The sequence below is a fragment of the Pseudomonas sp. MF6776 genome, from assembly GCF_016613125.1.
In the GTDB taxonomy this organism is placed as follows: Bacteria; Pseudomonadota; Gammaproteobacteria; order Pseudomonadales; family Pseudomonadaceae; genus Aquipseudomonas; species Aquipseudomonas iridis.
In genome coordinates this window covers 1-230,686 of the sequence record NZ_JAENSQ010000001.1, presented here as the reverse complement: position 1 = coordinate 230,686, position 230,686 = coordinate 1, and the positions used below count along the sequence as shown (strand labels likewise).

The 230,686-nt window shown below is 59.2% G+C and carries 195 protein-coding genes, 5 tRNA genes, 1 other RNA gene and 3 pseudogenes (1 of these 204 cut by a window edge); 103 read left to right on the top strand and 101 right to left on the bottom strand.

Annotated features, from left to right (window positions below; all coding sequences use genetic code 11):
• The 10 genes from cobD to JJD74_RS00965 all read left to right on the top strand — a co-directional run.
• A protein-coding gene (gene cobD / locus JJD74_RS01005) for a threonine-phosphate decarboxylase CobD (RefSeq protein ID WP_200610711.1) crosses the window boundary here: on the top strand, nucleotides 1-875 show its 3' portion. It extends 118 nt beyond the left edge of the window; the window shows 875 of its 993 coding nt (coding positions 119-993); its start codon lies beyond the left edge, outside the window; its stop codon occupies nucleotides 873-875.
• Nucleotides 872-2,374: a cobyric acid synthase gene (locus JJD74_RS01000; protein ID WP_200610708.1), complete on the top strand. Its 1,503-nt coding sequence runs from the start codon at nucleotides 872-874 to the stop codon at nucleotides 2,372-2,374. Before cobD ends, JJD74_RS01000 begins: the two co-directional genes overlap by 4 nt.
• An 87-nt stretch (nucleotides 2,375-2,461) precedes the next feature.
• Nucleotides 2,462-2,983, top strand: coding sequence for a bifunctional adenosylcobinamide kinase/adenosylcobinamide-phosphate guanylyltransferase (cobU, locus tag JJD74_RS00995; RefSeq protein ID WP_042558320.1), 522 nt, complete (start codon nucleotides 2,462-2,464; stop codon nucleotides 2,981-2,983).
• Nucleotides 2,980-4,035, top strand: coding sequence for a nicotinate-nucleotide--dimethylbenzimidazole phosphoribosyltransferase (gene cobT, locus JJD74_RS00990; RefSeq protein WP_200610704.1), 1,056 nt, complete (start codon nucleotides 2,980-2,982; stop codon nucleotides 4,033-4,035). The genes cobU and cobT overlap by 4 nt, the downstream gene beginning before the upstream one ends.
• On the top strand, nucleotides 4,032-4,607 hold the full coding sequence (gene cobC, locus JJD74_RS00985) for an alpha-ribazole phosphatase family protein (RefSeq protein WP_115148248.1): 576 nt from the start codon (nucleotides 4,032-4,034) through the stop codon (nucleotides 4,605-4,607). Before cobT ends, cobC begins: the two co-directional genes overlap by 4 nt.
• Before the next feature lies 1 nt (nucleotide 4,608).
• Nucleotides 4,609-5,340: an adenosylcobinamide-GDP ribazoletransferase gene (locus tag JJD74_RS00980; protein WP_200610701.1), complete on the top strand. Its 732-nt coding sequence runs from the start codon at nucleotides 4,609-4,611 to the stop codon at nucleotides 5,338-5,340.
• A 124-nt stretch (nucleotides 5,341-5,464) separates the two neighbouring features.
• Nucleotides 5,465-5,869, top strand: a complete 405-nt coding sequence (locus JJD74_RS00975; RefSeq protein ID WP_042558324.1) for a MarR family winged helix-turn-helix transcriptional regulator — start codon at nucleotides 5,465-5,467, stop codon at nucleotides 5,867-5,869.
• Between the two features lie 52 nt (nucleotides 5,870-5,921).
• Nucleotides 5,922-7,130 carry an MFS transporter gene (locus tag JJD74_RS00970; protein WP_047300322.1) on the top strand — a complete coding sequence of 403 codons (1,209 nt, stop codon included), beginning with the start codon at nucleotides 5,922-5,924 and terminating at the stop codon, nucleotides 7,128-7,130.
• Nucleotides 7,127-7,249: a hypothetical protein gene (locus JJD74_RS31105; protein ID WP_267910631.1), complete on the top strand. Its 123-nt coding sequence runs from the start codon at nucleotides 7,127-7,129 to the stop codon at nucleotides 7,247-7,249. Before JJD74_RS00970 ends, JJD74_RS31105 begins: the two co-directional genes overlap by 4 nt.
• Before the next feature lie 54 nt (nucleotides 7,250-7,303).
• Nucleotides 7,304-7,864 (top strand): glutathione peroxidase, encoded by a 561-nt coding sequence (locus tag JJD74_RS00965; RefSeq protein ID WP_042558326.1) that lies wholly within the window; start codon nucleotides 7,304-7,306, stop codon nucleotides 7,862-7,864.
• 96 nt (nucleotides 7,865-7,960) lie between these two features.
• Here the strand turns inward: JJD74_RS00965 and JJD74_RS00960 are convergent, their stop codons facing one another.
• From JJD74_RS00960 to JJD74_RS00950, 3 genes are all read right to left on the bottom strand, one after another.
• The gene (locus JJD74_RS00960) at nucleotides 7,961-9,232 is read right to left on the bottom strand and encodes an OmpP1/FadL family transporter (protein ID WP_042558327.1); all 1,272 of its coding nucleotides are present in this window, start codon (nucleotides 9,230-9,232) and stop codon (nucleotides 7,961-7,963) included.
• A 146-nt stretch (nucleotides 9,233-9,378) separates the two neighbouring features.
• A complete protein-coding gene (locus tag JJD74_RS00955; RefSeq protein WP_042558328.1) occupies nucleotides 9,379-9,861 on the bottom strand; it encodes a hypothetical protein in 483 nt (160 codons plus the stop codon).
• Between the two features lie 274 nt (nucleotides 9,862-10,135).
• Nucleotides 10,136-10,360: a hypothetical protein gene (locus JJD74_RS00950; RefSeq protein WP_042558329.1), complete on the bottom strand. Its 225-nt coding sequence runs from the start codon at nucleotides 10,358-10,360 to the stop codon at nucleotides 10,136-10,138.
• A gap of 983 nt (nucleotides 10,361-11,343) precedes the next feature.
• Here JJD74_RS00950 and JJD74_RS00945 point away from each other — a divergent pair.
• Together JJD74_RS00945 and rmuC are read left to right on the top strand one after the other, a co-directional pair.
• Nucleotides 11,344-11,667, top strand: coding sequence for a sel1 repeat family protein (locus JJD74_RS00945; RefSeq protein ID WP_047300324.1), 324 nt, complete (start codon nucleotides 11,344-11,346; stop codon nucleotides 11,665-11,667).
• 175 nt (nucleotides 11,668-11,842) lie between these two features.
• Nucleotides 11,843-13,207 carry a DNA recombination protein RmuC gene (gene rmuC, locus JJD74_RS00940; protein ID WP_162184597.1) on the top strand — a complete coding sequence of 455 codons (1,365 nt, stop codon included), beginning with the start codon at nucleotides 11,843-11,845 and terminating at the stop codon, nucleotides 13,205-13,207.
• Between the two features lie 112 nt (nucleotides 13,208-13,319).
• Here the strand turns inward: rmuC and JJD74_RS00935 are convergent, their stop codons facing one another.
• Nucleotides 13,320-16,790 carry a hybrid sensor histidine kinase/response regulator gene (locus JJD74_RS00935; protein ID WP_200610698.1) on the bottom strand — a complete coding sequence of 1,157 codons (3,471 nt, stop codon included), beginning with the start codon at nucleotides 16,788-16,790 and terminating at the stop codon, nucleotides 13,320-13,322.
• Nucleotides 16,791-17,036: 246 nt separating this feature from the next.
• The gene (locus tag JJD74_RS00930; RefSeq protein WP_200610685.1) at nucleotides 17,037-17,579 is read right to left on the bottom strand and encodes a TetR/AcrR family transcriptional regulator; all 543 of its coding nucleotides are present in this window, start codon (nucleotides 17,577-17,579) and stop codon (nucleotides 17,037-17,039) included.
• A gap of 91 nt (nucleotides 17,580-17,670) precedes the next feature.
• On the opposite strand from JJD74_RS00930, the gene JJD74_RS00925 reads away from it, so the two are divergent.
• The 4 genes from JJD74_RS00925 (at nucleotide 17,671) to JJD74_RS00910 (ending at nucleotide 22,466) form a co-directional block, all read left to right on the top strand.
• Complete coding sequence (locus tag JJD74_RS00925; protein ID WP_200610682.1) at nucleotides 17,671-18,870, top strand: MFS transporter; 1,200 nt, start codon at nucleotides 17,671-17,673, stop codon at nucleotides 18,868-18,870.
• A gap of 52 nt (nucleotides 18,871-18,922) precedes the next feature.
• Complete coding sequence (locus JJD74_RS00920) at nucleotides 18,923-19,234, top strand: cupin domain-containing protein (protein ID WP_042558335.1); 312 nt, start codon at nucleotides 18,923-18,925, stop codon at nucleotides 19,232-19,234.
• Nucleotides 19,235-19,340: 106 nt separating this feature from the next.
• Nucleotides 19,341-20,492: a TDT family transporter gene (locus tag JJD74_RS00915; protein ID WP_200610946.1), complete on the top strand. Its 1,152-nt coding sequence runs from the start codon at nucleotides 19,341-19,343 to the stop codon at nucleotides 20,490-20,492.
• Between the two features lie 99 nt (nucleotides 20,493-20,591).
• On the top strand, nucleotides 20,592-22,466 hold the full coding sequence (locus tag JJD74_RS00910; protein WP_042558336.1) for an MFS transporter: 1,875 nt from the start codon (nucleotides 20,592-20,594) through the stop codon (nucleotides 22,464-22,466).
• A gap of 122 nt (nucleotides 22,467-22,588) precedes the next feature.
• Here the strand turns inward: JJD74_RS00910 and sugE are convergent, their stop codons facing one another.
• From sugE to rdgC, 3 genes are all read right to left on the bottom strand, one after another.
• Nucleotides 22,589-22,903 carry a quaternary ammonium compound efflux SMR transporter SugE gene (gene sugE / locus JJD74_RS00905; protein ID WP_115148256.1) on the bottom strand — a complete coding sequence of 105 codons (315 nt, stop codon included), beginning with the start codon at nucleotides 22,901-22,903 and terminating at the stop codon, nucleotides 22,589-22,591.
• A gap of 118 nt (nucleotides 22,904-23,021) precedes the next feature.
• Nucleotides 23,022-23,987, bottom strand: a complete 966-nt coding sequence (locus JJD74_RS00900) for a bile acid:sodium symporter family protein (protein WP_042558338.1) — start codon at nucleotides 23,985-23,987, stop codon at nucleotides 23,022-23,024.
• 153 nt (nucleotides 23,988-24,140) lie between these two features.
• Entirely contained in the window at nucleotides 24,141-25,061 is a 921-nt protein-coding gene (rdgC, locus tag JJD74_RS00895) for a recombination-associated protein RdgC (protein WP_042558339.1), read from the bottom strand.
• 159 nt (nucleotides 25,062-25,220) lie between these two features.
• On the opposite strand from rdgC, the gene JJD74_RS00890 reads away from it, so the two are divergent.
• The 4 genes from JJD74_RS00890 to JJD74_RS00875 all read left to right on the top strand — a co-directional run bounded on the left by JJD74_RS00890 (nucleotide 25,221) and on the right by JJD74_RS00875 (nucleotide 25,756).
• Nucleotides 25,221-25,296, top strand: a tRNA-Val gene (locus tag JJD74_RS00890).
• Nucleotides 25,297-25,315: 19 nt separating this feature from the next.
• Nucleotides 25,316-25,392: transfer RNA gene (locus tag JJD74_RS00885), tRNA-Asp, on the top strand.
• Nucleotides 25,393-25,584: 192 nt separating this feature from the next.
• Nucleotides 25,585-25,660, top strand: a tRNA-Val gene (locus tag JJD74_RS00880).
• 19 nt (nucleotides 25,661-25,679) lie between these two features.
• Nucleotides 25,680-25,756 (top strand) — tRNA-Asp (locus JJD74_RS00875).
• A 228-nt stretch (nucleotides 25,757-25,984) separates the two neighbouring features.
• Here the strand turns inward: JJD74_RS00875 and JJD74_RS00870 are convergent.
• Nucleotides 25,985-27,151: a catalase family protein gene (locus JJD74_RS00870; protein WP_234451606.1), complete on the bottom strand. Its 1,167-nt coding sequence runs from the start codon at nucleotides 27,149-27,151 to the stop codon at nucleotides 25,985-25,987.
• Nucleotides 27,148-28,956, bottom strand: coding sequence for a di-heme-cytochrome C peroxidase (locus JJD74_RS00865; RefSeq protein WP_200610680.1), 1,809 nt, complete (start codon nucleotides 28,954-28,956; stop codon nucleotides 27,148-27,150). The genes JJD74_RS00870 and JJD74_RS00865 overlap by 4 nt, the downstream gene beginning before the upstream one ends.
• 270 nt (nucleotides 28,957-29,226) lie before the next feature.
• On the opposite strand from JJD74_RS00865, the gene JJD74_RS00860 reads away from it, so the two are divergent.
• The 8 genes from JJD74_RS00860 to JJD74_RS00825 all read left to right on the top strand — a co-directional run bounded on the left by JJD74_RS00860 (nucleotide 29,227) and on the right by JJD74_RS00825 (nucleotide 37,817).
• Nucleotides 29,227-29,943 (top strand): FKBP-type peptidyl-prolyl cis-trans isomerase, encoded by a 717-nt coding sequence (locus tag JJD74_RS00860; protein WP_042558398.1) that lies wholly within the window; start codon nucleotides 29,227-29,229, stop codon nucleotides 29,941-29,943.
• 294 nt (nucleotides 29,944-30,237) lie between these two features.
• Nucleotides 30,238-30,693 (top strand): YkvA family protein, encoded by a 456-nt coding sequence (locus JJD74_RS00855; RefSeq protein ID WP_042558399.1) that lies wholly within the window; start codon nucleotides 30,238-30,240, stop codon nucleotides 30,691-30,693.
• Between the two features lie 112 nt (nucleotides 30,694-30,805).
• Nucleotides 30,806-31,147 carry a helix-turn-helix domain-containing protein gene (locus JJD74_RS00850; protein ID WP_042558400.1) on the top strand — a complete coding sequence of 114 codons (342 nt, stop codon included), beginning with the start codon at nucleotides 30,806-30,808 and terminating at the stop codon, nucleotides 31,145-31,147.
• Nucleotides 31,144-31,515 (top strand): hypothetical protein, encoded by a 372-nt coding sequence (locus JJD74_RS00845; RefSeq protein ID WP_003223109.1) that lies wholly within the window; start codon nucleotides 31,144-31,146, stop codon nucleotides 31,513-31,515. The genes JJD74_RS00850 and JJD74_RS00845 overlap by 4 nt, the downstream gene beginning before the upstream one ends.
• Nucleotides 31,516-31,923, top strand: a complete 408-nt coding sequence (locus JJD74_RS00840) for a sel1 repeat family protein (protein ID WP_200610678.1) — start codon at nucleotides 31,516-31,518, stop codon at nucleotides 31,921-31,923.
• Nucleotides 31,924-32,159: 236 nt separating this feature from the next.
• Nucleotides 32,160-36,929 carry an RHS repeat-associated core domain-containing protein gene (locus tag JJD74_RS00835; protein WP_200610676.1) on the top strand — a complete coding sequence of 1,590 codons (4,770 nt, stop codon included), beginning with the start codon at nucleotides 32,160-32,162 and terminating at the stop codon, nucleotides 36,927-36,929.
• A complete protein-coding gene (locus JJD74_RS00830; protein ID WP_150595591.1) occupies nucleotides 36,926-37,297 on the top strand; it encodes a hypothetical protein in 372 nt (123 codons plus the stop codon). Before JJD74_RS00835 ends, JJD74_RS00830 begins: the two co-directional genes overlap by 4 nt.
• On the top strand, nucleotides 37,290-37,817 hold the full coding sequence (locus JJD74_RS00825) for a hypothetical protein (protein ID WP_150595592.1): 528 nt from the start codon (nucleotides 37,290-37,292) through the stop codon (nucleotides 37,815-37,817). The genes JJD74_RS00830 and JJD74_RS00825 overlap by 8 nt, the downstream gene beginning before the upstream one ends.
• A 73-nt stretch (nucleotides 37,818-37,890) precedes the next feature.
• On the opposite strand, the gene JJD74_RS00820 is transcribed toward JJD74_RS00825, so the two are convergent.
• Complete coding sequence (locus JJD74_RS00820) at nucleotides 37,891-39,681, bottom strand: bifunctional diguanylate cyclase/phosphodiesterase (protein WP_200610674.1); 1,791 nt, start codon at nucleotides 39,679-39,681, stop codon at nucleotides 37,891-37,893.
• 134 nt (nucleotides 39,682-39,815) lie between these two features.
• Nucleotides 39,816-41,900 (bottom strand): carboxy terminal-processing peptidase, encoded by a 2,085-nt coding sequence (locus JJD74_RS00815; protein WP_200610672.1) that lies wholly within the window; start codon nucleotides 41,898-41,900, stop codon nucleotides 39,816-39,818.
• Nucleotides 41,901-42,038: 138 nt separating this feature from the next.
• On the opposite strand from JJD74_RS00815, the gene JJD74_RS00810 reads away from it, so the two are divergent.
• The gene (locus tag JJD74_RS00810; RefSeq protein ID WP_115148225.1) at nucleotides 42,039-43,001 is read left to right on the top strand and encodes a zinc-binding dehydrogenase; all 963 of its coding nucleotides are present in this window, start codon (nucleotides 42,039-42,041) and stop codon (nucleotides 42,999-43,001) included.
• Nucleotides 43,002-43,097: 96 nt separating this feature from the next.
• Here the strand turns inward: JJD74_RS00810 and JJD74_RS00805 are convergent, their stop codons facing one another.
• The 6 genes from JJD74_RS00805 to JJD74_RS00780 form a co-directional block, all read right to left on the bottom strand.
• Nucleotides 43,098-43,751 carry an HAD family hydrolase gene (locus tag JJD74_RS00805; protein ID WP_047300339.1) on the bottom strand — a complete coding sequence of 218 codons (654 nt, stop codon included), beginning with the start codon at nucleotides 43,749-43,751 and terminating at the stop codon, nucleotides 43,098-43,100.
• A 111-nt stretch (nucleotides 43,752-43,862) separates the two neighbouring features.
• On the bottom strand, nucleotides 43,863-44,852 hold the full coding sequence (locus tag JJD74_RS00800) for an ABC transporter ATP-binding protein (protein ID WP_042558408.1): 990 nt from the start codon (nucleotides 44,850-44,852) through the stop codon (nucleotides 43,863-43,865).
• Nucleotides 44,849-45,649: an ABC transporter permease gene (locus JJD74_RS00795; protein WP_042558409.1), complete on the bottom strand. Its 801-nt coding sequence runs from the start codon at nucleotides 45,647-45,649 to the stop codon at nucleotides 44,849-44,851. Before JJD74_RS00795 ends, JJD74_RS00800 begins: the two co-directional genes overlap by 4 nt.
• Complete coding sequence (locus tag JJD74_RS00790; protein ID WP_162184598.1) at nucleotides 45,636-46,472, bottom strand: ABC transporter permease; 837 nt, start codon at nucleotides 46,470-46,472, stop codon at nucleotides 45,636-45,638. Before JJD74_RS00790 ends, JJD74_RS00795 begins: the two co-directional genes overlap by 14 nt.
• A 5-nt stretch (nucleotides 46,473-46,477) precedes the next feature.
• Nucleotides 46,478-47,284: an alkaline phosphatase family protein gene (locus JJD74_RS00785; protein WP_200610670.1), complete on the bottom strand. Its 807-nt coding sequence runs from the start codon at nucleotides 47,282-47,284 to the stop codon at nucleotides 46,478-46,480.
• A 180-nt stretch (nucleotides 47,285-47,464) separates the two neighbouring features.
• Entirely contained in the window at nucleotides 47,465-48,532 is a 1,068-nt protein-coding gene (locus tag JJD74_RS00780; protein WP_047300342.1) for an ABC transporter substrate-binding protein, read from the bottom strand.
• 350 nt (nucleotides 48,533-48,882) lie between these two features.
• On the opposite strand from JJD74_RS00780, the gene JJD74_RS00775 reads away from it, so the two are divergent.
• Complete coding sequence (locus JJD74_RS00775; RefSeq protein ID WP_042558413.1) at nucleotides 48,883-49,596, top strand: UTRA domain-containing protein; 714 nt, start codon at nucleotides 48,883-48,885, stop codon at nucleotides 49,594-49,596.
• Nucleotides 49,597-50,077: 481 nt separating this feature from the next.
• Here the strand turns inward: JJD74_RS00775 and JJD74_RS00770 are convergent, their stop codons facing one another.
• A complete protein-coding gene (locus JJD74_RS00770) occupies nucleotides 50,078-51,412 on the bottom strand; it encodes an amidohydrolase (protein WP_115148223.1) in 1,335 nt (444 codons plus the stop codon).
• Between the two features lie 305 nt (nucleotides 51,413-51,717).
• Here JJD74_RS00770 and JJD74_RS00765 point away from each other — a divergent pair, with 305 nt between their 5' ends.
• Both JJD74_RS00765 and JJD74_RS00760 read left to right on the top strand, forming a co-directional pair.
• Nucleotides 51,718-53,664, top strand: a complete 1,947-nt coding sequence (locus JJD74_RS00765) for an S-type pyocin domain-containing protein (RefSeq protein ID WP_200610668.1) — start codon at nucleotides 51,718-51,720, stop codon at nucleotides 53,662-53,664.
• Between the two features lies 1 nt (nucleotide 53,665).
• Nucleotides 53,666-53,914: a bacteriocin immunity protein gene (locus JJD74_RS00760; RefSeq protein ID WP_080963904.1), complete on the top strand. Its 249-nt coding sequence runs from the start codon at nucleotides 53,666-53,668 to the stop codon at nucleotides 53,912-53,914.
• A gap of 49 nt (nucleotides 53,915-53,963) precedes the next feature.
• Here the strand turns inward: JJD74_RS00760 and JJD74_RS00755 are convergent, their stop codons facing one another.
• The 7 genes from JJD74_RS00755 to minC all read right to left on the bottom strand — a co-directional run bounded on the left by JJD74_RS00755 (nucleotide 53,964) and on the right by minC (nucleotide 60,645).
• A complete protein-coding gene (locus tag JJD74_RS00755; protein WP_042558416.1) occupies nucleotides 53,964-56,120 on the bottom strand; it encodes a mechanosensitive ion channel family protein in 2,157 nt (718 codons plus the stop codon).
• Nucleotides 56,121-56,197: 77 nt separating this feature from the next.
• Nucleotides 56,198-56,374 (bottom strand): hypothetical protein, encoded by a 177-nt coding sequence (locus JJD74_RS00750; RefSeq protein ID WP_162835980.1) that lies wholly within the window; start codon nucleotides 56,372-56,374, stop codon nucleotides 56,198-56,200.
• Between the two features lie 100 nt (nucleotides 56,375-56,474).
• Nucleotides 56,475-57,764: a M18 family aminopeptidase gene (locus JJD74_RS00745; RefSeq protein WP_047300347.1), complete on the bottom strand. Its 1,290-nt coding sequence runs from the start codon at nucleotides 57,762-57,764 to the stop codon at nucleotides 56,475-56,477.
• A gap of 181 nt (nucleotides 57,765-57,945) precedes the next feature.
• Entirely contained in the window at nucleotides 57,946-58,581 is a 636-nt protein-coding gene (locus JJD74_RS00740; RefSeq protein WP_200610665.1) for an RluA family pseudouridine synthase, read from the bottom strand.
• Nucleotides 58,582-58,672: 91 nt separating this feature from the next.
• Nucleotides 58,673-58,927, bottom strand: a complete 255-nt coding sequence (gene minE, locus JJD74_RS00735; RefSeq protein ID WP_003223146.1) for a cell division topological specificity factor MinE — start codon at nucleotides 58,925-58,927, stop codon at nucleotides 58,673-58,675.
• Entirely contained in the window at nucleotides 58,927-59,739 is an 813-nt protein-coding gene (gene minD / locus JJD74_RS00730; protein ID WP_042558418.1) for a septum site-determining protein MinD, read from the bottom strand. Before minD ends, minE begins: the two co-directional genes overlap by 1 nt.
• A gap of 168 nt (nucleotides 59,740-59,907) precedes the next feature.
• Nucleotides 59,908-60,645 carry a septum site-determining protein MinC gene (gene minC / locus JJD74_RS00725; protein ID WP_042558419.1) on the bottom strand — a complete coding sequence of 246 codons (738 nt, stop codon included), beginning with the start codon at nucleotides 60,643-60,645 and terminating at the stop codon, nucleotides 59,908-59,910.
• A gap of 117 nt (nucleotides 60,646-60,762) precedes the next feature.
• Here minC and JJD74_RS00720 point away from each other — a divergent pair, with 117 nt between their 5' ends.
• Together JJD74_RS00720 and JJD74_RS00715 are read left to right on the top strand one after the other, a co-directional pair.
• Entirely contained in the window at nucleotides 60,763-61,695 is a 933-nt protein-coding gene (locus JJD74_RS00720; RefSeq protein ID WP_042558420.1) for a lipid A biosynthesis lauroyl acyltransferase, read from the top strand.
• A 35-nt stretch (nucleotides 61,696-61,730) separates the two neighbouring features.
• Nucleotides 61,731-62,903, top strand: a complete 1,173-nt coding sequence (locus tag JJD74_RS00715; RefSeq protein ID WP_042558421.1) for a patatin-like phospholipase family protein — start codon at nucleotides 61,731-61,733, stop codon at nucleotides 62,901-62,903.
• Nucleotides 62,904-63,104: 201 nt separating this feature from the next.
• Here the strand turns inward: JJD74_RS00715 and JJD74_RS00710 are convergent, their stop codons facing one another.
• The 8 genes from JJD74_RS00710 to puuE form a co-directional block, all read right to left on the bottom strand.
• Nucleotides 63,105-63,890, bottom strand: a complete 786-nt coding sequence (locus tag JJD74_RS00710; RefSeq protein WP_042558422.1) for an outer membrane protein OmpK — start codon at nucleotides 63,888-63,890, stop codon at nucleotides 63,105-63,107.
• 372 nt (nucleotides 63,891-64,262) lie between these two features.
• The gene (locus JJD74_RS00705; protein WP_042558423.1) at nucleotides 64,263-65,048 is read right to left on the bottom strand and encodes an outer membrane protein OmpK; all 786 of its coding nucleotides are present in this window, start codon (nucleotides 65,046-65,048) and stop codon (nucleotides 64,263-64,265) included.
• Nucleotides 65,049-65,206: 158 nt separating this feature from the next.
• Complete coding sequence (locus JJD74_RS00700) at nucleotides 65,207-66,565, bottom strand: nucleobase:cation symporter-2 family protein (RefSeq protein ID WP_200610661.1); 1,359 nt, start codon at nucleotides 66,563-66,565, stop codon at nucleotides 65,207-65,209.
• 166 nt (nucleotides 66,566-66,731) lie between these two features.
• The gene (locus JJD74_RS00695; RefSeq protein ID WP_047300351.1) at nucleotides 66,732-68,045 is read right to left on the bottom strand and encodes a urate hydroxylase PuuD; all 1,314 of its coding nucleotides are present in this window, start codon (nucleotides 68,043-68,045) and stop codon (nucleotides 66,732-66,734) included.
• A 50-nt stretch (nucleotides 68,046-68,095) separates the two neighbouring features.
• A complete protein-coding gene (locus JJD74_RS00690) occupies nucleotides 68,096-68,599 on the bottom strand; it encodes an ureidoglycolate lyase (RefSeq protein WP_042558425.1) in 504 nt (167 codons plus the stop codon).
• A gap of 134 nt (nucleotides 68,600-68,733) precedes the next feature.
• Nucleotides 68,734-69,729 carry an allantoicase gene (gene alc / locus JJD74_RS00685; RefSeq protein WP_042558426.1) on the bottom strand — a complete coding sequence of 332 codons (996 nt, stop codon included), beginning with the start codon at nucleotides 69,727-69,729 and terminating at the stop codon, nucleotides 68,734-68,736.
• Nucleotides 69,730-69,818: 89 nt separating this feature from the next.
• Nucleotides 69,819-70,334, bottom strand: coding sequence for a 2-oxo-4-hydroxy-4-carboxy-5-ureidoimidazoline decarboxylase (gene uraD / locus JJD74_RS00680; protein WP_200610657.1), 516 nt, complete (start codon nucleotides 70,332-70,334; stop codon nucleotides 69,819-69,821).
• Entirely contained in the window at nucleotides 70,331-71,257 is a 927-nt protein-coding gene (puuE, locus tag JJD74_RS00675) for an allantoinase PuuE (RefSeq protein WP_042558428.1), read from the bottom strand. The genes uraD and puuE overlap by 4 nt, the downstream gene beginning before the upstream one ends.
• 442 nt (nucleotides 71,258-71,699) lie before the next feature.
• On the opposite strand from puuE, the gene uraH reads away from it, so the two are divergent.
• The gene (gene uraH / locus JJD74_RS00670; protein WP_042558430.1) at nucleotides 71,700-72,053 is read left to right on the top strand and encodes a hydroxyisourate hydrolase; all 354 of its coding nucleotides are present in this window, start codon (nucleotides 71,700-71,702) and stop codon (nucleotides 72,051-72,053) included.
• Between the two features lie 147 nt (nucleotides 72,054-72,200).
• Here the strand turns inward: uraH and JJD74_RS00665 are convergent, their stop codons facing one another.
• The 8 genes from JJD74_RS00665 to JJD74_RS00630 all read right to left on the bottom strand — a co-directional run bounded on the left by JJD74_RS00665 (nucleotide 72,201) and on the right by JJD74_RS00630 (nucleotide 88,920).
• Nucleotides 72,201-75,704: a calcium-binding protein gene (locus JJD74_RS00665; protein WP_200610653.1), complete on the bottom strand. Its 3,504-nt coding sequence runs from the start codon at nucleotides 75,702-75,704 to the stop codon at nucleotides 72,201-72,203.
• Between the two features lie 201 nt (nucleotides 75,705-75,905).
• The gene (locus JJD74_RS00660; protein ID WP_200610650.1) at nucleotides 75,906-77,858 is read right to left on the bottom strand and encodes a hypothetical protein; all 1,953 of its coding nucleotides are present in this window, start codon (nucleotides 77,856-77,858) and stop codon (nucleotides 75,906-75,908) included.
• 119 nt (nucleotides 77,859-77,977) lie between these two features.
• Nucleotides 77,978-79,642: a hypothetical protein gene (locus JJD74_RS00655; RefSeq protein ID WP_200610647.1), complete on the bottom strand. Its 1,665-nt coding sequence runs from the start codon at nucleotides 79,640-79,642 to the stop codon at nucleotides 77,978-77,980.
• A gap of 307 nt (nucleotides 79,643-79,949) precedes the next feature.
• Nucleotides 79,950-83,558 (bottom strand): calcium-binding protein, encoded by a 3,609-nt coding sequence (locus JJD74_RS00650; RefSeq protein ID WP_234451605.1) that lies wholly within the window; start codon nucleotides 83,556-83,558, stop codon nucleotides 79,950-79,952.
• A gap of 117 nt (nucleotides 83,559-83,675) precedes the next feature.
• Nucleotides 83,676-85,325, bottom strand: coding sequence for a hypothetical protein (locus tag JJD74_RS00645; protein ID WP_200610642.1), 1,650 nt, complete (start codon nucleotides 85,323-85,325; stop codon nucleotides 83,676-83,678).
• A gap of 761 nt (nucleotides 85,326-86,086) precedes the next feature.
• Nucleotides 86,087-86,719 (bottom strand): LysE family translocator, encoded by a 633-nt coding sequence (locus JJD74_RS00640; protein ID WP_042558435.1) that lies wholly within the window; start codon nucleotides 86,717-86,719, stop codon nucleotides 86,087-86,089.
• Nucleotides 86,720-86,806: 87 nt separating this feature from the next.
• Nucleotides 86,807-88,156, bottom strand: a complete 1,350-nt coding sequence (locus tag JJD74_RS00635) for an NCS2 family permease (RefSeq protein ID WP_042558436.1) — start codon at nucleotides 88,154-88,156, stop codon at nucleotides 86,807-86,809.
• A 317-nt stretch (nucleotides 88,157-88,473) separates the two neighbouring features.
• Entirely contained in the window at nucleotides 88,474-88,920 is a 447-nt protein-coding gene (locus JJD74_RS00630) for a MarR family winged helix-turn-helix transcriptional regulator (protein WP_042558437.1), read from the bottom strand.
• An 82-nt stretch (nucleotides 88,921-89,002) separates the two neighbouring features.
• On the opposite strand from JJD74_RS00630, the gene JJD74_RS00625 reads away from it, so the two are divergent.
• Nucleotides 89,003-90,169, top strand: a complete 1,167-nt coding sequence (locus JJD74_RS00625; RefSeq protein WP_200610639.1) for an aminotransferase-like domain-containing protein — start codon at nucleotides 89,003-89,005, stop codon at nucleotides 90,167-90,169.
• 166 nt (nucleotides 90,170-90,335) lie between these two features.
• Here JJD74_RS00625 and JJD74_RS00620 read toward each other — a convergent pair whose 3' ends face one another.
• The 3 genes and pseudogenes from JJD74_RS00620 to JJD74_RS30715 form a co-directional block, all read right to left on the bottom strand.
• Nucleotides 90,336-90,707, bottom strand: coding sequence for a glutathione S-transferase N-terminal domain-containing protein (locus JJD74_RS00620; protein ID WP_115148227.1), 372 nt, complete (start codon nucleotides 90,705-90,707; stop codon nucleotides 90,336-90,338).
• 103 nt (nucleotides 90,708-90,810) lie between these two features.
• Complete coding sequence (gene folE / locus JJD74_RS00615; RefSeq protein WP_010456659.1) at nucleotides 90,811-91,356, bottom strand: GTP cyclohydrolase I FolE; 546 nt, start codon at nucleotides 91,354-91,356, stop codon at nucleotides 90,811-90,813.
• Between the two features lie 22 nt (nucleotides 91,357-91,378).
• Nucleotides 91,379-91,621 (bottom strand): annotated as a pseudogene (locus JJD74_RS30715) (site-specific integrase); the annotation flags it as partial.
• 115 nt (nucleotides 91,622-91,736) lie between these two features.
• On the opposite strand from JJD74_RS30715, the pseudogene JJD74_RS30710 reads away from it, so the two are divergent.
• The 3 genes and pseudogenes from JJD74_RS30710 to JJD74_RS00605 form a co-directional block, all read left to right on the top strand.
• Nucleotides 91,737-91,863, top strand: a pseudogene (locus JJD74_RS30710) (glycoside hydrolase family 19 protein); the annotation flags it as partial.
• A gap of 535 nt (nucleotides 91,864-92,398) precedes the next feature.
• A complete protein-coding gene (locus JJD74_RS00610; protein ID WP_115148209.1) occupies nucleotides 92,399-93,082 on the top strand; it encodes a class I SAM-dependent methyltransferase in 684 nt (227 codons plus the stop codon).
• Nucleotides 93,083-93,089: 7 nt separating this feature from the next.
• Nucleotides 93,090-94,139: a hypothetical protein gene (locus tag JJD74_RS00605; RefSeq protein ID WP_200610635.1), complete on the top strand. Its 1,050-nt coding sequence runs from the start codon at nucleotides 93,090-93,092 to the stop codon at nucleotides 94,137-94,139.
• Nucleotides 94,140-94,663: 524 nt separating this feature from the next.
• Here JJD74_RS00605 and JJD74_RS00600 read toward each other — a convergent pair.
• From JJD74_RS00600 to JJD74_RS00590, 3 genes are all read right to left on the bottom strand, one after another.
• Nucleotides 94,664-95,221: a Smr/MutS family protein gene (locus JJD74_RS00600; protein WP_042558443.1), complete on the bottom strand. Its 558-nt coding sequence runs from the start codon at nucleotides 95,219-95,221 to the stop codon at nucleotides 94,664-94,666.
• A gap of 74 nt (nucleotides 95,222-95,295) precedes the next feature.
• The gene (locus JJD74_RS00595; RefSeq protein WP_200610632.1) at nucleotides 95,296-95,616 is read right to left on the bottom strand and encodes a hypothetical protein; all 321 of its coding nucleotides are present in this window, start codon (nucleotides 95,614-95,616) and stop codon (nucleotides 95,296-95,298) included.
• Nucleotides 95,617-95,747: 131 nt separating this feature from the next.
• A complete protein-coding gene (locus tag JJD74_RS00590) occupies nucleotides 95,748-96,338 on the bottom strand; it encodes a cysteine hydrolase family protein (protein ID WP_008080919.1) in 591 nt (196 codons plus the stop codon).
• Between the two features lie 239 nt (nucleotides 96,339-96,577).
• Between JJD74_RS00590 and prmB the strand changes: the two genes are divergently transcribed.
• Nucleotides 96,578-97,486, top strand: coding sequence for a 50S ribosomal protein L3 N(5)-glutamine methyltransferase (prmB, locus tag JJD74_RS00585; protein WP_042558446.1), 909 nt, complete (start codon nucleotides 96,578-96,580; stop codon nucleotides 97,484-97,486).
• A gap of 115 nt (nucleotides 97,487-97,601) precedes the next feature.
• Here prmB and JJD74_RS00580 read toward each other — a convergent pair whose 3' ends face one another.
• Nucleotides 97,602-98,393, bottom strand: coding sequence for a hypothetical protein (locus tag JJD74_RS00580; RefSeq protein WP_042558447.1), 792 nt, complete (start codon nucleotides 98,391-98,393; stop codon nucleotides 97,602-97,604).
• Between the two features lie 131 nt (nucleotides 98,394-98,524).
• Nucleotides 98,525-99,478: an alpha/beta hydrolase gene (locus JJD74_RS00575; RefSeq protein ID WP_042562007.1), complete on the bottom strand. Its 954-nt coding sequence runs from the start codon at nucleotides 99,476-99,478 to the stop codon at nucleotides 98,525-98,527.
• 130 nt (nucleotides 99,479-99,608) lie between these two features.
• Between JJD74_RS00575 and aroC the strand changes: the two genes are divergently transcribed.
• The 5 genes from aroC (at nucleotide 99,609) to mtnC (ending at nucleotide 103,831) form a co-directional block, all read left to right on the top strand.
• A complete protein-coding gene (gene aroC, locus JJD74_RS00570; RefSeq protein ID WP_200610629.1) occupies nucleotides 99,609-100,700 on the top strand; it encodes a chorismate synthase in 1,092 nt (363 codons plus the stop codon).
• 34 nt (nucleotides 100,701-100,734) lie between these two features.
• Entirely contained in the window at nucleotides 100,735-101,880 is a 1,146-nt protein-coding gene (locus JJD74_RS00565) for an MFS transporter (protein ID WP_200610617.1), read from the top strand.
• A complete protein-coding gene (locus tag JJD74_RS00560; RefSeq protein WP_042558450.1) occupies nucleotides 101,877-102,503 on the top strand; it encodes a methylthioribulose 1-phosphate dehydratase in 627 nt (208 codons plus the stop codon). The genes JJD74_RS00565 and JJD74_RS00560 overlap by 4 nt, the downstream gene beginning before the upstream one ends.
• Before the next feature lie 94 nt (nucleotides 102,504-102,597).
• Nucleotides 102,598-103,143, top strand: a complete 546-nt coding sequence (locus tag JJD74_RS00555; protein WP_200610614.1) for a 1,2-dihydroxy-3-keto-5-methylthiopentene dioxygenase — start codon at nucleotides 102,598-102,600, stop codon at nucleotides 103,141-103,143.
• Nucleotides 103,144-103,147: 4 nt separating this feature from the next.
• The gene (gene mtnC / locus JJD74_RS00550) at nucleotides 103,148-103,831 is read left to right on the top strand and encodes an acireductone synthase (protein WP_200610613.1); all 684 of its coding nucleotides are present in this window, start codon (nucleotides 103,148-103,150) and stop codon (nucleotides 103,829-103,831) included.
• Between the two features lie 95 nt (nucleotides 103,832-103,926).
• Here mtnC and JJD74_RS00545 read toward each other — a convergent pair whose 3' ends face one another.
• Complete coding sequence (locus tag JJD74_RS00545) at nucleotides 103,927-104,205, bottom strand: DUF3509 domain-containing protein (RefSeq protein ID WP_042558453.1); 279 nt, start codon at nucleotides 104,203-104,205, stop codon at nucleotides 103,927-103,929.
• A 384-nt stretch (nucleotides 104,206-104,589) separates the two neighbouring features.
• On the opposite strand from JJD74_RS00545, the gene JJD74_RS00540 reads away from it, so the two are divergent.
• The 10 genes from JJD74_RS00540 to JJD74_RS00495 all read left to right on the top strand — a co-directional run bounded on the left by JJD74_RS00540 (nucleotide 104,590) and on the right by JJD74_RS00495 (nucleotide 113,691).
• Nucleotides 104,590-106,428, top strand: a complete 1,839-nt coding sequence (locus JJD74_RS00540; RefSeq protein ID WP_200610610.1) for a long-chain-acyl-CoA synthetase — start codon at nucleotides 104,590-104,592, stop codon at nucleotides 106,426-106,428.
• Between the two features lie 96 nt (nucleotides 106,429-106,524).
• Nucleotides 106,525-107,043, top strand: coding sequence for an ankyrin repeat domain-containing protein (locus JJD74_RS00535; RefSeq protein WP_042558455.1), 519 nt, complete (start codon nucleotides 106,525-106,527; stop codon nucleotides 107,041-107,043).
• A gap of 67 nt (nucleotides 107,044-107,110) precedes the next feature.
• Nucleotides 107,111-107,641, top strand: a complete 531-nt coding sequence (locus tag JJD74_RS00530) for a hypothetical protein (protein ID WP_115148203.1) — start codon at nucleotides 107,111-107,113, stop codon at nucleotides 107,639-107,641.
• Nucleotides 107,642-107,712: 71 nt separating this feature from the next.
• The gene (locus JJD74_RS00525) at nucleotides 107,713-107,904 is read left to right on the top strand and encodes a PLDc N-terminal domain-containing protein (protein ID WP_042558457.1); all 192 of its coding nucleotides are present in this window, start codon (nucleotides 107,713-107,715) and stop codon (nucleotides 107,902-107,904) included.
• 179 nt (nucleotides 107,905-108,083) lie between these two features.
• On the top strand, nucleotides 108,084-108,959 hold the full coding sequence (gene speE / locus JJD74_RS00520; RefSeq protein WP_200610608.1) for a polyamine aminopropyltransferase: 876 nt from the start codon (nucleotides 108,084-108,086) through the stop codon (nucleotides 108,957-108,959).
• A 235-nt stretch (nucleotides 108,960-109,194) separates the two neighbouring features.
• Complete coding sequence (locus JJD74_RS00515) at nucleotides 109,195-109,428, top strand: hypothetical protein (protein WP_200610606.1); 234 nt, start codon at nucleotides 109,195-109,197, stop codon at nucleotides 109,426-109,428.
• A gap of 210 nt (nucleotides 109,429-109,638) precedes the next feature.
• Nucleotides 109,639-109,986, top strand: coding sequence for a ribonuclease E inhibitor RraB (locus JJD74_RS00510; protein WP_042558460.1), 348 nt, complete (start codon nucleotides 109,639-109,641; stop codon nucleotides 109,984-109,986).
• A gap of 532 nt (nucleotides 109,987-110,518) precedes the next feature.
• Complete coding sequence (locus tag JJD74_RS00505) at nucleotides 110,519-111,928, top strand: circularly permuted type 2 ATP-grasp protein (protein WP_007914061.1); 1,410 nt, start codon at nucleotides 110,519-110,521, stop codon at nucleotides 111,926-111,928.
• Between the two features lie 12 nt (nucleotides 111,929-111,940).
• A complete protein-coding gene (locus JJD74_RS00500; protein WP_007914063.1) occupies nucleotides 111,941-112,891 on the top strand; it encodes an alpha-E domain-containing protein in 951 nt (316 codons plus the stop codon).
• The gene (locus JJD74_RS00495) at nucleotides 112,888-113,691 is read left to right on the top strand and encodes a transglutaminase family protein (RefSeq protein ID WP_042558462.1); all 804 of its coding nucleotides are present in this window, start codon (nucleotides 112,888-112,890) and stop codon (nucleotides 113,689-113,691) included. The genes JJD74_RS00500 and JJD74_RS00495 overlap by 4 nt, the downstream gene beginning before the upstream one ends.
• Nucleotides 113,692-113,808: 117 nt before the next feature.
• Here JJD74_RS00495 and JJD74_RS00490 read toward each other — a convergent pair whose 3' ends face one another.
• Nucleotides 113,809-114,630: a c-type cytochrome gene (locus JJD74_RS00490; protein ID WP_200610937.1), complete on the bottom strand. Its 822-nt coding sequence runs from the start codon at nucleotides 114,628-114,630 to the stop codon at nucleotides 113,809-113,811.
• Nucleotides 114,631-115,215: 585 nt separating this feature from the next.
• Between JJD74_RS00490 and JJD74_RS00485 the strand changes: the two genes are divergently transcribed.
• The 3 genes from JJD74_RS00485 to JJD74_RS00475 all read left to right on the top strand — a co-directional run bounded on the left by JJD74_RS00485 (nucleotide 115,216) and on the right by JJD74_RS00475 (nucleotide 119,405).
• The gene (locus tag JJD74_RS00485) at nucleotides 115,216-116,421 is read left to right on the top strand and encodes an acetyl-CoA C-acetyltransferase (RefSeq protein ID WP_200610604.1); all 1,206 of its coding nucleotides are present in this window, start codon (nucleotides 115,216-115,218) and stop codon (nucleotides 116,419-116,421) included.
• A gap of 24 nt (nucleotides 116,422-116,445) precedes the next feature.
• Nucleotides 116,446-118,590 carry a 3-hydroxyacyl-CoA dehydrogenase NAD-binding domain-containing protein gene (locus JJD74_RS00480; RefSeq protein WP_200610602.1) on the top strand — a complete coding sequence of 715 codons (2,145 nt, stop codon included), beginning with the start codon at nucleotides 116,446-116,448 and terminating at the stop codon, nucleotides 118,588-118,590.
• Between the two features lie 92 nt (nucleotides 118,591-118,682).
• Nucleotides 118,683-119,405 (top strand): amidotransferase, encoded by a 723-nt coding sequence (locus tag JJD74_RS00475; RefSeq protein WP_200610600.1) that lies wholly within the window; start codon nucleotides 118,683-118,685, stop codon nucleotides 119,403-119,405.
• Between the two features lie 90 nt (nucleotides 119,406-119,495).
• Here the strand turns inward: JJD74_RS00475 and JJD74_RS00470 are convergent, their stop codons facing one another.
• From JJD74_RS00470 to JJD74_RS00460, 3 genes are all read right to left on the bottom strand, one after another.
• On the bottom strand, nucleotides 119,496-120,467 hold the full coding sequence (locus JJD74_RS00470) for a magnesium and cobalt transport protein CorA (RefSeq protein WP_042558467.1): 972 nt from the start codon (nucleotides 120,465-120,467) through the stop codon (nucleotides 119,496-119,498).
• A gap of 133 nt (nucleotides 120,468-120,600) precedes the next feature.
• The gene (locus JJD74_RS00465) at nucleotides 120,601-121,323 is read right to left on the bottom strand and encodes a 1-acylglycerol-3-phosphate O-acyltransferase (RefSeq protein ID WP_042558468.1); all 723 of its coding nucleotides are present in this window, start codon (nucleotides 121,321-121,323) and stop codon (nucleotides 120,601-120,603) included.
• A gap of 215 nt (nucleotides 121,324-121,538) precedes the next feature.
• Complete coding sequence (locus tag JJD74_RS00460) at nucleotides 121,539-122,228, bottom strand: crotonase/enoyl-CoA hydratase family protein (RefSeq protein ID WP_042558469.1); 690 nt, start codon at nucleotides 122,226-122,228, stop codon at nucleotides 121,539-121,541.
• Nucleotides 122,229-122,523: 295 nt separating this feature from the next.
• Between JJD74_RS00460 and JJD74_RS00455 the strand changes: the two genes are divergently transcribed.
• The 6 genes from JJD74_RS00455 to JJD74_RS00430 all read left to right on the top strand — a co-directional run bounded on the left by JJD74_RS00455 (nucleotide 122,524) and on the right by JJD74_RS00430 (nucleotide 124,981).
• Nucleotides 122,524-122,613, top strand: a tRNA-Ser gene (locus JJD74_RS00455).
• Between the two features lie 152 nt (nucleotides 122,614-122,765).
• Entirely contained in the window at nucleotides 122,766-123,086 is a 321-nt protein-coding gene (locus JJD74_RS00450; RefSeq protein ID WP_047300625.1) for a YbjQ family protein, read from the top strand.
• A gap of 162 nt (nucleotides 123,087-123,248) precedes the next feature.
• Nucleotides 123,249-123,437, top strand: coding sequence for a hypothetical protein (locus JJD74_RS00445; protein ID WP_200610597.1), 189 nt, complete (start codon nucleotides 123,249-123,251; stop codon nucleotides 123,435-123,437).
• Nucleotides 123,438-123,762: 325 nt separating this feature from the next.
• A complete protein-coding gene (locus tag JJD74_RS00440; protein ID WP_042558471.1) occupies nucleotides 123,763-124,134 on the top strand; it encodes a glycine zipper domain-containing protein in 372 nt (123 codons plus the stop codon).
• 136 nt (nucleotides 124,135-124,270) lie between these two features.
• The gene (locus JJD74_RS00435; RefSeq protein WP_115148196.1) at nucleotides 124,271-124,693 is read left to right on the top strand and encodes a YMGG-like glycine zipper-containing protein; all 423 of its coding nucleotides are present in this window, start codon (nucleotides 124,271-124,273) and stop codon (nucleotides 124,691-124,693) included.
• 123 nt (nucleotides 124,694-124,816) lie between these two features.
• The gene (locus JJD74_RS00430) at nucleotides 124,817-124,981 is read left to right on the top strand and encodes a hypothetical protein (protein ID WP_200610595.1); all 165 of its coding nucleotides are present in this window, start codon (nucleotides 124,817-124,819) and stop codon (nucleotides 124,979-124,981) included.
• Nucleotides 124,982-125,125: 144 nt separating this feature from the next.
• On the opposite strand, the gene JJD74_RS00425 is transcribed toward JJD74_RS00430, so the two are convergent.
• Nucleotides 125,126-125,557 (bottom strand): DUF6896 domain-containing protein, encoded by a 432-nt coding sequence (locus JJD74_RS00425; protein WP_150618575.1) that lies wholly within the window; start codon nucleotides 125,555-125,557, stop codon nucleotides 125,126-125,128.
• A pseudogene (locus JJD74_RS00420) lies at nucleotides 125,554-130,333 on the bottom strand (RHS repeat-associated core domain-containing protein). The gene JJD74_RS00425 and the pseudogene JJD74_RS00420 overlap by 4 nt, the downstream one beginning before the upstream one ends.
• Nucleotides 130,334-130,578: 245 nt before the next feature.
• On the opposite strand from JJD74_RS00420, the gene JJD74_RS00415 reads away from it, so the two are divergent.
• Nucleotides 130,579-131,274, top strand: coding sequence for an HAD-IA family hydrolase (locus JJD74_RS00415; RefSeq protein WP_200610592.1), 696 nt, complete (start codon nucleotides 130,579-130,581; stop codon nucleotides 131,272-131,274).
• 84 nt (nucleotides 131,275-131,358) lie between these two features.
• Here JJD74_RS00415 and JJD74_RS00410 read toward each other — a convergent pair whose 3' ends face one another.
• Entirely contained in the window at nucleotides 131,359-132,105 is a 747-nt protein-coding gene (locus JJD74_RS00410) for a 3-oxoacyl-ACP reductase family protein (protein ID WP_042558478.1), read from the bottom strand.
• A gap of 127 nt (nucleotides 132,106-132,232) precedes the next feature.
• Between JJD74_RS00410 and JJD74_RS00405 the strand changes: the two genes are divergently transcribed.
• On the top strand, nucleotides 132,233-133,159 hold the full coding sequence (locus JJD74_RS00405) for a LysR family transcriptional regulator (protein WP_047300626.1): 927 nt from the start codon (nucleotides 132,233-132,235) through the stop codon (nucleotides 133,157-133,159).
• Nucleotides 133,160-133,290: 131 nt separating this feature from the next.
• On the opposite strand, the gene JJD74_RS00400 is transcribed toward JJD74_RS00405, so the two are convergent.
• The 3 genes from JJD74_RS00400 to JJD74_RS00390 form a co-directional block, all read right to left on the bottom strand.
• Complete coding sequence (locus JJD74_RS00400) at nucleotides 133,291-134,019, bottom strand: aspartate/glutamate racemase family protein (RefSeq protein WP_200610590.1); 729 nt, start codon at nucleotides 134,017-134,019, stop codon at nucleotides 133,291-133,293.
• Nucleotides 134,020-134,072: 53 nt separating this feature from the next.
• Nucleotides 134,073-135,611 (bottom strand): NCS1 family nucleobase:cation symporter-1, encoded by a 1,539-nt coding sequence (locus tag JJD74_RS00395; RefSeq protein WP_115148456.1) that lies wholly within the window; start codon nucleotides 135,609-135,611, stop codon nucleotides 134,073-134,075.
• 485 nt (nucleotides 135,612-136,096) lie between these two features.
• Complete coding sequence (locus JJD74_RS00390) at nucleotides 136,097-136,831, bottom strand: phosphoadenylyl-sulfate reductase (protein WP_042558481.1); 735 nt, start codon at nucleotides 136,829-136,831, stop codon at nucleotides 136,097-136,099.
• Nucleotides 136,832-136,994: 163 nt separating this feature from the next.
• Between JJD74_RS00390 and thrH the strand changes: the two genes are divergently transcribed.
• Nucleotides 136,995-137,612 carry a bifunctional phosphoserine phosphatase/homoserine phosphotransferase ThrH gene (gene thrH / locus JJD74_RS00385; protein ID WP_115148455.1) on the top strand — a complete coding sequence of 206 codons (618 nt, stop codon included), beginning with the start codon at nucleotides 136,995-136,997 and terminating at the stop codon, nucleotides 137,610-137,612.
• 86 nt (nucleotides 137,613-137,698) lie between these two features.
• Here the strand turns inward: thrH and pabB are convergent, their stop codons facing one another.
• From pabB to rloA, 4 genes are all read right to left on the bottom strand, one after another.
• Entirely contained in the window at nucleotides 137,699-139,042 is a 1,344-nt protein-coding gene (gene pabB, locus JJD74_RS00380; protein WP_200610588.1) for an aminodeoxychorismate synthase component I, read from the bottom strand.
• A gap of 228 nt (nucleotides 139,043-139,270) precedes the next feature.
• Nucleotides 139,271-140,257 (bottom strand): alpha-L-glutamate ligase-like protein, encoded by a 987-nt coding sequence (locus tag JJD74_RS00375; RefSeq protein WP_042558485.1) that lies wholly within the window; start codon nucleotides 140,255-140,257, stop codon nucleotides 139,271-139,273.
• Nucleotides 140,257-141,792, bottom strand: a complete 1,536-nt coding sequence (rloB, locus tag JJD74_RS00370; RefSeq protein ID WP_042558486.1) for an osmotic stress tolerance membrane protein RloB — start codon at nucleotides 141,790-141,792, stop codon at nucleotides 140,257-140,259. The genes JJD74_RS00375 and rloB overlap by 1 nt, the downstream gene beginning before the upstream one ends.
• 5 nt (nucleotides 141,793-141,797) lie before the next feature.
• The gene (gene rloA / locus JJD74_RS00365) at nucleotides 141,798-142,334 is read right to left on the bottom strand and encodes a retropepsin-like aspartic peptidase RloA (RefSeq protein ID WP_016983749.1); all 537 of its coding nucleotides are present in this window, start codon (nucleotides 142,332-142,334) and stop codon (nucleotides 141,798-141,800) included.
• Nucleotides 142,335-142,625: 291 nt separating this feature from the next.
• On the opposite strand from rloA, the gene JJD74_RS00360 reads away from it, so the two are divergent.
• The 6 genes from JJD74_RS00360 (at nucleotide 142,626) to prpD (ending at nucleotide 151,162) form a co-directional block, all read left to right on the top strand.
• Nucleotides 142,626-143,348: a GntR family transcriptional regulator gene (locus JJD74_RS00360; protein ID WP_181818557.1), complete on the top strand. Its 723-nt coding sequence runs from the start codon at nucleotides 142,626-142,628 to the stop codon at nucleotides 143,346-143,348.
• Entirely contained in the window at nucleotides 143,345-144,238 is an 894-nt protein-coding gene (gene prpB / locus JJD74_RS00355; RefSeq protein WP_115148452.1) for a methylisocitrate lyase, read from the top strand. The genes JJD74_RS00360 and prpB overlap by 4 nt, the downstream gene beginning before the upstream one ends.
• Before the next feature lie 145 nt (nucleotides 144,239-144,383).
• On the top strand, nucleotides 144,384-145,511 hold the full coding sequence (gene prpC, locus JJD74_RS00350) for a bifunctional 2-methylcitrate synthase/citrate synthase (protein WP_047300390.1): 1,128 nt from the start codon (nucleotides 144,384-144,386) through the stop codon (nucleotides 145,509-145,511).
• A gap of 195 nt (nucleotides 145,512-145,706) precedes the next feature.
• Complete coding sequence (gene acnD, locus JJD74_RS00345; RefSeq protein WP_042558490.1) at nucleotides 145,707-148,301, top strand: Fe/S-dependent 2-methylisocitrate dehydratase AcnD; 2,595 nt, start codon at nucleotides 145,707-145,709, stop codon at nucleotides 148,299-148,301.
• A gap of 54 nt (nucleotides 148,302-148,355) precedes the next feature.
• Nucleotides 148,356-149,558 (top strand): 2-methylaconitate cis-trans isomerase PrpF, encoded by a 1,203-nt coding sequence (prpF, locus tag JJD74_RS00340; protein WP_200610586.1) that lies wholly within the window; start codon nucleotides 148,356-148,358, stop codon nucleotides 149,556-149,558.
• A 119-nt stretch (nucleotides 149,559-149,677) separates the two neighbouring features.
• Nucleotides 149,678-151,162, top strand: a complete 1,485-nt coding sequence (gene prpD / locus JJD74_RS00335) for a 2-methylcitrate dehydratase (protein ID WP_200610583.1) — start codon at nucleotides 149,678-149,680, stop codon at nucleotides 151,160-151,162.
• 33 nt (nucleotides 151,163-151,195) lie between these two features.
• On the opposite strand, the gene JJD74_RS00330 is transcribed toward prpD, so the two are convergent.
• Nucleotides 151,196-152,134 carry a DMT family transporter gene (locus JJD74_RS00330; RefSeq protein ID WP_200610574.1) on the bottom strand — a complete coding sequence of 313 codons (939 nt, stop codon included), beginning with the start codon at nucleotides 152,132-152,134 and terminating at the stop codon, nucleotides 151,196-151,198.
• A 90-nt stretch (nucleotides 152,135-152,224) separates the two neighbouring features.
• On the opposite strand from JJD74_RS00330, the gene JJD74_RS00325 reads away from it, so the two are divergent.
• Nucleotides 152,225-153,634 (top strand): aminotransferase-like domain-containing protein, encoded by a 1,410-nt coding sequence (locus JJD74_RS00325; protein WP_200610572.1) that lies wholly within the window; start codon nucleotides 152,225-152,227, stop codon nucleotides 153,632-153,634.
• A 121-nt stretch (nucleotides 153,635-153,755) separates the two neighbouring features.
• Here the strand turns inward: JJD74_RS00325 and ppsR are convergent, their stop codons facing one another.
• A complete protein-coding gene (gene ppsR, locus JJD74_RS00320; RefSeq protein WP_042558495.1) occupies nucleotides 153,756-154,574 on the bottom strand; it encodes a posphoenolpyruvate synthetase regulatory kinase/phosphorylase PpsR in 819 nt (272 codons plus the stop codon).
• A gap of 174 nt (nucleotides 154,575-154,748) precedes the next feature.
• On the opposite strand from ppsR, the gene ppsA reads away from it, so the two are divergent.
• From ppsA to JJD74_RS00280, 8 genes are all read left to right on the top strand, one after another.
• Entirely contained in the window at nucleotides 154,749-157,124 is a 2,376-nt protein-coding gene (ppsA, locus tag JJD74_RS00315) for a phosphoenolpyruvate synthase (RefSeq protein WP_042558496.1), read from the top strand.
• A gap of 188 nt (nucleotides 157,125-157,312) precedes the next feature.
• Entirely contained in the window at nucleotides 157,313-158,302 is a 990-nt protein-coding gene (locus JJD74_RS00310; protein ID WP_200610569.1) for an alpha/beta fold hydrolase, read from the top strand.
• Between the two features lie 228 nt (nucleotides 158,303-158,530).
• Nucleotides 158,531-159,022 carry a ribonuclease E activity regulator RraA gene (gene rraA / locus JJD74_RS00305; protein ID WP_015096067.1) on the top strand — a complete coding sequence of 164 codons (492 nt, stop codon included), beginning with the start codon at nucleotides 158,531-158,533 and terminating at the stop codon, nucleotides 159,020-159,022.
• A gap of 21 nt (nucleotides 159,023-159,043) precedes the next feature.
• Nucleotides 159,044-160,039 (top strand): zinc transporter ZntB, encoded by a 996-nt coding sequence (locus JJD74_RS00300; RefSeq protein ID WP_115147632.1) that lies wholly within the window; start codon nucleotides 159,044-159,046, stop codon nucleotides 160,037-160,039.
• A 63-nt stretch (nucleotides 160,040-160,102) separates the two neighbouring features.
• A complete protein-coding gene (locus JJD74_RS00295; protein ID WP_008076827.1) occupies nucleotides 160,103-160,351 on the top strand; it encodes a hypothetical protein in 249 nt (82 codons plus the stop codon).
• A 2-nt stretch (nucleotides 160,352-160,353) separates the two neighbouring features.
• Nucleotides 160,354-161,178, top strand: coding sequence for a mechanosensitive ion channel family protein (locus tag JJD74_RS00290; RefSeq protein WP_008048604.1), 825 nt, complete (start codon nucleotides 160,354-160,356; stop codon nucleotides 161,176-161,178).
• A gap of 90 nt (nucleotides 161,179-161,268) precedes the next feature.
• Entirely contained in the window at nucleotides 161,269-161,859 is a 591-nt protein-coding gene (sigX, locus tag JJD74_RS00285; RefSeq protein WP_200610566.1) for an RNA polymerase sigma factor SigX, read from the top strand.
• Between the two features lie 107 nt (nucleotides 161,860-161,966).
• Nucleotides 161,967-163,001, top strand: a complete 1,035-nt coding sequence (locus JJD74_RS00280; protein ID WP_042558500.1) for an OmpA family protein — start codon at nucleotides 161,967-161,969, stop codon at nucleotides 162,999-163,001.
• A gap of 74 nt (nucleotides 163,002-163,075) precedes the next feature.
• On the opposite strand, the gene cobA is transcribed toward JJD74_RS00280, so the two are convergent.
• Genes cobA through nirB form a run of 4 tightly spaced genes read right to left on the bottom strand, consistent with a single transcriptional unit; the run spans nucleotide 163,076 to nucleotide 169,339 of the window.
• Complete coding sequence (gene cobA, locus JJD74_RS00275; protein WP_200610563.1) at nucleotides 163,076-163,843, bottom strand: uroporphyrinogen-III C-methyltransferase; 768 nt, start codon at nucleotides 163,841-163,843, stop codon at nucleotides 163,076-163,078.
• A gap of 14 nt (nucleotides 163,844-163,857) precedes the next feature.
• Entirely contained in the window at nucleotides 163,858-166,572 is a 2,715-nt protein-coding gene (locus JJD74_RS00270) for a nitrate reductase (RefSeq protein WP_200610560.1), read from the bottom strand.
• Entirely contained in the window at nucleotides 166,572-166,889 is a 318-nt protein-coding gene (gene nirD / locus JJD74_RS00265) for a nitrite reductase small subunit NirD (RefSeq protein WP_042558503.1), read from the bottom strand. The genes JJD74_RS00270 and nirD overlap by 1 nt, the downstream gene beginning before the upstream one ends.
• A complete protein-coding gene (nirB, locus tag JJD74_RS00260) occupies nucleotides 166,886-169,339 on the bottom strand; it encodes a nitrite reductase large subunit NirB (RefSeq protein ID WP_200610556.1) in 2,454 nt (817 codons plus the stop codon). The genes nirD and nirB overlap by 4 nt, the downstream gene beginning before the upstream one ends.
• A gap of 191 nt (nucleotides 169,340-169,530) precedes the next feature.
• On the opposite strand from nirB, the gene JJD74_RS00255 reads away from it, so the two are divergent.
• A complete protein-coding gene (locus JJD74_RS00255; RefSeq protein ID WP_200610551.1) occupies nucleotides 169,531-169,692 on the top strand; it encodes a hypothetical protein in 162 nt (53 codons plus the stop codon).
• Between the two features lie 24 nt (nucleotides 169,693-169,716).
• Here the strand turns inward: JJD74_RS00255 and JJD74_RS00250 are convergent, their stop codons facing one another.
• The 4 genes from JJD74_RS00250 to JJD74_RS00235 form a co-directional block, all read right to left on the bottom strand.
• Nucleotides 169,717-171,390: a bifunctional protein-serine/threonine kinase/phosphatase gene (locus JJD74_RS00250; RefSeq protein ID WP_200610549.1), complete on the bottom strand. Its 1,674-nt coding sequence runs from the start codon at nucleotides 171,388-171,390 to the stop codon at nucleotides 169,717-169,719.
• Nucleotides 171,391-171,397: 7 nt separating this feature from the next.
• A complete protein-coding gene (locus tag JJD74_RS00245; protein ID WP_042558506.1) occupies nucleotides 171,398-172,609 on the bottom strand; it encodes a nitrate/nitrite transporter in 1,212 nt (403 codons plus the stop codon).
• Nucleotides 172,610-172,934: 325 nt separating this feature from the next.
• Nucleotides 172,935-173,510 carry an ANTAR domain-containing response regulator gene (locus JJD74_RS00240; protein WP_042558507.1) on the bottom strand — a complete coding sequence of 192 codons (576 nt, stop codon included), beginning with the start codon at nucleotides 173,508-173,510 and terminating at the stop codon, nucleotides 172,935-172,937.
• Between the two features lie 15 nt (nucleotides 173,511-173,525).
• Nucleotides 173,526-174,737: a CmpA/NrtA family ABC transporter substrate-binding protein gene (locus JJD74_RS00235; RefSeq protein ID WP_200610546.1), complete on the bottom strand. Its 1,212-nt coding sequence runs from the start codon at nucleotides 174,735-174,737 to the stop codon at nucleotides 173,526-173,528.
• A 235-nt stretch (nucleotides 174,738-174,972) separates the two neighbouring features.
• Here JJD74_RS00235 and JJD74_RS00230 point away from each other — a divergent pair, with 235 nt between their 5' ends.
• The gene (locus JJD74_RS00230; protein ID WP_150597034.1) at nucleotides 174,973-175,992 is read left to right on the top strand and encodes a quinone-dependent dihydroorotate dehydrogenase; all 1,020 of its coding nucleotides are present in this window, start codon (nucleotides 174,973-174,975) and stop codon (nucleotides 175,990-175,992) included.
• 256 nt (nucleotides 175,993-176,248) lie between these two features.
• Here JJD74_RS00230 and rmf read toward each other — a convergent pair whose 3' ends face one another.
• The gene (gene rmf / locus JJD74_RS00225) at nucleotides 176,249-176,464 is read right to left on the bottom strand and encodes a ribosome modulation factor (protein ID WP_003223300.1); all 216 of its coding nucleotides are present in this window, start codon (nucleotides 176,462-176,464) and stop codon (nucleotides 176,249-176,251) included.
• 531 nt (nucleotides 176,465-176,995) lie between these two features.
• Here rmf and rlmKL point away from each other — a divergent pair.
• Together rlmKL and JJD74_RS00215 are read left to right on the top strand one after the other, a co-directional pair.
• The gene (gene rlmKL / locus JJD74_RS00220) at nucleotides 176,996-179,266 is read left to right on the top strand and encodes a bifunctional 23S rRNA (guanine(2069)-N(7))-methyltransferase RlmK/23S rRNA (guanine(2445)-N(2))-methyltransferase RlmL (RefSeq protein WP_042558510.1); all 2,271 of its coding nucleotides are present in this window, start codon (nucleotides 176,996-176,998) and stop codon (nucleotides 179,264-179,266) included.
• A gap of 145 nt (nucleotides 179,267-179,411) precedes the next feature.
• On the top strand, nucleotides 179,412-181,793 hold the full coding sequence (locus tag JJD74_RS00215; protein WP_200610542.1) for a sensor domain-containing diguanylate cyclase: 2,382 nt from the start codon (nucleotides 179,412-179,414) through the stop codon (nucleotides 181,791-181,793).
• A gap of 136 nt (nucleotides 181,794-181,929) precedes the next feature.
• Here JJD74_RS00215 and dacB read toward each other — a convergent pair whose 3' ends face one another.
• Nucleotides 181,930-183,390: a D-alanyl-D-alanine carboxypeptidase/D-alanyl-D-alanine endopeptidase gene (dacB, locus tag JJD74_RS00210; RefSeq protein ID WP_115147625.1), complete on the bottom strand. Its 1,461-nt coding sequence runs from the start codon at nucleotides 183,388-183,390 to the stop codon at nucleotides 181,930-181,932.
• 234 nt (nucleotides 183,391-183,624) lie between these two features.
• On the opposite strand from dacB, the gene JJD74_RS00205 reads away from it, so the two are divergent.
• Nucleotides 183,625-183,969 carry a YggL family protein gene (locus JJD74_RS00205; RefSeq protein ID WP_042558513.1) on the top strand — a complete coding sequence of 115 codons (345 nt, stop codon included), beginning with the start codon at nucleotides 183,625-183,627 and terminating at the stop codon, nucleotides 183,967-183,969.
• 128 nt (nucleotides 183,970-184,097) lie between these two features.
• On the opposite strand, the gene JJD74_RS00200 is transcribed toward JJD74_RS00205, so the two are convergent.
• On the bottom strand, nucleotides 184,098-185,288 hold the full coding sequence (locus JJD74_RS00200; protein ID WP_200610526.1) for a benzoate/H(+) symporter BenE family transporter: 1,191 nt from the start codon (nucleotides 185,286-185,288) through the stop codon (nucleotides 184,098-184,100).
• A gap of 357 nt (nucleotides 185,289-185,645) precedes the next feature.
• On the opposite strand from JJD74_RS00200, the gene JJD74_RS00195 reads away from it, so the two are divergent.
• Nucleotides 185,646-186,410 (top strand): GntR family transcriptional regulator, encoded by a 765-nt coding sequence (locus tag JJD74_RS00195; RefSeq protein WP_042558515.1) that lies wholly within the window; start codon nucleotides 185,646-185,648, stop codon nucleotides 186,408-186,410.
• Nucleotides 186,411-186,585: 175 nt separating this feature from the next.
• Here JJD74_RS00195 and guaD read toward each other — a convergent pair whose 3' ends face one another.
• From guaD to xdhA, 4 genes are all read right to left on the bottom strand, one after another.
• Nucleotides 186,586-187,890 (bottom strand): guanine deaminase, encoded by a 1,305-nt coding sequence (gene guaD / locus JJD74_RS00190; RefSeq protein ID WP_042558516.1) that lies wholly within the window; start codon nucleotides 187,888-187,890, stop codon nucleotides 186,586-186,588.
• A 13-nt stretch (nucleotides 187,891-187,903) separates the two neighbouring features.
• A complete protein-coding gene (xdhC, locus tag JJD74_RS00185) occupies nucleotides 187,904-188,761 on the bottom strand; it encodes a xanthine dehydrogenase accessory protein XdhC (protein ID WP_042558517.1) in 858 nt (285 codons plus the stop codon).
• 135 nt (nucleotides 188,762-188,896) lie between these two features.
• Complete coding sequence (gene xdhB, locus JJD74_RS00180; protein WP_200610524.1) at nucleotides 188,897-191,296, bottom strand: xanthine dehydrogenase molybdopterin binding subunit; 2,400 nt, start codon at nucleotides 191,294-191,296, stop codon at nucleotides 188,897-188,899.
• Nucleotides 191,289-192,743 carry a xanthine dehydrogenase small subunit gene (gene xdhA / locus JJD74_RS00175; RefSeq protein ID WP_047300405.1) on the bottom strand — a complete coding sequence of 485 codons (1,455 nt, stop codon included), beginning with the start codon at nucleotides 192,741-192,743 and terminating at the stop codon, nucleotides 191,289-191,291. Before xdhA ends, xdhB begins: the two co-directional genes overlap by 8 nt.
• Nucleotides 192,744-193,010: 267 nt before the next feature.
• Here xdhA and JJD74_RS00170 point away from each other — a divergent pair, with 267 nt between their 5' ends.
• The 6 genes from JJD74_RS00170 (at nucleotide 193,011) to ffs (ending at nucleotide 202,359) form a co-directional block, all read left to right on the top strand.
• A complete protein-coding gene (locus tag JJD74_RS00170; RefSeq protein WP_042558520.1) occupies nucleotides 193,011-193,670 on the top strand; it encodes a GntR family transcriptional regulator in 660 nt (219 codons plus the stop codon).
• Between the two features lie 2 nt (nucleotides 193,671-193,672).
• Complete coding sequence (gene smc, locus JJD74_RS00165) at nucleotides 193,673-197,161, top strand: chromosome segregation protein SMC (protein ID WP_042558521.1); 3,489 nt, start codon at nucleotides 193,673-193,675, stop codon at nucleotides 197,159-197,161.
• 267 nt (nucleotides 197,162-197,428) lie between these two features.
• Nucleotides 197,429-198,289, top strand: coding sequence for a cell division protein ZipA (gene zipA / locus JJD74_RS00160; protein WP_200610523.1), 861 nt, complete (start codon nucleotides 197,429-197,431; stop codon nucleotides 198,287-198,289).
• An 86-nt stretch (nucleotides 198,290-198,375) separates the two neighbouring features.
• The gene (gene ligA, locus JJD74_RS00155; protein ID WP_200610522.1) at nucleotides 198,376-200,733 is read left to right on the top strand and encodes an NAD-dependent DNA ligase LigA; all 2,358 of its coding nucleotides are present in this window, start codon (nucleotides 198,376-198,378) and stop codon (nucleotides 200,731-200,733) included.
• A gap of 174 nt (nucleotides 200,734-200,907) precedes the next feature.
• Entirely contained in the window at nucleotides 200,908-202,074 is a 1,167-nt protein-coding gene (locus JJD74_RS00150) for a zinc-binding metallopeptidase family protein (RefSeq protein WP_200610521.1), read from the top strand.
• A 188-nt stretch (nucleotides 202,075-202,262) separates the two neighbouring features.
• Nucleotides 202,263-202,359, top strand: an RNA gene (gene ffs / locus JJD74_RS00145) — signal recognition particle sRNA small type.
• Between the two features lie 209 nt (nucleotides 202,360-202,568).
• On the opposite strand, the gene JJD74_RS00140 is transcribed toward ffs, so the two are convergent.
• On the bottom strand, nucleotides 202,569-203,318 hold the full coding sequence (locus JJD74_RS00140) for a substrate-binding periplasmic protein (RefSeq protein ID WP_200610519.1): 750 nt from the start codon (nucleotides 203,316-203,318) through the stop codon (nucleotides 202,569-202,571).
• Nucleotides 203,319-203,463: 145 nt separating this feature from the next.
• On the opposite strand from JJD74_RS00140, the gene dnaX reads away from it, so the two are divergent.
• The 5 genes from dnaX (at nucleotide 203,464) to JJD74_RS00115 (ending at nucleotide 209,370) form a co-directional block, all read left to right on the top strand.
• Nucleotides 203,464-205,539 carry a DNA polymerase III subunit gamma/tau gene (gene dnaX, locus JJD74_RS00135; protein ID WP_200610518.1) on the top strand — a complete coding sequence of 692 codons (2,076 nt, stop codon included), beginning with the start codon at nucleotides 203,464-203,466 and terminating at the stop codon, nucleotides 205,537-205,539.
• Between the two features lie 68 nt (nucleotides 205,540-205,607).
• Nucleotides 205,608-205,946 carry a YbaB/EbfC family nucleoid-associated protein gene (locus JJD74_RS00130; RefSeq protein ID WP_042558527.1) on the top strand — a complete coding sequence of 113 codons (339 nt, stop codon included), beginning with the start codon at nucleotides 205,608-205,610 and terminating at the stop codon, nucleotides 205,944-205,946.
• Nucleotides 205,947-206,237: 291 nt separating this feature from the next.
• Nucleotides 206,238-207,272, top strand: a complete 1,035-nt coding sequence (locus JJD74_RS00125) for an NADP-dependent oxidoreductase (RefSeq protein ID WP_047300411.1) — start codon at nucleotides 206,238-206,240, stop codon at nucleotides 207,270-207,272.
• 66 nt (nucleotides 207,273-207,338) lie between these two features.
• Nucleotides 207,339-207,941 (top strand): recombination mediator RecR, encoded by a 603-nt coding sequence (gene recR / locus JJD74_RS00120; RefSeq protein WP_042558529.1) that lies wholly within the window; start codon nucleotides 207,339-207,341, stop codon nucleotides 207,939-207,941.
• A gap of 280 nt (nucleotides 207,942-208,221) precedes the next feature.
• Nucleotides 208,222-209,370: an acyl-CoA dehydrogenase family protein gene (locus JJD74_RS00115; RefSeq protein ID WP_200610517.1), complete on the top strand. Its 1,149-nt coding sequence runs from the start codon at nucleotides 208,222-208,224 to the stop codon at nucleotides 209,368-209,370.
• A gap of 135 nt (nucleotides 209,371-209,505) precedes the next feature.
• On the opposite strand, the gene JJD74_RS00110 is transcribed toward JJD74_RS00115, so the two are convergent.
• Both JJD74_RS00110 and fnr read right to left on the bottom strand, forming a co-directional pair.
• Nucleotides 209,506-210,054 carry an adenine phosphoribosyltransferase gene (locus tag JJD74_RS00110; protein ID WP_028621413.1) on the bottom strand — a complete coding sequence of 183 codons (549 nt, stop codon included), beginning with the start codon at nucleotides 210,052-210,054 and terminating at the stop codon, nucleotides 209,506-209,508.
• 78 nt (nucleotides 210,055-210,132) lie between these two features.
• On the bottom strand, nucleotides 210,133-210,867 hold the full coding sequence (gene fnr, locus JJD74_RS00105) for a fumarate/nitrate reduction transcriptional regulator Fnr (RefSeq protein WP_042558531.1): 735 nt from the start codon (nucleotides 210,865-210,867) through the stop codon (nucleotides 210,133-210,135).
• A 154-nt stretch (nucleotides 210,868-211,021) separates the two neighbouring features.
• Between fnr and JJD74_RS00100 the strand changes: the two genes are divergently transcribed.
• Nucleotides 211,022-211,504 carry a hypothetical protein gene (locus JJD74_RS00100; RefSeq protein WP_115147615.1) on the top strand — a complete coding sequence of 161 codons (483 nt, stop codon included), beginning with the start codon at nucleotides 211,022-211,024 and terminating at the stop codon, nucleotides 211,502-211,504.
• Here the strand turns inward: JJD74_RS00100 and hemN are convergent.
• The 6 genes from hemN to ccoG form a co-directional block, all read right to left on the bottom strand.
• A complete protein-coding gene (gene hemN / locus JJD74_RS00095; RefSeq protein ID WP_200610516.1) occupies nucleotides 211,501-212,883 on the bottom strand; it encodes an oxygen-independent coproporphyrinogen III oxidase in 1,383 nt (460 codons plus the stop codon). The two genes, JJD74_RS00100 and hemN, sit on opposite strands and share 4 nt — an antisense overlap.
• A gap of 197 nt (nucleotides 212,884-213,080) precedes the next feature.
• Nucleotides 213,081-213,764, bottom strand: a complete 684-nt coding sequence (locus JJD74_RS00090) for a sulfite exporter TauE/SafE family protein (protein ID WP_039770036.1) — start codon at nucleotides 213,762-213,764, stop codon at nucleotides 213,081-213,083.
• Nucleotides 213,757-213,969, bottom strand: a complete 213-nt coding sequence (gene ccoS, locus JJD74_RS00085) for a cbb3-type cytochrome oxidase assembly protein CcoS (protein ID WP_042558535.1) — start codon at nucleotides 213,967-213,969, stop codon at nucleotides 213,757-213,759. The genes JJD74_RS00090 and ccoS overlap by 8 nt, the downstream gene beginning before the upstream one ends.
• 22 nt (nucleotides 213,970-213,991) lie before the next feature.
• Nucleotides 213,992-216,451 (bottom strand): heavy metal translocating P-type ATPase, encoded by a 2,460-nt coding sequence (locus JJD74_RS00080; RefSeq protein WP_200610514.1) that lies wholly within the window; start codon nucleotides 216,449-216,451, stop codon nucleotides 213,992-213,994.
• A 129-nt stretch (nucleotides 216,452-216,580) separates the two neighbouring features.
• Nucleotides 216,581-217,120: a FixH family protein gene (locus tag JJD74_RS00075; protein ID WP_200610511.1), complete on the bottom strand. Its 540-nt coding sequence runs from the start codon at nucleotides 217,118-217,120 to the stop codon at nucleotides 216,581-216,583.
• Nucleotides 217,121-217,131: 11 nt separating this feature from the next.
• The gene (gene ccoG / locus JJD74_RS00070; RefSeq protein WP_200610508.1) at nucleotides 217,132-218,547 is read right to left on the bottom strand and encodes a cytochrome c oxidase accessory protein CcoG; all 1,416 of its coding nucleotides are present in this window, start codon (nucleotides 218,545-218,547) and stop codon (nucleotides 217,132-217,134) included.
• Nucleotides 218,548-218,613: 66 nt separating this feature from the next.
• Here ccoG and JJD74_RS00065 point away from each other — a divergent pair, with 66 nt between their 5' ends.
• Nucleotides 218,614-218,901, top strand: coding sequence for a hypothetical protein (locus JJD74_RS00065; protein WP_200610496.1), 288 nt, complete (start codon nucleotides 218,614-218,616; stop codon nucleotides 218,899-218,901).
• Nucleotides 218,902-218,973: 72 nt separating this feature from the next.
• Here the strand turns inward: JJD74_RS00065 and ccoP (JJD74_RS00060) are convergent, their stop codons facing one another.
• The 8 genes from ccoP (JJD74_RS00060) to ccoN (JJD74_RS00025) all read right to left on the bottom strand — a co-directional run bounded on the left by ccoP (JJD74_RS00060) (nucleotide 218,974) and on the right by ccoN (JJD74_RS00025) (nucleotide 225,870).
• Nucleotides 218,974-219,957 carry a cytochrome-c oxidase, cbb3-type subunit III gene (gene ccoP / locus JJD74_RS00060; protein ID WP_150594628.1) on the bottom strand — a complete coding sequence of 328 codons (984 nt, stop codon included), beginning with the start codon at nucleotides 219,955-219,957 and terminating at the stop codon, nucleotides 218,974-218,976.
• A complete protein-coding gene (locus JJD74_RS00055; protein WP_003175465.1) occupies nucleotides 219,954-220,139 on the bottom strand; it encodes a CcoQ/FixQ family Cbb3-type cytochrome c oxidase assembly chaperone in 186 nt (61 codons plus the stop codon). Before JJD74_RS00055 ends, ccoP (JJD74_RS00060) begins: the two co-directional genes overlap by 4 nt.
• 5 nt (nucleotides 220,140-220,144) lie before the next feature.
• Nucleotides 220,145-220,753, bottom strand: a complete 609-nt coding sequence (gene ccoO / locus JJD74_RS00050) for a cytochrome-c oxidase, cbb3-type subunit II (protein ID WP_042558541.1) — start codon at nucleotides 220,751-220,753, stop codon at nucleotides 220,145-220,147.
• The gene (gene ccoN, locus JJD74_RS00045) at nucleotides 220,753-222,195 is read right to left on the bottom strand and encodes a cytochrome-c oxidase, cbb3-type subunit I (RefSeq protein WP_042558542.1); all 1,443 of its coding nucleotides are present in this window, start codon (nucleotides 222,193-222,195) and stop codon (nucleotides 220,753-220,755) included. The genes ccoO (JJD74_RS00050) and ccoN (JJD74_RS00045) overlap by 1 nt, the downstream gene beginning before the upstream one ends.
• Before the next feature lie 483 nt (nucleotides 222,196-222,678).
• Complete coding sequence (gene ccoP, locus JJD74_RS00040; RefSeq protein ID WP_042558543.1) at nucleotides 222,679-223,629, bottom strand: cytochrome-c oxidase, cbb3-type subunit III; 951 nt, start codon at nucleotides 223,627-223,629, stop codon at nucleotides 222,679-222,681.
• Complete coding sequence (locus JJD74_RS00035; protein WP_042558544.1) at nucleotides 223,626-223,823, bottom strand: cbb3-type cytochrome oxidase subunit 3; 198 nt, start codon at nucleotides 223,821-223,823, stop codon at nucleotides 223,626-223,628. The genes ccoP (JJD74_RS00040) and JJD74_RS00035 overlap by 4 nt, the downstream gene beginning before the upstream one ends.
• Before the next feature lie 3 nt (nucleotides 223,824-223,826).
• Nucleotides 223,827-224,435, bottom strand: a complete 609-nt coding sequence (ccoO, locus tag JJD74_RS00030) for a cytochrome-c oxidase, cbb3-type subunit II (RefSeq protein WP_042558545.1) — start codon at nucleotides 224,433-224,435, stop codon at nucleotides 223,827-223,829.
• 10 nt (nucleotides 224,436-224,445) lie between these two features.
• A complete protein-coding gene (gene ccoN, locus JJD74_RS00025) occupies nucleotides 224,446-225,870 on the bottom strand; it encodes a cytochrome-c oxidase, cbb3-type subunit I (RefSeq protein WP_042558546.1) in 1,425 nt (474 codons plus the stop codon).
• Between the two features lie 94 nt (nucleotides 225,871-225,964).
• Here ccoN (JJD74_RS00025) and JJD74_RS00020 point away from each other — a divergent pair, with 94 nt between their 5' ends.
• Nucleotides 225,965-226,642: an alpha/beta family hydrolase gene (locus JJD74_RS00020; RefSeq protein WP_200610493.1), complete on the top strand. Its 678-nt coding sequence runs from the start codon at nucleotides 225,965-225,967 to the stop codon at nucleotides 226,640-226,642.
• A gap of 891 nt (nucleotides 226,643-227,533) precedes the next feature.
• Nucleotides 227,534-227,899 carry a DUF6124 family protein gene (locus JJD74_RS00015; protein WP_200610490.1) on the top strand — a complete coding sequence of 122 codons (366 nt, stop codon included), beginning with the start codon at nucleotides 227,534-227,536 and terminating at the stop codon, nucleotides 227,897-227,899.
• Nucleotides 227,900-228,172: 273 nt separating this feature from the next.
• On the opposite strand, the gene JJD74_RS00010 is transcribed toward JJD74_RS00015, so the two are convergent.
• Both JJD74_RS00010 and JJD74_RS00005 read right to left on the bottom strand, forming a co-directional pair.
• Nucleotides 228,173-229,738 (bottom strand): methyl-accepting chemotaxis protein, encoded by a 1,566-nt coding sequence (locus JJD74_RS00010; RefSeq protein ID WP_200610488.1) that lies wholly within the window; start codon nucleotides 229,736-229,738, stop codon nucleotides 228,173-228,175.
• A gap of 101 nt (nucleotides 229,739-229,839) precedes the next feature.
• On the bottom strand, nucleotides 229,840-230,631 hold the full coding sequence (locus JJD74_RS00005) for a CPBP family intramembrane glutamic endopeptidase (protein ID WP_047300414.1): 792 nt from the start codon (nucleotides 230,629-230,631) through the stop codon (nucleotides 229,840-229,842).
• Nucleotides 230,632-230,686 lie beyond the last annotated feature (55 nt).

The window sequence follows — 230,686 nt, the reverse complement described above, 5'->3', positions numbered from 1 at the left end:
CGCTGCGCGCCTGGGCACGCTTGCCGGAAACCGACGATGGTCTGGAGCAGGCGGCGTGTGATTACTACGGTGCGGCGCAGGTGTTGCCGGTGGCCGGTTCGCAAATGGCCATTCAGTTGCTGCCGCGTTTGCGCCGGGCCGGCAAGGTCGGCGTGTTGTCGCCGTGTTATGCCGAGCACGCCGAGGCGTGGCGCCGCAGCGGTTACATCGTGCGCGAAGTGCTGGAGCAGGAAGTCGAGTTCTTTATCGACAACCTCGACGTACTGGTGGTGGTCAACCCGAACAATCCCACGGGCCTGAGCCTGACCCCGGCGCGTTTGCTCGACTGGCATGCGCGGCTGGCGCGGCGCGGTGGCTGGCTGGTGGTCGATGAAGCGTTCATGGACAACACGCCACAATTGAGTCTGGCCGCGCACACGCATTTGGTGGGCCTGGTCGTATTGCGTTCGTTTGGCAAGTTCTTCGGTCTGGCCGGAGTGCGACTGGGCTTTGTGCTGGCCGAGCGCAAATTTCTCAAACTGCTCGCCGAACAGGTCGGGCCGTGGGCGGTCAGCGGGCCGACCCGGGTACTTGCCCAGGCTTGTCTGCAAGACACCGAAGGTCATGCACGCCAGCGGATACGCAGCGATGAGGCGAGTGAGCGACTGGCCGCGTTGCTGGCGCGATACGGCTTCAACCCCCAGGGCGGTTGCGCACTGTTCCAATGGTTGATCACCGATCAGGCGCAAGCGCTGCACGAATTCATGGCCCGACGCGGCATCCTCCTGCGCCTCTTCACGCACAACAGCAGTTTGCGTTTCGGCCTGCCTGCCGATGCCGCTGAAGAGGCGCGCCTCGAACAAGCGCTGCAAGCGTTCGCCAAGGAAACCCAATGACAACCCTGATGGTGCAGGGCACTACTTCCGACGCCGGTAAAAGCACACTGGTGACGGCACTCTGCCGCTGGGCCACCCGCCAGGGTGTAGCGGTGGTGCCGTTCAAACCGCAGAACATGGCGCTCAACAGCGCGGTGACGGCTGATGGCGGCGAGATCGGTCGTGCTCAAGCGGTGCAGGCGCAAGCGGCGAATCTTGAACCGCACACCGACATGAACCCGGTGCTGCTCAAGCCGAACAGCGACACCGGCGCGCAAGTGATCATCCATGGCCGCGCCGTCACCAGCATGAACGCCGTCGCCTATCACGACTACAAAGCCATCGCGATGCAAGCCGTGCTGGCCTCCCACGATCGCCTCAGCGCCGCGTATCCGTTGGTGATGGTCGAAGGCGCAGGCTCGCCGGCGGAGATCAACCTGCGCGCCGGCGACATCGCCAACATGGGTTTTGCCGAAGCCGTGGATTGCCCGGTGCTGCTGATTGCCGACATCAATCGCGGCGGAGTTTTTGCCCATTTGGTCGGTACGCTGGAGCTGCTGTCGCCGAGCGAACAGGCGCGGGTCAAAGGCTTCATCATCAACCGTTTTCGCGGCGACATTGCGTTGCTGCAACCGGGCCTCGACTGGCTGGAACAGCGCACTGGCAAACCGGTGGTGGGCGTGTTGCCGTACGTGATGGATCTGCATCTTGAGGCCGAGGACGGCATCGATCAGCGCCAGACCGACAAGGCCGAACACGTGCTGAAAGTCGTGGTGCCGGTGCTGCCGCGCATCAGCAACCACACCGATTTCGATCCGCTGCGTTTGCATCCACAGGTCGATCTGCATTTTGTCGGCCCGGGACAGGCGATTCCGCCGGCCGATCTGATCATTCTGCCGGGCTCGAAAAGCGTACGCAGTGATCTGGCGTATCTGCGAGCCAATGGCTGGGACACAGCGATCAGTCGCCATTTGCGTTACGGCGGCAAAGTGCTGGGTATTTGCGGCGGTCTGCAAATGCTCGGCGAGCAAGTGCACGATCCGCTGGGTCTTGAGGGCGCGCCCGGTTCCAGTGCCGGTTTGGGTTTGCTGGCCTTCGAAACGCAGCTCGAAGCCGAGAAGCAATTGCGCAATGTGCGCGGTCGTCTGGCGCTGGAAGATGCCGAAGTCAGCGGCTACGAAATTCATGCCGGAGTCACCACCGGGCCGGCGCTGGAGAACGCGGCGGTGCGCCTGGATGATGGTCGTTGTGACGGTGCGCAGAGTGCTGATGGTCAGGTGTTCGGCACCTATCTGCATGGCTTGTTCGAATCGCCGGCAGCCAGTTCGGCGTTGCTGCGCTGGGCCGGGTTGAGCAATGTGCAAACGGTGGATTACCACGGGTTGCGTGAGCGCGATATCGAGCGTTTGGCGGATCTGGTGGAGAAGCATCTGGATACCGGGTTGTTGCGTCAGCTCTGTGGGATCCAGGTTGAATGTCATGGCCCTATCGCTGGCAAGTCAGCTCCCACAGGGGGCTGAGGTGATCCGGCTAACGCGATCACTGTGGGTGCTGGCTTGCCAGTGACGGGGCCGGTTGCCTCAACAGATAATTTTCAGGATGTCTCCATGCTTCAGCTGATCCTCGGCGGCGCCCGCTCCGGCAAAAGTCGCCTCGCCGAAAAACTCGCGACTGACAGCGCGTTGGCCGTCACCTACATCGCCACCAGCCAGCCGCTGGACGGTGAAATGAGCGAGCGTGTCGCCCATCACCGCGCGCGCCGTCCTGTCGAATGGGCACTCATCGAAGAGCCGCTGCAGCTCGCCCGCATCTTGCGTGAAAACGCCAGCGCCGAGCGCTGCCTGCTGGTCGATTGCCTGACGCTGTGGCTGACCAATCTGCTGATGCTCGAAGACGCCACGCGCCTCGCCGCCGAACGCGAAGCCCTGCTGGACTGCCTGGCGTCACTGCCGGGCGAAATCATTTTTGTCAGCAACGAGACCGGAATGGGTGTCGTGCCGCTGGGCGAATTGACTCGCCGCTATGTCGATGAAGCCGGTTGGCTGCATCAAGCCCTGGCTGAGCGCTGTCAGCGTGTCGTGTTGACCGTCGCCGGCCTGCCCCTGACTCTGAAAGGACCTGCGTTATGACTCAAGCCTGGTGGCTCAATCCGTGTAAAGCGGTGCATGCCGATATCGTTGAACAAGCGGCGGCACGGCAACAGCAACTGACCAAACCGGCCGGTTCGCTGGGGCGTCTTGAGTCGGTGGCGGTGCAACTGGCCGGCCTGCAAGGGCAGGTCAAACCGACGCTTGCGCAGGTCTGGATTGCGATTTTTGCCGGTGACCATGGTGTGGTCGCTGAAGGCGTGTCGGCATTTCCGCAGGAAGTCACCGGGCAGATGTTGCTCAACTTCGTCAGTGGTGGCGCGGCGATCAGCGTGCTCGCGCGTCAACTCAATGCGCAGCTGGAAGTGGTGGATCTGGGCACGGTGACGCCGTCGCTGAACTTGCCGGGCGTGCGCCACTTGAACATCGGCCCGGGCACGGCAAATTTCGCCAAGGGCGCGGCGATGACTCAGGCCCAGGGCGAATTGGCTTTACAGGCTGGTCGCGACAGCGCGCTGCGGGCAAAAGCTGCCGGCACTCAGCTGTTTATCGGCGGGGAAATGGGCATCGGCAACACCACTGCGGCAAGTGCCCTGGCCTGTGCCTTGCTCGATTGCCCGGTGATGCATCTGACCGGCCCGGGTACTGGCCTGAACGCCGAAGGCGTCAGCCATAAAGCGCAAGTGATCGAGCGCGCCCTGGCCCTGCACGCGGCCCAGCGCGGTGATGCGTTGCAGACGCTGTTCAACGTGGGCGGTTTCGAAATCGCCGCACTGGTCGGCGCGTATCTGGCCTGTGCGCAGGAAGGTGTTGCGGTATTGGTTGACGGCTTTATCTGCACAGTCGCTGCGCTGGTGGCGGTGCGTTTGAGTCCTGCCTGTCGCGAGTGGCTGCTGTTCGGCCATCGCGGGGCCGAGCCGGGTCATCGTCATGTGCTGGAAACCCTGAGCGCCGAACCGTTGCTCGAACTGGGCCTGCGCCTGGGCGAGGGCAGCGGTGCGGCGTTGGCGGTGCCGTTGTTGCGTCTGGCGTGTGATCTGCACGGGCAGATGGCAACGTTCGCGGAAGCGGCGGTAGCGGATCGTCCGGCATGACCTTGCGACTTGATCTGCTGCGCCATGGTGAAACCGAACTCGGCGGTGGGTTGCGCGGCAGCCTCGACGATGCGCTCACCGAAAAGGGTTGGGCGCAGATGCGCGAAGCGGTGCTCGAAGGGGGGCCGTGGGATCGCTTGGTCAGCTCGCCGTTGCAGCGCTGTGCGCGGTTTGCCGCAGAGTTGGGTGAGCAGCTGAATCTGCCGGTGCATCTGGAAAAGGACCTGCAAGAACTGCATTTCGGCGCGTGGGAGGGGCAGAGCGCGGCGGCGCTGATGGAGACGGATGCCGAAGCGTTAGGGCTGTTCTGGGCCGATCCGTATGCGTTTACGCCACCGCAGGGTGAGCCGGTCAGCGATTTTTCTTCGCGAGTACTGACGGCCGTCGCACGGCTGCAAGCAGCGTACGCTGGCGAGCGCGTGTTGCTGGTCAGTCATGGCGGTGTCATGCGTTTGTTGCTGGCGCAGGCGCGGGGATTGCCGCGTGAACAATTGCTCAATGTAGAAGTTATGCACGGTGCGCTGTTTTCGCTGAGTGTTGAAGCCGATGGTTCACTCAAGGAAGGTCGCTGACATGTTGCCGTTGTGGATCGCTCTGCAATTTCTTAGCAGTCTGCCGATTCGTCTGCCGGGGATGCCGGAGCCCGAACAACTCGGGCGTTCGCTGCTGTTCTATCCGCTGGTGGGATTGCTGTTCGGGGTGATTCTTTGGGGGCTGAACCTGGCATTGGCGGGCGCACCACTGCTGTTGCATGCGGCATTGCTGTTGACGATTTGGGTATTGCTCAGCGGCGCATTGCACCTTGATGGCCTGGCGGACAGCGCCGATGCCTGGCTCGGCGGCTTCGGTGATCGCGAACGTACCCTGACGATCATGAAAGATCCGCGCAGCGGGCCGATTGCGGTGGTGACGCTGGTGCTGGTGTTGCTGCTCAAGTTTGCCGCGTTGCTGGCGCTGATCGAGCAGCAGCAAGGTCTGGTGCTGATCATAGCGCCGCTGCTTGGGCGCGCGGCGTTGCTGGGGTTGTTTCTGACCACGCCGTACATGCGCAAGGGTGGGTTGGGGCAGGCACTGGCCGATCATCTGCCGCGCAAGGCGGGTTGGTGGGTGCTGGGCGGCAGCGCGCTAGCCTGCGTGGCGATTGCCGGGTCCCAGGCGATTATTGCGCTGCTGGTGGCGGTCGGTGTGTTTATCTGGCTGCGGCATGTGATGATGCGGCGGTTAGGCGGCACGACCGGCGATACCGCCGGGGCGCTGCTGGAATTGCTGGAGATGGCGGTGCTGGTTGGAATCGTGCTGCTTTAACGTCAAAAGATCGCAGCCTTCGGCAGCTCCTACAGGGTAAGCATCCCAATGCAGGAGCTGCCGAAGGCTGCGATCTTTTGATCTATAACTTGATTTAACACAGTCGCGGGTATATACACGCATCATGCTTCCTTCTCAGTGTTTGTGCACTAACCTGCGTCGCGCCGCTCGTGGCGTCAGCAGGCATTACGACGGCGCTCTCGACGGCTTCGGGATCAACGTTGCCCAGTATTCTTTGCTGTGCAATCTGCAGCGTCTGGATCAGCCGAGCATTTCCGAACTCGCCGAAGCCATGGGCCTGGATCGCAGCACCCTCGGGCGCAATCTGCGGGTGCTGGAAGGCGAAGGGCTAGTGGCGCTGGCTGAGGGCGAAGACATGCGCAATCGCATCGTCTGTCTCACCGAAACCGGTGCGCAACGTCTGGCAGCAGCCTTGCCGGCCTGGGAAGCGGCGCAACAGCGATTGATTGATCGTCTGGGCGCCGAGAAGCGTGAAACCTTGCTGAAATTGCTCGACGAACTGGCTTGATGCCAGTTTGTTCGAGTTCAAGCGGGTATATACCCGCGACTGGAGAATAATAATGACATCGATGTGGCGTACGTGCGGTTGGGTGTTGCTCGGAAGTGCGCTGATCCTGGCGTTGTCATTGGGCGTGCGACACGGCTTTGGCCTGTTCCTTTCACCGATGAGTGCGCAGTTCGGCTGGGGGCGTGAGGTATTCGCCTTCGCCATTGCTTTGCAGAATTTGATCTGGGGTCTGGCGCAGCCGTTCACCGGCGCGCTGGCCGACCGTTTTGGCGCGGCAAAAGTTGTGCTGGTTGGCGGGGTGCTCTATGCCGTGGGTCTGGTGTGCATGGGCTTGTCCGACTCGGCGATGACGTTGTCATTGAGCGCTGGGTTGCTGATCGGTATCGGCCTGTCCGGCACTTCGTTTTCGGTGATCCTCGGCGTGGTCGGGCGGGCCGTGCCGCCGGAGAAACGCAGCATGGGCATGGGCATCGCCAGTGCCGCCGGGTCGTTCGGGCAGTTTGCCATGTTGCCGGGCACACTCGGACTGATTGGTTGGCTCGGCTGGTCGGCCGCATTGCTCGTGTTGGGTCTGTTGGTGGCGATGATTGTGCCGCTGGTGAGCATGCTCAAGGACAAGCCGCTGCCGGTACTGGGCCATGAGCAGACGCTGTCCGAAGCCCTTCGCGAAGCCTGTTCGCATTCCGGATTCTGGCTGTTGGCGCTCGGTTTCTTCGTCTGCGGATTTCAGGTGGTGTTTATCGGCGTGCATTTGCCGGCGTATCTGGTCGATCAACATCTGCCGGCCACCGTCGGCACTACGGTGCTGGCGCTGATCGGGCTGTTCAATATCTTCGGCACGTACACGGCCGGATGGTTGGGTGGGCGTATGTCCAAACCGCGTTTGCTGACGGCGCTGTATTTGATGAGGGCGGTGGTGATCGTGCTGTTCCTGTGGCTGCCGGTGACGACCACGACGGCCTATCTGTTCGGCATGGCCATGGGCTTCCTGTGGCTGTCGACGGTGCCATTGACCAACGGCACGGTGGCGACCTTGTTCGGCGTACGAAATCTGTCCATGCTCGGAGGTATTGTGTTCCTGTTCCATCAGCTCGGTTCGTTCCTCGGCGGCTGGCTGGGCGGGGTGGTGTATGACCGTACCGGGAGTTATGACTTGATCTGGCAAGTGGCGGTGCTTCTGAGTGTGCTGGCGGCGGCGTTGAACTGGCCGGTGCGCGAGCGCCCGGTCGAACGTCTGCAACCTCGTGTGAGCGTCGCATGAGCCGTCTCTGGCCGCGAATCGTCATTACCGCACTGGCTGCTGCATTGTTGGCGCTGGTGTGGTGGGGCTGGCAGCAGGGCGGCCTTGCCTTGATGCAGTTGGGCATGAGCATTTGCTAGAGACGTGCTTGGCGAGTAACTTCGAAGGCTGATGACTGCTCAAGGATGCTCGACATGCTGATGCGCTGGTGTGCTGTTCCCGTGTTGCTGATGGGGTTGACTGGCCTGGCCCAGGCCGCTGACTGTCCGGAATTGTTGCAAGGCTCGCTGCCCAAGTTGCGCGCCAAGGAATCCATCGATCTGTGCAAACAGTACGCGGACAAACCGCTGGTGGTGATCAACACCGCCAGCTTCTGCGGTTTTGCGCCGCAATTCGAAGGCCTTGAGGCGCTCAATCAACGCTACAAGGCGCAGGGGCTGGAAATGCTCGGCGTGCCTTCCAATGACTTCAAGCAGGAGTCCAAGGACAGCGTCGAGACCGCCAAGGTCTGCTACGCCAACTACGGCGTGACGTTTGCCATGACCGAGCCGCAGAAAGTCCGCGGCGATGATGCCACGCATATGTTCCAGGTGTTGGCCGCTCAGAGCAGCGCGCCGAAGTGGAATTTCTACAAATATGTAGTTGATCGCCAAGGCAAGGTGATCGCCAACTTCTCCAGCCTGACCAAACCGGATGATCCGGAGTTTATTGCGGCGATCGAAAAAGCTATCGCCTCGAAACCGCTGAAACCCTAAGGCTCAGAGTTAACGAGCCAGGCATAAAAAAGCCCCGCCTTCTGCAAAGAGAGCGGGGCTTTTCAGTGGGCGAGGGGTTAGCCCCGCCCGATAGCATCAGAAGCGGTAGGTAGCGCCGACGCCGAAGCCGTTTGCCGAGTTTTCATACTTGGCGTTGTAAGTCTGGCCACGATTGTTTTCGTTACGAACGTTGACCGACTCTTCCTTCAGGTACGAATAGGCGACGTCGATGGTCAGGTCTTCGGTCGGGCTCCAGCCGGCACCGACGCTGAAGATGGTCCGGTCGCCAGTCGGGATGCGTGGCGAACGGTCGACGTTGTTGGTCGGCGACTGGTCGAAGGTCAGACCGGTGCGCAGCACCCATTCCTTGTTCAACTGGTACGAAGTACCGATCGCGTACGCCCAGGAGTCGTGCCAGTTCTGGTCTTCGTTGATTTCGCCGAACTGACCGGCCAGTGCAGGCTGAACGCCGGAGTTCTCGACGGTGATTTTATCCAGCTGGCTCCAGCGGGTAAAAGTCGAACCGGCGTAAACAGTCCACTGATCGTTGATTGCTTGAGTGACGGACAGATCCACCGACTCAGGTGTGGTGATCTTCAGCGACGCGTCGTACTTCTGGCTGGAGCTCAGACCGGCCAGGCCCAGTACGCCGTAGTTGACCTTGGTGTCGCCTTCGAGCTTGTAGTCGACTTTCGAGTGGTAAGTCAGACCCACGCGGGTGGAGTCGGTCGCTTGTACCAATACACCGATGTTGTAGCCCAGCGCGGTGTCGTCACCCTTGATCTTGACCTTGCCATCGGGGAAGGCCGGGGTGATTGACAGGTTGGATTCCAGCTTGCCGTCGATGCGGTTGATGGTCGGACCGAAACCGATCGACACCTTGTCGTTGAAGGCGTAGCTGATGGTCGGCTGGAAGGTGATGACTTGCACTTCCGACTTGCTGCCAAAGTAGCGGCCGGCGAAGTTGTTTTCATAGTCGGTGATCAGGCCGAACGGCACGTAAACGCCGAAACCGAATGCCCAGTGATCGTCGATTGGCTTGACGTAGTAGCCCATAGGTACGGCGGTGAAGGGCACCATGTCGCCTTTGTTGCTCCCGCCATTCGGGCTGGAGCTGGCGTTGCTGATATCGGTCGATGCGTCGAGGAATGCAGCGCCGCCGGTGATTTGTTCGCGCTTGATGCGCGACATGCCGGCAGGGTTGCCATAAACAGTGCTTGCGTCATCGGCAGAAGAAGATCGCCCGGCGTACCCAGTCCCCATCCCGCTAATGCTGTGTTCGTTGATGGCAAAGCCAGCGGCGAAAATCTGCGTGGATGCCAAGGTAACGGCAAGGCTAAGGGTGGTTTTGAGCATTACTTTTTTCATTATTAGAACTCCTGGTGATCACCGGGGCGAAAATTACCAACATTTTCGTCTCAGCGCTATAGCCTGAATGCCTTGATTTAGAGCGATTTTGTAGGACAATCCGACCAAATTCGCGACCTGTTACAGGATCTTGCGGAACTGGACGGTCAGCAAGCGACCTGATTCAGCGGTGAAACACAAGTCTGCCAGGCGCAGGTGAAATCGCGCAGACGACCTTGAGGCTGGAAGGTCTGACGCCAGATACGCGCCATACCGAGCAAGTCGTTCGGGTCGGGGAGGGTGGGGTTTTGTTCTTCGACCAGCAGCCAGGCGATAGCTGTGGCGTAACGCAGATTGACGGTCAATTCCAGGTGCGGTCCGCTGAGAAATGCGTGTTGGCTGGCCAGTCCGCGAACGAGGCTGGCACGTTCCGGATCAAGCGCCAGATAGTCATCCCAGAGTGCTTGATGGCGATGCTCGGCAATGCGGTAGAGGCCGTGTCCACGGCGGTCATGCAGGGCGGAGCCGAGGGCGGACTGGCTGGCGGCGATGCCCAGCAACAGTGATTCGGCGGTGGCGCAGTGACGGCCCAGATAAATCAGCGTGGGGCGAATCACGTAGCGGCACAGTTCGCTGGCAGCGATACCCATAAAGCCCTCGATCTTGTTATTGGGCGGCGACACCTGAAAGGGGCCTTGGCAACGGTGGATCGGTTCAGGCTCGCCGGAAGCGGACAGCGCCGCTTGAGTTGAAGTGTAGTGTCATATTCGCGACGTAAAGGACTGTTTTTAAAATATTTCCGGCTGCACGTTATAACCGTTATATCCGATGGTGCTTAGGCGCCAAGGCTTAAAAGTGAAACATCAGGCAATAAAAAGCCCCGCGTTTTAAGCGGGGCTTCGTTTGTTGCAGCCTTTTCGGCTCTCAGGCAACCAGTGCCTGACGCGTTCGATCAATAACAGCCTGCAGCGGTTCGGCGCTGGAGTACTGATCGGGATACAGACGCTCGCTATGGCGGGCGATCCCGTGTTCGTTGACCAGTGTGAAGCTGAAGCAGCCTTTGCGAGCGGCCATGATCAGGCAGTTCATTGGAGCAAAAGCGTTGGTTAGGGCGCGAATGGCGTCCTGAGTATGGATTTGAGTCGACATAGTTATTAGGTGTTCCTACAAATGACACGGATAAGAACCGTGCAACGTTAAAACGTTCCAGTAACGTCGACCACCATTGGTCGAACGAAGAACCCGACTGGAACAAAGCAGCCAGTTTGAAGCGCTGATAATTTGGCGCGCTTGGGCTGGCAGGTAGGTACTTAGGAGGACAGGCAACACATCAAGGGCAAAGGTTCTGGGCCCGGGGTGAAGATCCTGATCAATTTGCAGGTTGGTTCGGTCAGAGTAATAGGTCTTCGCAACACCCTTTGCATCATTCAAAGGCTGTGTCGTCGCAAGATTTACCTGGAAACCATCGAGGGGTCGTATCCGCTTTTTTCGGTGAGGGCTTCTTGTTGGAAGGCGCACCGTGGGGATTGTTCGACCGGAATTGACTTTCAGCTTGGTACTAACGCCGCGGATAGTAACGGATCGAAATTGGTAAAGCAAACCCTGCGCCAAAAAAGTTGTGTTCTACAAGAAAACGCAGCCCATTGTGGGTGCGAGCTTGCTCGCGGGGGTGGTAATCGGATAACAAATGAAACGTCAGGTTGACCACTCGTCGCCACAAAACCGTGCGCGGTTCCCACCGAGACGCCGCTTATCCCCAGCCCGAAGCGCAAAACGACCCGAAAAAGCGCACCGATATAACCGGGTAACAGGTACTTGTGCACATTAGTTGCACAGGCTGTAACAGCACTGTCATATCAAACCTGACCCTGATGGCTGCCTGTATCGAAAGTTTAAGTCAATGAAAAACATCGCTTTTTTTTGTTGGTGAAAAAATCGTCAGTTTGACTGCGGGCCCCATTCCATAAGGCTTTGCGAGGGTTGGAGGACGGTTGTCCACTGACTTATCCACAGCTTCTGTGGATTGTCCCGAGCGCTTGCTCTAGGACGGGCGTGCCGGGTTTTATTTCGACTTTACCTGTAAGAAAAAGAGAGTAGAGTGGCGCGCCTTCCGATCTGTCCCACAGTGCTTTATGAAGTTTCGCTCAGTATCAGACCCTGTTACCTCACAACCCCCTCCTGTTATCCCGCCCAAGCGATTTTCCGTGCGCGTGGCCGAATGGCTGCTCGACAGCCCGCGCCTGAGCGAAAGCCACAACGCCAAGCACCTTGCCGGCCGCCTGCTCAAGCAACCGGCGCGCGAAGGTGTGGTTGCCGCGCAAAGCCGCCTCGGCCAGTTGATGTGCCGCGAGTGTGGTAATGCACGCGATCGCCGCATCGGTCAGGATCTGCTGCGTCAGGCTGCTCGCGCTGGCGATCATCGTGCCCAAGTGGAACTCGGCCTGCTCGAAGACTGAGCTGTCCAAGTTCTGACACCTTGGTTACCCTTCAGGCTTTAACCGATCGGCAGGAGTCGCTATGGCTATGGACTTGACCAGCGTATTGCTCGGTCTCGCAGGCGCTGGGCTGCCGTTGTTGGCTTTGGCCTGGCAACTGCAACGTCGGGCAAGCAACGGGCAAGCGCAGGTGGCGTTGCTGGAAGAACGGTTGGCCATGGCGCAACTGGCGCAGGACGGGCTCAACGCGCAACTGGATGCCGGTCGCGATGAAATCGCCGACCTCGGCCAGGCCAACGCCGCCAAGCAAGCAGAACTGGCAGCCCTGCGCCGCGAAGTCGAGCTGTTGCAGATAGAACGTGACGACGCCCGTGACGCCTCCCACGCCTGGAACCTTGAGCGCGCCAACAAGGAGGCCGAACTGCGTCGTCTCGACGCGCAGGCGGCTTCGCTGAACGCCGAACTGCGCGAGCAGCAGGAGAGCCATCAACAGCGCCTCGATGATCTGCAAGGTTCGCGTGATGAATTGCGGGCGCAGTTCGCCGAGCTGGCGGGCAAGATCTTCGACGAGCGTGAACAGCGCTTTGCCGAAACCAGCCAACAACGCCTCGGTCAGTTGCTCGATCCGTTGAAAGAACGCATTCAATCCTTCGAAAAACGTGTGGAAGAAAGTTACCAGGCCGAGGCCCGCGAACGCTTTTCGCTGGCCAAGGAGCTGGAGCGTCTGCAAGCGCTCAATCTGCGTTTGAGTGACGAAGCCACGAACCTGACCCGTGCCCTTAAAGGCCAGAAAACCCAAGGCAATTGGGGTGAGTTGATTCTCGAACGCGTGCTGGAACACGCAGGCCTGGAGAAGGGTCGCGAGTATCAGACGCAGGTCAATCTCAAAGGTCCGGATGGTGAGCGTTTCCAGCCAGACGTGGTCATTTATCTGCCAGGCGACAAACAGGTGGTGGTCGACTCCAAGGTCAGTCTCACGGCGTATCAGCAATACGTCGCGGCCGAGGACGACACGCTCGGGCAGATCGCGATCAAGCAGCACGTACTGTCCCTTCGCAACCATGTCAAAGGCCTGGCCGGCAAGGATTACAAACGCCTGGAAGGCCTGCACAGCCTTGATTTCGTTTTGCTCTTCGTGCCGATCGAAGCCGCGTTTTCGGCGGCATTGCAGGCCGAGCCATCGCTGTTTCAGGAAGCGTTCGACCGCAACATCGTGATCGTCAGCCCAACCACATTGCTGGCGACATTGCGCGTCATTGACAGCCTGTGGAAGCAAGAGCGTCAGAGCCAGAACGCGCGGGAAATCGCCGAGCGCGCCGGCTGGCTTTACGACAAGTTCGTGCTGTTCATTCAGGATCTGGACGAAGTCGGCAATCGTCTGCAACAACTGGACAAAGCCTACAGCTCGGCGCGCAACAAACTGACAGAAGGGCGCGGCAACCTGGTCAGCCGCAGTGAGCAACTCAAACTGTTGGGCGCACGGGCGAGCAAAAGCTTGCCGGCGGATCTGCTGGAGCGGGCGATGACGGATGTTGATGGGTTGGTTGAGTTGCCGGAATAGTCTGGAAAGCTTCGCGAGCAGGCTCGCTCCCACATGAATCACCTGAACATTGTGGGAGCGAGCTTGCTTGCGAGGACGGCAGCGGTATCGCTACAACACCCAAGTCGTACGTTTACAGCGGTAGATACCGACTCAACAACGCCCGCAACGCCGCCGGTTTCACCGGTTTGGCCAGATAATCCAGCCCCGCTGCATGCACCTGCGCAATCATCTCCGGGCGTCCGTCGGCGCTGATCACCACGCCCGGCACCGGCTCGCCGAGACGCGTGCGCAGCCACGCCATCAACTCGGTGCCGGTATCGCCGTGATCCAGGTGATAGTCGACCAGCGCCAGTTGCGGCCGCACTCCGTCACCGAGCAACGCCTCGCATTCCTCGCGATTGCGCGCCGTCCAGACCTGGCAGCCCCAGCGGCTTAACAGGCTGTTCATGCCGATCAGAATGCTGTCTTCATTGTCGATGCACAGCACTTGTGCGCCGTTCTGCAATTTGCCGTTCAATTCCACAGCGGCAGTGGCCGGTATGGTTTGTGTGCGCGCATACGGCACCGTAACGCTGAACACACTGCCGCGCCCCGGCCACGAGCGCACGCGCAGGGTATGCCCGAGTACGCGACACAGGCCATCAGCGATTGCCAGCCCAAGCCCCAGGCCTTTTTCGGCGCGCGTCTGATGGCTGTCGAGACGTTTGAATTCCTCGAATATCACCTGTTGCTTGTCTTCCGGAATGCCCGGTCCGCGATCCCATACTTCCAGGCACAACTTCCCGCCGCGCCGCCGTACACCGAGCAATACCGGGCCTTTGGCATAGCGGAACGCGTTGGTCAGGAAGTTTTGCAGAATCCGCCGCAGCAACTTGATGTCGCTGTCGATGCGCATGTGGCTGCCACGCACACGGAAGGTCAAACCTTGCTCCTGGGCCAGCGCCTTGAACTCGGCGCCGAGAATGTCGAACAGTTCGTTCACCGCAAAGGACTTGCGATCGGGATTGATCTTGCCGTTTTCCAGGCGGGAAATGTCCAGCAGATCGCTGATCAGATCCTCGGCCGAACGCAACGAACTGTCGAGATGCTGCACCAGTTTCTGCGCCTCGCTGCTCAAGCCGTCGTCTTGGTGGGAGAGGGCGGCGGAGAACAGTCGCGCCGCGTTCAACGGCTGCATCAAGTCATGGCTGACTGCCGCGAGAAATCGGGTTTTCGATTGGTTGGCGGTTTCGGCGGTGGCCTTGGCTTCGGTCAGCGCGACGTTGAGTTGCGACAGTTCCTGGGTTCGCTCGCTGACCCGTTGTTCCAGGCCTTCGTTGGCCTCGGTCAGCGCCTGTTCGGCTTCACGGAACGCGGTGATGTCGGTGAAACTCATGACGAAGCCGCCACCGGGCATCGGATTGCCGATCAGCTCAATCACCCGGCCGTTGGGGAACAGCCGTTCGGAGGTGTGCGCGCGGCCCTGACGCATCCAGTGCAAACGACGCGCGACATGCACTTCAGCCTCGCCGGGACCACACAACCCGCGCTCGGCGTTGTAGCGAATGATGTCGGCGATTGGCCTGCCGACGCTGATCAAACCGTCCGGGTAGTTGAACAACTCCAGGTAACGTCGGTTCCAGGCGACAAGCTTCAGCGACTGGTCGACCACGCTGATGCCTTGGGTGATGTTTTCAATCGCGCCTTGCAGCAGAGCGCGGTTGAATTGCAGGACTTCCGAGGCTTCGTCAGCGATTCGGACTACGTCCTCCAACTGCATTTCCCGACCTTCGATCGCGGCTTTTACCACCGCTCGCGTCGAAGAAGCGCCCAGGACACCGGCCAGCAAGCGCTCGGTATGGGCGATCCATTCGCCGTCGGCGTTCTGGTTCGGGTTGAAAGCCTTGCCTTGGCGGTAGGCGAAGCGAATAAAGCTCTGGCGAGCACGCTCCTCACCGACAAACCGCGCCGCCAGTTGCAGCAGATCGTCGACCTGCACCGACAGCATCGACCGCGCACTGGGTCGGGCGCTGATCTCCTGACCGATGAATCGCCCAGCCTGCCAGTGCTCCGACACCCGCGTGCGCGACAGCACCGAAACCCAGGCAAACAGCGTGAAATTGCCGGCCAGTGACAACACCACGCCTTGGGTCAGCGGGCTGATTGGCAGGTTCAGCGGGTTACTGTGCAGCCACGCCAACCCCGGGAAACTGTTCAGCGACCAGCCGAGGCTGTGGGCGGCAATCGGCAAAACCAGCGTGTAAAACCACAGGAAAGTGCCGGCGGCGAGACCGGCGAACACGCCGCGTCGGTTGGCCTGTTTCCAGTACAGCGCGCCGAGCATGGCCGGCGCCAGTTGGGTCACGGCGGCGAAGGCGATCTGGCCGATGGTCGCCAGGCTCGCCGTCGAACCGAGCAGGCGATAGCTGACGTACGCCAGCAACAGAATCACCACAATGCTCACGCGGCGCACCGACAGCATCCACTGGCGGAACACTTCAAACGGGCGCTCGGCGTTATTGCGTCGCAGCAGCCACGGCAGCAGCATATCGTTGGAGACCATGGTCGACAGCGCCACACTCGCGACAATGACCATGCCGGTGGCCGCCGACGCGCCGCCGATAAACGCCAGCATCGCCAACGCCGGATGGGCCTGAGCCAGCGGCAGACTGATCACGAACGAGTCGGGCAATACGTCGCTCGGCAGCAGCATCTGACCGGCCAAAGCGATCGGGACTACAAACAGTGCCGCCAGCGCGAGGTACGCGGGGAACACCCATTTGGCCAGGCGCAGATCCTGCGGATCAATGTTCTCGACCACCGTGACGTGAAACTGCCGTGGCAGGCAGATGATCGCCATCATCGCGACGCCTGTCTGTACCACCATCGACGGCCAATTAATGGTTTCTTTCCAGTATTCCTCGAGGCGCGGGGCGAGCATGGCTTGATTGAACAGGTCGTCGAAACCGTCGTAGAGGCCGTAGGTGACGAACGCGCCGACGGCGAGAAAGGCGAACAGCTTGACCAGCGATTCAAAGGCAATCGCCAGCACCATGCCGCGGTGGTGCTCGGTGGCGTCGAGGTTGCGCGTGCCGAAGACGATGGTGAACAGCGCCAGCACCAGTGACACGATCAACGCGGTGTCCTGGGCGCGCGTGCCCATCGCGTCCGCACCGGCACCGATCAACAGGTTCACACCGAGGACGATGCCCTTGAGTTGCAGGGCGATGTAGGGGAGGACGCCGACCAGGCAGATCAGCGCGACGACGACCGCCAGCGATTGCGATTTGCCGTAGCGCGCAGCGATGAAGTCAGCGATGGAGGTGATGTTCTCCTGTTTGCTGATCATCACCATTTTTTGCAAGACCCACGGCGCCCCGACCAACAGCAATATCGGCCCGAGGTAAATCGGCAGGAAGGACCACAACTGTTCAGCCGCCTGGCCGACCGCGCCGAAAAATGTCCAACTGGTGCAATAAACCGCCAGCGACAGGCTGTAGACCCACGCGCGCACTCGCGGCGGCAACGGCGTGCTGCGACGGTCGCCGTAGAAGGCGATGGCGAACATGATGGCCATATAGGCTAGGGCGACGGCGGCGATCAGCCCGGTGGACAACGACATGCAACACTCCCGACTAAAGACTCCCCGGCACTCCTGCCCGGGCGGACAGTCTCGCATGCGCGCGGCGGTTAGTCAGTGTCGACCAAGGTCGTGGCGTGGCGGGGTGTCGCAGGAATGGAACCGGGTGGTTCTGCGGTGACCTTTAAGGTCTCATCGCTGGCAAGCCCGCTCCCACAGGGATCTTCAGTGAACACAAAATTTGTGAACTCCACAGATCTTGTGGGAGCTGGCTTGCCGGCGATGGCGTTAGTCCTGCTGCAACGCGATATCAATCAGTCGATGCAATTCATCCACCTCCAGCGCCGCCGCTGAAAACAGAATCCGGAACACGACCGGCGCCACGACCTGATTGATCAACTGATCAACACTGGGCGCCGCCTCATCGGGATGGCGCTCGATAATGGTCTGCAACTGCGCCCCGATGATCGCCACGCAATACCCCGGTGTGGCGCTCGCCTGCACGTCGCGCATCATGTTGCGCCCAGGCTCGGAGCTCATCTCGTCGAGATATTGCTCGGCCCATGCGCGGATGTCGCTGCGCAGGCTGCCGGTTTCCGCGGGCTCGCTGTCGGGGCGCATGCGGGCCAGGGCGACGTCGGCCAGCAACGCCGCCAGATCGCCCCAGCGCCGATAGATCGTCGACGGCGTAACGCCCGCACGCGCCGCAATCTGCGGGACGGTCACGGTCGAGCGCTCCTGCTCTTGCAGCAATGCGCGGACTGCCGAATGTATCGACTCTTGCACCCGGGCACTGCGACCGCCGGGGCGTAAACCTTCTTTAATAGCCATGCGTCAGACCTTAACACAAAGAATTTGCTTTAAGCATTGAGCGGTAGCACACTCCGCAAAAGCAAAAAATTAGCTTTTGCGGAGTGTGCAAATGATTAACCCCCAGTCCCGATTAGCGTCCAACCGTCCCAGCCTGTGGTTTCTGGCGATCACCTTACTCAGTTTTCTCGCCGCTTCCACCGCGCCGACACCGCTGTACCACCTTTATCAGGATCAACTGCACTTCTCGGCAGCGGTGCTGACCCTGATTTTCGGCGTCTACGCTCTGAGTCTGTTGGCGGCGCTATTAACCGTCGGTTCGCTCTCCGATCATCTGGGACGCAAACCGGTGATCTTCACCGCCGTGTTGCTCAACGCACTGGCGATGTTGCTGTTCATCAGCGCCGACAGCGTGACGTGGTTGATCAGCGCGCGCGTGCTGCAAGGCTTCGCCACCGGTATGGCGACTGCGGTCCTCAGCGCGACATTGCTCGACATTGACCGTCAGCAAGGGCCGTTGATCAACAGCGTCGCGCCATTGCTGGGCATGGCGCTGGGCGGCATGGGCTGTGGCTTGTTGGCGGAGTTCGCGCCGGCGCCGTTGCAACTGACCTATTGGTTACTGCTCGCGCTGTTTGTGGGGCAGGCACTGTATGTCTGGCGGCTGCCCGAAAGCGTGTCCCCCCAAGCGGGCGCATGGGCATCGTTGCGGCCGACACTGCATGTGCCGGTTCAGGCCCGCGCAACGCTGTGGCGGGTCCTGCCACTGAATACCGCGACCTGGGCGCTCGGTGGTTTTTACGCATCGCTCGCACCGTCGCTGGTGCGCACCGCCACAGGCTCCACGTCCAACCTGATTGGCGGCGCCACCGTAGCGGCATTGACCGTGACCGGGGCACTGATGATCTTCATCCTGCGCAATCGTCCTGCCACGCGCGCTTTGCAGTTGGGCGCAAGTCTGCTGCCGATTGGGCTGGTGTTGATCCTGCTCGGTGTGCACAGCGCCAGCCTGTCGCTGTTCTTCCTCGGCACGCTGGTGGCCGGTTGTGGATTCGGTGCCGGATTTCTCGGCGCGGTGCGCAGCCTCGTACCGCTGGCCTTGCCCCATGAGCGGGCCGGGTTGATGTCGGCGTTTTATGTGCTGAGTTATCTGGCGTTTTGCTTGCCGGCGCTATTGGCAGGGCATTTCACCCATCGCCTGGGGCTGCTCGCGACGACCGATGTGTATGGTGCGGTGCTGATCGTGCTGGCAGTGGCGGCGCTTTTGCTCAGTCTGCGGGCTCGACCGGTCAAGGTGTGCGGCGCTCCATAACCACTGCGCTTTCGGTTAGCCTTGCGCAGCCATTCTGCCAACGGATCGACTCATGAAGATTATTCGCAGCAAAACCTTCACCGCCGAGCGTGCCTGGGGTGCCCTGGACATCGCCAATATGAACGGCATCACCACGCGCCTGCACTGGACTGATCAGCCGTATAAATGGCACGTCAACGATGGCGAGGAAGTGTTCGTGGTGCTTGATGGGCAGGTGCAGATGCGCTATCGCGAAAATGGTGAAGAAGAGCGAGTGATGCTCGAAGTTGGTGACATCTTTTACGCCTCGGTCGGCACCGAACACGTTGCCCATCCGCAGGGTGTGGCGCGGATTCTGGTGATCGAGTGCGAAGGCAGCGTTTGACTGCTTATCTGTAGAATAGATAACAGTTAGAGATATTACCCGTTATATAGATATTCGATTCGGATCTACCATGGACTCAACCTCACCAGAGGAAGAGGATTTCATGATGATTTGCCCCAACAACGCCAAACCCGGTTTAAAGCCGCTCAGCCAGCTTCAGCACCCGCGCGAAGTGATCCGCCAATTCACGCCGAACTGGTTCGCTGCGACCATGGGTACCGGTGTGCTGGCACTGGCCTTGGCGAATTTGCCGGTCGCGATCCCCGGTTTACACGCCGTGGCTGAAGGGCTGTGGCTGTTCAACATCCTGTTGTTCACCTTGTTTACCGTAGCCTACGCCGCCCGCTGGATTCTGTTCTTCGACGAGGCACGGCGGATTTTCGGGCATTCCACCGTGTCGATGTTCTTCGGCACCATCCCCATGGGCCTTGCAACGATCATCAACGGCTTTCTGCTGTTCGGGCTACCGCGTTGGGGCGAGGGCGTCATTCAGTTTGCCGAAGTGCTGTGGTGGATCGATGTGGCGATGTCGCTGGCCTGTGGCGTATTGATCCCCTACATGATGTTCACCCGTCAGGAACACAGCATCGACCAGATGACTGCCGTTTGGCTGTTGCCGGTGGTGGCAGCAGAAGTCGCGGCGGCCAGTGGTGGTCTGCTCGCGCCGCACCTGACCGATGCTCACTCGCAACTGGTGGTGCTGACCACAAGCTACGTGCTCTGGGCATTTTCCCTACCGGTGGCGTTCAGCATTCTGACCATCCTGTTGCTGCGCATGGCCCTGCACAAACTGCCCCACGAAAACATGGCCGCCTCGAGCTGGCTGGCACTCGGGCCAATCGGCACCGGTGCGCTGGGCATGTTGTTGATGGGCGCTGAAGCACCGGCGATTTTCGCTGCCAACGGCTTGCCGGGCATTGGCGAAATCGCTTCGGGCATCGGTCTGGTGGCCGGGATCACCCTGTGGGGGTTCGGGCTGTGGTGGATGCTGATGGCATTGCTGATCACCGTTCGCTATCTGCGTGACGGCATTCCGTTCAACCTCGGCTGGTGGGGTTTCACCTTCCCGTTGGGCGTGTATTCGCTGGCGACCCTGAAACTCGCCAGTACGCTGAACCTTGGCTTTTTCAGCGTAGTCGGCTGCGTGTTGGTGACATTGTTGGCGGTGATGTGGCTGATCGTTGGCAAGCGCACCGTGCAAGGAGCGTGGCGCGGCGAACTGTTTGTCTCGCCGTGCATTGCAGGTTTGAAGAAATAACCTGAAAAGTTTAGGTAAGGTGTGGCCTGGATCGCGGATCGGCATTCCAATAAGCAGTATCCAGGCCTCTCTACCTTAAACATCAGGGAAACACGGAAGATGAGTCACCCCTCACAGTTCAACCTGCTGCGCACCCGGCGCTTCCTGCCGTTCTTCATTACGCAGTCGCTCGGCGCGTTTAACGACAACGTGTTCAAGCAGTCGTTGATCCTCGCCATTCTCTATCGGCTGACCATCGAAGGTGACCGCTCGATCTGGGTCAACCTGTGTGCGTTGCTGTTTATCCTGCCGTTCTTCCTGTTCTCGGCGCTGGCCGGGCAGTTCGGCGAGAAATTCGCCAAGGATGCGTTGATCCGTCTGATCAAACTGGCGGAAATCGCCATCATGGCTGTGGGATCCGTCGGCTTTCTCTTCGATCACTTGTGGCTGATGCTGGTGGCGTTGTTCGCCATGGGCACCCACTCGGCGCTGTTCGGGCCGGTGAAGTATTCGATCCTGCCGCAAGCCTTGCGCGAAGAAGAGCTGGTCGGCGGCAACGGTCTGGTGGAGATGGGCACGTTCCTCGCGATTCTGGCCGGCACCATCGGCGCCGGTGTGATCATGTCGTCGACCCACTACGCGCCGCTGGTGTCGATCGCCATCGTCGGCATTGCGGTGCTGGGTTATCTGGCCAGCCGCAGCATTCCCCGCGCGGCGGCTTCATCCCCGGATATGCGCCTGAACTGGAACATCTTCAGCCAGTCCTGGGCCACCCTGAAACTGGGCTTGGGCCAGACGCCGGCGGTGTCGCGCTCGATAGTCGGTAACTCGTGGTTCTGGTTTGTCGGGGCGATTTATCTGACGCAGATCCCGGCCTACGCCAAGGAGTGGATGCACGGCGACGAAACCGTGGTCACCTTGATCCTCACTGTATTCTCGGTCGGGATCGCGCTGGGTTCGATGCTCTGCGAGAAGCTTTCCGGGCGCAAAGTCGAGATCGGTCTGGTGCCGTTTGGTTCGTTCGGTCTGACCGTGTTCGGCCTGCTGCTGTGGTGGCATTCCGGGGGAATTCCCGATAGCGTCACCGGCCATAGCTGGATTGAAGTGCTGAGTTTTGGCCACACCTGGGCGGTGCTGTTCGACATTCTCGGCCTCGGTGTCTTTGGTGGTTTCTACATCGTGCCGCTGTATGCGTTGATCCAGTCGCGCACTGCCGAGAACGAGCGGGCACGGGTGATCGCGGCCAACAACATTCTCAACGCGCTGTTTATGGTTATTTCGGCCATCGTGTCGATCGTGCTGCTGAGTGTGGTCGAGCTGTCGATCCCGCAGCTGTTCCTCGTGGTGTCGCTGCTCAATATCGGCGTCAATGCCTACATCTTCAAGATCGTCCCCGAGTTCAGCATGCGTTTCATGATCTGGCTGCTCAGCCATTCCATGTACCGCGTCGAACATCGCAACCTGGACGCGATTCCGGATGAAGGTGCGGCGTTACTGGTGTGCAATCACGTTTCGTTCGTCGATGCGTTGCTGATTGGCGGCGCAGTGCGTAGGCCAATTCGCTTCGTCATGTACTACAAAATCTACAATCTGCCGGTGCTGAACTTTATCTTTCGCACGGCCGGGACGATTCCGATTGCCGGCCGCAACGAAGACATCCAGATCTACGAAAAAGCCTTCAGCCGGATCGCCCAATATCTGAAGGACGGTGAGCTGGTGTGCATCTTCCCTGAGGGCAAGTTGACGACCGATGGCGAGATCAACGAGTTCAAGGGCGGGCTGACGCGGATTCTCGAAGAGACACCGGTGCCGGTGATTCCGCTGGCATTGCAGGGGTTGTGGGGAAGTTTCTTCAGTCGCGACCCGAACAAAGGCGTGTTTCGGCGGTTGTGGTCGCGGGTGACGCTGGTGGCGGGTTCTGCTGTTGCTGTGGAAGCGGCTGAGCCGGCGAAGTTGCAGGGGTTGGTGGGGGAGTTGCGTGGGGCAGTTAGATAAACAATGATTGTGCTGGCCTCATCGCTGGCAAGCCAGCTCCCACAGGGAGCTTCGGTGAACACCGGTTTTGTGTACACCAACGAAACTGTGGGAGCTGGCTTGCCAGCGATGGGGCCAGTGGTCTAAGCGCTGACCTTAAGGCCAATCAACCCGGTAATGATCAACGCCACACTGACCAGCCGAATCAGCGCCATCGACTCACCAAACAGAATGATCCCGGCAATCACCGTGCCCACGGCACCGACGCCCGTCCAGATCGCATAGGCCGTGCCCAGCGGCAATTCCTTCATCGCAAGGCCCAGCAAGCCAAGGCTGACGGCCATGGCTGCAATGGTCAGTGCGGTGGGGAGTGGACGGCTGAAGCCATCGGTGTATTTGAGGCCGACGGCCCAGCCGACTTCGAACAGGCCGGCGAAAAACAGAATGATCCAGGACATGAAAGACCTCCATCGGTTGACGGGGTCGTCCCCAGATTAAAACTCGATCGAGCCGCAGGGTCGTCCCCGCGTTACGCAACATATTGACGAGCATTAATCCGGGGATCAAGTTCGCAGGTCAGTCAGTCGCCTGCTGTGCCAACGTTTCGCGATCTTCCTTTTCGCTCATCCGCCGGAAATACGTCGACAGCAGCGCCCCGGAAATATTGTGCCAAACGCTGAACAAGGCGCTCGGTACCGCCGCCAGTGGCGAAAAGTGTGCACTGGCCAGCGCGGCGCCCAACCCCGAGTTCTGCATGCCCACTTCCAGTGCCAGCGATTTACGCTGCGCCAGCGGCAGGTTGAACAAACGCCCGGTGAAGTAGCCCAGCAAGTAGCCGAAGCTGTTGTGCAGCATCACCACCGCCATGATCAACACGCCGGATTCGGCGATTTTGGCCTGACTGGCCGCCACTACAGCGGTCACGATGATCACGATGCTCACCACCGACACCAGCGGCAACACCTCCACTGCATGACGAACCTTGTCGCCCAGCAAACGTTGCGCAACCACGCCCAGAACGATCGGCAACAGCACCACTTGCAGGATCGACCAGAACAGCTCCATGAACGACACCGGCAACCACGCCGAGGCCAGCAGCCAGATCAGCGCCGGGGTCAACAGCGGGGCGAGGAGGGTGGTGACGGCGGCGATGGCCACCGACAACGCCAGATCACCTCGGGCCAGCCAGGTCATCACGTTGGATGAAGTGCCGCTCGGGCAGCAACCGACCAGAATCACGCCGACGGCGATCTCTGGTGGCAGATGAAAAATCTGGCAAAGCAACCACGCCATGCCGGGCATGATCACGAAATGTGCGACCACGCCCAGCGCCACACGCCAGGGTTGGCGGGCGACGGCGGCGAAGTCATCGAGTTTGAGGGTCAGGCCCATGCCGAACATCACCAGCCCGAGCAACGGCACGATCGCGCTCTTCAGGCCGAGGAACCACGAAGGTTGCAGGAAGGCCACAACGGCGAAAATCAGAACCCAGTAAGCGAAAGTGTTGCCGACAAAGCGGCTGAGTGCTGCCAATGCGCGCATGGCTTGTTCCTTGTTATGCGAAAGCGTTAGGAAGCTAAGCATACGTCGCCAGCAAAAAGATCGCAGCCTCCGGCAGCTCCCACAGGAAAATGCATTCCAGATGTAGAAGCTGCAGAAGGCTGCGATCTTTTAAGCTTTCACACAAAAGGCAGGTCAGATCCCCTGCGGAGTCTCTTCGCCACCCAATGCTTCAACCAGCGCCGGCAGGAAGTCGCCGAACGTCAGCATCATCAGTGTGAAGCTGGCATCCAGTTGGCCGAGGGCTTCTTCGCCGCCGTCCTGTTCCGCCTGATCCTGCAACAGATCTTCGAACTTCAGGCGTTTGACGGTCATCTTGTCGTCGAGCATGAACGACAACTTGTCCTGCCAGGCCAGCGACAGCTGAGTAACGACTTTGCCGGTGCTCAGATGCAGCTGGATTTCTTCGCTGGTCAGGTCCTGACGCTTGCAACGCACGATACCGCCGTCTTCGTGGGTGTCGCGCAGTTCGCACTCGTCCAGCACATAGAAGTCGTCGGCGGCTTTCTGCGTGGTGACCCATTCGGTCATGGTCGCGGTTGGCGACATTTTCACGGTCAACGGGCGAACGGGCAGGGTGCCGATCACTTCACGCAGGGTCGACAGCAGGTCTTCGGCGCGTTTCGGGCTGGCCGAGTTGACTAGGATCAGACCCTGTTTCGGCGCGATGGCAGCGAAGGTCGACGAACGACGGATGAAGGCGCGCGGCAGGAAGGCCTGGATGATTTCATCCTTGATCTGGTCGCGTTCCTTCTTATAGACCTTGCGCATCTGCTCGGCTTCGATCTCTTCGACCTTTTCCTTGACCGCATCACGTACGACGCTGCCCGGCAGAATGCGTTCTTCTTTACGCGCAGAGATCAGCAGGAAATCACCGCTGACGTGCACCAGTGGAGCATCTTCGCCTTTGCCGAACGGCGCGACGAAACCGTAGGTGGTCAACTCCTGGCTTGCACATGGACGCGCCAGTTTGGTGGCCAGTGCAGTTTCCAGCGCCTCGGCATCGACAGGCAGGTCTTGGGTCAGGCGATAGATAAGCAGGTTTTTGAACCACATGGGGTGAGTCTCTCCTCTATACAAAGGGGGGCATTATTGTCTTCGCCGTGGCATAGGCCAACCCTTCTCTAAGCCTTTGGAAGGCCTCGGAAAATTATTTAAAAAAGTGCTTGCCAGAGGTGGGGTCGCTCCGTAGAATGCGCGCCACACCGAAGCGAAGGGTGATTAGCTCAGCTGGGAGAGCGTCTGCCTTACAAGCAGAATGTCGGCGGTTCGATCCCGTCATCACCCACCATTCGTTTCATGTGTTACGCGCAGCGGTAGTTCAGTCGGTTAGAATACCGGCCTGTCACGCCGGGGGTCGCGGGTTCGAGTCCCGTCCGCTGCGCCATATTCGGTAACCTGGAACGCTGAACGCCAGGTCACCACGGAAAAACCCGCCAAGGCGGGTTTTTTTCTGCTCCAAGGTTGTACCCGCGGGATGTGTCGTTTTACCTGTTTTCGGATTTATTTGAAAAAAATATTCAATTAAATCAACACGTTACGAAAACTTGTGGCATAATGCGTCCCGTAACGAAGCGAAGGGTGATTAGCTCAGCTGGGAGAGCGTCTGCCTTACAAGCAGAATGTCGGCGGTTCGATCCCGTCATCACCCACCATTCGTTTCAAGCGTTTCGCGCAGCGGTAGTTCAGTCGGTTAGAATACCGGCCTGTCACGCCGGGGGTCGCGGGTTCGAGTCCCGTCCGCTGCGCCATATTCGGTAATCTGGAGCACTGAACGCCAGATCGCCACAGAAAGCCCGCCTAGTGCGGGCTTTTTGCTGTCTGGCGTTTGGCTTTTTGTGTGCCAGACACAAGTCCTGTGGTGATGGGACTTAATTTCCCGATGGCTTGCACCGCAGGCTCAGGATTTCAGATGCTGGGGCCGCTGAGCAGCCCATCGTGGATTAAATCCGATCGCCAGAGCTAGTCTGCCCGTCCCGCTATTGTGTGGCGTTTTGGCTATGTCGATAGTCACTCACGGCCTCATACACTGCTTTACGCAAGCGGTTGATTCCGCCAATCGGCCGATGCGCCTCAATGCCAAACCACGGATTGAACGACAGGTTGTCGCACGCGAGATTCAGCGCCGGAGTGTCGAAGTCCTGCGGGGGCAGGGTGATGTGGGCCACGGTTTCGAAGGGCGCATCGCGCTCGCGCCACTCGATGCTGGTGTCCTCGATGGGCATGTATCGGTTGGCGTCCTGACGCTGAATCTGCAAGACAAAACACGCGGGGACGCGATCCGTCGACAACTGCTGGGTCAAGGCACTGCGCAGGAAATTCGGCAGATCCTGATTTTGCCGGGGCAGGGTGTACGCCGGGCAATTGTCGGGGGCCGGTGCCACCCTGAACTTGGCGTTGGCTTCACTGAATTTATACGGCGAGACCGAGAAATACGTAGTCTCTGTCGGGCTCTTGGGGGCCGGCGACAGGGTTGCCAAGGCGATAAACAAATGCCGGATCTGCCAGGTGCGTGGGTCCGATCCGGGGAAAAATGCCATGACCTTTTTGCCGTCAGCCTGCGCGGCCACATTCTGACGGTACTCGGCGACATCGCTGACAAAAAAGTTCGGGTGACTGAACATCACGAAATCTTGTTCATGTTGATGCTGGCGGTTTTCGAGTAATTGTTTGCCGGGAACGTCGAACAGTTTGATCGCCATACCCCTGGCATCGCGCATGCTGTCGAACTGCGGGTAGGCATTGCCGTTGGACAGGCGAATCATCGCCTGCCAGGTTTTGCCCGGCTCACTGAACACGCCCTGTCGCAACGACTGAGCCAGTTCCGGCAATACTTTCACTTCAGCTTTTACGCAACCATGCGCCTTGGCGTGAGCATCGCGAAGATAGCGCGTGCCTTCACGGTGTTGATCGACGATGCGCACAGCCGTCTGGATCACGTCCTGAGTCATGTCTGCCTCATCGGCCGGGATCTGCTCCAATGTCGACACCGGGCCACGATGCTGCCAGGCAAACCATGCAGTGCTGATGGCCCAGCCGAGCAGGCCGATGGCGAGCAGGATCAACAGGGTTTTGCCTAGCAGACGTCCCAGCCAAAGCCAGAATCGAGCCAGCAGTGGCAGTTCTTTCTTGAAGGTCGAGATCATGGCAATTGCGCCTCCAATGGGCCGCCGAGAACTTTCAGGTATTCCAGCAATGCCCAGCGCTCTTCAGGTTGCAGCAGGCGGCCGATGACGCCATTGCCACGTTCGCCGGCGCGGAATTCATGACCGCTGTTGCGATTGCCGCTGATCCGCGTATCGAACAGGAAGCCGTTGGTAAAGGCTTCGGTGCGATAGCCCAGATGCCGAGGGTCGTATTCGAAGGTGCCTTTATAGAAGGTGGTGGCGCGCTCATTCTGTGGCGACAGCAACTGATAAAGGCTCGGCACCGAGCCGTTGTGCAGAAACGGTGCGGTGGCCCACACGCCAGCCAGTGGGCGCGCCTTGTAGGCGACCTTTTCGCGCACGCCGATGGGCAGACCGAAACCGTCGAGACGAGGTTTTTCTTCAGGGCTGACGTTTGCCTCGCGATAAGCACGGTTTTCGACGAATGCGGTGACGTACGCCAGGCCTTTGGCCACGGACAACTGGCTAAGGTCCAGTGGTTCCTTGGGCGACGGATGCAGTTTTACGTCCATTTTTTCCAGCTCCTGCAGATTCCATTGCAGGGCTGTCAGGTCGAAACGGTGGTTGGCAACGTTGTTGGCCGCGTTCGGATCGGTGCCGATCACCGCGACGGGCAACATGTGCAAATGCTGCACCCAGCGGTCGCCCTCCTGAGTCTTGCGCGGGACGTGGCAACTGGCGCAGTTTTCGGCAAACAGCGTACGGCCCTTGGCGGCCAGCGCCTTGTCGACCGCCCCGAACAGCTCCTCGGGCCAGGCGGGCGGTTGCAGGCGTTGCAGGGTTTCTTCGATTTTATTCAGGTCGCGCACGCGCACGCTGGAGGGGTAGCGGTCATCGCCTTGCAGCGGTTGGCCGTTGGCATCGAAGAAGTTCAGAGTCGCGCCGACGCCCAGAGCCTCGCCAATATTGCGCGCCATCGGCTGTTGCGCCGAACCGTTCCACTGCACCCAGTCAAACGTCCACATGTCCCACAGTTGCGGGTAGTCCACTGGCGCGTTGGCCACGCGATAGTTGGCGGGGGAAATCGCGTCGCCGAATGTCGCGTTGGCAATTCGCCCGAACGCATCGGTACGGCCCGGGCCTTCCTCGGTTGGGTAAAGGCCACGGTGAGTGTCGTTCCAGGCGACTTTCAGAAAAGTGTCCAGCGAGGCTTTGAAATCCTTGCGCAACTGTTCGTGGCGAGCGTCGTAGTCATCGTCCAGAACGCTTCGCGCGAAGCGTTCGAATTTCCACGGGTTGTAGTAAGTCGAGGTCAGACTGGCGACCAATGCCTGTCCGAAACTGCCACCGCGTAACGTAGGAACGCTGGAAGGCAGGACATGCTGTGCCGTGCCGCCGTCGATGCGCACAGCCTGACCGTTGAAACGCAGTTCACCGGTGTGGCAAGCCGCGCAAGTTATGTCCAGATATTGCTCGGAGCTGCCAGAATTCTGGTGTCGTGCGAAACCGACCGGAAGGTTGCCAGGGTTGTCTGGCGTGGCTTTCTGCTGCGGATCAATCAAAAAGCCAAAGCGTGCGAGGTATTCAGGGGAGGCGAAGCGCTGCCGCGAGAATGGCAACTCCAATGCCTGGAACCATTCATAGCGCAGCCCTTTGACCTGTGTGCCCTGGGGCGTGAAGTAATAGGTCTGCCGCTCCTGTTCAGTCCACTGATTCAGGTAATGCACCTGCTGGGCCGGGGTGTAGAAGGGCAATTTCGGGTTGGCGACGTAATACAAAACCACCGCAAGGACGAGTCCCAGCAGGAGCGCGATCAGGGTCAGAACGCGGAGTAAGAGGCGCAAGTTAAACATCCTTGTCGAATTGTTGCGCTGTTATGCCTGAGCCTGACCTTGTGTGGCAAGTGGCCATTAGGCCAGATGTTGGAGCAAGGAGAGTCGGTCGTTGTCGTCGGCAGATGACAGAAGCTTCATCGTGTCTGCGCCCCAATGCGTTTTAATCCCTGAACTTATCGGAAGTTTCCTGCTCTCATGCCGGTAGCCATTGGTCGTGGCGGCCTGATAAGCTCGCGGCTTTACTCGATTGCCCTTTCGGCGCATGAACAAGGAAATAGCATGAAACAGCATCGGTTGGCGGCGGCGGTAGCCCTGGTTAGCCTGGTACTTGCGGGTTGTGATTCGCAGACCAGCGTAGAGCTGAAAACCCCGGCGCAAAAAGCTTCCTACGGTATCGGCCTGAACATGGGCAAGAGCCTGGCTCAGGAAGGCATGGATGATCTGGACTCCAAAGCGGTAGCCCAGGGCATCGAAGATGCCGTCGGCAAGAAAGAACAGAAGCTGAAAGATGAAGAGCTGGTCGAAGCTTTCGCCGCGCTGCAAAAGCGTGCCGAAGAGCGTATGGCCAAGATGAGCGAAGAGTCGGCATCCGCCGGCAAGAAATTCCTCGAAGAAAACGGCAAGAAGGCTGGTGTGACTACTACCGCTTCCGGCCTGCAATACGAAGTGGTCAAGAAAGCCGACGGCGCACAGCCTAAGCCTACCGACGTAGTGACCGTTCACTACACTGGCAAGCTGACCAATGGCACCGTCTTCGACAGCTCCGTCGAGCGCGGCAGCCCGATCGATCTGCCGGTGAGCGGCGTGATTCCGGGTTGGGTTGAAGGTCTGCAACTGATGCACGTTGGTGAGAAGTACAAACTGTACATCCCTAGCGATCTGGCTTACGGTGCGCAATCGCCAAGCCCGGCAATCCCGGCCAACTCGGTTCTGGTCTTCGACCTGGAACTGCTGGCTATCAAGGATCCAGCCAAAGAAGACGCCGCTGCCAAGTAATCGGTAACGGCTTCGACAACAACGCCTCGCTTATGCGGGGCGTTGTTGCATCTGGACCTTGAGAAGGGTAAACAAAGCGAACCGACGCCGGTCAGAGGAGTCATAGGCTTTGAGGCTGCCCGCGCTAGACGCCCTGAGCCGCCAAGTCAATGAAATATTGGGGTTTTTTATGTGAGTAAAAAACGCCCGATCTGAGCGCAGCCCTTATAAAACGGGGCTCTCAGCGCGCAAATGCAGCTCTGTTCACAAGGTTATCCACAATTTGTGTGGATAACATTTCAACGGGAGGAATAGATGAAAGCTCCGTGGAATTTCGCTCGATTCCTGCCTTTGGCTGGCCGCCTGCTGGCTCGCGGCCGTCTGCCCACCTTGCTGTTCGCGGTGGCCAGCAAAGGCGCGGCGCAAGGCAATCGGCTCGGCAAGCTCAAGGATGACCTGCGTTTGCTTCAGGCTTTGTGTCTGGCCTACTGGCGCGGAGAGTACCGGGCGATCAGTGGCAAGGCCCTGGTTTCAGTGGTCGCGGGCCTGATGTACTTTCTCAGCCCGGTGGACGCGATTCCGGATTTCATCCCGGTATTCGGCATGCTCGATGACATCGCCGTCCTCGCCTGGCTGATGAAAGTCCTCGATGATGAACTCGGTGCCTTCCGGCTCTGGCGCAACCGCCAGAATCCGGAAAAACTGGCAGTCGCGGAACGCTTGCCCGATACCCCCGAACAACTTCAGCTCCAGGGTCCGAAAAAGCCCTGATTCATTCGGCTCGCAGACAGATAGATACCCCTCGCGACCTTGGCCGCTGTTAGGATTACACTTCTAGGGAAAAGTGCCGACTCGCTAAGTGTTGTTGTCCTACGGGGTAGTCATGGATATTCAGATAATTGCACGCGATGGCGAACCCGAATACGCGGTTCTGCCTTGGGCTCAGTATCAGGCTCTACTAAAAGCAGCAGGTATCAAAGAAGCACCGTCGCAGCAGGCTCCAGAGCCGCTCGCGGCAACGCCGGACCCGATTCTTCCAGGTCTGGATCAACTACGCAGTTTGCGCGAAGGGAAGGGCATCGCCATCGAGGCGTTGGCCCGCACGGTAGGCATTAGCCCGTCATATCTGGCCATGATCGAAAGTGGTGAGCGTCTGCCTGACGCCGCGATTCGTCGTAGCCTCGCTTGGGAGCTGACGGTGCCAGGGTGGAGGGATGAATCGTGAGCGTACGCATCAGTCGTCAACATTGGGACGGATTACTCGGGGAACTGGACCAGGCGCGCCGACAGCGTCATCTGCTGACCTACCGGGCCTTGCTTGAACGGCTGCAATTGCCGACACCGGCGATGCAAACCCTGACTGCCGCGCTTGAGCACCTGGCCGCGCTGGATGCCAAGGCCGAACAGCCGTTGCGCAGCTCGCTGGTGATCAGCCAAGGCGCGAGTCGTTTGCCGCGCACCGGTTTTTTTGAATGTGTCGAACGTCTGGGGCGGTTTTCCGGGCCGTCCGATGGCGTTGCCGCAGCGTCCTGGCATGCATCGGAAGTGGTCAGGGTTTTCGAATATGAATACCCGGAATCAGCGGAGGCCTGAGTGTTTCTACGACTCAAGGCGCGGACCAGCTATTGGCTGGCTCGCAGGCTGTTTCACTGGTCATGGTTTGTGCGCCAGCCTCGCGGGTGGCGCTGGCTTGAAGGTCAGTTTGCACGCATGGCCAACCTCGGCGATGTCGGCGCGCAAAGCTTCTATGGCCACATTCTGACCTTTCGCGGTGTGGGGCTGGGAGCGCGTGAAGAAGGCGTGCGCCTGTTGCGGTTGGCGGCTCTGGCGGGTGATGGCAAAGCGGCCTATCAGGTTGGTGTGATCAGCCTGGCTGGTACCGCGAGCAAAGCGCCAGACCCTGCCGAAGCCGCGCGCTGGTGGGGAATGGCCGCCAAGGCCGGGCACCCGTTGGCCGAGCTTAAATTGAAAGAGCTGGGTGCTGGAGATTCAACGCAGTAAATCCATTTGTGTCGTCCGATAAACGGGGCGTGAGGGAAACCTCACGCCCCGTTTGCGTTTTGTCTGTCCATTTAGCTCTTTTGCTGTTTTTGCAGACAAATCCTACAGCCATCGCTTACTCGCCTGACTTCTTTTCTGATTGATCCGCCGCACAGTTCCCGCGCCTATTTTTTGCGCGAGGGAACGCTCATGTTCGACCCGGTAACTCAGTCCGCCCAGCACCCCGACGTGCGTTGATGGAAGCCATCACTCGCATCGAGCAAGCACTCGACAGCTTCCCCGAAACCCTCAGTCTTTACCGCGAACAGCTCGAACACTGGGCCAGCCGCACGGCCGACACTGTCAGCCACGCCGCTGATCTGCCGTCGCTGGTGGGCATGGAGCGGATCATCCGCTTCGGCGATCGCACTACGGCCGTCAGCAGCAGCGACGACGCATTTTTCTCCAATATCGTCCAGTGCCCGAAGGGCGGATTGATGTTGATCGAGAGCAAGTTCGAATCGGTCTACGACATTCCGCTGGGCAACATCGTGGTCGATGTGGTGGCTGTGGATGGAGGCGAAACAACACCCATCACCCTCAATGCCGAAGGCAAGGGCGAATTCAGGGGAACAGAGGGTAAGTTCTATCGCGTGCATGTGCACGGTGAGGTCACCGCGGAACAGGTCAGGGCGTTGTTCAAGTCCTATGACTGTTTAACCGGTGAGCTGGATGACTGGTTGCGCGGCGAATGGCAAGGGTTCAAGCCGCAGTGGTCGCATTCGGTGGCGACGGCGGCGGGCAACGGCATGCTCGCCGGCAGTTGGGCGGCGATCGAGGGGGTGTGGGACAGCATCGGGATGCTGTCGGACATTCTCAAGGATCCGGGCAAGTTTGCCGAGCGGTTGGACAGTGGCGCGACTGACTTGATTGATCTGGCCGCCACGGCTCCTGAGGTCATGGAGAAGCTTCAGTTACTGGTCAGTGACGAAGCGACGCTGTGTTTGCTGTTGCGTACCGCCAGCCTGTGGCTGGAGATGCTGCCGCCGAGCCAGATCGCCGGTAAAACCGCGCAAGCGCTATCGATGATGATGGTGCAAGTGCTGATCGACGTGCTGATTGCCGTCATTCTGACTTTCGCCAGTGGTGGCGGAGGGATCGCTTATCTGACGCTACGTCTGGCAGGTCACGCGGTTCAACTGCTCTCGGCGCTGGTGCGGTTGGTGAAGGCGATGTTCGGCATCGTCAGCGGTTTCATCAAGTACGTTGATCAATACAAGACTGTTGCCGCGCGCGGGATCGCCGCGGGTATCAAAAAAGGCCGAATGCAATTGCGCTGGAATGCCAAGCGCAACACCTTGCTGAAAAAAGACGAACACCACGACGATTCGCCGGACCAGGCAAAAAACCCCAACGGCAACAGCGCCGATTGCGTGCCGCAGACCTGTACCAACGGCTGCCCGGTGTCGATGGTTACCGGCGAAGAACTACTGACCCTGAGCGATGGCATGCTCGATGGGCTGCTGCCATTCGAGTTCACAAGGCTGTATCGCACCAGTGCCGCCGAAATCGATGTCGGGCTGGGGTTTGGCTGGAGTCATTCGCTGGCGCATCGACTGGAGTTCGATGGCGACTGTGTTGTTTGGGTTGACCATGAAAACCGGCGTACGCGGTTCCCGTTGCCAAGTGTTGAGCGCCCGGCGATTCATAACAGTCTGTCGCGGGCGGCGATTTTTCTCGGGGATGAACCGGAAGAACTGATCCTCGCGCTGGCGGGGGATGCGGCACGGTTTTATCACTTTCGGGCCGGGCGTCTGACGGCGGTTAGTGATGCGTATGGCAATCGTCTGCGCATTGTTCGGGATCGGCAGGATCGGGTTCAGCGTCTGGACAATGGGGCGGGTCGGGCGCTGTTGTTGCGTTATGACCGCCAGCACTTGGTGGCCGTCGACTATCAGTCGTTTCAGCAGGATGAATGGACGACTGAGCAAACCCTCGTCAGCTACCGCTACGACGCCTATCAGCGTCTGGTCGAGGCGCGTAACGCGGTTGGCGACAGCGAGTGTTACGACTACGACGATCAGCACGTCATCCTGCAGCGGCAACTCACGGGCGGCGCGAGTTTCTTCTGGGAGTGGGAACGCGCTGGCAAAGCTGCCCGTTGCGTCAGGCACTGGGCGTCGTTCTCGCAGATGGACACGCGTTATGTCTGGCATGACGACGGCAGTGTCGTCGTGCATTACGTCGATGGCACCGAAGAAACCTACGTCCACGATGACCGCGCACGGCTGGTGCGCAAGGTTGAGGCCGACGGCGGCGAACACCTCAAAACCTACGACGGTTCGGGCCGCTTGGTCGCCGAGCAGGATCCCTTAGGCGCCGTCACCGAATACCGCTACGACGATGTCGGACGGCTGATCGCGCTGCTTCCGCCAGACGATGTGCCAACGTCCTACGAGTACCGCAACGGTTTCCTGCACAGCCGTTCCCGTGGCGACGCGGTATGGACCTACCGGCGCAATGCTCAGGGCGATGTCACTGAGGCGGTCGATCCCGATGGTCAGGTCAGCCATTACCACTACGACGCCCGCGGGCAGCTGCTGTCGATCCGTTACCCGGACACCAGTCGGCACGTGTTTGCCTGGAACACCCTTGGTCAGCTGGTTGAAGAAACCCTGCCCGATGGCGGTGTGCGGCGCTTTTCCTACGATGCACTGGGGCGCAGGACTACCACTGCTGATGAACACGGTGCCGTTACCCGCCAGCATTGGGACGCCATTGGCCGACTGATCCAGACGACTTCTCCTACGGGCGCCACCCGCGCCTACAGTTATGGCGCTTACAACCAGGTCACCGCCGAGCGCGACGAGCTCGGGCGCATCACCCGTTTCGAGTATGACGACGACCTGCACCTGGTCTCGCGCCGGATCAACCCCGACGGCACGCGCGTGCAGTACCGCTACGACCATGCGCAACTGCTGCTCACCGAAATCGAGAACGAGTCTGGCGAAAAGTATCGGCTGGACTACACGCCGACCGGACTGATCCGACAGGAAACCGGCTTCGACGGGCGGCGTACGGCCTACGCCTACGATCTTAACGGTCATCTGCTGGAAAAGACCGAGTTCGGCGATGACGGCTCGGTGTTGGTCACGGGCTACGAGCGCGATGCGGCCGGGCGCCTGCTGGTCAAGACCTTGCCTGACGGGGTCAAGGTTATCTACCAGTACGACCGCCTCGGTCGGCTGACTGGTGTCGACGACGGCCAGAAACATCCGTTGGCCTTCGAATACGACCTGCAGGATCGGTTGATCACCGAGCATCAGGGCTGGGGCACGCTGCGTTATGCCTATGACGCCTGCGGCCAGCTCAAACGCATGCGCCTGCCGGACAACAGCAAGCTCGACTATCAGTACGCGAAGGGCGGCGCACTGACCGCCATCCACCTCAACGGCGCGCCGCTGACGCAACACGTTTACCAGTCGGGCCGCGAACAACAACGTCAGCAAGGTTTGCTGCTCAGCGAATATGCCTACGACGATCAGGGCCGACTACTCGCCCACTCCGTAGGCCATCAGCACGATTCGCTGTACCGCCGCGATTATGCCTACAGCTCCAACGGCAATCTGGAGCACATCGCCGACACCCGTCACGGCCAACGCACCTATGGCTACGACGCCCTCGACCGTCTGATCCGGGTGCGCCACTCACGCGACGAACTGCCGGAATCCTTCGCCCACGACCCGGCCGGCAACCTGCTCATGCAGGAGCGCCCCGGCCCGACACACATCAAGGGCAACCGCCTGCTGATGCAGGGCGATCGCCACTACGACTACGACGCCTTCGGCAACCTGATCCGCGAACGCCGCGGCACTGCACAGAAACTGGTCACCGAATACCGCTACGACTGCCAGCATCGGCTCATCGGCCTGACCCGTCCCGACGGCAAAACCGCGACCTACCAGTACGACGCCTTCGGCCGGCGGATCAGCAAAACCGTCGACGGCGAAAAAACCGAGTTCTTCTGGCAAGGCGACCAGCTCGTCGCCGAAAGCAGCAAAACCCAGCACCGCAGCTACGTCTACGAACCCGGCACCTTCCGCCCGCTGGCACTGCTCGACGGCAAAGGCCCAAAAAAGGCCTGCCCGTTCTACTACCAACTCGACCACCTCGGCACCCCCCAAGAACTCACCGACTACAGCGGTGAAATCGTCTGGTCGGCGCAATACGACGCCTACGGCAAAGTCGCCGCGATCACCCTGGCCGGCAAGGAATACCTGGATCAACCGCTGCGCTTTCAGGGGCAGTACTTCGACGCGGAAAGCGGGCTGCATTACAACCGGCATCGGTACTACGACCCAAGGCTTGGACGGTATCTGACGCCGGACCCGATCAAGTTGGCGGGTGGGTTGAATCAGTACCAGTACGTGCCGAATCCGACGGGGTGGGTGGATCCGTTGGGGTTGAGTTCCAATTGTCCGCCGCCGGGTAAGCCTGGGTGTGAGGTGCCTGGTGGGATTGGTGGGGCTAAGGTTGATGAGGGTGAACCAGCGCTGCCGAAGATGTCGGCGCAGGAGCGGAGGGCGAGGATTGATGAGTTGGCAGAGGCGAATGCTTATCGGCGTTTGGATGAAATGGAGAAAGCTACGCAAGGCGCACACTTCATGGAGAAACATGGCAAGCAGACCACGCTGGCTTCTCAGCGGGAGCGTTCAATCACAGGAAGAAACCCAACAACTGGAGATATTGAGGTTTACACCAACGGGAGACGAGCGGGGCAGCCAAAAATACCCAGTGCGGCCACTCATTTTTTTAGCAATCGAGACCAATTGAACGCCATACATCGGGCTCAGCTTATTTTCAGGCGAAATGGGCAACTGGCGTCGAAGGAACCGATGAATATGGGCAAGATTGTTGGTGAAGGTTACAAAAGGGGCGGATTGGTTTACGGGCGGCAAACACACGCGGTAGTGATCCTTGATAGAGCAGGTATGCCGATAACCTCTTATACGGAGTTTCTGGAATGAAACGTAAGCCTGAATATTTTGTTTTGCGCGGTCTGCTTTTTCTATTTGATATAGAGAATACTCACGACGATGCTCGGGAAAAGATCATTGTTTCGAAGAATGTTAATGATGAAGATGAGCTCACTGAGCTATTTGATATTCTCATGAGGCCTGAGTTTCTCTCTTATACAGTTGGAGAGCGCAAGTGGTGTGTCGACACGTTAAAGCACTATATGGAAATCGGTGATAGTTTCGATGCGGTATTTACGAAAATTACAACCTACTTCGATGATGATGTAGAGGATCAGCGCAAATTTATGACAGTTTTGCTTGAATGCTTAGAGAAATATCAGCTGGAAAGCTTAAAGGATGGTAGTGCCAATGATTGAGGTCATTCAAGGTAGATGGTCATTCGACGACTTTAAGCGGTGGACTCGCGGAGAATCAAATGCTGAGCTGTTTGGTGATCTGTATAGTGAAGATCCCGATGCAGTGGATCTAAATATTTTGGGCGAGTGCGGAGATGCAGGCTTGCTTGAATTGATCTCAAATCCAAATTGCAGAGAGCGGCTATATTTTGCAAGCCTGTTGGTTCTTAGTCTTTGTAATATTTTTAGGTCGGGTGGAGGTTTGCCGTTTCAATTTTCAAGATTTCTCGGTATTGAAAGTCGTGAGGCGTATTTTGATGGTGTGATGGAACAAGCAGGGCGAGTGCACGAAAAGTGTAGGGTGATTAATTCTATGAGTAGTTCTGGCGATCCTGCCATAAAGTCATTTTACAAGCAGATAATGGATTTTCGACATGACAAGGTGAGTCTTGTGAATGGCTTTTATCTTGATTGTACAGCGCGATTTGATTTGAGACTGTTTCATGATCCTCGAGGAAGTTTTGAAAAAGTGCGTCAGTAGCGATATTGAGGCTATATGCACAAACTTTTCGCGAGCAAGCTCGCTCCCACAGTGATTCGAGTTGGTGGAGAAATCAGCGTTGGCCGATTAGTTGCGGTGCGTGGAGGCCGACGGCGGTGATAGTGTCGAGCAAATGCACGCTATACCCCGGAATATTCTTCGCATGGTGCTTCGCCTGCGAAGCCATCTCCGCAAGCTGACTAGCGTCGAGTTGTGCGCAAGCTTCGGGATGCAGGTGCACCACGCCAATGGACAGTGACAGCAACGGAAACTCTTGACGAATGCCTTGGCGATTCGGGGCAATGAAGCAGCCAGCCTCAAGATGCTCAGGCCGATAGAAACGTCGGCATTGGCTCTGGAAATCATCAAGCAATTGATTGAGCCGTTTGCGCCAGTCTTCGGGGCCGAGGACGAGGAGGAAGTCGTCGCCGCCGATGTGGCCGACGAAGTCGCGGGAGGGGTCGACGCGTTCGTTGAGGCATTGCGCCAGGCACAGCAAGACTTCGTCGCCGCGGCCGTAGCCGTAGATGTCGTTGAAGGGTTTGAAGCTGTCGATGTCGACGTAGCAGATGACCGACTCGCGGCCTTGCTGCAGAAGGCGGGTCAGGCATTGCTGAATCGGCACGTTGCCGGGCAGCAGGGTCAGCGGGTTGGCGTAGCGGGCCTGCTGGATTTTCAGTTCGGTGATCAGTTTGAGCACGTCGATCACCCGGCCGAGGCCGAGGTAGCCGCCGTTGAGGGTGATGATGAAATCTTCTTCGATGCGTTGGCGGGCGCGGCTGGTGATCAGGCGGCTGACCTGTTGCAGCGACTGGCTCATTTCCACGGCGAGGAAGTCGTCGTTCATCAGGCGGCTGATGGGTTTGCGGGCGAACAGGTCGGTGGCGAACGGTTTGAGCAAGGCATCCGACAGGGAGTGGCGGTGGACGATGCCGCACGGCTGGCCTTGTTCGTCCAGCACTGCCAGCGAGTTGAGATTGGCCTGGCGGCGGAAGGCTTCCAGCACGGTGGCGGTCGGCGTATCGCGCCCCACGGCCGGTTGCTCGTTGAGCAAGGCGCTGAGATCGCTGCCTTCGTCGTTCAGCGCCACGGCGCTGCTGTCGTGTTTGGGCATCAAAGCGCGGGCATCGTGGGGTGGATGCTCTTGCGGGCGGCCGAGCAGATAACCCTGCACCAGATCGACACCCATTTCCGTCAGCACCGCCAGTTCTTCCGGCAATTCGATACCTTCAGCAATCACTTGAGCCCGTGACGCCTTGGCGATTTGCAGGATCGACCCGACGAACTCGCGCTTCAAGGCGTCCTGATGGATACCGTCGATAAAGTGCCGGTCGATTTTCACGTAATCCGGGCGCAGTTCCGACCACAGGCGCAGGCTCGAATACCCGGCGCCGAGATCATCCAGCGCAATGGAAAAACCCATGGCCCGATAGTGATGCAACGCGGTCTGCAACAACTGGAAGTCGTCGATCGGCGTCTGTTCGGTGAGTTCGATGACCACCTGGCTAGGTGGAATGCCGAAGTCCTGCAGCAGTTGCAACGTGCGCCCCGGCTGGTGCGCGGCTTCGAGCAAGGATTCCGGCGAGACGTTAAGAAACAGCTTGCCCGGCAGTTGCTGCTCGTTGAAACGGCGGCAAGCACTTTGTCGGCAGGCGATCTCCAGTTCGCTCAGGCGCCCGGCCTGACGCGCCACGGCGAACAGCGCGATCGGTGAGTGCAGAGGACTGTTGGACGGGCCACGGGTGAGGGCTTCGTAGCCGAGAATGCGGCGCTCTGAGAGACAGATGATCGGCTGAAACAGGCTGTGTAATCCGCTTTGAGTCAGGATCGAACTCAAGGCACTCAGCTGTTCGGTCGTGGTCATGGCAATCTCTGGCGATAAAAAAAGGACTGGGAGCGCTCTCTATGAAGAGAGTGGCTCCCAGTCCTTTATTGCACGACAGAATGATGACTGTTTGATGACGATCCGGGGATCGTCAGCATTAAATCGCCATCACCTTACTTCTTGGCGACCTGGTTGCTCAGCTTCAAGTAATCCAGCAGAACGCGCCCGGTTTCGCTCAGATAAGCATCGTCTTCTGGTTTGAGCTTGTCCGGCTCGGCTGCTGCGAGGGCGTCCTCGTCTTCCTTCTTCAGCTCTTTGAGCGGCTCTTCGCCCTTGGCCTTGCGACGGATGTTCTCCATCACCAGTTGCTTGGCGTCGATGTCTGCATGCTGGGCACGGCGGTCGGCTTCGTTGAGGCTGACGGTTTTTTCCAGCATCAGTTTCTGCGCCAGGGCCAGCTTGTCACGGATGAACACGAACTCGGCATCCTTGGCGGTGCGCGTGTCATGTTCGGACTTGAGCTGTGCCAGGAACGGCTTGAACGGATCGGCCGCCGGTTTGATCGCCGCGCGGATGGTGTCCCACGGCATGGCTTCCGGCAGGGCGCTCTCGCCGATTTCCTTGGTGTCGATCAGCGACGGGTAGTCGATGTCCGGCAGGACGCCCTGGTGCTGGGTGCTCTGACCGGAAACCCGGTAGAACTTGGCCAGGGTCAGTTTCAGTTCGCCATGGTTCAGCGGCTGAATGGTCTGCACGGTGCCTTTACCGAAGGTCTGGCCGCCGATGATCAGTGCGCGGTGGTAGTCCTGCATGGCGCCGGCGAAGATCTCCGAAGCCGAGGCGGACAGGCGGTTGACCAGCAGTGCCATCGGACCTTTGTAGAACGCGCCCGGGTTTTCATCTTCCAGCACGTCGACGCGGCCATCAGCATTACGCACCAGGACGGTCGGGCCCTTGTCGATGAACAGGCTGGTCAGCTCGGTAGCTTCCTGCAGGGAACCGCCGCCGTTGTTGCGGAGGTCGATAACCACGCCGTCGACTTTTTCTTTCTGCAGTTCGGTCAGCAGTTTCTTGACGTCACGGGTGGTGCTCTTGTAATCCGGATCACCGGCACGGAACGCCTTGAAGTCGAGGTAGAAGGCTGGAATCTCGATCACGCCGAGTTTGTAATCCTTGCCGTCCTGTTTCAGGTTCAGCACGGATTTTTTCACGGCCTGGTCTTCGAGCTTCACCGCTTCACGGGTGATCGGCACGATCTTGGTGGTCTGGTCGTTCGGTGCATTGCTGGCCGGAATCACTTCCAGGCGCACCACGGTGCCTTTCGGGCCGCGGATCAGCTTGACCACTTCGTCCAGACGCCAGCCAACCACGTCGACCATCTCTTTGTTGCCTTGGGCAACGCCGATGATTTTGTCGGCCGGGGCTACCATTTTGGTCTTGTCGGCCGGGCCTGCTGGCACCAGACGCACGACTTTCACCTGATCGTTGTCGCTCTGCAACACGGCGCCGATGCCTTCGAGGGACAGGCTCATGTTGATGTCGAAGTTTTCCGCGTTATCCGGCGACAGATAGTTGGTGTGCGGATCGTAGGACATGGCGAAGGTGTTGATGTACGCCTGGAAGATGTCTTCCGGACGGGTCTGATCCAGACGCGACAATTGATTCTTGTAGCGCTTGGTCAGGGTTTCCTGGATCTGCTTGAGCTCTTTGCCGGCGATCTTCATCCGCAGGACTTCGTCCTTGACGCGTTTGCGCCACAGGTCGTCGAGTTCGGCGGTGGATTTGAGCCAAGGTGCGTCCTTGCGATCAATCAGCAAGGTCTCCTTGGTGTTGAAGTCCATCTTGTCTACGCCTTTGTTCAGCTCGGCAAGGGCGAAGTCCAGACGCGATTTGACGCGATCCAGATAGCGCTTGTAGATGGTGAACCCGGCGTTGAGGTCGCCGCTTTTGAGGAAGTCGTCGAACTGGGTCTTCCACTTGTCGAATTCGGCGATGTCGCTGGCCATGAAGTAGCTGCGCGACGGATCCAGCAGCTTGAGGTAGCTGTCATAGATGATCACCGAGCGCGCATCGTCGAGCGGCGGCTTGCTGTAGTGGTGACGCTTGAGCAACTCGACGACGTTCAGGCTGGCGATCACTTCGTCGCGATCAGGCTGTAACTTGTCCCAGCTGTTGGCTGCGAATGTATTGCCCGACACCGGCAACAGGCCGATACCGATGAAAAGTGCTAGGGCGGTGCTGGGGAGCAAATGCTTCATGCTGATTCGACGCGGGGACAATTGATAACGCATATTAGGCCGTCTTTGAAGTCGCCGGTTCTACAAGAGCCGGTCGCATAATGCAAAAAGCCCGGCGCTACAGCTTCGGGCTCAGTCCAGACTCACTATGGAGGCACTGTGAAGGCATTGCAAGGCGTGGAAGGTCAAGTGGCATGGGTTGAAGAGCCGAGTCCTACATGTGATGTAGGACAAGTTCGCATTCGCGTGGCGGCAGCGGGCCTCAATCGAGCCGATTTATTACAAAAGGCAGGGCTTTATCCACCTCCGCCGGGTGCCAGCCAGGTACTCGGTCTTGAGTGCTCGGGGGTGATCAGCGAGGTCGGCGCAGGTTCGTCCTGGCAGGTAGGCGACAGGGTTTGCGCCTTGCTGGCCGGGGGCGGGATGGCCGAAGAGGTGGTGGTCGACGGACGGCATGTGCTGCCGGTTCCGGAAGGTGTTTCGCTGATCGAAGCGGCGGCATTGCCTGAGGTTTACGCAACAGTCTGGCTGAATGTGTTTCAACTTGCGGCGCTCAAACCGGGTGAGAAAGTTCTCTTGCACGCCGGAGCTAGTGGGATCGGTTCAGCCGCCATTCAGCTGTGCAAGGCGTTCGGCAATCCGTGCTGGGTCAGCGTCGGTTCAGCCGAACGTTTGGCCTACTGTGAAAGTCTGGGCGCGCAGGGCGGGGTGGTGCGCACGGATGATCTGGAAAGCCTGCGCGACCTCGGCCCGTTCGATGTCATCCTCGATCCGGTCGGTGGGAATTATTCGGCGCTGAATCTCAAGCTGATAGCGCTGGATGGACGCTGGGTGTTGATCGGTCTGATGGGTGGCCGCGAGGCTAAACTGGATCTGGCACAGGTATTGGCCAAGCGTGTGCAATTGCTGGGTTCGACCTTGCGCAGCCGTGACGATCAGTTCAAGGCAGACCTGTTCAGTGACCTGAGCCAGCACGTGTGGCCGTTGTTTGCCGAAGGGCGGTTGAAACCGCAATTGGCAAAGGCTTTCCCGGTGAAAGATGCCGAGGCGGCTTTTGCGGAGCTGGCGAGCAATACGGTGGCGGGGAAACTGGTCTTGGTGATTGACGACAGCCTTAGCTGAAAAACGGCAAGATCAAAAGATCGCAGCTTTCGGCAGCTCCTGCATTGGCAAAGTGAACGCCCTGTAGGAGCTGCCGAAGGCTGCGATCTTTTGTTTTTACTTCCAGATGTGGATCGGCCAGCCGGACTTTTCGGCGTGCTCAAGCAACACCGGATCCGGGTTGACCACGTGCGGGAAATCCACCTTCAGCAACAACGGAAGGTCATTGCGTGAGTCGGAATAGAAACTCGCGCCCTCCAGATTTTCTTCTTCAGCATCCAGCCATTCCAGCAAGCGGGTGATCTTGCCTTCGCGGTAGGTCAGGGTTCCGACGGTGTGGCCGCTGTATACGCCGTGCGCGACTTCCAGTTCGATGCCGAGAATTTCGTCGATGCCCAATCGATCGGCAATCGGTTTGACCAGGTGCGTGCCCGAGGCCGAGATCACCAGAATCCGGTCGCCGGCCTTGCGGTGGGCGGCGATGGTTTTGGTCGCGTCGCTGAAGATGATCGGCTCGATGAAGTCTTCCACCCACGGGCCGACCAGGTGCTCGACCTCTTCCGGCGTGCGGCCGATCAACGGCTCGAGGCTGAACTCCATGTAGTCTTCCATGCGCAATTTGCCATGGCTGTAGGCATCCATCAGTTCGTTGTTCTTGCGCATGAACGACTCGGGGTCGACCCACCCCAAGCGTCCCATCTGCTCGCTCCAGAGGGTGGCGCAGTCACCGTGAATCAGGGTTTCGTCCAGATCAAAAATTGCCAAAGCCATCGGTTCTCTCCGAGAACAGCTGCGAGCTACAAGCTTCGAGCTGCAAGAGTGGAAATGAGGTGCGTCGCAGTCTACAGCTTGAAGCTTGTATCTCGAAGCTTGCAGCTGCTTTTAAGCGACCTCACACAGGGCCGTCGGATCGATGGAAAGCGCCAGACGCCGACCGTCGGGATGCAGGTCGGCGGCCGAGCGATTGAGCACGTCCACTACCAGTTCCACGCCGCGTGCTTCAACGCGATAACGGATGACGTTGCCAAGCAGGCTGTGGCTGCGGATCTGCGCGTCGAGCTCGCCGTTGAGGCTCAATTCGATGGCCTCCGGGCGAATGGCGATGCGGTGATTGATCGGGCGCTGCAACAGCTTCGATGCTTGCTCTGCGTCGAGCAGGTTGTAGTTACCGATGAAGCCCGCAGCGAACACATCGACCGGTGCCGTATACAGGGTTTCAGCATCGCCACTTTGTACGATTTTTCCCTGATTCATGAGGAAAATCCGGTCAGACATGGTCAGCGCTTCTTCCTGATCGTGTGTGACGAAAATCGTGGTCAGGCCAAGTTCGCGCTGGATCTGGCGAATCTGCTCGCGCAGGTGTTTGCGAATTCGCGCATCAAGTGCCGATAGTGGTTCATCCAGCAACAACAATCGCGGGCGAGTCACCAGCGAGCGGGCCAAGGCAACGCGCTGACATTGGCCGCCGGACAGTTGATGCGGATAACGGCTGGCGAAGTCGTTCAGTTCAACGAGTTTCAACACCTCGGTAACCCGTTTGTGGCTGTCGTCGGCATTGACCTTTTGCATGCGCAGGCCGAACGCGACGTTCTGTTCCACGGTCATGTTGGGGAACAGCGCGTAGCTCTGGAACACCATGCCGATGCCGCGCTTCTGCGGACTGAGTGGCACGATATCGACGCCATCGAGCAGTATCTTGCCGCCATCGACCGATGTCAGGCCGGCGATGCAACGCAGCAGGGTGGATTTACCGCAACCGGAGGGGCCGAGCAGGGTGACGAATTCGCCCTTGTTGATTTCGCAGTCGATATCGCTGAATACGGTAGTGCCCGCATAACTTTTCTGAAGATGTTGGACGCTGACATAGCTCATTCGCTTTTGTCCTTGTTCAAGATGTTGGCGATCCAGGTCAGGACCAGCACGAATAAGAAGTAGGAGATAACCAGCGCACTGGTGAAGTGCCCGCTGCTGTTGCGCATGTTGTTCAGATAGACCTGCAGGGTTTCGTAGCGGGTGCCGACGAGGATGTTGGCAAACACGAACTCACCGAACAGGAACGAGAACGACAGCAGCAACGCCACCATCAGGCCTTTGCGCAGGTTCGGCAGTACCACCAGAATCGCCGCCTGAAAGGTGCTGGCACCGAGCAGTTGTGCAGCGTCCATCAGGTCGCGCAGGTTGATCGCTTGCAGGTTGTTGGTAATCGCCCGGTACATGAACGGCAGCGCCACGGTGAAGTAGCAACCGATCAGAATCCACGGCGTGCCAACCATTGCCATCGGCCCGGAACCGTACAGTTGCAACAGGCCCACGGACGACACCACTGGCGGCACCGCGAAGGGCAGCAGGATGAGGATATTCATCAGCGCATCGAGTTTCGGGAAGTGGTAATGCACCACGAACAACAGCGGCAGGATCAACACCACCGACAGCACCAGCGCGCCGACACACACCAGCAGTGACTGGCCGAAAGCGTGGAGGAAACGCGGGTCGCTCCACAACTGGATGTACCACTTGAAGGTAAAGCCGCTGGGCAGAATGGTCGCCGACCAACTGCTGGCAATCGAGTAGATCAGCGTGCCCACCAGCGGCAGCAAGAGGATGGCGAACAGCAGGTAGACCACGACGCGGTGGTAGATGCCGACCGGGCCGGATTCAACGCGAGACATGGTAGCTCCTCTTCAACAGCAGTTGATGCACGACGGTGACGATGGTCATCAGCGCGACCAGCACCACGGCCAGCGCACTGGCCAGATTCGGATCGAGCGAAATATCGCCGGAAACCATCGCGGCAATGCGGATCGGCAGCACGTTGAAGTTGCCCGTCGTCAGCGCATACACCGTGGCATAAGCGCCGAGCGCGTTGGCCAGCAGGATCACGAAAGTACCGAGCAGTGCCGGGGTCAGTACCGGCAAGCCAATGTGGCGCCAGAACTGCCAGCCGTTGGCGCCGAGCAGCGCGGCGGACTCGCGCCAGTCTTCACGCAAGGCGTCGAAAGCCGGGTAGAGCAGCAGCACGCCGAGGGGAATCTGGAAATAGGTGTAGAGGATGATCAGCCCGGTTTTCGAGTACAGGTTGAAGTCTTCAATGATCCCGGCCTGCTTGAGCATGATCGTGATGCTGCCGTTGAAACCGAGCAGGATGATGAACGCGAAAGCCAGGGGCACACCCGCAAAGTTGCTGGTCATGTTGGCGAAGGCATTCACAAAATTGCGTAGTTTCGAATCCACCCGGCGCAGGGAATACGCACCCAGTACGGCGATGATGATGCCGAATACGCTCGACCAGAAACTGATCTCGAGGCTGTACTGGATCGCCTGCAAATAGAATTTTGAACTGAAGATTTTCGTGAAGTTTTCAACGCCCCAACCAAATTCTTCCGATTGCAGGCTGTTGATCATCACCCAGATCAGCGGGGCGATTTCGAATACGATAAAGAATAAAGCGAAGGGCACCAGGCACAGGGCTGCCAGCCATTTGCCGCGAGTCATAGCGTTCACTTGAGCAGCTCCCGGCACACAGGTTTGTCGTGGGGCACGCCGAGCAGTTCGCAGACCGTGCCGCAGATTTCGGTCTGCTTGGGGACGGCGTCTGCGTTGAGGCTGAAGGCGTCACCGAGGACGAACAGCGGCACCTGGCGTTCTTCCGGCAGCAGGCCGTTGTGCGAGCGGTCGTTGTTCATGCCATGGTCGGCGGTCACCAGCACCTGATAACCCGCGTCGAGCCAGCCCTGCAAATAGTCGGCGAGGATGATGTCGGCCGAGCGTGCGCTGTTGCGGTACTGCGAGCTGTCGAGGCCGTGCTTGTGCCCGGCGTCGTCGATGTTCATCGGATGGATCAGCAGGAAGTTCGGCGCGTGGCGCAGGCGCAGGTTTTCCGCATCGGCGAACAGGTGCGAATCAGGGTAGTGATCGTTCCAGTAGAAATGACCGTGCTGGATCGGCAGCGATGGATCGTCAGTGTGACGGTCGCGTGCGGCCACAAATGGCGAGCGGTTGTACAGCTCGCTGACCCAGTGATAAGCCGCCGCTGCAGTTTTCAGGCCGGCGTCGCGGGCGTAGTGATAAATGCTGCGCTGACTGGACAGGCGCGAGACGTTGTTGTGGACGATGCCGCTGTCGATGGGCGGCACGCCGGTAAGAATGCATTCATAAAGCGGTCGGGACAGGGCCGGCAACTCGCACTCCAACTGATAGAGCGCGGCGCGTCCTGCGCCAACGTAAGCCTGCAGATGCCCCATGGCGTGGCGCGCGACTTCATGGCTGAGGCCGTCGAGCACGACAAGGATGACGTTGTGCTTCATAGGGGCAAAAACTCCGCGAAACAGGAAACTTCAAATTCAACCCGGATCCCCTGTGGGAGCGAGCTTGCTCGCGAATGCGCCAGATCATTCAACATTGATGTCGACTGACACAACGCCTTCGCGAGCAGGCTCGCTCCCACATTTGGATCTCAACAGATTACGCAGTAGGGATCAGCCGCCTTATTTCATCTCTACGATGACTTCTTCGTTCCACTTCTGCGGCAGAGCTTTCGAGGTCTTTTCCCAGGCATCGGCGTCCTTGATCGGGGTGACCTTTTTGTACTGCTCGTTCGGCAGCAGTTTGGCCTTCACGTCTTCCGGCAATTGCAGGTGTTCGGCACGGATCGGACGCGCATTACCGCGAGCGAGGTTGGTCTGGCCGGCGTCGCTGAAGATGTATTCGCGGGTCAGCTTGGCGGCGTTGGGGTTTTTCGCATACTTGTTGATGATGGTGGTGTAGCCGGAAATCACCGAACCGTCGGACGGGATCAGCACCACGTAGTCATCCGGGTTGGCCATCTTGGCTTTGTAGCTCAGGCCGTTGAAGTCCCAGACCACGCCAACTTCGATCTCGCCTTTTTCCATGGTGGCGATGGTCGGGTTGGCCATCGACAGACGACCTTGCTTGGCGATGTCTGCGAAGAGCAACAGGGCAGGCTGAATGTTTTTCTCGTCGCCACCGTTGGCCAGTGCTGCGGCGAGAACGCCGTTGGCAGCTTGTGCGGCGGTGCTCACGTCACCGATGGATACCTTGTATTTGCCGCCCTTGAGGTCAGCCCATTTGGTTGGCACTTCGGAACCGTGCAGCAGCTTCTTGTTGACGATGAAGGCGATGGTGCCGGTGTAGGCCAGTGCCCAGTTGCCGTCCTTGTCCTTGGCCCAGTCCGGGACTTGATCCCAGGTGCTTGGCTTGTAGGGTTGCACCACGCCTTGCTTGACTGCGATCGGGCCGAAGGCAGCACCGACGTCGCCGATGTCAGCGCTGGCGTTGTCTTTTTCTGCGGCGAATTTGGCGATTTCCTGAGCCGAACTCATGTCGGTGTCGATGTGTTTCAGGCCGTATTTTTTGGCCAGGTCTTCCCAGGTGCCTTTCCAGTTGGCCCAGTCATCGGGCATGCCGACGCTGTTGACGGCGCCTTCCGCTTTCGCAGCGGCTTCGAGGGTTTTCAGATCGGTGTCGGCCGCCATGGCGGCGGTGCACATGGCAATGGTCGAGCCTAACAGTGTTGCCAGGAAAAGCTGTTTCATTCCGAAGCTCCTTGGTCGTGTTCAACGCTGCGATTGCGGTTTGTGTTGGTCTAGGTCAGCAATACCTGAGCCAATTTAAGGGGGCTGGATGACACTTTGATGTCGGTGACCTAGCGTCAGGCCTTTTTTTTGCCCGGTTTTTGCGGCTGCTCGATAAGCGTAGACCATGCCCAAAGCCCCGGAGGACAGGGATTTGGCCGATGTATTGCAAGTCGTGAGTGCGACCGTTGAGCCGTTTTGTCATCTCTCGGTCATCTGCACTGCCTAGGCTTGCAGCACATGGAAACGGCGTGATCGTCGTGCAGTCTTGCCCCGAAACAGTGCTGGTCTAGTCCAGATAGGTAACGTTGATGCGCGATGAGGCAACAAAAGCGGTGACAGCGATCGGCCAGGTGTTGCAGGAGCAACTCGACCACGGACTTTTGGCGCCCGGCAGCAAATTGCCGGCCGAGCGCAAGCTCAGTGAGTTGTTTGGCACGACGCGGATAACTGTGCGTGAGGCGTTGTTGCAGTTGGAGGCGCAGGGCCAGATTTATCGTGAGGAGCGGCGGGGCTGGTTCGTTTCGCCGCCGCGTCTGGCGTACAACCTGATACAGCGCAGTCACTTTCACGCGATGGTCAGTGCGCAGGGACGGGTACCTTCGACCGAGGTTATTTCGGCCCGACTACAACCGGCTTCGGCGGCGGTGTGTGCGTGGTTGCAACTGCCGGCGTTGTCGAGTGTGATTCAGATTTGTCGGTCGCGGCGGATTGATGGGCGGCTGGTGCTTTATGTTGAGCATTATCTGAATCCGCAGTTTTTTCCGGGGATTCTGGAGTTTGATCTGAATCAGTCGATTACCGAGTTGTATGCGCGGCATTACGATTTGCACTATGGGCGAGTGCGGTTCGAGATTGTGCCGACGTCTTTGTCGGTGGATGCGGCGGCGGCTTTACGGGTGTCGGTGGGGAGCCCGGGGTTGCGGATTGCCCGGGTTAATTATGATCAGCATGAGCGGTTGATTGATTGTGATCTGGAGTTTTGGCGACATGATGCGATTCACGTAGGGGTTGATGTTGTTTGATGTTGTTTGACTGTTTTGGGTGAATATTCGTTGCTGCGGTAACGGCCTCTTATGGTTTCGCCCTGACGGTCGACTCCCTTTGGCAAACGCCCCAAAGGAAGCAAAGGGCTTTACCCTGACGTTCGGCCCTCGCTGTGGCTCGGGTTCCTTCGCTCCGGGATTGATCCGGGCGCATCGTCTCCGGTTTGCTTCGCTGCACCTCCTCTCGATGTGTTCGACTTCGTCGAACGGTCGCTTCGCTCCCACCCCCGGATCAATCCCTCCACTCAGCCTGCCGACGGGCCTTTGAGATCAAGAGCTGCAGCCGAGCTAACGCTCATCCTGTTGAGTGGTGAAAAGCGAAGGGCGGGGTTTGCTTTTGTGTGGGAGCTGGTTTGCCAGCGCTGGCGGCGTGACAGCCGACCAGTCTCTGGCAAGCTGCACACGGTCCAAATGTGGGAGCGAGCCTGCTCGCGAAAGCGCCCCCACATTCACCTCAAGCTTATTTGCCCGCCCCCGCATTGGCATACAAATAATCCGTCGCCAGCGAGGCCAGTGTCCTCACCCCCACCACCAACGCCGACTCATCCACAAAGAACCCCGGATTGTGGTTCGGTGCAGCCTTGCTCATGTCCTGATCTTTTGGCGTCACGCCCAGAAACACAAACAATCCCGGCACTTCTTTGGCGAAGAACGAGAAGTCTTCCGCGCCACCCACCAGCGGCGCATTCACCACGTCATCCCTGGCTGCCCACTTCAATGTCGGCAGCATTTTGTCCGTCAGCGCCGGGTTGTTTATCGTCGGGTCGTATTTTTCGATGATGGTGACATCGGCTTTCGCACCGCCACTTTCAGCGATTTTCTCGATGGTCTGGCGTACGTCGGCGTGCAGCTTCTGACGGATGCCGTAGTCGTACGAGCGGATGGTGCCGGTCATGTCGACTGATTCGGGGATGATGTTGTAGCGCGTGCCGCCATTGATGGTGCCGATGCTGACCACCGACGGATAAGACGAAATATCGGTGCGGCGGCTGACCACGGTTTGCAGGCCAACGATGGTTTGCGCACCGACGGTGATCGGGTCGATGCCGTCCCACGGGCGGCCGGCGTGGGTTTGTTTGCCGAGGATTTTGATGCGCAGGTCATCGGAGCTGGCGAGGGTGGCGCCGGGGCGGTAGGCGATCTGGCCGGCGGGGATGCCTGCCCAGACGTGCAGGCCGAAGACGGCGTCGGGTTTCGGCGATTTCATCACGCCTTCCTCGACCATCATTTTCGCGCCCCAGGTGTTTTTGCCGTCGGGAATGAAGTCGCTTGGGCCTTCTTCGGCCGGTTGGAAATAGAACACCACGCTGCCAGGCAGGGTGTCGCGCATGCCTGTGAGAATTTTCGCTGTGCTGAGCAGGATCGCGGTGTGGGCGTCGTGGCCGCACGCGTGCATGACGTCGACTTCTTTGCCGAGGTAGGTGCCTTTAGCTTTGGAGGCGAATGGCAGGTCGGCGACTTCCTTGACTGGCAGTGCATCCATGTCGGCGCGCAAGGCCACGGTCGGGCCGGGCAGGCCGCCCTTGAGGATGGCGACCACGCCGGTGCGGGCAACGCCGGTTTTCACTTCCAGGCCCATGGCTTTGAGTTGTTTGGCGACCAGCTCGGCGGTGCGTTTTTCTGTGTTGCCGAGCTCGGGGTGGGCGTGGATGTCGCGGCGGGTTTCCAGCAGTTGCGGTTCAAGCTGTTTGGCTTGTGCGGCGATTTGTTCGCGGGTGCTGTCCAGCGTGGCAGCACCGGCGTGACCAGCGAGCAGGGAAATGAAAACGGCTTGGGCAATGCGTGTCAGCTGCATCGGGCTTCTCCTTGTTTATTGTTCTTGGCTTCCCTGTCTGTGACAAACGCCCAGCGGGTAAGTGCTCTTGGGTGATTGAAGCGCTGCGCTACCTTCCAAAGTTGCTGAAGAAAAAGAGTATTAGAGAAACGTCCTACCGCTTTATCAGTTCCGTCCGGCGTGACAGAAAAAACGCGGGCGATAACTATGTACCGCACTGCACAACATTTATTTCCATAAATTTCTCCAGATGCCGGTCACGTTAGTGGCTGTTTGAGGGTGACCGGCCAGCGCGACGAAAACTATTGTCCATGGAGGATTTATAAATGCAGCGTAATGGAATAACGCTTCCGCCGATTGTTGTGCGTCCGGATAAACAAGATGAATATTTACATTATTTAGGGCAGGGGGATGGTTCGGGGCGAAATGTTGATTTCGCCCCGCTGGGTGAAATTCTGGATTTGGAAAATGCTTACAAGTCGGTTTCCGGAAACCTGGCACAAGTACTTGAAGTTGAACTTGCGCATGTCAGAAACGGAGGCGATTCAATTCCACTCCCTCCTCTGGAGGCCTTGGCGAGAGAGTTGCGCTTTAGAGATTCGCTGATCGCCCGCAAGTACACGGCTTTGTTGTCGACACAGGATGTTGCCATCCAGCGATTCGGTCAGGCGCAAGTTGAACGGTTTTATAATAGCGGCCGCTTGCCACAGGTGAATCGGCGAAACTCTGGCGTCACTGTGTTGCAAGCCTACAGTGCGCTGTTTAACGCCAAGTTGCTGGTTGAAGGCATCGGGTTGCTGAACACCCAGTCCGCAAGACTCAGGGAAGTTGTTGCCGTCGTACAAGCGCAAGAGACTGAGCGGATTGCCCAAGAGCAGGCGCGATTGGCGGCGGAACATGCTCGGCAGGTTGCTGAGGAACAGGCCCGTGCTGCGCAGGATCAAGCGCGCCGTATGGCGCAAGAGTTAGCGCGTATTGCCGCCGCCAATGAAATCAAGCGACTGGCGGAAGAGCAAGCCCGTTTGGCGGCGCAAGCCCGGGAGCGAAAGCTCGCCGAGGAGCGGGCAACGCTTGAGGCAGAAGCTGAAGCACGCCGGCTCGCAGAGGAAAAGCGCCGACTGGAGGATGCCGAACAGGCCAATCGCTCGATTGAAGACCAGCGCCCAGGTCTGGGTCATGGCGTTCCCTTGCGCCTTCAGGGCAATGTCGCCAACGCCCAGTTGGTTTTTGCGACATCCAGTGGCGCAGTGGCGATTGCCGACAATCTGATGGCTGGTTTAGCTGTCGTCATTCGCTCGGCGGTTGCCGGCCTGTCGGGTCTCGCCGCAGGCACGGCGTCGGGTCTGATGGTGGGTGTGAGTGCGTTCATCTACTCACCGACGCTGGGCAATGGTGAGTTGCCCGAGCGCTTCGTGCTCAGCCATCCGTTGTCGGACCTGCTACCCGGGCCTTTACCGGATCTGCACAGGCTGGCAAGCGAAAGGGCGTTGCTGGATTTACCCGTACGTTTAAGTCCCCGGCCATTGACAAGCAATCTGGTGGAACTGCTCGTTGTTCCGGTCGGCGGTAAAAGACTCCCTTCCGGCGTACGGGTGATTGCAGCCGGTTATAACCCCGGGGAAAACACCTACGGCACCACGCTTACTGACCTTCCGCCAACAACCGTGGTCTGGACGCCCTCAGTAACGCCGACTGACAGTTCAACGCAGTTGCCCGTCGAAGAATCAGCTCCACCGCGATACTTCGGCGGCAATCTCGTCCCGATTGAGGGACGGATCGATACCTATCCTGTCCCGGGCAACATTCACTTCGACGACTTCATTCTGGTTTTTCCGCCGGAATCGGGACTGCCACCGCAGTACGTCATGTTCCGGGACCGTCGGAATGATCCGGGGGTTGCCAGCGGTTATGGAGAACCGGTTCCGAGTAGATGGCTGGAGGCGGCTGCGCAAGGCGAGGGCGCGGCGATTCCTTCGCAGATTGCCGATAAGTTGAGGGGGAAAGAGTTCAAGAGTTTCAGGGTTTTTAGAGAGACGTTCTGGAAGACTGTTTTCAATGATGGAAAGTTGGCTGACTTGTTTAATGCTACAAGTTTGAACGAAATGAAAAAGGGCAAAGCCCCGATAGTTAGATTTAGCGATACAGCAGGGGCAAGAGTGAAATACGAACTACATCACAAAGTCGGCTTGGCAGAGGGAGGGGATTTATATAATGCTGACAACATAAATATTGTTACCCCGAAGGCGCATGTTGAAATTCATAAAGGGCTTTGAAATGAAATCGATACAGGATATGAGAGAGGAAGACTTTCTTGAGTTTGTCAAGAAAATATATAATTCCGGGTTTTCTACAGAGAAACAGCAAATTACTGCCATTCTTGAGTTCTCCAGGCTAGTTGAACATCCTTCTGGTCACGATTTGATTTACTACCCAGAGGAAGGCAAGGATGGGCCTGAAAATGTTGTCTTGGAGGTAAAAAACTGGCGCTCCGCTAACGGTAAACCCGGTTTCAAAGATCAATAAAAATACCCCCCTATTGGCACTGCCTGCCAATAGGGGGGCACATTCGGGTTCAGTTCTCCTTTTTATACTCCGCGCCCGGTGTGATCACTTGCACGCTCATGCGCGGCGTTGCCAAGTCGAGTCCGGCTTCGTCGAGATGGCGTTTGAGCGACAGGTTGAAGGCCCGCGAAACTTCCCACTGTTTGATCGGCGCAGTCTTGAATCGCGCGCGGAGGATCGCACTGCCGGACTCGAAACTTTCCACGCCTTGAATCTCCAGTGGCGACCAGATGTTGCGACGTTGCAGCGGGTCGGTGCGCATTTTCTGGCCGACGTCGCGCATGAGTTTGATCGCGTCATCGATTTCCATGTTGTACGGCACGGCGACGCGGAAGATCGCGTAGCCGAATTCCCGCGAGTAGTTTTTGATGCTTTTGATTTCGCTGAACGGGATGGTGTGGACGATGCCGTCGATGTCGCGCAGGCGTACGGTGCGGATGGTCAGGCCTTCGACGGTGCCGAGGTGGCCGCCGACATCGACGTAGTCGTCGATGGCCAGCGAGTCTTCGATGATGATGAACAGGCCGGTGATCAAATCCGCAACCAGAGACTGCGCGCCGAAACCGATGGCCAGACCGATGACACCGGCACCGGCCAGCAGTGGCGTGACGTTCATGCCCATGTTCGCCAGAGCGACGATCAGCGCGATGATGAAAATCGTCACGAACAGCACGTTGCGGATCAGCGGCATCATGGTTTGGGCGCGTGCGTTGGCCAGGCCTTTGCGCGAGCGGGTGAGGGCGTGGTGCACGGCGGTGTCGGCGAGGATCCAGATCAGCCAGGAGAAAATCAGTGTGCCGATCAGGCTGAACAGTTTGACGCTGATGTCATGGCCGTCACCTTCGGCGAAACCGATCAGCGACTGGCCCCAGACACGCAGGCCGAGTTCGATGAATACCAGCCACACAAACAGATGCGCGAGGGTATAGAAGAAGTTTTTCAGGCGCTCGGAATAGAGCGCGTGGCGTTTCGGCCCGCGTTGCGGTTTGAGTGAATGCCGGCGGACGAGGCCGTTTATGACCATGCACAACACCAGCAGCACGGTGCAAATCAGCGACTGGCGCAGCGCGGTGCTGGTGTCGCCGGCGGAAACGAAAGTGGCGAACAGCGATATGCCGACCAGCACCAGCGCTGGCACGTACCAGAAGGTGCCGAGGATGTCGATGGTGTCGCTGAGGGCGCGGCGGGTCAGGCGGCGGGACAGCGGCTGGTTGCGAATCAGGTGCGCTACCGGCCGGCGGAAACGCAGGATGAACAATCCGGTCGACAGTGCCGCGAGCACATTGGCGATGGTCGCGGCAGTGTGCGCCAGATGCACGCCGAGTCCTTCGACCAGTCGCGGGTCGCTCAGGGCTTCACCGAATGCGGCGAAGCTGCCGATCAGCCACAGCGGCCGAAACGCCTGATGGCGCAGGATGTACAACGCGCGATGGCGGTGCGGGCCGTCGAGCAGGGAAAAGGCGATGACGCAGATTGCCGAGAAGCAGGTGCCGACCACCAGCGCATAGGCCAATAGCATCGCCAGGCTTTTGCCCAGTGACGATGGCAGCGCGTAGCTCATGTAAACGGTGATCACCAGGGCGATCAGCCACGGCCCGAGTTTGCGTAAAGCGAAGCGCAACATGTCGAGGGCCTTGGGGTGTTGCGGCAGTTCTTCGGTGAGACCGAAGCGCATGCGTACGCGATGGCCGAGCCAGATCAGCGCGGCGGCGAGCAGGCTCCAGACCATCAGAATGATGGCGAAGGCAAAGATGATGGGCAGCCATTCGCTGGCCGGCAGTATCAGCGCCTTGAACTCATCCTTGGCCAGATCGAACTCGCTGGACCAGCGCGTCACCGGGCTGTCGGCGCCGGAGAACTGTTTCTCGAAATTGCTCAGTGTGCCGCCAATCAGGCCGAGCACGCCTTGTTCAGGTGAGGCCTGGGCTTTTTTCGTGGCGTCGCGGAGTTTCTTCAGATCGGTCAGCAACTGCGCGCGTTGCTTGTCGTTTTCCAGCGACTTGATGACTTCGTCGAGGGACTGCCCGAGCGGTTCCTGGGCTTCGGGCTGCGCCTTGCTGGTGTTGAGCAGGCCCGGCAGACCGACCGCGTGGGCAGGCGCCACTGGCAGCAACGTCATCAGGCAGATGAGGAAAATACAGGGCAGAGCAAACAGACGAGCAAACACTAGGCGGTCAACCTCGCAACGGGCGGATTCGCTGAAGTGTACGAGCCCGCCGAAAGCAATGCGAGCCGGGCGCGGGTTTATTCGTTGAGTTTGGCGAGGATCTTGTAGACCACGGTGGCGAGGATTGTCAGCATGCCGATCCACATCGCGAACACACCCGCGTTCTTGTCGCGGAAGTTGAAGCCGATGGCCAGCAGGATCATTCCGCACAGGATGGGAATGAGCATGGCGTGGAAAGAGGACATCGAGATCATGGTGACTGCCTTGTCGAAATGAATGATGTAAGTCTAGGCCGCTTTGGGCTGATCGGTATTGATCTGTGTCGGAGCTGCCTTCGGCAGCTCCTACAGTGGGTCAGGGCAAATCGCGGCAGGCGTAGAACGCGCTCAGCACCTTGACCAGATGCGCCAAGTCATGGCTGCCGCACAGTTCGCGGATCGAGTGCATGGCGAACGTCGGCAGGCCGATGTCGACGGTGCGCACGCCCAGGTGGCTGGCGGTGATCGGGCCGATGGTCGAGCCGCAGCCCATGTCGCTGCGCACCACGAAGCTTTGCACCGGTACTTCTTCAGCCATGCACAGATGACGGAAGAACCCGGCGGTTTCGCTGTTGGTGGCGTAGCGCTGGTTGCTGTTGACCTTGATCACCGGGCCGGCGTTGAGTTTCGGGCCGTGGTTGGCGTCGTGTTTGTCGGCGTAATTGGGGTGCACGCCGTGGGCGTTGTCGGCCGAAACCAGCAGGGATTTCTGAATGGTACGGACGAACTCATCACCTTCGGGCAGCAGACGACGCAGGGTCTGCTCGAGCATCGGGCCATCGGCACCGCAGGCCGAGCAGGAGCCGACTTCTTCGTGGTCGTTGGCGACCAGCACGCAGGTCTCGTCGGTTTCGGCAGTGAGCAAGGCTTGCAGGCCGGCGTAGCACGACAGGAGGTTGTCGAGTCGCGCGCCGGCAATAAAGTCACCGTTCAGGCCAATGACTGCAGCACTCTGCGTGTCGTAGAAACTCAGCTCGTAATCGAGCACGACGTCGGCGTTCAGACCATGTTCGCGCGCCAGTTGATCGGTGAGCACGGCACGGAAGTCGACGCGCTCGTCACCGGCGAACTGCGCAAGAATCGGCGGCAATTCGGTCTGGGCATTGATCGCCCAGCCCATATTGGCTTCACGGTTAAGGTGAATGGCCAGGTTGGGGATGATCGCGATGGGCGCCTTGAAGTCGATCAACTGGCTTTCGACTTTGCCGTCGCGGCGGAAGGTTACGCGGCCGGCCAGCGAGAGGTCACGGTCGAACCACGGCGCCAGCAGCGCACCACCGTAGACTTCAACACCCAGTTGCCAGAAGCCCTGGCGTTGCAGTTCCGGTTGCGGCTTGACCCGCAGGCACGGGCTGTCGGTGTGTGCGCCAACCAGGCGGATGCCACCGTGCAGCGGCGAGTTGCGGCCCATTTTGATCGCGACAATCGAGGAGTCATTGCGGGTGACGTAGTAGCGGCCGTTGGCCTCGGTGGTCCATGGCTCGCGCTCGTCGAGGCGCACAAAACCGGCAGCCTCCAGACGTTGCACCAGGCTGGCGGTAGCGTGGAACGGGGTAGGGGAGGCCTTGAGGAAGTCGATCAGGCCTTGGTTCAACTCTTCGCGCATAAGAAGCTCCAGACAGCAATGGGCGGGAGTTTAACGCATTGACCAGGGAATTGAATCTGAAGTGGATCCGTGTAGGAGCTGCCGCAGGCTGCGATCTTTTGATCTTTTTTTTGATTTACGAAACACAAGATCAAAAGATCGCAGCCTGCGGCAGCTCCTACATGGGGCTTTGCGGTGCTTGTCAGAACGGCGCCGGGCACTCGAAGCGCAGGCGTTCGCCGGTTTGCGGATGGGTGAAGCTGAGCATGCTCGCGTGCAGGCACAGGCGTGGCCAGGCGGCGAGCGCTTGCTCGTGTGCGTAGAGACCGTCGCCGAGCAGCGGATGCCCGATCGACAGCATGTGCACCCGCAACTGGTGCGAACGGCCGGTGATCGGCGTCAGCTCCACGCGACACCAGTCGCCGCAACGCTCCAGCACACGCCAGAAGGTCAGCGCATGTTTGCCGAATTCGTGATCGACCACGTGACGTGGCTTGGTTGGCGGATCGTAGCGCAGCGGCAGGTCGATGCTGCCACTGTCCAGTTCCGGCTGCCCCCAGGCCAACGCGGTGTAGGCCTTTTCGGTTTCGCGGTCGTGAAACTGGCGCGACAGTTCGCGGTGAGTGTCGGCGTCACGGGCGAGCAGAATGATCCCCGAGGTTTCCCAGTCCAGACGGTGGACGACGCGCGCTTCCGGGTAGCCGTTTTCCTGCAGGCGGGTAATCAGGCAGTCCTTGTTGTCGTCGGCGCGGCCGGGCACCGAGAGCAGCAGGGTCGGTTTGTTGACCACCAGTACGGCGGCGTCCTGATGGAGGATGTGGATGTTGGACAACGGCATTAAAACAGCCTCGTAACAAATGCCAACGGCGGCTCAGAACCATTCCGGGGTCGGAATGGCCCTGAGCCGCCGTAGCGACTACCGGATCGACTTAACGATCAGGCAGGGTGATGTTGAGTTCCAGAATCGAGCAACTGCCCTGGCTTTCCAGTGCAACATGTACGTCGTCGTTACCGATGTTGACGTACTTGCGGATCACGTCGACCAGTTCCTTCTGCAAGGCTGGCAAGTAATCCGGCGTGCTGCGCTGGCCGCGCTCATGCGCCACGATGATCTGTAGACGCTCTTTCGCTACCGAGGCGGTACTTGGCTTTTTGTTGGCACGAAAGAAGTCAAAAAGGTTCATTACCTACCTCCAAACAGGCGCTCGAAGAATCCCTTCTTCGTAACATCGAGGAAACGATGTTCTTTTTCTTTGCCCAGCAGACGATCAACGGCATCGCTGTAGGCCTGACCGGCATCGCTCTGGTCGTCGAGAATAACCGGGACACCCGAGTTGGAAGCCTTCAGGACAGCCTGGGATTCCGGGATGACACCCAGCAGGGTCACTGCCAGGATTTCCTTCACGTCTTCGACGCCCAGCATTTCGCCATCACTGACGCGCTGCGGGTTGTATCGGGTCAGCAGCAGGTGTTCCTTGATCGGCTCTTCGCCTTGTTCGGCGCGACGCGACTTGCTGGCCAAGAGGCCGAGCATGCGGTCGGAGTCACGTACCGAGGACACTTCCGGGTTGGTCACGATGATCGCTTCGTCGGCGAAATACATGGCCAGGTGTGCACCTTTCTCGATGCCCGCCGGGGAGTCGCACACCACGAAGTCGAAATCTGCCTTGAGTTGCATCAGGACTTTTTCCACGCCTTCGACGGTCAGCGCGTCTTTGTCGCGGGTCTGACTGGCGGCCAGTACGTAGAGGTTTTCCAGGCGCTTGTCTTTGATCAGGGCCTGTTGCAGGTTGGCTTCGCCGTTGACCACGTTGACGAAGTCATACACCACGCGGCGCTCGCAACCCATGATCAGGTCAAGGTTACGCAAGCCCACGTCGAAGTCGACGATCACTGTTTTGTGGCCGCGCAGAGCGAGGCCGGTACCGATAGCGGCGCTGGTGGTGGTCTTACCCACACCACCCTTGCCGGATGTAACCACGAGAATCTTGGCCAAGGTGTTTCACCCCTAAGGAAGAAGGACTGTTTAGCCCCTGAAAAACATCTCTTGAAAACTACTGCAGTCGGACAGCCTTGGCTGGAATTGGCTTTTGGCCTTTTTCCTACTTCGTTTGAGCCGTTTTCGCTACGTTTTAGAGATGCTTGGAAAATGCGGCAGTATCCGTTAAAGCCGAATGATGTTCAACACGTCGCCCGACAGGCTGACCTGTACGCCCGAGCCCCACATGGGGTCGCGACGCAAATCTTCGGAAACCTTGTAATGACCGGCGATGGAGATCAGTTCAGCGCTCAATTGCTGACAGAAAATCCGTGCCTTGGTATCGCCCTTCACGCCGGCCAGCGCACGGCCACGCATTGGGCCGTATACATGGATGTTGCCATCGGCGAGAAGTTCCGCGCCCGGACTAACCGACGAAACCACAACCAGATCGCCACCCTGGGCATATATCTGTTGGCCACCACGCACTGGCGTCGTGATGACACGGGTCGGTTTGATGGTCGGCTCTGGCGGTTTTTCCGGCTTCTTTTTGACTTCGACTTCCGGGGTTTCCAGCGGTCGTTCACGGGCGCCGGACGGCGGCAGTACCGGGATATCGATGGCGATAGCAGCGGCGATGTCTTCGATGCGGCTGGCGCGAATCGCCAGGGTGCGCAGGCCATGTTGACGGCATATGCGCATCAGCCCTGGCAGATCGACGGCGCCTTCGCCGGGCGGCAGTTTGTCCAGCGCCAGGACCAGCGGTGCATTGCTGAAAAAATTTGGCGCCTGTGCGACTTTGGCGGCCAGTTGCCGATCAAGGCTTTCGAGATCGTTGCGGGACAGCTCCAGCACGGTAATGGCCAGCATGCTGCCCTTCAACTGGAACACGGGATCTTGGTCTGGCGATTGGATTTGGCTCATATCGGCATACAACGGCTTGTCACTAAAAGTGCCGAGACTTATAACGATAACGCCCGCGAGCCGCAAGCCGGGTCGAACGATGTAGAATGCGCGGCCACTGTATTTACGGAAGCTTTAATGGATCGCCCGCGTTTTCGAAAAGCATTTCTTGCTCCACGCTTCTGGCCGCTCTGGTGCGGTCTGGGGCTTTTGTGGCTGATTGTGCAGTTGCCGTATCCGGCACTGCTGACCATCGGTCGAGTTTTGGGCGCGTTGATGTATCGCGTGGCCGGCGACCGGCGGCGCATCGCCAAACGCAATCTGGAACTGTGCTTCCCGGAAAAGTCCGCCGCCGAGCGCAAGCGTCTGCTCAAGGAAAACTTTGCCTCAACCGGTATCGCCTTTTTTGAAATGGCGATGAGCTGGTGGTGGTCCCGCGAGCGCCTGGCAAAACTGGCGCACATCGAAGGTCTTGAGCATTTGCAGCAAGCTCAGCGCGAAGGTAAAGGCGTGATCCTGATGGCGGCGCACTTCACCACCCTGGAAATCGGCGCGGCGCTGCTCGGCCAGCAACATACCATCGACGGCATGTACCGCGAACACAAGAATCCGTTGTTCGATTTTGTTCAGCGTCGTGGGCGCGAGCGGCACAATCTCGATTCGCTGGCGGTGGAGCGCGACGACGTGCGCGGCATGCTCAAGTTGCTGCGCTCAGGTCGGGCGATCTGGTATGCACCGGATCAGGACTACGGCGCCAAGCAGAGCATCTTCGTGCCGCTGTTCGGCATTCAGGCCGCCACCGTGACCGCGACCAGCAAGTTTGCACGGTTGGGCAAGGCGTTGGTGGTGCCGTTCACTCAGGAGCGCCTGGCCGACGGCAGCGGTTACCGCATGGTCATCCATCCGCCACTTGAAGGTTTCCCCGGTGAGACCGAAGAGGCCGACTGCATTCGCATCAATCAGTGGGTCGAGAGCGCGCTGCGGGCCTGCCCCGAGCAATACCTGTGGGCGCATCGCCGCTTCAAGAGCCGTCCGCCGGGCGAGCCGAAGTTGTACGCCAAACGCGGTTGATTGACCCATCCCCCTAAGCACCATGGAGTGTTGCGATGAGCCCTGCTGAACCGGTCACAGGTTTGATTCTTTCCGGCGGCGGGGCTCGGGCGGCCTATCAGGTAGGGGTGTTGGCGGCGATTGCAGAGTTGCTGCCATTGGGCGCGGACAACCCTTTTCCAGTGATCGTCGGCACTTCGGCCGGGGCGATCAACGCGGTCAGCCTGGCCAGCGGCGCCACCGATTTTCGCGCCGCCATCGAACGCCTCACACTGTTCTGGCAGGGCTTTCGCAGCCATCGCGTGCTGCGCAGTGACTGGCCTGGCGTGATCCATCAGGCCAGTCGGTTTGTCAGCCATAGCTTGCTCGGCATCGGTCGACAGATGCCGGTGGCGCTGCTCAACAGTTCGCCACTGCGCGATTTGCTCAATGAAAAGCTGCACCTGCCCGGCATTGCCGAATCCATCGCTCAAAAGCAATTGCGCGCCGTGGCGGTAACCGCGTTCGGCTACGAATCGGGGCAAGCGGTGACGTTCTATCAGGGCGGCGGCGTGATCGATGCGTGGCTGCGTCATCGGCGCATTGGCGTGCCGACGCAGTTGTCGGTGGAGCATCTGTTGGCCAGTTCGGCGATTCCGTTGCTGTTCGCGCCGGTGAAGATCGGCGAGGAGTATTTCGGTGACGGCGCGGTGCGCCAATCGGCGCCGATCAGCCCGGCGCTGCACCTGGGCGCGACTCGCGTGCTGGTGGTGGGCGTCAGCGGCAACCCGCGCGGGGTTGATCCGCAGCAGCCGCTGGAACGCACCTACACCGGTCAGCAGCCGACGCTGGCGCAGATCGGCGGGCACATGCTCAACAGCACGTTCATTGACAGTCTGGAGAGCGACATCGAGTTGCTTCAGCGCTTGAACCAGTTCAGCCATTTGATGCCCGATGGCACGCCGACCCGCGCATTGGGCGTGGCGCCAGTGGAGGTGCTGGTGATTTCGCCAAGTCAGCCGATCGATGAGATCGCGGCGCGGCATCGCCAGGAATTGCCGGCGGCGTTGCGGTTGTTCTTGCGTGGGCCGGGTGCGACCAGGACGAGTGGGGCAGGGGTGTTGAGTTACCTGCTGTTCGAGGCGGGGTATTGCAGCGAGCTGATTGATTTGGGGCGGCGGGATGCGTTGGCCAAGCGTGAGGAGCTGTGCCGGTTTCTGGGGCTGTCCGAAGCGGTGGTTCCAGCCTGAACCCGGTGGTGCGGCAATCGCTGGCAAGCCAGCTCCCACAGGTTTTGGGGGCGGATTCAAATTGTATAAACGACACAAATCCCTGTGGGAGCTGGCTTGCCAGCGATGCTTTAAAGCAAAAGATCGCAGCCTTGGCCAGCTCCTACAGGGGAATGCGGTCCCCTGTAGGAGCTGGCGCAGCCTGCGATCTTTTGATCTTTATCAGAAGTGGAACTTCACCAGGAAGTTGGTCACGCTCTGATTGGTCTTGAACGCACCGGTGTCGTCGATCCCGTACTTGTCTTTCCAGTAATCGTATTCAACACCCACATACAACTGCTTCTCGCCATAACTCAGCGCCTTGCCCAAGTCGTATTTGACCTGTGGGTTGAAGTGCAGGTTGGCGTGGTAGTCGCCTTTGGAGTTGGAATCGTTGTCGGTCACCCAGTCCATGTAGCCGTCGATCAGGATATTCGAATTGCCCACCGGCACGGTGTAGGACCACACCGGGGTGATCTGCCAGACGTTGTCACCGGCGCGCGAGCCTTCGGTGTGACGCTGGTAGAAGTTCAGCTGAAAGTAGTCGAAGCCCGGGATGGCCAGGTCGAAGCCCGGACCGATCAGGTAGGACTCGGTGTCACCTTCGCCGAACTCGTAAGTCATCGCCAGCAGGACATCTTTGATCGGGCCGAACTCGATCTTCTGGTCGAGAACCTTGCCCAGCGAGATGCGTGGCTGGAACTCGCCGTAGTAGGTGTTCGGACCGTTATTGAAGTCCTTTTCACCGTTGTAGAAGATCTTGTCGAGGAAGAAGAAGTTGTCCCCGTACTTCCATCCGTCAGCGTGTTCAAAGGTGACGGTCTGCTGGATGCGCGGGTTGACCTGGAAGTCCTTGCCATAGAGGTAAGTCAGGCTGTTGTCCTGCCATTGCAGGAGGCCTTCGGCCATGGCCTGCCCCCCGGCCAGCAAGGATCCCGCAAGCATCAGGCTGGTGCACATACGTTTCATTCGGTTGCTCCCAAAGTAGGTGTTCCACGTTTATTTTTTTGATCGGCGCTCTGGTGTGGCGCCTTTTTTCGTTGCTGCAAAAAGTCATCCGATCGGTCAGCTTGTTTGCTGTTAGCAAGAGCTGAGCCAAGTCTTTTCGAAAAGCAAAAAAACGCCCGTCGGCTGCTGAAAAACAGTCGATTGAGCGTGTTTTCGGGGTGCCTCGGTACTGACCGGGGCCGGGATAAGTTGGCCCGCTGGTCAGGAATTAAATTCGGGCTTTTTTTTAGACCGAATTCAAGAGGCCGCGGAGAATACTGACTCGCAGGCCTCGCCTCAAGTGCCCCGCAACAGAGCACCGACGACAGGCGTGGGGCACGGTTGCGGACCATCTTAGAAGTGCACCTTCACCAGCAGGCTGGCGGTGTTCTGATTGGTGTCGAAGTTATGGCTGTTTTCGACGCCGTATTTGTTCTTCCAGTAGCTGTATTCGGTGCCGACATACAGCTGCTTCTGACTCCAGCCCAGGGCTTTGCCCAGGTCATATTTGATCTGCGGATTGATATGCAGATTGGCGTGGTAGGTGCCGCGCGAGTTCTCGTCGTTGTCGACCACCCAATCCAGATAACCATCGATCAGCAGGTCGGAATTGCCTACCGGAATGCTGTAGGACCAGCCGGGCGTGATCTGCCAGACGCCATCGCCGGGGCGTGGGCCTTCGGTCTGGCGGCGGAAGATGTTCAGGGTGACGTAATTGAAGCCAGGCACTTTGAGATCGAAGCCGGGGCCGATCAGGTAGGCCTCGCTTTCACCTTCGCCGTATTCGTAGGTCATCGCCAGCAGCACGTCCTTGATCGGGCCGAACTCGATTTTCTGGTCGAAGATCTTGCCGAACGAGAAGCGCGGGGTGAATTCACCGTAGAAGGTGTGCGGGCCTTTGTTGCGGTCTTCCTGGCCGTTGTAGAAGATCTTGTCGACAAACAGAAAGTTGTCGCCGTACTTCCACTTGTCGGCGTGCTCGAAGGTCACCGTCTGCTGGATCGACGGGTTGATCGCGAAGTTCTTGCCGTACAGGTAGCTGAGGCTGTTGGTCTGCCAGAGCAGTAAATCGCCGGCCATGGCCTGGGATGCGGCGAGCAGGCCGCCGCTCAACAGCAGGTTGGTTTGCGTGCGAATCATCTGTTGCTCCCTCTTGTTCTTATTTTTCAGGCGCAGAGCTGCTTTCCCTGTGGGAGCGAGCCTGCTCGCGAAAGCGGTGTATCAGTCAACGAGAGTGTTGAAGCTGATGACGTCTTCGCGAGCAGGCTCGCTCCCACAAGGGGCTATCGGTGTTGCTGTTAATGCGGGTGCGCGTGGCAGTCGTTGATCGCGGCGCGCTCGGCGCCGCCAAGGATGTTGAACAGCAGATTCAGCGTCAGCGCGCTGAGCGTTGCCATGGCGATGCCGCTGTGGGTGATCGGGCTCATCCACATCGGCAGATGTGCGAAGAACTCCGGCCGCACCACCGGGATCAGGCCCATGCCGATGCTCACCGCCACCAGCAACTGATTGCGCCGGTCACCGATATCGGCTTCCTGAAGGATCTTGATCCCGGTGGCGGCGACCATGCCGAACATCGCAATCGCTGCGCCGCCGAGTACCGCTGAAGGAATCGATGCCACCAGGAACGCGGCTTTGGGCAGCAGGCTCAGGACGATCAGCAAGCCGCCGGCAACGATGGTCACCGAACGGCAGCGCACGCCGGTCATCTGCACCAGGCCGATGTTCTGCGCGAAGGAGGAGTGGGTGAAGGTGTTGAAGAAACCGGCGAAGAACGAGGCGCCGGCATCGCACAGCAAACCGCGACGCAGCATGCGCGGGCAGACTTCCTGGCCGGTGATTTTGCCCAGTGCGAGGAACATCCCGGTGGACTCCACGAAGATGATCACCACCACCAGACACATCGACAGGATCGGTGCGAGTTCGAACTTCGGCATGCCGAAATGCAGCGGAGTGACGAACTGAACCCACGGCGCAGCGGCCATGCCGCGGAGGTCGACCATGCCGATCGCGCCGCAAAGCACGTAGCCCAGGCACATGCCGATCAACACGGAAATGTTCACCCAGAAACCGCGCATGAAACGGTGGACCAGCAGGATGGTGGCCAGCACCAGTGCGGCAATGGCCAGATAAATCGGTGAACCGAATTGTTCGGCATCAACGCCGCCACCGGCCCAGTTCACGGCCACGGGGAACAGCGACAAACCGATCGAGGTGATGACGGTGCCTGTCACCAGCGGCGGGAAGAAGCGCACGACCTTGGACATGAACGGCGCGATGATCATGCCGAAGAATCCGGCGGCGATCGTCGCACCGAAGATGCCTTGCAGACCGATACCGGGCATGCCGGCCATGGCGACCATGCTGCCGACAGCGGCAAAACTGGCGCCCATCATCACCGGCATGCGAATGCCCATCGGGCCGATACCGAGCGACTGCACGATGGTGGCGATACCAGCGACCAGCAGGTCGGCGTTGATCAGGAAGGCGATTTCTTCACGACTCAGGCCAGCGGCCTGTCCAATGATCAGCGGCACCGCAATGGCACCACCGTACATCAGCAGAACATGTTGCAAACCGACCAGAATCAGTTGCAAAAGGGGCAAACGCTGAATGGCGGGTGCGTCGGGGATGCGCGCTTTGGACAGCTCGGACATGCAACACCTCGGATCTTTTTATTCTTGTGATTAACAGCTGCCGGGTGGCTCACAGCTGTTTCTTTGCATCAGGTAAAACTGCGCTAAGGCGATTCGCGAGCAGGCTCGCTCCCACAGGAAATGCGCGATCTCTGTGGGAGCGAGCCTGCTCGCGAAGCTTTGTTACTTAGTTGGTCTGGGCTCCCTGCGCGATCCATGCACCGATCAGGTCACGTTCCTGCTGGGTCATCTGTGTGATGTTGCCCAGTGGCATGATCTGCGTGGTGATGGCCTGCGCCTGGATCCGCGCCGCGTTCTGGCGGATCTGCTCAGGGGTGTCGAGCATCACACCGGCCGGAGCTGCGCTGAACAACGGGCTGGTTGGTTTGGCCGAGTGACAAACTGTGCAACGCTCTTGAATCACGTTGTGCACTTTGTCGAAGCCTGGGCCGGCGTTGGAGGCTTGCGCTGGTGCTGCTGCAGGTTCGGCAGGTGCAGCAGGTTGCGCCGCTTCAGCCGGTTTCAAGCCACCGCCCACTGCAGTTTCCGGCAATGGCTGGTACTCGATTTTCGCTGGAGCCTTGGCCACTTCCGGTGCGGTCGACATCGGCGCAGGGCCGGTGACGTACGCCAGAGTGATCATGCCCACCGCTGCAACAGGCAGCGTCCAGGCAAACTTGTGGCTGTCGTGACGGGTGTTGAAGTAGTGACGCACCAACACTGCAAACACCGCGATTCCGGCCAGGATCAACCAGTTGTACTGGCTGCCATACGTGCTCGGGAAGTGGTTGCTGATCATGATGAACAGCACCGGCAAGGTGAAGTAGTTGTTGTGACGCGAGCGCAGCAGGCCTTTGGCCGGCAGCGCCGGATCCGGCGTGCGGTTCTCGGCAATCGCCGCTACCAGTGCACGTTGCGCCGGCATGATGATGCGGAACACGTTACCGACCATGATGGTGCCGATGATCGCGCCAACGTGCAGGTACGCACCACGACCGCTGAACACCTTGCTGAAGCCATATGCCGCGCCGATGATCAGCACGAACAGGATGAAGCCGAGCAGGGCAGGGCGTTTGCCCAGCGCCGAGTCGCAAAGGAAGGAGTAGACGAACCAGCCGACGAACAGAGAGCCAATGCCCAGTGCAACGCCTTCAGGGCCGGTCAGGCTGCTGCCCGGTGCCAGCAGGTACAGCGTCGGGTTGTAGTAGAAGACTACGCACAGCAGCGCGATCCCCGACAACCAGGTGAAGTAGGCTTCCCATTTGAACCAGTGCAGGTTGTCCGGCATGGTCGGGGGAGCCAGTTTGTATTTTTCCAGGTGATAGATGCCGCCACCGTGGATCGCCCACAGATCACCGGCCAGACCGGTTTTCGGGTTGACGCGGTTGAGGTTGTTCTCCAGCCAGACGAAATAGAACGACGCACCGATCCAGGCCACGCCAGTAATCATGTGAACCCAGCGCACGCTCAGGTTCAGCCATTCCAACAGATGTGCTTCCACAGTCTTTACCTCTCGCCTGTCACTCTGTTGTCGAGTGATCAGACCTTCTCTTATTGGTGGGGGGCGAGGATCAAACGCTCATCCTCTTTGAAAAAATGCTCATCGCAGTTATTGCCTGTGCCACTGCGATCAACCACCAGGAAGTCATCCCGCTTTTCGATCGTCAGCACCGGATGGTGCCAAACGCCGCGATGGTAATTAATGCCCTGCCTGCCGTTGGTGACGAAGGCGCGGACCAAGCCTGATACAGGTTCATCGCCAAGTGGCGCGACCACGATCAGAAAGGGGTTGCCGAGCAGCGGAATGAAAGCCTGGCTGCCCAGCGGATGGCGTTCCAGCATGCAAACGGTCAGCGGCATGTCCTGCGCGTCGGCGCGGAAGATACTGATGATCGCGTTGTCCTCCGGCTGAGCGGTTTCGACCGTCGCCAGTTTATGGAAGCGCATGGTCGAACCGTTGTTGATCATGAAGTGATCGCTGCCGTCGGTTTCGATCACGTCACCGAAAGGGGCGAAGGCTTCTTTGCTCAGCGGTTCAATCGTCAGTGTGCGCATGCTGTTCTTCTTATCCGAATTCTGTGTTGACTGTTTTGATGCCTTCGCGAGCAGGCTCGCTCCCACATTTGGAATGCAATCCCCTGTGGGAGCGACGGTGCGACGATTCGACCTGCTCGCGAATGGGTTCAACCTTATTTAGCGACCTTGCCCAGTACGCGCAGGCGACTCACACCACCATCCGGGAACACGTTCAGGCGGATGTGGGTGATCGGGCCCAGTGCCTTGATCTGCTCGACGAAGGTGTGTTCGGCGTGCATTTCCAGTTTCTGGCTTGGCAGCAGGTCGCGCCAGAACAGCGACTGGGTTTCGATCTGGCTGTCAGTACCGCCCTTGACGAACGCGCCCTGAATCGAGCAGGTGTCCGGGTAGTTGCCCTTGAAGTGCAGGGTGTCGACGATGATTTTTTCGATCTCGCCCGGGTGGCCCAGTGCGACGATCACCCAGTCATTGCCCGGCGTGCGACGACGTGCAGTTTCCCAGCCGTCGCCCATGTTGATGCCACGGCCCGGGTTGAGGATGTTGCTCATGCGGCCGAAGTGTTCGTCGGAGCAGGCGAGGGCGCGACCACCGTTAAGGGCGGCTGCCAGGTCGATTTGCTCATTGTCGCCCACGGCCGACCAGTCGCGATGCGGCACACCGTACACGCGCAGACGGGCAACACCGCCGTCCGGGTAGATGTTGAAGCGCAGGTGGCTGAACGCTTTGTCGTTGCTGATTTCGTGGTAGTGGTGGCTGTTGCCCTGCAGCTCGACGGCCGACAGCACTTCAGTCCACTGGGTGTTTTCGTCAGGCTCGCCCGACGCCAGGAAGCACGCTTCCAGAGAGGCCGATGGCGGGTAGTTGCCGGTGAAGAATGAAGTGTCGATGTCCACGCCTTTGATCGAACCCGGAACGCCCAGGCGGATCACGGCGCTGTCGAAGCCTTCGAAGCGCTTGCGGCGCGACTCCCAGCCGTCCATCCACTTGCCGTTGTCATCGAACACGCCCTCCTTCCATACGGCCGGGGTCGGTTGGAACAGACGATTGGCGTCTGCGAACCAGTCATCGGTGACCGAGATGATTTTGGTGCCCAGACGGGCATCGGCCAGGTTGACGAACTTCTCGAAAGGTACGGCGTAAGCTTTCATTCTTCTTGTCTGCCTTTAAATAAGTTGGCTGGGGATGCTTGCAAGACCCTGGGCATTCTCCGCGTCTGACATGCTCGGGTCAGGCTTCGCTAGAGGGTCAGTAAACGGAACAGGGCGATCTTGTTGATCTCCGCCAGCGCGCATTTGAATTCGGTATCCGCCGAATTGTGAATGCGCGTTTTGAACGCCGCGAGGATCTGATGCCGGTTGCTGCCTTTTACCGCCATGATGAAGGGAAACTTGAACTTGGCTTTGTAGGCGTCGTTCAGCTCGGTGAAGCGCTGGAACTCTTCGGCCGTGCATTGGTGAATACCGGCGCCAGCCTGTTCATTGGTGCTGGCTTCGGTCAGTTCGCCCTGGACGGCGGCTTTGCCGGCCAGGTCCGGGTGAGCGTTGATCAGTGCCAGTTGACTGGCGTGATCGGCGCTCAACAGGATGTCGCTCATGCGCTGGTGCAGGGTTTCGATCTCGTCGATCGAAGCGTCTGCGCCCAGGTCGTAGGCCTTCTCGGCCACCCATGGCGAATGCTCGTAAATGTCGGCGAAGGCTTTGACGAAGGCGTCGCGGCTCAGGGTCGACGGTTGCAGGGTTTGAAAGCGGCTCATTTGGCTGCCTCTTGGTGCGGGTGGGTTTCGTGCCAGTGACGCGCGATGTCGACGCGACGGCTGAACCACACCTGTTCATGACTTTTGGCGTATTCGATAAAGCGCTTGAGCGAAGCGATGCGACCCGGGCGGCCGATGAGGCGGCAGTGCAGACCGATCGAGAGCATCTTCGGCGCTTCGGCACCTTCGGCGTAGAGCACGTCGAACGCGTCTTTGAGGTATTCGAAGAAGTCGTCGCCCTTGTTGAAACCCTGCACCTGAGTGAAGCGCATGTCATTGGTGTCGAGGGTGTACGGGATCACCAGGTGCGGCTTGCCGGTCGGGTTGTTCGGTTCCCAGTAGGGCAGGTCGTCGTCGTAGGTGTCGCAGTCGTAGAGGAAACCACCTTCTTCCATGACCAGGCGACGAGTATTCGGGCCGGTGCGACCGGTGTACCAGCCCAACGGGCGCTCGCCGGTGAGTTCGGTGAGGATGCGGATGGCTTCGAGCATGTGCTCGCGTTCCTGCGCCTCGTCCATGTACTGGTAGTCGATCCAGCGGTAGCCGTGGCTGCAGATCTCGTGACCGGCCTCGACCATCGCGCGGATCACGTCCGGGTGGCGCTGGGCAGCCATCGCGACGGCGAAGATGGTCAGCGGAATATCGAATTCCTTGAACAGCTTGAGGATCCGCCAGACGCCCGCACGGCTGCCATACTCGTAAAGCGATTCCATGCTCATGTTGCGCTCGCCTTGCAGCGGCTGGGCGGCAACCATTTCAGAGAGGAACGCTTCGGATTCTTTGTCACCGTGCAGAATATTGCGCTCGCCGCCTTCTTCGTAATTGAGCACGAAAGACAGGGCTACACGGGCATTGCCCGGCCAGTGTGGGTGAGGAGGGTTACTGCCGTAACCGATCAGGTCGCGTGGGTAGTCAGCGCTCACTGCAGTCTTCCTTCTTGTTCATGACTTATTCAAAGTCGGGATTACGTGGCTGCCTGGCGATGAGATTGCAGGCTGGCGTCACAGCGATGGGCTGATTGTATACAACTTTAATCGCACTTTGTAAGCCTGAATTTTCGCATTTTTCACCGACTGTCATCTTTTGCTGCTATTGGTATGAGCCTGCAAGAAACCTGCCTGACTAGTCAGTTAATGGATGTAAGGTGCAATGTTCATGCGCTTGCGGGGTAGACCGGGAGAAAAGCCCCGGATGGCGGGGACGAAGCAAAAAATGTCGTTTTTATTGTGTACAATTTTTTTGAAAAGTGTCTTAATCAGTCGCTCGCCGCAGCTTTTCGTGCTCCGAATCGGTGCGGTCTCCTTTTCAACTGACTTCGGGAGGCGCGAAGTCTGACTGCTCCATGCAGGCAGGCGCGCAGAATCAATGGGACGTTTGACTACACACGTTTTGGACGCTGCACACGGTTGCCCGGGCAGCTCGATCAAGGTCGAGTTATACCGCGTTGAAGGTTCGCAGCTGGAATTGGTCGCCAGCGCGACAACCAACAGCGATGGCCGGGTCGATGCGCCGCTGTTGCAGGGCGATGACTACCGTACCGGGGTTTATCAGGTTCAGTTCCACGCTGGCGATTACTACCGCGCCCGTGGTGTGCAACTGCCGGAGCCGGCGTTTCTGGATGTGGTAGTGCTGCGGTTCGGCATCTCTGCCGAACAGGATCACTACCACGTTCCATTGCTGATCTCACCTTACAGCTACTCCACGTATCGGGGCAGCTGACCCCCAAGCGGCTGCCCCTGCCGGGAAGCGACTGCGCATATAGCTTCTTTGGTCTTTCGCCCGCTCACACTGCGGGCTTTTTTTCGTCTGCGAATCGGCCTGCCATGTTCGGTCGCGCGCGCTCAAGGCTCAGACCGGGCAAAGCGCTCATGCCTTCGCCAGTTGGTGCTCGCAGCGGTTGAGCACAAGCAAATCTGAATAGCTGATGTCGCGAGACGGGTCGCTGCTCAAGGTCCATTTGCGTTGCGCCAGGTTGTACTTCAAGTGGCCTGCGCTGCCATCGGCCATGATCATGTGGCTGACGCGCATTTCCTTGTCGGCAATTCCGGCGAATGCCTCCGGCCAGGGTGATTGGTCATCTTTGGGCGGCTCGAAATATCTCCCGTCCAGACCACCGGGATACACCATGTCAAAGATCAGGTCGACGGTATAAATAATCCCGTGGGCGTCGATGACGAAGATCTGGTCCACGAGGTCTTCGCCGCTGTATTCGGGCACATGAATGGTGGTTGAGCCCAGATACAAGCGCGTTCCAAGCAACTCGATGGTGAACTTGCCGAGCTCCCGGGCATCGAGCTCCCACGTGGATGAATAGTCCAGCCTGTGGACGGCATTCGCGAGGCCACCGGGAGTGGACAGGCGGAATATCATTTTTTCGCACAGATGCACCAGGTAGGTTCCCCCGTTGCCCTCGATGCTGGTGATACGCGATTGACCAGGAATGTAGGTCAACAGGCTGCAAGAGTTTCTGTCACCGAGTTCATAAGGTGCCTGTTCAGGCAGCCGGAAGAAGTAGGTGTCGGGTTTCATCTTCAATGGCAGGGCAACGGGCGCCAAGGAGCGCGAGTTGCGTGCGAGACGATACAAGTCTGTTCTCGGCGCCGCAGCCATCTCCTTGGTCAGGGTGACGGTATGAACCTTGCCGTCCCTGAAGACGAGAGAGTAGCCATGGTTGATCTGGTTATTCACGATCTTCTGCAGCGCGTCTTCCAGCGTCATGGCCTTGTGAGTGGCAAACTTGCTGATCTCCAGAACTTTATCTTCGAAATGGAAATAGTAACTGCAGGTGATGTTGATCTTGTCACTCGGCGATGAATGTTCCCAGTCGATCTCTGTGTCGAAAAAGATGTTCACCGAGGTCAATTCACTACTGTCGAAATCGAGAAATATACGCGAACCGTAAAGGGCCGCGCTTTGGCCGGAAATGATTGAACTGTGCCGGGTATGACGCTGGACGTAATAATCGGTGAATGTATTGGCCGGGACATTGTGGGCTAACCGTGCATCGAGAATGGTGACAGGTTCCTGCCCACCTTCACGGGTGACGATTGCCTTGATCTCAACGGATGTGGCTTCAGTAATTTGTTCAGGCAGATCGGGTTTGAGGTGGAACCTGTCCCGAGTGACAACGGTAATTCTGTTATTGATCAACACTCGCACGCCATCCGTCTGTCGGTACACATCGTGGATGTACAGCTTGCTGCGACGAGCGTCATCAAAGTCGAACTTCAATGTGATCTCGAGCGTGGTTTTGACGATTCGCCATGTTTCGATGAGATCCATTCTCCAGTCGAGCACGATCGCGCTTTCTTCAACACCGTCTTCTGTAATTGACAGGTTGTTGGCGGTTTGCGGGAGGTTGTAGATATCCTGTCCCGACCCGCCGAAGGCTGCGGCGCCTTCCTTGTGCAGATGGATCGTGTCGTCACCGTCGCCTGCGTGGATCGTATCCTTGCCTCGCGACACAATTATATCGGCGTCCTTAGAGCCGGTAACGATCGTCGTGCCGTTGCTCAGTGTATGAATCTCGTTGATACGCTCCAGCAGCGCATTGAAGGAGTACCTGTTGCCCTCTTCGGACGCGGCATCCGGGGTGAAGACATGCAAGGTCCCGGCGGACAGGTCCAGGTCATAGCCGCGACCGCCAGCCTGCGATGTCTGCGTACCGTCGAACTCCAGCGAATTGCGACCGCCACCCCCTCTGAGGATGGAATGCCGGGTATCGTCGGGGTCAGAGTTGTCGAGCACCTGGGCCGCGTTCTGCATAATGAACCGGTCATTCTCGGCGCCCCCGGTGAGGACTTTCTTTCCGTTCGTGAAGTAGAAGACATTGGGTTTGTTTTCCACGCCTGTGACCGTGTCATTCCCGCCGCCCAGCAGCCATAAAATGTTTTTGCCGTTGTCGGCGCTGCCCAGTTCGGCGCCGGGTGTTTGCGTGGTGACGCCATCCCGCGCGTCTATCAGATCGTCTGCATCGCTGAGGTGCGGGATGTAGACGATTTTCGAGGTTTTCAGACCCCACTGTGTGACGTACTCGCGCCGGGGAAGCAGCGTGACCTCGAATGCACCGTTAACCACCGCCTCCGTGGTGTCTTTCATGGTCTCGTCGAGGTATTTCCTGGCCGTTGTTTTCAATTGGCGAGCATGTTCGGCCCGAGCCTTGGCGCTTTCATAGCGATTGAGAATGTCCTGGTCGGGCTCCATGAATACGAACTTGAACCAGCCGGTACGCCAGCGCTCCTCCAGTGTGAGTTCAATGTAGTCATCGATGTCATCGACCAGGCGCACCGCGCCGTAGATCTGCGCGCCGATGGCCATCATCGCGCCGGCAGCCAGGCCAACCGGGCCGGCGAACGAAAATCCGGCCATGGCCGCGGACCCCAGGACTACCGTCATCGCGGCACTGGCAATGTTCAAACCGGCGCCTACATAGTGGTCTGCCGCTTCTTTTCCGGATCGAGCCTCGGCAGCCTTCAACTCCCTCACCGCACTCATGATGTCGAAAGGCAAGGTCAGTGCCCCCCCGACGATCCCGCCGGTGCGCGACCATCTGAGTCCGGCCCGGGTTTTGGCGAAGTCCTTGAAAGCATTGTTGCCGGCTTCGATCATGCCCTTGCCGATGCGCGTCGTGGCCACGTCGAAAGCGATCGAAGCACCTTCCGTCACCACCCCCAGGCCATTGAAAATGGCCTCGCCGCCATTGTTGACCTGGAGGGCGTCGTGGACTCCGCGCAGGCCCATCAATATGCCGAACAGTTGCAGGCCGACGCTCGCGCCGAGGGTGCCGTATTGTCTGATCAGCGCCCAGCGGGGGTAGTTGGCCTTGCCGTCACTGATCAGGCGCAGATCGATCTTCTGGGCTGCATTCAAAAGCTGGATGGTTTTTTTGCGATAGCCACTTTCGTCCAGCGGTGGATTGGCTTCTTCCTTGATGATCGCAAGCGCATCGGCGGGGCGTGCGATCGCCATTTCGTAGAGAAAGGTTGGAAGCAGGTAGTTGTCGCCGAAGGAGGTGAGCTTGATGCGTTTTTCGATTTCGCTGTAATTGAATTGCAGCGAATTGATGAAAGAGCGGCGGGGGTTACGAAACAGCGTGTTATCGCCCGTCAGCGGTTCGCCGTTAACCGTGGCGCCGAGGGCATCGAGTGATCTTCGTGTGATCGAGTAGGCGCCAATTTTCATCGGACCGAATAAAGCGTCGAGGTCTTTTAATTGATTGGGCTTGCGTTGGGTATGGGATGTCTCGTTGTCAGTGGCGTTGTCACGGTCAAAATCAATCGTTGATTCCGTATAGGGGTTGGCATGATCGCCAAGCTCTGTAACAACCACAGCATCCTGCATTGGAAACGGATGTTTCACGGGGCCAGTCATTTGAACTTCCTTGTTCAGTTGCGTTGAATGTGCGCCGCCATGCTAATTGCAAGTTTTTCAGGTGTATATCGGCGGGAAGTTACCGTCCATTGCGGCAAACTGCTGTCGGGTATTTATTAAAAGGCATGCCAATTGGAGCAGCATAAGGCTGCTCCAGTTATCTCTGATTCAGTGTTTACCAAGCTTGTTTAAGTGAGGGAGTCAACTTTCACGCACGATATAGAGCGCGGGCGACATACCCGTCAGTTCAATGCCACCCACCAGGTAGATGATTTTCATCTCGCTGACTAGCGTAAGCAGCCTCAGGTACGCCGTCTCGCCCACTACGGCGCGAAATTGCGGGTTGGCAATCTCGAACCCCGGCAGCGTGGCACGGTGCAACAGGTTGTGCGGATCATCCGGAATTTTCAGCACAAACACGGCATCGAGTCCTTCACGGTGAAACACCACGGCGTTCTCGTTGAGTGCCCGACTGCTGGCATACAAGCTGTAGCCATTGTGCTGCAGGACGGTTTTGAACAGGGTCTGCAAGCTGGCGCTGTCAGGGGCCGCCAGATAGGCGCTCCACTCAGGCAGGCGCGAGGGGTCAAAGTTCAGGCGCTGGAACTCGTCGGCAGTGCGGGTCGGGAGTTGGATCCTCCAGTGAGGTGCGGTTGCGCCAAATGTGGTGGGCAGCGTTGGCAGCATCATCAGTGGATCGCTCAGATCGCGACGGGGTGAAAAGGTTTTGGCCCTGTCGCTCCAATGCCGGAAAGTCTGATTGAGTCGCGCCAGTCCGTTGCCGTCAATTGCCCTTTGATAGGCTGCCCGGCCAAATACTTCCCTGGCAATGGCGCTCGCCGAGTCGGGCGCCATGTAATTGAACGAGTTGGCGACTTGCTGCGTCAGCGGTGTCGCGAACGGCATGCGATTTTCCATCACGGCCCAGCCACTCTCGCGCTTGACGGCCCATATCGGTTGTAGCGCAGGTTCTTCCACCAGCATTCGCTCAAATGCGTCAAAACGACTTGGCGCAAATCGTGGGTTTTGCAGATAGACCAGACGTGGATTGGCCTGCAGCGGCTGCGGCACGATCGGATAATGAAGCCCGGCTATTTCTATTGAGGCATCCGCCGGTTTTTGCGGTTTGCCCCAGTTGCGCCAGTAGCCGGTGGACAGGTTCAATGCGCCGCTGGCATCGAGCAACAGACGGTCAGCGAACAGGTCCGTATCCGGGGTGAGTCGCTCTTCAGCCTCCAGCCGGGGACGCTTGCTCGGGCCCGGTTCCGGCGAGTCAGGCCTGACAGCGCGCTGATCGACGTCTGGCCGCGAGTGCGCCTGTTCGGCTGTCGTCGCCCGGGGAATTTCTCGCCAGAGTCGGGTGCCTGGAATCTGTTCGACCAGCGGCCCCGAGGGCGTGCGCTCTCCCGCATGGCATTGTTGATAGATTCCATCGGAATTTCTGCGCACCTGCACCGTGTTGCTCAGGTTTGAATCTGCCGGTTGCGGGTCTTGCATGTCGACGTACGTACGTTTTTTTCGGTCAAAGCGAAGTCCCAGATTCGAGTCGTCCGGGTGGGTCAACGTCTCAGCCATTTGCCGCGAAAGGAACAGCGGCGTGGCAGGCCTGGCAGGCGCGCCAGCCGAGGGCGATGAGTCAGAGGGTGGGGCGCGCATCCAGTCTGGAGCCTCAATGCGCCACAGCGCCTGCCCGTCGATTCTTCTGAGCGTCGGGCCGGGCAAATGCGGGGTGGCGAGTAAAGGCACCTGGTACTCGCCGGCCGCGTTGCGTTCTGCCAGAAAGTAGGTGCCTTCGCCAAGGTGGGCATACGTTCTTGCGTCCTCGCTCGTGAACAGCCCCGGTTCGTTGTCAATGGTGCGCAACGTTGCCACCTGCTCCGGGCGCAGCGTAATCATGGCCATGGCTGCCGCCACTCGCTCGGGCGTTGCCCCAGGGAGCGGATTGACGACAACGGCGCTTTCCCGAGGGGTTTCACTGGCGGTGGCTTCGACCGCGTGCTCATCGGTGCCGGGTGCGCGGGTTTGCCTGCTTGATCCCGGCCCGCTCACGGCTGCAATGGCATCGGGGCCTTGCGCGGCAGTCGAGCGGGTGGGCAACGTGGAGCCGTCCGGGGAGGTCGAAGAAGAGGGGATTTTGCGTGGAGGTTTGGCCATGGTTATGTACCGCTGATGATTGAAATCCCATCATCTTCGAAGCGGTTTTTTCACTGGCGGTATCTATATATCGTCCTCAAAAATCGTCACGTCTGCGCCTCCCCGTGTCAGGGCTGACGTCACGCCTCTCTGATGATGAACACACAGTAGCGGCCCAGTCCGTCACTGAGGACACCGCCCTGCAACCAGACGATTCTGTCCTCCGTCCTGGCTTGCATAAGGGCGGTATAGGCGGGGTCGCCAATCCTTGCCCGCAGATGCGGGTCAGCGAATTCCGCTTCCGGGGAATGGCCCAGCGCAAAAGCGTTGCCGGTGACTTGTCCCACCTTCATGAAATAGACCTTGTCCCGGTTGCTGCCCTGGAAAACCAGCGACGACCAATCCTGAAAGCGGGTGAAGGGCGCCACTTCGTAGCCGCAGCGTCTGAGCACCCCGCTGACCAGCAACCTGAGGCCGGCAAACGTCGAATTGCTGCGGTATTTGGTCCACTCCTCGTGGAAACGCAGCGGGTCGAATGTCAGGCGTTGCAGCGGGCCGTCCACCTCGGGCGGCAGCAGGACGGTGGTTCGGCCACCAATTTGCGCCCGTGGCGCCACTGGCAGCATGTCCACCGGATCAGCGAACGACGAAGCCGCACCCAGTGGCTTGCGCCGCCATTGATCGGTTATCCACTGCAGCTTCAACAGACCGGCGGAGGTGATCGTGCGCGAGTTGTCGGCACGCTCGAACAACATTCTGGCGACGGCTCGGGCAGTGATATCGGAAAACTCGCTGAACATGTCCCTGACCGATTGCGTCAGGGGCTGGGTGAACGATGTCTCGCCGACGCGTACCTTCAATGGCGTATCGGTGCTACGCCAGATCGGCACGGGTTGAAGGGCCGGCGCCTCGCGCAGCATGCGCTCGAACGTCTCGAAATGGCTCGGCGAAAAATCAGGATGGCTGAGAAAGTACACGCGTGTGGCGTCGTTCGTCTGGTTGCCTACCGGCACGATAGGGTAGTGGCGGCCGTTGATGGCAATGGATTCACCGGTTTCCGGCTTGTTTTCCTTGCCCCAGTTTATCCATTGTTCATTCGCCAGCGGCTGTGGCTGTTCTGATCCGTGGGGGCGCATGCCCGGTTGAGCAATGGCGTCAACGCTGGCGCCATCAGTACTGGCCGAATGTTGATTCGATGCCTGACCCTCTTCAGCGCTCAGAACGAACCGCCAGATTTTCTGCCCCGCCATTTGCTCCACCATCGGGCCCGTCGGGATGAAGCGGTCAGCGGATTTCTGTTGATAGCTTCCATCCGGATGACGATGAATCATGATGGTGCCTTCGAGTGTATCGACATAGGGCCGGTTGGCAGCGTCGTAACGCAAGCCCTGCGCCGAGTGTTCGCGGGAGGTCAGGGTGGCCGCCAGAAATGGCGGTATGAACCCGAGAGGCTTGGGCCGGGCGTCGTTGCGCGCCACATCTGGGTCGGGTACCGGCTGCGAAGGCAGCCAATCGGCATGCCAGCGGGCTTCACCTTCGAGTTTTCTGAAACTCAATTCTGCGCCCGGCCGCGTCACCAAAGGACTTCGATATTCGCCATTTGCGCGGCGCTCGACCCACATGTAATCGCGGTCGCCGACGAACGCGTAAATCTGCCCGTCGAAACCTTCGAACAGGCCACTGTCGCTCGACACGGGTCGCAGCTCATGGATTTTGTCCTTCGGCCAGTTAGTGGCGCTGATGGCGCCCAGCGTTCGGGCGCGCGACGGGTCCGCAATGGCCGTAACGACGACGGCCGATTGCACGTTCGCTCCGCCAGAAGAGGTAGAAGTCGGCGGTGCGGAGGATGTCGAACTGTGGGCATGAGCGGCGCCCACGACGTGAGAGATTGTGATCGGAGCGGGGATTACTTCCGCACCCGCAACCGGCCTTGAGGCTGGAGATGTGGGCGGTGTCGTGGTTACGCTGGTTTTCCTGGGCGGCTTGGCCATAGGTATCTTCCTGAATAAAGGGGGGAGCCATCAGATGGCGAGGCGGTCGGTTTTACGGTGTCATGCGCGCCGCTGGACAAACCGCGCGCCGGGCACCGGTTTTCAACGCACTGCCTGAAGGTCAGAGCAGCGCCAGGCAATGTTGCTTCAGCGCCATCAGTTGCTCGGCGGTCACCGGCGGGTCGGCCTGAAGGGCGAACTGCAGTAAATCCTGGCAAACCTCAAGCTGGTGGTCGCAACGGTTCAAGACCTGCATCTGGGGGAACGCGAGCTTGTGCAGCGGCTCGTCTGACGTTGCCCAACTGCGGTCGCGCGGATCAAAAATCGGCTGGGCCAGAGCGTTTTCCCGGACCACGGCATTTTGTACCGCCAGGTGTCGCGCTCGCGCAGGGGTCGCCGCTAACGCGTTGGCGTAGTCGAATTCGGGATCGAAGTAGCGCGCATCAATGTGCTTGACGGAGATCGTTTCGAACTCGATGTAGACGCTGTGCACGATCCCCCCGCGGGTGATGACGTGCACCTGGTCAATCAGGTCGTCTGGCTGGCTGTATTGCGGCAGATGAACAATGACGTCGCCGATGCGCAGCAGATGATCGGCGAGGCTGATCTCGACTGCGCCCAGTTGCGTCGCGTCGAGCTCCCATACCGATGAATAAGGCAACTGCGCCGGGGCGTCGGCCAGTGCGCCGGGGGTCGAGATACGCAACGTTATATTGCGCGTCAGGTGCACGAGGTAGGTGGATCCCTCGCCGACCAGGTGCTCGATTGCGCGTTGCCGCGGCAGGCTTTTCAACCCGATGCAGACGTTGCTGGCGCGCAGCTGATGCCCGGGATTGTCTGCAGGCCGATAAAAAGGGTAGGTGCCGGCGCATGGCTTGAGGGGAAGCGCGACGCTGGTTTTCCAGGCGTTGGAGGTGCTGTTGCGAAACGTTTCGTTGGCGAAAAAATCGTCGGCCATGGGCGGTTGTTCGAGCCGCCATGACACGCCGTCGTTCATGACCAGAATGATCGGCTGATTCACCGCCAGGGCCGGTCGAGTCAAGCGCTCCCCGATGGCGATAGTGCCGACACTGTGAGAACTGGCGAGGTTCTTGATGAGCAATTCATGTTGGCCGAAGCGCAGGGACAGGCCGCATTCGGTATACATGATGCGGTCGAACGCCAGCTCGCGTTTGATCGTGGCGTTGTAGTACGCCTCGATGCTGGAGATTTCCTGGCTGGCGTAATCCAGGTAGACCATGCTCAGGGCTTTCGGTGAGTGCTCGGTAATGCGCAGCGTGGTGAGGCGTTCGCCTCGGGGAATGTAGTAACGCTCAAGCTTTTTCCGCGGATCCGTCTGTTCATCTTCGTAGACAATCACCGGGCCGGCTGCGCTGCCCGGTCGGATGATCGTCACCTGCAGAGTGATCGGCCCTGGGGTGTCGAGCGTGGCGGGCAGGTCCGGTACCAGGTGGAAACCATCGCGGGTGATGAACAGCAATTTCGCATTTTGCAGCACGCGTTGCTCGCCGCGCTGTTGGTAGACATCCTTGATCCTGACGATTCGACTAAGGTCGTCATCCAGATCAAACCGCGAGGTGATGACCAGGTGTGCGCCTTCCAGCGTCCAGCTGACAATCAGTTCCTTGCGCCAGTCCAGACCGATGATGCTGTCTTGCGCGCCATCCTCGATGATCGACACATGACCGGCCACGTGAGCAATGCTGTAGGTATCGCTGCCGGCTCCTCCGTGCACTGTGGCATGAGCGCCGAACACATCGATGCGGTCATCGCCCTCGGCGGCGTGGATATCGTCGTCTCCCCACGCCTGGATAATGTTGGCTGCTTGCGTGGCGATGACTTCATTGCTGGCGCCGGCAAGGGTTGTCACATTCTCGATGCTGGTCAGGGACGTGTGCGGCTCGAGTTTTCGCTGATGGGTGGAATCGTCGAGGCTGATCACCGACATCAGCCCTGCCTTGAGGTCTACGTGGTAGCCCAGCCTGCCTGCGCCTGGTTCGGCAATGGCATCGGCCAATGACAATGTGTCGTTGCCCTCACCACCGTCGAGTGCCGATAGCCGACCCTGCGCCGAGGCGTTCTTGAGTTGATTGGCCGCGTCTTTGAACACGAACTGATCGCCGCTGTTGCCCCCGGTCAGCTTCTTGGTGCCGCTCCTGTAATGAAACACGTTGGGTTTGTGTTCGACGCCGCGGATGTCGTCGTCACCGCCCCCGATAAACCACAACACGCCCTTGTGCTCGCCGGCAGTGCCGAGTGACGCCCCCGGGGTTTGCTCATTCACCCCGCCACGGGCGTCCAGCGTGTCATCGGTGTCCTGAATTTGCACACGGCTGACCGTGGCGTCTTCCATGGTTTCCCGCGACCAGTTGTAGAAGCGGATTTGCACCGGGTTTGATTCCGCGACAAAGCCGCCATCGACCACGGCTTCAATCTGCTCTTTGAGCGTTCCGTCGAGCAGTCGTCGCGCGGTGGTTTGCAGCAACCTCGCGTGCTCAGCCGTTGCCTTGGCCAGGTCATAACGATTCTGCACTGCGGTGTCGGGGTCGACGCCCCAGAAGGCAAACCAGCCGGTGCGCAGTCGCTCATGGGTGGTCAGTTCGATGTAGTCATCAATGTCATCCACGGCGCGCACTCCGGCCCACACGCGGGCACCGGCCACCAGAAACAGCCCGGCCAGGAGACCCACCGGGCCTGCCGCGGAGAAACCTGCCAACGCCGCGAAGCCCAGCAGCACGGTCATGGCGGCGCTGGTGACGCTCAGGCCGGCCTCGACGTAGTGGTCAACCGCTTGCTTGCCGGTGGCCTTGGACGCTGCATCAAAAGCGTCGACGGCGGCGATGATGTCGAAGGGCAGGGTCAGGACGCTGGCGAGCAATCCGGCCGAGCGTCCGAGCCGTACGCCGATCCGCGTGTGGGCGAAGCCTTTGCAGGCGCTACGACTGGCCTGAATCATCAGCGTTGCTTTTTTGGCCACGGACACTTCAACCACCATTGAAGCCAGCTCACCGGCGACGCTGGCACCGTTGAATATCGTCTCGTATTCATTCTTGTTGCGGATGGCGTCATGCAAGCCACGCAGACCGCTGTAGACGCCAAATGACTGCAGCCCCATGCCCATGCTGGCCATGCCCGCACTCTTCGCGTGATTGACCCAGCCGGACAGGCGTCCGGGCGCTTGTCCGGCCAGTTGTGTGTCGCCGATATCGAGCCGTTGCGCAGCGTTCAACAGCTTGCCTAGCGCATGGCGGTATTTGCGCGGATCGGCGAGTGACGGATCGGTTTCCCTGAGCATCGCCGGGGCAGTCAGGGGGCGCATGCTCGCCAGTTCGAACAGCAGCGAGGGCAGCAAATAATCGTCTGCGCCTGTGGTCAATTTCATCTGCGCTTCGATGGCTATCGGGTCTAACTGCAGCTGGTTCAAGAAGGATTGCTTCGGCTCTCGGAAAAAAGTGTTTTTTCCGTTCAGCTGTTCTCCGAGCAAGGTGGCGCCCAGAGCGTCGAGGGATGTCCGGGTGACGGAATAAGGGCCGATTTGTAGCGGGCCGAAGAGCTCGTCGACGATGCGCAACTGCGAGGCTTTGCTGTTGCGCCTGACGTGCGCAGGCGTGCTCTCGGTGGCGCTGATGTCGAGTGTCGACGGCGTTTTCTGATTGGCGCGCAGGCCAATGTCGGTGACGACGACGGCGTCATCCAGATGGATATTCGTGGAAGACTGAGTGCTAGGCAATTTGAGCATCCTTGTTCATTTTTGCTGGCTGTTGATCGGTCGGTAAAAAAGCGGCAGAGCGGGCGCGCAGCCTTGCAGCGCAGGGGCACGCTGCCAGGCTGGCGTCGCTTACGGATTTCAGCGCTCTCGGATAATGAACACGGACTCAGGCTTCGACCTGACGTTGAGCACGCCGCCCAGCAGCCAGATCAGCTGATTCTTCGCGTGGGCCGCCTGTACTGCGGCATACGCTGGCTGGCCAATGCTGGCGGGCAGGGCCGGGTCCAGCAGTTCGGTGCCGGCCTGGGTATGAAGGGCAATGGCATTCCCCTCGACCACCCCCAGTTTCAAGATGAACACGTCATCGCTGGCTGGACCGCGAAACACCAGCGTGGGCCGTTGATGGTGAGGCGTCAGCGGGAAGACGTCATAACCGGCGCGCACCAGCAGGCCACCGGTCAACTGCTTCAAGGCCTGGTTGGAAAGGGTCCTGAGGTAGTAACTCCAGTCTTCGGGAAAACGCTGCGGATCAAAGGTCAGGCTATGCAGTGGCGCGTCCGGCGCGGCGGTCAGCGGTAGCAAGGTTCGCCCGTTATGTTCGACACGCGGGGCCTCTCGCAACATGAGCATGGGATCGCCGAGTGGCGGCACGCCGGAGGTAGCTCGCCAGTTCCACTGCGTCAGTACCTGATAAATATGGTGCAGGCCGGTGGAAGTGATTTGCGCGGAATTGTCAGCGCGTTCGAACAGAGTTTTGGCGACCGTCTGTGCCGTCCCCTCGGAAAAATCTGTGAAGCGCTCGGCGACTGATTGCGACAAGGGTTTGTGGAAAAGCTTCTGCGCCGGTCGCACTTCCAGCGGGTCGTTGCTGTAGCGGTAGATGGCTGCCGGCTGGAGGGCCGGCGTCTCTCGCATCACGCGTTCGAATTCGTCGAATCGGCTGATTGGAGATTCGGGGTTTTGCAAAAAAATCATTCGGGGCAAGCGATCGGCAGCCGAGCCTGGTGGCACGATCGCGTAGTCAAATCCGCCCAGCTTTGTGGACGGGCCTGGAGGCGGGCCGTCGTAATGTCCCCACTGCATCCAGTAATAAGGACTTTCAACGGTCTCTCGGGACACTCGCGGTGCGGTGTCCAAGCCTTCAGCCGGTCCGGATGGCTCGGCACTCTCCTCCAGCCGGGGACGTTTGGCCGGGCGGGTGCCGGTGTCTGTATCGGTGTCGGGCGACTCGTGGATATACAGTCGCGGGCTCTGCGGGGACGATTGCCGTTCGGGGATTCGCCGCCAAAGATCCGTGCCGGGGATGCGCTCCACCGACGGGCCCGAGGCTAACCGCTCGTTGAAGTCGCTGGCCTGATATTCACCGTCGCTGTTCTTGCGGATCAGCACCGTACCTTCGTCCGCAATATCTGCGTAGGTCCTGCCGGTTTTGTCGTAACGAAGGCCATCCTGCGGCCGTGCGGGCTCCAGCAGTTTCGCCAGTTCGGGGGATAGAAATTCGAACGCTGGCGCAATTTCGCGAGGCGGTGTCTGCGCGGCTTTTCTTACCCAGCCAGGACGCTCGATGCGCCAATACGGTTCACCGTCGATCCTGGCCAGAATCGGCCCTGGCACGCCGGGCACGAAGGGGAAGGGCACCTGATATTCGCCTTGGCTGTTGCGCTCGACCATTGTCTTGCCCAGGCCTTTCAAGTCGGCAAACAGGGTGCCGTCGTTGCTGGTGAACAACCCTGAATTGCCTCTGAATGGAACCAGTTCGTCGAGGCGCTCTTTCGGCCAGGTGATCATGTTGATCGCCGATTCGACGGTGAGGGTCGCAGCTCGCGCAGGCGATCCCGGAATGTCCGTGATGATGACCGCTGAAGAGTGTGGTGTTTCAATCAGAGTGTCAGGGCTGGCGCGTCGGGCAGCATCAGCATCGGGAGTATTGATAGATAAGTCCGCAACCTGATTGTGAGCGCGGGTAGCGGCGTTTGAACTGTTCGCCGCTTTACTTGCGCTGGAAGTATTGTCGATGTTTGAGGTATTGATTTTTTTCGTAGGCTTTAACATTTATACACTTCGGGTTTAATAATTAATGTTGGTTGATAAACAGGTTTGTAGTGTTTGGCGCGCAGGGCGACCACGACACATCGCAACGGGCGTGCGTCGGGCGCTATGCGGTTTGGTAGCGGCGATCGGTCGGGCTGCGCTGGAATACAGGCCGGCCGAGAGCGCTAGGGACAGAGGAATAGGGGCGAGCAAATGTCGGCGGCCAAACAAGCGTTGGTTGCCGGGATTTCGGAGTCGGTTTTAATCGTGCGGATGTGTAGACGCTGGGCCATATAGAACTTCCTTGTTCTGGCGTTGATGGTCAGTTGCGCGGCTATATTAGAGAGGGAGTTTGATGGGTGTATATCGAAGTGTTGTTGCCTGGTGTTGCGAATTGCGCGGGATGAAATGATGTAACTTTTTAAACTGATTTAGTTTGATTCATTCACGGTTGTCACTGCTGCAATCCGTGCACACGGATCAACAGCAGTGCCAAACCCGTCACCCGATTGCCGTTCTCAGGAATGGCTGCCAAGCAGGGACGCCGCGCCCGCTCCGCCAAACAATCCTGCGCTGATCCGGTTGAACCAGCTCTGTCCCTTGCCGCTGCGCAGGTATCGAGCTGCACCGTGGGCACTCAATCCGTAGGCCAATTTGCACAGCAGATCCAGCACCGTCCAGGTCGCGATCATGACCAGCAGTTGCGGGAGAAACGCTTGCTCGGCGCTGAGGAACTGCGGGAGGAAGGCGGCAAAGAACAGAATGTCTTTCGGGTTGCTGGCGCCCAGTACGAAGGCGCGACCGAACAAGGCGCGGAATCTGGGAACCGGCGCGGCTTGCGGCACTTCGGTGGCCACCGAGGGCTGACGCGATTGCTGCCAGCTCTGCCAGGCGAGGTAGAACAGATAGATCGCGCCGACGATTTTCAGCGCGCTGAAAAGTTTTTCCGATGCCAGCAGCAGGGCGCCCAGACCCAGCGCAGAAGCACTGAGCAAACAGATCGAGGCAAACACGCCGCCGAGAAACGCCGGGTAGGAACGACGCAAACCGTAATTCAGGCTGTTGCTGATCATCAGCAACGACAGTGGCCCCGGAATAAGGATCACCACCAGCGCCGCGCCGCTGAACAGCAGCCAGGTTTCCAGACTCATCATTTGCTCCTTTTTGTTGTATTCACGAATGTGCAAAAGCCCCACCCGCGAGGGTGAGGCCGTTTTGAAGCCTGAACCGCGTGCCGCTTACAGGAAGATGAACTTGGCGAAGAAGATCGCGCAGAGCACCCACAGGCTGACGGAGATTTCCTTGAACTTGCCGGTGCCGGCCTTCAGCGCCACATAGGTGATGAAGCCCAGCGCGATACCGTCGGCGACCGAAAACGTCAGCGGCATCATGATCGCGGTGACGATGGCCGGAATGGCATCGGTGGCTTCGTCCCACTCGATGTGGGCCATGCTGCCCATCATCAGCATTGCAACGTAGATCAGTGCACCAGCGGTGGCGTAGGCGGGAATCATGCCGGCCAGCGGTGCAAAAAACATCGCCGCTATAAATAGCACACCTACGGTGACGGCGGTAAGACCAGTCCGACCACCAGCGGCCACGCCAGCGGCACTTTCCACATAACTGGTGACGGGCGGAACACCCACCACTGCGCCGAATACACTGGAAGCACTGTCGGCTTTCATGGCACGGGAGAGGTTTTCGATGCGGCCGTCAGCGTTCACCAGATTGGCACGCTGGGCAACACCCATCAGGGTGCCGGCGGTGTCAAACATGTGCACGAAGAGGAAAGCGAGGACCACGCTGATCATACTGACGTTGAATACACCGGCCACATTCATCGCCATCCAGGTCGGTGCCAGGCTTGGCGGGGCGGACATGATGCCTTGATAGTGCACAAGGCCCAGACCCCAGCCGGCCAAGGTGACGGTGATGATGCTGATGAGGATCGCGCCAAATACGCGGTGGTAGCTGAGAATTGCGATCATCAGGAAGCAGACCGCGGCGAGCAGTGGGCCAGCTTCATGCAGGGAGCCCAGTTTGAGCAGAGTCGCCGGGCTATCGACAACGATGCCAGCGGTTTTTAAACCGATCAGCCCGAGAAACAAACCGACACCGGCGCCCATCGCGTGGCGCAGGCTGACCGGAATGCTGTTGAGCAGCCATTCGCGAATCCGCGAGAAGGTCAGAATCATGAACAACACACCCGAGACAAACACCGCACCGAGGGCGGTTTCCCAGTTGTAGCCCATGGTGCCGACCACGGTGTAAGTGAAAAACGCGTTGAGGCCCATGCCCGGTGCCAGGCCCACTGGCCAGTTGGCATACAGGCCCATCAGCAGGCAGCCCAGTGCAGCGGCGATACAGGTGGCGACGAAGGCTGCACCGTGGTCAATCCCGGCATCGGCCATGATGTTGGGGTTGACGAAGATGATGTAAGCCATGGTGATGAAGGTTGTCAGACCGGCAATCAGCTCGGTCTTCACCGTGGTGCCATGCAAGCTGAGTTTAAACAGGCGCTCAAGCAAGCCATTGCGTAACGGCGGCGAGAGATCCAGCGTCGATGCTTCGGATTTGCGGCTTTCCACAGCGAGTACTCCTCAAGAGTTTTATTGTTATTTCCAGGGCCGGACCCATGAGGGGTGGCAGCGGCCCTTTGAGGCATACGCGAATTTGTTGACCATGCGGTCAGGAACTCGCACGCTGTGGATTATGCTTTTGTGTACAAATAAAGCAAATATTGTTTTTGATTTTGTTTACGAGAAGTCCGTCGATAGGGATATATCGACTTTTTCGACCTCATCGCAGGCAAGTCAGCTCTCTCAGTGTTTATTTGTGGATCTGATTTTTGTGGTCAGCTCATAACCCTGTGGGAGCTGGCTTGCCAGCGATGAGGCCAGGACAGTCAATCAAAAGCCGCCCGACTGTCCCCCAACGCCAGATTCACCGCCAACCAGCCATTCACCGCAGCCTCCCCAGCCTCGGCAAACACCCGCTCCAGCAACTTCACCTGCTCACGCCGTAACGCCTGTTCAAACTTCGCGCCTTCGGCGGTCAACGCCAGCAGGCGCTTACGCTTATCCGTCTCTGACGCGACGCTGTCCACCAGATGCATTTCCTGCAACTGGCGCAACGGCATGTTCAGCGCCTGCTTGCTCACGCCCAGCAAGGCCAGCAGTTCCTTGACGCTCAGATTCGGGTAGCGGGCGATGAAAAACACAATGCGCTGATGCACCCGTGACAAGCCTCGGCGCTCGAGCATTTCGTCAGCCTTGGCGGTGAACGCCTGATAACCGAAGAAAAACGCTTCCATGGCCTGCTGCTGACTGCTGGGGTTTTTAAGGTCAAGCATGTTGACGTACTCGCTCAAGCTGTCGTAGTTTCAGTCAACAAGTTTGACTCATTTTTCACACGCCTTGCTACCGGTGACCTCCATGGCTTTTTCCGAACGTGTCTCGCGCCTTAAAAGTTCTCTGATCCGTGAAATCCTCGCCGCAGCCCAGCGCCCGGAAGTGATGTCGTTCGCCGGCGGCCTGCCGGCAGAAGCGATGTTGCCGAAAGTCGAATGGGCCGACATGCCCCTGTCGCTCGGTCAGTACGGTATGAGCGAGGGCGAGCCAGCATTGCGTGAAGCCTTGGCGGCAGAGGCGAGGGCGTTGGGATTGGCTTGCGACGCAAGTCAGGTGCTGGTGGTCAGCGGCTCTCAGCAAACGCTGGATCTGGCGGCAAAGCTGTACATCGACAAAGGCACCGAGATTCTGCTGGAGGCGCCGACTTACCTGGCGGCATTGCAGATCTTCCAGCTGTTCGGCGCTGATTGCCTGACTGTGCAGCAGGAGGCCGACGGTCCGAACCTTGCGCAACTGCGCACTCGCCTGGAACAGCATCGTCCGGCGTTCATCTACCTGATCCCGACGTTCCAGAACCCGTCTGCCGTGCGCTACAGCGAAGCCAAACGCGCAGCGGTCGCCGCTTTGCTCGACGAATTCGGCGTGACCCTGATCGAAGACGAGCCTTACCGCGAACTGACGTTCGACGGCGGCAGCGCCAAGCCGATCGCCGCACGCCTGAAGACCTCCAGCTGGATCTACACCGGCACCGTGTCGAAAACGCTCCTGCCGGGTTTACGCGTGGGCTACCTGATCGCCAGCCCCGACCTGTTCCCGCATCTGCTCAAGCTCAAGCAATCAGCGGACCTGCACACCAATCGCATCGGCCAGTGGCAGGCGTTGCAGTGGATCGGCAGCGAGAAATATCAGCAGCATTTAAGTGAGTTGCGCGGCTTCTACCGTGAGCGTCGCGATGGCTTTCAAGCGGCGCTGCAAATGCACTTTGCCGATCTGGCCGACTGGGATGTGCCCCAGGGTGGGCTGTTTTTCTGGCTGACGTTGAAACAACCGCTGGACACGCGCACGTTGCTCAACCAAGCGTTAGCCAATGACGTGGCGTTTATGCCGGGCGAGCCGTTCTTCCCGGAGCCGGACAACCATCATGGGCATTTGCGTTTGAATTTCAGTCACATCGATCCGGCACGACTGGATGAAGGGCTGAAGCGATTGGCGGCGGTGGTGCGCCAGGCGCAGATAGAAAAAGCGGCCTGAAAAACAAATAAACCGGCTCGAGGGCCGGTTTATTTTTGTCTGAAGTTTGCGGTGTCTTAACTTGCCCCATCGCTGGCAAGCCAGCTCCCACAGTGATACGTGGCGTTCACAGAACCTGTGGGAGCTGGCTTGCCAGCGATGAGGCCATCAGCGACACCAAAATCCATCAGACCGCTGCAAACCGCTTATCCAGATAATCAATAATCACCTTGGACTCATACATCCAGGTCGTCTGCCCATTCTCTTCAATGCGCAGGCACGGCACTTTGATCCGGCCGCCCTGTTCCAGCAGCGTCTGGCGATCCTGCTCGTTGTTCTTCGCATCCTTCAACGCCACCGGCACGTTCAAACGACGCAGGGTGCGACGGGTTTTTACACAGAACGGGCAGGCGTGGAATTGGTACAGGGTCAGGTCTTTGGCAGCCGCATCGACCTGCGCCTGAGCAGCGGCAGGGCGCTGTTTCTTGCCCGGACGGGTGATGAAGTCGACGAAAATAACCAGTTGGCCGAGGCCGACACGAAGCGCTTTGACGAACACGTTGAAAGCCTCACGGTGCACTTAGAGAAAGGCGCGCAGCTTACCCGATTTTTCACGGCCGAAAAAAAACCGGCGATCAACGCCGGTTTTTTTGTGTGACGAGTTACTTGATCAGGCTGAGGAATTCGCTGCGAGTCGCTGCGTTTTCACGGAACTCACCGAGCATCACCGAAGTGATCATCGACGAATTCTGTTTCTCGACACCGCGCATCATCATGCACATGTGCTTGGCCTCGATCACCACTGCAACGCCCAGCGCGCCTGTGACTTGCTGCACCGCGTCGGCGATCTGGCGGCTGAGGTTTTCCTGAATCTGCAGGCGACGGGCGTACATGTCGACAATGCGCGCAACCTTCGACAGGCCCAGCACTTTGCCGCTCGGGATATACGCGACGTGAGCCTTGCCGATAAACGGCAGCAAGTGATGTTCGCACAGCGAGTACAACTCGATGTCCTTGACCAGCACCATTTCGCTGTTGTCGGAGCTGAAGAGGGCACCGTTGGTGACCTCTTCAAGCGTCTGTTCGTAACCGCGGCAGAGGTACTGCATGGCTTTGGCGGCACGCTTTGGCGTGTCGAGCAGGCCCTCGCGGGAGACGTCCTCGCCCAATTGGCCGAGAATCGCGGTGTAGTTCTGTTCCAGTGTCACAGGGGCTGATTCCATAAGGGTTTCAGAGGGGTACTGTTTCTGCCTGTACCAATTTTGTACCAATCAAGCTGTTTTCGAGCTTCCCGAGCTCACCCCAGTCGGTGCTGGAGTTTATCCATCGGGCGTAGGTCGATAGCAACATCTGAACGCTATGACCGAGCTGAATGGCAATGAACGCAGGGATCATACCCGCCATAAGGCACATGGTAGCGTAAGTGTGTCGGCAGTTGTATTGCCCGCTGACGCGAATGTCTAATTCGGTCAGTCCGGCCTGGAGGCTGTAGGGCGCGCTGATTTGCTCGCCGAGCGCTCGATCAATGCCTAGTGCTTCAAGGTCGGCCTTGACTCACCCGATTGGGATCGCCTTCTTCAATCCAAAAATCAACAAATACGACACCGGGAATGTTGCCGCGAAGCTGGGCAACACCTCGAAGGCGGATAGTGATAGCCAGCTATCGCGGGCGTGGTCTGATCCAGGTCACTGGGCATGACACCAGACATCAATGCGAAATTGTGAATGCTGATAACAACGCCGCCTGCGTATCCCCAAGGCAAAGATTTGATCCGATGAAAAAAAACGGCTTTCGAGCGCACGGTCAGAACCCTCGAGCAGGCTCTGGATGACGTGATGGTTAACTAATCCTTCATCTTGCCTACGGCTCATACCGAACCAAGGGGCAAAGGGAACGGGGCTAAAGGGGCTGAGGGGAGGGCAGACGGCGGGATGGCTCGCGCTTCGCGGCGAACTGAACGCGCCTCAAGAAATCACTCAATTGGCCGATACGATTACGGAGTCTTGGTGGACGAGCCGCAAGATGTATTACTCGCGAGAAGCCGAACAAGATGATCTGTAGGCCCGATGGCCATCGAATCGAGCCTGGTATCGGCGGACCTCTTTCTTTTTGACCTTGCGCCCTGGCTACTGCACCTGCGCGGCAGGCACCTGACAACAGTTTTATGACGAGCTGATACCCCAGGGTGTTCAAGTACTAATCATTTATTCACGGTGTCTGGAGTCTGGGCACTGGGTGCCGAGGTGTTTATGGGATTGCTTGATAGAGATTTTAATTTGAACAGTGGTGAGCGACTCACCGCGCTGCATGTAGATGCACTCCCACCCGATGCTATCGCTCGCTATGAGTTCGCATGCGAGGTCCTCGCCGATTTGCCGGGACCGCTCATTGGTGCCGATATTTTTTGCGGCAATGGTTATGGCACCCACCTGCTGGCGCAATCGTTGCCGTGCTTCATACACGGTATCGACGGCTCGGCAGAGTCAATTGACTTGGCCAATCGCAATTACGTTGACGTGAATACGCTGTTCAGCCAGAAGTTTTTCCCGTTTTCGCTTCCGGCCAACCATTTTGATTTCATCGTGTCGATCGAGTCCATTGAACACGTTGAGCAAGGTGAAGCGTTCTTTGGGCTGTTGGTCCACGCATTAAAACCGGGTGGCCGATTGATTATCTCTGCGCCCAACTCGCAGGTTGTCGACCTGACCAAAAACCCTTACGCATGGCACTACAAGCATTACACGGTGGAAGAGTTTCTGAGCCTGGGCGAGCGGCATGGATTGAAGTTGATGACATGGTTGGGCGCCGACTGCACGTTGGTCAACCCGAGTGGGAAGGTGGTCGCGGGCAATTATTTCAGCCCGCATAGCGGCGCTTTGGTCGCAGGCCGTATTGGCGATACACAAACCTTTTACTTTCAAAAACCACAGTGAGCCCGGCATGACTGTTCGTAAAAAACTCTACTTTATCGGTTGGGATTACGCTACGCCGCGTTCGGTGCCTTTCAAACGCGCTCTGCAAGATCGGAACTTCCCTTGGGAACCGGTGGCACTGGTACATGACAAGGTACTAATGGATGCCGTTGATGACATCAAGTTGATGACCACTGAAGACTTTCTGGCGCAATGCATCCCGGGACAGACGACGGCCATGTTGTTTTCCCATGATGAGCAGCAACGCAGTCTTTGGCAGCGCCGCGGGCGAGACTATGGCATTCAATGGGTCGACCAGGGCGAGTTGCTGATGGACTACGCCGCTACATTGAGCCAAAGCGGACAATCCCGGGATCTGGGACCGATGATCCTGCCGCAGGCGTTCGACCCGAAAGCCTGTGACGCGCTCAGGGCTTATCGCGGACTTTGGCCGGACGCGCTGTCCAACCAGACCTTTGAGGCGTATTTAAGTTTTCTCGATACCGGGTTGACCACACGTCTGTCCGAAGCCATGCAGCCACTTTGCGAGCATCCGTTTTATCAGACTGCCGCTCAAAGGCACTCCATGCAGCCCTGCGAGAACGAAGCAACGCAGGCGTGGGAAATCGCACCCAAGCGCACGGCCTTCCTTGAGCAAGTGGTATTGCAGACTTCGGGTAATCACGTCAAATACGCGTTCTCTGCCATGAATGCCGTTAGCGCCAGCGGTGGGGCGGCCCAACTGAAATTGCTGCTACAGGGCCTGGGTATTACGCCTGCTGCTTCAACCGTGCAAATCGAAAATGGGGAACTGGTCCAGGCAGGCATCGATGGGTTCGACTTGCCGGACACGGCGGCACCACGTAAATGGCTGCATCTTCAGGTCGATGATCCCGCGTTGATACTGCAAGCGCTGGGTCGCCAGACTCGCGAGTTGCTGGCGCATGTGCGAGTGGGTCTGCGCCCGACTCAACTGCTTCAATTGTTGGAGCATCACCCCATCGAGACGATGACATTGGTCTGCGACAGGCCCGGTCCGCTGGGATTGCAGGTGACGATCCATACAAGAAAAGTCTGAGTTAGCCACTCTACGACGTCTGGCCGGCATCTTCATATCGAATTGCAAGTTGATCTGGTTTGAAGCTCTGCTGGCCAGTACCAGTGGGCAAATCTATCGCCCTTTGGAGATTTTCGTTGCGACTGGAAACGGAACTCCTCCGTCTGGATGGCAGCGCACACAGCAGTAGGGCACCTGGTCAGTCGGCTTTCGGCCACTGCGCCCCTGCCAGGAAGCCGCTTACTGTCAAACCATCATCCAACAATGAAAAAAGCCCCGCATCGTTTTAAGCGATGCGGGGCTTTTTCGATATATTTGGGACAGTGATCCCTTACCAATTTCTGTAGCAATAACCGTGTATTAGCATGGAATCCAGAGTTTTCTTCGGTGCTAAGCCTCTGATTTCATTGACCCTGAGACCCTGTTTAAAACCCTAAACATCGCGGTGTAAATCTGTTCCAGGGACATGAAACTACCTGTGGGGATTTTCGCAATGAGCAAGGGTGCGGTAGCGGACACGCCCCTGCAAGTTCGGTGTAACGCGATTATTCGTCGCGGCCTTCCATCATGGTGCGTTTGAGCATCACGTAAACCGCGCCGGCGCCGCCATGTTTGGCCTGGCACGAGCAGAAACCCAGCACTTGCGCGTGCTGGCGCAACCAGGTGTTGACGTGGCTTTTGATCATCGGCCGCTTGCCGTCCAGCCGCACAGCCTTGCCGTGGGTGACGCGCACGCAGCGAATTTCGAATTTGGTCGCTTCGGCGAGAAACGCCCATAGCGTTTCCCGGGCCTTTTCCACGTTCATGCCGTGCAGGTCGAGGCTGCCTTCGAACGGGATCTGCCCGACCTTGAGCTTGCGCATCTGACTTTCCTGAACCCCGTCCCGGGACCACATCAACTCGTCTTCCGGACCTACATCGATCACGAACTGATCCGACAGACCGTCAACGGTCGCCTGGTCGGTGCGCACGGTGGCCGATTGGCGCAGCTTGGCGATCTGTGCGCGGTCAGTCTTGGGTTTGCCGGTGTCGGCGCGATCGTGCTTGATCGGCTTGACGCCACGCAGCTCGTTTTTGAACAGGGAAAAATCGTCGTCTTGCATATCAGCCTCCGCGAAGGGCGGCCAGTTTACCCAAGTCGAAACAAAACGGCCCGGCTAAAAGCCAGGCCGTCGATTCAGTCGTGTTTTTTCATCAGGTGCGGGGACATGTTCAGTTCCCTCGATTGCCGTGCGCGACGGCGGCAGCGACGCCACAGGGCGACACCGAAATACATAAACAGCAAACCGACCGCCAGAATGATCGCCGAGCCCATGGGCGTGGCGTTCAAGTCACCGAGCGCCGGCGGGCGTCCCAGCAGGCTGGCTGCACCGGCCATCGCCAGCAGCACGCCAAACGTCGCCAGAATGGCGGCGAACGCTGCACCAAAACGAAAACGCCAGTTGCTTTGGCCTTTGGGCCGCAAGCGGCGTGCGTCAAATCCATCGGATAACTTCATTCCGACCTTCCTCAATGGGTATCGGCCCTTCGACCGGGAGTTGACCGGGTTGTTCCGGAGGCTATGGCATTTGCGGCAAATGAGAGGCTTTTGCGGATGAGCGGCGGCATGAGCCGCTCATCAAGCGGCGATCAGATCAGGTCTTGAGTCAAGGCGAGGGTGGCGAAGTTGTCGGCCATGATCGCCATTTCCGCCTCCTGCACGCGTTCGGCGCTCAGTACACGGCCCTTGAAGGGCAAGTCACGGGTGGCGCAGGCATCTTCAACCAGGGTGCAGCGGAAACCCAGGTTCTTCGCTGCACGCACGGTGGTACTGACGCTGGAATGGCTCATGAAGCCGCAAACGATCAGGTCCAGCGAGCCAAGGTTTTGCAGGCGATCGAGCAATTCGGTGCCGTGAAATGCGCTCGGCAGCAGTTTGCCGATGATGGTTTCGTCACCCTGCGGCTCGAGGCCGGGGATGAATTCGCCGCGTTCGCCTTGCGGGTCGAACAGGCCACCGACGGTGCCGAGGTGACGCACATGCACGATAGGCCGACCGGCGGCACGGGCGGCGGCGACCACTTGTTTGATGTTTGCGACGGCCGCGTCCATGCCGCTCAGGGCCAACGGGCCACTGAGATATTCTTTCTGGGCATCGATGATGACCACGGTCGCATGGCTCAGTGTGGCCGCTGCGTAACCGCGACCGCTGAGTTGAAACATCGTTTTTGGAACGGACATTCTGGGGCTCCTTGGGGTGGGGCTTTTGCGGCATTGTCCTCTGGCTGAGCGGTTCTGTGAATCGCTACCATCGTAGGCACCGTCGTTATTGGCCTGCAGCCTTGTCAAGTTACACGTTCTGTTCAATAGCTGATAAGAAAAACAGAACAGTCCTACGGTCGGCCCGGTGTTTTTCCTGCGTCGTCGCGAGGCGTTTTGGCTGGTAGAATCCCCAGTCGTTTTTTCTGGAGTTCTGCCCCGTGATCACTTCCCGACTTCGTACCCTGCGCGACCATATCCGTTGGGCCGTCAGCCGCTTCCATGGGGAGGATCTGTTTTTCGGCCATGGCACCGACAACGCGTGGGATGAAGCCCGCCAGTTGGTGTTGGGCGCTCTGCACCTGCCGTGGGAGATCGCCGACAGCTATCTGGACTGCGCGCTGGAAGACGATGAACTGGTTAATCTGCAACGCATGCTCAAACGCCGCATCGAAGAGCGCATTCCAACCGCATACCTGTTGGGTGAAGCGTGGTTCTGCGGCATGTCCTTCATTGTCGATGAGCGTGTGTTGATTCCGCGTTCGCCGATTGGCGAGCTGATCGAAAACCGTTTTGCGCCGTGGTTCGGCGACGAGCCGGCGCGAATTCTTGACCTGTGCACCGGCTCCGGTTGCATCGGTATCGCTTGCGCTTACGAGTTCCAGAACGCTGAAGTCGTGCTGGCGGATCTGTCGTTTGAAGCGCTAGAGGTGGCCAATCAGAATATCGAGCGTCACGGCGTCGATGAGCGTGTGTACACGGTGCAGGGCGATGGCTTTGATGGATTGCCGGGTCAGCGTTTCGACCTGATCGTGTCGAACCCGCCTTACGTGGATGCCGAAGATTTCGCCGACATGCCGGACGAATATCAACACGAACCGGAGTTGGGCCTGGCCTGCGGTGATGACGGTCTGAACCTGGTACGACGGATGCTCGCCGAAGCGGCGGATCATTTGACCGAGAAGGGTTTGCTGATTGTTGAAGTCGGCAATAGCCAGGTGCACGTTGAGGCGCTGTACCCGGAAGTCGATTTTGCCTGGCTGGAATTCGCGCGCGGCGGGCATGGCGTGTTCATGCTGACCGCGGAGCAGTGCCGCGATCATCAGGCGCTGTTCGCTTCCCGCGTTTAACCCGCTAAAAGCTTCGTCGGAACGCCGCCCGGAACAGGCTCGCTCCCACCTTTGGAATGCATTTTCCTGTGGGAGCGAGCCTGCTCGCGAATGGCCGCACCGCGGTATCAAGCCATCAGCGGTGTGTCGCAATCCAGATCAACAACCCCGCCTGAAACACCGCAAACGCCACCAGGCAAGTAATGGTGAACCGCAGCCCGGCGTCTTCGCGCTTGAACTTGCTGACCTTGTCTTCCTGCTTTTTGAGCTTCACTTCCTGCTCGGCCAGATTCTGCTCAGCCTGCTGAAGCATCTGCGCCGCTTCAAGAATTTCGACGACTTGGAGCTTTTCGCTGTTCCAGTCACCGAGCAAGTCTGCGACCTGCACCTCCTTGACGCTGCCCTTCAAATGCTGCGCATCGGCGTACGCCACGTCAAAACCATGCACGCGCAGGAAATGATCGCGACGCAGGCGAGTGTCCTCGTTCAACGCGTCCTTGTTGTTCAAGTCCATGCCGTCGACGGTGTAGGTGGGCCAGCGTTTTTTCGCCCAGTTGATGCCTTGCGCAGCGACGAAACGGCCGATGCCACGGTTCAACGGTTCGATCTGCAAGCCGCTGTCCGGGCCAAAGTGCACACGCTTGGTGGTGTGATTGACCCATACGTCGAGGTGATTCTGTTCTTTGCGCACGCGCTGGCCAGGCAGTTTGATCGCCATGCGCATCAGGCTTTGCTCTTTGCTGTTGCGCTCGGCGTAACCGAATTCGACAAAGCGCAGCGGCCGGCCACCGGTGTGGCGATCAGTCTGTAGCGGGGCCAGGCGGAGCATCTTGTGGTGCTCGGCGTGGACATCCGCCCACGGCAGCTCGACCGCTGGCGGTACGTCTTTTTCAGCGGTGGTGTCGGGTGAAGTCTGCGTATCTGTCATAACGGCGAGATCCTGTCCAAGCCCTGCTTGTCACCAGCGATTGCGCTGGCGACAAAGGCTTATCGGCCGTTTTCTTCAGGACTGGAGGGGTATCAGGCTGGAAAACTGCCTGAAACGCCCCCAGTTGAGGCTTAACGGGCGCGAAGTCCGTCAATAAAGTCGATGATTTGCGAGCCGAGTTCTGCCGCCAGTGGCAAATTCGGGTCCTTGTAGGAGGCCAGTTGGCGCTTCATGTCGTTGTGCACGATGCGCAAGACATGGTTCATGCCTTCGATCACCACCAGTTTGGCGTCCGGTTTGGCAGCCTTGAGCAATTTCGCGTCTTCGGTACCGACCTGCATGTCATTGCTGCCTTGGACAATCAGCGCCGGCATTGGCAATTGCGCGAACGCTTTCGCGGGATCCTGACGGAACAGCGAAATCAGATACGGCTGCACGCTCGGACGGAATATCACTTGCAGTTGCGCCGGTACGTTGTCATCGACGTGACCGGCCTTGAGGCTGTCGAGCAGTTCATTGCTGCGCATCATCAGGGGCGGCGGCAGGCTGCGGGCCAGCTGTTCACGAATCACCTGATCGACCGGGCGGGCACTGCCGGACAAGGAAATCACCGCTGCCGCGTCTACCTTTGGCGCAGCGAGGGTGGCGATCAGCGCGCCTTCACTGTGACCGAGCAGAATCAGTTGACCGAAACGCGGATCCGCCTTGAGCTTTTGTCCCCACGCCACCGCGTCGGCCGCGTAGGCCTCGACTGACAGATTGCGCTCATCCGGGGTCGCGGCGAGGCTCGCGGCCACGCCGCGCTTGTCGTAACGCACGCTGGCGATGTTGTGTTTGGCCAGCACCCATGCCAGCCGTTTGAGACTGTCGTTGCGCCCGCCGTCGGGGTTGTTTCCGTCACGATCCGTAGGACCTGAGCCAGAAATGATCAGGACAACCGGTACAGGCTTGTCGGATTTTGGCAGCAACAGCGAGCCGAAAAGTTCGCCGCTGCCGGTGTCCAGAGACATCGGGCGCTGTAGGACAGTCGCCTGGGCAAAGCCAGTAAATAGGGTAAGACTCAAGATCAGAACTCGCAGCATCATCACGCCATCATTCGCCAAGATGCCGGTTGGACTCGCCAGCACCACTAAGGTTCGAGGATGAACTACTCGGTTAGCCTGCGTATACTGGCGCGCATCACGAATTTGGGTTTGATTTCACGGAGCGTCCTGCATGTCCGGCAATACCTACGGCAAGTTGTTCTCTGTCACCACCGCTGGCGAAAGCCATGGTCCGGCGTTGGTCGCCATTGTCGACGGCTGCCCGCCGGGCCTGGAGATTTCTGTCGAAGACTTGCAGCGCGACCTTGATCGCCGCAAGCCCGGCACCAGCCGCCACACCACCCAGCGCCAAGAGCCCGACGAAGTCGAAATCCTTTCCGGCGTGTTCGAGGGGCGCACCACCGGTTGCTCGATTGGCCTGCTGATCCGCAACACCGACCAGAAGTCCAAGGACTACTCGGCGATCAAGGATCTGTTCCGCCCGGCCCACGCCGACTACACCTACCACCACAAATACGGCGAGCGCGACTACCGTGGCGGTGGCCGCAGCTCGGCGCGCGAGACCGCGATGCGTGTGGCGGCGGGGGCGATTGCGAAGAAATTCCTCGCCACTCAGGGCATCGTCATTCGTGGCTACATGAGCCAGCTCGGCCCGATCGAAATCCCGTTCAAGACCTGGGATTCGGTTGAGCAGAACGCTTTCTTCAGCCCCGACCCGGACAAAGTCCCCGAGCTGGAAGCCTACATGGACCAGCTGCGCCGTGATCAGGACTCGGTCGGAGCGAAAATCACCGTGGTCGCTGAAGGTGTGATGCCGGGTCTGGGCGAGCCGATTTTCGATCGTCTCGACGCTGAACTGGCCCACGCGCTGATGAGCATCAATGCGGTCAAAGGCGTGGAAATCGGCGCCGGTTTTGCCTGCGTTGCCCAGCGCGGCACCGAGCATCGTGATGAAATGACACCGCTAGGTTTCCTCAGCAACAACGCTGGCGGCATCCTTGGCGGTATCTCGTCCGGTCAGCCGATCGTTGCGCATCTGGCGTTGAAGCCAACGTCGAGCATCACCACCCCGGGCCGTTCGATTGATGTCGATGGCAACCCGGTCGATGTCATCACCAAGGGCCGTCACGACCCGTGCGTGGGAATCCGCGCCACACCGATTGCCGAGGCGATGATGGCCATCGTGCTGATGGATCACCTGTTGCGTCACCGTGGGCAGAACGCCGATGTGCGCGTGAGCACGCCGGTGCTGCGTCAGCTTTGATGGCAGATATCAAAGCCGCTGCGGCTTGACGGGCGTGGCGGCGCTTCCTTACTGGCGGCTGTCCAGTTTTTATCTGTTCTATTTCGCCTTGCTCGGTTCGACGGCGCCGTTTCTGGCGCTGTACTTCGATCACCTCGGATTCAGCGCCGCGCGCATCGGCGAACTGGTGGCAATCCCGATGTTGATGCGCTGTGTGGCGCCGAACATCTGGGGCTGGTTGGGCGACTACACCGGCAAACGCCTGGCCATCGTACGTTTCGGCGCGGTGTGCACGTTGCTCACGTTCTCGTTGATTTTCGTCAGCAAGAGCTACGCGTGGCTGGCGATGGTCATGGCGCTGCATGCGTTCTTCTGGCACGCGGTGTTGCCGCAGTTCGAAGTCATTACGCTGGCGCATCTGCAGGGCCAGACTTCGCGTTACAGCCAGATCCGCCTGTGGGGCTCGATTGGTTTCATCATCACTGTGGTCGCTTTGGGGCGCCTGTTCGAATGGCTCAGCCTCGACATCTACCCAGCGGCGCTGGTGTTGATCATGGCCGGCATTGTCCTCAGCAGCTTGTGGGTGCCGAACGCGCAACCGGCGCAGGGCAGCCGACCGGGCGGGGAGGGCTTTCTCAAACAATTGCGCAGCCCCGGTGTGTTGGCGTTTTACGGCTGCGTGGCGCTGATGCAAATGAGCCACGGCCCGTATTACACGTTTTTGACTTTGCACCTGGAAAAACTCGGTTACACACGAGGCGTGATCGGCATGCTCTGGGCGGTCGGTGTGGTCGCCGAAGTGCTGATGTTCATGGCCATGAGCCGGATTCTGGCGCGGTTCTCGGTGCGCCGGGTGCTGCTGGCCAGTTTTCTGCTGGCGGCCCTGCGCTGGTTACTGCTAGGTTCGTTCGCCGAGTTTCTCTGGGTGCTGCTGTTCGCACAGATTCTCCATGCGGCGACTTTCGGCAGTTTTCACGCCGCTGCCATCCAGTTCGTGCAACGTAGCTTCGGTGCGCGCCAACAGGGGCAGGGCCAGGCGCTGTATGCGGCACTGGCCGGCACCGGCGGTGCGCTGGGCGCGTTGTATTCCGGCTACAGCTGGAATGCCCTCGGGGCGACATTGACCTTTAGTATTGCCAGTCTCGCGGCGCTTGCTGCTGCCGTTATCATTGCCACACGTATGCAAGAGGACAGGCCATGAGCCTTACGCGTGAACAACTCGCCCAGCAAATCGTCGACGCCGGGCGTTTCCTTTATGGTCGCGGCTGGTCGCCGGCCACCAGCAGCAATTATTCGACGCGCCTGTCGGCCAGCGAAGCGTTGTTGACCGTGTCCGGCAAGCACAAGGGCCAGTTGGGTGTGGACGATGTGCTCGCCACCGACCTTGCCGGTAACAGCCTGGAACCGGGCAAAAAGCCGTCCGCCGAAACTCTGCTGCACACCCAGCTCTACAGTTGGCGCCCGGAGATCGGTGCGGTGCTGCACACTCACTCGGTCAATGCCACGGTGCTGTCGCGGCTGACGCCGCAAGACTTTATCGAGTTCGAAGACTACGAACTGCAAAAAGCCTTCAGCGGCATCTCGACCCATGAATCCCGGGTGCGCGTGCCGATTTTCGACAACGACCAGGATATTGCGCGGCTCGCCGCCAAGGTGCAGCCTTGGCTCGACGCCCATCCCGATTGCGTCGGTTATCTGATTCGCGGTCACGGCCTCTACACCTGGGGCGCGCAGATGAACGACGCGTTGCGCCAGATCGAAGCCTTTGAATTCCTGTTTGAATGCGAGTTGAAAACCCGCAGCGTCATGAACCGCCAGGGCTGACTTCACCCGAAGTCGCCCATTTGCCTGATGAAATGCTGTGCCCGACCGGTCTGCAAGAACCGGACGGCAAGGCCGATACCGAGGAATTGCCCCAATGAGCAGCCTGTCCGTCTATCACGTTTCCAGCCCTGACATTCCGAACAAGGTGCTGACCCATTTCGAAGACATCGCCTCGACTCTGGCCGAGCAAGGTGTGCGCTTCGACCGCTGGCAAGCCACCGCGAAGATCCAGCCCGGCGCCACGCAGGAAGAGGTGATCAGCGCTTACCAGGAGCAGATCGACAAACTGATGACTGAACGCGGTTACGTCACCGTCGACGTCATCAGCCTTAACAGCGACCACCCGCAAAAAGCCGAACTGCGCGCCAAGTTCCTCGAAGAACACCGCCATGGTGAAGACGAAGTCAGATTTTTCGTCGCCGGTCGTGGGCTGTTTACCCTGCACATCGACGATTACGTGTACGCCGTACTCTGCGAGAAGAACGATCTGATCTCCGTTCCAGCTGGCACCAAGCACTGGTTCGACATGGGCGAACATCCGCACTTTGTCGCGATCCGTCTGTTTAACAGCCCGGACGGCTGGGTTGCCAATTTCACCGGCGAAGACATCGCCGGCCGATTCCCGCGTCTGGAGGACTGAGCCCATGTCGATCAAAGTCATCCTCACCGACATCGAAGGTACCACCAGCGCCGTCAGTTTCGTCTTCGACGTACTGTTTCCTTACGCGGCCAGACACCTGCCGGATTTCGTACGCCAGAACGCTGAGCGTGCCGATGTCGCAGAGCAGCTCGACGCCGTACGCCGTGACAGCAACGAGCCGCAGGCCGACGTTGAACGGGTTGTTGAAATCCTTTTGAGCTGGATTGCCGAAGACCGTAAAGCCACGCCGCTTAAAGCGTTGCAAGGCATGGTCTGGGAGCAGGGTTATCAGGCCGGGCAGTTGAAGGGGCATGTTTATCCGGATGCTGTTGAAGCACTTCAACGCTGGCACGCGGCCGGTTATCGACTGTTTGTGTACTCGTCGGGCTCGATCCAGGCACAGAAGCTGATCTTCGGCTGTTCGGAAGCAGGTGATCTGACGCCGCTGTTCAGCGGATATTTCGACACTACGTCGGGACCGAAACGAGAGGCGCAGTCTTACACGAACATTCAACAGGCGATCGCGGTTGAACCTGCGCAGATCCTGTTTCTGTCGGACATCGTCGAAGAGCTCGATGCCGCTCAGTCAGCGGGCCTGAAAACCTGCGGTCTGGCCCGCGATGGCGGAGAACTGGCGGGCCACGTTACCGTCGACAGCTTCACCGGCATCGAACCGGAAGCGTTCTAACTTTTACGCAAAACCCTGCATAGATCCGGGCACAAAAAAACAGGCCGTGAAGCGAAAGCTCCACGGCCTGTTTTGTTTAACGAGTTCTTAAGCGTTTACAGCGAGTGATACGTCGGCAGGGCAAAGCGCTGCTGGCTCTGCAGCATCGCAATTTGCGGCAACTCGCTGGCCTGTTCGGCCAGGTCACGGCGAATCGCACTGATTGCCCAGGACAGTTGGTCGCCGGCATGCAGTTGCTGATACGACAGTGCACGTTTGAACACTTTGCCGTCGGCACTACGCAGGGTCAGCAAAATCCCGCCATCGGGACGCGGCGAGGTGGTGACGTCGAAGTTGGAGAACAGGGAGGTAAATTTTTCTTGAATCAGGCTCATGTTTTTCAGCTCCGTATGCACTTGAATGGCAAGCATGCATAGGAGGTTGCAGTGATTGTGCCAGCACCGGATAAAAATAAAATCGTTATAAATCAATAGCTTAAAAATAAGATGATTTTGAGATGTCGTGCAAACTGCATGAATGGCCATCGTGCATCCTGCATTTTGCGGGATCATTGAGCAATTAACGGAACCAATCGGGCTTTTCTGAATCATCGACATCGCCGCCGCCCGGGCGGATACAAAACATTGCAAAAACCGCGTGTACAGCCTGAGAAGCGCTGACGTACTTTCAGTCTCGACCCTCGCTCGAATGCGACGGTTGCACTAGCCCGACAATAAAAAAACATCGGCCACCACGCCAAGGTCGAACGGGGAGCTTCCATGAGTCACGCGCCAAGCGACACGATTACCTGGGGCATGATGCTCCGCAAGCTGCCGATGATTGCCAAGGCCATTCCCCGAGTGGTCAAGGGCATGAAGGTCGCCAACGTCACGGATCCGACCCAAAGCTGTGGCCTTGGCTGGACGTTCGAACAAGCGACTCTGCGCAACCCCGATGGCCCGGCGCTATTGCAGGGCGAGGTTTCGTTAAGCTACTCGCAAGTCAACCAGTGGGCCAATCGCATCGCCCATTATCTGAGTGAGCAGGGCATCGGCAAGGGCGATGTGGTCGCGGTTTTTATCGAGAATCGCCCGGAGTTGCTGGTGACGATTCTGGCACTGGCCAAGCTCGGTGCCGTCAGCGCGCTGCTCAATACTTCGCTGACCCGTGACACGTTGATTCACAGCGTGAATCTGGTCGCGCCGGTGGCGATTGTGGTCGGCGAAGAACTGCTGCCGGCGTTCGCTGCGGTGCGCGATCAGGTCGCGATTGCGCCGCAACGCAGCTGGTTTGTTGCCGATCAGGACACCTGCAACCATCCGGGCATTGCGCCCGAAGGCTACGTCAACCTGATCAGCGCCAGTGTCGATGCCTCCAGTGAAAATCCGCCAAGCAGTCAACAGGTATTTTTCGACGACCCGTGTTTCTACATCTACACCTCCGGCACCACCGGCCTGCCCAAGGCCGGGGTGTTCAAGCATGGTCGCTGGATGCGCAGTTCGACCAGCTTCGGCATGATCGCGCTGAACATGCGCCCCGACGATGTCGTCTACTGCACCTTGCCGCTGTACCACGCCACGGGTCTGTGTGTGTGCTGGGGCTCGGCGATCAACGGCGCATCGGGTTTTGCGATACGCCGTAAATTCAGCGCCAGTCATTTTTGGAGCGACGTGCGCCGCTATCGCGCGACCACCATTGGTTATGTCGGTGAGTTGTGCCGCTATCTGGTCGATCAACCGGCCAGCGCCGACGACAACCGTCACGGCGTGCGCAAGATGATCGGCAACGGCTTGCGCCCCGGCGCATGGGCCGAGTTCAAGACACGCTTTGCCGTCGAGCACATCTGCGAGCTGTATGCGGCGAGCGACGGCAATATCGGTTTCACCAATATTCTCAACTTCGACAACACCATCGGTTTTTCGCTGATGGCCTGGGAACTGGTGGCTTACGACCATGACAGCGGCCAGCCGGTGCGCAGTGCTGACGGTTTCATGCGCAAGGTCGGCAAGGGCGAGCAGGGCTTGTTGTTGGCGCGGATCGACGAAAAGGCGCCACTGGACGGTTATACCGATCCGCAGAAGACCGCCAAGGTTGTGCTGCACGATGTATTTAGCAAAGGCGATCGCTTTTTCAACACCGGCGACCTGCTGCGCAACATCGGTTTCGGTCATGCCCAGTTTGTTGATCGCCTGGGCGACACCTACCGCTGGAAGGGCGAAAACGTCTCGACCACAGAAGTCGAAAACCTGCTGCTGCAACATCCGCAGATTTGCGAAGCTGTGGCGTATGGCGTGGAAATCCACAACACCAACGGCCGCGCCGGAATGGCGGCGATTACCCCGGCTGAATCCTTGGCGACGCTGGATTTCGCCGAATTGCTGGCATTCGCACGGCAACGCCTGCCGGCCTATGCGGTGCCGTTGTTTCTGCGGGTGAAGGTGAAAATGGAAACCACCGGCACGTTCAAATATCAGAAAACGCGCCTGAAAAACGAAGGCTTCGACCCAGGCCAGACAGGCGACGATCCGATTTTCGCCTGGCTACCCGGCACGCAAACCTACGTGCAGGTTACCGATGAAGTGTTGGCTGAAATCCATCAGGGCAAATACCGTTATTGATTCTGGCTATGGGTAATTTTCAGAAAAAGGGGGTGACAGCTATCGTCGGGCTCGGGAAACTGTCGACTTTCCGATAGACCGAAGTGGAGTTGCCCCATGTCCGACCAAAGCCGCCAGATGACCCCTGAGGAAGCTGCCGAATTCACCGAGCAGGTTTTCAACAAGGCGCGCGACGGTGATGCACTGATGCTCGATCGACTGGTCAGCGCCGGTTTGCCGGTGAACCTGAAAAACAGCAAGGGCGATACCTTGCTGATGCTTGCCAGCTATTACGGCCATGTCGATGCCGTGCAGGTGCTGCTTAAACACAAGGCTGATCCCGAGTTGCGCAATGCCAACGGCCAGAGCCCGATTGCCGGTGCGGCGTTCAAGGGCGATCTTGCGGTGGTCAAGGCACTGGTTGAAGCGGGCGCTGAAATCGAAGGCTCGTCCTTTGATGGCCGGACTGCACTGATGATGGCGGCGATGTTCAACCGTGTTGAAATCGTTGACTACCTGATCAGCAAGGGCGCCGACCCGAAAGCCAAGGATGCCAATGGCGTTACTGCGCTCGACGCTGCCCGGACCATGGGTGCAGTGGATACCACGGCGCAGCTGGAAAAATTGCTGGGCTGACGATCTTTTACTTTGTGCGCTATCCTCCGCGCCCTCAAAAACCATCTTCGCCACAGGATCCGCCCTCATGAAAGCCGCGCTCGTCGAACTCATCAGCAAAATCAGCTCCGGCTGCATGGGCGAGGACGAGATCCTGAAGGTGGCCGACGAAGCCGCGCAGGCCTACGCCGATGCCGACGCTTTTCTGGCTGCCAACCCGGACATCAACTACGACGACACTTTCCCGATCGCACTGGGCGAGTGGGTTGTGGTCGGCAGCCTGCCGGAGACCGTGTTGTTCCAGGCTGACACCTACGTCGACCTGTTCGCTCAGATCGTCGCCTCGTTCGGCCCGACCGTGGACTTCAACCTCAAGCCCAAGCAACTGGCCAAAACCGAAGCGCTGACCGCCCTTAATCGCATTCAGGTGCAGATGAGCAGCCTGAACAAGGAAAACGGCGGTTACACGCTGATGAACTTCAGCCAGTTGCTCGACGATGAGCTGCAAATGGTGCTGGTCTACGGCAACGACGTGCCGCGAGTCCTCGAGTTGTGTGCACAAATTGGCATCACCGCTGCGCCTTCGCTGGAAGCCTTGAAGGTCGCCGTTCACGTTTGAGCACAATAAAAGGGAACCCTGCACGCGACCGTCTATCCTAAAAGTGCATGCCACTATTCTGGAGCGACACCATGGGTTCCACGTTCAACGGTCTGATTGGCCTGATCATTCTTGCCCTCGATATCTGGGCCATCATCAATGTGCTGAAAAGCGGCGTCTCCACCGGGATGAAAATCGTCTGGGTGCTGCTGATCATCCTCCTGCCAGTGCTGGGTCTGATCATCTGGGCAATCGCCGGGCCACGGGGCAACGTCCGGATCTGACCGCTACATTCGAAACCATCCCGAACCCTGTGGGAGCTGGCAAGCCAGCTCCCACAGGGTTCTTTGGTTTGCAGATAAAGTGAGGTTCGACCTGTCATCTTCGGCAACGTAGAATGCGCGCCTTTCCCGGGCAATCGTCTCCACGATCCAGGCCCGCGCATTCATCGGAGCACTTGACCATGACCGTCACCAAAACCAGCGAATACCTGGAAACCCTGTACGAAGGCTACGGCCAGCGTTTTCGCATGGAAAAACTGCTGCACGAAGTGCGCACCGAACACCAGCACCTGGTGATCTTCCAGAACCCGCGCATGGGCCGTGTCATGGCGCTTGACGGTGTGATCCAGACCACCGAAGCCGACGAATTCATCTACCACGAAATGCTCACCCACGTACCGATCCTCGCCCACGGCGCCGCCAAGCGCGTGCTGATCATCGGTGGTGGTGACGGTGGCATGCTGCGCGAAGTGACCAAGCACGCTGGCGTCGAGCACATCACCATGGTCGAGATCGACGGCACCGTGGTCGAGATGTGCAAAGAGTTTCTGCCGGAGCACTCCAAGGGTGCTTACGACGATCCTCGGCTGAACCTAGTGATCGATGACGGCATGCGCTTCGTCGCCACTACCACCGAAAAATTCGACGTGATCATTTCCGACTCCACCGATCCGATCGGCCCGGGCGAAGTGCTGTTCTCGGAAAACTTCTACCAGGCCTGCCACCGTTGCCTGAACGAAGGCGGCATTCTCGTGACCCAGAACGGCACGCCGTTCATGCAGATCGAAGAAGTCAAAACCACTGCCGGTCGCCTGCGCAGCCTGTTCCCGGACTGGCATTTCTATCAAGCGGCGGTGCCGACCTACATCGGCGGTTCGATGACCTTCGCCTGGGGCTCGACCAACACGTCGTACCGCAAGCTGAGCCGCGAAACCCTGCAACAGCGCTTCATCGGCAGCGGCATCGTCACCCGCTACTACAACTCGGAAATCCACATCGGCGCGTTTGCAATGCCTCAATACGTATTGCAGGCGATCAACAAGCCAAGCAACGACTAATAGAACACGGCAAAACCCCTGTGGGAGCGAGCCTGCTCGCGAAAGCGCACTGTCAGCCAATACTTTTGCTGGATGGACAAGCGCCTTCGCGAGCAGGCTCGCTCCCACAACAGCTTGTCTGCACCGTCAATGATGTTTTTTTCATGGTCGCACGCTGCATCCTTTTGAACGATCAATCACGCCGAAAGTCGAGATAGAGGTAAGCCCATTCGCGGGTTTGATTGAGGAGGCTCCGATGCAAAAGTGGAAAGTCACTTTCGTGGATGATCATGGTGAATCAGTCGACGAAGTCTTCGAGTGCGAGGAATGCCCGAATCACGAGCACGCCGCCAAGCTCATCAAGGAACGGTTCCTGCCCGTCGCCGCCAAACTGGATCTCAACGATCTGGAGGGGCGTACGCCCGATGCGGCCGTCAAAAGCCTCAAAACCCAGAACGGTATAGAAATCATCAGCATCACTCCCGTCTGAAAATTTCCTGTCACTTCAATCACCAGGCCTTGGCAGCGGCTCTATCTTGGGGCTACTCTGCAAGCGAGATCAGCGAACGGATCGCTAAGGTCTGGTCTTGTCAGCTACATGCTTGTTTCCCGCAGCAACCACGTTGCAGTAGTGCTTTGGCCTGTCAGGCCCGGGGCGGGAATACGGAAAGTCTATCCATCTATCCGAGGGGGACGATTCATGAGCACAGCCTATCAAGAAGACATCAGCAGCAATGTTCTGCGCCGCATGAAAGAAGGCGGTTTCGATTTTTCCCGATTCCATCCCATCGAGTTCTACGCGATTTTCCCGGACGAGGAGCGGGCGCGCAGGGCAGCAGGAAAATTTCGCGGTGAATCCATCAATGCCCAGGTCAGCGCGCGCGACGACGGTGCGTGGTCTCTGGAGTTAAGCAAAGTGATGTACGCAACCTATGACGATATTGGCGATTTCGAGCAGGGCTTTTCTGCCGTGGTCGAGCCATTGGGCGGCATCATCGAGGGCTGGGGCGTGAAGCAGGAGGTGCGCAGTCGCTACCGTCTGAACTGATCTCTTGCCTGAACGTAAGCAACGGCTGGCCTTTGGGTCGGCCGTTGTTGTTTTTGAAAATCAAAAGATCGCAGCCTTCGGCAGCTCCTGCAACCATCACCTGTAGGAGCTGCCGAAGGCTGCGATCTTTTGCTTTTGCTTTCAAAACGTTTCAAACAGGCAAAAAAAAGCCACCGGAGAGGGTGGCTAAAGGGAAGACCGATAAGGAGAGGAAACCGGTCAGGGTTAAGGCTTTGCGGGCTGCGTTGGCAGTGCGGATCAGTGGGGCTGAAGACTTCTGCGTAGAAGTTTGTTCAGCGAATGCGCGGATTATCCGTAGCTGACGCCGAGCAGTGAAATCAACTCTGACTATGCTGGTGATAGGCGATGCAGTGCGTCGCAATGAAGCGGGGGCGTTCAGGTGGGGGCATTTGCCGCACAGGAATGGTGCGGCGCCTGCGACGTGAATATCCAACCGATTGATATCAAAGCGTTTATGCCGATGGCACGGGCCTTGCGAAGGCCTGTAGGTCCGGGTGACAAGGAGTACGGCATGATCCGCACCTATTTTGATGAGATGTACGATGCCGGCGGCCAGGTTCGCCCGCATTACCGGGAATTTGCCCGTTGGCTGGCCGACACGCCTGATGAGCTGCTGGCACAACGGCGACGCGAGGCCGATCTGCTGTTCCATCGCGCCGGGATTACTTTCACGCTCTATGGGGACGAGCAGGGCACTGAGCGCCTGATTCCTTTCGACACCATTCCGCGCAGCATTCCCGCCAGCGAATGGCGGATCGTCGAGCGCGGCTGCATTCAGCGGGTCAAGGCGTTGAACATGTTCCTCGCCGATCTCTATCACGAGCAGCGCATCATCAAGGCCGGAATCATTCCCGCCGAGCAGGTGCTGGCCAACGAGCAGTATCAGTTGGCGATGCAGGGGCTGGATCTGCACCGTGACATCTACTCGCATATTTCCGGCGTCGATCTGGTGCGCGATGGCGACGGCACCTATTACGTGCTCGAAGACAATTTGCGCACCCCGAGCGGCGTGAGCTACATGCTCGAAGATCGCAAAATGATGATGCGCCTGTTCCCGGAACTGTTCGCCGCCCAGCGCATTGCGCCGATCGACCATTATCCGAACCTGTTGCTCGACACCCTGAAAAGCTCCAGCCCCATCGACGACCCCAGCGTGGTGGTGCTGACGCCCGGGCGCTTCAACAGTGCGTTTTTCGAGCATGCGTTTCTGGCCAGGGAAATGGGTGTTGAACTGGTGGAGGGCGCGGATCTGTTCGTGCGTGACGACAAGGTCTTCATGCGCACTACCGACGGCCCGAAAGCCGTGGACGTGATTTACCGCCGCCTCGACGATGCGTTTCTGGATCCGCTGGCGTTCAACCCGGACTCGATGCTCGGTGTGCCGGGACTGCTGTCGTCCTATCGCTCCGGCAATGTGGTGCTGGCCAACGCCATCGGCACCGGCGTGGCGGATGACAAATCGGTCTACCCGTTTGTTACCGACATGATCCGTTTTTATCTCGATGAAGAACCGATCCTGAAAAACGTGCCGACCTGGCAATGCCGCAACCCGTCTGAACTTTCCCACGTGCTGGCCAATCTTCCAGATCTGGTGGTCAAGGAAACCCAGGGCTCCGGTGGTTACGGGATGTTGGTGGGGCCGGCGTCGACGAAGGCGGAAATTGACGCCTTTCGTGAGCGGATCAAGGCCAAACCTCACGCGTATATCGCACAACCGACGCTGTCACTGTCGACTTGCCCGACTTTTGTCGAAAACGGCATTGCGCCACGTCATATCGACTTGCGCCCGTTTGTCTTGTCAGGGCGCGAAACCCGGGTCGTACCCGGTGGTTTGACCCGTGTCGCGCTGCGTGAAGGCTCTCTGGTGGTGAATTCCTCCCAGGGCGGCGGAACCAAGGACACCTGGGTGGTCGAGGATTGAAGGAAGCTTGCCATGTTAAGTAGAACTGCCTCGGATCTGTATTGGATGTCGCGTTACCTGGAGCGGGCGGAAAACCTCGCACGGATGCTCGACATCAGTTATTCGCTGTCGCTGATGCCGCAGGACGGTCGCGGCGATGGTCTGCACGAACTGGCGATGCCACTGTTGATCACCGGCACGCTTGACGATTATCTGGAGCGTCACGGCGCGCTGCATGCCGAACGCCTGCTGCACTTCTTCGCCCTTGATGCGGCCAATCCGGCGAGCATCTACAGCTGCCTCGGCGCGGCGCGGGCCAGTGCTCATGCGGTGCGTGGGCGCATCACTGCGGACATGTGGGAAAACATCAACGCCACGTGGCTGGAAATTCGCGGGATCGCCGAGCAGGGTCTCAGCCGTTATGGCATGAGTCGTTTTTGCGAGTGGATCAAAGAGCGTTCGCACCTGTTCCGCGGTGCGTCCTACGGCACGATCATGCGTAACGATGCGTTTCGTTTTATTCGTCTGGGCACCTTTATCGAGCGCGCGGACAACACGTTGCGGCTGCTCGATGCGCGCTACGAAATGGCCGGCGATCAGGCCGAAGCCGTCAGTGACGGCACTGCCCACGCGTATTACCAGTGGAGTGCGTTGCTGCGAGCGTTGTCATCATTCGAGGCTTACACCGAAATCTATCGTGACGCCCCGGGTGCCCGGCATGTCGCCGAGCTGTTGCTTTTGCGTGCCGACGTACCGCGTTCGCTGCGTGCCTGCACCGAGGAGATAGACCAGATTCTCGCGCAGTTGCCCGGTGCCAACGGGCGGCCGGCCCAGCGCCTTGCCGCAGAAATGGACGCGCGCCTGCGCTACACCGGCATCAACGAAATTCTCGAGGAAGGCCTGCACGCCTGGCTGACCGAATTCATCCCGCTGGTGCGCCAGTTGGGTAACGCCATTCACAGTTCCTACCTGGAGGCTGCATGAGACTTTCGATTAGCCACGAGACCACCTATCACTACGAGGATCAGGTGCGGGCGAGCATCCAGTACCTACGGCTGACCCCACACGACAGCGAGCGTCAACACGTGCTGAGCTGGCAGCTCGACCTGCCGCGCCCGGTGCGCGCGCAACTCGATCCGTTCGGCAACATCCTGCATGTGCTGACCATGGACGAGCCACATGAAGCGATCATCATCGGTGCGCGTGGTCAGGTTGATATCGACGAATTGCGCGAGGCCGAACACGAGAGCCAGTCGGCGCTACCGTTTCTGCGCTTTACCCGGTTGACCGAGGCTGACGAGGCACTGCGCGGGTTTGCGGAAAAATCCTGCAAGCAACGCCGCGACCGCACGGCACTCATCGATTTGATGCACGGTCTGAATCAGCACATGACCTATACGCCCGGTTCTACCGCGGTCGACACCAGTGCCATGCAAGCCTTCGCCGGACGGGCGGGCGTCTGCCAGGATCACACCCATGCGTTTCTGGCGTGCGCACGCAGTCTCGGGATTCCCTCGCGGTATGTGTCGGGGTATCTGTACAGCGAGGATTGCGAACACCTGGCCAGCCATGCCTGGGCCGAAGCCTGGCTGGATGACGCCTGGTACAGTTTCGACGTGACCAATGAGCTGGCGCGACCGGAGCGACACCTGAAGCTGGCGGTGGGTCTGGATTATCTGGATGCCTGTCCGGTGCGCGGGATGCGCCGGGGCGGCGGGTGCGAGCAGATGCATGCGAAGGTGTTCGTATCGCCGACCCCGGTGATCTCTGTCCAACAGCAGTAGGATTCACAAAAATCTCCTGTAGGAGCTGCGGCACGCTGCGATCTTTTGATCTTTAAAACAGGATCAAAAGATCGCAGCGTGCCGCAGCTCCTACAGGGGTTTGTGCGGAACAGCTCATCAGTGTTTAACCTTGCGCCCCACCATGTGTTTCAGATACCCCACTAACATCTGCAAATCCTCCTCTGGCAGCACCTGTGCCGAAAACCCTGGCATCTTCGCCTGAGGCCACTGGCGCAAACTCTGCGGATCACGGATGTATCGCTTTAGGAAGTCCGCACCGAAATACTCGGTCGGGTTGTACGGAATATTCAGATCCGGCCCAAACTGCGCATCCCCCGCACCGTTCAAGCGATGGCAGGCCAGGCAGTTCTTCTGAAACAGCGCGAACCCCTGATTCACAGGGTCATCTGCTTTCAGTGCAGGGTCCGGCAACAGGGCCGGGAAGCGCTCAGCCACGGGCGCCATGCGCTTGATGCTGGCGACCTCGAACGGCCATTGCTCCGGGCTGATGTTGCCGGCCTGTGGATCGGTCCACACCAGATAGAACGGCCCGGCGCTGTGCTTGCCCGCCGACAATGGCGGCCACGGATGCGCGGGGTCTTCAATCGCCAGCCAGGCACGCGAGCCTTGGGTGTTGAGCAGCGGCGCAGCTGCCAACTCGGCGGCAAAGCCATCCAGCGCCACCGCTTGCAGATGATCCTCAGGTTTGATTCCGCCCAGCAACGCCGCCACGGGCACGGCGCGATACGTCATGTCCTTCTTGTAGGACACATCGTCTTTCACCGTGAGGGTTTGTACCTGAGGATGCTTGAGTAGCTCCTCGGTCTGCCAGATGCGGCTGTTTGCGCCCAGCTGTAAATCCAGCTGTGCGGCTGACAAGGGCATGCTTAGCAGCAAGGCCCCAAACACAATGAGCGCTTTCAAATAATCGCCGTCCATGCCGTGCAAATGTGCAGAGATTGGCACAGCCACGCTGGCCCGGGTAGCGGGCCAGGGACATTTTTCAGTGGCGATAACCAGCAACTGTCGCCTGATTCAGCCGATCACCTTGGTCAGATTCGGTAAAATCAGCAACAGTGTCGTGGCGAAAAGAATGAGCCCTGCTTGACGAACTTTCGGTTGTTTGAACATGGCTTGACCGCCTTTTTGTTATTTCCTGATGCCTGCCTGCATATCCATGACGGCAAGCGATGCACTTCCTGTTAAAGAACGCCTGCCTCGGCAAAACCCGACGACCACGACGTACATGTTCTACCTTAGGGCCCGCGTCACGCTTGGCTTAGATCCATTTAATATGGGGCTGCAGCTATCAGCGATTAAAAAGGTATGAGGCGTATTGCCAGCTCCGTCGCCGCCCGCTTGCTAGACAACTCGCCGACCTGAACCGGTTCACCCGATGCCTGATGACCGTCCGTCTGAGCGTGTGCGTCAACACCATTGAGCGCTGTGGTCATTGAATCCTTGAGCGCGCAGGCCAAGAGTGGGAGCACAAGAATTCACTCACCGCACAGGTTCGAGGACGTCATGACCCAAGCTTTGATTTTCGATGCATTACGCACGCCGCGCGGCAAAGGCAAGGCTGATGGTGCCCTGCACAGCGTCAAACCGGTCACTTTGGTGGCCGGCCTGCTGACTGCGTTGCAACAGCGCACGGCGCTGGACACCAGCCAGGTCGATGACGTGGTACTGGGCTGCGTCACGCCGATTGGCGATCAAGGCTCGGACATCGCCAAAACCGCCGTGCAAGTGGCCGAATGGGACGTCAGCGTGGCGGGCGTGCAGATCAACCGTTTCTGCGCCTCGGGTCTGGAAGCGGTGAACCTCGGCGCGATGAAAGTGCGTTCGGGATTTGAAGACCTGGTGGTGGTCGGCGGCGTCGAGTCGATGTCACGCGTGCCGATGGGCAGCGACGGCGGCGCCTGGGCGCTGGATCCGCAAACCAACCTGCAGGGTCACTTCACCCCGCAAGGTATCGGCGCCGACCTGATCGCCACCCTTGAAGGCTTCAGCCGTCAGGATGTCGATGCCTACGCGCTGCACTCGCAACAGAAAGCGGCACGGGCACGGGCCGATGGCTCGTTCAACAAATCACTGGTGCCGGTGCAGGATCAGAACGGCATCATCCTGCTCGATCACGATGAATTCATTCGTGCCGAGTCGACCCTGGAAGGTTTGGCCAAGCTCAAGCCGAGTTTCGAAATGATGGGGCAGATGGGTTTCGACGCGACAGCGCTGCGGGTTTACAGCCATGTCGAACGGATCAATCACGTACATACACCTGGCAACAGTTCCGGGATCGTCGATGGCGCGGCGCTGATGCTGATCGGTTCCGAGGCCAAAGGCCGGGCGTTGGGCTTGCAGCCACGGGCGCGGATTGTCGCCACGGCGGTGACCAGCACCGATCCAACCATCATGCTCACGGGCCCCGCGCCGGCCACCCGCAAGGCACTGGCGAAGGCTGGCCTGCGCGTGGAGGACATCGACCTGTTCGAGGTCAACGAAGCGTTTGCTTCGGTGGTGTTGAAGTTCATCAAGGACATGGCCGTCGATCCGGACAAGGTCAACGTCAACGGCGGCTCCATCGCGATGGGCCATCCGCTCGGCGCCACCGGGTGCGCGATCCTCGGCACCTTGCTCGATGAACTGGAAACCCGGCGCCTGCGCTATGGCCTGGCGACGCTGTGCGTCGGCGGCGGCATGGGCATTGCCACCATCATCGAACGCCTCTGAACCCCGAATTCAAGGAACCTTGTTATGAGCGAAGCCATTCGTTACGAAAAAGGTCAGGACGGCATTATCGTCCTCACCATAGACATGCCGGGCCAGAGCGCCAACACCATGAACGCCGTGTACCGCGAGGCAATGGCCGCCTGCGTCGCCCGGCTTGTGGCTGAAAAAGAAAGCATTACCGGGGTCATCATCACGTCGGCGAAGAAAACCTTCTTCGCCGGCGGCGACCTTAATGAGTTGATCAAGGTTGGCAAGCCTGAAGCCAAAGCCTTCTACGACATGGTGCTGACCCTCAAAGGGCAATTGCGCACGCTGGAAACCCTCGGTAAGCCGGTGGTCGCGGCCATCAACGGCGCGGCGCTCGGCGGCGGATGGGAAATCTGTCTGGCGTGTCATCATCGGGTGGCACTGGACGATGCGTCGGTGCAACTTGGTCTGCCGGAGGTGACCCTCGGCTTGTTGCCGGGTGGCGGCGGGGTGGTGCGCATGGTGCGCATGCTCGGCATCGAGAAGGCGCTGCCGTATTTGCTCGAAGGCAAAAAGGTCCGTCCGCAACAGGCTTTGCAGGCCGGATTGATCGATGAGTTGGCGGCCGATCGCGATGAGCTGCTGGCCAAGGCGCGTGCCTGGATCGTTGCCAATCCGACGGCGGTACAACGTTGGGATGTGAAGGGATATCAGATTCCTGGCGGCACGCCGTCGAATCCGAAAGTCGCGCAGATGTTGGCCATTGCGCCGTCGATCCTGCGCACCAAGACCCAAGGTACGTTGCCGGCGCCGGAGAAAATTCTCTGCGCGGCGGTAGAAGGCGCGCAGGTGGATTTCGATACGGCGCACTTGATTGAAACCCGCTACTTCACAGAATTGACCACCGGCCAGATCTCGAAAAACCTGATCGGCACGTTCTGGTTTCAGCTCAACGAAATCAATGCCGGTGGCTCGCGGCCGCAGGGCTTTGCACCGGTCATTACGCGTAAGGTCGGTGTGCTCGGCGCCGGGATGATGGGCGCGGGGATCGCTTTTGTCAGTGCCTCGGCGGGTATCGAAGTGGTGCTCAAGGACATCAATCTGGCTGCTGCCGAAAAGGGCAAAGCGCATTCGGCGGCGTTGCTGGACAAGAAAGTCGCTCGTGGTCAGATGGATGCCATGCAGCGTGAGGCAGTGCTGGCGCGGATTCATACCAGCGAAAACGATGCTGACCTGTCCGGTTGCGATTTGATCATCGAGGCGGTTTTTGAAGATCGCGAACTCAAGGCGAGGGTCTCTTCGGCGGCGCAGAAAGTGGTCGGCGCCGACGCCGTGATTGCCTCCAACACTTCGACCTTGCCGATCACGGGGCTGGCGACGGCGGTACCGGATCAAAGCAAATTCATCGGCCTGCATTTCTTCAGCCCGGTGGAAAAAATGCCGTTGGTGGAAATCATCAAAGGCGCGCAGACCAGCGACGAAACCCTCGCTCGCGGGTTTGATTTCGTCCTGCAAATCAAGAAAACGCCGATCGTGGTCAACGACAGTCGCGGCTTCTTCACCTCGCGGGTGTTCGGCACGTTCACCAATGAAGGCATCGCCATGCTCGGTGAAGGCGTGAGCGCGCCGATGATCGAGACCGAAGCGCGCAAGGCCGGGATGCCAGTCGGGCCTCTGGCAATCTCCGACGAAGTTTCTCTCAGCCTGATGAGTCATATCCGCAAGCAAACCGCCAAGGACTTACAGGCAGAAGGGAAACCGCTGATTGAACATCCGGCGTTTGCAGTGATTGACTTGCTGCTCAACGAATACAAGCGCCCGGGCAAAGCCGCAGGTGGCGGTTTCTACGAATACCCGGCCGGTGGGCAGAAACATTTGTGGCCTGAATTGAAGACGCGCTTCGAGAAGGCTGACGGGCAGATTTCGCCGAAGGACGTGCGTGACAGGTTGCTGTTTGTGCAGGCCATCGAAACCGTGCGCTGTGTGGAGGAGGGCGTGCTGACCTCGACGGCGGATGCCAACGTAGGATCGATCTTCGGCATCGGTTTTGCGGCGTGGACTGGCGGCGCGTTGCAGTACATCAATCAGTACGGAGTAAAGGATTTCGTCGCCCGGGCGCAGTATCTGGCCGAACAATATGGCGAGCGTTTCGCACCGCCTGCGCTGCTGCTGGATAAAGCGGCGAAAGGTGAGATGTTCTAAGGGCGACGAGCATTCCGGGGCTTGCCTTGCCAGGGTGTTTCAAGGCAGGCTCTGGGGTGTTCATTATTCCCATCACGTGTCAGGTATTTTTTATGTCGCTACGCATCTGCATTCTGGAAACCGACATCCTGCGTCCAGAACTGGTCGATCAATATCAGGGTTACGGGCAGATGTTCCAGCGCCTGTTCTCGCAGCAACCGATTGCCGCCGAGTTCACGGTGTACAACGTGATGCAGGGCGAATACCCGAGCGACGACCTGACGTTCGATGCGTATCTGGTCACTGGCAGCAAGGCCGATTCCTTCGGCACTGACCCGTGGATTGAAACCCTCAGGGAATACTTGCTGAACCGCTACGAGCGTGGCGACAAGCTGCTTGGCGTGTGCTTCGGCCATCAACTGCTGGCGCTGTTGCTGGGCGGCAAGAGCGAACGCGCCACGCAAGGTTGGGGCGTCGGCACCCACAACTACAAGCTCGCGGCAAAGGCTCCGTGGATGAGCCCGGTGCGTGAAGAGCTGACGCTGTTGATCAGTCATCAGGATCAGGTCACCGCACTACCGGAAAACGCCACGGTGATCGCATCCAGTGATTTCTGCCCGTTTGCGGCGTATCACATCAATGACCAGGTGCTGTGCTTCCAGGGGCATCCGGAATTTATCCACGACTACTCGCGCGCGTTGCTGGATTTACGTCAGGAAGCCTTGGGTACGCAGATTTACAGCACGGGCGTGGCGAGCCTGGCGCATGAACACCATGGTGCTACGGTCGCGGAATGGATGATGCGGTTTGTGGCGCACAAGCCTGAAACTGTCTAACAGCAGATCAAAAGATCGCAGCCTGCGGCAGCTCCTACATTGGGATCAAGTACACCTGTAGGAGCTGCCGAAGGCTGGGATCTTCTGCTGTTACAACCACCCCGATTTCTTGAAACTCGCCCACAAACTCACACAACCCACCGTGATAAACCCCAGCACGCCAAAATAGCCGTAATGCCAGCTCAGCTCGGGCATGTTCTGGAAATTCATCCCGTAAATCCCCGCCACCGCCGTCGGAAACGCCAGAATCGCTGCCCATGCGGCAAACTTGCGCTGCACCACGCTCTGCCGTGACGCTTCCAGCAACACGCCAATCTCGATGGTCTGGCTGGCAATGTCCGCCAGTGTCGTCAGGTCTTCCATTTGCCGCGTCACATGGATCTGCACGTCGCGGAAATACGGGCGCATGTTCTTGTCGATGAACGGGAAGCTCAGTTTTTGCAGCTCCTCGCTGATCTCCACCATCGGCGCGGCATAGCGGCGCAGACGCACGACATCGCGGCGCAATCCGTGAAGCTTCTGAATGTCGTGCTCGTTCAACGCACTGCACAGCACGTTGCGCTCCAGCTCATCAATCTCGGCGTGGATCGCTTCGCCCACGGGCTGATAGTTTTCGATGACAAAGTCGAGCAGCGCGTAAAGTACGAAATCTTCCCCATGCTCCAGCAACAGCGGACGCGCCTCACAACGTTGGCGGACATGGGCGTAGGACGCCGAGTGACCGTTGCGGGCGGTAATGATGTAGCCCTTGCCGGCGAAGATATGGGTTTCGATGAACTGCAGGATCCCGTGTTCACGAATGGGCGAGTAGGTGACGATAAACAAAGCGTCGCCAAAGGTTTCCAGCTTCGGTCGGCTATGTTTTTCCAAGGCATCTTCGATGGCCAATTCGTGCAGGTTGAATTGGCGTTGCAAATTGGACAGTTCCTGAGCGTCCGGCTCTTCCAGACCGATCCACACAAAGTGACCGGTCTTCGCGGCCCAGGCCGCGCCTTCATCAAGGGTAATATTGGTGACTTTTTTGCCCTCGCTGTACACCGCAGCAGCAACAACTCGACCCATGGTGGTGATTCACTTCTTCTTGGCAGATGACTGGGAAACCAGGCTTCAGCTTAGCCTTGTCGTTGCTTGAGAGTCAGTGAAATCTGCACAGTTCACCCGGCAAAAGAAAACCCGCACAGGGCGGGTTTGTTTTTCAGGCAGCTTGCAGTTGGCGATCCATCGCGTCGATGCATTCGCGCATCTGCTCGCGGCACTGCTCGATGAGCATGGGCATGTCGTCCATGGTCAGCCCGGCAGTAGGAATTGCCGGCAGCGAGCGTATGAGAATTTTCCCGCTGCGCCAGCGGTTCAGACGCATGTGCTTGACGTAGCTGCTGACACACACCGGAACGATCGGCACACCGGCAGCAATCGCCATCTGGAACGCGCCTTTCTTGAACGGCAGCAGATCTTCGCCGAGGTTGCGCGTGCCTTCGGGGAACACCCAGATCGAGGTCTTTTCGTTCTGCAACGTATTCGTGGTAGTCACCATCGACTGGCGAGCTTTTTGCGCATTGCCTCGGTCGATCAACACGTTACCCGCCAGCCAGAACAACTGCCCGAACAACGGCACCCATTTCAGGCTCTTCTTGCCGATGCACACGGTACGGCGCGGCACGACATTGCCGAACACGAACAGATCATAGTTGGACTGGTGGTTCGCAATGATCACGCAACTGTCGGGCTTGTTCATCAACCCGCTGACGTCGGTCTTCACTCGCAGACGCAAAATGCACATCGCCGGCAGAGCGTAGAGGCGAGCGCATAGACGGCTGTTGTCCGGATTGAATGGACGGCACAGGCCGAGGATAACCCCAAGCACACCCGCGAGAATAAAGTGCAGGCCCATCAACAACATACGAAACACAAACAGCATTTTCAGGCCCCACCGGCGCAAAAGGTGGCGCAGTGTACGGATGTGCACTGTTTTCGGCAATTGCCACTATAGAGTCCGGAGATAGCCGATGTTTAAGCGCATGTTTCCAAGCCGGTCGTCAGACGCGTCCTAGAGCAGCCACGGCATGTTCAACTCAGCGTGTAAGAAAAAGCCCGACACGACGGTCGGGCTTTTCTTCATCGCGTGAGCCGGGTTTAACCCAGATGCTCCTGATCCTGGATGATCGCGTTATCCAGGGTTTCCAGCAGCGCCTTACGCACCTTCAGTTTGGTGTTCTTGTGCGCGGTCATGTTGATCTTCTTCAATTGACGTGCGGCGGCGAGGGCGGCGCCTTGCAGTTCCTCGGCGGAAACCACCTTGTCGAGGAAACCGGCATCCACAGCACTTTGCGGATCGAACATCTCACCGTTGATCACCGAACGGTGGAACGCCGAGCGACGCAGGCGATCACGGGCCAGTTCGATACCGGCGTGGTGCATGGTCATGCCGATCTGCACTTCGTTCAGGCCAATGCTGAATGGGCCATCGACACCGATGCGGTAATCGGCAGACAGCAGAATAAACGCGCCTTTGGCCACGGCATGACCCGGGCAAGCAACGATCACCGGGAACGGGTGAGAAAGCAGACGACGGGCCAAAGTCGACCCCGCAGTGACCAGCGCCACGGCTTCTTTCGGGCCGGCGGTCATCACTTTCAGATCATAGCCGCCGGACAAAATGCCTGGCTGACCGGTGATGATCACGATGGCACGATCAGTCACTGCCTGATCCAGCGCCGCGTTGAACGCCGCAATCACGTCCGGGGAAATGGCATTGACCTTGCCATTGCTCAAGGTCAGGGTCGCGATACCGTCTTCGAGGTGGTAGGAAATCAACTCACTCATGACGCTATTCCTTGTAAGAAAGATGGGCAAACGTTACCCACCACCGAAGGCCAGGTAAAGCGCCGTGACTGACCCGCTGGTCACCGTTTCCCGGTGCAGCCAGCGTGGTGAGCCATTCTGCTTCTATATAGAAGGCGCGCACTCACCGGAGATTGGCCGCTTTGCCATGGTCCGCCGACGGGAAAAACCACTTTTTCTCTTAACCGCATGAAAATTCTGAAAAAAAGTTTGCCATCAGAAAAGCTTTCGACTACATTAGCGCGCCTCGACAGACAGAACATGTTTGAAGAGATACGGTGAAGTGTCCGAGTGGCTTAAGGAGCACGCCTGGAAAGTGTGTATACAGGAAACTGTATCGAGAGTTCGAATCTCTCCTTCACCGCCAAATTTAGTAAACACAAACCCCTGATTTCGAAAGAAGTCAGGGGTTTTGTGGTTTCTGGTGTCTGGAATTTGCCGACGTGCGTGATGTGGTCGGCTGAATTCTGGTTTGAGCATTACAATCGCGGTTTTATTGCCAGTAAAAGGACGACGTTCATGATCATCTCCACCACTCACGCCATCGAAGGCCGGCAGATCACCGCGTATCTGGACATCGTCAGTGCCGAGTCGGTGCAAGGCGTCAATGTGATCCGTGACATGTTCGCCGGTATGCGCGACTTTTTTGGTGGTCGGTCGCAAACGCTGGAAAGAGCATTGAAAGAAGCGCGCATTCAGGCCACCGACGAGATCAAGGAACGAGCGCGTGCCTTGCAGGCAGATGCGGTGGTCGGGCTGGATTTCGAGATCAGCATGCCGGCGGGCAAGGGCGGCATGGTTGTGGTGTTTGTGACGGGCACAGCAGTGAAGTTGCGCTGAGCGGGTCGGCGCGGCGTTGAATTTTTGTAGGCCATTCGTCGGGCGTCGGCCGATCTGAACAACAAGTCCAGTAATGACCGGCTAGTCTCAAAATTCTGAGTGGTCGATACTTTTCAGGCGAGATGGTTTGCCGGTGTCGACCTTTTACGAAGGGGAGAGGGCATGACTGCACCGTATATTGAAGACGATGGCGCTGAATTTTCCTTCAACAACTGCGTACGCTGCGGACAGAGCGAGTACCAGTCGGGCTTTGGCGAAGACACGATTCAGAACGCCAAGATCAAATCCGCGGCACCGAAAGGGCTTAAGGCGAAATTCCTTCCCAAGGTGATGGCAAGGGCCAGAAAATAAGCTTTCTCGACATAACCCCGTCATTGAGCGGGGTTTTTTATGTCTGATCGCTGATCGCCGATACGTTCTACAAATGGTTTAAAGAATTGCGTTTTCTTTCACAAAGTTTTCACGTTGTCCGGCGTAGGGTGAAGCCATCCGTTAGAAAGCAAGTCTCCAGCCCGTCTCCCCAGCGGGCTTTTTTTTGCCTGTCGTAAAACCTTTTTCAGAATCGCGGTCAAATCGGCGCCAAGTGCTTGCTGTGCTTTGGTTCCGTCTGGACGTTTGCCCTTTGGTGACATCCAATCCCGGCCCTTTTTGTCTTCTCTGTTTTTGAGGTTTCGTCATGCGTTTAACTCTCCCTGCTTTGGTTCTTGGCCTCTTCTTTGTTCAAGGAGCAATGGCTGCCGGCGATGGCACTGCGGCATTGGGCGGTGGACTGGGCGGCGCGCTGGGGAATGTGGTCGGTCAGAAAATGGGCGGCAGCACCGGTGCCGCGATTGGCGCGGGCGTAGCAGGCGCAGCGGGCAGTGCGGTGGCGGCACGCAAGGGCAGTCGGACCAAAGCGGCCATTGGCGGCGGTGTCGGCGCGGCCGGTGGTTCGGTGATTGGCAACAGCCTCGGCGGCAGAAATGGTGCGACTATCGGTGCGGGCTTGGGCGGTGCAGCTGGCGGTGCGGTGGGCAGCAACCTGTCCAAAGGCCACAAGCGTCACTGAGATTGATTGCGGTCCAGAAAAGCCCGACTCGATGTCGGGCTTTTTCGTTGCTGAACGTTTTTCCCGCTAATGCCTCCAATAGCTTATAAGCCCTTGTTCGGGCGGACTGTCCCGCTTCGGGAACTGTGAGGTTCAAATGCGATTGTCATTATCTGCACTGTTTTTCGGATTGCTGGTTGCTCAAGGCGCGATGGCTGCCGGCGACGGCACTGCCGCCGTCGGTGGTGGCTTGGGTGGTGCGTTGGGCAATGTGGTTGGCGGACAACTTGGTGGTAGCACTGGCGCTGCGGTGGGTGCAGGTTTGGGCGGCGCGGCGGGCAGTGCGGTTGGGGCGGATAAACGCAGTCGCACGGAAGCCGCTATTGGCGGCGGCCTCGGCGCCGCCGGCGGTTCAGTGGTCGGCAATAGCCTGGGCGGCTCAACCGGTTCGGCCATCGGTGCAGGCTTGGGTGGCGCGGCAGGTGGTGCTGTCGGCAACAACCTGGGTGACGATGGCGGTAAGTCTCATTCCGGTGGTGGTCATAAACACAAGAACAAGCATAAGAATAAACATCGTTGATTGATGTTTAAACAGAAACCCGGCCTTGCGCCGGGTTTTTCGTTTCTACTCATCGGACTCGGGAACGATTGGCGGCAGGGCGTCTCGAACGTCATACACTCCCCCGAAATCCCGAGGTATGCCATGACTCCCGAAACTGAAGGCAAGGAAGAAAAAGGTTCAAGCGGGCTGCCGTTTATCAACGATCCGGGGAATGAAGATCCGGGGTCGGTTATGGACGATGCGACGGTGCCGTTGAATGATTCGGATGAGGCGGATATGGAGTATGAAGAAGAGGACGAGCAATAAGTTGTCTTAGAAGTCGAGCGCGGTAGCGCGCTGATTTCATCTCCGGGGCCTGTACTTCAGGCCCCTTGATTCTGACCGGTTTGCTCGCGAAGATTAAGTTTGGTAAACAATTTTTGAGACGAACGAAGGCCATCGATGTTTTTGTTATTTCGCAGTTAAGTCAGGGTTCACGCGTATGTAAAGGTTATCTGATGGCGACATTTTTTCTATTCGGCCTGATGCGATGTATTCTTTAAACTCCTTTTCAACTATTTTTTGATTGCAGTATTTTTTGTATTTGGATGGCCTATCGCTAGCGTAAATGTAGAGGCGCCATACATCAAATCCGTCGATTCTGTTGTTCGATCCATAGTCGAAGTCCACTGATTCTGATGGGAAATGAATGGCGCACCCTACGCCGTGCAGTTCATATTGAATTCCATCAGTTATTTCACCGCAGCGTTCGATTTGCTTGCTCCGCCAAAGTCTTAAAATATTCCGAGTGCCAAATTTTTTTTCTAGTAACTCTGTGCCAATTTCAACTTTTGAAAGAAAGTCATTTATTAGATCCTCAAGATTTTTATCATCTGTTTTCATCTTCTTCTGTGATGCTCCAATCGGTCGTGTCCGACATTGTTCGCTGAATCAATGACTTCTTCAATCGTATTAAGCTGTCCTTTGTGTTCTCTGATGTTTGTGATCAGTTTTATAGTTATAGGTGTTGCTGTTTGTTTTGCAGCTGCTGCACGGTGATGTCCATCTAGAATATAGAAGTTGCCCTGATGTTCTGCTACGTCTATGGGATAGCTGACATCGTAGCCACCTGCTCGCATTTGATCTCTTATTTTTTCGACGTGTGTAGTTGATTTTTTTCCCATAATTGCATGCGTGCGCTTCACTGAGTGTGGGTCAACGCCATGAATCAAGCCCGGTAATTGTGGCTCACCCTCATCAACCTTAGCCCCATCAATCCCTCCCGGCATCTCACAACCCGGTTTCTTCGGCGGCGGGCAGTTAGAGCTCAACCCCAACGGATCCACCCACCCCGTCGGATTCGGCACGTACTGGTACTGATTCAACCCACCCGCCAACTTGATCGGGTCCGGCGTCAGATACCGTCCAAGCCTTGGGTCGTAATACCGATGCCGGTTGTAGTGCAGCCCGCTTTCCGCGTCGAAGTACTGCCCCTGAAACCGCAGCGGTTGATCCAGGTATTCCTCGCCGGCCAGGGTGATCGCGGCGACTTTGCCGTAGGCGTCGTATTGCGCCGACCAGACGATTTCACCGCTGTAGTCGGTGAGTTCTTGTGGGGTGCCGAGGTGGTCGAGTTGGTAGTAGAACGGGCAGGCCTTTTTTGGGCCTTTGCCGTCGAGCAGTGCCAGCGGGCGGAAGGTGCCGGGTTCGTAGACGTAGCTGCGGTGCTGGGTTTTGCTGCTTTCGGCGACGAGGTGGTCGCCTTGCCAGAAGAACTCGGTTTTTTCGCCGTCGACGGTTTTGCTGATCCGCCGGCCGAAGGCGTCGTACTGGTAGGTCGCGGTTTTGCCGTCGGGGCGGGTCAGGCCGATGAGCCGATGCTGGCAGTCGTAGCGATATTCGGTGACCAGTTTCTGCGCGGTGCCGCGGCGTTCACGGATCAGGTTGCCGAAGGCGTCGTAGTCGTAGTGGCGATCGCCCTGCATCAGCAGGCGGTTGCCCTTGATGTGTGTCGGGCCGGGGCGCTCCTGCATGAGCAGGTTGCCGGCCGGATCGTGGGCGAAGGATTCCGGCAGTTCGTCGCGTGAGTGGCGTACCCGGATCAGGCGGTCGAGGGGCGTCGTAGCCGTAGGTGCGTTGACCGTGACGGGTGTCGGCGATGTGCTCCAGATTGCCATTGGCGCTGTAGGCATAATCGCGGCGGTACAGCGAATCGTGCTGATGGCCTACGGCGTGGGCGAGCAGCCTGCCCTGATCGTCGTAGGCATATTCGCTGAGCAGCAAACCTTGCTGACGTTGTTGTTCGCGGCCCGATAGATAGACGTGTTGCGTCAGCGGCGCGCCGTTGAGGTGGATGGCGGTCAGTGCGCCGCCCTTGGCGTACTGATAATCGAGCTTGCTGTTGTCCGGCAGGCGCATGCGTTTGAGCTGGCCGCAGGCGTCGTAGGCATAACGCAGCGTGCCCCAGCCCTGATGCTCGGTGATCAGCCGGTCCTGCAGGTCGTATTCGAAGGCCAACGGATGTTTCTGACCGTCGTCGACGCCAGTCAGCCGACCGAGGCGGTCGTACTGATAGATAACCTTGCCCCCGTCAGGCAAGGTCTTGACCAGCAGGCGCCCGGCCGCATCGCGCTCGTAGCCCGTGACCAACACCGAGCCGTCATCGCCGAACTCGGTCTTTTCCAGCAGATGACCGTTAAGATCGTAAGCGTAGGCCGTACGCCGCCCGTCGAAGCCGGTTTCCTGTCGGATCAGTCCGGTCGGCGTGTAGTCCAGCCGATACTTTTCGCCAGACTCGTTCTCGATTTCAGTGAGCAGCAGTTGCGCATGGTCGTAGCGGTACTGCACCCGCGTGCCGTCGGGGTTGATCCGACGCGAGACCAGGTGCAGGTCGTCGTCATACTCGTAACGAGTGATGCGCCCGAGCTCGTCGCGTTCGGCGGTGACCTGGTTGTAGGCGCCATAACTGTAGGCGCGAGTGGCGCCCGTAGGAGAAGTCGTCTGGATCAGTCGGCCAATGGCGTCCCAATGCTGACGCGAGACCGCACCGTGTTCATCAGCAGTGGTAGTCCTGCGCCCCAGTGCATCGTAGGAAAAGCGCCGCACACCACCATCGGGCAGGGTTTCTTCAACCAACTGACCGAGGGTGTTCCAGACAAACACATGCCGACTGGTGTCCGGGTAACGGATCGACAGCAGCTGCCCGCGAGCGTCGTAGTGGTAATGCGTGACCTGACCATCAGGATCGACCGCCTCAGTGACATCGCCCTGAGCATTGCGCCGGTAGGTCCATACCGCGTCTCCACGGGAACGGCTGTGCAGGAAACCGTTGCGGTACTCGTAGGACGTTGGCACATCGTCTGGCGGAAGCAGCGCGATCAGCCGTCCGACATCGTCGTAGCGGTATTCGGTGACGGCGCCTAAGGGATCCTGCTCGGCGACCAAACGGCCCGAACCGTCGTAGGCCTTGAGGTGTTCGCCGCCATCGGCCTCAACCTTGCGCACCAGCCGTGCGCGGTCATCGTGGACGTAGGTTTCTTCGGTGCCATCGACGTAATGCACGACGACACTGCCGTCGTCATGCCAGACATAACGCGTGTCCATCTGCGAGAACGACGCCCAGTGCCTGACGCAACGGGCAGCTTTGCCAGCGCGTTCCCACTCCCAGAAGAAACTCGCGCCGCCCGTGAGTTGCCGCTGCAGGATGACGTGCTGATCGTCGTAGTCGTAACACTCGCTGTCGCCAACCGCGTTACGCGCCTCGACCAGACGCTGATAGGCGTCGTAGCGGTAGCTGACGAGGGTTTGCTCAGTCGTCCATTCATCCTGCTGAAACGACTGATAGTCGACGGCCACCAAGTGCTGGCGGTCATAACGCAACAACAGCGCCCGACCCGCGCCATTGTCCAGACGCTGGACCCGATCCTGCCGATCCCGAACAATGCGCAGACGATTGCCATACGCATCACTAACCGCCGTCAGACGCCCGGCCCGAAAGTGATAAAACCGTGCCGCATCCCCCGCCAGCGCGAGGATCAGTTCTTCCGGTTCATCCCCGAGAAAAATCGCCGCCCGCGACAGGCTGTTATGAATCGCCGGGCGCTCAACACTCGGCAACGGGAACCGCGTACGCCGGTTTTCATGGTCAACCCAAACAACACAGTCGCCATCGAACTCCAGTCGATGCGCCAGCGAATGACTCCAGCCAAACCCCAGCCCGACATCGATTTCGGCGGCACTGGTGCGATACAGTCTTGTGAACTCGAATGGCAGCAGCCCATCGAGCACGCCATCGGTCAGGGTCAGCAGTTCCTCACCGGTAACCATCGACACCGGGCAGCCGTCTCTGCAGGTGAGTGGCACACAATCGGCGCTGTTGCCGTTGGGGTTTTTTGCCTGATCGGGTGCATCATCGTGAGGCTCATGACGCTGCATCCGGCTCATGCCATGCGACTTGTCCCGTGCGAGTGGGGCCGGATTCGGTACCGTCAAAATCACGGAATCGGCCTGACGAATGTTCACCGGAATCGACGGCGTCGGTTTCAGCTCAACGTCACGCACATTGAGCACCAGCGGTTTCAAAACGCCGGCATGGCGAGTCAAATCAGGCGAGGAATTCAGTTCAGCCAGGCGCAAAGCAGAAGCTGCCAGCCATTCCCGCGCGCGCGGCGATTTGATTTTCGCCAGCACTTTGCTGCTCAACCGCAGCTGCACGCCCATGCCGCCAGAGACGCGCATCAGCAGGAAACTGATCAACAACTCGACACGGATTTCTGCGACCACTTCCGCCAGGTATTGCGGCGGCAGCATCTTCAGCCAACCGGTGAACGCCGCCAGATGAATGAACAAAAGCGGCTCGTCGCTGAGCATCAACAGGCCGTTGGCAATCGCCTCGTGGGAAGCCTGCAGCAAAGCGTCCAGCTCAATGTCGCTCAGATAATCCAGAAGCTTTTCGCTGTTGGCCTGCAAGTCGGCGAGCAGGGCGAATAGTTGTTTGATGTCATCCCAGACGCCGTGCAAGGCATTTTCGAAGCCGCGCCAATCGGCCTGTTGCAGTTGACCGAAACGCTCGAGAAATCCGGCGCTGGAAAACTCCGTCCAAAGCGGCTGAAACCCTGCCCATTCACCGCGTAACCAGTCTTCCAGGCCGCTGATGACACTTTCATAAGAGGCATACAGCGCCCGGACATGCCGGGTGGAAACATCAGGAAAGAAGGTGATGCGATAACGCTGGCCCCGGTCGCAATCACTCAACTCCAGAATGCCGCTCGGGCCGATTTCATAATGTTGCGGTTCGCCGAAGGTCATAACGCCGTCGACTTCGGCAATCACCGGCTCGAGTGTCAGCGGGGTGTTGCCGATCGGTACAAAACGAGCGGCTTCGAACATGTGCACCAGGGTCAAGGGGCCGCTGGCCGGACACATGAACACTGAAGAACTGATGGGTTTACGGCTGTTGACGGGCGCGCTGAGGTTGACGTTGTTGCCGACTTTGAACACCTGCTCGATATCCAGCGCCGAGCCCATCCAGAACTGTTCGGCCCAGGCTTCGTAATTGTTCAGGCACAGGCGGAACTCCCGGATCAGTGTTTCGAAGTCCGGGTGCTCGGGATTAAGGGCGGCAACCACCAGCAGGCCGATGCTGTTGTTCAGGGGCAGAAGCCGATCGGGTGGAAGCATTCGCAGTCACTCGCGCATGTGAAAAAGGTGCGCGGACTTTGCGGGGGATCAAAAAGGAAAGAAGTCGGGAAGGTAGGCAATATCTGTAGGGCGTTTCGCTATTTGCCTGCGAGTAGTTCATCGCCTCAACAAATATTGCCCGTTGCTCAATGTCGGCTGTGCTCGTTATGCTGCTGAACCCATTAATCAGATCCGAGCAGCGGCGCTACCCGCCGCCTGGGATGTCTTTGATAACGGATCCGATGATGAATGCACCGCTGAAGGCGTTCGGCCCGATCAAGGCCGTGATTTTTGATATGGATGGTTTGCTGCTGGACACCGAAGGCATTTACACCGAGGTCACCTCGATGATTGCCGAGCGTTACGGGCGCACCTTCGACTGGAGCGTCAAGCAGAACATCATTGGCCGCGGTGCCAACGATCTGGCGAACTATGTGGTGCAAGCGCTGGATCTGCCGATCACTGCCGAAGAGTTTCTGGTCATTCGCGAACCGTTGATGCGCGAGCGTTTCCCCACCGCGCAGGCGATGCCGGGCGCCGAAGAGCTGATTCGTCACCTCAAGGCCCACAATATTCCAATCGCCGTGGGCACCAGTTCGTCACGACAGTCGTTCGGTCAGAAAACCACGTTGCACCGCGAGTGGTTTGCGCTGTTCGATTTCATTGTCACGGCGGACGATCCTGAAGTCGGCGCAGCCAAGCCCGCGCCGGATATTTTCCTCACCGCGGCGCGGCGTCTGGGTGTCGCGCCTGAAGATTGTCTGGTGTTCGAGGATTCACCGTTTGGGGTGACCGCAGCGAAAGCGGCGGGCATGGCGGCCATCGCCATTCCCGACGCGGCCATGGCTGATGAAAAATACGCACACGCCGACGGGATTCTCCGGTCGTTGAAAGGGTTTATCCCAAGCGCCTGTGGCCTGCCGGCACTGGAATGGACCTGAGCGAGCGATAACCCGATCAACCAAAAAACGCCGCCCCTCTGTTAAAGGAAGGGCGGCGTTTTTCGTACAGTCGACTGAGAAATATCAGGCGCCGAAACCACCGTCGATGGTCAGGCTGGCACCGGTGATGTAGCCGGCTTCCGGGCCCGCCAGGTAGGCGACGAAGCTGGCGATTTCTTCGGCTTTACCGTAGCGACCCACTGCCATCAGGGGGATCAGGCTATCAGCGAAGTCACCGTGCGCCGGGTTCATGTCGGTGTCGACCGGGCCGGGCTGCACGTTGTTGATGGTGATGCCGCGCGGACCCAGGTCGCGTGCCAGGCCTTTGGTCAGGCCGACCAGTGCCGATTTGCTCATCGCATACACACCGCCACCGGCGAAGGGCATGCGGTCGGCGTTAGTGCTGCCGATGTTGATGATGCGTGCGCCTTCGCCCATGTGCTTGGCCGCTTCCTGCGAGGCGATGAATACGCTGCGCACGTTGATGGCCAGGGTCTGGTCGAAATCTTCCAGGGTGAAGTCTTCCAGCGGGGCCACGGCCAGTACGCCGGCGTTGTTGACCAGGATGTCGAGGCGGCCGAAGGCTTCGACCGTGGCGCTGACGGCATGGCGGATAGCGGCGGCGTCAGCGCTGTCGGCTTTGATCGCCAGGGCTTTGCCACCGTTGGCGGTGATGCTGTTCTGCAGCTCTTCGGCTTTGGCGGTGGAGCTCACGTAAGTGAACGCTACTGCAGCGCCTTCAGCGGCCAGGCGTTTGACGATAGCGGCACCGATACCGCGGGAACCGCCTTGAATCAGAGCGACTTTGCCGCCGAGGTGTTGAGTGGTCATGTTCGATCTCCAGACTATTCAAGGCGGGACTGCCTTGTTGTTGGAGCCGAGTATCGACCTCTGATCCACAACCGTGTAGCCCATGATTGCTATAGTCTGTGTAAACCAGAAGTTTATAGTGGCGATCATGGAAACTTTCAGCAGTATTGAATGCTTTGTGCGCAGCGCCGAGGTCGGCAGCTTCGCCGAAGCGGCAAGGCGCTTGAGCCTGACCCCGGCGGCGGTCGGTAAGAGTGTCGCGAAACTTGAGACGAGGCTGGGCGTGCGGTTATTCCAGCGCAGCACCCGCAGCTTGGCGCTGACCGAGGCGGGCCAGCTGTTTTTGAGTCAGGTCAGTGCCAGTCTGACCACGATCCAGAACGCGGTGGCTAATCTGGCCAGTGTCGAAGGTCTGCCAGCGGGAACGTTGAAAGTCAGTATGGGCACCGTGTTCGGGCGTTTGTACATCGTACCGTTGCTGGAAGCGTTTTTACGTCGGTTTCCGGCGATCAACCCTGACTGGCATTTTGATAACCGTCAGGTCGATTTAATCGGGCAGGGGTTCGATGCAGCGATTGGCGGAGGATTTGAATTGCCCCAAGGCGTCGTCGCACGCAAATTGGCACCCGCGCATCGAGTGTTGGTGGCGTCTGCTGACTATCTGCAAAAGCACGAAGCGATCGTCGAGCCGGACGACCTGCAATATCACGATGGCATTCTGATTCGGTCGCCACAAACCGGTCGAGTGCGCTCTTGGCAATTGATCAGTAGTGGCAGTCAGCTCTGTCGAGCCTTGACCCTCAAGACGCGAATGACCATGAGCGATTCGGAGGCTGCCTGCGCCACGGCTGCGCAAGGCCTGGGGATTGCACTGGTGAGCATGCCGTTCGCGGTGGGGTATCTGGAGGCGGGCACGTTGCAGCGGGTGTTGCCGGAGTGGTTCGTCGATGACGGCAACATTTCCATCTACTACGCCGAGCATAAATTGTTGCCGGGCAAGACTCGGGCGTTTGTCGATTTTGTGATTGAGCAGTTTGTAGAGCAGGGCTTGGCTCGGCGGTTCAGTGCTTTTTGAGCAAGGCCTGGGGCCGGGTTGCCCCCTTCGCGAGCAGGCTCGCTCCCACAGATTTTGTATCGGACCACATATTTGCAACCAACACTGATCCTGTGTGAGCGAGCCTGCTCGCGAATAAGTCGACTCGGTTCTCAGCGTGCAAACCGCCCCGGCCAGCCAATAATCGTTTTCGGCCGCGGCGTTGCATACGTCCGCACCTTGGACGTCGACAACCGCAACCGCACCAGCGATTCCGCAATCGTCACCGCCGCCGTGACCCCATCCACCACCGGCACGCCCGTGCGCCGGCGAATCTGCTCATCAAGCCCGGCCATACCACCGCAACCCAGGCAGATTACCTCGGCCTTGTCCTGCGTCACCGCCAGTTCAGCCTGATGGACGATGGCTTCCAGCGCCCGTTGCGGTTCGTGTTCCAGCTCCAGAACGGCCAGGCCACTGGCCCGCACCGATGCGCAGCGATCCCACAGCCCGGACAGTTTCAGTCGATCCTCGATCAACGGCACGGTGCGATCCAGCGTGGTCACCACCGAATAGGCATGGCCGAGAAACATCGCGGTGCTGGCCGCCGCATCGGTGATGTCCACCACCGGCACGTTGAGCAATTCCTGCAAACCTTCGCGACCGTGTTCGCCGTAACCGGCCTGAATCACCGCGCCGAACGGTTGGTCGTAGGCCATCACCCGGTCCATCACGGCGATGGCCGCCAGATAGCTTTCGAAGTTGCCTTCAATCGAGTCGGCGCCGAAGTAGGGCGTCAGGCCGACGATTTCCGTACCGGGTGACGCGACAGCCTGCGCCGAGCGGGCGATGGCATCGGTGATGGATTCGGTGGTGTTGACGTTGACCACGAGAATGCGCATGGGGAGTCCTTATAGCGGGCAGTTTGCGGCCCGAAGTCCGGGCCGCGAGGGAATTAATGGCAGACGTTGTCGACAGCGATGCATTCGCCGCTGACGTCGGCGTAGTCCGGCTGGCGTTTGGCGATGATCAGATAGAGCATTCCGGCGATCCCGGCACCAATCAGCCAAGAGAACGGCGAGACACTGTGGAAACCCGGCACCAGCGCCAGGACGATGGCAATCAGCGCGGCAGGAATAAACGCCGCCACTGCACGGAAATTGACGCCGTGGCTGTAGTAATAAGCGCCGTTGGGATCCTCGCTGTAGAGCTGCGGGACATTGATCCGGCCTTTGCGGATCAGCCAGTAGTCGACCATGATCACGCCGTACAACGGCCCGAGCAGGGCGCCGAGACCGGAGAGGAAATACACGATCACCAACGGGCTGTTGTAGAGATTCCACGGCAGGATCAACACGGCGATGGCCGCGCTGATCAGCCCGGCGCGGCGGAAGGTCAGGTACTTCGGCGCCAGGTTACTGAGCACGAACGCCGGGGCGACGAAGTTGGCCATGATGTTCACCGCCACCGTGACGATCAGGAAGGCCAGGCAACCGAGGACCAGGAAGAAGGTATTGGGAATCGAGGCGATGATTTCGGTCGGGCTTTCGATGATCCGGCCGTTGATCTGAAACTGCGCGCCACACAGCAGGACGGTAATCGCGGCGAATACCAGAATGTTTACCGGCAAACCCCAGAAATTTCCTACCTTGATGGTCTTCCGGCACGGCGAGGAGCGGGCGAAGTCGCAGAAATTGAGGATCAGCGTGCCGTAGATCGCCAGCCACAACGCGCCGCCGGCAAAGATGTTGCGCCACATCTCGCCACCGGTCAGCGGGTCGCGAGTCGACCAGGCAATGGTCGCGTTGGCCTGCGTGTACATCCAGGCGGCGAGGGCCGCGACGGTCACCAGAATCACCGGTCCGGCAAACGCTTCATAGCGGCGCACCATTTCCATGCCGTAGGCGAGAATCGCCAGTTGCACGAGCCAGATCACCACGAAACACACCCAACCCAACGTCGACAGCCCGAGGATCGAGTTGTGGTCGTACTCGGCGAATCCGGGATGAACCGCCGTGAGCAAAACGCGAAACACCACCGACGCCAGATACGTCTGAATACCGAACCAGGCGATGGCGATAACAGCCCGGATCAACGCAGGAATTTGCGCTCCGTGGATACCGAAACTGATCCGGCTGATGACCGGAAACGGCACACCGGTTTTCTGTCCCATGTAACCGGACAGGTTCATGAAGAAATACACCAGCGCTGCGCCGATCCCCAGCGACAACAGAATCTGCCAGCCACCCAGGCCCAAGGCATACAGGCCAATGGCGAACGAGTAGTTGGCGATGTTGTGCACGTCGTTGGTCCACAGGGCGAAGATGCTGTACTTGCCCCAGCGTCGACCCTCGGCCTTGGTCGGTGCCAGGTCGCTGTTGTGCAAGCGGGGGCTCAGTTGCAGCGGTTCGACCAGTCCGTCGTGGGGCGAGGGGTGATCGAGTGCAGAGGCGGGCAGATTCAGCGCGATGTTATTCGAGAGACTTGTACGCATTCCGGCAGGCTCCTGATGTTCAAGGCCGCGATGACTGTGCATAAGCCGTCAGGCTCGACAAATCTTCGTCGCGGCAGTGAAACCATCACAGGTTAGGGGCATCTGCAGCCTGTACGGGATAGGGCGCTTCAGGCTTGCGGATCGAAAGTGTGTTTATGTTTTGAGTTTTTGTATACAAAACATGCATGCACTAAAGCCAGATTTGTGCCAGTTACTCATCTATGAAACGAACCGCTCATTTCGAAAAGTTATGGGAAATTCTTAAGTTATTGAAAATATTTGATTAAAAATTGACCGGTCGAACAGGTATTTATTTTTTTGAGGAATTTTGGCGGACGCCAGAGAGAAGGAGGGGGTGGAGGGCGTGTAACTTTTCAGGGCGCAGAAACAAAAAAGTGCACACATAAATGGCACCGATGGTGACATTCGTGTGTACACGTTTTTATTGGGGCGACGCAGACTTGTGTGGGAGCTAGCCTGCAGAATCAAGCCTTGCTGATGATATTTCCCGCGTGCAACCCGCATTCCTTCTGGGTTGCTTCTTCCCACCACCAGCGGCCTTCGCGCTCGTGCTGGTTGGGCAAGACAGGGCGGGTGCAAGGTTCGCAACCGATGCTGATAAAACCGCGTTCATGCAGGCTGTTGTAAGGCAGCTCAAGCATGCGGATGTAGCCCCAAATCTCTTCGCTGGTCATCTGTGCCAGCGGGTTGAATTTGTACAGGGTGCGTTCCGGTGTCGAGAATGCGCTGTCGATTTCCATTACAGCAACGGCACTGCGCGTGCCAGGACTCTGGTCGCGGCGCTGGCCGGTGGCCCAGGCTTTGACGTTGGAGAGTTTGCGTCGCAGCGGCTCGATCTTGCGGATGCCGCAGCATTCGCCATGGCCGTCCTTGTAGAAACTGAACAGGCCTTTTTCCTTCACGAACGGTTCCAGTTTCGTGTAATCCGGCGAGACGATTTCGATGTCGATCTTGTAGTGCTCGCGCACTTGCTCGATGAAGCGATAGGTTTCCGGGTGCAGGCGGCCGGTGTCGAGGCTGAACACTTTGACGTTCTTGTTCAGCTTCCAGGCCATGTCCACCAGCACCACATCCTCGGCGCCGCTGAAAGATATCCACAACTCATCGCCAAACTCGGCGAACGCGAGTTTCAGGATGTCCTGAGCGGATTTGTTGGCATAGGTCGTGGCGAGTTCCACGACATCGAACGTTGGGCTCATCAGGGCGGCTTCCTACAGGTCGGTGGCGCTGGGCGCTCTATATGGCGGCGATGGTAACAAAAAGCTGCGCCGGTTGGCGCGTGCTGTGCGTTGCACGGCTGTGGTGGAGCCGCTAGAGTTCGGCGTCGCTCGACTCAATAATCAATACAAACGGGAGTGTCTTGTGGAAATTGCTTGCCTGGATCTTGAAGGGGTGTTGGTGCCGGAAATCTGGATCGCTTTCGCCGAAAAAACCGGAATCGAATCTCTCAAGGCTACCACCCGGGACATTCCCGATTACGACGTGTTGATGAAGCAGCGTCTGCGCATCCTCGATGAACACGGCCTGAAGCTCTCGGACATTCAGCAAGTGATCGCCACGCTGAAGCCGCTGGACGGCGCGGTGGAATTCGTCAACTGGCTGCGCGAGCGCTTCCAGGTGGTGATTCTGTCGGACACCTTCTACGAATTCTCCCAGCCTTTGATGCGCCAGTTGGGATTCCCGACGTTGCTTTGCCACCGCCTGATTACGGATGAAACCGGTCGGGTGACCAGCTATCAGTTGCGTCAGAAGGATCCCAAACGTCAGTCGGTGCTGGCCTTCAAGAGCCTGTATTACCGGGTGATTGCGGCGGGTGATTCGTACAACGACACGACGATGCTGGGCGAGGCGGATGCGGGGATTCTGTTCCATGCGCCGGACAATGTGATCCGCGAGTTTCCGCAGTTTCCGGCGGTGCACACGTTTGCTGAACTGAAACAGGAATTCCTCAAGGCCTCGAATCGCGACCTGAGTTTGTAGTCGTCTGGAAGAACGCTTTCGCGAGCAGGCTCGCTCCCACATGTGCAATGCATTCCATTGTGGGAGCGAGCCTGCTCGCGAAGCCTTCAGAGATTTTGCAGGGTTTGAAGGAGGATTTTCACTTTGGTAATCGACTCCTGATATTCAGCTTGCCAGTGCGAATCGGCAACAATCCCGCCGCCCCCCCAGCAGCACACCTGCCCATCCTTGACCAACAGACTGCGAATCGCGATGGAGCTGTCCATCTCGCCGCGCACGTCCAGATACAGCAACGACCCGCAATACAAGCCGCGCCGCGTCGGCTCCAGTTCGTCGATGATCTGCATCGCGCGAATCTTCGGCGCGCCGGTGATCGAGCCGCCGGGGAAGCTGCCGGCGATCAGGTCTAACGCGTCGCGATCCTGCGCCAGTTCACCGGTCACGCTGCTGACCAGATGATGGACGTTGGGATAGCTCTCCAGACTGAACAACTCCGGCACCCGCACCGAACCGATGCGACAGGTGCGCCCCAGATCGTTGCGCAGCAGATCGACGATCATCAGGTTTTCCGCGCGATCCTTGGGGCTAGCCAGCAGTTCGGCGGCATTGGCGGCGTCTTCGGCCGGCGTCAGGCCGCGTGGGCGGGTGCCTTTGATCGGACGCGTTTCCACCTGACCCTGGCTGACTTTGACGAAGCGTTCCGGCGACAGGCTTAGCACCGCGCCACCGTCCGGCAAGCTCTGGAATCCGGAAAACGGCGTCGGGCAGGCTTCGCGCAGGGCGCAATAGGCCAGCCATGGATCGCCCTGGCAGGTAGCGCGGAAGCGCTGGGCGAAGTTGACCTGATAGCAGTCACCGGCCTGAATGTAATGCTGGATGCGTTCGAAGGCCTGGCGGTAATCGTCAGCCGAGAGGTCGGCGCTCATCGGATTGTTCAGTTTGAACGGGGCCAGCGAGTCAGCAGGCAGTTGAGTGAACAACGCAATCAGGCGCTGCTTTTCGCTGTCGACGATGGATGGGTGGAAAACCAATTGGCTGGTGGCGGTCTGGTGATCGCTGATCAGCGCCCAGGCGTACAGGCCAAATCGTGCGTCGGGCAATTGCAGATCATCCCGCGCCTGACTTGGCAGGTGTTCCAGATGTCGACCGAAGTCGTAGCTCAGGTAACCGATCAGACCTCCCGCGAACGGTAACTCGAGGCCCACTGGCAAATCAGCCTCACCCAAACGGTTCAGGTTATCGCGCAGACGTTGCAGGAAAAGGCTGCCGCTTTCGTCCGGCATTACGGCCAGTTGTTCCAGCGGCCAGGCGCTGAGCAAGTCATACCGGCCACGCTCGGCACTCGGCCGACCGCTGTCGAGCAGCACAGCGCCGGGGGCGTTGCGGATTGCCGCAAAGTAGTCGGCGGGATTGGCGCGGTAGGGCAGCGGGTGTACGGAGCAGGTCAACATGGGCGGGGCAGATCGGCCGTTGAAGCGGGGTGGGGATTGTAGTCCTCTCGGCGGCCAGTTCAAAGTCAAAAGCCTACCCCCTCACCCCTCCAAGGGGGCGAGGGGGAAAGGGAGTAGATCTTCAAACTTTTCAAGGCCTGAGTTCGACTCGATAGATCAGATCGATGTACTTCGAACATCCACCTCGGTCAGTCCCTTCTCCCTCTGGGAGAGGGGCTCTTAAGCGGCTCAGCCCTCTACCGCAGGAATATGCCCGAACATTTCCTGAGTAAAAGCCACCCGCTCTTCAACCGATTCAGTCACGCCACGTGCCTTGAGCTCCTCCAGTCGCGCTTCCACCGCATGGGTACGCAACGTCAGACCGCAATCATTGGCGATCTGGATATTCAGCCCCGGCCGCGCATTCAGCTCAAGAATCAGCGGGCCCTTTTCCTGATCCAGCACCATGTCCACGCCGATGTAACCCAGACCACACAGCTCATAACAACCGGCAGCGAGTTTCATGAAACCGTCCCAGTAGGGCAGTTGCACGCCATCCACTGCGTTGGTGGTGTCCGGGTGTTTGGTGATGATGTTGTTCAGCCAGGTGCCGCGCAGGGTCAGGCCTGTGGCCAGATCAACGCCGACGCCAATGGCGCCCTGGTGCAGGTTGGCCTTGCCGCCGGATTGACGGGTCGGCAGGCGCAACATCGCCATTACCGGATACCCCATCAACACAATGATGCGGATGTCCGGCACGCCTTCATAACTGATGCTTTTGAAGATCTGGTCCGGGGTCACGCGGTATTCGATCAGCGCGCGATCACGGTGGCCGCCCAGGGAATACAGGCCAGTGAGGATGCTCGAGATGTGATGCTCAAGCTCTTCGTGGGCAATGATCTTGCCCGAGACCGTGCGATAACGACCCTCGAAGCGGTCGGCTACCACGATGATGCCGTCACCGCCGGCGCCTTGGGCCGGTTTGATCACGAAGTCGCTATGTCCGCCGATGATCTCGCCGAGCTTGTCGATTTCCTTCTCGGTGGAAATCACGCCATACAACTCCGGCACGTGAATGCCGGCCTTGATTGCGCGTTCCTTGGTGATGATCTTGTCATCGACGATCGGGTACAGACTGCGCTTGTTGTACTTGAGCACGTAATCGGCGTTACGCCGATTGATGCCCATGATGCCCCGGGCTTCCAGGGCCTTCCAGGTCTTCCAGAAACCGAACATCAGCTGTCAGCCTTCTTCAGGAACGCCTTGAAACGCACCAGTTCGGTCAGGCGGTAACCGCGATAACGACCCATCGCCAGCATGAAGCCCACTAGAATCAGCAGGATCGCCGGGAAGGTGAACACGAAGTAGATCAGCTCGGGCACGGTCATGATCAGGTGCGCCAGGGACGCTGCGAACAAGGTGCCGATCGCGACTTTCATCGCATGGCTGGCACCGCGTTCTTCCCAGGTGATCGACAGGCGTTCGATGGTCATGGTCAGAATCACCATCGGGAACAGCGCCACCGACAGACCCCGCTCCAGACCCAGTTTATGGCTGAACAGGCTGATCGCCGCGATCAACACCACGACAAACGTCAGCACCACCGACAGTCGCGGCAGCATTTGCAGCTTCAGGTGTTCCAGATACGAGCGTAACGACAGGCCCAGCGCGGTAATCACGGTAAACAGCAGGATGCCGAAGCCCAATTGCGTTTCACGGAAGGCGAGGGCGATCAGCACCGGGGTAAACGTGCCGAGGGTCTGCAAGCCGATCAGGTTGCGCAGAATCAGGATCACCAGCACGCCGATCGGGATCATTACCATGATCATGAACGTCTGCTGGGTTTGCAGCGGCAGGCCGTAGAGCGAGTATTCGAGGAAGTTGGCGTCAGTGTTTTCGTCGGTCAGCTTGGCCAGACGAATCGCGTTCATCTCGCTGTTGTTCAGGCTGAAGGTCACGTTGGCTTTCTTGCCGCCGTCGACGGTGATCAGGTTTTCATCGCCGGTCCACCACAGCAGGCGGTCGGTCGGCAGGCCCTGTTCGCCGGTTTCCGGATTGAAGTACAGCCAGTCGGTGCCGTTGAAGCTGCGCAGCCACAGTTCAGGCGTTTGCGGCTGATCGGCGACGAGGCGGATGGTGTGGACTTTTTCCACCGGGACGTGGGCGATGGAAAGCAGCAGTTCGACGATTTTGGCTTTGTGCGGCGTCGATGGATCGCCAGCCAGCAGCAGTTTCACGTTGTCGTCGTTAACGTTATTGACGCGCTTGATCGCTTCGCCGATGAAGGTTTCAACGTCGGCCGAGTGCTGGCGAATCGGTGCTAGCAGCGATTCGGCGGCGATTTTTTCCGGACCTTCGATGACCATGCTGTCGCGGAAGGTCGGGCCTTTGGTCTTGGTTTTTTCTGCGGTGTAGCGCTTGGTCAGCACCAGACGGTAATAAAGGGTCTGATTGCCCTTGGCGCGTCGTGCCGACCAGGTCACTTTGCGGTTGCCATCGACGCGGTTCACCGACACGCCGTAGTTATTGGAGATGAAGCTCTCGTTGAGGCTGACGTAATCGCGGCTCAGCGGCGGCACGAACATCTGGATCTTCACCGGGTCTTTGGTGCTGGCGACGAACTCGACTTTGGCGTCGATGTTCCACAAGTCGTCGGTGGCGTCTTCGGTCACCGGGATGCCGAGTACGAAAATCTGATAGGCCGTAACCGAAACGCCCAGGAGCACCAGAATGGTGATCAGGATTTTCAGGTGGAAGGTTAGAGAACGCATGGAAATTACTCGGCGGTATGAGCGGCGATGGTGCAAGCGGGTTTGCCTGCAGCGTATTTAAGACTGGGATCGACCAGTGCGTCGAAACGTTTCAGCGCTTCGGAACCGATCAAAAGCGGATATTGGAACGCACTTCGGTCGGTCAGGTTCACTTCGATGCTGCGCATTGCCGAACCCATGCAGATATCCAGCTCGATCACCGGGCGTGCGGTGTACTTTTTGCCTTCTTCCGGATCGTAGTCGCCGGCCCGGCGCTTGATCTTGCTGACTCGGGCCAGCGGGCGCTCGATAGGATGCGAATGCGCGGCGTCGATCGCCAGGTAGAAACGTACCCAGGACTCACCATTGCGCTTGAAGCGTTTGATGTCGCGGGCACTCAGCGAGGCGGTTTTTGCGCCGGTGTCGAGTTTGGCCGCGACTTCCAGATTGATGCCGTCAAGCGAAGCATATTCGTTGAGGCCGTACACAGTTTTTTCCCCCGCGGCGGCAAGGCCGGGCAGGCAAAACAGGGCGAAGAATGTGGGAAAAGGCTTGAGTCTCATAAATCCTGGTGCGCAGCGTTCCGTTTTCGGTTCAGGTGCCTGGCAGAACTTGCGCAGGTCCCTTCGTGTGCCTTTCAGCTTTTTATGACAAGCCGTACAAATGGCCAGCAAATGCGGGCGGCATTCTAGCACGGTGGTTTTATGGCGCCAGCGCCCGAGAGGGCCTATAACCCTTGGGCCTCTTGAGGGGTGTTATTAGACGATTGTCGACAATGTCTATTTTTCCTTTGACTGATGCGGCCGGATTGGCTAGTTTTTGCCGCATTGGATTTAAAGGTGTCGACAATCATGCTGGATCAACTCGATCCCCCGGTCATCAGCGGCGACGATTCCGAGACGCTCTCGGAAAACGTCTTTCGACGCATTCAGGCGGCTATCGTCAGAGGCGAGATTGCTCCGGGTAGCAAGATCTCCGAGCCTGAGCTGGCACGCACCTATGGCATCAGCCGTGGGCCGCTGCGTGAGGCGATCCACCGTCTTGAAGGTCAGCGCCTGCTGGTGCGTGTGCCGCACGTCGGCGCGCGAGTGGTATCGCTGAGCCATGCCGAATTGCTGGAACTCTACGAAATCCGTGAATCCCTCGAAGGCATGGCGTGCCGTCTGGCGGCTGAACGCATGAGCGTCGAAGAAATCGATGAGCTGCGTCGGGTGCTGGAAACCCACGAGCGCGACGCAGCGTTTCAGGCCGGGGTCGGCTACTACCAGCAGGAAGGCGATTTCGACTTCCACTACCGCATCATCCAGGGCAGCGGCAACCGCACGCTGACGCAGATGCTCTGCGGTGAGCTCTATCAACTGGTGCGCATGTACCGCATCCAGTTTTCGACCACGCCGAACCGCCCGCGCCAGGCCTTCGCCGAACACCACAGGATTCTCGATGCCATCGCCGACCGTGACGGCGAACTCGCGGAATTGTTGATGCGCCGTCACATCGGCGCCTCGAAACGCAACATCGCCCGTCATTACCAGGACGGCGCCCACAATAAGACAGCCACTGAACGAGGTGAGTCATGAGTTCCAACCCGAACACTCCAGGCCAGCGTTTCCGCGATGCGGTCGCCAGCGAGCACCCTTTGCAGGTGGTCGGTGCGATCAACGCCAACCACGCGCTGCTGGCCAAACGTGCCGGTTTCAAGGCGATCTACCTGTCCGGTGGCGGGGTGGCCGCAGGGTCCCTCGGCGTGCCGGATCTGGGCATCACCGGTCTGGATGACGTGCTCACCGACGTACGGCGCATCACCGATGTCTGCGATCTGCCGCTGCTGGTGGATGTCGACACCGGTTTCGGTTCTTCGGCCTTCAACGTGGCGCGCACCGTCAAATCGATGATCAAGTTCGGCGCGGCGGCGATTCATATCGAAGACCAGGTCGGCGCCAAGCGCTGTGGCCATCGTCCGAATAAAGAGATCGTCAGCCAGCAGGAAATGGTCGACCGCATCAAGGCTGCCGTCGATGCCCGTACCGACGACAGCTTCGTGATCATGGCGCGTACCGATGCGCTGGCCGTTGAAGGTCTGGAGTCTGCTCTGGATCGCGCCGCGGCGTGCATCGAGGCTGGCGCCGACATGATTTTCCCGGAAGCCATCACAGAACTTGAGATGTACAAGCTGTTCGCCAGCCGCGTGAAAGCGCCGATTCTGGCCAACATCACCGAGTTCGGCGCGACGCCGCTGTACACCACAGAACAACTGGCCGGCGCCGATGTATCGCTGGTGCTTTACCCGCTGTCGGCGTTCCGCGCGATGAACAAGGCTGCGGAAAATGTCTACACCGCGATCCGCCGCGACGGCACGCAGCAGAATGTCATCGACACCATGCAGACTCGCATGGAGCTTTACGATCGCATCGATTACCACACGTTCGAGCAGAAGCTCGATGCGTTGTTTGCACAAAAGAAAGGCTGATTCAAATCCTGTGGGAGCGAGCCTGCTCGCGAAGGATGCCAACGATAACGCGGTGTCCCTGATGGACCGAGGTGTTGCGACTACCTTCGCGAGCAGGCTCGCTCCCACAAGTTTCCCTACAAATTCAAGAAGATTGGAGACAGCAATGGCCGAAGCAAAAGTACTCAGTGGCGCCGGGCTCCGGGGCCAGGTTGCCGGGCAAACCGCACTGTCCACCGTAGGCCAGGCCGGTGCCGGGCTGACCTATCGCGGCTACGACGTGCGCGAACTGGCAGCCGATGCGCAATTTGAAGAAGTGGCGTACCTGCTGCTGTATGGCGAACTGCCGACCCAGGCCGAACTCGACGCTTATCAAGGCAAACTGAGCAAGCTGCGCGACCTGCCGCAAGCGCTGAAAGAAGTGCTCGAACGCATCCCCGCCGACGCCCACCCGATGGATGTGATGCGCACCGGTTGCTCGTTCCTTGGCAACATCGAACCGGAGAAAGACTTCTCCGAACAGCGCGACAAGACTGACCGTCTGCTGGCCGCGTTCCCGGCGATCATGTGCTACTGGTATCGCTTCAGCCACGATGGCAAACGCATCAACTGCGTGACCGATGAACAATCCATCGGTGGCCACTTCCTGCACTTGCTGCACGACAAGAAGCCGAGCGAACTGCACGTCAAAGTGATGAACGTGTCGCTGATTCTCTACGCCGAACACGAATTCAACGCCTCGACCTTCACCGCTCGTGTTTGCGCTTCGACCCTGTCCGATCTGTATTCCTGCGTCACTGCGGCCATCGGTTCGTTGCGCGGCCCGCTGCACGGCGGCGCCAACGAAGCGGCGATGGAAATGATCGAGCGCTTTTCGTCGCCCGAAGACGCGATCAAAGGCACCCTCGGCATGCTCGAGCGCAAAGACAAGATCATGGGTTTCGGTCACGCGATCTATAAGGACAGCGACCCGCGCAACGAAGTGATCAAGGGCTGGGCGAAAAAGCTCTCTGATGAAGTCGGCGACAAGGTGCTGTTCGCGGTTTCCGAGGCCATCGACAAGACCATGTGGGAGCAGAAGAAGCTGTTTCCGAACGCCGACTTCTACCATGCCTCGGCGTACCACTTCATGGGCATCCCGACCAAACTGTTCACACCGATCTTCGTCTGCTCGCGCCTGACCGGCTGGGCGGCGCACGTGTTCGAACAACGCGCCAACAACCGCATCATCCGCCCAAGCGCCGAATACGTCGGCGTAGACCAGCGCAAGTTCGTGCCAATCGAACGTCGCTGAATGGTGGTGCCCGGGCCCGAGAACACCGCTAGACCCTGTGGGAGCGAGCCTGCTCGCGAAGACGGACTGACATCCAATATTGATGTCGACGGATCTACCGCTTTCGCGAGCAGGCTCGCTCCCACAGTGGACGGTGTGCAACTCAGGTCCGTGCTGGCCACCCCTTGAAACTCCCGTGACCCGAGTCCTGACCCGATGAACACAGAATTTCGCAAGAACCTGCCCGGAACACCGCTGGACTATTTCGACGTCCGCGCGGCTGTCGATGCGATCCAGCCCGGCGCTTACGACACCCTGCCGTACACCTCGCGCGTGCTGGCGGAAAACCTTGTGCGTCGCTGCGACCCGGCCACGCTGACCGAATCCCTGAAGCAATTCATCGAGCGCAAGCGCGACCTCGATTTCCCGTGGTTCCCGGCGCGCGTTGTCTGCCATGACATTCTCGGTCAGACCGCACTGGTCGACCTCGCCGGTCTGCGTGACGCGATTGCCTTGCAGGGCGGCGATCCGGCGCAAGTCAATCCGGTGGTGCCGACGCAACTGATTGTCGACCACTCGCTGGCGGTAGAGGCGGGGGGCTTTGATGCGCAGGCGTTCGAGAAGAATCGCGCTATCGAAGATCGTCGCAATGAAGACCGTTTTCACTTCATCAACTGGACCAAAAAAGCCTTCAAGAATGTTGATGTGATCCCGCCGGGCAACGGCATCATGCACCAGATCAACCTGGAGAAAATGTCTCCGGTGATCCAGGTGCGTGACGGCGTGGCGTTCCCCGACACTTGCGTCGGCACCGACAGCCACACCCCGCACGTCGATGCGCTGGGCGTGATCGCCATCGGCGTCGGCGGCCTTGAAGCCGAGAGTGTGATGCTTGGCCGCGCCTCGTGGATGCGCCTGCCGGAAAGCGTCGGCGTCGAACTGACCGGCAAGCTGCAACCGGGCATCACCGCCACCGACATGGTGCTGGCGCTGACCGAGTACCTGCGCAAGCAGAAAGTCGTCGGTGCATGGCTGGAGTTCTTCGGTGAAGGCGCTGCCGCGCTGACCCTCGGCGACCGCGCAACCATCTCCAACATGGCGCCGGAATACGGCGCCACCGCGGCGATGTTCTACATCGACCAGCAGACCATCGATTACCTCAAGCTCACCGGTCGTGAAGATCAGCAAGTGCAGCTTGTCGAGCATTACGCCAAGACCACCGGTCTGTGGGCCGACAGCCTCAAAGGCGCGCAATACGAGCGCGGTCTGACCTTCGACTTGTCGTCGGTGGTGCGCAACATGGCCGGCCCGAGCAACCCGCACGCGCGCGTTGCGACCTCGGATCTGGCGGCCAAAGGCATCTCCGGTCAGTGGGATGACGTGCCGGGGCAAATGCCCGATGGTGCGGTGATCATCGCGGCCATCACCAGTTGCACCAACACCAGCAATCCGCGCAACGTGATTGCCGCTGGCCTGATCGCGCGCAACGCCAACCGACTCGGATTGACGCGCAAACCGTGGGTGAAATCCTCGCTGGCGCCAGGTTCGAAAACCGTGGCGCTGTACCTCGACGAAGCGGGGCTGACCACTGAACTGGAACAACTCGGTTTCGGCGTCGTGGCGTTTGCCTGCACCACGTGCAACGGCATGTCCGGCGCACTGGATCCGGTGATCCAGCAGGAAATCATCGACCGCGATCTGTATGCGACTGCCGTGCTCTCGGGCAACCGCAACTTCGACGGCCGCATCCACCCGTACGCCAAGCAGGCCTTCCTCGCTTCGCCGCCGCTGGTGGTTGCTTACGCGATTGCCGGGACCATCCGTTTCGACATTGAGAAAGATGTCTTGGGCGTGGTCGACGGCAAGGAAATTCGCCTCAAAGACATCTGGCCGAGCGACGAAGAAATCGACGCCGTGGTGAAGTCTTCGGTCAAACCCGAGCAGTTCCGTCAGGTCTACATCCCGATGTTCGCCATCCATGAAGACACCGGCCCGAAAGTCACGCCGCTGTACGACTGGCGCGAGATGAGCACCTACATTCGCCGTCCGCCGTACTGGGAAGGCGCACTGGCCGGCGCGCGTCCGCTCAAGGGCATGCGCCCACTGGCGGTGCTGCCGGACAACATCACCACCGATCACCTGTCGCCGTCGAACGCGATCATGCTCGACAGCGCCGCTGGTGAATACCTGGCGAAAATGGGCCTTCCGGAAGAGGACTTCAACTCCTACGCAACCCACCGTGGCGACCACTTGACCGCCCAGCGCGCGACGTTTGCCAACCCGAAACTGTTCAATGAAATGGTCGTGGAAAACGGCAAGGTCAAGCAGGGTTCGCTGGCCCGTGTCGAGCCGGAAGGCAAAGTGATGCGCATGTGGGAAGCCATCGAAACCTACATGGAGCGCAAGCAGCCGCTGATCATTATTGCCGGCGCCGATTACGGTCAAGGCTCGTCCCGCGACTGGGCGGCCAAAGGCGTGCGTCTGGCGGGTGTCGAAGCAATTGCTGCGCAAGGGTTTGAGCGTATCCATCGCACCAACCTGGTGGGCATGGGCGTGTTGCCGCTGGAGTTCAAGGCGGGCACCGACCGTCACACCCTGGCCATCGACGGCAGCGAAACCTACGACGTGATTGGCGAGCGCAAGCCGCGCGCTGACCTGACGCTGGTGATTCATCGCAAGAATGGCGAGCGCGTCGACGTGCCGGTGACGTGCCGCCTCGATACCGCTGAAGAAGTGTCGATCTACGAGGCCGGCGGCGTGTTGCAGCGCTTCGCTCAGGACTTCCTCGAAGAGTCGGCGGCTGCCGTTTAAATCATCGGATGTGGGCATGGGACTTCAAGTCCCATGCCTTCGTTAAGGAGCACCATGGCTCACGCAACTCATTTCGCAGCGCAAATCAAAATTCCCGCCACCTACATGCGCGGCGGCACCAGCAAAGGCGTGTTCTTCAGCCTGAAAGATTTGCCCGAAGCGGCGCAGGTTCCAGGTCCCGCACGCGACGCCTTGCTGCTGCGCGTGATCGGCAGCCCCGACCCGTACGACAAGCAAATCGACGGCATGGGCGGCGCCACTTCAAGCACCAGCAAAACCGTGATCCTGTCGAAAAGCAGCCAGGCTGATCACGATGTCGACTACCTGTTCGGCCAGGTCTCCATCGACAAGCCGTTTGTGGACTGGAGCGGCAACTGCGGCAACCTGTCGGCGGCGGTCGGTTCGTTTGCGATCAGCAATGGCCTGGTCGATGCCAGCCGCATTCCGCACGACGGTGTCGCTGTGGTGCGCGTGTGGCAGGCGAATATCGGCAAAACCATCATCGCCCACGTGCCGATTACCAACGGTGAAGTGCAGGAAACCGGGGATTTTGAACTCGACGGCGTGACCTTTCCGGCGGCCGAAGTGCAGGTGGAGTTCATGGATCCTGCGGCAGAAGAAGAGGGCGGTGGTGGCTCGATGTTTCCTACCGGCAACCTGATCGATGAGCTGGAGGTGCCGGGTGTTGGCAGCTTCAAGGCGACCATGATCAATGCGGGTATTCCGACGATTTTCGTCAACGCCGAAGACATCGGTTACAGCGGCACCGAACTGCAAAGTGCGATCAACAGCGACCCGAAAGCCTTGCAGATGTTCGAGACCGTCCGCGCTTATGGCGCTTTGCGCATGGGCCTGATCTCGAATCTCGATGAAGCGGCCAAGCGCCAACACACACCAAAAGTCGCGTTCGTCGCCAGGCCTGCGGATTACGTGGCGTCCAGCGGTAAAGCGATTGCTGCCGGTGATGTTGATTTGCTGGTGCGTGCATTGTCGATGGGCAAGCTGCACCACGCGATGATGGGCACGGCTGCGGTCGCCATCGGCACTGCGGCGGCAATTCCCGGGACACTGGTGAACCTGGCGGCGGGTGGTGTGGAACGCAACGCCGTGCGTTTCGGTCATCCTTCCGGCACATTGCGTGTGGGCGCCGAGGCGAGCCTGGAAAACGGTGAGTGGGTGGTGAAAAAAGCCATCATGAGCCGCAGTGCCCGTGTCCTGATGGAGGGCTACGTGCGCGTCCCTGGTGATTCTTTCTAAACGACAACTTCCCCTGTAGGAGCCTTCGGCAGCTCCTACATGGGGTCGCATTTCAATTCTAAAAGTCCATTGCCTGAACCGAGGTCCCATCAACGAACCACTTAAAGAGTGAATCGAACATGAGCGCCAACGTCGACCTGAACAACCGCCCCGACTACGACCGTGTCCTGCAGGACATCGCCGACTACGTCCTGACCTTCAAAGTTGAATCCACCGAAGCCCTGAACACCGCCCGCCACTGCCTGATGGACACGCTGGGTTGCGGTATGCTGGCGCTGCGTTTTCCCGAATGCACCAAGCACCTTGGCCCCATCGTCGAAGGCACCGTCGTGCCGTTTGGCGCTCGAGTGCCGGGCACCCCTTATCGCCTTGATCCGGTGAAAGCGGCGTGGGATATCGGCTGCATCGTGCGCTGGCTCGACTACAACGACACTTGGCTCGCCGCCGAGTGGGGCCATCCGTCGGACAACCTCGGCGCAATTCTCGCGGTGGCCGATCACCTCTCGCAGAAGCGCTCGGCCAACGCTGAAGCAGCGCTGACGATTCGTGATGTGCTGGAAGCGATGATCATGGCTCACGAGATTCAGGGCGTCATTGCTCTGGAAAACTCCTTCAACCGCGTAGGACTTGATCACGTCATTCTGGTGAAAGTCGCCTCGACCGCCGTGACCGCCAAACTGATGGGCGCCAATCGCGAGCAGATGTTGTCGGCGCTGTCCCATGCATTCGCCGACGGTCAGGCTCTGCGCACCTACCGTCATGCACCGAATGCTGGCTCGCGAAAATCCTGGGCAGCGGGGGATGCGTCCAGCCGTGGCGTGCGTCTGGCCGATATCGCCATGCGTGGCGAAATGGGCATTCCCGGTGTGTTGAGTGCCAAACAGTGGGGCTTTTACGACGTACTCTTCAGCCACACCAACAGCGACCTGGCGTTGAAGCCGGAAGACAAACGCGCCTTCGCTTTCTCACGGCCGTTCGGCAGTTATGTGATGGAAAACGTCCTGTTCAAGATCAGCTTTCCCGCCGAGTTCCACGCGCAAACTGCGTGCGAGGCAGCGGTGACGTTGCATCCGCAAGTGCGCAATCGACTGCACGAAATCGAGCGAATCGTCATCACCACGCACGAATCGGCGATCCGCATCATTTCCAAGGTCGGGCCGCTGGCCAACGCTGCCGACCGCGATCACTGCATTCAGTACATGACCGCCGTGCCGCTGGCCTTCGGCAACCTGATCGCCGAGCAGTACGAGGACGATTTCCACAAAGCACATCCGATAATTGATGTGCTGCGCGAGAAAATGCACATCGTCGAAGAGCCGCGCTTCACCCGCGAGTACCTTGAGGCCGACAAGCGCTCGATTGCCAACGCCGTGCAGGTTTTTTTCAAGGACGGCACCAGCACCGACAACGTCGTGGTGGAATACCCGATCGGCCATCGCCGCCGCCGGGCGCAGGGCATTCCTTTGCTGGAAGACAAGTTCAAGGCCAACCTGGCAACGCGCTTCACCGGTCAACGCAGCGCCGAGATCCTGGCGCTGTGCAAAGATCAGTCGCGGCTGGAAGCGACGCCAGTCCACCGCTTCGTCGACCTGTTCGTGATCTGACGAAAGCGCTGTAGGAGCAGCCTGCGGCAGCTCCTACACGGAGGATTTGCGCCATTTTTCGATGGGCAGTTTGGTGATCGCAAAACCGCTCAACAAAATCGCCGAATAGATCATCAGTTCCCGGGACAGGGTTTGCCCTTCGTACCAGGCGCCGATGATCACGGCGAACACCGGGAAAATGATAAACACGAACGACAGAATGATCGGGCTCAGGCGTTTAAGCAGCAAAAAATAAACGATGAATCCACCCACCGACGCCACCAGCCCGAGATAGAGCAGGGCAGCCCATGAGCGCGCGGTCACGTCCTGGAAGCTCGGCGCTTCGAAGCTCAATCCGACAATAAATAACATCAGCCCGGCGATGCCGATCGGCAGCGTGTTGTAGGTGATCACACTGATGGCGCTGCCGTGTTTTTTCGTCACTACGTAGCACAACGCATGCATGACGGCTGCGCAGAGAATCGCCAGCACACCGAGCCATTCCGCCTGATCAAGGTGCAAGCCCTGGCTGCGAATGATCATGAACAAACTGGCGAAGCCGATGGCGATGCCGAGCATTTGTGATGGATAGATTTTCTCGCGCAGAAACAGTGCGCTGAACATCAGGATAAACACCGGCATGCAGCTGAACAGCAGCGCCGTCAGGCCAGACGACACGTGCATCTCGCCATAGTTGAGCAGGTAATACGGCAGGCTGAAATACGACAGCGTGACGAACACAAAAAACCAGCGACTTTGTCGTGGGAATAGCAGGGGTTCCCTGCGCAACACCGCGAAGCTGAGGAACAGCGGGAAGGCAATCAGAAAGCGCAGGCCGGCAGCGGTCAGTGGCGGCACGCTTTCCACGGCAATCTTGATCCCCAGCCATGTGGTGCCCCAACTCAGACAAACGATGAGAAACAGGGTGCTGGTGATCAATCCGGCAAGCCAGGGTTTGCTGATGGTTATCGGTGAGCTGACGACGGTCGACATGTTGGGTGCTCCGAGCGGGGAATTGACCTCGTCACTGAAAAGGTCTATTCCTGATTGAACCTGTTTTTTAATACGCTATTTGGGGCGAGAATGACTGTCAAAGTAAGTATTGCCATGGTGTCAATCCTTCGCGACGGCCTCGCCAATGGCGTCGGCGTCAAGTACAAACGCCTGGCCGATGCGGTCGAAAAGGCCATTGGCGAGGGCGTTATCGAGGCAGGTCGCAAGCTGCCACCGCACAGGCTGTTGGCCGATAGTCTTGGCGTCACCATTGGCACCATCAGTCGTGCTTACGGCGAGTTGGAGCGGGTCGGATTAGTTGTGGCCCGCGTAGGAGACGGCACCTATGTGCGTCAGCGCGGGATGGAACGGCCGCAGGACAAAGGCTTTCGCAATGTCAGCGACGAGCCGCCAGCGTGTTTCGACATGAGCCGCAACCAGCCGATCCCCGGCCAGGAAGCAGCGTTCACGCGCGAGTGTCTTGTCGAGCTGGCCAATGATCCGGGCCTGTTACAGCAATTGACCGGGTATACCGCCGAAAGCGGATTGGCCAGGCACCGGGTGGCGGGGGCGGTCTGGTTGCGCCACGGGGATTTCGTGCCGCACGCCGATCAGGTGCTGTGCGTCAACGGTGGTCAGCACGGTTTGCTGTGCGCCTTGATGGCTTTGCTCAAGGCCGGCGACACGGTCGTGACCGAGCATTTGTCCTACCCCGGATTGATCAGCGTCGCACGTCAACTCGGGATAAAACTCATCGGCGCCGCGATGGATGACGAAGGACTGTTGCCCTCGGCGCTGGAGGACATTTGCCGTCAGCATCGGGTAGCGGCGGTGTATTGCACACCAACGATCCAGAATCCTACAGCCGCCGTGATGTCGATCCCGCGGCGCGAGGCGATTGCCGAGGTGTGCCGCCAGCATAATCTGCTGATTATCGAAGACGAAGCCCATGCTGTGCTCGACCACCAGCGCCCGCTGCCATTGAGTTATTTCGCCCCCGAGCGTGCGGTGCTGATCGGCAGTCTCAGCAAGGCCGTTTCGGCGGGTTTGCGGGTCGGTTATCTGCATGCGCCGCAGGCGCTGATCGGGCGTATCAGTTCAGCCATTCGTGCGACGTGCTGGATGGCCAATCCGCTGTCGATGGAGGTGGCGAGCCTGTGGATCGAAAACGGCATGGCCGAGCGTTTGCTGGATGAGCAGATCACGGAGATTGGCCGCCGCAAGGCGTTGGTTGCGGGTGTACTGGACGGCTTGAGCTACAAGACGCACACCTACAGTCCGCACTTTTGGGTAGAGGTGCCTGAGTTGTGGCGAGCGTCGCAGATTGCTGCGGAGTTGAAAGAAAACAACTATCTGGTGGCGACCGCCGAGGCGTTCGCGGTAGGGCATGCGGCGGTGCCGCAGTTTATTCGGGTGAGTGTGTGTAACTCGGTGGGAAATGACGGGTTGTTGCTTGGCGGTTTCGAAGCTTTGGCCTTGGCATTAACAGACATCGTGTAATCGTTCATCGCGGGCAAGCCCGCTCCCACAGGTTTCTCTGGTGTTTGCAAAATTCACATTCACAACAAATCCCTGTGGGAGCTGGCTTGCCAGCGATGGCGTCAGATCAGACACCGCAAAACTACTTGAACCGCCGCTCGACGCCTTTCTCCACCAGAATCTTCGCCGAGATCTCTTCCACCGAAAAATGTGTGGAGTTGATGTTCGGAATGTTTTCGCGGCGGAACAGGTTTTCCACTTCGCGCACTTCGAATTCGCACTGGGCATAGCTCGAATAGCGGCTGTTGGGTTTGCGCTCGTTGCGGATCGCGGTGAGGCGATCCGGGTCGATGGTCAGGCCGAACAGCTTGTGCTGATGAGCGCGCAGGGCGGGCGGCAGTTGCAGGCGCTCCATGTCGTCTTCGGTCAGCGGGTAGTTGGCCGCGCGGATACCAAATTGCATGGCCATGTACAGACACGTCGGCGTCTTACCACATCGCGACACGCCCACTAGAATCAGATCGGCCTTGTCGTAATAGTGCGTGCGGGCGCCGTCATCGTTGTCGAGGGCGAAGTTCACCGCCTCGATCCGCTCCATGTAATTGGAGTTGTGCCCGATCGAATGCGACTTGCCCACGGTGTAGGAAGAATGCTCGGTCAGTTCCTGCTCAAGCGGGGCGAGGAAGGTCGAGAAAATGTCGATCATGAAACCATTGGAGGTTGCGAGAATCTCACGAATGTCCTGATTGACGATGGTGTCGAAGATGATCGGGCGAAAGCCGTCGGTTTCGGCGGCTTTATTGATTTGTTGTACCATGGCCCGCGCTTTATCCACGCTGTCGATGTACGGTCGCGTGAATTTGCTGAAGGTAATGTTTTCGAACTGCGCCAGGAGGCTTTGACCCAGGGTTTCGGCAGTAATGCCGGTGCCATCGGAGATAAAGAAAGCAGATCGTTTCATTTGCACCTTGGGCCTTAAGCTAATAACGAATCTTGGATATGATAGGCGCGATTTGCCGGCCGCCATTGGCCTGCATTCTCACTTATTTTCCAGGTCCAGGCCATACAACCGGCCAACGCTCCCCCGAGCAGCCGGTTTCTGAGCTTTTCCAACACAGTTAGTGGAGAGATCACCTTGGTAGAGTACGTAGTTTCCCTCGATAAGCTCGGCAAACACGATGTTGAGCATGTGGGGGGCAAGAACGCATCCCTGGGCGAGATGATCAGCAACCTGGCGGGTGCCGGTGTGTCGGTCCCCGGCGGCTTCGCCACCACCGCTCAGGCCTATCGCGACTTCCTCGAACTGAGTGGCCTCAACGACCAGATCCACCAGGCCCTCGACGCGCTCGACGTTGATGACGTCAACGCACTGGCCAGGACCGGCGCGCAGATTCGTCAATGGATCATGGACGCCGAATTCCCGGAAAAACTCAACGCCGAGATCCGCACCGCGTTCGCCACGCTGTCGGCCGGCAACCCTGACATGGCCGTGGCCGTGCGTTCTTCAGCCACTGCCGAAGACTTGCCTGACGCATCCTTCGCCGGTCAGCAGGAAACCTTCCTGAACATCCGTGGCGTGGAGAACGTTATCCGCGCTGCCAAGGAGGTTTTCGCCTCTTTGTTCAACGACCGTGCGATTTCCTACCGCGTGCATCAGGGCTTCGACCACAAACTGGTCGCCCTGTCTGCCGGCGTGCAGCGCATGGTGCGCTCGGAAACCGGCACCGCCGGTGTGATGTTCACCCTCGACACCGAGTCCGGTTTCCGTGACGTGGTGTTTATCACCGGCGCTTACGGTCTGGGCGAAACCGTCGTTCAAGGCGCGGTGAACCCGGACGAATTCTATGTCCACAAGGGCACGCTGGAGGCCGGTCGTCCGGCGATCCTGCGTCGCAACCTGGGCAGCAAAGCCATCAAGATGATCTACGGCGAAGTCGCCACGGCCGGCAAGTCGGTCAAGACCATCGACGTCGACAAGGCTGATCGCGCGCGCTTCTGCCTGTCCGACGCCGAAGTCAGCGAGCTGGCCAAGCAAGCGATGATCATCGAGAAGCACTACCAGTGCCCGATGGACATCGAGTGGGCCAAGGACGGTGACGACGGCAAGCTGTACATCGTGCAGGCGCGTCCGGAAACCGTGAAAAGCCGCACCCAGGCCAACGTCATGGAACGTTACCTGTTGAAAGAAACCGGCACCGTGCTGGTTGAAGGTCGCGCCATCGGCCAGCGTATTGGTGCCGGTAAAGTGCGGATCATCAAGGACGTGTCCGAGATGGACAAGGTCCAGCCGGGCGACGTACTGGTTTCCGACATGACCGACCCGGACTGGGAACCGGTAATGAAGCGCGCCAGCGCCATCGTGACCAACCGGGGCGGGCGTACCTGCCACGCGGCGATCATCGCCCGTGAGCTGGGCATTCCAGCCGTTGTCGGTTGCGGCAACGCCACCCAGTTGCTTAAGGATGGCCAGGGCGTGACCGTGTCCTGCGCTGAAGGCGACACCGGTTACATCTTCGAAGGTGAGCTGGGCTTCGACATCAAGAAGAACTCCGTGGACGCCATGCCTGATCTGCCGTTCAAGATCATGATGAACGTCGGCAACCCGGACCGCGCCTTCGACTTCGCGCAACTGCCGAACGCCGGTGTGGGCCTGGCCCGTCTGGAATTCATCATCAACCGCATGATCGGCGTGCACCCTAAAGCACTGCTGAACTACGATGGCCTGCCACAGGAAATCAAGGACAGCGTCGACAAGCGTATTGCCGGCTACGACGATCCGGTTGGCTTCTATGTCGACAAACTGGTCGAAGGCATCAGCACCCTGGCAGCAGCGTTCACTCCGAAGAAGGTCATCGTGCGTCTGTCGGACTTCAAGTCCAACGAATACGCCAACCTGATCGGCGGCAAGCTGTACGAGCCTGAAGAAGAAAACCCGATGCTGGGCTTCCGTGGCGCTTCGCGTTACATCAGCGAATCGTTCCGCGATTGCTTCGAACTCGAATGCCGCGCGCTGAAACGCGTGCGCAACGAGATGGGCCTGACCAACGTCGAAATCATGGTGCCGTTCGTGCGTACCCTCGGCGAAGCCAGTCAGGTTGTTGATCTGCTCGCAGAGAACGGCCTGAAGCGTGGCGAGAACGGTCTGCGCGTGATCATGATGTGCGAATTGCCATCCAACGCGATTCTGGCTGAAGAGTTCCTCGAATTCTTCGACGGTTTCTCGATCGGTTCCAACGACCTGACTCAGCTGACGCTGGGCCTGGACCGTGACTCCGGGATCATCGCGCACCTGTTCGACGAGCGTAATCCGGCCGTCAAGAAGCTGCTGTCGAACGCGATTCAGGCGTGCAATAAGGCTGGCAAGTACATCGGTATCTGCGGTCAGGGCCCTTCCGATCACCCGGATCTGGCTCGTTGGCTGATGGAGCAGGGCATCGAAAGCGTGTCGCTGAACCCGGACACCGTGCTGGAAACCTGGTTCTTCCTCGCGGAAGGCCAAGCGCAGGCTTAACCAATATGTGAACGGTCCGCGTCCCCTGTGGGAGCGAGCCTGCTCGCGAAATCGGATTAACATTCGATATGAATGTTGGCAGATACACCGCTTTCGCGAGCAGGCTCGCTCCCACACGACTCGGTTCTTTAGGTGATTCAAACAGGGCGAGCGCCTCCGGATGCCGCCCTTTTTTGTGCAAGAGCATTATGCAAAGCAGCAGCAACCTATTTCCTGTCGCCCTGATCAGCGCCGAGCGGCGCGGCGATCTGAGCGAAGACGTTTATCGTCTCAAACCCGGCAACAGCCCGGACTGGTCCGTAGAAATCGCCGTCACCCGTTTGGGTATGGCCGATGAACCGGCGGTGCGCGGTGTGCCGGTCATCCTGTTGCACGGCAGTTTTTCCAACCGACGCTTCTGGTTCTCGCCCAAAGGTCTGGGGCTCGGCGCTTATCTGGCGCGGTTGGGCTTCGACGTGTGGATTCCGGAGATGCGCGGTCACGGTTTATCGCAGCGCAACGAGGAATACCGCAGGAACCGTGTCGCCGACTACGCCAGGTACGATTTGCCGGCAATCGCCGCATTCGTGCGTGAGCAGAGCGGGCAGGTGCCGCACTGGATCGGCCATTCGCTGGGCGGCATTACCCTGGCGGCGGCACTCGGGGGCGAGTATCTGGGCGAACCCGCCGTGGCGTCGGCAGCGTTTTTTGGCACTCAGGTCAGCCGTACTTACTGGCCGCTGAAGATTCCGCCGGTTGAATGGAGCGGTCGCTTCATTCTCAAGCGTTTCGCGCAGTTGTCGGGCTCACGTCTCAAACGCGGACCGGAAGACGAGCCCATCGGCCTGGCCATCGAGAGCATGCGCTGGTACGGCCTGTTCGGCCGATTTGGTGACAAAGACAAAGATTGGTGGGCCGGTCTGGCTGATGTTCAGGTGCCATTGCTGGCGGTGAGTGCGGCCGGGGATCATCAGGATCCTGAGTGGGCTTGTCGCAAACTGTTCGAGCAGATTGGCTCTGAGCACAAGCAGTTCATCAATCTGGGGCGCGAGCAGGGCTTCAACGAGAATTTCGGCCATGTCGAAATGCTGGTAAGCAAGGCTGCACAGGCACAAGTATGGCCACTGGTGGCGCGCTGGTTGAACGATCAGCAGACCCCGTTGTTGGGCGAGAAGCCGGATCTCGCGGCTGCAGTCTGAGTCGCGAGGCGCTGAAGAGGCCATTTCGTTCGGGGCGGCTTGCGGCTAAGATATGACGCATTGTGCGGTTCTGGTCATATTTGGTGGCTGATTTGCTATTAAGTATTCAGCGTTTGTTCAGGTTCGCTCAGCGAGCATTGTATGAACTAAGGTAAACAGCGACTGCCGGAACTCGTCTCACAAGAGTGCGTCATCCTTGATCGTCTTCCTTTTTACAGGAGTTTTTCGATGAACCATTACCTCACGCCTGACCTGTGCGATGCCTATCCGGAACTGGTCCAGGTGCTGGAACCGATGTTCAGCAATTTCGGCGGACGTGATTCGTTCGGCGGCGAAATCGTGACCATCAAATGTTTCGAAGACAACTCGCTGGTCAAGGAGCAAGCTGAACTCAAGGGCAACGGCAAGGTACTCGTGGTCGACGGTGGCGGATCGCTGCGCCGTGCGCTGCTCGGAGACATGATCGCCGAGAAAGCCGCGAAAAACGGCTGGGAAGGGATGGTCATCTACGGTTGCATTCGTGACGTCGATGTCATCGCCCAGACCGATCTTGGCGTCCAGGCACTGGCCAGCCATCCGATGAAAACCGACAAGCGCGGCATCGGCGATCTCAACGTCGCGGTGACTTTCGCCGGAGTGACGTTCCACCCGGGCCACTACATTTATGCGGACAACAACGGCGTAATCATCTCGCCGAGTCCGCTGAAGATGCCTGAATAAGCTTTTGACAAAGGGATGAGGATGTTCGAGGAAGAAAACGCGCAATGGGGGCTGGTGCATGCCCTGGTGCTGGACGGTAGAGGCGGTGCGCGTTCGATAGCCCGGACTGAGCTCGACGATTTGCAGCTACAGGCTCATGAAAGTCTGTGGCTGCACTGGGATCGCAGTCATCCGCAAACGCAGACCTGGCTGCGCAAATCCAGTGGCCTGAACGAATTCTCCTGCGACTTGCTGCTGGAAGAGAACACTCGACCGCGCCTGCTGCCGTTGCCGGATTCCGAGTTGCTGCTGTTTTTGCGCGGCGTCAACCTCAATCCGGGGGCCGAACCGGAAGACATGGTTTCGGTGCGGATTTTCGCTTCCGCCCAGCGCGTTATTTCCCTGCGTTTGCGCCCGTTGCGCGCCACGGATGAGCTGCTGACGATTCTGGCGGAGGGCAAAGGCCCGAAAACGTCCTCTGAGCTGATCCTTTATCTGGCGCAATTCCTCACTAATAAAGTGCAGGATCTGGTCACTTGCCTCTCGGAAATCGCCGATGAGGAAGAAGAAAAGATGGATGCCGACGAACGGTATACCCCAGAGCACGGATCGATTTTGCACATCCGTCGAAGGGCGGCCGGACTGAAGCGGTTTCTCGCTCCACAGCGGGATATTTTCGGCCAGATGACGCGGATAAAACTGCCGTGGTTTGTCGATGATGATGCCGATTACTGGAACGAGTTGAACAACAGCCTGACCCGCTATCTGGAAGAACTCGAATTGACCCGAGAGCGCGTGGGGCTTGTCCTGGAGGCGGAAGACCGACGTTTGAGCGTGCGCATGAATCGCACGATGTACCGCTTCGGGATCATCACCTGCATCTTTTTGCCGATGAGTTTTATCACGGGGCTGTTGGGTATAAATGTTGGCGGAATTCCGTTCGCGAGCAGCCCTTATGGTTTCCTGATCGCCTGCTTGACGGTGCTCGCCATGGCCTTCGGCCAATGGTGGTTATTCCGTCGTTTGCGCTGGGTTTGAACATGGCGCATGTGACCCGACCAAATTTGCCCGCGTCTTTCACAGACATCACGAGAGGTGCGTATGCACGATCCGTTTGAACAGTCTTTGCGCGACATGCTCAACGCCTCGCCGTCCAGCCGTGACGACGATGCGTGTCTGGGCCGCGTACTCAAAACCGCCAACCGCCAGGTCGGCGCCGGCGATCTGTTCAGCCTGCTGGGCCGCTGGCTGCCCGCGCTGATGATCGCCCTGAATAACGGATCGGCCCATGTCTCGCCGGTTTCCCGTCTTCGTAAACCTACCGCTCGCACTGCTGATAAGGCTGATTGAATATGGAACTTGATCTCTGGACTCAGAGCCTCGTCACTGCAATGACTGCGTTGTGGACCAAAGTCGCCAACTTCATCCCGAACCTGTTCGGCGCACTGGTGGTGCTGCTGTTGGGTTTCGTCGTGGCCAAGCTGCTCGATACCTTGCTGTCCAAACTGCTCGCTAAATTGGGCCTCGATCGCCTGATGGGCGGCACCGGACTGACTAAATTGCTGTCGCGCGCCGGGCTTCAGGTTCCGATCTCGACACTGATCGGCAAGATCGTTTACTGGTTCGTTCTGCTTATTTTTCTGGTTTCTGCAGCAGAATCCCTTGGCCTTGAGAGAGTTTCAGCTACGCTCGATATGCTGGCGCTGTATTTGCCAAAAGTATTTGGCGCAGCCCTGGTGTTGCTGGTGGGTGTTTTGCTCGCGCAACTGGCCAATGGGCTGGTGCGTGGGGCGGCAGAAGGCGTAGGCCTGGACTACGCTTCGGGGCTGGGGCGAATCGCTCAGGGGCTGGTGATCATCATCAGCATCTCGGTCGCGATCAGTCAGCTTGAGGTCAAGACCGACCTGCTGAACCATGTGATTGTCATCGTTTTGATTACCGTTGGTCTGGCGGTTGCGCTGGCCATGGGGTTGGGAAGCCGGGAAATTGCCGGTCAGATTCTTGCGGGAATCTATGTGCGTGAGTTGTACCAGGTTGGGCAACAAGTGCGTGTTGGCGAGGTCGAAGGCCAGATCGAAGAGATCGGCACGGTTAAAACCACATTGCTGACCGATGAGGGTGAGCTAGTCTCTCTTTCCAATCGGATCCTGCTGGAACAGCATGTGAGTAGCCGCTAATCCGGCAAACCCTGCTAATGTATGCCGCCGCGAAATGCCAGCTGAAGCTGGTTGCGGCGGACATTGACCTGACTGTCGGCACGACTTGTTTTGAATAAAGCCCAAACGCTATCTACGCGCTACGACCCCCGCGAGCTCTCTGATGAGGAGTTGGTCGCGCGCGCGCATACCGAGCTGTTTCACGTGACGCGCGCCTATGAAGAACTGATGCGGCGTTACCAGCGAACATTATTTAACGTCTGCGCGAGATATCTTGGGAACGATCGCGATGCAGACGATGTCTGTCAGGAAGTGATGTTGAAGGTGTTGTATGGCTTGAAGAATTTCGAGGGGAAATCGAAGTTCAAAACCTGGCTGTACAGCATCACTTACAACGAATGCATCACGCAGTATCGGAAGGAACGGCGAAAGCGTCGCTTGATGGACGCATTGAGTCTTGACCCCCTTGAGGAAGCGTCCGAAGAAAAGGCGCCAAAACCCGAGGACAAGGGCGGGCTTGATCGCTGGCTGGTGTATGTGAACCCGATTGACCGCGAAATTCTGGTGCTACGATTTGTCGCAGAGCTGGAGTTTCAGGAGATCGCAGACATCATGCACATGGGTTTGAGTGCTACAAAAATGCGGTACAAACGCGCTCTAGATAAATTGCGTGAGAAATTTGCAGGCATTGCTGAAACTTAGTTCAGCGCAAATATCTCTTACGTGTAGGCAAGTTCTGATAGACTTGCCGCCGAGTTGTCCCCCGGTTTGCGGGACTGCTTCACAATCACCAGATGGGGATTTAACGGATGAAACTGAAAAACACCTTGGGCTTGGCCATTGGTTCTCTTATTGCTGCCACTTCGTTCGGCGCTCTGGCACAAGGCCAAGGCGCAGTTGAAATCGAAGGCTTCGCTAAGAAAGAACAATTCGACAGCGCTCGTAACTTCAAGAACAACGGCAACCTGTTCGGCGGCTCGATCGGTTACTTCCTGACCGACGACGTTGAACTGCGTCTGGGCTACGACGAAGTGCACAACGTACGTGCCGACGACGGCAAGAACGTAAAAGGCGCTAACACCGCTCTGGACGCTCTGTACCACTTCAACAACCCGGGCGACATGCTGCGTCCGTACGTTTCGGCCGGTTTCTCTGACCAGAGCATCGACCAGAACGGTTCGAACGGTCGTAACCGTTCCACCTTCGCCAACGTTGGCGGCGGTGCCAAGCTGTACTTCACTGACAACTTCTACGCCCGTGCTGGCGTTGAAGCTCAGTACAACATCGACCAAGGCGACACCGAGTGGGCTCCAAGCGTCGGTATCGGTGTGAACTTCGGTGGCGGCTCCAAGCCAGCTGCTGCTCCAGTTCCAGCACCAGCTGAAGTCTGCTCCGACAGCGACAACGATGGCGTTTGCGACAACGTTGACAAGTGCCCAGACACCCCAGCCAACGTAACTGTTGACGCTGATGGCTGCCCGGCAGTTGCTGAAGTTGTTCGTGTTGAGCTGGACGTTAAATTTGACTTCGACAAATCTGTTGTTAAAACCAACAGCTACGGCGATATCAAAAACCTGGCTGACTTCATGAAGCAGTACCCATCCACCACCACTACTGTTGAAGGTCACACTGACTCCGTCGGTCCTGACGCTTACAACCAGAAACTGTCCGAGCGTCGTGCAAACGCCGTTAAGCAAGTTCTGACCAACCAGTACGGTGTTGAATCGTCCCGCGTTCAGTCTGTTGGCTACGGCGAATCCCGCCCAGTTGCTGACAACAAAACTGAAGCTGGCCGCGCTGTAAACCGTCGCGTAGAAGCGCAGGTTGAAGCTCAAGCTAAGTAATTAGCTGCCGCTCCGAGAAAAGCCCGGCTTAGGCCGGGCTTTTCTTTGTCTGCGATTTGGTAAAGCGCCTGCACTTACAAGGCGCAAGCACTCCCAATGTAGGAGCTGCCGCAGGCTGCGATCTGTTGATCTTGCGCAACAGCAGCAACAGCACCAATCACCAGGATGGCCGGACTTTTCAGCTCAAACGCAGAGGCATCCAACTCCATCGCCATCAGATCACTGCGGCACTCGCGCTGATGTGGCAATGAGGCGTTTTCGATCATCGCTACCGGCGTATCCTTCGCCATTCCCCCCGCCAACAATTGCTCACGAATCTCGCCAAGCTTGGCCACACCCATGTAGATCACCAGCGTCGTCCCGCCTTGCGCCAGTGCCTGCCAATTCAATTGGCTGTCATCCTGCGTATGCGCAGTCACCAGCGTCACGCCACGCGCGACACCGCGCAGGGTCAGGGGGATATCGCACTGCGTCGCACCGGCCAGCCCGGCAGTGATGCCGTTGACCAACTCGACCTCGACGCCACGCTCGCGTAACCACTGAGCCTCTTCACCGCCACGACCGAAGATGCACGGATCGCCGCCCTTGAGCCGCACCACACATTTGCCGTGACGGGCGTAGCGCAGCATCAGACGATGGATGAAGGCCTGCGGCGTCGAGCGGCAGCCACCGCGCTTGCCCACCGCAATGATTCGCGCGGCGGGGCAGTGTTCCAGCACGGCGTCGTTGACCAGGTCATCGATCATCACCACATCGGCTTCACGCAAGGCGCGCACGGCTTTGAGGGTCAACAGTTCCGGATCACCAGGGCCAGCGCCCACCAACCAGACTTTCGCATTCATGGTGTCTTCCCTCATCAAATGACGGCAACCGGCTGCACGTTGGCGGCCAGCAAGCGCTTTATTTCCGGGATGCACGAGCCGCATTGCGTGCCGCATCCCAGTTGATTTTTCAAACCCTGCAGGTCAAGTCCCTGGCCAATACCGGCGCAGACTGCGTTGAGGCTGACGTTGTTGCAGTTGCACAAGGTTTTATCGCGACTGACTTGCGCCCCGGCGTTGCCCGGCGGCGCGCTCATTGGCGCCAGCAGCCAGCGTCGCAGTTGTTCATCCGCGCGACCTTCCAGCCACAAACCTTGCAGCCAGTGTTGCGCGAGGGTTTCGCCAGCCAGGCGAATGGCGGTGATCCGGCCGTTTTCAATGCGTACACGCTTGCCGATGGCGCGGCGCGGGTCGTCATAGGCCAGTACGGGGCCATCGATCAGCGACAGACATTCGTCGATCTCGCCAAGCAACTGCGGGTCCGGTGCCGCGCCGCTGGCAGCGCGTATCAGCAATGCCGGGCGTTCACGTCCGACGAGACTCAGACTCACGTAGGAAAACGCCTCGCACAGTGGTCGTAGCGTCTCGAAGTGCCGTTGAACATCACCTTCGATCAGTGCGAAGAGTTGCCACGGCAGATTGACCGACTCCAAACGCACACCGCTGTGCTTGAGTTCAGGCTGTTTGGACAAAGGGTCGAAGGCCGGCAGCGTCACGCTGTTCACGCCACCCTTGAGAAAACGATCGCCCCAGTGCATCGGCAAAAAAGCCTGGCCCGGACGCACGCTGTCATCGCTGCCCACCGCAACGATCACGGCGCCTCGACGACTTTTGAGATTGACCAGATCGCCCGGCTGCAAACGGTGCCGGCGCAGTTCGTCCGGGTGCAGGCTCAATACCGCTTCGCTGACATGTCCGAACAGTTGCGCCGCCGTGCCGGTACGGCTCATGCCGTGCCATTGATCGCGCAGGCGGCCGGTGATCAGCGTCAGCGGGAAGCGCGCATCACGCTGCTCCTTGGCGGCGCGGTAAGGCTCGGCAATGAACTGCGCGCGGCCATTAGCGGTAGGAAAAATCCCGTCGCTGTACAAGCGCGCTGTTCCTTGCCGGGCGCCAGCGGGGAAGGGCCATTGCTGCGGCCCGATCTGGTCGATCAGTGCATGACTGATACCGCAGAGATCCAGATCACGCCCGCGGGTAAGTAACTTGAATTCATCGAATAGCTGCGAAGGTTGATCGAAGGCAAACAGACTCGGGTGCTGCGGGCGCAGACGTTTCTCCAGACGCTGTGCGAAATCCACCGTAATTGCCCAGTCTGGCCGCGCTTCACCCGGTGCGAGAATGGCTTTGCGTACGTGGGAAATGCGTCGCTCGGAATTGGTGACCGTGCCTTCCTTTTCGCCCCAACTGGCGGCGGGCAGTAACAGGTCGGCAAATGCAGCTGTTTCGGTGGTGCGGAAGGCTTCCTGCAATACCACGAACGGACACGCCTGCAGTGCCGCGCGCACCGAGTTTTGATCCGGCATCGATTGGGCGGGGTTGGTGCAGGCTATCCACAACGCCTTTATCTTGCCGCTACGCACCTGTTCGAACAGTTCGATAGCACTGAGCCCGGTGCTTTCCGGTAACCGATCGACGCCCCAGTAAGCCGCGACTTCAGCACGGTGCTCGGGGTTGGCGGCATCACGATGGCCGGGGAGCAGATTGGACAGACTTCCGGTTTCCCGCCCGCCCATGGCATTTGGCTGACCGGTGAGAGAGAAGGGGCCTGCCCCCGGACGACCGATTTGCCCGGTAGCCAGATGCAGGTTAATCAGTGCGCTGTTTTTTGCGCTGCCGGCGGTGGACTGGTTCAAGCCCATGCACCACAGCGACAGAAAACTCGGCGCAGTGCCCACCCATTCAGCGCATTGCTGCAGTTGCTCGACACTGATCCCGCACAGCTGCGAGACCATCTGTGGCGTGTAATCACGTACCAGGCTTTTCAGTTCGGCCAGACCTTCGGTGTGGGCGTTGATGAAGTCGCGGTCGATCCATTCTTCCCACAACAGCAGGTGCAAAATCCCATGGAACAGAGCGACATCGGTGCCAGGCAGAATCGCCAGATGCAGATCGGCCAGATCGCAGGTGTCGGTGCGTCGTGGGTCGATGACGATGACTTTCATCTGCGGACGGCGCGATTTAGCCTCTTCGAGCCGACGAAAAAGTACCGGATGGGCGTAGGCCATGTTACTGCCGACGATCATCACGCAATCACTGAGCTCCAGATCCTCATAGCTGCATGGCGGTGCATCGGCGCCGAGACTTCGTTTGTAGCCGACCACGGCCGAAGACATGCACAGGCGAGAATTACTGTCGATGTTGTTGGTGCCGACCAGCGCCCGCGCCAGTTTGTTGAAGGCGTAATAATCCTCGGTCAGCAGCTGTCCGGAAATGTAGAACGCGACGCTGTCCGGGCCGTGCTCGGCGATGGTCTGGGCGAACACATTGGCAGCATGGTCCAGCGCTGTGTCCCAGTCGGAACGGCTGCGCGCCAGACCTTTGCCCAGGCGCAGTTCTGGGTGTAACGCTCGGGCTGCGAGGTCGCCGGTCAGGTGCAGGGTCGAGCCTTTGCTGCAGAGTTTGCCGAAGTTGGCCGGATGCGTCGGATCGCCACTGACGCCGAGGATGCGCTCGCCGTCATGCTCGATCAGTACGCCGCAGCCGACCCCGCAATAACAGCAGGTCGAGGCGGTCGTCTGGCGGTTCATCAGATAGCGTCCCGCAGGGCCAATTGCACCCGGCCATTTTCAACCCGCGCCGCGTGATGGTGGGCGCATCCGATATCAGGCGCCTGGGCTTCACCGGATTGCAGGTCTATCTGCCAGTTGTGCAGCGGGCAGGCCACACGTTTGCCGTAAATCAAACCTTGTGACAGGGGGCCGCCCTTGTGCGGGCAGCGGTCGTCGAGGGCGAACACTTCGTCGTCACTTGTACGAAAAATCGCGATGTCACCTTTGGGACCGGCAATGATCCGCGAACCGAGGGTATTGATCTCTTCCAGGGCACAGATATCGAGCCAGTTCATGCCGGTACCTCCAGGTTTTTCACAGGGATCACGTCAAATTCTTTCTTCAATTGCGGCTGCGCCAGTCGCTCCTTCCACGGATCCTGCTCAAACGACAGGGAGAATTGCAGGCGCTCGTTCAACGCTTTGCGACGCTCGGGGTCTTCAAGCACGGCTTTCTTGATGTGCTCCATGCCGACCCGTTGCAGGTAGTGCACGGTGCGCTCGAGGTAAAAGGCTTCTTCGCGATAGAGCTGCAGGAACGCGCCGTTGTACTCGCGAACTTCTTCGGCGGTTTTCAGCTTGACGAAGAATTCGGCGACTTCCGTTTTGATCCCGCCGTTGCCACCGATGTACATCTCCCATCCGGAATCGACGCCGATGATTCCTACGTCTTTGATCCCCGCTTCCGAGCAGTTGCGTGGGCAACCGGAGACAGCCAGTTTCACTTTGTGCGGCGACCACATATTGAACAGGTCATGTTCAAGCTCGATGCCCAGTTGCGTCGAATTCTGCGTGCCGAAGCGGCAGAACTCGCTGCCGACACAGGTTTTCACCGTGCGAATCGATTTGCCGTAGGCGTGGCCGGAGGGCATGTCGAGATCCTTCCAGACGCCGGGCAAATCCTGTTTCTTGATGCCCAGCAGGTCGATGCGTTGACCGCCGGTGACCTTGACCATCGGCACGTTGTACTTGTCGGCGACGTCGGCAATTCGGCGCAATTCCGAAGGGTTGGTCACACCGCCCCACATCCGTGGCACCACCGAGTAGGTGCCATCCTTCTGGATATTGGCGTGGGCGCGCTCGTTGATCAGGCGCGATTGCGGATCGTCCCTGGCCTCGCCCGGCCAGGTGGAAATCAGGTAGTAGTTGAGCGCCGGGCGGCATGTCGCGCAGCCGTTTGGCGTGCGCCAGTTGAGGTAACTCATGGTGCCGGCGATGGTCAGTAGATGTTGCTCGCGGATCGCCTGGCGGATCTGGCCGTGATTGAGGTCGCTGCAACCGCAGATGGCTTTTTCGCTTTTCGGTTTGACGTCTGCCGCACCGCCGACGGTGTTGATCAGGATCTGCTCGACCAGCCCCGCGCAGGAGCCACAGGAACTGGCCGCTTTGGTGTGTTTCTTCACGTCATCGACGCTGAACAGACCGTGTTCCTGAATGGCTTTGACGATGGTGCCTTTGCACACGCCGTTGCAGCCGCAGACTTCGGCGGTGTCCGCCATGACCATTGCTTTGTCCTGGCCCTGATGTCCTACGTCGCCGAGGGCGTTTTCGCCAAACATCAGGTGATCGCGGATCTCGCCGATGGCGTGATTCTCACGAATCTGTCGGAAATACCAACCGCCATCTGCCGTATCGCCGTACAGACAGGCGCCAACCAAAACGTCATCCTTGATCACCAGTTTTTTGTACACCCCGCCGATCGGATCAGAAAGGGTGATGGTTTCGGTGCCTTCGCCGCCCATGAAGTCGCCGGCGGAAAACAGGTCGATGCCGGTGACCTTCAGTTTGGTCGATGTAACCGAGCCCTGATAGCGGGCGAAACCCAATTGCGCGAGGTGGTTGGCGCAGACCTTGGCCTGTTCGAACAACGGTGCGACCAGCCCATAAGCGATGCCGCGATGGCTGGCGCATTCGCCGATGGCATAGATGCGCGGGTCATAGGTTTGCAGGGTGTCGTTGACCAGAATGCCGCGATTGCACGGAATGCCGGCCTTTTCCGCGAGTTCGGTGTTGGGGCGGATGCCGGCGGCCATGACCACCAGATCAGCAGGGATGATGTCGCCGTTCTTGAATTGCACCGAGCCGACCCGACCGTTTCCGGCATCGTGTAGGGCCTGGGTTTGTTCGTACAGACGGAAATGCAGGCCACGGGATTCCAGAGCGCTTTGCAGCAGTTGGCCGCTGGTCTTGTCCAGTTGCCGCTCCAGCAACCACTCACCGAGATGCACGACGGTGACGTGCATGCCGCGCAGCATCAGGCCGTTGGCAGCTTCGAGGCCGAGCAGGCCACCGCCGATCACGACGGCGTGCTTGTGGGTTTTGGCGGTGTCGATCATTGCCTGGGTGTCGGCAATGTCGCGGTAGCCGATCACGCCGTGCAAGGTGTTGCCGGGAATTGGCAGGATGAATGGCGTCGAGCCGGTGGCGATCAGCAGGCGGTCGTACTCGGCTTCAGTGCCGTCCTCGGCAATCACCCGGCGCTTGACCCGGTCGATTTCCACCACTTTGCGGTTGAGCAGTAGCTTGATGTTGTTTTCCAGGTACCAGTCGAGGTCGTTGAGCACGATCTCTTCGAAGGTTTGCTCACCCGCCAGCACCGGCGACAACAGGATGCGGTTGTAATTGGTATGCGGCTCGGCGCCGAAGACCGTGATGTCGTACAGCTCGTTGCTCAGCTTGAGCAGTTCTTCGAGGGTGCGGACGCCGGCCATGCCGTTGCCGATCATCACCAGTTTGAGTTTTTTCATCAGGTTCTCCGGAGAGCTGCGGCTTGCCTCTGTGGGCTTCAGGCCTTGCTCGAGAAATTTTGCGCAAACAAAAAAAGGCGTCCCGCTAGTTGCCTAGCGAGGACGCCTTTGTCCTGGTCCCGTTCTCTCGGGGAGCACAACCTTCGTCGTTGAAGGTTGGGCTTTATGTGTGTGTTGAAAGGATTAATGCAGTGGTTGTGCCAAGTATTCCCAATCCCGTGATTACGGGGCTTTACTGGCAGGAATGGAATTTTTCTGCACTGTCTGGAGGCGTGTTGCGCGATTTTGAGGCGCAACGTCAAAAGATCGCAGCCTTCGGCATCTCCTACACGGGAATCGTGCACATGCTGTAGGAGCTGCCGAAGGCTGCGATCTTTTCAAGGCTGATGAAACAATAAAACCAGCAGCACCAGATTCCCCAGCAATGCCACCAGCGCCATCGTCCGCCAGACCTTTACCGGCTCACGCTCCAGCAGTGGCCTGGGGCGTACGCTCAAAATGCGCCGCTCGCCTTGTTCCAGCACCAGCAACCATTCTTCTGCCGTTTCAAAACGCTGTTGCGGATCGGCAGCAACGCCGCGCTCCAGGCTCTGCGCCAGCCACTCCGGCAGATCGGGGCGGTAGCGACTGGCACTGACCGGCAAGCCAAATCGCGGCCGTTGAAAGGCTTCGATCTCGCCATAGGGAAAATGCCCTGTGAGCAGGAAATACAGTGTCACGCCCAGCGCATACAGATCCTGTTGTGCGCCGGGCGGGTCACCGCGAAAGGCTTCCGGGGCGATATAGCTTGGGGTTCCCGGCAATGTCGAAACAGCGTCTTCGGACAGGCCAGGACAGTAGGCCAGACCAAAATCCAGCAGGCGCAACTCACCATCGTCACCCAGCAGCAGGTTCTCCGGTTTGATATCCCGGTGCAGAATCTGCCGCCGATGCAGCAAGCCCACCGCACGCAGCAGTCGCTCAGCCAGTTCATGCCACTTTGCCAATGGTAACGGCCCGCTTCGCTGGAAAAGCTGCGCCAGGGTCGTCCCCGAATATTCCCGCATCACGTAGTACAAATGCTGACGCTGAAGGCACGCATGGACTTCAGGAAAATGCCGACCGGCCACGCGTTTCAGAAACCATTCCTCCGAAAGAAGCGCTTGCCCGGTCTGTGGATCATCTGCAAGTCGTGCGGGCAGGGTTTTCAGCAACCATGGCTGACCTTGGTCGTCGTGCACGCGATAGAGCAGTGATTGCTGACTCTGGCTGACAACCTCTTGCACCTGCCAGCCTTCGAAAGACTGACCGGATTTCAGCGGTGGGGGCAGCGGCCACTGCTGAAGATGCATCAGCGCATCGCCGATGTTCGCTTCACCGACGGCATCTACCCGCACCAGCAAGGCGCTGGCGTTGTCCTGACTGCCGGCCAGATGCGCGGCGTTCACCAGAGTGTTTGCCGCGCTTTGCAGATCCGGCTGGTCGCGCAGGATCGTTACAATTGCGGTATCGCCCAAGGTCGACCACACGCCGTCGCTGAGCAGCACGAAACACTCGCCCGTGCGCAATTCGCCGTCGAGAAAATCCAGCACCAGATGCTGATCAAGCCCTAACGCACGCTTGAGCACATGCTGCATGCCCGGTTGCTCCCAGGCATGATCGTTGGATATCCGCTGCAAGCTGTCGGCATGCCAACGATAGACCCGGCAATCGCCTACGTGGGCCAGGGTAAAGCGCCTACCGCGCATGACCAAAGCGCTGACAGTGGTCAGCAACGGTTGCCCACCGCCATTGGCCTGCAACCAGCGATTTTGCGCCAGCAGCAGGCGATCCAGTGCCTGGGCCACGCTCCAGGTTTCCGGGGTGGCGTAGTAGTCGAGGGCCAAGGCTTGCAAGGTCGAGCGCGCAGCCAGTCCGCCATCGGCGCACTGGCTGACACCGTCAGCGATGGCGAACAGGTAACCCTTGCTCGCCGCCAGCGCCGGTGCTGGCGTGACCAGACGCAGGGCGTCCTGATTCTCCGCGCGCGGGCCGGTGGCGCTGGCTTCGGCGAAACTCAGTTGCAGGGCCATTCAGGTCTCAGACTCGAGCCGCAGTCACGGCCGCCGAACCCCAGGTGGTTCTCCAGCGCCGCTTGACGCCGTGCAGGCCAAACCACGCCAGCACGCCAAGGCTGGCGAACAACCACAGGGCCAGTTGATAACTGCCGGTGCTCTGTTTGATCGCGCCCATGCCTGCCGCCAGCGCGAAACCGCCGATGCCGCCAGCCATGCCGATCAGCCCGGTCATCACACCAATCTCAAGACGAAAGCGCTGCGGCACCAGTTGGAAAACTGCCCCGTTGCCTGCCCCCAAACCGAGCATGGTGCAGACGAAAAGTGCCAGCGCCGCGTAGGAACTCGGCAGATTGAAACCGACCGCTGCGATGCAGATAGCCGCCACGGTGTACATCGCCAGCAAGGTGCGAATGCCGCCGAAGCGATCCGCCAATGCGCCGCCTAATGGACGCATCAGGCTGCCACCGAATACGCAGGCAGCGGTGTAGTAACCGGCGGTGACCGGGCTCAAGCCGTATTGATCGTTGAAGTAGCCGGGCAGGGCGCTGGCCAGGCCGATGAAGCCGCCGAAGGTGACGCTGTAGAAAAACATGAACCACCAACTGTCGCGGTCACCGAGGGCCTTGAAGTAGTCGGCCATGGACTTGGCTTTCGGACGTTGCGGGGCGTTTTTTGCCATCCAGGCGAACAGCACCAGCGTGAGGATCAATGGAATCACTGCGAAGCCGAAGACGTTGCTCCAGCCGAAGGATGCGGCCAGTACCGGCGCGAGCAGTGCAGCGAACACGGTGCCCGAGTTGCCCGCGCCGGCAATGCCCATGGCTTTGCCCTGGTGCTCAGGCGGGTACCATTGCGACGCCAGCGGCAGCGCCACGGCGAACGAAGCGCCGGCCATGCCGAGGAACAGACCGAGGATCAGCGCCTGTTCGTAACTGTGAATACCGAGTTTCCAGGCGCCGAACAGCGCGCAGATGACAATGACCTGGCCGATCAGCCCGGCGGTTTTCGGTGACAGCCGATCCGCCAGCATGCCCATCGCGAAGCGCAGCACGGCGCCGGCAAGGATTGGCGTGGCGACCACGAGCCCGCGCTGCTGCGTGGTCAGGTGCAGGTCCGCCGCGATCTGCACTGCCAGCGGGCCGAGCAGGTACCAGACCATGAAACTCAGGTCGAAGTAGAGGAAGGCCGCGAACAGGGTCGGGGTATGGCCGGATTTCCAGAAGCTTTTATTCATCGCGCACCTCAGCTGTAAAGAGTCTCGAGAAGGAGTCATGAGTCAGCAAAGTGGGGCGCCGCCACGGCCGCACCACCGGCCCCGGGCTGTGGGGCCAAAAACGCAAAAACGCCGCTACCTGATTCGCCGGGTGGGGCGAGCGGGTCAGCGACGTCTTTGTCGTAGGTGGGGCAACCGCCGTTGGTTACCTGTGTGGAATGCGTAGCGAGATTTGTGCCAAGGCTTAAAGATCGCTGCCTCGTTGCACTCGAAAGCTCCTACAGGGGGAGCATCGAACTCCTGTAGGAGCTGCCGAAGGCTGCGATCTTTTGATCTTGCTGGTTATTCAGCCGAGCAATTCACTCATCGCAATAATCTGCTCCGCCACCTGAATCAGCTTCTGCTGGCGGCTCATGGCCTGGCGCCGCATCAGGGTGTAGGCCTCTTCCTCATTGCAGTCCTTCATCTTCATCAACAAGCCTTTGGCCAGTTCGATGCGTTTGCGCTCAGCCAGCTGCTGGTCGCGGGCGTGCAACTGCGCACGCAACGCCTGATCACTCTCGAACCGCGCCATGGCCACATCGAGAATCGGCTGCAAACGTTGTGCGTGAATGCCTTCAACGATGTAGGCACTGACCCCGGACTTTATCGCCTGACGCATCACGCCGGGGTCATGCTCGTCGGTAAACATCACGATGGGGCGTGGCTGATCGCGGCTGACCAGCACCACTTGCTCCATTACATCGCGGCTCGGTGACTCGGTATCGATCAGGATGACGTCCGGGCGCACCGTTTCGACGCGTGCGGGCAGGTCGATGGTCAGGCCAGACTCGTCAATCACCTCAAAACCGGCCTCGGTCAGCGCCGCTTTCAGGCGTCCGACTTTTTTCGCCGTGTCGTTGATCAGCAGAATGCGCAGCATGTTGGCGGTCTCCTGTCAGCGGCGGGCGAGAAGGGGAGCATCGTCGCTCAGGGCGTGCAGCTTGAAACTGCGCGCGTAACCGGCCGGATCACTGCCATCCCAGATTTTGCCGTCGAGCAACTGACTGCTGCGCATGTCCTTGTCCCGCGCGGCAACGCCAACAGCAGTCGCCGCGTCGCGATAGAGGCTCAATTGCTGAACCTGACGCGCCACGGCGAGGTAATCCGGGTCTTCGCGCAGCAAGCCCCAGCGGCGGAACTGGGTCATGAACCACATGCCGTCGCAGAGATACGGCAGATTGACTTCGCCGTTGCCGTGAAAGCGCAAGGCGTGGGGATCCTGCCAGCGATGACCGAGGCCGTCGGTGTACTCACCGAGAAAGCGCGGTTCGATGCACGAAACCGGCGTATCGAGATAATCCGGGGCGCTCAGCAGTTGTGCGGTGCTGCGGCGATTCTCCTGGCTTTCTTCGATAAATCGGCTGGCTTCGAGGATCGCCATCACCAGCGCGCGCGCGGTGTTCGGGTATTGCTCGACGAAGGCGCGGGTGCAGCCGAGGACTTTTTCCGGGTGATCGGGCCAGATCGTCTGGCTGGTGGCCAGCGTAAAGCCGAGATTCTGCTGTACCGCGCTGGCGGCCCACGGTTCGCCGACGCAAAAGCCGTCGATTCGTCCCGCTTGCAGGTGCGCAACCATTTGCGGCGGCGGCACGACCACGCTGTCGACATCCTGTAACGGATGAATGCCTTGGCTCGCCAGCCAGTAATAAAGCCACATCGCGTGCGTGCCGGTCGGGAAGGTCTGGGCAAAGGTCAATTTTGCGCGGGATTGGTGCACGTGGCGATCCAGCGCTTCAGGACTGTTCACACCGAGGGCTTGCAGACCGTGGGAGAGGTTGAGGCTCTGACCGTTTTGGTTGAGGCCCATCAACACGGCCATATCGGTAGATGCGATGCCGCCGATGCCCAAATGTACGGCGTAGATCAAACCGTACAGGCTGTGGGCGGCATCGAGTTCGCCGCTGACCAGTTTGTCGCGCAGGTTGGCCCACGAAGTCTGGCGCTTGAGGTTCAGGGTCAGGCCATAAGGCTGAGCGAAACCCTGAGTGGCGGCCACCACCACCGAGGCGCAATCGCTCAGGGCCATGAAACCAAGGTTGATCGCAGTCTTTTCCGGAGCATCGCTGCCGTTGACCCAGGCCAGCGGCCCGACGGAGGGTTCATTCATCGCATGCACCTGCAAAAGCCGCCTTCAAAAAAAACGCCGCCACCGATTTTGCGCAGGCAAAACCCCATGACGACGCCATTGTCCTTGCCTGTACGCCGCCATTGGCGTGCGGGCTGATGGCAAGCAGGGTGCAAGGCATATGCCAGTCGCGTCGATTTGCGCATGCGCCTCGCGCGGGGGGGCGATGCCCGGCTATAATCGCCGCCTCTTTTCGCCGCCCGAGTCATCGCCGCCCATGTACACCCTGGCCCGTCAGCTATTGTTCAAACTTTCCCCGGAAACCTCCCACGATCTGTCGCTGGATCTGATCGGCGCGGGTGGGCGTTTGGGCCTCAACGGTCTGCTGTGCAAGGCGCCAGCGAAGTTGCCGGTGACGGTCATGGGCCTGGAGTTCCCCAACCCGGTGGGTCTGGCGGCGGGTCTGGACAAGAACGGCGCGGCCATCGACGGCTTCGCGCAGTTGGGTTTCGGTTTTGTCGAAATCGGCACCGTGACCCCGCGTCCGCAGCCGGGCAACCCGAAACCACGGATTTTCCGCCTGCCGGAAGCCGAGGCGATCATCAATCGGATGGGCTTCAACAATCTGGGTGTGGATAACCTGCTGACGCGGGTCGCAGCGGCCAAATACAAGGGCGTGCTGGGCATCAACATCGGCAAGAATTTCGATACCCCGGTTGAACGCGCGGTTGACGATTACCTGATCTGCCTGGACAAGGTCTACGCCCACGCCAGTTACATCACCGTCAACGTCAGCTCGCCGAACACCCCGGGCCTGCGCAGCTTGCAGTTCGGCGATTCGCTCAAGCAGTTGCTGGCGGACCTGGCCACGCGCCGCGCCGAATTGGCGCTGCGTCATGGCAAGCATGTGCCGCTGGCGATCAAGATTGCCCCGGACATGACCGACGAAGAAACCGCGCAGGTCGCGCAAGCGCTGATCGAAACCGGGATGGACGCGGTCATTGCCACCAACACCACGCTGAGCCGGGTTGGCGTTGAAGGCATGGTGCATGGTGACGAGGCGGGCGGCCTGTCCGGAGCGCCGGTGCGAGACAAGAGCACCCACACCGTGAAAGTACTGGCGGCTGAGCTGGGTGGGCGCTTGCCGATCATCGCAGCGGGCGGCATCACTGAAGGCAAGCATGCTGCTGAGAAGATCACTGCGGGTGCCAGTCTGGTGCAGATTTACTCGGGCTTTATCTATAAAGGCCCGGCGCTGATTCGTGAATCGGTGGATGCGATCGCCGCATTGCGCTGATCAAACTGACACACCGGTGATCTAGGTGGGAGCGAGCCTGCTCGCGAAGGCAGTGTATCTGTCGCAAGTAATGTGACGGGATGAAGGCTTTCGCGAGCAGGCTCGCTCCCACAGGTTTGTGCCCGGCACAAGAAACTGCAGGCATAAAAAAGGGCTCCTCTAAGGAGCCCTTGGGCCGTAGCCCGCCGTCCGGGAGGGACGTGCGTGGTTAATGCGTTGCAAATTCAGATTGTCGTGTCGGAATAAATGCCCTGTGTCAGCCGACGGCGTGAAGTTCGTTGAGTCTGTGGATTCCCGCAGTGCCGGTCATACCGTCCCAGTTGTCGCCGCGTCCTTCTCGCCAGCCGTTAATCCAGGCTTGACGTACCGACGGTAGAGTAAATGGGCAAAGCTCACGGGATTTGCCACCAACGCCATATTGATATCCGCGCAAAAATGCTCTTTCCAACGGATCACGCTTAAGTCTTCTCATAGGGTGTTTCCCTCACTTGTTGACTGTATGTGTCGCGTTGACCTCAACCGAGGTCTGGCAGAAAAACTCTGCCGGGGGCGGCTCGCTGCCGGCGTGGCGAGCCAAGGTGTTGACGCCGTTGCGACGTCAACCTGTGCTCAGTTCTAACCAATGAGTCACACCGATGGAATGACCGATTTGTCATAAGAACGTAACGAATAGGATGCTATGGCAATAAGTAACTGCGTATTTGTTCAATGTTTATTGAGCAAACCCCGGTATGATCGGCACCGCGCTGCATGATGGGCTTAATCCTTTAGTGAGAATGACCCACGGTTGCACTGGGGTACTATTCGACGAAGGGTTGTTTTGAGTCATTTTGTTGCTTCAACTTTTTTCTCTGTCCTTGCATCTAAGCTCTTTTAACCCGAGCAGCAGGGATGGGACGGCACACCTTCGTGCCACGCGGGCGTTCTTTTAGAAAAGCGCCTGATTGAAAACCGGATCGGCAATGCGTTGTCGGTTCACATAGCCAAAGGCTCTGGAAATACCATGTCCGACCAATTCGAACTCTTCCTCACTTGCCCCAAAGGTCTTGAAGGCCTGCTTATCGAGGAAGCCGTCGGGCTTGGCCTTGAAGAAGCGCGCGAGCACACCTCCGCCGTGCGTGGCATGGCAACCATGGAAACCGCCTATCGTCTGTGCCTGTGGTCGCGCCTGGCCAACCGCGTGTTGCTGGTGCTCAAGCGTTTCCCGATGAAGGACGCTGAAGACCTGTACCACGGCGTGCTCGACGTCGAGTGGCAAGACCACATGCTCAGCGATGGCACCCTGGCCGTTGAATTCAGCGGCCACGGCTCGGGCATCGACAACACTCACTTCGGCGCCTTGAAGGTCAAGGACGCCATCGTCGACAAACTGCGTACCCCGCAGGGCGACCGTCCGTCGATCGACAAGCTCAACCCGGATCTGCGCATTCACCTGCGTCTGGATCGCGGCGAAGCGATTCTCTCCCTCGACCTCTCCGGCCACAGCCTGCACCAGCGCGGCTACCGCTTGCAGCAAGGTGCAGCGCCGCTGAAGGAAAACCTCGCGGCAGCAATCCTGATCCGATCCGGCTGGCCGCGCATTGCTGCCGATGGCGGCGCGCTGGCTGACCCGATGTGCGGTGTCGGTACGTTCCTGGTCGAAGCGGGGATGATCGCCGCCGATATGGCGCCGAACCTGCGTCGTGAGCAGTGGGGCTTCACCGCATGGCTGGGCCACGTGCCGGCGCTGTGGAAAAAGCTCCACGAAGAGGCGACCGAACGTGCGGCTGCCGGTCTGGCCAAGCCGCCGCTGTGGATTCGTGGTTACGAAGCTGACCCGCGCTTGATCCAGCCGGGCCGCAACAACGTTGAACGTGCCGGCCTGAGTGAGTGGATCAAGATCTACCAGGGCGAAGTGGCGACGTTCGAGCCGCGTCCGGATCAGAACCAGAAAGGTCTGGTGATCTGCAACCCGCCGTACGGCGAGCGTCTGGGCGACGAAGCCAGCCTGCTGTATCTCTACCAGAACCTCGGCGAGCGTCTGCGTCAGGCCTGCCTGAACTGGGAAGCGGCGGTGTTCACCGGTGCGCCGGATCTGGGCAAGCGCATGGGCATCCGCAGCCACAAACAGTATTCGTTCTGGAACGGCGCACTGCCGTGCAAGCTGCTGCTGATCAAAGTCACTCCGGATCAATTCGTCACGGGCGAGCGTCGCACCCCGGAACAGCGTCAGGTCGAGCGTGAGCAAGCAGCTTACGACCAGACGCCGGACGAGCCACAAGAACGCAAGTTCAACAAGAACGGCAACCCGATCAAACCAACGCCAGCCCCGGCTCCGGTGGTCGAACAGGCTCGCTTGAGCGAAGGCGGGCAGATGTTTGCCAACCGTCTGCAGAAAAACCTCAAGGCACTGGGCAAGTGGGTCAAGCGCGAAGGCATCGATTGCTACCGCGTTTACGATGCGGACATGCCGGAATACGCGATGGCCATCGACCTGTACCACGACTGGGTGCACGTTCAGGAATACGCCGCGCCGAAATCGATCGACCCGCAAAAGGCTTCGATCCGCATGTTCGATGCGTTGGCAGCGATTCCGCAGGCGCTGAACATCGACAAGAGCCGCGTGGTGGTCAAACGGCGCGAGCGCCAGAGTGGCACCAAGCAGTACGAACGTCAGGCTGCGCAGGGCAAGTTCAATGAAGTGACCGAAGGCGGCGTCAAGTTGCTGGTCAACCTCACCGACTACCTCGACACCGGGCTGTTCCTGGATCACCGGGCGATGCGCCTGCGCATTCAGAAAGAAGCCGCCGGCAAGCGCTTCCTCAATCTGTATTGCTACACCGCGACCGCCAGCGTGCACGCGGCCAAGGGTGGTGCGCGCAGCACCACCAGCGTCGACCTGTCGAAAACCTACCTCGACTGGGCGCGCCGCAACCTGTCGCTGAACGGCTTCTCGGACAAGAACCGTCTGGAGCAGGGCGACGTGATGGCGTGGCTGGAAAGTTGCCGCGAAGAGTACGACCTGATCTTCATCGATCCGCCGACCTTCTCCAACTCCAAGCGCATGGAAGGCATTTTCGACGTGCAGCGTGATCAGGTGCAGTTGATCGACCTGGCCATGGCGCGCCTGGCGCCGGGCGGCGTGTTGTATTTCTCCAACAACTTCCGCAAGTTCCAGTTGGAAGAGAACCTGGCCGAGCGTTACGCGATTGAGGAAATCAGCGCGCAGACCATTGATCCGGATTTCGCGCGTAACACCAAGATTCACCGTGCCTGGAAAATCACGGCTCGTTGACGCTGCAAAGGATTGGATCCACAGAGCCTTGATTTTAAAGGCTCTTGGATCTGATCAACGCTAGCCAAATTGATGGCTAATAGCTATAAACTCACTCATGGCCAATGGGGGTTCCCCCGTAATGCTGGCGTAGTGAGTTGCCCTTATGTCGTTGCACCCCGTGCGCCCGAAGATTCTGGGTTTCATCAGCGAAGACGTCTCGGCCTGGCTGGTCGCGATGCTGGTATTGCTCGCCGGCGGGATACTCACGGGGCTGCTCGCCTGGGCCACTTTCAGCCAGTTTGAACAACAACTGCGTCAGCGCTTTCAGTTGCTGGCCAATGAGCGTTACAGCCGCATCGAAGAGCGATTTCAGGACCAGGAGCAACGCCTCGACGGCCTGCGCCGCTTCTTCACCAATTCCCAATCGGTGTCTCGCGCCGAGTTCGATGGTTATACCCGACCCTTATTACTGCGCACCCAGGCCTATTCGTTTGCCCTCAGGGTCAGTGCTGCCGAGCGCGCCGAATTTGAGCAGCGCGTGCGTGCGGAAGGCCTGAGCACGTTTACGATTCGCGAACTTAATGAACAGCGCGAGTTGCAACTGGCGGGCGCCCGAGATGAATACGTGCCGGTTTTATTCAGTCAGACCCAAAGCCGTCTGGGCTCGCCGCTGGGCTACGATTTGCTCGCGCAACCGCTGCGCCGCGATGTCCTGCAGCGCGCCGATGAGCTGCGTAATCTGGTCGTTTCGCAACCGATGAATCTGATCAGTGTCGAGCCAGCCTATGCCCGCGGGGTCTTGCTGGTGGCGCCAGTCATTCGAGAGGGGCAGCAAAAGCCTTTCGGCTATGTGATGGCCGTGATCAGCATGCGCCAGTTGCTGGCGGATGGTTTGCCGGACGCGTTCCATGACTACCTTTCGGTGCGCATTCTCGACCTGTCGATCCCTGAGCAGCACGAGGTGCTCTACGAATCGGCTAACGATCCGGCACCCAGTGCTCTGGCCACCACCCGGCTGGTACGCATGGCCGATCATGACTATCAGGTGGATATCCTGCCGAGCGACGCTTTCGTGCAAGCCAACGACTCCTCAGTGGGGAGTGTGCTGATTCTCGGTGGATTACTCAGTCTGCTGCTGAGTGCGTTGTTATATGTGCTGGTCAGCCAGCGCCAGCGAGCCTTGCATCTGGTCGAGCAGCGCACGCAAGAGTTGCACGAGAGCGAACAGGAACTGCGCGGCACTCACGGCCAGTTGCGCGGTGTGCTGAATGCCGCCACGCAGGTGGCAATCATCGCCACCGATCTGCGCGGGGTGATCAGCACCTTCAATCCCGGCGCCGAACAGATGCTTGGCTACCGCAGCGATGAGGTGGTCGGCCGCATGACCCTGGAGAACCTGCACTTTCCGCGCGAACTGATGGCCCGCGCGGCGGAATTGAGTGCGCGTTACGGCAAGGCGATCCCGACCTGTCAGGCGATGCTGGTCGAGGGCGGCGAAGTCGGCGGGCACGAGGCGCGCGAGTGGACCCTGATCTGCCAGGACGGCAGTCACCTGCCGGTGAACATGCTCGCCACCCCTGTGCTTGATGAGCAGGGCCTGTGGGTCGGGCATCTGGCGATCTGCATCGACATCACTGAGCGCAAGCGTGTGCACGAGGCGCTGGCGGCGCGTGATGTGCTGCTGAAAAAGCTCAGCGCTCACGTGCCCGGCGGCATTTACCAGTTCAAGATGGAATTCGACGGTCGCTTCAGTGTGATTTACGCCAGCGACGGCATCCGCGAGATCTACGAACTCGAACCGGATGTGCTGCTGCTCGATGCCGAGGCCATTTTCTCCCGTATCTATCCGCAGGACGTGAGCCGCGTGCGCACCTCGATTCGGGTATCAGCGCAAAACCTCAGCCCTTGGCGCGAGGAATATCGCGTGCAGTTGCCCGTACGCGGTCTGCGCTGGGTGCGCGGCGAGGCGACGCCCGAGGAGCTGCCCGGCGGTGGCGTGCTGTGGCATGGCTATATCTCGGACATTTCAGATTTGAAGCGCGTGGAGGAGGAACTTCGGGCGCTGTCGATCACTGATTCGTTGACCGGTATCTACAACCGTCGCTATTTCCAGGAACGCCTGACCACCGAAATGGCCCGGGTCGAGCGCGGTGGCGGTGAACTGTCGGTGATCATGCTCGACATCGACCATTTCAAACGGATCAACGACCAGCACGGTCATGCCGTGGGCGACCGGGTGCTGCAAGCCGTGTGCGAGCGCATCGGCCATCGCTTGCGCCGCACGGATGTGTTCTGTCGCTTGGGTGGCGAGGAATTCATGGTGCTCTGCCCGGACATCGACGGCGAACACGCGTACATGCTCGCTGTGGAGTTGTGGCAGGGGTTACGCAGTGCGCCGGTTGATGTGGTCGGCGTGGTGACCGCAAGTTTCGGTATCGCCAGTTGGCGACCGGGGGAGGGCGCTGATTCGCTGTTGCTGCGCGCGGATTACGGGGTGTACGCGGCGAAGCAGGGCGGGCGGGATCGGGTTGAGCAGATGAGTTAGGCCCTGCCACCAAACCAATGTGGGAGCGAGCCTGCTCGCGAAGGCGGTGTATCAGTCAGCACATTTATTGACTGACCTGACGCCTTCGCGAGCAGGCTCGCTCCCACAGGTTTTTGTGGTGTTGCTTGAACTTGGGTTACAAGACGGAAGCCGTCTGCGGCAGCTTCGGCTGGCGATACAGATCCAGCAGCACCTGATCCAGCACCGACGATGCACCAAACGGCGCTTTGTCGTTGAGGATCGCCACCACCGCCCAAGTGTTGCCGTTGACGTCGCGGCTGAAACCGGCAATCGCTCGCACGGTGTTCAGGGTGCCGGTCTTGACGTGGGCTTCGCCGCGCATGGCGGTGGTCTTCAGGCGTTTGCGCATGGTGCCGTCGGTGCCGGCAATCGGCAACGAGCTGATGTACTCGGCGGCATACGGGCTGTGCCAGGCGGCTTGCAGCATGTTCGCCATCTCACGGGCGCTGACCCGTTCGGCACGGGACAGGCCGGAACCGTTCTCCATCACCAGGTGCGGTGCGGTAATGCCTTTTTTAGCCAGCCACTGACGGACTACGCGCTGCGCTGCCCTGGCGTCGTCACCGTCGGCGTCGTTGCGGAACCTCTGACCCAGGCTCAGGAACAGCTGCTGAGCCATGGTGTTGTTACTGTATTTGTTGATGTCGCGGATGATTTCCGCCAGATCCGGCGAGAATGCGCGAGCCAGCAACTTGGCGTTGCTCGGGGTCGGCGCGAGACGATCCCTGCCCTGAATGCTGCCACCCAACTCCTTCCAGATCGCACGAACGGCGCCCGCGGTGTAGGTCGCGTGGTCGAGCAACGACAGGTAGGTCTGCGAGCTGCAACCTTCACCCAACTGGCCGCCCACCGTCACGGTCACGCTGCCATCGGGCTGTGGCACCGGGTTGTAGCGCACACCGCCGGTGCATTGCTTGGAGGGGAGCGCTTTAACGGTATTTTCGATGCGGATGCTGGCGATCGGCGGTTCCACCGAGATCAGCACTCGGCCACCGTCATTGCGGGCGACGAAGCGCAGGGCCTTGAGGTTGACCAGCAGCGAGTCGGGTTTGACCAGAAACGGCTTGTTCTCGTCATTGCCGTCATCGTTGAATTCCGGCAGCTGTGGTTGCACGAAGAAATTGCGGTCCAGCACCAGATCACCGGTGATCTGCGTGACGCCGTTGGCGCGCAGATCGCGCATCAACAGCCAGAGTTTTTCCATGTTCAGCTTCGGATCGCCGCCACCCTTGAGGTAGAGGTTACCGTTGAGGATACCGCCGCTCAGAGTGCCATCGGTGTAGAACTCGGTTTTCCACTGGTGGTTGGGGCCGAGCATTTCCAGCGCCGCGTAGGTGGTAACCAGTTTCATGGTCGAGGCCGGGTTGACCGACACATCGGCGTTGAACACGGTGGCTGTGCCTGGGCCATCGAGCGGCACCATCACCAGCGACAGGGCGTTAGGCTGCAGTTTGCTCGCCTTGAGGGCTTTTTCGACATTGGGGGTCAGGGCAGTATTGATTGGGGCAGCAGAGGCAGGCAGGGCCAGAGGAAGAAATAGGCCGGCGAAAAAAAGTGGACGCAACGATTTGATCATGTGAAATAAAACCCTGCAAAAGAGGGGGAGAAAAACGAGGACATGGATGAAAAAGCCCTCAGTGGTCACGAAAGTGTCGGCATTATGCCCCAAGGTGTAACCGCTTGTGCCGTCCCCGGGGTGGCTAATCAGTGATTTTTTTACAGGCGGTCGGCCGCAGTGTCCAGAGAGTCGGGCAAATGACGTCTTAAACTGGTAAAGTGCCGGCCGTTATTACTTAAGAGGATTGTTCCAATGGCGACTAACCGTTCCCAGCGTCTGCGCAAAAAACTGTGCGTTGATGAATTTCAAGAGCTGGGTTTCGAGCTGAACCTGGACTTCAAAGAAGACTTGTCCGAAGAAGCCATTGACGCTTTCCTCGAAGCCTTCATCAAAGAAGCCATGGAAGCCAATGGTCTGGGTTATGTTGGCGGCGACGACTTCGGTCTGGTATGCCTGCAGAAGCGTGGCTCGGTCAACGAAGAGCAGCGCGCTGCTGTTGAAGCCTGGCTGAAAACCCGTAGCGAACTGACCGGTGCAACCGTCAGCCCGCTGCTGGACGTTTGGTATCCGGAAAAGCCGATCAACGCGGCTAAGTGATACTGAAAAAAACGGCGACCTGAGGGTCGCCGTTTTTTTTCGTGGATCAAAAGATCGCAGCCTTCGGCAGCTCACAGGATCTACGCGTAGTCCCTGTAGGAGCTGCCGAAGGCTGCGATCTTTTGATCTTACGCTTTACGCCAATTCAAGATCAGCAGCGTCACAACCCCCGCAACAATCCCCCAAAACGCCGATCCGATGGAGAACAGCGTCAACCCCGACGCCGTCACCATAAACGTGATCAGCGCCGCTTCGCGTTCCTTCACTTCGGTCATTGCGATGCTCAAGCCATTGATGATCGAGCCAAACAGCGCAAGCGCAGCAATTGACAGCACCAGTTCCTTCGGCAGCGCGGCAAACAGCGCCGCCAACGTTGCGCCGAACACCCCGGCGATCCCGTAGAAAATCCCGCACCACACTGCTGCGGTGTAGCGTTTGTTGCGATCTTCGTGGGCATGCGGCCCGGTGCAGATTGCCGCGCTGATGGCGGCGAGGTTGATGCCGTGTGAACCGAACGGCGCCAGTAACAACGAAGCGATGCCGGTAGTGGTGATCAGCGGCGAGGCCGGGACGGTGTAGCCGTCGGCGCGCAGCACGGCGATGCCGGGCATGTTCTGCGAGGTCATGGCCACGACGAACAGTGGAATGCCGATGCTGATGGTTGCCGCCAAAGAAAAGTGCGGCGTGGTCCACACCGGCGTGGCCACTTCCAGATGAAAACCGCTGAAGTCCAGCAGCCCCATGAAGCCCGAAAGCGCGGTGCCGATCAGCAGTGCGGCGAGCACGGCATAGCGGGGCGACAGGCGTTTGACCAATAAATAGGTGAAGAACATGCCCAATACCAGACCGGTGCGGTGTTGCGCGGCGACAAAGATTTCGCTGCCGATCTTGAACAGAATCCCCGCCAGCAAGGCTGCCGCCAGCGATGCCGGGATCTTTTTCATCAGCCGTTCGAAACTACCGGTCAGCCCGCAGATCGTCACCAGCACCGCGCAGGTGATGTAGGCGCCGATGGCTTCGCCGTAACTCACGCCGCCAAGACTGGTGATCAACAACGCCGCGCCGGGTGTCGACCAGGCAATGGTGATGGGCGTGCGATAGCGCAGCGACAGGCCGATCGAGCACACCGCCATGCCAACCGAAATTGCCCAGATCCACGAAGAAATCTGCCCGCTGGTCAGGCCCGCCGCTTGCCCGGCCTGGAACATAAGGACCAGGGAGCTGGTGTAACCGGTCATCATCGCAATGAAACCGGCGACGATGGCCGAGGGCGATGTGTCGGCCAGAGGGCGCAGTTGAGTGTGCGTGGCGTCGTTCATGACAACGGTGTTCCTTATACCAATGAAGATGTCCCCTGTACGCCAAACCCCTGTGGGAGCGAGCCTGCTCGCGAAAGCGGTGTGTCAGTCAACATTCATTTTGAATGTGAAACGGCTTTCGCGAGCAGGCTCGCTCCCACAGGGGATTGTGGTCGACCAGCGGATTCTGCGATCAAGCCTAAACTCAATCGTAACGAACCGTTGCAATACAGCCGTGGTCACAAACAGCCATACAGTCGTGTTGCCACCATCCATTGTGTACAATCGCGCTGTTTTTTACGCGATACTTGCCAGCGACCTACTGTGCCGTATTACAGTCACGGTCTATTCGCCGCAGTTCTCCCGACTCGAGTGCCCATGAACGAACAGTTGCAACCCCTCAAGAAACAACCGCGAGCAGGCAAAGCCGGCCGCAGCGGAACCCAGGACGATATTGTCTACGCGCACATCTTCGAGGCCATCCTCGAACAGCGTCTGGCGCCCGGCACCAAGTTGAGCGAAGAAGCGCTGGGGGAAATCTTTGGGGTCAGTCGCACCATCATTCGCCGCGCGCTGTCGCGTCTGGCCCATGAAGGTGTGGTGCTGTTGCGGCCGAACCGTGGCGCCGTCGTTGCCAGCCCGAGCGTGGAAGAAGCGCGTCAGGTGTTCATGGCCCGCCGTCTGGTCGAACGCGCGATCACTGAACTGGCCGTGCTGCACGCCACCGCCGAGCAGATCGCCGAATTGCGCCAAATGGTCAACGACGAGCGCGACAGCTTCTCGCGCGGTGATCGCGGCGCCGGTATTCGTCTGTCGGGCGAGTTCCATCTGAAACTGGCGGAAGCGGCGAAAAATGCACCGCTGGTCAGCTTTCAGCGCAGCCTGGTCTCGCAGACCTCGCTGATCATTGCCCAATATGAAAGCGGCAACCGCTCGCACTGTTCCTACGACGAGCACACCCAACTGATCGACGCCATTGAAGCGCGTAACGGTGAGTTGGCGGTGGATCTGATGATGCATCACATGGATCACATCGACAGCAAGCTCAACCTCGATGAGGAAGGCGCGTCGGATGATCTGCATGCAGTGTTCTCGCATTTGTTGCAGACCAAGAAGCCGGGGCGTCCTGCGGCCAAGCTTTGAGCTGATACCGAGTCGTGCCTTTCGCGAGCAGGCTCGCTCCCACATTCAATCGCATTCTCTCAGAGGAAATGAGGTCAACTGTGGGAGCGAGCCTGCTCGCGAAGGCGATCTGACAGACAACAAAAATCCCCCGGGGCTGAACACCACCGGGGGATTTTTTTTGCCTTGGGAAAACTTAGCGCTGATGCACCAGCGCACCCGCCGCATAAGTCTGCTGCACCGTCCGGTCATCTCCCAGCGTCATCAATACAAACAAGGTCTCGGCAATGTTATTCGCCTGTTTCAAGCGATAGCTCAGCAACGGCGTGGCGTTGTAATCCAGCACCAGGAAGTCAGCGTCGCTGCCCGGTTGCAGATTGCCGATCTTGTCTTCCAGACGCAGCGCCCTCGCGCCACCCAGGGTCGCCAGATACAACGACTTGAACGGACTCAAACGCGCGCCCTGCAACTGCATCACTTTGTAGGCTTCGTTCAGTGTTTGCAGCAACGAGAAACTGGTACCGCCACCCACGTCAGTGCCCAGACCCACGTTCAACTTGTGCTTTTCGGCCATCGGCAGATTGAACAAACCGCTGCCCAGGAAGAGGTTCGATGTCGGGCAGAACGAAACGGCGGAGCCGGTTTGCGCCAATCGCGCACATTCGTCGTCGCACAGGTGCACGCCGTGGGCGAATACCGAGCGCTCGCCGAGCAGCTGGTAGTGATCGTAAACGTCTAGGTAGCCTTTGCGCTCCGGGAACAGTTCCTTGACCCACTCGATTTCCTTGAGGTTCTCGCTGATGTGGGTCTGCATGTACAGATCCGGATATTCAGTCAGCAATTGCCCGGCGAGGGTCAATTGCTCCGGGGTGCTGGTCGGCGCGAAACGCGGGGTGACCGCATAGTGCAGGCGACCCTTGCCGTGCCAGCGCTCGATCAGCGCCTTGCTCTCGACGTAGCTGGATTCGGCGGTGTCGGTAAGGTAGTCCGGCGCGTTGCGGTCCATCATCACTTTACCGGCGATCATCCGCAGATCGAGTTTCTCGGCCGCTTCAAAGAACGAGTTCACCGACTGCGGGTGAACGCTGCCGAACACCAGCGCCGTGGTGGTGCCGTTGCGCAGCAGTTCCTTGACGAAAATGTCAGCGACTTCATCGGCGTGCGCCTTGTCGCCGAACTGGCTTTCGCACGGGAAGGTGTAAGTGTTGAGCCAGTCGAGCAGTTGCTCGCCATAGGCGCCGACCATGCCGGTTTGTGGCAGGTGAATGTGGGTGTCGATAAAGCCCGGGGTGATCAAGGCATCCTGATAGTGGTTGATTTCGATGTCTGCCGGCAGCGTCGGCAGCAAGTCGCTGGCGTGGCCGACGGCGCTGATCTTGCCGCCATCGACCACCAGCAGGCCGTCCTCGAAATATTCGTAGGAGGCTTCGATACCGACTTCGGCGGGGTCGGCAATGCTGTGCAGGATGGCGGCGCGGTAGGCTTTGCGAGTCAGAGGCATGAGGTTTCTCTAATCAATTTGAGGCTTTGAGTTTGGCGGCCTGACTGCGGCGTGAAAGCGGCAGCAGTTTGGCAATCGGTTCGGCGCTGGCAGTGTGCTGGCCGAAATTGGCGTTATAAGTAGCGATGATTTCGCCGGCGATGGAGATGGCGATTTCCACAGGCAACTTGCCTTTGACTTCGCCGATACCCATCGGGCAGCGCATGCGTTGCACGACGCTGGCGTCGAAGCCGCGGTCACGCAGACGGTGTTCGAACTTGGCGCGTTTGGTCTTCGAGCCGATCAGGCCGAACCAGGTGAAATCGTTGCGCTTGAGGATCGCGGCGGTGAGTTCCAGATCCAGCTGATGATTGTGGGTCATGACGATGCAATAGCTGCCGGCGGGCAGGTCATCGATTTCATCCACAGGCTCTTCGGCAACGATTTTACGGACGCCGTGGGGAATCTGTGCGGGGAATTCTTCTTCCCGGGAATCGATCCAGCGCACCCGGCAGGGCAGGCTGGCGAGCAGCGGCACCAGGGCGCGACCGACGTGGCCGGCGCCGAACACGGCGATCTGCGCTTGCACCTGGCCCATCGGTTCGAACAGCAACACCGTGGCGCCGCCGCAGCACTGGCCCAGACTGGCACCGAGGCTGAAGCGCTCCAGATGAGTGTCCTGCTTGCCGCTGGCGAGCATCTCGCGAGCGATCTGCATGGCTTTGTATTCCAGGTGCCCGCCACCGATGGTGTCGAAGATCTGGCGAGCACTGACGACCATTTTCGAGCCGGCATTGCGTGGCGTCGAGCCGAGCTCTTCGATGATCGTCACCAGCACACAGGGCTCGCCCTGGTTCTGCAGGTCGGCGAGGGCGTCGATCCAGTTGTACATATTCACCTCGACATCTTTGTTGTCTGTTCGGGCCTCTTCGCGAGCAGGCTCGCTCCCACATTGGAATTGCACAGTCCAACGGTCAGTACAAATCCCTGTGGGAGCTGGCTTGCCAGCGATGGCCGCGCCTCGGTCTTAAAGCGAAGCCAGCTCGGTTTCAGCTTCGACGGCCTTCACCGCTTTAAGCTGACGCATCTGCTCACAGCCCCACAACACCCGCTCCGGGGTCGCCGGGGCGTCGATCTTCGGCTGATGCTTGTAGTCACCGAGGCTTGCCACAGCGTCCTTGATCGCACACCACGCGGCAATGCCGAGCATGAACGGCGGCTCACCAACGGCCTTGGAGTGGAACACGGTGTCTTCCGGGTTCTTGCGGTTTTCTACCAGTTTCACTCGCAGATCCAGCGGCATGTCCGCCACGGCCGGGATCTTGTAGCTGGCCGGGCCGTTGGTCATCAGCTTGCCCTTGTTGTTCCAGACCAGCTCTTCCATGGTCAGCCAGCCCATGCCCTGGACGAAACCACCTTCAACCTGACCGATGTCGATGGACGGGTTCAGCGAGGCGCCGACGTCGTGGAGAATGTCGGTACGCAGCATCTTGTATTCGCCGGTCAGGGTGTCGACGATGACTTCGCAGCACGCCGCGCCGAAGGCGAAATAATAGAACGGACGGCCACGGGCCTGGCTGCGGTCGTAGTAGATTTTCGGGGTCTTGTAGAAGCCTGTGCTCGACAGCGAGACCTGATTGAAATACGCCTGCTGGATCAGCGATTCAAAGGTCAGGATGTGATCACGAACGCGTACATGGCCGTTATGGAATTCGACGTCCTCCTCGCTGACTTTGAAGTGCCGTGCGGCGAACTCAACCAAGCGTTGCTTGATGATCTCGGCGGCATTCTGGGCGGCTTTACCGTTGAGGTCGGCGCCGCTGGAAGCAGCGGTTGGCGAGGTGTTTGGCACCTTGTCGGTATTGGTCGCGGTGATCTGCACGCGATCGATTTCGACCTGGAACACCTCGGCCACGACCTGCGCGACTTTGGTGTTCAGGCCCTGGCCCATTTCGGTGCCGCCATGGTTCAGGTGGATGCTGCCGTCGGTGTAGATATGAATCAGCGCACCGGCCTGGTTCAAGAAGCTGGCGGTGAAGGAAATGCCGAATTTCACCGGGGTCAGCGCCAGGCCTTTTTTCAGGATCGGGCTGTTGGCGTTGTAGCGACGGATCGCTTCGCGGCGCTCGTAATACTGGCTGCTTTCTTCCAGTTCCGCGGTCATTTCCTCGAGCATGTTGTGCTCGACGGTCTGGTAGTAGTGGGTAACGTTGCGCTCGGTCTTGCCGTAGTAGTTGGCCTTGCGTACCGCGAGTGGGTCGAGGTTGAGGTGACGGGCAATCGCGTCCATCACTTCTTCGATCGCGACCATCCCTTGCGGGCCGCCGAAACCCCGGTAGGCGGTGTTCGAGGCGGTGTTGGTCTTGCAGCGATGACCGTTGATGGTCGCATCGCCCAGGTAATACGAGTTGTCCGAGTGGAACATTGCGCGGTCGACAATCGACGCCGACAAGTCTGGTGAGCAACCGCAGTTACCGGCCAAGTCCATGTTGATCCCGTGCAGGCGCCCGGTGCTGTCGAAGCCGACGTCGTACTCGACGTAGAACGGGTGACGCTTGCCAGTCATGAGCATGTCTTCGACGCGCGGCAGGCGCATTTTGGTCGGCTGACCGGTGAGATGCGCAACCACTGCGCACAGGCACGCGGGGCTTGCCGCCTGAGTTTCCTTGCCACCGAAACCACCGCCCATGCGGCGCATGTCGACGACGATTTTGTTCATCGACACGTCGAGCACTTCAGCGACCAGTTTCTGCACTTCGGTCGGGTTCTGCGTCGAGCAATAAACAATCATGCCGCCGTCTTCGGTGGGCATGACCGAGGAGATTTGCGTCTCCAGGTAGAAGTGTTCCTGACCGCCAATGTGCAGCGTGCCTTGAATGCGATGATCGGCCGTCGCCAGTGCGGAGACCGAATCGCCACGCTGATGGGTGTGGCTGTCGAGGACGAAATGGCGCTTGCGCAGCGCTTCGACCACATCCAGCACCGGCTCGAGGTCTTCGTATTCGATGGTCGCGGCCATCGCTGCCTTGCGTGCGGTTTCCAGATCTTTCGCCGCCACGGCGAGCACCGGTTGCCCGACAAATTGCACATCATCGATGGCCAGCAACGGGTCGCCCGGCATCAGCGGGCCGATGTCTTTCAGGCCCGGGACGTCTTCGTGGGTGATGGCGATGCGTACGCCTTCGAAGGCATAGCAAGGACTTGTATCAATGCTGATGATCTTCGCGTGGGCGCGGTCCGACAGGCGTGCGTACAGGTGCAGCTGATTCGGAAATTCCAGGCGATCATCGATGTACTGCGCTTCACCGGACACATGTTTGGCGGCGCTGTCGTGCTTGACGCTGCGGCCGACACCGGTGGTCAGGTCCTGGGCGAACAATTCGGCCAGTTCAGCCTGGGTCTTCTCTACGGCGTGATGGTTAGACATAAGCGGTCACCCGAGTCTCGATGTGCGGTGTTTGCAGTTCGATGAAATATTTGCGCAGCAGGTTCTGCGCGCTGAGCAGGCGATATTCCTTGCTGGCGCGGAAGTCCGAGAGCGGCGTGAAGTCTTCGGCCAGGGCAGCGCAGGCGCGTTCGATCACGGCATTGTTGAACGGTTGGCCGATCAGCGCGGCTTCGCAAGCGGCGGCGCGTTTGGGGATCGCGGCCATGCCGCCGAAGGCGACGCGGGCATCGCTGATCACACCGTTTTCGATGCGCAGATTGAACGCGGCGCAGACGGCGGAGATGTCGTCGTCCAGACGCTTCGAGACTTTATAGGCGCGGAACAACTGCTCGGCGCTGGCACGCGGGACGATGATCTTCTCGATGAATTCGCTTTCCTGGCGGGCAGTGACGCGGTAATCGATGAAGTAGTCTTCCAGGTTCAGGGTGCGCCGGGTTTCGCCTTTGCACAGCACGATCTGCGCGCCGAGGGCGATCAGCAGGGGCGGCGAGTCACCGATGGGCGAAGCGTTGCCAATGTTGCCGCCGAGGGTGCCCTGGTTGCGGATTTGCAGTGAAGCGAAGCGGTGCAGCAACTCGCCGAAATCCGGGTACTCGGCGTTCAACGCTTCGTAGCAGTCGGAGAGGCTGGTGGCGGCGCCGATTTCGATGCGGTCATCGAAACTGTCGATGCGCTTCATTTCGGCGACGTTGCCGACGTAGATCATCACCGGCAGCGTGCGGTGGAACTGGGTGACTTCCAGCGCCAGATCGGTGCCGCCCGCCAGCAGGCGTGCTTGTGGGTAAGCATCGTAGAGATCGGCCAGATCGGCGACGGTCAGCGGCACCAGGCAGCGCTTGTCGCCACTGTTGAGTTCGCCGATATCGGTGGGGGCAATGGCTTTGAGTCGGGCGATGGTGTCAGCTTCGCGGGCGTCGAACTGATCCGGTTGCTTGGCGCAGCACGACTGCTCGGCAGCGGCCAGAATCGGCCGGTAGCCGGTGCAACGGCAGAGGTTGCCGGCCAGCGCTTCGTGGGCCTTGGCGTTATCCGGCGCATCGCTGTTCTTTTGCAGAGCGAACAGCGACATGACGAAACCGGGGGTGCAGAAACCGCACTGCGAACCGTGGCACTCGACCATGGCTTTCTGCACGCTGTGCAGTTCGCCTTTGTGCTTGAGGTCTTCAACGCTGATCAGTTGCTTGCCGTGCAAGGACGACACGAACGTCAGGCACGAATTGAGGCTGCGATAGCGAATATGTTCGCGACCGTCGTCATCCGTCTGCAACTCGCCGACCACTACGGTGCAGGCGCCGCAGTCACCGCTGGCGCAACCTTCTTTGGTGCCGGATTTGCCGACGTGTTCACGCAGGTAATTGAGCACGGTCAGATTCGGGTCCAGGGCGTGCTCGCTACGGAGTTCCTGGTTAAGTAAAAACTGGATCACGGAAGGCCTCGCAGACTCATTATTGTTGTTAAGCGACTTGAGCCGAATTTAGCAGCTCTGACTTTTCGGTCAATGGTTTTCTGACTTAAAGGTCAAGAAAATGCATTTCGTCGATCAACAACTTGTCTATTCAGTATTGACCCTCATCGAGTCCCCTGCCTTTTTGCGGGAATCGTGCCAAAAACCGCTGAGTGGGCACTCCGCCATGACCTTGCATTTGCGCTACACTGCGCCGCTTGTGCAGATCGATAGAATTTGAAGGACACCATGACGTTCAAGGCCCCGGACAGCCTCGCCGAGCAAATTGCTCACCACCTCGCCGAACGCATCATTCGTGGCGAAATGAAGCCGGGAGAGCGCATCCAGGAACAGAAGGTCACGCTGGCGCTCAACGTCAGCCGCGGTTCGGTCCGCGAAGCCTTGCTGATCCTCGAGCGTCGCCACCTGATCGCGATCCTGCCGCGCCGTGGCGCGCACGTTACCGAGCTGACGGCGCACAAGGTGCAGAGCCTGTGCACGCTGATGAGCGAGTTGTACATCCTGCTCGGCAACTCGGTGGCCAATGGCTGGCAGGTCCAGTCGGACATGGCGCCGTTCGTGCAGATCCAGCAGCGCCTGACCGCCAGCTACGAGCGTCAGGACATCCGCACGTTCGTCGATGACAGTTTCAACGTCATGCGCGCCGCCTATCCGTTCGCCAACAACCCGTACCTGCAAGAAACTGTAGAGAACCTGCAACCGGCCATGAGCCGTGCGTACTTCCTCGCCCTCGAACAGCGCAAGGCCGAAATGAGCGAGTTCCTCGAACTGTTCGAGCGCTTGCTGGCTGCCGTGCTTGCCCGTGACCTGCCGCAGATCCGCATTGTGCTGACGGCTTACGCCCAGCGCAGCTGCGATCTGGTGGTGTCTGCCCTGACGGTTGCCTAAGCGTGCGGCTCAAGTGCATCAAACTGGCGGGATTCAAATCCTTCGTCGACCCGACCACGGTGAACTTCCCCAGTAACATGGCGGCGGTCGTCGGGCCGAACGGTTGCGGCAAGTCGAACATCATCGACGCCGTACGCTGGGTGATGGGCGAAAGTTCGGCGAAAAACCTGCGTGGCGAGTCGATGACCGACGTCATCTTCAACGGTTCGACCAGCCGCAAGCCGGTGAGCCAGGCGAGTATCGAACTGGTGTTCGACAACTCCGACGGCACGCTGCTGGGCGAATACGCGGCGTACGCGGAGATTTCGATTCGCCGCAAAGTGACCCGCGACAGCCAGACCACTTATTATCTCAACGGCACCAAATGCCGTCGTCGTGACATCACCGATATCTTCCTCGGCACCGGTCTGGGCCCGCGCAGCTACTCGATCATCGAGCAGGGGATGATCTCCAAGCTGATCGAGTCCAAGCCTGAAGACCTGCGTAACTTCATCGAAGAAGCGGCGGGTATCTCCAAGTACAAAGAGCGCCGGCGCGAGACCGAAAACCGCATCCGCCGCACCCATGAAAACCTCGCCCGCCTGACCGACCTGCGCGATGAGCTCGAACGTCAGCTCGAACGCTTGCACCGTCAGGCCGAGGCGGCCAAGAAGTATCAGGAATTCAAAGCCGAGGAGCGTCAGCTAAAGGCGCAACTGTCGGCCCTGCGCTGGCAGGATCTGAACGATCAGGTCGGCCAGCGCGAGTCGATCATCGGCACTCAGGAAATCAGTTTCGAAGCGCTGGTCGCCGAGCAACGCAACGCCGATGCGGCGATTGAACGCTTGCGCGACGGGCATCACGACCTGTCCGAACGCTTCAATCTGGTGCAGGGCCGCTTCTATTCGGTCGGCGGTGACATCGCCCGGGTCGAGCAAAGCATCCAGCACGGCCAGCAGCGTTTGCGTCAGTTGCAGGACGACTTGAAAGAAGCCGAGCGCGCGCGACTGGAGACCGAGTCGCATCTGGGCCACGACCGCACGTTGCTGCTGACCCTCGGCGAAGAGCTGGACATGCTCACCCCCGAGCAGGAAATCACCAGCGCTGCCGCCGAAGAAGCCGCCGCTGCACTCGAAGATTCCGAAAGCGTGATGCACGGCTGGCAGGAGCAGTGGGACGCCTTCAACCTCACTGCTGCCGAACCGCGGCGTCAGGCCGAAGTGCAGCAGTCGCGCATTCAGCAGCTCGAAACCAGCATGGAACGCTTGGCCGATCGCCAAAAGCGCCTCGGCGAAGAGCGTGCGTTGCTCTCGGCGGACCCCGAAGACGCGGCGATCATGGAGCTCAACGAGCAGCTCGCCGAGTCCGAAGCGACCCTTGAAGATTTGCAGACCAGCGAAGAAGCCCAAGTCGAAAAGCTTGAGCAACTGCGTCAGGAACTCCAGCAAGCGCTGACCGCGCAGCAACAGGCGCAGGGCGATTTGCAGCGCCTCAATGGTCGCCTGGCCTCGCTTGAAGCCTTGCAGCAAGCGGCGCTCGATCCGGGCACCGGCACCGCTGAATGGCTGAAGGAACACAACCTCGCCGAGCGCCCGCGTCTGGCTGAAGGCCTGAAGGTCGAGGCCGGTTGGGAGCTGGCGGTAGAAACCGTGCTCGGCGCCGATCTGCAAGCGGTGCTGGTCGATGATTTCAGCGGCTTCGATCTGTCCGGTTTTACTCAGGGCGATTTGCGCCTGCTCAGCCCTGGCACCGACGGCGTGCGGGTGGCGGGCAGTCTGCTGGACAAAGTCGAGGCGCAGATCGATCTGTCGCCGTGGCTCGGTCAGGTCAAACCGGTCGACAGTCTGGAGCAGGCATTGGCCCTGCGCGGCCAGTTGGGCGCCGGGCAGAGCGTGATCAGCCGCGACGGCTATTGGGTCGGCCGGCACTTTCTGCGCGTACGACGGGCCAGTGAAGCGGAAAGCGGCATGCTCGCCCGTGGCCAGGAAATCGAAGCGTTGCATCTTGAACGCGAAGAGCGTGAAGCCACGGTCGAAGCCATGGAAAACCGTTTGCAAACCCTGCGCGCGCAGCAGCGTCAGCAGGAAAACGGTCGTGAGCATCTGCGTCGTTTGCTGCAAGACGAAGCGCGTCAGCAAGGTGAGCTGAAAGCGCAATTGTCCGCCGGTAAAGCCAAGGCCGAACAGCTGACATTGCGTCGTACTCGTCTGGATGAAGAGCTGGTCGAACTCGGCGAACAACGTGCGCTGGAGCACGAACACATCGGCGAAGCGCGCATGCACTTGCAGGAAGCTCTCGATGCGATGGCGCTGGACACCGAGCAGCGCGAGTTGCTGCTGGCCCAGCGCGACAGCCTGCGCGAACGCCTCGACCGCGTGCGTCAGGAAGCGCGGCAGCACAAGGATCATGCGCACCAACTGGCCGTGCGTCTCGGCTCGCTGCGCGCGCAGCACGACTCCACGCGTCAGGCGTTGGAACGTCTGGAAATGCAGTCCGAGCGTCTGACCGAAAAGCGTGAACAGTTGAGCCTGAATCTGGAGGAGGGCGAAGCACCGCTGGAAGAACTGCGCCTGAAACTCGAAGAGCTGCTCGACAAGCGCATGACCGTCGATGAAGAACTCAAGACTGCGCAGATCGCGCTCGAAGATGCCGACCGCGAATTGCGCGACGCAGAAAAACGCCGCACGCAGGCCGAGCAGCAATCGCAACTGATCCGTGGTCAGCTCGAACAGCAGCGCATGGAGTGGCAGGCCCTGACCGTGCGCCGCAAGGCCCTGCAGGATCAACTGCTCGAAGACGGCTACGATCTCAACGGCGTGCTCGCCACATTGACTGCGCAAGCCAGTGAACGCGAAGCCGAAGAAGAACTCGAACGGATCAATGCGCGGATTCAGCGTCTGGGCGCGATCAACCTCGCGGCCATCGACGAATACACGCAACAATCCGAGCGTAAACGTTATCTGGATGCGCAGGACGCCGATCTGGTTGAAGCGCTGGAAACCCTGGAAAACGTCATCCGCAAGATCGACAAGGAAACCCGTAACCGTTTCAAAGATACCTTTGATCAGATCAATGGCGGATTACAGGCGCTTTTCCCGAAAGTTTTCGGTGGTGGGCGCGCGTATTTGGAACTGACGGGCGAAGATCTACTCGATACAGGGGTAACGATCATGGCGCAGCCGCCAGGGAAGAAGAACAGCACCATCCATTTGCTCTCCGGCGGGGAAAAAGCCCTGACCGCGCTGGCACTGGTTTTTGCGATCTTCAAGTTGAACCCGGCGCCGTTCTGCATGCTCGATGAGGTTGACGCGCCGCTGGATGACGCTAACGTTGGACGCTACGCACGCTTGGTCAAAGAGATGTCGCAGACCGTGCAGTTCATCTATATCACCCACAACAAGATCGCCATGGAAATGGCCGAACAGTTGATGGGCGTAACGATGCATGAACCGGGTTGTTCGCGACTGGTAGCGGTGGATGTCGAGGAGGCGATGGCGATGGTGGACGCCTAGCGGCGCAGCTTTGAGCTACAAGCTTTGAGCTACAAGCTAGAAGCTAGAAGCTTGCGGCTCGAAGCCTGAGCGAAGCGAGCCCACAATTTGCGCAGCGATTTCGACAGACGGTGTAAAGTTGTCTATGGTCGTGCTAGTTTAATGTCAATTTTTCGTATACGTGGGCAAAACGCCTGTCAGAACATAGAGTTGGCGCCACGTTTTAAAGCGGTTTGCACAGTGTAAACCCCTTATTTTTCAGCATTTTTTATAGAGGCACGGGATTACATGGAAATCGGTCTGCGCGAGTGGCTGATCGTCATCGGCATCATTGTGATAGCCGGTATTCTTTTCGATGGCTGGCGCCGTATGCGCGGCGGCAAGGGAAAACTGAAATTCCGTCTTGATCGAAGTTTGTCCAACCTGCCGGACGAGGACACCAGCCCTGAGCTGTTGGGCCCGGCCCGCGTATTGGACACACACAAGGAACCGCAACTGGACGAGCACGATCTGCCGTCGGTGAGCATGCCGTCCCGCGAAGCACGCGAGCCTCGCGAATCCGGCGCCAAACGTGGCAAGCGCGGCAGCAACGGTCCGGCCCAGGGCGACCTGAACCTCGATCTGGATCTGGACGGCGGCCCGAGCTTCAGCAGCCGTGACGACTTCGTAGAAGACGCCAAGCCGGCGCCTGCAGCGGTCGAAAAGGATCAACCGCAAGCCGAAGAAGTCCTGGTGATCAGTGTGATCTGCCGCGACGCTGCCGGCTTCAAAGGCCCGGCGCTGTTGCAGAACATTCTGGAAAGCGGGCTGCGTTTTGGCGAGATGGATATTTTCCACCGCCACGAAAGCATGGCCGGCAATGGTGAAGTGCTGTTCTCCATGGCCAATGCGGTCAAGCCGGGCATCTTTGATCTGGACGACATCGACCATTTCAGCACCCCGGCGGTGAGCTTCTTCCTTGGCCTGCCAGGTCCGCGTCACCCGAAGCAAGCCTTCGACGTGATGGTGGCCGCAGCCCGCAAGCTGTCGCAGGAATTGAACGGCGAGCTGAAAGATGACCAGCGCAGCGTTCTGACCGCGCAGACCATTGAGCACTACCGTCAGCGCATCGTCGAATTCGAGCGCCGCGCCCTGACCCACAAGCGTTGATTCCAAAGATTGCCTCGTTATCCGGGGCAATCAGCAATATAGATTGAGCAGCCTCGGCTGCTCTTTTGCTTTATGAGAGAACACCCATGACCGCCGCCAAAAACCGCATTCTAGAGCTGCGCGCTGAACTCGATCAGCACAACTACCGTTATCACGTCCTCGACGAGCCGAGCATTCCGGACGCCGAGTACGACCGGTTGTTTCATGAGCTCAAGGCGCTGGAAGCGGCCAACCCCGACCTGATCACCAGCGATTCGCCCACCCAGCGCGTCGGCAGCGTGGCGCTCACCGCGTTCACGCAGGTACGTCACGAAGTGCCGATGCTCAGCCTCGGCAACGCGTTTGAAGAAACCGATATGCGCGAGTTCGACCGTCGGGTGACCGAGGGTCTGGACCTGCCTGCCGGTGATCTGTTCGGCGGCAGCTCGGTGGTGGAATACAGCTGCGAGCCGAAGCTCGATGGCCTGGCGGTCAGCCTGCTGTATCAAAATGGCGTACTGGTGCGCGGCGCCACGCGCGGTGACGGCACCACCGGCGAAGACATCAGCGTCAACGTGCGCACGGTGCGCAATATTCCACTGAAGCTGCACGGCGAAGGCTGGCCGACGACCCTGGAAGTGCGTGGTGAAGTGTTCATGTCCAAGGCCGGTTTCGAGCGCCTCAACGCCTCGCAACTGGAAGTCGGCGGCAAGACCTTCGCCAACCCGCGTAACGCGGCGGCCGGCAGTCTGCGTCAGCTCGACTCAAAGATCACCGCCAACCGTCCGCTGGAATTCTGCTGCTACGGCATCGGTCAGGTCTCTCACGATATTTCCGACACGCACATCGGCAACCTCAAGCAGTTGCAGAAGTGGGGCATGCCGATCAGTCATGAACTGAAACTGGCCAAGGGCATTGGCGAGTGCCTGGATTACTACCGCGACATCGGCGCACGGCGTAACTCGCTGACCTACGAAATCGACGGCGTGGTGTTCAAGGTCAACAGCATTGCCGATCAGCGTGAACTGGGCTTCCGCGCTCGCGAACCACGTTGGGCGATCGCGCATAAATTCCCGGCAATGGAAGAGCTCACCGAGTTGCTCGACGTGGAATTCCAGGTTGGCCGCACCGGTGCCGTTACCCCGGTCGCACGTTTGAAACCAGTCAAGGTTGCCGGCGTTACCGTGGCCAATGCCACGCTGCACAACATGGATGAAGTCGCACGACTGGGCCTGATGATCGGCGACACCGTGATCATCCGTCGCGCCGGTGACGTGATTCCGCAAGTGGTGCAAGTGGTCACCGAACGCCGTCCGGAAAATGCACGGCCGGTAGCGATCCCGGAAAACTGCCCTGTCTGTGGTTCGCACGTCGAGCGCACGCAACTGATCAAGCGCAGCAAAGGCAAGGAAACCGTCAGCGAGGGCGCGGTGTATCGCTGCGTCGGGCGACTGGCCTGTGGCGCGCAACTGAAGCAGGCGATCATCCACTTCGTCTCGCGTCGTGCGATGGACATCGAAGGCCTGGGCGACAAGAGCGTCGAGCAATTGGTCGACGAAGGTCTGGTCAGTTCGCCGGCGGATCTTTACGCACTGAAGTTCGATGACATCGTTGATCTGGAAGGCTTCGCCGAGGTCTCCAGCAACAAATTGCTGACCGCCATTGCCGACAGCAAGCAGCCGGGGCTGGCGCGCTTCATCTATGCGCTGGGTATTCCCGATGTCGGCGAAGAGACCGCCAAGGTGCTCGCGCGCTCGCTCGGTTCGCTGGAGCGCGTGCAGCAGGCTTTGCCGCAAGTGTTGACCTACCTGCCGGATGTTGGTCTGGAAGTGGCACACGAGATTCACAGCTTCTTTGAGGACGCGCATAACCAACAGGTGATCAGCGAATTGCTGGGCCATGGTTTGCAGATTCAGGATCAGGGCGAGTTGGGCGCCGAGTTTGCCGCCAGCACCACGCTCGGTGGCTTTCTCGACAAGCTGCACATCCCCTCGGTCGGCCCGGGCGGGGCGCAAAAACTGGCGGACAAGTTCGGTTCGCTGGAAGCGGTGATGAACGCCGACTGGCTGGACATGCGCCAGGCGTTGCCGGAGAAGCAGGCGAATTCGGTTCGCGAGTTTTTCGCCGTGCCGCAGCATCGTCAGCTTGCCTTGGACGCCGAGAAACAGCTGCGTGATTTCGGCATGCATTGGGAGAGCGAGAAGAAAGTCGTCGAGGGCTTGCCGCTGTCCGGCGAGACCTGGGTGCTGACCGGCAAGGTCGAGTTGATGAGTCGCGATGTCGCTAAAGATCACCTCGAAAGCCTGGGCGCGAAAGTGGCTGGCTCCGTGTCGGCGAAAACCCACTGCGTGGTTGCGGGGCCGGGTGCCGGTTCGAAGCTGACCAAAGCCAATGAGCTGGGCGTGAAGGTGATGGATGAAGAGGCGTTTATCGCCTTCCTCAAAACCCATGGCTTGAACGTTTAAGATCAAAACATCGCAGCCTGCGGGGTCAGTGTTTCGCCACGTTTATGTGACCGTACACTGATCCCCTGTAGGAGCTGCCGAAGGCTGCGATCTTTTGACGTGCCCCAACAGAAGCGCGGAACGATGTTGTCATGGGAATGATCTAGTCTTGGCAAGCCCCAGGGAGAGATCGCCATGTACCGCTTTTTCGAGCAGCTCAGTTCTCGCATCGTCGCGCCGTTCATGGCCGAGTCCTCACGCAACAGCAAAGTCTGGCCGTGCCGCTGCGGTCAGTCGCTGTTCTTTCGCAACAGCCAGTGTCTGGCCTGCAACGCCTTGCTCGGTTATCAACCCGAAGAAAGTCGCCTGACCTCGCTGCAACCGGGCCCGTACGAGGGCACCTGGACGCTCGATACCGATCCCGAAGCCGGCCTGTTCCGTCGTTGCGCCAATCTCGACACACCCGCCGCGTGCAACTGGTTACTGGCGGCCAACGATCACGACACCCTGTGCGTTGCCTGCAGCCTCAATCGCACCATCCCCGACCTGTCCGTTCCGGAAAACCCCGAGCGCTGGCGCAAGGTAGAAATCGCCAAACGTCGCTTGGTCGCGCAACTGATCACCCTCGGTCTGCAGGTCATCCCGAAAACCGTGGATGAAGACGCCGGGCTGGCCTTCGACTTCATCGGCGTCGACCTCGAAGGCAACGCGCCCATGACCGGCCACGCCAACGGCCTGATCACCCTCGACATCAAAGAAGCCGACGACGCCCACCGCGAGCAGGTGAGGGCGCAGATGCACGAGCCGTATCGCACGCTGCTCGGGCACTTTCGTCATGAGGTCGGACACTATTACTGGGATAGGCTGATCGCCAACGGCCCGTGGCTCGACTCTTTTCGCAACCTGTTCGGCGACGAGCGCGCCAGCTACGCCGAGGCACTTGACCGCCACTATCAGCAGGGCGCGCCGCTGGACTGGCCGCAGCACTACGTCAGCGCCTACGCGACCATGCACCCATGGGAAGACTGGGCGGAAACCTGGGCGCATTACCTGCACATGATGGACGCGGTCGACACCGCGCTGGGTTTCGGCATGAGCGCGCGTGAGATGGACTTCGACTATCAGCCTTTTCCGACCAGTACGTTGTACGACCCGGGACATCCGGGTGGGGAGGCGTTCCTGTCATTCGTCAACGCGTGGATCGAACTGGCAGGCATGCTCAATGAGCTGTCACGCAGCATGGGTCAGCCAGATTTCTATCCGTTCGTGCTGCCGGCGCCGGCGATTGCCAAGCTGCATTTCATTCATCTGGTCATTCAGCAGGCGGGCGGCAGGGCGGACGATGTTCTTCAGGCGCAATAAAGTCAAAAGATCGCAGCCTTCGGCAGCTCTTGCAGGGGTATGCGCCTCATGTAGGAGCTGCCGAAGGCTGCGATCTTTATGTCCTTGAACAGACTCATATTTTTTTATCCGCCCGAACGGTTGTAACTTCGTCTCAGATAGGTACAATGGCGCGGCTCGCCGATAGGCAAGCGTCGTTATGGTGACCCCATCGGTCCCCCCGCAACGATTACCCGTGAACCTGGTCAGAGCCGGAAGGCAGCAGCCACAGCGGGAACATTGTGTGCCGGGGTGTGGCTGGTGGGGTTACCACCTTAACGAACAATAGAACGCTTCAACCGAACTGCATGGGTTTCGCCCACTGCGGTTTTTTTGTGCCTGGGATTTTCCGAACCGACACAAATCCCACTGCTGATGAGGATCCTGTGGGAGCTGGCTTGCCAGCGATAGCGGTGGGTCAGGTTCATCTATTTCACTGAAAATCCGCAATCGCTGGCAAGCCAACTCCCACAAGGTTATGGGGTGTTGTCGGAGTGGCCGGTGTAAAGCCGAATAATCTCATCAATCTCCCCCGACATTTTCATCCGCAGCAGCGTGCGCAATATCCTCTGCACTGGCACGTTCGGATCATTCCTCACATAGCAGCCGACATGCTGCTCCTGCAGCACCGCCACGCCGTGCAGTTGCTGTTCAGGCGTCAGGCGCTGGTTGAACCAGTCCAGCGTCCACTGATTCCTTACGGCGTAGCGATAACGCCCGGCCAGCAGTTTTTCCAGCACCTGTTCCTGATTGCGCGCATCTTCGCGTTGCAGTTGATCGGCATCGAACAGCGGTTGCAGGGTGGAGTAGGTGTAACCGAGTACGGTGCCGATCGATTGGTGTGGCAGGTCAGCCGGGTCGATTTTATTCGGCAAACCCTGGCGGCTGACCAGCAAATCACGCTGAAACAGCAGCGGGATACTCCAGATGTAATCGCCGGACTGATTCGGCAGCCACGATTGTGCGGCGTAGCAGCGCACATCAATCTCGCCGTGTTCCATCGAGCTCTGTACCCGCGTGCGCGGCAGGACGACAAACTGCGCTGGCACGCCGACCTGGGTGGCCAGGCTGAGCATGATGTCGTAAAGGATGCCCTGAGTCGGGCGGCCGCGTTCCAGTTGCACAATGGGCATCGCCCAGCTGTCGGGCACGACGAAACGCAGCGGTGTTTCCGCTGCCGTGACGCTCAGGCTCACCCCTAGCATTGCCCCCACGGCCCAACGCATAAACGCTCCGGTAATTCCCGATCCCGAGCCTATAAAAGCCTCTGCTCATGCAGCTTAGCCATATTAGAGAAGGACACCGGATGCAATTTTGCCCTTGCTCCGCTAGCATTAGCCGCTTCAGCTTCCTTCGTTGCGACGGTTTTCGATGAGTTATCAGGTTCTTGCACGTAAATGGCGTCCGCGCTCGTTCCGCGAAATGGTCGGCCAGACCCATGTGCTCAAGGCTCTGATCAATGCCTTGGACAGCCAGCGGCTGCATCACGCGTACCTGTTTACCGGTACGCGCGGGGTGGGTAAAACCACGATTGCGCGGATCATTGCCAAATGCCTGAACTGTGAGACAGGTATCACTTCCAGCCCGTGTGGCGAATGTTCGGTGTGCCGCGAAATCGATGAAGGCCGTTTTGTCGACCTGATCGAGATCGACGCCGCCAGCCGCACCAAGGTCGAAGACACCCGCGAGCTGCTCGACAACGTGCAGTACGCGCCGAGCCGTGGGCGCTTCAAGGTCTACCTGATCGACGAAGTGCACATGCTCTCCAGCCATTCCTTCAATGCGCTGCTCAAAACCCTCGAAGAACCGCCGCCGTACGTCAAGTTCATCCTGGCGACCACCGACCCGCAGAAACTTCCGGCAACGATTCTTTCGCGCTGCCTGCAGTTCTCGCTGAAGAACATGACGCCTGAGCGCGTGGTCGAGCATTTGACCCACGTGCTCAGCGCCGAAAACGTGCCGTTCGAAGACGACGCGCTGTGGTTGCTGGGTCGTGCCGCTGACGGCTCGATGCGTGATGCCATGAGCCTGACCGACCAAGCCATCGCGTTCGGCGAAGGCAAGGTTATGGCCACCGACGTGCGGGCGATGCTCGGCACGCTGGATCACGGCCAGGTCTACGACGTGCTGCACTCGTTGATCGAAGGCGATGCCAAGGCGTTGCTCGAAGCTGTTCGTCACCTGGCCGAGCAGGGCCCGGACTGGAACGGCGTGCTCTCGGAAATTCTCAATGTGCTGCACCGGGTGGCCATCGCTCAGGCGTTGCCGGACGGTGTCGACAACGGTCATGGCGACCGTGATCGGGTGTTGGCATTGGCGCAGGCGTTACCGGCCGAAGACGTGCAGTTTTATTACCAGATGGGCCTGATCGGACGCCGCGATTTGCCGCTGGCACCCGACCCGCGTGGCGGCTTCGAAATGGTCTTGCTGCGAATGCTGGCCTTCAGGCCCGCAGACACTGCGGACGCCCCGAGGCAACCGCTAAAGCCAGTGGGGATCAGCCAGGCCACAGTTGATTCCGCAAACTCCGTGGCTGCCGCGCCTAAACCTGCGCCGGTGGTCGCTGCGGCTGTTGCGCCAACGCCAACGCCAGTGGCTGCACCGGCTCCCGAGCCTGTGGTTGCAGCTGAGCCGGAACCTGCGCCGGAACCCGAGCCCGAGCCGGTCGCCGTCGAAGCCTTCGTCGACCTGCCCTGGAACGATCCGGTAGAACCTGAGCCCGAGTCGGTGCAGCAACCTGCCGTCGAGCCCATGCTGGAAACCGCCGCCGAGCAGCCTGACCTGCCGCCGATGCCGCTACCGACCCCGGACAGCGTCGTTCCGGATGCGCCAGAGTGGGCCGCGGCGCCGATCCCTGAGCCGAGTGTTGCCGAAGTCGATGCCGCCACACCGGGCATGGACGCGGACGATGAGCCGCCGCTGGACGAGGATTACATCGAGCCGGACATCGATTCGGCCTACAGTTACCTCGACGAACTGGCCAGCGAACACGCCGCAGAGCCGGCCCCGGAACCCGAGCCTGAGCCCGCCGCGATGCCGGCCACAGGTTTGGCGTTGCAGTGGCTGGAGTTGTTCCCTAAATTGCCGATCTCCGGCATGACCGGCAGCATCGCCGCCAACTGCACATTGATCGCGGTCGATGGCGACCATTGGTTGCTGCACCTGGACCCGGCGCACAGCGCCTTGTTCAACGCCACTCAACAGCGTCGTCTCAACGATGCGTTGAACCAGTACCATGGCCGCACGCTGGGCCTGACCATCGAACTGATCAAGCCTGAGCAGGAAACCCCGGCACAGGCTGCCTCGCGTCGGCGCATCAACCGTCAGCGCGAAGCTGAAGAATCGATCCACGGTGATCCGTTCATCCAGCAGATGGTTCAGCAGTTCGGCGCGGTCGTGCGAAGCGATACTATTGAACCTGTCGACGCTCTGGTCACTCAGGGCTAATAACTGAAGGCGTTCGGTGTTAATTGCCGGGCGCTGTTTTTGATCCAAGTACTTTTGAGGTGATTCCCATGATGAAAGGTGGCATGGCCGGCCTGATGAAGCAGGCGCAGCAGATGCAGGAAAAAATGGCCAAGATGCAGGAAGAACTGGCCAACGCCGAAGTCACCGGTAAGGCCGGTGGCGATATGGTCACCGTGGTGATGACCGGTCGTCACGACGTGAAAAGCGTGAGCATCGACCCAAGTCTGGTTGAAGGCCTGAGCGAAGACGACAAGGAAATGCTCGAGGCCGTTGTTGCCGCCGCCGTCAACGACGCCGTGCGCAAGATCGAAGCCAACAGCCAGGAAAAAATGGGCGGCATGACTGCCGGCATGAACCTGCCAGCGGGTATGAAACTGCCATTCTGATTCGCCATTCGGCGGCAGATGAGCTACACAAAATGCCAGGCATTGCGCCTGGCATTTTTGTTTCTGGCTGATTTCAGCGTCTGTCACAAATCTTTGCCAGGCCAGGCTCCTGTAGGCGCTGTCGAGTGAAACGAGGCTGCGATCTTTTGATTCGGACTAATAAAATCAAAAGATCGCAGTGTGCCGTAGCTCCCACAGGGATAGTGTGCAGCGACGAAACATCGAACCCGTCACGGCCACAGTGGTCTGCTCCTTATACCGCCGAATTCATCATTCACAGGAGACGCTGACATGTCCGACCCTCTGACCCTCAACCAGCGCTTTGTGCTGGCCTCGCGCCCGGTTGGCGCGCCGACCCCCGAGAACTTTCGCCTGGAGCGCGAAGCCCTGCCGGATCTCGAAGACGGCCAGGTGCTGCTGAAGACCCTGTACCTGTCGCTCGATCCCTACATGCGCGGGCGCATGAGTGACGCACCGTCCTACGCCGCCCCGGTACAAATCGGCGAGGTGATGACCGGTGGGGCTGTCAGCCGAGTCGAGCGTTCGCGTCATCCGAAATTCCATGAAGGCGATCTGGTCGTCGGTGCCACCGGGTGGCAAAGCCACAGCATCAGCGACGGGCGCGACATCATGCCGATCCCTTCCGGTCTGCCGAGCCCGTCGATGGCCCTTGGTGTGCTGGGCATGCCCGGTATGACTGCGTACATGGGTCTGATGGACATCGGGCAGCCGAAACAAGGCGAAACCCTGGTGGTGGCTGCCGCATCCGGCGCTGTAGGCTCGGTGGTCGGGCAGGTGGCGAAGATCAAAGGTCTGCGCACGGTCGGCGTGGCGGGTGGCGCCGAGAAGTGCAAATACGTGGTCGAGGAATTGGGCTTCGACGCTTGCATCGATCACAAGGCTGCCGATTTCGCCGAGCAACTGGCCAAGGCCTGTCCCGATGGCATCGATATCTATTACGAAAACGTTGGCGGGCACGTCTTTGATGCCGTCGTCCCGCTGCTAAATCCCAAGGCGCGCATTCCGCTGTGCGGCCTGATTGCCGGGTACAACGCCCACGAAGCGCCGCAAGGCCCGGATCGTTTGCCGATGCTGCAACGCACGTTGCTGACCAAGCGTGTGCGGATTCAAGGCTTCATCGTGTTCGATGACTACGGTGATCGTCAGCCGGAGTTCATCAGCCACATGGTGCCGTGGGTGCGCGACGGCAAGGTCAAATTCCGTGAAGACGTGGTGGAAGGCCTGGAGCAGGCGCCCGAGGCGTTTATCGGTCTGCTGGAAGGACGCAACTTCGGCAAACTGGTCGTGCGGGTTGCCCAGGACTGAGTATTTGACGCTGGCCAGAGGCGCGGGTATAAACCGCGTCTCGTTGTTTTGTCGGACTTTTTACCCATGAGCTTCAGCCCTTTGATTCGCCAACTGATCGACTCCCTGCGAATTCTGCCGGGTGTGGGTCAGAAAACTGCCCAGCGCATGGCGCTGCAGTTGCTCGAACGTGACCGCAGCGGCGGTGCGCGCCTGGCCCAGGCGCTGAGCCAGGCCATGGAAGGGGTGGGGCATTGCCGCCAGTGCCGCACGTTGACCGAAGACGATCTGTGTCCGCAGTGCGCCGATACCCGCCGCGACGACACATTGCTGTGCGTGGTGGAAGGGCCGATGGATGTTTACGCGGTCGAGCAAACCGGATTCCGTGGGCGTTACTTCGTGCTGAAAGGGCATTTGTCGCCGCTGGACGGCCTCGGGCCCGAGGCCATCGGCATTCCGCAATTGATCGCGCGGATTGAAGAAGCGGGCACGTTTACCGAAGTCATCCTCGCCACCAACCCGACGGTTGAGGGCGAGGCGACGGCGCATTACATCGCTCAGTTGCTCAACAACAAAGGCCTGATCGCTTCGCGGATTGCCCACGGGGTACCGCTGGGTGGCGAGCTGGAACTGGTGGACGGCGGGACGCTGGCGCATTCGTTTGCCGGGCGTAAACCGATCGCTCTCTAAATCCTTATTGCCTGTTCTGGCCTCATCGCTGGCAAGCCAGCTCCCACAGTGATTTGGGTTGATCACAAAATATGTGAGCAACATCGAACCCTGTTTGAGCTGGCTATATTGTTTCCACAGGAATTTGAGGTTTATCACAAAGTTTGTGAACGACCTCTGCCCCTGTGGGAGCTGGCTTGCCAGCGATGCAGGCGCCTCGGTCTATCAGATTCACACAATATTGTTGAAAACCAAGCAAGCGCTCGGTTAACGTCGGCGAACTCTTCGATGGAGCTCGCCCATGCCTGCCTTTCAGGAATACTTCGACCCCAGCCACCAGATGGTCCGCGACAGCGTCAGACGTTTCGTCGAGCGCGAGGTCCTGCCGGATATTAATGCGTGGGAAGAAGCCGAAAGCTTCCCCCGAGAGCTGTACCTGAAAGCGGGTGCCGCCGGCATCCTCGGCATTGGCTACCCCGAAGCACTGGGCGGCAGCCATGAAGGCGATCTGTTCGCCAAGGTTGCCGCCAGTGAAGAGCTGATGCGCTGCGGCTCTGGCGGCTTGGTAGCCGGGCTGGGTTCGCTGGATATCGGCCTGCCGCCCATCGTCAAATGGGCGCGACCTGAAGTGCGCGATCGCGTTGTGCCGCAAGTGCTCAGCGGCCACAAGATCAGCGCGCTGGCCGTCACCGAGCCCGGCGGCGGTTCCGATGTCGCCAATCTGCAAACCCGCGCCGTGCGCGACGGCGACTTCTACCGCGTCAGCGGCAGCAAGACCTTTATCACCAGCGGCGTACGCGCCGACTTCTACACTGTCGCGGTGCGCACTGGTGCGCCGGGTTTTGGCGGCATCAGCCTGCTACTGATCGAGAAGGGCACGCCGGGTTTCACCGTTGGCCGACAGTTGAAGAAAATGGGCTGGTGGGCGTCGGACACGGCTGAATTGTTCTTCGACGATTGCCGGGTGCCTGTAGGAAACCTGATCGGCGCTGAGAACATGGGCTTTGCCTGCATCATGGGCAACTTCCAGAGCGAACGGCTGGCGTTGGCACTGATGGCCAACATGACCGCGCAGCTTGCGCTCGAGGAGAGCTTGAAGTGGGCACGCGAGCGTGAAGCGTTTGGCAAGCCGATCGGCAAGTTTCAAGTGATCAAGCATCGCCTCGCCGAAATGGCCACGGCGCTGGAGGTGTCGCGTGAGTTCACTTACCGGCAAGCGGCGAAAATGGCGGCGGGGCAGAGTGTGATCAAGGAGATTTCCATGGCCAAGAACTTTGCTACGGACACCTCGGACCGCATCACCACGGAGGCAGTGCAGATACTCGGCGGGTTGGGTTACATGCGTGAAAGTCTGGTGGAGCGGCTGTATCGGGATAACCGCATCTTGTCGATTGGCGGCGGGACGCGGGAGGTGATGAACGAGATCATCGCCAAGCAAATGGGGCTTTGAATCCTGGGTGAGGCTGCTGGCCTCATCGCTGGCAAGCCAACTCCCACAGGTTTTTGGGGCATACACAATATTTGTGAACGACCGAAATCACTGTGGGAGCTGGCTTGCCTGCGATAGCGTCAGTACAGGCGCCGCTTACTTATCGGTCAAGGCAAACTGCGTCAGGCAGAACGTTGGAATCCCCATATCCTGTAGACGCTGCGAACCGTTCAGCTCCGGCAGATCAATAATCGCCGCCGCCTCATGTACCCGTGCGCCCATGCGCCGAATCAGGTTGGCTGCCGCAATCAGCGTGCCGCCGGTCGCGATCAAATCATCAAACATCACCACCGAGTCGCCTTCGCACAGGCTGTCGGCGTGCACTTCCAGGAAGGCTTCGCCGTACTCGGTCGCGTAACCTTCGGCCAATACGTCGGCCGGCAGTTTGCCCTGCTTGCGGAACAGCACCAGCGGCTTGTTCAACTGATAGGCCAGTACCGAACCGATCAGAAAACCGCGAGCATCCATCGCGCCGATGTGCGTGAAGTCGGCTTCGACGTAGCGGTGAGCGAAGCTGTCCATCACCAGGCGCAGGGCCGTTGGCGACTGGAACAGCGGGGTGATGTCGCGAAAGATCACGCCCGGTTTCGGGAAGTCGATCACGGGGCGGATCAGGGATTTGATGTCGAAGGAGTCGAAGACCATCGTCGAGGTGTCCTGGCAGGGCTGCAAACGGCGCAGTATACCCGCGGCTGAATCGGTTCGCTCGGCCGCGGGTCGAGATCAGCCTTCCAGCGAACCGCCAGCCAGGGCGCAGAGCTGGATCGGATCGAGAATGTGGATCTCTTTGCCTTCTGCAGCAATCAGTTGGTTTTGCTGGAAGCGGGTGAATACGCGGGACACGGTTTCCACCGCCAGGCCCAGGTAATTGCCGATTTCATTGCGCGACATGCTCAGGCGGAACTGGTTGGCCGAGAACCCGCGAGCGCGGAAGCGTGCCGACAGGTTGACCAGGAAGGTCGCGATACGCTCGTCGGCGGTTTTCTTCGACAGCAGCAGCATCATTTGCTGGTCGTCGCGGATCTCGCGGCTCATCACGCGCATCAACTGACGGCGCAGCTGCGGCAGTTGCAGGGCCAGTTCGTCGAGGCGTTCGAAAGGGATTTCGCAAACCGAAGTGGTTTCCAGTGCCTGGGCCGAGACCGGGTGTTTCTCGGTGTCCATGCCGGACAGGCCGACCAGTTCGCTCGGCAGGTGGAAGCCGGTGAGTTGTTCTTCGCCGGAATCGCTCAGGCTGAAGGTTTTCAGGGCGCCGGAGCGTACTGCATAAACGGAATCAAACGTGTCGCCCTGGCGGAACAGGAACTCACCCTTTTTCAACGGGCGGCCGCGTTTCACGATTTCGTCCAGCGCATCCATGTCTTCCAGATTCAGAGAAAGTGGCAGGCAGAGAGGTGCCAGGCTGCAATCCTTGCAATGGGCCTGGTTGTGAGCGCGCAGTTTGACTGGCTCGGACATTTCTTCAATCCTTGTGGGAAAACACACATAAGCCGTAAGGGTAACTCACGGGAGGACATTCAGGCCAGTCAATGGCGAGTTTGTCCCGCGGGCGTAAAGCCGCAGGGCCACTGGCCGATAAACTGTTATCAGAGCTTTGGAAGGAACCGATTCAATGGCTGCCATTGGTACGCTGGGCCACGCTAGCAGCGGTGTTGAGGCACTGTCGGACCCGTTTAAAAATGCCGACGACAAAGGCCGCGACGCCGAATCGACTTCACAGGCAACCCCGACCTTGGTCGAAGGCGTCAAAGTGTCGCTGTCCGGTGCTTCAATCGAGAGATCGGCAGGTTCCGGTGGCGATAATCGCGACATCGAAGAGAGCGGCTTGCCCGAGAATATCCAGCAACTGCTGAAGATGATCCGTAAATTGCAAAAAGAGATCGCCGAGAAAAAGGCGCTCATCGAAAAGATCATGGCCGACAAGCGCCTTTCCAACGAAGAAAAGATCATCAAGGTTGCCGCTCTGCGCGGCGCCATTGCCGCGTTGAACACTGGTCTCATTACCGCCAATCTGGCTTTGTCCAAAGTGGTGGGGCAGTCGGGTCTGACCTCTGATCAGAACATGAAAGTGGGTTCGCTGTTGATGAAAAACTAGATTACCCGCGAGAAGCGCTGGCGATTCTGCTGTTCGAGGTAAGCGTCGAACACCATGCACACCGAGCGCACCAACAGTCGTCCGGCCGGCAACACTTCGATTCGCTCGCGATCAAGGGTAATCAAGCCATCCTTGGCCATCTCTTGCAGTTGAGGCCACAGAGCGCCGAAGTAACCTTGAAAATCGATGTTGAACTGTTGCTCGATCTCGGCGAAGTCCAGGCTGAAATTGCAGATCAACTGTTGAATCACTTCCCGCCGCAGTCGGTCGTCGGCGTTACACACCAAGCCGCGGCTGGTCGCCAATTGCGCTGAGGCTAGGGTGTTCTGGTATTCGTTGAGGTCGCTGCTGTTCTGGCAGTAGAGGTCGCCAATCTGGCTGATCGCCGACACGCCCAGCCCCACCAGATCGCAATGACCGTGGGTGGTGTAGCCCTGGAAGTTGCGCTGCAAGGTTTGTTCTTCCTGAGCGATCGCCAGTTCGTCGTCGGGCAGGGCGAAGTGGTCCATGCCGATGTAGCGGTAACCGGCGGCGGTCAGTTGTTCGATGGTGCGCTGGAGCATTTCCAGTTTTTGCGCGGGGCTCGGCAGTTCCTGACTGTTGATCCGCCGCTGTGGCATGAAGCGTTCCGGCAAGTGCGCGTAGTTAAACACGGAGAGCCGATCCGGTTGCAGGCTGATGACTTCTTCCACCGTGCGGGCGAAGTTCTCCGGGGTCTGTTTGGGCAGGCCGTAAATCAGATCGATGTTGATCGAGCGAAATTGCAGCGTGCGTGCGGCGTCGATCACCGCGCGGGTTTCTTCCAGGCTTTGCAGGCGATTGACCGCGCGCTGCACCGCCGGGTCAAGGTCTTGCAGACCAATGCTGACGCGGTTGAAGCCCAGTTCGCGGAGCAGGCCCATGGTCGACCAGTCGGCTTCTCGCGGGTCGATTTCGATGCCGTAATCGCCCGAGTCATCGTCCAGAAGATTAAAGTGCTTGCGCAGATGCGCCATCAATTGGCGCAGTTCGTCGTGGCTGAGAAAGGTCGGCGTACCGCCGCCAAAGTGCAGTTGCTCGACCTTTTGCTTCGGGTCCAGGTGGCAGGCGATCAGCTGGATCTCCTGCTCGAGCCGTTGCAGATACGGCAGGGCGCGGCCGCGATCCTTGGTGATGACCTTGTTGCAGGCGCAGTAGTAGCAAATGTTCGCGCAGAACGGCACATGAACGTACAGCGATAGCGGGCGCTGGGCTTTACGGCTGTCGCGCAGGGCATGGAACAGATCGAACGTGCCGACCTGACTGTTGAATTGCACGGCCGTCGGATATGAGGTGTAACGCGGCCCCGCCAGATCGTAGCGGCGGATCAAATCGGTGTCCCAACGAATGGCGTCGAGCATGCGGGCATTCCCCGGATAGGCTGGCAGTGTGGCGAGTCTAGGGGCGGGCGCGGCGGGGTGTCTTGATTTGCATCAACGGGGTGCATTGGTAGGAGCATTGAGGGATTCTTCGCGAGCAGGCTCGCTCCCACAGGAGGTGTGTGGTTTGCACAGGAACCGTGCGGGCGCGGGCCTGCTCGCGAAGGCCGCGCCGCCGTTTAATGCCCCATCAACCAGTGCTGATGCGGGCCGGGCAATGTCCAGATCCCGAACAGAATCACCAGCAAACCGCCGGCCATTCGCACGCTGCGCTTGCGCAACAGCGCCGTCACCCGTTCGGCGGCGAGGCCGGTGGCCAGCAGCACCGGCCATGTGCCGAGCCCGAAGGCGAGCATCAGCAACGCACTGTCCAGCGCATTGCCCTGGCTCGCTGACCACAGCAACGTGCTGTAAACCAGTCCGCACGGCAACCAGCCCCATAGTGCGCCAAGCAGCAAAGCACGGGGCAAGCTCGACACTGGCAGTAAACGATTGGCCACGGGCTGAATGTAGCGCCACAAACCGCGACCGAGGCTTTCGATACGGGTCAGCCCGCTCCACCAGCCTGCCAGGTACAGGCCCATGGCAATCAGCAGCAACCCGGCCAGTACGCGCATGAACAACGCGGCCGGGCTGTTGGCCACCGCCCACCCGGCGAGGCCGATCAGCAATCCGGCCGTGGCATAGCTGAGGATGCGTCCCAGGTTATACGCCAGCAGCAAGCGAAAGCGTCGACTGCGTTGTTCCTTGGGGATCGCCAGGGTCAGCGCGCCCATCAAGCCGCCGCACATCCCCAGGCAATGGCCACCACCGAGCAATCCGAGGATCAGCGCCGACACCAGCAGTGGTGCCAGTTCAAGCATGAGGAGGGGCCTTGTCGTCCGGTTTCTGCGCGCGGGCTTCGTCCACCGCAGCGGTGTGGTTCGGATCCTGATCGTCGAACAGGATACTGTGGGCCGGACCGTCGAGGTCGTCGTACTGGCCGCTGTCCACCGCCCAGAAGAAGATGTACACGGCGATGGCCACGATCAGCAGGGCGGCCGGGATCATCACGTAGAGAGCTGGCATCTGTACTCCATGCCCGCGCGGCTCAGGCCGGCAGCGGACGGGTTTCTGATCGGGCGCAGGCTTGCGGCGAACTCGGCAGGCGAGTCAGGCGAGTCAGGCGCAGGGCGTTGAGCACCACGGTCAACGAACTGATCGACATGCCGACCGCGGCCCACACCGGGGTGATCCAGCCGAGGGCGGCGAACGGCAGCATGAGGCCATTGTACAGCGCGGCCCACAGCAGGTTCTCGATGATTACCCGACGGGTGCGCCGCGCCAGCGTGAACGCTTGCACCAACGCATCGAGGCGATTGGACAGCAGCACCGCATCGGCGCTGGTCTTGGCCAGATCGGTGGCCGATCCCATGGCCACGCTGATGTCGGCGGCAGCCAGCACCGGCACATCGTTGACGCCGTCGCCGAGCATCAGCACTTTGCGACCTTCCTTGTGCAGCTGTTGCAACACTTGCAGCTTGTCATCCGGACGCAAGCCACCACGGGCCTCATCAATGCCCAATTCGGCGGCGACACTGGCGACCATCGGCGAACTGTCGCCGGACAGCAGTAATGTGCGCCAGCCACGCGCCTTGCACGCGGCGAGCAGGGCGGGTGCATCGTCGCGCAGGCGATCGTCGAGCACGAACCACGCCAGCGGTCCCGAACCATCACCGAGCAGCAGCCATTGGCCTGGCTCATCCGGCATCGCCGGGGCTGCGGCGGCACTGAGGGCGCAGACAAAATCAGCCTGGCCGATGCGCAAACGTTGCTCGCCGACAATGCCTTCGAGGCCAAGCCCCGGCGTGCTGTGGACGTCTTCAGCGGCCAACGGTGCCCGGCCAAACGCGCGGGCAATCGGGTGTTCCGAACGGTTTTCCAGCGCGGCGGCGAGGCTCAGGCATTGGTCGCTGTCCAGTGCGCCCAGAGGACGAATCGAACGCAGCACCAGGCGACCTTCGGTGAGCGTGCCAGTCTTGTCGAAGATCACCGTGTCGATCTGATTCAAACCCTCCAGCACATGGCCGCGCGTCAGCAGCAGGCCGAGTTTGTGCAGGGTGCCGGTGGCAGCGGTGAGTGCAGTGGGTGTCGCCAGTGACAGCGCGCAGGGGCAGGTGGCGACCAGCATGGCGAGGACGATCCAGAACGCCCGCGACGAATCCAGCTCCCACCACAACAGGCCGATGGCGGCCGCAGCGATCAGTGACAACAGCAAAAACCATTGCGCGGCGCGGTCGGCGATTTCCGCCAGTCGCGGTTTTTCGGCCTGAGCGCGATCCAGCAAACGAACGATGGCTGACAGCCGGGTGTCTTGCCCCAGGGCCAGCACCTGCACGGTCAGCGCGCCTTCGACATTCAGCGTTCCGGCAGTGACCGCATCACCCGGTGCCCGCGGTTGCGGCAGGTACTCGCCCGTCAGCAGTGATTCGTCGATGCTCGACTGGCCGTCGAGAATCTTGCCGTCCGCCGGCAGGATCGACCCGGGTTGCACCAGAATTCGCTCGCCCACCCGCAATTCGCTGAGGAGGATGCGCTCGCTCTGGCCGGTCTCATCGAGACGCAGGCACGAGGCTGGCAGCAGATTGACAAGCTGTGCGGTGGCGGCCGCAGTGCGCTCCCGGGCGCGACGTTCCAGATAACGTCCAGCGAGCAGGAACAGCGCGAACATGCCGACCGCATCGAAATACAACTCGCCGACGCCGGTGATCGAGGTCCAGATTCCGGCGATATAGGCGCTACCGATCGCCAGTGAAACCGAGACATCCATGGTCAGATGCCGCGTGCGCAAATCGCGCATGGCGCCCTTGAAAAACGGTGCGCAACTGTAGAACACGATCGGCGTGGTCAGGAACAGCGCGACCCAGCGCAGGATGGTGTGCAGCTCGGGGCTGAGGTCGATGTTGAATTCCGGCCAGGTGGCCATGGTCGCCATCATCGCCTGGAACCACAGCAATCCGGCGACGCCGAGTTGGCGCAGGGCCAGACGGTTTTCGCTGGCCAGTTGCTCGCTGGCGCGGTCAGCCTGATACGGGTGCGCGGCGTAACCGATGTGGCGCAGTTCGGCGAGGATCTGGCTGAGTGGCAATTGCCCATCGGCCCAGCTCACATGCAGGCGGTGGTTGGACAGGTTCAATCGCGCCTCGGCCACGGCAGGCAGCGTGCGCAGGTGTTTCTCGATCAGCCAGCCACAGGCGGCGCAACTGATGCCTTCCATCAACAGAGTGGTTTCGGCCAGATTGCCTTCGTGGCGGACGAAAGGTTTTTGCACGTCGGCACGGTCGTACAACGCCAGTTCATCGACCAGTTGCACCGGCAGCGCCTCGGGGTTGGCCGAGGCTTCGCTGCGATGCTGATAGTAGCTTTCGAGCCCGCCGGCCACGATGGCTTCAGCCACAGCCTGACAGCCAGGGCAGCAGAATTCGCGCGGCTCCCCGAGTACGACGGCGGTAAAGCGGCTGCCGGACGGGGCGGGCAGGGCGCAGTGGTAGCAGGGGAGTGGGGAGGTCATCGGATATTCACTAATACTGCTGAATCAATACCGCCTCTGTAGGAGCTGCCGCAGGCTGCGATCTTTTGATTTTGTTTTTAAAGCAAGGTCAAAAAATCGCAGCCTGCGGTAGCTCCTAAAGGGAGCGGTTTACTTTTTCAGGTCTTCCGCGCCTTGCAGCGGTTCATCACCCAGCAGCAGATCCTTGTCATGGCTGACCAGTTCTTCTTCGAACATCCGCCAGATGTGCTCGTCCTGCGTGCCCAGCAACTCCACAAAGCGGCGATCTTCGACTTTATCGTTCAACTGGCCGATGTAGCGCCCCGATTCAGTTTCGCTGCGGGTCAGGACGATCTTGCGATCCTTCTCCGGCTGAGTCGGCGAGATCAGATTCAGCTCGAGAGTTTTCGGTTGGCTGTCGCCGCTCAATCGCAGGTTGACTTCGCCGGTCACGTCATCCAGAAACACCGCCGCGCGCATCTTCAGGGTTTGCGCCAGCAACTCGCGATCCAGCGAACGGTTGATGCCTTTGCCAGCCTCGTAATAGTTGTCGTTGACCAGATTGTCCGGATTGTTCACCGCGATGGTCACCATGGACAGGGTCAGCGTCACCGAACAGGCCAGTATCGCGATGATGATCCATGGCCAGAGGTGTTTGTACCAAGGGCTTGCGGCGTTTGCTGCGGGCATGTTCAGTTCTCTCAACGAGTTTGTGGGCCGATGAATCGGCTCTTGGCTTCAACGTGGACGCTGTCGTCATCGGCATCCTTGAGGATGAATTTCACCTCGTTGGTGCTCGACGGCAGTTGTTCCGGCGCGCTCGACAGTTCGACCGGCATGGTAAAGATATCCCCGGCGGCGACCTTGATCTCGCGCTTGCCTTGCAGGCGCAGGTCCGGCAGACCACTGGCTTGCAGCAGATAGGTGTGGTCGCGCTGATCCTTGTTCATGATCTTCAGGCTGTAGACGTTTTCGATCCGGCCTTCGGCGTTTTCGCGGTACAGCACGCGGTCCTTGCTGACGTCGAAACCGACCAGCGAGCGCATGAAAAACGCGGCAGCCAACAGGCTGATCATTGCCAGCAACACCACGGCATAGCCGATCAGGCGTGGCCGCAGTTTATGGGTTTTCTGGCCGGACAGGTTGTGTTCGGTTGTATAGCTGATCAGGCCGCGCGGGTAATCCATCTTGTCCATGATGCTGTCACAGGCATCGATGCAGGCGGCGCAGCCGATGCACTCGATCTGCAGGCCGTCACGGATGTCGATGCCGGTCGGGCAGACCTGGACGCACATAGTGCAATCGATGCAATCGCCCAGGCCCATGGCCTTGTAATCGACGCCTTTCTTGCGCGGGCCACGGCTTTCACCACGGCGCGGGTCGTAGGAAACGATCAGCGTGTCTTTGTCGAACATCACGCTCTGGAAGCGTGCGTACGGGCACATGTAAATGCACACCTGCTCGCGCAGCCAACCGGCGTTGCCATAGGTGGCGAGGGTGAAGAAACCGACCCAGAAATACGACCAGCCATCGGCTTGCCCTGTGAAGAACTCAAACACCAGTTCGCGGATCGGCGAGAAGTAGCCGACAAAGGTCATACCGGTGACAAAGCCGATCAGCAACCACAGCGTGTGTTTGGCGAGCTTGCGCAGGAACTTGTTGCCGCTCATCGGCGCTTTGTCGAGCTTGATGCGTTGGTTGCGGTCGCCTTCGGTGACTTTTTCGCACCACATGAAAATCCACGTCCACACACTTTGCGGACAGGTGTAGCCACACCAGATGCGCCCGGCATAAACGGTGATGAAAAACAGTCCGAACGCGGCGACGATCAGGATCCCCGACAGCAGGATGAAATCCTGCGGCCAGAAGGTCGCGCCGAAAATGAAGAACTTGCGTTCCGGCAGGTTCCACCACACGGCCTGATGGCCGCCCCAGTTCAGCCACACCGTCCCGAAATACAGCAGGAACAGGCCGGCACCGCCCATCATCCGCAGATTGCGGAACAGGCCGGTGAAAGCACGGGTGTAGATTTTTTCTCGAGAGGCGTAAAGGTCGACGCTGTTGTTCGCGTTTTTACTCGGTGGCGTGACGTCGTGTACCGGAATCTGGTTACTCATCATTGCATCCCACGGCAGTGGAAAAATGCCTCGGTCGATACGTGCCAACCGGGGTCAGAAGGGGCGTTGCAGTGGCGCAATGATACGCCTGTAACGCCGATGAACGGGTGCGACCTTTGGTCGCGTTGGGGAAAAATCCTGAATGGTGTAACGAATGTAACAAAGCATGATGCAGATCAATTGACTATAGACGAATCCTTCGTGCCGCCTACCGTCTCAACCGAAGCGCAGCGAGAGATGCTGCGCTACTTGATAGCAAGCTTCGCTACTGATCGAAAGTCGTTCAATGTGCATCAGGTTTCTGACAATAACTGGCCATCACGCAAGGTGATCGCCACTGTCGCGGTGCGCTGACAGTCACCATGGACTGAAACGAAAACGGCCCCGTCAAATGACGGGGCCGTTTTTTTGCTTCAAGCGTTGGCCTTACTCAGCGTTCGCTTCCGGTGCTTTTTCACCGTGGGACAGGCTGTAAACATAAGCCGCCAGCAGGTGAACCTTGTCGTTGCCTTGCAGCTGTTCTTGTGCAGGCATCTGGCCCTGGCGGCCGTAACGGATGGTCTGCTGCAGTTGCGCAAAGCTCGAACCGTAGATGAATGCGCCTGGGTGGGTCAGGTCAGGTGCGCCCATCGCTGGCGTGCCTTTGCCCGCCGGGCCGTGGCAGGCCACGCAGTTGGCGGCGAACAGTTTCTGGCCATTGGCGACGTCTGCCTTGGCGCCTTCCGGCAGCTTGCGACCATCGAGGTTGGTGACCACGAACGCAGCGACATCGGCCACGCCTTGCTCGCCAATCACTTCAGCCCACGCCGGCATGACCGCGTGACGGCCGCCCATGATGGTGGTCTTGATGGTTTCCGCTTCACCGCCCCAGCGCCAGTCGGCGTCGGTCAGGTTAGGGAAGCCATAGGCACCCTTGGCGTCGGAACCGTGGCAGACCGAGCAGTTGGAAGCGAACAGGCGACCACCCATCTTCAGCGCTTGCGGATCCTTGGCCACTTCTTCGATTGGCATGGCAGCGAACTTGGCGAAGATCGGGCCGAACCTGGCGTCCGAGCGAGCCATTTCCTTTTCCCACTCGTGCACGCCAGTCCAGCCGGTCTGGCCGTTGGCGAACGCAGTCTGCTTCTCGGTATCGAGGTAGTTGTAGCCTGGCAGCAGGCCTTTCCAGTTACCCAGGCCCGGGTACAGCACCAGATAACCCAGCGCAAAGATAATGGTGCCCACGAACAGCATGAACCACCATTTCGGTAGCGGGTTGTCGTACTCCTCGATCCCGTCGAACGAGTGGCCGACCGTCTCGTCCGTCTGCTCGGAGCGCTGGCCCTTGCGGGTCGACAGCAACAGCCAGGTCAGGGCGAAAATGGTGCCAAGACTGAGGACTGTGACGTACAGACTCCAGAATGTAGTCATTCTTTGTTACTCCTAGAAGCTTGCTCGACGTGCTTGATGGCTTCGGGATCATCCGCAAAAGGCAGCAAGGTCGCGTCTTCAAACTCCGACTTGCGCTTGGGGCTGAACACCCACAACGCCAGACCGATAAAGGCCACCATCACAACAACGGTGCCCAGGCCACGAATCATCCCGATATCCATCTAAATCACCGTTTGCTTTTGATGATGGTGCCCAGGCCTTGCAGATAGGCCACCAGCGCGTCCATTTCGGTTTTGCCCTTCACGGCATCCTGAGCACCGGCGATGTCTTCATCGGTGTAAGGAACGCCGAGCGTACGCAGGACCTCCATTTTCTTGGCAGTTTCCTTGCCGTCGAGCTTGTTTTCCACGAGGAACGGGTAAGCCGGCATTTTCGACTCAGGCACTACGTTGCGCGGGTTGTACAAGTGCGCACGTTGCCAGTCATCGGAGTAACGACCGCCGACACGGGCCAGGTCCGGACCGGTACGCTTGGAACCCCACAGGAACGGGTGGTCCCAGACGCTTTCACCAGCGACCGAGTAGTGGCCGTAGCGTTCGGTTTCGGCACGGAACGGACGGATCATCTGCGAGTGGCAGCCGACACAGCCGTTGGCGATGTAAACGTCGCGGCCTTCCAGTTCAAGGGCGGTACGCGGCTTCATGCCTTCGACCGGCTTGTTGGTAACGTCCTGGAAAAACAGCGGTACGATCTGGGTCAGGCCACCGACGCTGACGGCGATGACCATGAAGAAGGCCAGCAGGCCAATATTCTTCTCGACAGCTTCATGCTTCATCAGTGAGCTCCAACGACAGCGATCTGGGCAGCGGCTTCGGCTTCAGCCGGGTTCGAGGCGCGCACGGTGCGCCAGACGTTGTAAGCCATCAGCAGCATGCCGCTGGCGAAGAACGCACCGCCCAGGGCACGGACGATAAAGCCCGGGTGACTGGCTTGCAGCGCTTCGACGAACGAGTAGGTGAGGGTGCCGTCATCGTTGATTGCACGCCACATCAGACCCTGGGTGATGCCGTTGACCCACATCGACGCGATGTAGAGCACGGTACCGATGGTCGCGAGCCAGAAGTGCGCGTTGATCAGGCCGACACTGTGCATCTGCGCACGACCGAACAGTTTCGGGATCATGTGGTAGATCGCGCCGATCGAGATCATTGCCACCCAGCCCAGAGCGCCGGCGTGTACGTGGCCGATGGTCCAGTCGGTGTAGTGCGACAGCGAGTTGACGGTCTTGATCGCCATCATCGGCCCTTCAAAGGTCGACATGCCGTAGAACGCCAGCGATACCACGAGGAAGCGCAGGATCGGGTCGGTGCGCAGCTTATGCCAGGCGCCCGAGAGGGTCATCATGCCGTTGATCATGCCGCCCCAGCTTGGCGCCAGCAGGATGATCGACATCGCCATGCCTAGCGATTGTGCCCAATCCGGCAGCGCGGTGTAGTGCAAGTGGTGCGGGCCGGCCCAGATGTACAGGGTGATCAGTGCCCAGAAGTGCACGATCGACAGGCGATAGGAGTAGATCGGACGTTCGGCCTGTTTCGGCACGAAGTAATACATCATCCCCAGGAAGCCGGTGGTCAGGAAGAAACCCACGGCGTTGTGGCCGTACCACCACTGGATCATCGCGTCGGTCGCGCCCGAGTAGGCGGAGTAGGACTTGAACAGATTCACCGGCAGGGAGGCATGGTTGACGATGTGCAGCATTGCGGTCACGACGATGAACGCACCGTAGAACCAGTTACCGACATAGATGTGTTTGGTTTTGCGCTTGGTGATGGTGCCGAAGAACACCAGCCCGTAGGTCACCCAGACAATGGCCAGCAAAATGGCGATCGGCCATTCCAGTTCCGCGTATTCCTTGGTGGTGGTGTAACCCAGCGGCAAGGTAATGATCGCGCCGACGATTACCGCTTGCCAGCCCCAGAAGGTGAAGGCGGCGAGGCTGTCGGAAATCAGTCGCGTCTGGCAGGTTCGCTGCACGACATAGTAGGAAGTGGCAAACAGTGCACAACCACCGAAGGCGAAAATCACCAGGTTTGTGTGCAACGGGCGCAGGCGTCCAAAGCTCGTCCACGGCAGACCGAAGTTCAATTCCGGCCAGACCAGTTGCGAGGCGATGAAAACACCGAGCCCCATGCCAAGGATCCCCCAGACCACCGTCATGATGGCGAACTGGCGGACTACCTTATAGTTATAAGCAGTCGGACTGATTGCTGTGCTCATTCTAAGGTTCCACGGTTTGGGTATTTTATTAGGATTAATTCGGCCGCAAGTATGGGGAAAGCAGGGGGTCATTGCAACGCGCCATGACCTGGGTCAATGCTTTCCAACGCTGATTCTGCGGCCTTTCCATGCGCCGCGTAAGGACAAAATCGGCCTCGGACAAAATGTCGCAGCCGAAGAAAAAAGCGAGGGGTTCAGGTCGCGTGTAACGAGGTGTGTTCAAACGCTCCGTTCGGCTGACGGACGGCAATCGGCTCGACAGCCGGTATCTACCGGCGTTTGCGGCCACTTCAGTCAGCCATTTCGCAGAACACAGCGGTTAACGTCGACCTGGAACCGGCACGAGCCAGTCCTCATCGAGCAAGCGTAGACCCGAATCAGGGGAACCGAAAGGCGAGGGAGTGAAGGGTGCGACAATGCGTCGCAAAGGGGCAGGAAACTGCCGCACCTTAATCGGTGCGGCATAGGTGTAGGCAATGTTGTCTATTTATTGTCTTCAGTTATAAGTTTTTCTGTGCTCAATCCATGGCTCAGGCTGTATACATAAGCTGCGAGCAATTGCACCTTGTCGTTACCCAGCAGTTCGTTTTGCGCGGGCATATGGCCCTGACGACCGTGGCGAATGGTTTGTTCAAGCTGAGTAAGGCTGGTGCCATAGATAAACCCGGCCGGGTGCGTCAGATTCGGCGCGCCCATGGCTTCAGTGCCTTTGCCGGTTGCCCCGTGACACGCCACGCAAGTGGTGTTGAAGGCTTGCTGTCCGGCTTGCAGATCAGCCTTGCTGTCGGCAGGCAACGGCAGGCCGGCCAGTTCGTGACGCACGTACGCCGCGACGTTCTTCACGCCCGCTTCGCCCAACACTTCGCCCCAGGCCGGCATTGCTGCCACCCGGCCACCCATGATGGTGGTCTTGATGGTGTCGGCATTGCCGCCCCAGCGCCAATCGCTGTCGGCGAGGTTGGGGAAGCCGAACGCGCCTTTGGCGTCGGAGCCGTGGCACACCGAGCAGTTGGAAGCGAACAGACGGCCGCCCATTTTCAGCGCTTGCGGATCCTTCGCCACTTCTTCCACCGGCATGGCGGCGAACTTGGCGAAGATCGGCCCGAACTTGGCGTCAGCCTTGTTCATTTCCTTTTCCCACTCGTGCACGCCGGTCCAGCCGTCCTCGTAACCCGGCAGGACGCCTTTCCAGTTGCCCAGACCCGGATAAAGGATCAGGTAGCCCACAGAAAACACCAGGGTGCCGGCGAACAGCATGAACCACCACTGCGGCAGCGGGTTGTCGTACTCCTCGATGCCGTCAAAGCTGTGGCCCATGGTCTGGTCGACGCTGCCCTTGGTTTCGCCCCGGCGGGTGCCGATCAGCAGCCACGTCAGGCCGATCAGGCTGCCGATGGTCAGTACGCAGATCCACGTACTCCAGAAGGTGGTCATGGCCGGGTACTCCTTGTTTCAGATGCTGGGGTAGTGTCGGGTTGCGGTTCGTCGGCGAACGGCAGCAGACGCGCTTCGGCGAATTCCGGATTGCGCTTGCGGTTGAACACCCACAGGGTCAAGCCAACGAAGGCGACGAACACCACAACGGTGCCTAAGCCACGAATCAGTCCTGCACTCATTTCAAAGACCATGGCTCACCTCTTGCTCTTGATTGCAGTGCCGAGCACTTGCAGGTAGGAGATGAGTGCGTCCATTTCGGTCTTGTCCTTGAGGCTGGCCACCGCGCCGCTGATGTCGTCGTCGGTGTACGGCACGCCGAGGGTGCGCATGGTCTTGAGCTTGGTTTCGGTGTGGCTGCTGTCGACCGCTTGCGTGACCAGCCATGGGTAGGCCGGCATTTTCGATTCCGGTACGACGTTGCGCGGGTTGTACAAATGCGCGCGGTGCCAGTCATCCGAGTAACGTGCGCCGACCCGTGCCAGATCCGGCCCGGTGCGTTTCGAGCCCCACAGGAACGGGTGATCCCAAACGCTTTCCCCGGCCACCGAGTAGTGCCCGTAGCGCTCGGTTTCAGCGCGGAACGGCCGGATCATCTGTGAATGGCACTGGACGCAGCCTTCGCGGATGTAAATGTCGCGACCTTCCAGTTGCAGCGCGGTGTAGGGCTTCATACCTTCCACCGGTTTGTTGGTGACGTCCTGGAAGAACAGCGGGACGATCTGGGTCAGGCCGCCGATGCTCACGGCGAACACCATCAACAGCATCAGCAGGCCGACGTTCTTTTCAATCGTTTCGTGTTTCATGGCGGACTCCTCAGGCCATCTGCGCGGCGGCAACGACGTCAGCAGGCTGCGAGGCCCGCACCGTGCGCCAGGTGTTGTAAGCCATCAGGAACATGCCGCTGAGGAAGATCGCCCCGCCAACCAGCCGCACGACAAAGCCTGGGTGGCTGGCCACCAGGGTTTCGACGAAGGAGTAGGTGAGCGTGCCGTCCTCGTTGACCGCGCGCCACATCAGGCCCTGGGCGATGCCGTTGACCCACATCGAGGCGATGTAGAGCACGGTGCCGATGGTCGCGAGCCAGAAGTGCGCGTTGATCAGGCCGACGCTGTGCATCTGCGCCTTGCCGAAGATTTTCGGGATCATGTGATACAGCGCGCCGATGGAAATCATCGCCACCCAGCCCAGAGCGCCGGCGTGAACGTGGCCGATGGTCCAGTCGGTGTAGTGGGAGAGGGCGTTGACGGTCTTGATCGCCATCATCGGACCTTCGAAGGTCGACATGCCGTAGAACGCCAGCGAGACCACGAGGAAGCGCAGGATCGGGTCACTGCGCAACTTATGCCACGCGCCCGAGAGGGTCATCATGCCGTTGATCATGCCGCCCCAGCTCGGTGCCAGCAGAATCAGTGACATCACCATGCCCAGCGACTGTGCCCAGTCTGGCAGCGCGGTGTAGTGCAAGTGGTGCGGGCCGGCCCAGATATACAGGGTGATCAGGGCCCAGAAGTGCACGATCGACAGGCGATACGAATACACCGGACGCTCGGCCTGTTTCGGCACGAAGTAGTACATCATCCCGAGGAAACCGGCGGTGAGGAAAAAGCCTACGGCGTTGTGGCCGTACCACCATTGCACCATCGCGTCTGTCGCGCCGGAGTACAGCGAGTAGGACTTGGTAAAACTGACCGGAACTTCCAGGTTGTTGACGATGTGCAAAATCGCCACAGTGATGATGAACGCGCCGAAGAACCAGTTGCCCACATAAATGTGTTTGGTCTTGCGCTGCATGATCGTGCCGAAGAACACGACCGCGTAGGCGACCCAGACAATGGTGATCAGGATGTCGATCGGCCACTCCAGCTCGGCGTATTCCTTGGAGCTGGTGTAACCCAATGGCAGGCTGATCGCCGCCAACAGGATCACCAGTTGCCAGCCCCAGAAGCAGAATGCGGCAATCTTTGGCGCAAACAATTGGGTTTGGCAGGTGCGTTGTACCGAGTAGAACGAACTGGCGAACAGCGCGCAGCCACCGAACGCGAAGATCACCGCGTTGGTGTGCAGAGGGCGTAGACGGCCGAAACTGGTCCAGGGTAAATCGAAGTTGAGCTCGGGCCAGACCAATTGGGCCGCGAGAAAAACCCCGAGCCCCATGCCGACGATGCCCCACACCACCGTCATAATGGCGAATTGGCGGACCACCTTGTAGTTGTAGGCGGTACTGATAGAAGTGTTCATGGTTCCCCATCCACGGTTCAGCCGAAGTGACCGCGCGCAAAAGAGCCGCAAATCCTTCGCCTGGAGTTATAGGCAGACTAAAAGCGAGGCAAGCATGAACAAACAGCACAAGGCCAGTATTGACGGGGATCAATGGGCGCAGTGCGTACGTGATCATGGGTGGCTTTGGAACGCCGCCAGTGGCGAGGCTTCGGCGACGTTGATCCTGGCGCATGGGGCGGGGGCGCCGATGGACAGTGACTGGATGACGGATATGGCTGGGCGCCTTGCTGCACTTGGGGTGAACGTGTTGCGGTTTGAGTTTCCGTATATGGCGCAGCGGCGCGTTGATGGGGTGAAGCGACCGCCGAATCCTGCGCCGAAACTGCTGGAATGTTGGCGTGAGGTGTTCGCTGAGGTGCGACGTCATGTCGCTGGGGCTTTGGCCATTGGTGGGAAGTCGATGGGGGGGCGGATGGCGAGTCTTTTGGCTGACGAATTGGCTGCCGATGCGTTGGTGTGTTTGGGGTATCCGTTTTATGCGGTGGGCAAGCCGGAGAAGCCTCGGGTTGAGCATTTGGCTGGTTTGAAGACGCGGACGTTGATTGTGCAGGGGGAGCGGGATGCGCTTGGTAATCGTGAAGCTGTCGAGGCTTACACCTTGTCACCGAGTATTGAGGTGACGTGGCTAGCGGCCGGGGATCATGATTTGAAGCCGTTGAAGGTTTCCGGTTTTACCCATGAGCAGCATTTGGCTTGCGCTGTGCAGAAAGTAGCTTCGTTTCTTCGGTAATGTCTGGGTGAATATCCGTTGCTGCGGTGATGGCTGATTATGGTTCCGCCCTTACGGCGGGTCACTTTTTCCAGACGCCGAAAAAGTAACCAAAAAGGCTTGCTCCTGCGTTCGGCCCGCTCGCTGGGGCTCGGGGTTCCTTCGCTGCGGGATCGATCCGGGCGCAGCGTCTCCGGTTTGCTGCGCTGCACCTCCTCTCGCTGTGTTTGGCTTCGCCAAACGGTCGCTGCGCTCCCACCCCCGGATCAATCCCTCCACTCAGCCTTCCGACGTCGCCCGTGGATCAAGATCAAGATCAAGAGCGGCAGCCGAGCTAACGCTCATCCTGTTGAGTGGTGAAGAGCAGAAGCGGTGCGCGTTCTGCTTTTGCTTTACTTTGGGAGCTGGCTTGCCAGCGATGGCGGCCTGACAGCCGACCAATCTCTAAGTGACGCACCCTGTCCAACTGTGGGAGCGAGCCTGCTCGCGAAAGCGGTCTGACAGACAACATAAATGAACAGGGCAATTTCCAGCTTTTTCTCTCAGTAAACGCGATCCTGCGAGCGCGTTTAAACCACACAAAGCGTTACGCCATGAGGCCTACAACTCCTTGCGTTGTTACCTACGCGTACGCCAGAATCCGCCGGCTTACGCGGCTATGAGGTGGGTTGTATCGTTTCCCTGTCACTGGAAAACAGTGATCGGGTTTGGTAGCCCGCTTCGAAACCGTATGGTGTCACCGTACGCAGTCCCTTTTTTGGGGCTCAGATTTTTATGGTGGACATGCGTGGGGCTCATTCGTGAGCGCCGGGTTTCCCGTTTCGACCGGTCTACCAACCCACGTATGGCCACCACCCACTCGTTTGGTAGCGAGGGTGATGGCTCCTAATATTCGAAACTGGAGTTACACCTATGTTCAAAATCACACCAAACCCACCAGCCACAGACCCAATCCCCCACGACCCAGCGCTTAGCCCGCAAAAGATCAAAGAAGCAACCGACCGCGCCCTCGACTACTACCTCAAACCCGACGACCTCGCGGCTCCGCCAACCTCGCCCAAGTTTCGCCCCGTCTTTCTCGTCGACCCCACCCTGGATGACGAAACCCTGCTCGTCGAAGCCTGCGAGTCGCTGTCTTACGCCCATGCCATGGCCGGTAACATCGCCCACTCGATCGGCGGCCCGGAGCGCAAACCGCTGCTGGCGCTGCAACAGGTGATCATGCTCAACGAACTGTTGGTCAATCGACTGCTGGATAAGCTGAAGTTGCCTCAGTAATTTCGCTGGCTGTTATGGCCTCATCGCGAGCAGGCTCACTCCTACAAGGGATTGTCGTTGGACACAAATCTGTGATCCCACTACGTTCCAAAGTGGGAGCGAGCCTGCTCGCGAAAGCGCTCTGCCAAGCACTATCACTTTCAGACAAGCAACAAAAAACCCGGAAGCTTTCGCCGTCCGGGCTTTGAAGATCAAAAGATCGCAGCCTGCGGCAGCTCCTACATTGGAATGCATGTTCCTGTAGGAGCTGCCGCAGGCTGCGATCTTTTGCTTTTAGCGGTTAAACCGCTCCACCAACGAGTACTGCGTATTGGCAGTCTTGGTCAGCTCTTCGCTCAGCAGCGCCGAGTTGTGCGCCTGTTCCGAAGTCTGATCCGCCAACTCCGAAATATTGCTGATGTTGCGGCTGATTTCTTCGGCCACAGCACTTTGCTCTTCGGTCGCGGCGGCGATCTGGGTGGTCATGTCGGTGATGTTGGCCACCGCTTCGCTGATACCGACCAGCGCCAGGTCCGCTTCCAGCACCCGCGCGACACCTTCTTCGGCCTGGCGATGCCCGGCTTCCATGGTTTGCACAGCGCTCGAAGCAGTCTGCTGCAGCTTGGCGATCAGGGCATGGATCTGCCCGGTGGATTCGCTGGTGCGTTGCGCCAGTTGACGAACTTCATCCGCTACCACGGCAAAACCGCGACCCATCTCCCCGGCGCGGGCCGCTTCGATGGCGGCGTTGAGCGCGAGCAGGTTGGTCTGGTCGGCGATGCCTTTGATCACATCGACCACGCCACCAATTTCGTCGCTGTCTTTCGCCAGTTGGGTGACGGTCAAGCCGGTTTCACCCACAACAACCGACAAGCGTTGAATGGCTTCGCGGGTTTCCCCGGCGATGTCACGACCGCGACCGGTCAGGCGATTGGCTTCCTGAGTCGCGTCGGCGGTGCGCTGCACGTGGCTGGCAACTTCCTGAGTCGTCGCGGCCATCTGGTTGACGGCGGTGGCGACCTGTTCGGTTTCCACCCGCTGACGTTCCAGGCCGGTCGAGCTGCTGTGTGCCAGTCGGTCGGACTGCTTGGCCTGATCGGTCAGGTGCTCGGCAGTGTCCTGCAGACGGGTCAGGCAGGTTTTCAGACGGGCTTCCTGACTGAGGATCGACATTTCCAGACGTGCTTGCGCGCCACGGCTGTCGGTGTACATCTGCGCGATCAGCGGGTCGGAGGTGGTCTGCTCGGCCAGACGCAACAGGCGCTTGAGCCCGCGTTGCTGCCATTGCAGGCCCATCAGGCCCAGTGGCACCGACAGAGCGGCCGCCAGGGCAAAGCCCCACTGTGAAGTCAGCGTGGCACCGATCATGAAGCTCAGTTGGCTGACCAGAATGAACGGCAGCCAGTCCTGCAGCACCGGCAGCCATTTATCGCTGGAAGGAATCGCCGACTTGCCCTGATTGATGCGTTGGTAAAGCGCTTCGGCACGGCGGATCTGTTCGGCGGTGGGTTTGATCCGCACCGACTCGTAACCGATCACCTGATTGCCGTCGAACACCGGTGTTACATAGGCGTTAACCCAGTAATGGTCACCGCTTTTGCAGCGATTCTTGACGATGCCCATCCATGGCAAGCCTTGTTTCAGTGTGCCCCACATGTGCGAAAACACCGCAGCCGGGACGTCGGGGTGACGAACCAGGTTGTGCGGCGCACGGATCAGTTCCTCACGCGAAAACCCGCTGATCTCGACGAAAGCGTCGTTGCAGTAGGTGATCATGCCCTTGGCGTCGGTTGTGGAAATCAACCGTTGCTGAGCCGGGAAGGTCCGTTCGCGTTGTGTAATGGGCTGGTTGTTACGCATGTTTTTCAATCCGCAAGGCTTTGAAAGGTTGTCGGCGCTGTCAGGAAATTATTGAATTTTTCTTTCAGTAATCAGCACGGCGTCGCAAAACGCGGCTTGCATCAACCGGCAAGCATCGGATAGGTGAACAAGCCAAAATGCAGCACATTCAGCCCGAAGTGTGTGGCGATCGCCGCCCCTAGTCCGCCGAAACGGTAGGCCAGACCATAGCCGACACCCGCCAGGCCCGCCAGTAATACCCAAGTCCAGCCAGCGCCGACATGCGCCAGTGCGAACAGTGAAGACGCCAGCAGCAGGGCAAGGTTTTCTCCATACGGCAGATGCTTGAAGCGCCGGCTCAAGCCACCTTGTATATAGCCGCGAAACAACGCTTCCTCGACCAGCGTCACCAGCAGCAAATTGTTCAGCACCCACAACCACGCCTGATCCGGCCATTTCGGCGCCCAGGCGATAACGCCAAGCAACACCGCACCACCGAGTGCGAGGACCGCGCTTAACGTCAGGCCCAGGGCGGTGGCATACACCGTCAGGCGCAACGGGCGCCGCGCGACAATCCATGGGCAGACCAGCAACAGCCAGAAGCCGACCAGTGGTTTGTCCTGATTCAGGTACATCGAAAAGCGCGCAGCGTTATCAGTGAAACGCTGCGGATCAATAGCGCGACCGTTGTAAAAGCCCGGCAACCAATGCATCGCCAACGCCAAGGTCATCACAATGAACAGGCCGTGGCCTAGATAGCGTGCGAACGGCACTTCTTGCTGGCGTACCGCGTACCCGGCAAACAGCAGCAGGCCAACGGAAATCAGTGCCAGCCAGCCGAGTTGGCCGTAGCTGAGCGCCATTCCGTAGCCGAGGCTGAGCAGCGCCAGGTAAAGCCAAGGCAAAGCCTTCATCGAAAGTCCCTGTAAAAGTGGGTGGAAGGGCTTTCTACACGGGTGGGCGGCGGGG

Bases quoted from the DNA above. Each gene is read 5' to 3' on its own strand.
- JJD74_RS01000 (WP_200610708.1), top strand. From the start codon at position 872: ATGACAACCCTGATGGTGCAGGGCACTACTTCCGACGCCGGTAAAAGC.
- cobU (WP_042558320.1), top strand. From the start codon at position 2,462: ATGCTTCAGCTGATCCTCGGCGGCGCCCGCTCCGGCAAAAGTCGCCTC.
- cobT (WP_200610704.1), top strand. From the start codon at position 2,980: ATGACTCAAGCCTGGTGGCTCAATCCGTGTAAAGCGGTGCATGCCGAT.
- cobC (WP_115148248.1), top strand. From the start codon at position 4,032: ATGACCTTGCGACTTGATCTGCTGCGCCATGGTGAAACCGAACTCGGC.
- JJD74_RS00980 (WP_200610701.1), top strand. From the start codon at position 4,609: ATGTTGCCGTTGTGGATCGCTCTGCAATTTCTTAGCAGTCTGCCGATT.
- JJD74_RS00975 (WP_042558324.1), top strand. From the start codon at position 5,465: ATGCTTCCTTCTCAGTGTTTGTGCACTAACCTGCGTCGCGCCGCTCGT.
- JJD74_RS00970 (WP_047300322.1), top strand. From the start codon at position 5,922: ATGACATCGATGTGGCGTACGTGCGGTTGGGTGTTGCTCGGAAGTGCG.
- JJD74_RS31105 (WP_267910631.1), top strand. From the start codon at position 7,127: ATGAGCCGTCTCTGGCCGCGAATCGTCATTACCGCACTGGCTGCTGCA.
- JJD74_RS00965 (WP_042558326.1), top strand. From the start codon at position 7,304: ATGCTGATGCGCTGGTGTGCTGTTCCCGTGTTGCTGATGGGGTTGACT.
- JJD74_RS00960 (WP_042558327.1), bottom strand. From the start codon at position 9,232: ATGAAAAAAGTAATGCTCAAAACCACCCTTAGCCTTGCCGTTACCTTG.
- JJD74_RS00955 (WP_042558328.1), bottom strand. From the start codon at position 9,861: ATGGGTATCGCTGCCAGCGAACTGTGCCGCTACGTGATTCGCCCCACG.
- JJD74_RS00950 (WP_042558329.1), bottom strand. From the start codon at position 10,360: ATGTCGACTCAAATCCATACTCAGGACGCCATTCGCGCCCTAACCAAC.
- JJD74_RS00945 (WP_047300324.1), top strand. From the start codon at position 11,344: ATGAAGTTTCGCTCAGTATCAGACCCTGTTACCTCACAACCCCCTCCT.
- JJD74_RS00935 (WP_200610698.1), bottom strand. From the start codon at position 16,790: ATGTCGTTGTCCACCGGGCTGATCGCCGCCGTCGCCCTAGCCTATATG.
- JJD74_RS00930 (WP_200610685.1), bottom strand. From the start codon at position 17,579: ATGGCTATTAAAGAAGGTTTACGCCCCGGCGGTCGCAGTGCCCGGGTG.
- JJD74_RS00925 (WP_200610682.1), top strand. From the start codon at position 17,671: ATGATTAACCCCCAGTCCCGATTAGCGTCCAACCGTCCCAGCCTGTGG.
- JJD74_RS00920 (WP_042558335.1), top strand. From the start codon at position 18,923: ATGAAGATTATTCGCAGCAAAACCTTCACCGCCGAGCGTGCCTGGGGT.
- JJD74_RS00915 (WP_200610946.1), top strand. From the start codon at position 19,341: ATGATTTGCCCCAACAACGCCAAACCCGGTTTAAAGCCGCTCAGCCAG.
- JJD74_RS00910 (WP_042558336.1), top strand. From the start codon at position 20,592: ATGAGTCACCCCTCACAGTTCAACCTGCTGCGCACCCGGCGCTTCCTG.
- sugE (WP_115148256.1), bottom strand. From the start codon at position 22,903: ATGTCCTGGATCATTCTGTTTTTCGCCGGCCTGTTCGAAGTCGGCTGG.
- JJD74_RS00900 (WP_042558338.1), bottom strand. From the start codon at position 23,987: ATGCGCGCATTGGCAGCACTCAGCCGCTTTGTCGGCAACACTTTCGCT.
- rdgC (WP_042558339.1), bottom strand. From the start codon at position 25,061: ATGTGGTTCAAAAACCTGCTTATCTATCGCCTGACCCAAGACCTGCCT.
- JJD74_RS00870 (WP_234451606.1), bottom strand. From the start codon at position 27,151: ATGATCTCGACCTTCAAGAAAGAACTGCCACTGCTGGCTCGATTCTGG.
- JJD74_RS00860 (WP_042558398.1), top strand. From the start codon at position 29,227: ATGAAACAGCATCGGTTGGCGGCGGCGGTAGCCCTGGTTAGCCTGGTA.
- JJD74_RS00855 (WP_042558399.1), top strand. From the start codon at position 30,238: ATGAAAGCTCCGTGGAATTTCGCTCGATTCCTGCCTTTGGCTGGCCGC.
- JJD74_RS00850 (WP_042558400.1), top strand. From the start codon at position 30,806: ATGGATATTCAGATAATTGCACGCGATGGCGAACCCGAATACGCGGTT.
- JJD74_RS00835 (WP_200610676.1), top strand. From the start codon at position 32,160: ATGGAAGCCATCACTCGCATCGAGCAAGCACTCGACAGCTTCCCCGAA.
- JJD74_RS00830 (WP_150595591.1), top strand. From the start codon at position 36,926: ATGAAACGTAAGCCTGAATATTTTGTTTTGCGCGGTCTGCTTTTTCTA.
- JJD74_RS00825 (WP_150595592.1), top strand. From the start codon at position 37,290: ATGATTGAGGTCATTCAAGGTAGATGGTCATTCGACGACTTTAAGCGG.
- JJD74_RS00820 (WP_200610674.1), bottom strand. From the start codon at position 39,681: ATGACCACGACCGAACAGCTGAGTGCCTTGAGTTCGATCCTGACTCAA.
- JJD74_RS00815 (WP_200610672.1), bottom strand. From the start codon at position 41,900: ATGAAGCATTTGCTCCCCAGCACCGCCCTAGCACTTTTCATCGGTATC.
- JJD74_RS00805 (WP_047300339.1), bottom strand. From the start codon at position 43,751: ATGGCTTTGGCAATTTTTGATCTGGACGAAACCCTGATTCACGGTGAC.
- JJD74_RS00800 (WP_042558408.1), bottom strand. From the start codon at position 44,852: ATGAGCTATGTCAGCGTCCAACATCTTCAGAAAAGTTATGCGGGCACT.
- JJD74_RS00795 (WP_042558409.1), bottom strand. From the start codon at position 45,649: ATGTCTCGCGTTGAATCCGGCCCGGTCGGCATCTACCACCGCGTCGTG.
- JJD74_RS00790 (WP_162184598.1), bottom strand. From the start codon at position 46,472: ATGACTCGCGGCAAATGGCTGGCAGCCCTGTGCCTGGTGCCCTTCGCT.
- JJD74_RS00785 (WP_200610670.1), bottom strand. From the start codon at position 47,284: ATGAAGCACAACGTCATCCTTGTCGTGCTCGACGGCCTCAGCCATGAA.
- JJD74_RS00780 (WP_047300342.1), bottom strand. From the start codon at position 48,532: ATGAAACAGCTTTTCCTGGCAACACTGTTAGGCTCGACCATTGCCATG.
- JJD74_RS00775 (WP_042558413.1), top strand. From the start codon at position 48,883: ATGCGCGATGAGGCAACAAAAGCGGTGACAGCGATCGGCCAGGTGTTG.
- JJD74_RS00770 (WP_115148223.1), bottom strand. From the start codon at position 51,412: ATGCAGCTGACACGCATTGCCCAAGCCGTTTTCATTTCCCTGCTCGCT.
- JJD74_RS00765 (WP_200610668.1), top strand. From the start codon at position 51,718: ATGCAGCGTAATGGAATAACGCTTCCGCCGATTGTTGTGCGTCCGGAT.
- JJD74_RS00760 (WP_080963904.1), top strand. From the start codon at position 53,666: ATGAAATCGATACAGGATATGAGAGAGGAAGACTTTCTTGAGTTTGTC.
- JJD74_RS00750 (WP_162835980.1), bottom strand. From the start codon at position 56,374: ATGATCTCGATGTCCTCTTTCCACGCCATGCTCATTCCCATCCTGTGC.
- JJD74_RS00745 (WP_047300347.1), bottom strand. From the start codon at position 57,764: ATGCGCGAAGAGTTGAACCAAGGCCTGATCGACTTCCTCAAGGCCTCC.
- JJD74_RS00740 (WP_200610665.1), bottom strand. From the start codon at position 58,581: ATGCCGTTGTCCAACATCCACATCCTCCATCAGGACGCCGCCGTACTG.
- minE (WP_003223146.1), bottom strand. From the start codon at position 58,927: ATGAACCTTTTTGACTTCTTTCGTGCCAACAAAAAGCCAAGTACCGCC.
- minC (WP_042558419.1), bottom strand. From the start codon at position 60,645: ATGAGCCAAATCCAATCGCCAGACCAAGATCCCGTGTTCCAGTTGAAG.
- JJD74_RS00720 (WP_042558420.1), top strand. From the start codon at position 60,763: ATGGATCGCCCGCGTTTTCGAAAAGCATTTCTTGCTCCACGCTTCTGG.
- JJD74_RS00715 (WP_042558421.1), top strand. From the start codon at position 61,731: ATGAGCCCTGCTGAACCGGTCACAGGTTTGATTCTTTCCGGCGGCGGG.
- JJD74_RS00710 (WP_042558422.1), bottom strand. From the start codon at position 63,890: ATGAAACGTATGTGCACCAGCCTGATGCTTGCGGGATCCTTGCTGGCC.
- JJD74_RS00705 (WP_042558423.1), bottom strand. From the start codon at position 65,048: ATGATTCGCACGCAAACCAACCTGCTGTTGAGCGGCGGCCTGCTCGCC.
- JJD74_RS00700 (WP_200610661.1), bottom strand. From the start codon at position 66,565: ATGTCCGAGCTGTCCAAAGCGCGCATCCCCGACGCACCCGCCATTCAG.
- JJD74_RS00690 (WP_042558425.1), bottom strand. From the start codon at position 68,599: ATGCGCACACTGACGATTGAACCGCTGAGCAAAGAAGCCTTCGCCCCT.
- alc (WP_042558426.1), bottom strand. From the start codon at position 69,729: ATGAAAGCTTACGCCGTACCTTTCGAGAAGTTCGTCAACCTGGCCGAT.
- uraD (WP_200610657.1), bottom strand. From the start codon at position 70,334: ATGAGCCGCTTTCAAACCCTGCAACCGTCGACCCTGAGCCGCGACGCC.
- uraH (WP_042558430.1), top strand. From the start codon at position 71,700: ATGGGACGTTTGACTACACACGTTTTGGACGCTGCACACGGTTGCCCG.
- JJD74_RS00665 (WP_200610653.1), bottom strand. From the start codon at position 75,704: ATGACTGGCCCCGTGAAACATCCGTTTCCAATGCAGGATGCTGTGGTT.
- JJD74_RS00660 (WP_200610650.1), bottom strand. From the start codon at position 77,858: ATGGCCAAACCTCCACGCAAAATCCCCTCTTCTTCGACCTCCCCGGAC.
- JJD74_RS00645 (WP_200610642.1), bottom strand. From the start codon at position 85,325: ATGATCACCTGGCCGAAAGAGCGCCTCGACGAACTGGTTCCATTCAGA.
- JJD74_RS00640 (WP_042558435.1), bottom strand. From the start codon at position 86,719: ATGAGTCTGGAAACCTGGCTGCTGTTCAGCGGCGCGGCGCTGGTGGTG.
- JJD74_RS00630 (WP_042558437.1), bottom strand. From the start codon at position 88,920: ATGCTTGACCTTAAAAACCCCAGCAGTCAGCAGCAGGCCATGGAAGCG.
- JJD74_RS00625 (WP_200610639.1), top strand. From the start codon at position 89,003: ATGGCTTTTTCCGAACGTGTCTCGCGCCTTAAAAGTTCTCTGATCCGT.
- JJD74_RS00610 (WP_115148209.1), top strand. From the start codon at position 92,399: ATGGGATTGCTTGATAGAGATTTTAATTTGAACAGTGGTGAGCGACTC.
- JJD74_RS00605 (WP_200610635.1), top strand. From the start codon at position 93,090: ATGACTGTTCGTAAAAAACTCTACTTTATCGGTTGGGATTACGCTACG.
- JJD74_RS00600 (WP_042558443.1), bottom strand. From the start codon at position 95,221: ATGCAAGACGACGATTTTTCCCTGTTCAAAAACGAGCTGCGTGGCGTC.
- JJD74_RS00595 (WP_200610632.1), bottom strand. From the start codon at position 95,616: ATGAAGTTATCCGATGGATTTGACGCACGCCGCTTGCGGCCCAAAGGC.
- JJD74_RS00590 (WP_008080919.1), bottom strand. From the start codon at position 96,338: ATGTCCGTTCCAAAAACGATGTTTCAACTCAGCGGTCGCGGTTACGCA.
- JJD74_RS00580 (WP_042558447.1), bottom strand. From the start codon at position 98,393: ATGACAGATACGCAGACTTCACCCGACACCACCGCTGAAAAAGACGTA.
- JJD74_RS00575 (WP_042562007.1), bottom strand. From the start codon at position 99,478: ATGATGCTGCGAGTTCTGATCTTGAGTCTTACCCTATTTACTGGCTTT.
- aroC (WP_200610629.1), top strand. From the start codon at position 99,609: ATGTCCGGCAATACCTACGGCAAGTTGTTCTCTGTCACCACCGCTGGC.
- JJD74_RS00560 (WP_042558450.1), top strand. From the start codon at position 101,877: ATGAGCCTTACGCGTGAACAACTCGCCCAGCAAATCGTCGACGCCGGG.
- JJD74_RS00555 (WP_200610614.1), top strand. From the start codon at position 102,598: ATGAGCAGCCTGTCCGTCTATCACGTTTCCAGCCCTGACATTCCGAAC.
- mtnC (WP_200610613.1), top strand. From the start codon at position 103,148: ATGTCGATCAAAGTCATCCTCACCGACATCGAAGGTACCACCAGCGCC.
- JJD74_RS00545 (WP_042558453.1), bottom strand. From the start codon at position 104,205: ATGAGCCTGATTCAAGAAAAATTTACCTCCCTGTTCTCCAACTTCGAC.
- JJD74_RS00540 (WP_200610610.1), top strand. From the start codon at position 104,590: ATGAGTCACGCGCCAAGCGACACGATTACCTGGGGCATGATGCTCCGC.
- JJD74_RS00535 (WP_042558455.1), top strand. From the start codon at position 106,525: ATGTCCGACCAAAGCCGCCAGATGACCCCTGAGGAAGCTGCCGAATTC.
- JJD74_RS00530 (WP_115148203.1), top strand. From the start codon at position 107,111: ATGAAAGCCGCGCTCGTCGAACTCATCAGCAAAATCAGCTCCGGCTGC.
- JJD74_RS00525 (WP_042558457.1), top strand. From the start codon at position 107,713: ATGGGTTCCACGTTCAACGGTCTGATTGGCCTGATCATTCTTGCCCTC.
- speE (WP_200610608.1), top strand. From the start codon at position 108,084: ATGACCGTCACCAAAACCAGCGAATACCTGGAAACCCTGTACGAAGGC.
- JJD74_RS00515 (WP_200610606.1), top strand. From the start codon at position 109,195: ATGCAAAAGTGGAAAGTCACTTTCGTGGATGATCATGGTGAATCAGTC.
- JJD74_RS00510 (WP_042558460.1), top strand. From the start codon at position 109,639: ATGAGCACAGCCTATCAAGAAGACATCAGCAGCAATGTTCTGCGCCGC.
- JJD74_RS00505 (WP_007914061.1), top strand. From the start codon at position 110,519: ATGATCCGCACCTATTTTGATGAGATGTACGATGCCGGCGGCCAGGTT.
- JJD74_RS00500 (WP_007914063.1), top strand. From the start codon at position 111,941: ATGTTAAGTAGAACTGCCTCGGATCTGTATTGGATGTCGCGTTACCTG.
- JJD74_RS00495 (WP_042558462.1), top strand. From the start codon at position 112,888: ATGAGACTTTCGATTAGCCACGAGACCACCTATCACTACGAGGATCAG.
- JJD74_RS00490 (WP_200610937.1), bottom strand. From the start codon at position 114,630: ATGGACGGCGATTATTTGAAAGCGCTCATTGTGTTTGGGGCCTTGCTG.
- JJD74_RS00485 (WP_200610604.1), top strand. From the start codon at position 115,216: ATGACCCAAGCTTTGATTTTCGATGCATTACGCACGCCGCGCGGCAAA.
- JJD74_RS00480 (WP_200610602.1), top strand. From the start codon at position 116,446: ATGAGCGAAGCCATTCGTTACGAAAAAGGTCAGGACGGCATTATCGTC.
- JJD74_RS00475 (WP_200610600.1), top strand. From the start codon at position 118,683: ATGTCGCTACGCATCTGCATTCTGGAAACCGACATCCTGCGTCCAGAA.
- JJD74_RS00470 (WP_042558467.1), bottom strand. From the start codon at position 120,467: ATGGGTCGAGTTGTTGCTGCTGCGGTGTACAGCGAGGGCAAAAAAGTC.
- JJD74_RS00465 (WP_042558468.1), bottom strand. From the start codon at position 121,323: ATGCTGTTTGTGTTTCGTATGTTGTTGATGGGCCTGCACTTTATTCTC.
- JJD74_RS00460 (WP_042558469.1), bottom strand. From the start codon at position 122,228: ATGAGTGAGTTGATTTCCTACCACCTCGAAGACGGTATCGCGACCCTG.
- JJD74_RS00450 (WP_047300625.1), top strand. From the start codon at position 122,766: ATGATCATCTCCACCACTCACGCCATCGAAGGCCGGCAGATCACCGCG.
- JJD74_RS00445 (WP_200610597.1), top strand. From the start codon at position 123,249: ATGACTGCACCGTATATTGAAGACGATGGCGCTGAATTTTCCTTCAAC.
- JJD74_RS00440 (WP_042558471.1), top strand. From the start codon at position 123,763: ATGCGTTTAACTCTCCCTGCTTTGGTTCTTGGCCTCTTCTTTGTTCAA.
- JJD74_RS00435 (WP_115148196.1), top strand. From the start codon at position 124,271: ATGCGATTGTCATTATCTGCACTGTTTTTCGGATTGCTGGTTGCTCAA.
- JJD74_RS00430 (WP_200610595.1), top strand. From the start codon at position 124,817: ATGACTCCCGAAACTGAAGGCAAGGAAGAAAAAGGTTCAAGCGGGCTG.
- JJD74_RS00425 (WP_150618575.1), bottom strand. From the start codon at position 125,557: ATGAAAACAGATGATAAAAATCTTGAGGATCTAATAAATGACTTTCTT.
- JJD74_RS00415 (WP_200610592.1), top strand. From the start codon at position 130,579: ATGAATGCACCGCTGAAGGCGTTCGGCCCGATCAAGGCCGTGATTTTT.
- JJD74_RS00410 (WP_042558478.1), bottom strand. From the start codon at position 132,105: ATGACCACTCAACACCTCGGCGGCAAAGTCGCTCTGATTCAAGGCGGT.
- JJD74_RS00405 (WP_047300626.1), top strand. From the start codon at position 132,233: ATGGAAACTTTCAGCAGTATTGAATGCTTTGTGCGCAGCGCCGAGGTC.
- JJD74_RS00400 (WP_200610590.1), bottom strand. From the start codon at position 134,019: ATGCGCATTCTCGTGGTCAACGTCAACACCACCGAATCCATCACCGAT.
- JJD74_RS00395 (WP_115148456.1), bottom strand. From the start codon at position 135,611: ATGCGTACAAGTCTCTCGAATAACATCGCGCTGAATCTGCCCGCCTCT.
- JJD74_RS00390 (WP_042558481.1), bottom strand. From the start codon at position 136,831: ATGAGCCCAACGTTCGATGTCGTGGAACTCGCCACGACCTATGCCAAC.
- pabB (WP_200610588.1), bottom strand. From the start codon at position 139,042: ATGTTGACCTGCTCCGTACACCCGCTGCCCTACCGCGCCAATCCCGCC.
- JJD74_RS00375 (WP_042558485.1), bottom strand. From the start codon at position 140,257: ATGTTCGGTTTCTGGAAGACCTGGAAGGCCCTGGAAGCCCGGGGCATC.
- rloB (WP_042558486.1), bottom strand. From the start codon at position 141,792: ATGCGTTCTCTAACCTTCCACCTGAAAATCCTGATCACCATTCTGGTG.
- rloA (WP_016983749.1), bottom strand. From the start codon at position 142,334: ATGAGACTCAAGCCTTTTCCCACATTCTTCGCCCTGTTTTGCCTGCCC.
- prpB (WP_115148452.1), top strand. From the start codon at position 143,345: ATGAGTTCCAACCCGAACACTCCAGGCCAGCGTTTCCGCGATGCGGTC.
- prpC (WP_047300390.1), top strand. From the start codon at position 144,384: ATGGCCGAAGCAAAAGTACTCAGTGGCGCCGGGCTCCGGGGCCAGGTT.
- acnD (WP_042558490.1), top strand. From the start codon at position 145,707: ATGAACACAGAATTTCGCAAGAACCTGCCCGGAACACCGCTGGACTAT.
- prpF (WP_200610586.1), top strand. From the start codon at position 148,356: ATGGCTCACGCAACTCATTTCGCAGCGCAAATCAAAATTCCCGCCACC.
- prpD (WP_200610583.1), top strand. From the start codon at position 149,678: ATGAGCGCCAACGTCGACCTGAACAACCGCCCCGACTACGACCGTGTC.
- JJD74_RS00330 (WP_200610574.1), bottom strand. From the start codon at position 152,134: ATGTCGACCGTCGTCAGCTCACCGATAACCATCAGCAAACCCTGGCTT.
- JJD74_RS00325 (WP_200610572.1), top strand. From the start codon at position 152,225: ATGACTGTCAAAGTAAGTATTGCCATGGTGTCAATCCTTCGCGACGGC.
- ppsR (WP_042558495.1), bottom strand. From the start codon at position 154,574: ATGAAACGATCTGCTTTCTTTATCTCCGATGGCACCGGCATTACTGCC.
- JJD74_RS00310 (WP_200610569.1), top strand. From the start codon at position 157,313: ATGCAAAGCAGCAGCAACCTATTTCCTGTCGCCCTGATCAGCGCCGAG.
- rraA (WP_015096067.1), top strand. From the start codon at position 158,531: ATGAACCATTACCTCACGCCTGACCTGTGCGATGCCTATCCGGAACTG.
- JJD74_RS00300 (WP_115147632.1), top strand. From the start codon at position 159,044: ATGTTCGAGGAAGAAAACGCGCAATGGGGGCTGGTGCATGCCCTGGTG.
- JJD74_RS00295 (WP_008076827.1), top strand. From the start codon at position 160,103: ATGCACGATCCGTTTGAACAGTCTTTGCGCGACATGCTCAACGCCTCG.
- JJD74_RS00290 (WP_008048604.1), top strand. From the start codon at position 160,354: ATGGAACTTGATCTCTGGACTCAGAGCCTCGTCACTGCAATGACTGCG.
- JJD74_RS00280 (WP_042558500.1), top strand. From the start codon at position 161,967: ATGAAACTGAAAAACACCTTGGGCTTGGCCATTGGTTCTCTTATTGCT.
- cobA (WP_200610563.1), bottom strand. From the start codon at position 163,843: ATGAATGCGAAAGTCTGGTTGGTGGGCGCTGGCCCTGGTGATCCGGAA.
- JJD74_RS00270 (WP_200610560.1), bottom strand. From the start codon at position 166,572: ATGAACCGCCAGACGACCGCCTCGACCTGCTGTTATTGCGGGGTCGGC.
- nirD (WP_042558503.1), bottom strand. From the start codon at position 166,889: ATGAACTGGCTCGATATCTGTGCCCTGGAAGAGATCAATACCCTCGGT.
- nirB (WP_200610556.1), bottom strand. From the start codon at position 169,339: ATGAAAAAACTCAAACTGGTGATGATCGGCAACGGCATGGCCGGCGTC.
- JJD74_RS00250 (WP_200610549.1), bottom strand. From the start codon at position 171,390: ATGGCCCTGCAACTGAGTTTCGCCGAAGCCAGCGCCACCGGCCCGCGC.
- JJD74_RS00245 (WP_042558506.1), bottom strand. From the start codon at position 172,609: ATGAATAAAAGCTTCTGGAAATCCGGCCATACCCCGACCCTGTTCGCG.
- JJD74_RS00240 (WP_042558507.1), bottom strand. From the start codon at position 173,510: ATGCTGCGCATTCTGCTGATCAACGACACGGCGAAAAAAGTCGGACGC.
- JJD74_RS00235 (WP_200610546.1), bottom strand. From the start codon at position 174,737: ATGAATGAACCCTCCGTCGGGCCGCTGGCCTGGGTCAACGGCAGCGAT.
- JJD74_RS00230 (WP_150597034.1), top strand. From the start codon at position 174,973: ATGTACACCCTGGCCCGTCAGCTATTGTTCAAACTTTCCCCGGAAACC.
- rmf (WP_003223300.1), bottom strand. From the start codon at position 176,464: ATGAGAAGACTTAAGCGTGATCCGTTGGAAAGAGCATTTTTGCGCGGA.
- rlmKL (WP_042558510.1), top strand. From the start codon at position 176,996: ATGTCCGACCAATTCGAACTCTTCCTCACTTGCCCCAAAGGTCTTGAA.
- JJD74_RS00215 (WP_200610542.1), top strand. From the start codon at position 179,412: ATGTCGTTGCACCCCGTGCGCCCGAAGATTCTGGGTTTCATCAGCGAA.
- dacB (WP_115147625.1), bottom strand. From the start codon at position 183,390: ATGATCAAATCGTTGCGTCCACTTTTTTTCGCCGGCCTATTTCTTCCT.
- JJD74_RS00205 (WP_042558513.1), top strand. From the start codon at position 183,625: ATGGCGACTAACCGTTCCCAGCGTCTGCGCAAAAAACTGTGCGTTGAT.
- JJD74_RS00200 (WP_200610526.1), bottom strand. From the start codon at position 185,288: ATGAACGACGCCACGCACACTCAACTGCGCCCTCTGGCCGACACATCG.
- JJD74_RS00195 (WP_042558515.1), top strand. From the start codon at position 185,646: ATGAACGAACAGTTGCAACCCCTCAAGAAACAACCGCGAGCAGGCAAA.
- guaD (WP_042558516.1), bottom strand. From the start codon at position 187,890: ATGCCTCTGACTCGCAAAGCCTACCGCGCCGCCATCCTGCACAGCATT.
- xdhC (WP_042558517.1), bottom strand. From the start codon at position 188,761: ATGTACAACTGGATCGACGCCCTCGCCGACCTGCAGAACCAGGGCGAG.
- xdhB (WP_200610524.1), bottom strand. From the start codon at position 191,296: ATGTCTAACCATCACGCCGTAGAGAAGACCCAGGCTGAACTGGCCGAA.
- JJD74_RS00170 (WP_042558520.1), top strand. From the start codon at position 193,011: ATGACGTTCAAGGCCCCGGACAGCCTCGCCGAGCAAATTGCTCACCAC.
- zipA (WP_200610523.1), top strand. From the start codon at position 197,429: ATGGAAATCGGTCTGCGCGAGTGGCTGATCGTCATCGGCATCATTGTG.
- ligA (WP_200610522.1), top strand. From the start codon at position 198,376: ATGACCGCCGCCAAAAACCGCATTCTAGAGCTGCGCGCTGAACTCGAT.
- JJD74_RS00150 (WP_200610521.1), top strand. From the start codon at position 200,908: ATGTACCGCTTTTTCGAGCAGCTCAGTTCTCGCATCGTCGCGCCGTTC.
- JJD74_RS00140 (WP_200610519.1), bottom strand. From the start codon at position 203,318: ATGCGTTGGGCCGTGGGGGCAATGCTAGGGGTGAGCCTGAGCGTCACG.
- dnaX (WP_200610518.1), top strand. From the start codon at position 203,464: ATGAGTTATCAGGTTCTTGCACGTAAATGGCGTCCGCGCTCGTTCCGC.
- JJD74_RS00130 (WP_042558527.1), top strand. From the start codon at position 205,608: ATGATGAAAGGTGGCATGGCCGGCCTGATGAAGCAGGCGCAGCAGATG.
- JJD74_RS00125 (WP_047300411.1), top strand. From the start codon at position 206,238: ATGTCCGACCCTCTGACCCTCAACCAGCGCTTTGTGCTGGCCTCGCGC.
- recR (WP_042558529.1), top strand. From the start codon at position 207,339: ATGAGCTTCAGCCCTTTGATTCGCCAACTGATCGACTCCCTGCGAATT.
- JJD74_RS00115 (WP_200610517.1), top strand. From the start codon at position 208,222: ATGCCTGCCTTTCAGGAATACTTCGACCCCAGCCACCAGATGGTCCGC.
- JJD74_RS00110 (WP_028621413.1), bottom strand. From the start codon at position 210,054: ATGGTCTTCGACTCCTTCGACATCAAATCCCTGATCCGCCCCGTGATC.
- fnr (WP_042558531.1), bottom strand. From the start codon at position 210,867: ATGTCCGAGCCAGTCAAACTGCGCGCTCACAACCAGGCCCATTGCAAG.
- JJD74_RS00100 (WP_115147615.1), top strand. From the start codon at position 211,022: ATGGCTGCCATTGGTACGCTGGGCCACGCTAGCAGCGGTGTTGAGGCA.
- hemN (WP_200610516.1), bottom strand. From the start codon at position 212,883: ATGCTCGACGCCATTCGTTGGGACACCGATTTGATCCGCCGCTACGAT.
- JJD74_RS00090 (WP_039770036.1), bottom strand. From the start codon at position 213,764: ATGCTTGAACTGGCACCACTGCTGGTGTCGGCGCTGATCCTCGGATTG.
- ccoS (WP_042558535.1), bottom strand. From the start codon at position 213,969: ATGCCAGCTCTCTACGTGATGATCCCGGCCGCCCTGCTGATCGTGGCC.
- JJD74_RS00080 (WP_200610514.1), bottom strand. From the start codon at position 216,451: ATGACCTCCCCACTCCCCTGCTACCACTGCGCCCTGCCCGCCCCGTCC.
- JJD74_RS00075 (WP_200610511.1), bottom strand. From the start codon at position 217,120: ATGCCCGCAGCAAACGCCGCAAGCCCTTGGTACAAACACCTCTGGCCA.
- ccoG (WP_200610508.1), bottom strand. From the start codon at position 218,547: ATGAGTAACCAGATTCCGGTACACGACGTCACGCCACCGAGTAAAAAC.
- ccoP (WP_150594628.1), bottom strand. From the start codon at position 219,957: ATGACTACATTCTGGAGTCTGTACGTCACAGTCCTCAGTCTTGGCACC.
- JJD74_RS00055 (WP_003175465.1), bottom strand. From the start codon at position 220,139: ATGGATATCGGGATGATTCGTGGCCTGGGCACCGTTGTTGTGATGGTG.
- ccoO (WP_042558541.1), bottom strand. From the start codon at position 220,753: ATGAAGCATGAAGCTGTCGAGAAGAATATTGGCCTGCTGGCCTTCTTC.
- ccoN (WP_042558542.1), bottom strand. From the start codon at position 222,195: ATGAGCACAGCAATCAGTCCGACTGCTTATAACTATAAGGTAGTCCGC.
- ccoP (WP_042558543.1), bottom strand. From the start codon at position 223,629: ATGACCACCTTCTGGAGTACGTGGATCTGCGTACTGACCATCGGCAGC.
- JJD74_RS00035 (WP_042558544.1), bottom strand. From the start codon at position 223,823: ATGGTCTTTGAAATGAGTGCAGGACTGATTCGTGGCTTAGGCACCGTT.
- ccoO (WP_042558545.1), bottom strand. From the start codon at position 224,435: ATGAAACACGAAACGATTGAAAAGAACGTCGGCCTGCTGATGCTGTTG.
- ccoN (WP_042558546.1), bottom strand. From the start codon at position 225,870: ATGAACACTTCTATCAGTACCGCCTACAACTACAAGGTGGTCCGCCAA.
- JJD74_RS00020 (WP_200610493.1), top strand. From the start codon at position 225,965: ATGAACAAACAGCACAAGGCCAGTATTGACGGGGATCAATGGGCGCAG.
- JJD74_RS00015 (WP_200610490.1), top strand. From the start codon at position 227,534: ATGTTCAAAATCACACCAAACCCACCAGCCACAGACCCAATCCCCCAC.
- JJD74_RS00010 (WP_200610488.1), bottom strand. From the start codon at position 229,738: ATGCGTAACAACCAGCCCATTACACAACGCGAACGGACCTTCCCGGCT.
- JJD74_RS00005 (WP_047300414.1), bottom strand. From the start codon at position 230,631: ATGAAGGCTTTGCCTTGGCTTTACCTGGCGCTGCTCAGCCTCGGCTAC.